Raw genomic sequence first — 230,686 nt, 5'->3', positions numbered from 1 at the left:
TTCGTTACGAAGAATATTGAACAGGCCCATGTTTTTCGATATCAGGTTTAAATAATGATTAAATATGTGAAAAAAACAAATACATAAATGCGCCCGCGGTTAATTATTTTATTCTTTAAAATCTGCATAAAACAAAAAACCGGACATTAATCAATTGACTAATGCCCGGTCCAAATGTTACACAATCAACTAAATTATGGAACTACCTTATCAAGTGCTGGTATGTTGGTTTCGGCACCTGCGTAACCTTTGCTTTGGTTAATATGACCATTTACGTTCAGGTCGATCTCGCTTTGCGGGATAGGCCAAAGCACGTGGTATGGCGAAATGGTGAAGTGGTTACCCGAGTTAGTTACAACGTTAGGGTTTTTATAAAAGTCGTTCTTCTCCATGATCCTGTCGTAGAAGAAGTTGCTTGTTGAAAAATTGGCCACATTGTAAGTTTTGCCATTGTAAGCAGGGATACCGGTTTGCGCAAAGATGAACGCTATACGGGTAAGCTCGGTTTTGCGTGGTTCTTCCCAATACAGTTCTCTTTGACGCTCGTCAAGAATGGTACCGATATTTACACTGCCGGCATCAGTTAACGGTTGAGCGTTTGCACGGGTCCTTACTTTGTTGATATCATCCATAGCAAGGCCTGTTTGTCCTTTCCATACATAAGCTTCGGCACGTAACAGGTAGGTTTCGGCTAAGCGGAAAACGTACCAGTCGGTGTTGGTACCGCGCGGCGGACTCCACCATTTATCAAGCGCGATAGGGCCTGAGCCAATAAACACTTTGTAATGCGGCCAGCCAAACCATGCACGGATGGTATCTTTGGCCCCGTTCAGGAAGCGTTTGCTTACGTTGGCATCGGTATATTGCTCCAGGTGTTTGCCATACCAGGTAGGGTCGGAAGTTTTAAGGGCAGGGCTGTTGAATACAAGATCGGTCATGTTCATCCAGTTGCCGGGAGCATGCCTTAAATCGGTATTATCTGTCCAGATATATTTGGTAGCATATGGCGTACCGCGTAAACGGCCAATACCACGACCATACCATAAGGTAAGCGGGAATTCCTCGGTCACTTTATCCGAGATACCCGGTTTAAGCGCTCCTGGCGTAAGGATGGTGCCGTTATGCCACATCGGCACGCAGTTCCTCATCACCTGCGATCCGTTTGGTGTTGCACCGTCAAGGGTTTCGCGGTCAAGCACTACGTACAAAGCCTCGGCATTGGTTCCCAATGCTTTGTTTTCCGGCCTGTGAAGGTCCCAGATGATGTTTTTCGAGGCATCGCCCGCAACAATACCAAAGCGGCTGGTCATTAAGTGATACGGGCCATTGATAGCTACATTAGCTGCCGCGATAGCGTCATCAAATAAACCAAGCGCAAGGTCAACCTTGGCCAAAAGGTGGGCGGCACCGCCTTTTGAAATATCGCCTTTAGCATTTGCATCCGTAAGGTTAGCTACGGCAAATTCCAGGTCGGTTTTCATTTGTTTTAGGATAACGATACGTTGGGTACTGAAGTAGCCTGTGTTTACGGCAGTTTCTTCTTTAAGCAGCAGAGGCACATCGCCAAACTCATGTACTAAACGATAGTAACGATAAGCGCGGTGAAATAAAGCCGTAGCTTTTACCAGGTTTTTATCGGCATCAGAGGGCCATTTGATATTATCTATTCTTGATAAAATTACGTTACAATCATGGATCCCCTGGTACCATGCGCTCCAATACCGGCCTATTTTGTTATAGTCGTCGCTGTTTAGGTTGGCGGTAGGGGTGATACGGGCGTTCAAATCCTGCGCCGGTGTGGTTTTATCCGTGGTGCCTTCAACCGCTGCATCAGTAAATATTGATTCGGTAAGTAAGGGTGCCGAATCACCGAAATACTCAAACCTAACGCTTACGTTCAGGGTAGCCAAAGCTGCTTTAAATGCGGCAGGTGAGGTATAAGTTACGTCGGGCGTGAATTTTGAAGGCGCCTGCGGATACAGATCAGCCCGCTTGGTACAGCCTCCGGTTATAAATATGGTTGCCGCTGTTAAAGCCGCAGCCATGATGTTTTTGTTTATCTTGTTCATGTATTAAAATCCCTTCTTTAAAAAACTACGTTAAACCCGGCTGATAAATATCTTGGCGTAGGACCGCCGTTTTGCGGATCCCAAAGCGGCCAGCTTGAAAACACAGCAGCATTGCTGGCATTCACGAATAATTTGGCGCTTGAGATACCCAGGCGTTTGATTAGCTGTGGACTGAAAGTATAACCTATAGAGGCCGTTTGCAACCTCACAAATGAAGCTTTGCGCCAAACGTTGATGGTAGTGCCAGATGAACCTGAGTTTAAGCGGGCGTAATCATCAATCTGGTTATCTGGTGTCCAGTAAGGCAACACGTATGAATTCATACGTGCAAAGCCTACGCTGCCCGGATTGTTTAAGGCTTGATTATATTGTTTTAGTGCGCCAATGCTTGATACCAGCAGGAACGATACATCAAAATGTTTGAAGATGTTGAAATCGTTACGTAACGACCAGCTAAAGCTCGGGTTTTGTGAGCCTAAGAATTGTTTGTCATCGTTGGTAAACTTAAAGTCGCCGTTTACATCCTGCAGTTTAAAATCGCCTGGTTTTGCGCCATATTTTGCAGCCTGATCGGCTTCGGTTGTTTTCCAAACGCCCTGGATCTTGTAATCCCAAACGGCGTTGATATCATGACCGATGAACCAGCCGTTACCGATATCATCTTTTTCTACGTTAGTAGTAACGCCGTTGGCATCAGTAACCGGGAATGCGCCATACAGGTGAACAATCTTATTGCGGTTAAGGAAGAAAGTACCGCTGGCATTCCAGTTAAAGTTTTCACTTTTCATGATCTTGCCATCCAATGAAATTTCGAAGCCTTTGTTATTAACCTGGCCGATGTTGGTATACGGGTTTGAGTTGTTAGCACCACCCGGTAAATCACCAGACGAGTTATAACCCTGAACGTCAAGGATACTGCGTTTAACAAGCAGGTCGGTAGTTTTACGGTCGTAAACGTCTATCGAACCGCTAAGCCTGTTGTGCAGTATGGTGAAGTCAAGACCGATGTTTGGTCCTACGGTGCGTTCCCATTTCAGCTGCGCGTTTTGCAGGGTACTTACATAAATACCACTGTTATTGGTAACTGTACCGGAGTTGTTTGCGGTGGGATATTTAATACCGCCTAATACGGCTAATGAGATAGAAGGATCGGCAGTGGTGGTAGATGTACGGTTACCGTTAGCACCATAGCTGAAGCGTAATTTACCATAATCAAGCCATTTAAAGGCATCGCCCTTCATGAAACTTTCATCACTAAATACCCATGCTACTGCTGCTGAGGGGTATACTTCACGTGGGTGTTCTAAACCGAATGCCGAGAAACCGTCACGGCGTACAGTTGCAGTCAGGATATAGCGGCCTAACAGGGTGTAATTGATCCTGCCCATGATAGCGTCGGCGTTATAGATGCGGTCGTCGCTGCTTTCAACAGGTAAGGTCCCTGCACCAATGTTGTGGTAACCCAAAATGTCGGTAGGGGTTAACTGTGTGTTTGAAGCATTGGTATACCAGGTTTGGTATTTTTCTTTGTTAAGCAGGAAGGTTGCATCAAAGCTGTGGATGCCGAACGTTTTATTCCAGCTTAAAATGTTATCGAGGTTGTACCTGTAACGGTTCTCCTGTGTACGGATAGCAGTACCACCCGAAAGCTCATTAGGGTTAGCTACCGGACGGAAGAAGAAGTTCCTGTATGATTCAATAGTTGGTGCATAGTTCACCGTATACTTGATACCAAATGGAAGATCTAAACGGGCAAAAAGTACCGAGAACAGGGTGTTTTGCACAGCCACGTTTTGATTGTAGCGATTGCCCAGGAAAGGGTTACGCTGGTTCAAACCACTGTCATCAGTATCAATACGACGCAAAGAGCCATCAGCATTGTACATATCGCCATAAGGTGATGAGTTGATGATCTGCGTCCAGTCGGCTTCAGTGGCGTCTATGGCTTGTCCGCTAAGTGGCGTGCTGGCTGCGCCTTCATCGCGGCTTGCGAATTGGGCGTTTACACCAAGCGTCAAAAATTTGGCGGCTTTACCTTCCAGGTTTACACGGAAACGGCCATCGGTATACTGTCCGCCCTGTATCAGGTTTTGGTTTTTGGTATAGTTGCCCGATACGTAGTACTTAACTGTTTCTGAACTACCGGAGAAGCTACCGGTATAATCCTGGCGGAAACCATTGCGGAATATCAGTTTTGACCAATCTGTCATTTTACCGGCCTGGTAATTGGCAATTTCATTAGGGAATAAACCTAAACGTTGCAGCCAGATGGTAGTTGGGTCGCCTGTAGCACCGTTAAGGAATTGGGCAAGCGTTACACCATCCGGCAGCTTGTTAGGATTGCTATAATAGTAATAGGGGTTTGAAGTGTTAGAACTGCGGGCCCCATCGGCACGCCAGTTCAGGAAGCCGTCGCCGGTGTAGTATTTTTGATTTTGCAATAGTTGCGCAATACCGAAGTTGGCATTTAAGGTGATTTGCGTGCCGCCTTTTTTACCTTTTTTTGTAGTAATAGCTACAACGCCACCGGCCGATTGCGCACCGTATACGGCAAGCGCGCTTGGGTCGCGGAGTACGTCAACGCGGTCGATATCATTAGGGTTGATATCAGCCAGCTGACCAGGATAAATAACACCATCCAATACGATAACAGGCTGAACGTTGCCCGAAAGGGAAGCTTTACCCCTGATCTGCAGATCGCCTGTACCGCCGCCTTTGGCCGAGGTATTCAGTGCAACCGAAATGCCTGGGATATTGCCCCTGATAATGTCAGTAGCGCTGGCTGGGTGTTCGTTCTCCAGTTTCTCGGCCTTAACACTGCTGATGGCTCCGGTAACGTCTTTAACGGCCCGTGTACCGTAACCTATCACCACAACCTCTTCCAATTGTTTGTTGGCATCGGCCAGTGTTACATCAATTGTTGTGCGGCCTTTAATTTGTTGTTCCTGTGTGGCCGAACCCACGAAGCTAAACACCAGCGTCGCGTTGCTGTTTGCGGTAATTGAATAGCCACCTTTTACATCCGTAACTGTTACGGCACCTGTTGATTTGTTTTTTACAGTGGCGCCAGGTATTGGCAGACCCTGGCTGTCTTTAACAATACCTTTCACGGTAACGTCCTGTGCAAACGTCCGTGTTAGTATTGTAATAAGTAAAACAAAAATTAGCGTAATTTTTTTCTTCATAATTTATTGCTGTTTAGTTGGTTAAGCAGCCATAGCTGCCAGAATGAGCTAAAGGAAAACCTGGTTTACACAATAGCGATGCAGGTAAATGCCGTAGCGCGATCTTTACTTCATATAGGTGATTTGTTGGTTAAGCGTATTACTAATTGGTAATTGGTGGGGTAAATTTAAAGTGGAATAAACCAATAATGCAACAGGGTGAACTTATGTAAGTTATTGATTTTAAGATAATTAAATCAATTTTGATACGTTTTGATAACGAAGAACTCAAACGTTGAAGTGGCGTATTTACAGCGGGTTACACCTGCTTCGGTTTTGTAGCTGATACGCTTTGTGAACAAGAAAAAAAAATGAAAATATTTTAAAAAATGACAAATGAAGGGAGTGGTAGACGGTTGTAATCTGCTTTTTTATGCCGGAAATGGGGTTTTGGTAGGGAAGAGGGTATTGCGATTATCTCGTTTTGGTATCGCGATTCATTGCTTTAGAAAGTAAAAGCGAGAGGTTACTGCTGTCCGTAGACTCTGTCTACGGATGCACTATGACTGTAGTTTGCAACTACAGTCATGAATGCGTGAATTTCTGACAATACCTGATCCTGTAGTCAGAGACTACAGGCATAAAGAGTCCGTAGACAGAGTCTACGGACAGCGAAGAACGCAAGCAACGGTAAACAAATATGTCATTGCGAGGAGGAACGACGAAGCAATCTCGTAGCTCTACAAGGCGAACATGCATTGGCTACGAGATTGCCACGCTGCGCTCGCAATGACATAGTTTTATAAAGCTGCCCATAGATTCTGTGTCGTTGTCCGAAGTAAGACTCTACGGACAGCGAATTTCCACAGATGAAGTACAACCTATTACATCACCAACATCGTCCAACCTTGCTGGTCATTCTTCTTTCGTGATTTTTTCTTTTCCTGTAGTACCTTTTTTATGCGGATGGCGTAAGTCCAGCAGGTACTTTGACGGATATCAAGCTTTTCGGATAGTTGGTGCGATGAGATGGTGCCGTTGGTGCTGTAAATGAGATAGGTAAGATAAAAGGCCTTATTAATAGGGATCCTGCTGTTTTGAAATATGGTATTATGTAAGGCCGATTCTTCATAGCTGCACTTGGTACACCGGCGACTGTGCGGCAGTCTTCCCGCGCAATAGGTAGTGTTTGAGCAACGGGTACAAACAAAACCATCTTTCCATTTTAAAGCAGACAGGAATTTAAAACAGGTTTCCTGATCGGGGTATTTGGCGCTAAATTCTTCATAGTCCAGTTCGGTGGATAAAGCCCGCGATTCGGTAACCTTTTCAATGTTTGTTTTAAGCTGAACGTTGTCCTTTTCAAGCAAAACATTCATGCGCAATATTTCGCCTGCTTGTTTTTCCAGTTGCAGGTTAGCCTCCAGCAATTCCTTGTTCTGGTTTTCGATGATCAGGCTTTGCTGCCTTACCTCGTCTGATTTTGCAACCAGTTCATGTGTGCGGGCCCGTACCTGTCGCTCCAGTTCTTCGTTAATCGAATCCTGTAACTGGCTGTTCAGGTGCATTTGTCTTATGGTTTCTTCATGGGCGGCATCCTTTTCTTTCCGGAGAATACGTACCTGATCGCCAATGGCAAATGACAACAGCACCATCTCAATAATAAAACAGAAACTGAGACTATAATAGCTTATCGGGGCGGGTAAAAAGTAGGCATACCCCAGCGCGCTAAGGGCTTTAACAATAAAGCCTATAAATAATACCAGATAGGCCAGCACAAAAAAGCGAGCCGGCTTGTAACCGTTTTTGTAGATATAAACGCCGGTAGCAAAGGCCAGCGACAACGGGATCACCTCAACAAACTTGTATACAAACAATGATTTGTTGAAAAACAGGCAATACAAAAAGTAAACAGAGCGCAGCAGGATTACATAATTGATGGCCCTATTAAACTGAGGTGCTTTTGCTTTAACTTGTAATAATTCTTTGCTGAATACCAGCGCGCAAATACTGATAAAGTATAGGGAAATACCATTACCATAATGATTTAGGCCCGGTGTTTCGGGCCATAAATATTGGAAGGCAATGCCATCGGCACTCATTTCGTACAGGCCTACACTTAAAATGTAAAATACGTAGTATAGATATTGTCTCTTCTTTACCGCCAGGAACATAAGCAGGTTATGGAAACAGAAAATAAGGATCATCCCATAAAACAGCCCATAGGTTAAATACTCATTAAGCGCGTAATGAATAAAGTAATTGATGGTACGGTAAACTATGATAACATTTACCGCGTTATGCGATTTTACCCTGAAATAATAGGTATGGTAACCGGGCTGCGTATCGCCAATCAAAAACTCGAAGTTTTTATGGTGAAAGAGCCTGCTACTGAAATCAAGGTTTGCCCCGGATTCACTTTTAGTATAGCTGCCTGATTTATCGGGCATGTAAGCGGTTACTTCGTCGGTTGTTTGATCAAACAGCTCAATAATGCTGTTACCGCTTATAGGTTCGGTAAAGTACATACGCACCCGGAACCAGTAGGTTGAATTTTTATGGTGATTGCTGGGATAATAGGAGCTGTTTTCGGTAAAAGATGAGCCCATTTCCTGGATATCCTGGAAGCTTAGCTTTCCTGAGCTATCCTGAAGGTATTTTACCTCGTTAAGGGTAAACTTATGTTGCTGAACATTTTTGTCAATCCTGAGTATGTTTTGCGCATGCAGGTTAAGCGCCCACAGGCACAAATAAAAAACGAATAAATACTTAGTCAACTTTGGTAAACGTTTAATCAAAAGCTTTTAATAAATAGTATGGCGCCGTTAAATACACAGATGTTAAATGTATAATTTAAAGCCTCCGCTGCCTTTTAAGGGCGGGTCATGGTACAATAGATGTTTATTAAGAACCGGTTTATAATATGCCCAAATATAATTATTTGTTAATTATATGTCGTTATTGAATGGGTATTTTCTCCGCACATTTTGATGAGGTGTCGAACCACGATTTTGTTTTTATGCTTTTGTTATATTGTATCCTCTGCAGCGTTCAAACAGGATAAAATTCGCTAATTAAAGCAAGCCGCATTTTGATATCTTTGGAGGTAACCAGTTATTGATTTTGCGGCGAATGTTTCAGCGATTAAAGGCCTTTTTGCTTATTTGTTTTTTATGCTCTTCTTTGGTAGCCTTAGCAAAAGGTCCTGGTTTTCCGGTTAGATATTTAGGTATTGAAGATGGTCTTTCGAATAACGCGGTAACTTGTATAACGCAGGATCAATATGGTTTTATGTGGATGGGCACCTATGATGGCCTTAACCGCTATGATGGCTACTCATTTAAAGTTTTCAGGAATATCTGGGACGATAAAAATTCGCTGGTTAACAATCACATTAAATCCATTAATGCCTGCGGTGCACGAATATACGTGGGCACAGAAAAAGGCCTGATGTATTTTGATTATGCCGATTCGCGCTTTCATCCCATGTATTGTTACAATGAAAAGCATGAACCGGTAAAAATTGGGTTTAACATCAATGAAATAGTAGCAGACAGACAGGGGAATATCTTTGTAACTAATGGTACTTACGGCTTTCTGAAATTTGGGAAAACTGACACCATCGGAAAAGAGATCCTGTACGATGTTAATAAACAGCGGTTTAATACGCTCGCTGCCCGGATGGATAAACAGGGCACCATTTGGGTGCTGGTGAGTGGTGCAGGGCTGGGTAAATATGACGTAGCAACTGAAAGAATAAAAATAGTAGCGCCTGAACTTGCTAACTCGGGTTGCATGACCATTGACGGAAAAGGTAAAGTAATAGCAGGCTGGGGTAATGAGCTGTATATGTTCGATCCTGCAACGCTGAAAACTACCAAACTTGATATAGGACTTAATAAATTAACTAATAACAATATCTTCAGCCTCGCCACAACAAAAAATGGCGATATCTGGGTTACCACAAACGGCGGTGGCATCAAAGTATGGGATCCGGCCAAAAATCAGATCACCTATATTACGGCGGGTGAAACGCCCAATAGCTTGCGCAGCGGTGCTGTAGATGCTGTTTATGAAGATGATGAATCCCGCATCTGGATAGCCACGTTGCGGGGCGGGGTAAACATTATCGACCGCAAACCAACATCATTCCATTTGTTTGCGCATGATGTGTTTAATAAAAACAGCGTCATCAATAACTTCATTTTATCCTTTTGTGAAGATAAACAGCATAATGTATGGGTTGGTACCGATGGTGGTGGCTTAAATTATTGGGATACTAAAACGAACACGTTTACGGCCTACGAGCATCAAAACGGTAGCGGAAGCATCAGCAGTAATTTTGTGGTTAGTATATTAAATGATTATACCAACAAAATATGGGTAGCAACCTTTAACGGTGGTATTGATGCTTTTGATAATGCTACAAAGCGGTTTAAGCATTACAGTTGCTACAACCCAATAGAAAAAAAGGAAGAGCGGAATTTCTGGAAATTGTACCAGGACTCGCAGCACCGTCTCTGGGCAGGCAGTACCTGGGGTGGGGCTTTGTTTTTGTATAACCGGGCTAAAGATCAGTTTGAACTTTTTGATAACAGTTTGGTAAATATTCACGCGCTTTTTGAAGATCATGCCGGTAACTTATGGGCCGGAAATTATACCAGTCTTATTAAAATTGATGTTGAGCATAAAAAGCACCAGGTTTATTTTATAGGTCAGGCTATAAGGGCCATTACCGAAGATACTAAGTATAACTTTTGGGTAGGTACCGAAGGCGGCGGGTTACTTCAGTATGATACTAATGCCCATCAGTATAAACGATACACAGAATCGGCAGGCCTACCGAGCAATACGGTACTGAATATACTGGTAGATAACAGCGGCAACTTATGGTGCAGTACCTACAACGGGCTTTCCAATTTTAATGTCACTACTAAAAAGATCACCAATTACAATGCTTCTGACGGCTTGCAAAGCAACCAGTTCAATTACAATGCGGCCCTTAAATTGTCATCAGGTAAAATGCTTTTTGGCGGTATAAAAGGGTTTAACCTTTTTTCGCCGGATAGCATTGCTCCCTACGCGCACCAGCCGCGCCTGATGCTGTCAGATTTTAAAATAAACAATGTATCCATTGAGCAGGATTGTGCGTACGCACAAAAGCAGCCACTAAATGAGCTTAAAAAAATAACCATCCCCTTTAGTGAGGCTACCTTGAATATCAGCTATACGGCGCTTGAATACTCATTTCCTGATAAAATATCATATGCCTATTACCTGGAAGGCTGGGATCATGGGTGGAACTATGTAGGTAAATTAAAGTCGGCGTATTTTTCACGACTTAATGAAGGTACGTACACCCTCCGGATTAAGGCCACCAATACAGAGGGACGCTGGGCTGCACCACCTATCGCCATAAAAATCATCGTATTACCGCCATGGTACCGTACGTGGTGGGCTTATATCATTTATGGAACCGTCGCGTTTGCTATAGGCTATATTTTTTATAACTACAGGGTAAACCAGGCAAGGCTCAGGTTTAAAGTGAAACTGGCAAACCTGCAGGTTGAAAAGGAAAAAGAGCTTAATGAAAAGAAACTGACCTTCTTCACCAATGTATCGCATGAGTTCCGGACGCCGCTAACGCTCATCATTAACCCGATAAAAGACCTGCTGAATCAAAGTAAAGGCAATACGGAGGAGTTAAGCACTATTTACCGTAACGCACGCCGCCTGCTTGGTTTGGTTGATCATTTATTGCTGTTCAGAAAAACAGAAAGCGAAAATGCATCACTGAAAGTGAGTAAGCTGAATTTTGCGAGCCTTTGCAATGAAGTTTATTCCTGCTTTATTCAACAAGCTAAAATCAAGCATATAAGCTATTGCATTGAAGGAGCCGGGGAAAGTATAGAAGTATACGGCGACCTGGAGAAAATAGAGATAGCCCTGTTTAATCTCATTTCAAACGCTATAAAGTTTACTCCCGACAATGGCGCCATTCGTATCATCATTGAGCAGGATGATAACAAAGTATACTTCAAGATAATTGATAATGGCATAGGTATAAACGCCGAAGTAGGTGACAGGTTATTTGATAAGTTTTATCAGGCCAAGGACAAAAACTACTTCCGGAAAGGGTTTGGTATAGGCTTATACCTGGTTAAGGTTTTTATTGAGAGCCATAAAGGCAATATCAGTTACTCCAATAACCCTGATGGCGGCACTACCTTTGTACTTGAACTGCCAAAAGGTAAAGTTCATTTTACAGACGATATCATTGTGGATGATGTTGTGCCTGATTATACTTACGTAAACGAGCTTATCGACGGAGATAATAAGGAGATTATAGAAGAAGAGGAGGAGCTAAGCGTCTTAGAGCTGTTCAGTTCGGCCAGGCATACGCTTATCGTGATTGACGATAATGACCAGATCCGTGCATACATCAAAAAGATCTTCACGCCGGGGTATAATGTAATTGAAGCTCAAAATGGCAGCATCGGCCTCGAACTGATCAAGAAACACATGCCCGATGTGGTTGTAAGCGATATTGTGATGGATGGCTTGAGCGGCCTTGATCTTTGCCGGATCATAAAGGAGGATCAGGCTATAAGTCATATTCCTGTTATCCTGCTAACCGGCGATACAACGCCCGATATCATGCTGAAAAGCATGGAAGAAGGTGCTATTGACTTTCTGCGTAAGCCTTTTGACAAGGAGTTACTTATCGCAAGGGTAAAAAGCGTATTGCGCAATAAGATTGAACTCCAAAATTATTTCTACAAAGAGGTTACCAAAAAAAGCACCGGCCGTAGCATCTCACAGGAAAACAAGGACTTCCTGAATAACTGTATTTCGGTAATAGAACATTATTTTACCGATGATAAATTTGACGTGTATGTGCTGGCCAAAGAGATAGGCATCAGCTATCCAACCTTATTTAAACGCCTGAAAAGCATCACCGGCCAATCTGTAAATAATTTTGTCCGCTTTGTGCGCCTGCGTAAAGCAGCTGAATTGCTCATCCAAACCAATTGCAACGTTAATGAGGCCGCGTTCCAGGTGGGCTTTAGCGATGTAAAATACTTCCGCGAGCAGTTCTTCAAACAATACGGATCTAACCCTTCCGATTTCATCAAAAAACACCGCGCCAGTTTTCAAATCTCCTACCGGATGAACGAGTTTGAAAAAAGCTCATCTAAATAATCGCTTCTTTATTTAAGCTGTATGCTTATTGCCATCAAAATCACCTGAAATAAAATAAAGGTTATTTTAACACTTATTTTATCGTGTTTTCTACAAATTCTCTCAAAAAAGGGCATTTTTATATATTTTGACCCCGTCAATTTATAGTTTTACCCCTCTCTCGCAATCCCAAATTCCGCTTATTTCGTCTTAACCAACAGGCAATAATCAGCACTGATATTTTATTGCCTGCAAATTATAAACAATAACCAATGCTATGAAAATTTTAAAAACGCACAATGGGATGGCTCCTGCTGTGGTATTAAACCGCCCGGGATAAGTCTGGATTATGATTAAAAAAACACATGATAAATGAACCCAATAAACCAATTAAATTATGAAATATAGATTTACTCTCTTAAACAGTTTTTCCGTATTGCTTGCCATAATAATGCTGATGGGCATTACCCTACCGGCCAATGCGCAAACAAAAATTAATGTAAAAGGCGTTGTAAAAGACGCTACCGGCAACGTACTGCCGGGTGCAACAGTAAACATTCAGGGAACAAGCCAGTCAACCACAACAGATGTTAACGGTGCCTTTAAAATTGAAGTTGCCGAAGGATCTACATTGAAGATCTCTTTTGTGAGCATGGTTGCCAAAACCATCGTAGTTACTAAAAATACCACTTCGCTGAGCATAGTACTTGAAGACAGCAACAAACAACTTAACGAGGTAGTGGTAGTAGGTTACGGTACGCAAAAAAGGTCGGATGTTACCGGATCGGTGGTATCTGTACCTAAAGCCAGGTTATCGCAATTACCGGTAACCAACGTGTTGCAGGCCTTAGAGGGTGCTGTGGCCGGTGTAAATATCACAACTTCGTCGTCTGTGCCAGGCGCTCAGCCTTTAGCAGGGATTAGGGGCCAAAACTCAATTAACGCCGGTACCGGCCCGTATGTGGTTGTTGACGGTATCCCGCTTAGCAAAAGCGGTGGCTCGTTAAATGATATCAACCCTAATGATATCGCTTCAATGGAGGTGCTTAAAGATGCCTCGGCTGTTGCCATTTACGGTACAAACGGCTCAAATGGTGTAATCCTTATCACCACCAAACGAGGTAACACAGGTAAACCGGTTATCCGTTATAATGCTTATGCGGGTGTTGAAAATATAGCGCATATGCTTGAGCCCCGTGACCCTGCATCATATATTCAGAAATATGCTGATTATATGTCACAAACCGGGCAAAAACAAACAAGCCCTGTGCCAAACTATACCGAACTACCAAATTATACCGCAGGTAAAACTATCGACTGGATAAAGCAAGTTACCCAAACAGGTGTTATGCAGGATCATAACCTGAATGTATCTGGTGGTAGCGCTGATACCAAATACTATGTATCCGGCGATTATCTTAAACAAAAAGGCGTACTAAAAGGCTACCAATATAACAGGGTAAGCATCCGTTCAAACCTGGACATTAATGTAACCAACTTTTTAACAGTGGGCATGTCATCTTACTTCGCCAACAATAACTATGACGGAGGCCGTGCTAACCTCTTAAACGCTACCGCGATGAGCCCTTACGGTAATGAATATAATGCCGATGGTACTTATACCATTTATCCAATGGCGCCTGAGCAATTATATGTTAACCCCTTACTGGGCCTAACTACCGATCAGGTAAACCGCAGCGTAAACCTTAACGGAAACGGCTACGCCGAAGTGAAATTTGGTGGTGTTTTAAAAGGTTTAAAATATCGTTTAAATGCAGGCTACACCTACCTGCCAACAAGGGTTGATAGCTACAGCGGCCGTTTGGCCAATACTCCACTGGGTTCGGCCAGTGCTTCAAGCTCTGAAACTAACACTTACACTATTGAAAACCTGTTGTACTACAACCGTGATTTTGGCAAGCACCACTTAGATTTCACCGGCTTGTACAGTGCGCAACGCCGCAGGTATTTTACGTCAACTGCTGCTGCTACAGGTTTTGTTAACGATGAGCTTTCATTCAATAACCTGGGTGCTGGTGCCACACAAACCGCATCGTCATACTCAGACAGGTACGCGTTAAACTCGCAAATGGGCCGTGTTAATTACTCATATGCAGGTAAATACCTTGTTACTGTTACCGCCCGCCGCGACGGTTCATCGGTGTTTGGTGCAAATACCACCAAGTACGGCGTATTCCCTTCGGCTGCATTAGGCTGGAATATCGATCAGGAAAGCTTCCTGAAAAACTCAAGGATCGTTAACAGCTTAAAACTTCGCGGCTCTTACGGTAAAACCGGTAACGAAGCTATCAGCGTTTATCAAACCATTACAACCGACGGAACAGTACGTTCACCATTTAATGGTGTTAGCACCATAGGCGTACAAGCCAGTAACTTAGGTAATGCTAACCTGCATTGGGAAACTACCACCGGCGCCAACGTTGGTGTTGATTTTTCTTTGTTAGGCAGCCGTATCAATGGTTCGGTTGATGCTTATAATACGCGTACGTCGGGCTTGTTGTTAAAAAGGAGCCTCCCGCTTGTAACGGGTTATTCAAACGTTTGGGATAACATTGGTAAAGTAGCCAACAAAGGTTTGGAGATCAACTTGAATACCCGCAATATTGATGGTAAAAACTTCCGCTGGGAATCAAATATCGTTTACGCGCTTAACCGTAATAAAATTGTTAGTCTTTACGGCGATGGCAAGGACGATCTGGGTAACCGCTGGTTCATTGGCAAACCCATCGGCGTAATTTATGATTACAAAATGACCGGTGTTTGGCAAACAGGCGAAGATCCGTCTAAACAAGATCCGGGCGCTAAACCTGGTGATCTTAAATTCGCCGACATTAATGGCGATGGCAAAATTACCGCTGATGGCGACCGTGTGATACAAGGTCAAACTTCACCAAAATGGACAGGTGGTATTACCAATACATTCCATTACAAACAATTTAACCTGAGCGTATTTATACAAACAGCGCAGGGAATGATGCGTAACAATACTGACTTAAACTATGCTGATGAGTCGGGCAGAAGAAATACCCCTGCCGAAATCGGTTACTGGACACCAACTAACAACAATAATTCATTCCAATCATTGGCTTATACCAATACCCGTGGTTACGGATATCCAAGGGATGCAAGCTATACCCGTATCAAAGATGTAACCCTGAGCTATGTAGTAGGGCAAAATATACTTGATAAACTGCATTTGAACGGACTTACATTTTATGTGAGCGGCCGTAACCTGCACACCTTTACCAAATGGATTGGATGGGACCCTGAACAGACTTCTTATACCAGGGGTACCTCAAATTCAGGGTTAAATCAGTCTGCATTTGCATCTGATTGGACTAACAACTATCCAGTAACGCGCACTTTTGTTTTTGGCGCTAATATTTCATTAAAATAAACTGATAAAACATAAACACATGAAAAAGTATTCAATCATATTGGTTTCCATATCAGTGCTTATTACCGCGTTTGCATCCTGCAAAAAGTCATATCTGGACGAAAAGCCATATTCATCATATACTCCGCTAACCCTTAATGATTCGTTGGGTTTTGAGGCTGCGGCCGTAGGTCTTTATAACTATGAAAGCACCATTTTAACATATTCAAGTGCACAGGGCTGGCCAAGTGTTTGGCAGGTAGGTACCGATGTGGCTAACGCTACTGCCAACCAGCAAGGTATTGAAGTGCCTTATTACAACTATGCCCAGCTTACCTCAACAGATGGTGCTGCGTCATACATCTGGGGTAAATATTATTCACTCATCAATAATGCTAACATCATTATTGCTTCTGTTGAAGACCCTTCAAACACCAAGCTTGGTGCCAAGGGCAAAAGTGCTATTGATGCCGAGGCCAAGTTTTTCAGGGCATATGCTTATAACAACCTGGTAACCTTGTTTGGCAAGGTTCCGTTGGTTACAGCACCGCTCACAGCACCAAAAACTAATTTTACACGTGCATCTATTGATGATGTAAATAGCCTGATCGTAAGCGATCTTACCTATGCAAATACCAACCTTTCTGATCTGAACGCGGGAACTTCAAAGTTAAATGCGCAAGGCAAACCAGTTGGGCGTGCCAATAAGTATATGTCTATGCAGCTTTTGGCCGAGGTATACTTACGTATGGGTAAAAATGACCTTGCCGAGCAACAGGCGCAGGCTGTTATTACCAGCGGTAAATTCAGTTTAATCAAAGCTCGCTATGGTGTAAGGGCAGGTGGCACCGGCGACTACTATTCAGATATGTTTGTTTACGGTAATGAGAGACGTGCACAAGGCAACTCCGAAGCCATCTGGGTATTGGAACAGGAAAACCCAAGCTCGGTAGTTGGTGGTAATACCGATAATGCCCAGCAACGCAGGGTGTGGGGTGCTGCTTACTATAACATTGCAGGCATGACAATTTGCGATTCGTTAGGTGGCCGTGGTATTGCCAGGCTTAGGTTAAGCAACTGGGTTTTGTATGGCTTATATCCAAATGGCGATATGCGTAACTCGCAATACAGTATCAAAAGACGTTACTACTATAATGATCCAACAAACGCCAAATATGGCCAAATGGTTCCGTTTACTGGTCCGGACACTTTATATAAGATCTGTCCAAGTACTACTAAATGGGGCGCTTTTGATCCTAACGACACATTTGGCTATGCTATGATCAAGGATTTTATGATGATGCGTTTAGGCGAAACTTACCTGCTGCTTGCCGAAGCGCAGGTTAAACAAGGCAAAACTGCCGACGCCGCTACCTCGATCAATGTATTAAGGACAAGGGCTAATGCACCACAAGTAACTGCAGATCAGATGACGCTTAATTTTGTGTTAGATGAGCGTGCAAGGGAGCTTATCGGTGAGGAAAACCGCCGTCAAACCCTGATGCGTACAGGTACATTGGTTGAGCGCTCATTGCGCCTTAACTCTGGCGATGCACAACATCCTACAACTGGTTTGGCCGATAAAAATATGTTGCTGCCTATTCCGCTATCGGAAATACAGCTAAATAAAGATGCCGTACTGGAGCAAAATCCGGGTTATTAATTAAAACACAAATAAAAAGTAAGGGCAGTAGTTATTGCCCTTACTTTTACTATTTATGAAGCCATACCTTTTTAAATCGCTGCTTTTTATCTGTATCCTGTTTGGAGGTACTGTCATGGTATCTGCTCAAACAGAAAAGGTTACTGCTACTACCATCGGCCCGGCATGGGCAAATAACTCGGTTAATACGGTTGTATTCCGCAAAAACTCGCTTGTTACTTTTAAGGGCGAACAATATGCCGCTTATTATAACAACGACCAGGTATTGGTATTAGTTAAAAGAAAAAGCAGTTCGGCTAACTGGCAAACTGTTACAACGCAATATAAAGCTGATGCTGCCGATGCCCATAAGGATATCAGTATTATGGTAGATGGCGCTGGCTATTTGCATGTGGCCTGGGGGCATCATAATCAGGCTTTGAATTATGCTAAAAGCATTAAGCCCGGCAGCCTTATTTTAACGGCAAAACAAAACATGACAGGCATTGCCGAAAACAAGGTGAGTTATCCCGAGTTTTACCGTTTACCTAATGGCGATCTGTTGTTTGTTTATCGCGATGGCGGTTCGGGGAATGGTAACCTTGTGATGAACAGGTATAACGTAGCATCAAAAAAGTGGGTTAACTTACAGCAAAACCTTATTGACGGCGAAGGTAAACGCAATGCCTACTGGCAAATGTGTATCGATAAAAAAGGAACTATCCATATTTCTTGGGTGTGGCGCGAAACACCGGATGTGGCAAGCAATCATGATATGTCTTACGCCCGTTCAAACGATGGCGGCTTAACCTGGGAGAAATCTACCGGCGAAAAATATACATTGCCAATTAATGCGGCCAATGCAGAATATGCCTGCAGAATACCACAGCACAGCGAGCTCATCAATCAAACATCTATGTTTGCCAATGATCAGGGTAACCCTTTCATTGCTACTTACTGGCGCGATAGCAGTACTGCGATACCTCAGTACCATATGGTTTATAAAACCGGCGATAGCTGGCAATCGGCAAGCCTTGGTTTCAGGAAAACGGCATTCAGTCTTGGCGGTACAGGCACCAAACGGATCCCGATATCGCGCCCGCAAATTATTGCCTGGGATAAAGGAGGGAAGCAATCTGCAGCCATTATCTTCAGGGATACCGAACGTGGCGATAAAGTTTCTGTAGCTGTAAACACCGATTTGCAAAGTGGAAACTGGCAGGTTAGTGATTTGGGTTCTGAATCGGTAGGGGAGTGGGAACCCACTTACGACACCGAACTATGGAAAGATAAGAAAGTGCTGAGTCTGTTTGTGCAAAAGGTGACCCAGGTTGATGGTGAAGGGAAAGCCAGCATACCGCCCGCTAATGTGCAGGTATTGGAATGGAGGCCTTAAAGATTAATTACTAAGCTCAATATTGATAAAACGCAACTGAAAAATAGCCCGGATGAAAAAGCTCATAATTTACTTCTTATTACTAAGCATCCCGTTTTGTGCATCGGCTCAAAGCAATAAAAAAACCTCTCAGATATCTGACAGAAAATTGTGGCTAAGCTACATGGATAAGGTAGCCCGCCCGGTGATCAGCAACCTTGCTGCCGATCAGCTTAAGGAAAAAATGCCTATGCGATTATCCGATAAGATCGACAATAAAGAAAGTCGGGCAAAAGTGGGGTATCTGGAAGCTTTTGGTCGCACATTAAGCGGAATAGCACCCTGGTTACAGTTAGAAGGTGGGGATGCTGCTGAAGTGAAACTTCGTGAACAGTACAGGGAGTGGTCGTTAAAGGCAATCGCGAATGCGGTTAACCCGCAGGCAAAGGATTACCTGGAATGGAAGGGCGGACAGCCATTGGTGGATGCTTCATTTGTAGCTTTTGCATTGGTAAGGAGCCCCTGGTTGTGGGAGCATCTTGATGAAACTACCAAAAAACAGGTGGTTGATGTAATGAAAACTACCCGTGAAACTGTACCGGTTTACTCTAACTGGATCTTGTTTTCGGGGATGATAGAAGCATTTTTTTGTAAGTATGATTTGGGATACGATCCGGTGAGGGTTGAATTTGGCATTCGCGAATTTACCGAGCATTGGTATGTTGGCGATGGCATGTATTCGGATGGGATGAGCTTTCATCTTGATTACTATAACAGCATTGTGATCCATCCAAACCTGAGCACCATACTGGAAGAAGTTAACGCTAAAAAGAAAAATTATACACGTGAATTGCAGCGCGAGTTAGCCGTAGGCCAGCGTTATGCCGAAGTACTCGAGCGCCTTATTAATGCTGATGGCAGTTACCCGGCAATTGGCCGCTCAATTGTTTACCGTGGCGGCGCTTTTCATCACTTAGCCAATATCGCCTACAAAAAACAATTGCCTGAAAATCTGAAACCTGCACAGGTAAGGTGCGCGTTGACAGCCATGATCAAAAAAACATTAGGCGCGCCTCAAACTTTTACTGCCGATGGCTGGCTTAATATGGGTTTATATGGCAAACAGCCCGGTCTGGCCGATTTTTATATCACAACTGGCAGCCTGTATTTCTGCGCTAACGCTTTTGTGCCATTAGGCTTGCCCGAAACCGATCCGTTCTGGGCTGATGCAGATGAACCATGGACAGCCGTGAAAATTTGGAGCGGGCAGGATGCACCTGCCGATCATGCACTTGATATCAGAAAATAACATAAACATCTTTATATGAAATACTATCGCTTTTTATTGCCGGCTTTTTTGCTGCTAAGCATCATCGGCCGCGCACAAACCAAACTGAGCAGTTTTAGTCCAGGAGCTATCTGGCCCGATGATAAAGGGGTGCACATTAACGCGCATGGTGGCGGCATACTGTATAATAATGGGGTTTATTATTGGTTTGGCGAACACAAGATTGCAGGCGACGCCGGCAACCGCGCAATGGTTGGGGTTCATTGCTACTCGTCAAAAGATTTGTACAACTGGAAGGATGAAGGGATTTCCCTGAGTGTTTCACCAGATACCACTAATGATATTGCCAAAGGCTGCATTTTGGAACGGCCTAAAGTTGTTTATAATAAAAAAACTAAGAAGTATGTAATGTGGTTCCACCTGGAGCTGTTAGGTAAGGGCTACAGCGCTGCCCGTGCGGGAGTTGCCATAAGCGATAAGGTGACCGGCCCTTATAAATTCATTAAAAGCTATCGCCCAAATCCTGGGCAGATGCCGTTTTACCCGGCGCTTACTCCTGAAGCCGATAAAGTGAACTGTGTTAATCCGGCTAATAAAAGCGATGGCTTTTTTTGCCGCGATTTGCCGGGCGGCCAAATGGCCAGGGATATGACCGTTTTTGTTGATGATGATGGCAAAGCTTACCATGTGTTCTCGTCCGAAGAAAACTTTACGCTTGACCTTGCCGAGTTAACACCTGATTATACTGGTCACAACGGTAAGTTTATCCGCATATACATTGGTCACCAAACCGAAGCGCCTGCCTTATTTAAGCGCAACGGAATTTATTACATGATTGGTTCTGGTTGTACCGGATGGGCGCCTAATGCTGCCCGCTGGTTCAGTGCTAAATCAATCTGGGGGCCATGGACTTACCACGGAAACCCATGCCAGGGTCCGGATAGTCAAATTACTTATGGTGGTCAAAGCACCCATGTGCTGCCTGTGGCGGGTAAAAAAGATGCTTTCATATTTATAGCCGATAAATGGACACCTAAAGATGCTATTGACGGCCGTTACCTGTGGCTGCCGATCAACTTTAAGGGCAACGATATTGAAATAAACTGGACAGACAACTGGAACCTGGATGTATTTAAGAAATAACATGCGAAATTTCATAAGCTTATGCTGCCTGCTGTTCATTGCCGGTAAGGTAGCCGCACAGGACAGCCTGATCACCAATATTCAAAGTCGTAAATCGCTTGATTTGAATGGTAAGTGGCAATATATTGTTGACCCGTACGAAACGGGGTTTTATGATTACCGTTACAAGGAGCTTAACGAGAAGAACGGCGATGCTTACTGGAATAGCGGCATCCCAGCCAATAAATCCGAGAAAAAGGAGCACGGTTATATTGACAAGTATAGTATTGATGTGCCCGGTGACTGGAACCATCAAAAGCCCGAGTTTACTTATTACGAGGGCACCATCTGGTATAAAAAATCATTTGACTATGCTAAGCCGGCAAATGAATGTAAACAGTACATCTATTTCGGAGCTGTAAATTATCGTGCGGATGTGTACCTGAACGGTAAAAAACTGGGGATGCATAAAGGAGGTTTTACGCCATTTAACTTCGAAGTTCCGGCCGGATTGCTTAAGGACAAGGATAATTTATTGGTGGTTAAGGTTGATAATAAACGCTACGCCGACGAAGTGCCTACCCTTAATACCGATTGGTGGAATTACGGGGGCATTACCCGCGATGTAAAGCTGGTTGAAGTGCCGGCAACTTATATCCGCGATTTTGTGATCCAGCTTAAAAAGCCTGTTAATGGTCAGGCAATTGGTAAACAGCCAGAAGTTAGCGGATGGGTTAAATTAAACGATATCCCGGCATCTGCTCAAAATATCACTGTTCAAATACCCGAGCTTAAGTTTAGTAAACAGTTTGCTGCTACAGGCGCACTTACCCAGTTGAGCTTTAAATTACCCAAGGTTCAGTTATGGTCGCCGGAAACACCTAAGCTGTATAAGGTTATTGTAAGCACCAGTTCCGATAAAACAGAAGATAAGATCGGCTTCCGCACTATTGAGGCTCGTGGGCCGCAGCTGTTGTTAAACGGTAAGCCTGTGTTTTTGCGGGGGATCTGTATCCACGGAGAAATACCGCAGGAAGTAAGGAGAGCTTACAGCCAGCAGGATGCCGAACAACTGCTAAACCAAGCGCATGAACTGGGCTGCAATATGGTTAGGCTGGCACATTATCCGCACGATGAAAAAATAACCCGCCTGGCCGACTCGCTGGGTATTATGGTTTGGTCGGAGATCCCGGTTTACTGGACTATTGACTTTGGCAACGCCCCGGTACTTGAAAAGGCAAAGGCGCAGCTAAATGAAATGATCACCCGCGATCATAACCGCGCCAGTATCATTATCTGGTCGGTAGGGAACGAAACGCCTGTTAGCCCAACGCGCACCAATTTTATGCATAACTTGATTATCAGGGCCAAGCAACTGGATGATACGCGCCTGGTATCGGCAGCGCTTGAAGTAAACTACAGTTCGGGTAAGGATGTGAATGTGGTAGATGATCCGCTGGGTGAGTTTGTTGACCTTGTTGCCTTTAACGAATACCTTGGCTGGTATGGCGGCTCGCCTGATAAATGCCGTACTACCAACTGGAGCACACCGTATAATAAACCGCTGTTTATCAGCGAAACCGGAGCAGAGGCTAAAACCGGTTTTCATGCCGATTCATTGACCCGCTTTAGCGAGGAGTACCAGGAATGGTATTTTAAAGAACAGGTGGCCATGTTTAAACGGATGCCTGCAAATTTTGTAGGCTTATCGCCATGGGTAATGGCCGATTTCCGGTCGCCAAAACGTAATAACCCGCTTTACCAGGAAGGCTGGAACCGTAAAGGGTTATATGATGATAAAGGCAATAAAAAGAAAGCATTTTATATTCTTCAAAACTATTACAAACAAAAAAGCGCGGAAGCGCTGAACCGATAGCCAACCGCGATGAAAAAAACTATTTTATCATTTTTAACACTTTTTTTGAGCCTGGGCATAACCGGTTTTTGCCAGGCACCTAAACATACATTCGCGCTTGGCGATGAGGCTTTTCTGCTGGACGGGAAACCATTCCAGATGATCTCGGGCGAAATGCATTATCCCCGTGTACCACGCGAGGCCTGGCGCGCACGCATGAAAATGGCTAAGGCCATGGGCTTAAATACCATCGGCACTTACGTGTTCTGGAACCTGCACGAGCCGCAAAAAGGGAAGTTTGACTTTACCGGTAATAATGATGTGGCCGAATTTGTGCGCATAGCCCAACAGGAAGGCCTGTGGGTAATACTTCGCCCAAGCCCGTATGTATGTGCAGAGTGGGAGTTTGGGGGATATCCTTACTGGCTGCAAAACGAAAAAGGCCTTGAGGTGCGTAGCAAGGAAGCGCAATATCTTAAGGAGTATCAAAGCTATATTAAAGAGGTTGGCAAGCAATTGGCCCCGCTGCAGATAAATCATGGCGGTAACATTCTGATGGTGCAAATCGAAAATGAGTACGGCTCTTATGGCAGCGATAAGGAATACCTCGCTATCAACCAAAAGTTCTTTAAAGAAGCTGGTTTTGACGGGCTGCTGTACACTTGCGATCCTGCCCCGGATTTGGTAAACGGGCATTTGCCGGGATTACTGCCTGCCGTTAACGGTCTGGACGATCCTGCTAAAGTGAAAAAGATCATTAATGAAAATCATAATGGTAAAGGGCCATATTATATAGCAGAGTGGTATCCGGCCTGGTTTGATTGGTGGGGAACTGCTCATCATACCGTTCCTGCCGAGCGCTATGCGGGCCGGCTTGATTCTGTACTGGCTGCGGGTATCTCCATCAACATGTATATGTTTCACGGAGGCACAACCCGCGCGTTTATGAATGGAGCCAATTTTAAGGATACTTCACCATATGAACCGCAGACAAGCAGTTATGATTATGATGCCCCGTTGGATGAGGCCGGGAACGCCACGCCAAAATTCACGCGGTTTAGGCAGGCAATTCAAAAGCATTTACCTGCTGGCACGCAACTGCCTGAGGTCCCTGCGGCTAAACCGACCATCGTAATACCTGCCTTTAAATTAACGCAATCGGTGAGTTTATTAAATACGTTACCTGTGGCTAAAGAAAATATTAGTCCCCTCACTTTTGAAGATCTGCACCAGGACTACGGTTTTGTGCTGTACCGGACTGTTTTAAACGGAAACAAGAGTGGGCAACTTAAGTTTAAAGAGCTTAGGGACTATGCGGTGATTATGATAAACGGTAAAAATGTAGGTACGCTCGACCGCAGGCTTAACCAGGATAGCCTGTACTTAAAATTACCTGCCGGCAAAGTAACGCTTGATGTTTTGGTAGAAAACCTGGGCCGTATCAATTTTGGCAAGTATCTTTTGCAGAATAAAAAAGGGATCACAGAAAAAGCGCTTTTAAATGGAACCGAATTGCAGCATTGGAAAATGTACTCATTGCCGTTTCATGATCTAAGCGCGGTTAAATTTTCCGCAGCGAAGCAAAATGCGCAATCGCCCGTGATCAGAAAAGGCGGATTTACGCTGGATAAAGTAGGCGATACTTATCTTGATATGAGCAATTGGGGTAAGGGTGTGGTATGGGTAAACGGTCATAATTTGGGCCGGTACTGGGGTATTGGTCCGCAGCAAACCTTATACCTGCCGGTTGAGTGGTTAAAGAAAGGTTATAATAATGTTGAGGTACTTGAGTTGTTAAAACCCGAAGTAAATCAGTTATCAGGATTAGATAAACCGATATTAGATAAATTAAACCCATAATATCATTACCATGGCGAGAGTAGCGTTCAAAATGAAACTTCACGAAGGTAAAGCGGCTGAATACAGGGCCCGGCACGATGCCATCTGGCCCGAGTTAAGCAGCTTGCTTAAGGATGTTGGCATCAGTAACTATTCTATTTTTTTAGATGAGGATACGCACCTGCTTTTTGGGGTGATGGACGTTGAAGATGAGCAAGCCCTTGGCCATTTACCGGATAGTCCGATCATGAAAAAGTGGTGGTTATACATGGCCGATATTATGGATACCAATCCTGACCATTCGCCGGTAAGCACCCCTTTAAAAGAGGTGTTTTTTCTCTTGTAATGTTGCTGCCGGAATAATTATCATTCAAATACTTCAAAAGCAAAAAAGGCGTCATTGCGAGGCACGAAGAAATCCCAAACTATACAGAGTCGCTCTGCAGATCGGGGATTGCTTCGTGCCTCGCAATGACGCTTTTATATTAATGTCGCATCAGAGATTCTCGTAGATGCCTCTGAATATACAGGAAGTAAAAAAGCTTCGTGTCTTTACAGCAATGACGCTTTTATATCTTTTGCCAACCATTTCTGCTGTTTTGCAGCATGTTAACATTATCCTAACATAGCCTCCTTACATTTGAGCCAAAACAACTCTTTGGCATGTATCCTGCACTTACTGATGAAGCGTTGATGGGGCTTTTGCAACAAAGCGATCCTGTTGCCCTTGAAACACTTTTTAATCGTTATTACAAAACCTTATGCCAGCTGTGCACGGTGTATACTAAAGACTATACCATTGCCGAAGAGATCACGGCTAACCTTTTCATCAAACTTTGGGATAACCGCGATACCGCTATCCTTAACGTAAAAAGTTACCTGTTTGTCGCTGCTAAAAACCTTTCTTTAAATCATATCCAAAAAAAGAAAGATCCGGTACATTCCATCGAAGATATTAATCTGCAGGATTATGTATTGAAAGACAGGGATAACCCCTTCAAAATCCTTTCGGGCCGCGAATCGTACAATAAAATTTTAAGCCTTATTGATACCCTGCCAGCCAGTCAGAGGCAGGTGCTGCTCATGAGCCGGATCGATAACCTCGACAAAAACGAAATAGCCAAAGTGCTCGGTATTTCGGTGCGCACGGTTGAAACTACACTTTACCAATCAATAAAAAAACTTCGTCAGCTGTTAAAAGGGCAGCACAATTTCACTTCTGAGGGTTAATGATTTCTTAATGTAAACTTAACTCATTTCGCTACGTATCGGCTACGTAAAATCGGTCTTTAAGTTCGGAGACAGATTTAATGGAAGATAATAGCTATCGCTTAATAGTTGAATATTTTGAAAAGACCATCAGCGATGATGGCTTAACGCAGTTACAGGAGTGGATTGAGGAAAGCCCGGAAAATCTTGCCCAGTTCAGCGAAACCATCCAGATCCTGGAAGCATCTAAAGCATACTTTAAACAGCCCGAACATGCCGAAAGCAGCTGGGCTAAGATCAGTGCGCATATAACCCAAGCTCAGATATCTGCAAAAAAACAAACTCCTAAATTCAACTGGATAGCTTATGCTGCCGCCTGTCTGCTTATTTGTGCTACCGGCTGGCTTGGTTACAGGTATTTTAACCAGTCACCGGCTTTAATTTATGAAGAGATCAGCAATGCCGATGGTAAACATTCTAAAATTATGCTGCCCGATGGTTCGATAGTCTACCTCGGCGGCGGCAGTAAATTTAAATATGCCAAAAACTTCGATGGCGAAAAGCGCGATGTAACGCTTGATGGCGAAGCTTTTTTTGATGTTGTTCATAAAGCCAACCCCTTTGTAGTAAAAAGCGGTGATATCACTACCGTGGTATTGGGCACATCATTTAATGTCAGGGCCTATTTAGCCGAGCATAAGGTAGCAGTAACTGTACAAAGCGGTAAAGTTGGCGTAATGGCCAGCGTACATGGAAAACCTCAACTGGTTAAATACCTCGTGAAGGATGAGGCGATCAGCATCAATACCCAAAATGGCATCTACACTTTTAACAATACCGATGCATCCGCGGTAAGCTCGTGGATCAATAACGAATTTGTTTTTTACAATACAACTTACAGGGAGATAGCTGCGTCGCTTGAGCATCATTATGGTGTTAAGATCAGGTTTACAGAACAGGACCTTGGCAATGTGAGGCTTACGGCAAAATTAAGGGGAATGACATTGTCAGATGCCATGGAAACTTTAAGCGCGCTATCCGGATTAGGCTATACGCAAAAAGGCGATCAGCTATTTATTTCAAACAATAATCAAAAAGGAGGGAGTATAATGAAATAGTATTTACCCGGCTATTGGTAAAAGCCTGGATGTTGCTGGTAACAACCCCAGGCTTCAGAATTTTGACAATTTAAACTCACGGTTAGACAAGTATAAATTAAAGTAAATATATGAAAAAGTTATGGTTATTAACCATGCTGTTCTTTTTACAATTGCTTTTTGGCGGCATAAACGCTGAAGCTCAAACAGTAACAAACAAAAGGATCACCTTTGGTGCCGAGGGCACTATGCTCAGGGATGCCTTTCAGCAAATTGAAAAATTAAGCGATATCTCTATCAGCTACAACAATAGCCTGCTTGATGATAAGCGCAAAGTAAACATAACAAAAGCAGACCGCTCTTTAGGCGAAACTCTTGACCTGCTTTTAAAAGGCACCACCTGCACCTACAGGGCAGCAGGCGAACGTAATATCCTCATCATTGCAAAAACACAGGATAGGGGTAGCATTAAAGGGAAAGTGGTTGATGAAAAAGGGCAGCCACTTCCCGGTGCTACTGTAAAGATACCCGGAGCAGGGGCGACCACGATTAGTGGAATCGACGGTGCATACACATTAAATGTTGTGCCGGGTTCTTATACTGTTGAAGCAAGCTTCATCTCTTACGAAACTAAAAGGATTCAGAATGTAAGTGTTAGCTCAAATGCAAATACTGCTTTAAGCATCACGCTTAACCCGGCCGATAATAAACTTAATGAGGTTGTAGTAACAGCGCTTGGTATAAAAAGAGAAGATAAAAGTTTGGGTTATTCGGCACCGGTTATTAAAGGCGATCAGTTAACCAGCGCCCTTTCGGGTAACTGGACTGATGCTTTATCTGGCAAGGTAGCCGGGTTAAACCTGATCCGTTCAAACAGTGGCCCGGCGGGATCAAACAAAATAATTCTTCGTGGTGAAAGCAACCTTACAGGTGATAACGAAGCCTTGATAGTGGTTGACGGTGTGGTAATTAACCAGGGCAGCGGCAGGCGTACAAGCAATTCCGGCGAATCGGCCTATGGTACCAGCAGCGATAACATGCCGGCAGATTACGGCAGTAACCTGAATGATATCAACCCTGAAGATATTGAAACAGTAACTGTGTTGAAAGGGCCGGGTGCTGCAGCACTTTATGGTCAGCGTGGCGCCAACGGTGCTATTATCATCACCACCAAATCGGGTAAAAAGCATAGTGGTTTAGGTATTACCTTTAACTCAAACGCAAGCCTTGAAAGCGTAAACCGCTGGCCGGACCTTCAGTATGAGTACGGACAAGGCACAGCCGGTTCCCGTTATTACTCTTTCGGTGCAGGTCCTGATGGTGCCAGCACCAGCGCAACAAGCTCTGCTTACGGCCCCAAATTTGATGGTCAGCTTTTTTATCAGCTTGATCCGGTTACCCAAAAGCAAGGCACAACACGTACGCCATGGGTACCATACAAAAATCAGATCCGCGATTTTTTTGATGTAGGGCAAACTTTTACCAACTCGGTAAGCGTTGATGGCGGCAGCGATAAAACAACGGCCCGTTTCTCGGCAACCAACGTTACCAATCACTGGATAACCCCAAATACAGGTTACACCCGTAACAGCATCGCTTTATCGGTTAACTCAAAAATCAATGATAAGTTAACCATCAGCGCAAAAGTAAATTACAATAATAAAAACAGCGATAACTTACCTGGCGCGGGCTATGGTAACCAATCGCTGATGTACTGGTTTATTTTCTGGCAGCCTAATGCCGATTTAAACTGGTTAAAAAACTATTGGAGAAACGGCCAGGAAGGTAAAACCATATTTTATCCTTTCAGCTCGTTCCCTGAAAACCCTTACGCTGTATCGTACGAGTTTATCAACAAATCGAACCGTAACTCGGTTACCGGTAACGTTGAGGCGCTTTACAATGTTACGAAAGAATTTAGTGTACAGGTACGTGCTACTTTAGATATGGGTTATGAGCAGCGTGCACAACAGCGCCCATATGACGCGGGTACCAAATACCCTAAAGGTTCATTCCGCACTCAAAATATTTATTCGGAAGAACAAGGTGCCGATTTCCTGTTGAAATACAACAAGAAAATAACCCATGATGTTAATATAACTGCCACTGCCGGTGGTAGCATGCTGCGCAATAATTATAACCGCGATGAGGTACGTGCCGACTCGCTGGTATATCCTGGTGTATATTCAATGGCTAACAATGCCGGTCCGTTGGTTACGCTGCCATATAAATCAAAATATGCTATCAACAGCTTTTACGGCTTGTTATCTACATCTTTTAAAGATTATTTATATGTGGATTTAACAGCCCGTCAGGACTGGATCAGTACATTGGCTACCGCAAATCGTACCGATCAGGTTGGATTCTTTTATCCATCTGCAAGTATGAGCTTTTTGCCGTCTGAAGCATTTAAGCTGCCTAAATTTATTGATTATGCAAAAGTAAGGGCCTCACTTGCCGGTGTGGGTAGCGGTACAACAAACCCTTATCAAACAACATTTAATTATGTAACTGCAGGTAGCACCTATGCCGGCGGTCTGCAAAATCCACGTACACTGTCAAACCCTGATTTGAAACCACTACGCACAACAACACTTGAGGTTGGTGCCGAAATGAGGATGTTCAGCAATCGCTTAGGTTTTGATATCGCTTTATACACAGGTAATACTAAAAACCAGATCCTGAGCCGTACTGTCGATCAATCGTCGGGTTATAGCCAGGCGGTTATTAACGTGGGTAAGGTAAACAACAAAGGTATCGAGATTTCATTGAATGGAACGCCTATACGCAAAGCCAACGTATTTAGCTGGAATATTACCGCTACATTCAGTGCCAATAAAAACACCATTGAACAGCTTGCCGATAGCGCCGTAGTATTGCGTAACGGCCCTACCGGTGGCGGCCAGATTGTGGCGCGTGTAGGTGGTAGCATGGGCGATATGTATGGTCGCGGTTATTTACGCTCTCCTGATGGGCAAATCGTATATGACGCGGCTACAGGTTTTGCCAAACTATCAGATAACCTGGTTTATTTGGGCAATACCATTCCTAAATGGAAGGCAAGCATGGGGCACGATTTCAGATATAAGCAATTTAACCTGCACCTGTTGTTTGATGCGCAGGTTGGCGGCGTATCATACTCGCTATCAAACTACAAACTGGCCGAGCAGGGTAAAACTACGCTTACCTTACCGGGCCGTTACAACGGCATCATAGGTAAAGGTGTGATCCAAAATCCTGACGGAAGTTACAGGCCAAACGATGTTATAGCCACAGATATTGACGGTTATTACCGCTCGCACTATGGTATCGATAATGCCGAAGGCAATACGTTCTCTACCAACTTCCTGAAATTCCGCGAAGCAAGGTTTGATTATTCACTAAGTCCGCGTTTGGTTAAACGCCTTGGTTTAACGCGCGCTACTGTAGGTGTGTACGGTCGTGACCTGTACATCTGGACTAAGTGGCCAATCTTCGACCCTGAATTTGGTACACTTTCGGGCAGCGACATTGTACAGGGCTTTGAGATTGCCCAGTTCCCCTCAACCCGCACATTTGGTTTTAACATAGTTATTGGCATTTAATAATTAACAATATGAAAAGGAACGGATATATACTTATATCGATGATGATGTTGTTCGTTAGCATAATGTCGTCATGTAAAAAAGATTTTATTGAGCTTAATACCGACCCTAACGGTACGCCTAACGCCCTGCCGCAGCAATTGCTGGCGCCTGCGCTGGTAAATACTTTGGGTACCAATATGCTGCGCGCACGTAATTTTAATAACGAGCTGATGCAGGTTACCGTTGATCCGGGCGATTCGGAAGGTAAGGTATTCAGGTACGATATCAAACGCACCTGGGCCGATGTTACCTGGAACGCCTGGTATACACAGTTAACCAACTTTAAAGATATTTATACCATTGCCAGCAAGGAAGTTACCTATAGCAAAAGCTATATGGGTATTTCGTTGATATGTCAGGCCTGGTTATATTCATTGCTTACGGATACCTATGGCGATGTGCCTTACTTCGATTCGAACAAAGGCAAGGACGGAAACTTTACGCCTAAGTTTGATAAACAAAAGGATATCTACCTGGATATCTTCAAAAACCTGGAAGCGGCAGACACCCTGCTTAACGCATCGGCTAACGTTGTTGCCGGTAGTGATCCTGTGTTTAACGGTAATGCTTTAAAATGGCGCAAGTTTGGTAACTCCCTTTACTTAAGGTTATTGTTAAGGGTATCTGGCAAGGCCGATGTTTCTGCCGATGTGATAGCCAAGATCAAACAAATTGTTGATACCAATCCGGATGCTTACCCTATCATGGGTAGTAACGATGATTCAGCAGTTTTAAGGTGGACGGGCTCAGGCGCGTTAACATCGCCATTTATAGGTGGTGTGCGCGAGCAGGACTGGAGACAACCTGGTGTTTGCGAGTTTTTTGTTAACAACCTGGCCAAATGGGCCGATCCGCGGTTAACAACCAATCGCTGGTCGATATCAAGCTACCAGGGCGGTATCCAGGGTATACCAAGCGGTTATGCTCCGGGTCAAAATATTGGTATCAAATCATACTTCCAGTCAACCACATCAACTACCACATTAATGAATGACCCATTGATGGGTAATATCATGAACTATTCGGAGCTGCAGTTTATTCTTGCGGAAGCCGCCGCTAAGGGATGGATAGCGGGTGACGCTGCTACGTACTATAAAAATGGCATTAAGGCGGGCATCACATTCTGGATCCCGACGGATGCCACATCAATAGATGCTTATTTAGCTGCTGCCGATATAGTTTGGGATAATGCGGGTCCGCTTGATGAGAAAATGGAGATGATCCATGTTCAAAAATATTACTCCATGTTCTATACCGATTTTGAGCAGTGGTTTGAGTATCGCCGTACCGGTCACCCGGTATTGCCAAAAGGTGCCGGTTTAAGGAACAATGGTATTATGCCTGCAAGGCTGCAATACCCGGTTTACGTACAATCAGCAAATCCTGATAGTTACAAAGCCGCAGTAGCCGCGCAAGGCGCCGATGAGATCAGTACACAGGTATGGTGGCAGAAACAATAATGAACCGGTTTTAAACTAAGATATCAATAAAATGAAAAAGATATATTTATTACTGGTGCTGGCAACAGCCGCTGTCAGTATGAATTCATGTAAAAAGAATAACTATGCCGAAGGGACGTTGAGCCCCATCATAGCTGTTGTTGACCTTCGCGGTATTTACAAAGGTTCGGATGTTGTGCTTAACAGCAACAACATGGGCGGTGCTAAGGAAATAGTAGGGGTGGTGATCTCAAACACTGCTGCTGGTAACTGCCCGGCCGGTGTATTGGTGGTACAAAACAATCGTCGTAATGCGATTAGGGGTATCGCTTTGGAAATAGGTAATTCCGCAGCTAATTACGTTCCAGGCGATTCGGTGGTAGTGCAGGTTAATGGCGCTACACTTACCAAAGTGAATGGCAGCATGCGCGTTAAAGGGCTTACTGAGGCGTCGGTAAACAAAGTTGCCGACAACAAGACTATCAAAGTACAGTCGGTACCGTCAGCTACATTGCTTGCTTCGCCCGATGTTTATGAAGAAACACTGGTTACCATAGCCAAGGCGGTAACCGACCCGGAGCCGCAACAGGGAGAAACCTACACAGGTGATAAAACTATTAATGATGGTTTTGGCAAAATTACCATGCACACCGAGGCTAACGCCAGTTTTGCGACAACTGAATTGCCATTTAGCGCTAATTTTAGCGGGATCCCTTTTGCAGTAACAGCAGGTACCGATACCAAAATGCAGCTTTGGCCACGCACTATCGATGATGTGTTTACGCTTGCAGCAACCAAGCCATCGCCAATTGTCATAACCGGTTATCTGACCAACCCTTCGGGCAGCGACGCTGATTATGAATACATCCAGTTCAAGGCCACTAAGGATATCGATTTTTCGGTAACCAACTATGCCGTAGTAACCTGTAATAACGCGGGTACAAACCCTGCGCCGGTAAATGGCTGGGCACAAGGCCTGGCAAAAACCTACAAGTTTAACCTTACATCGGGAACAGTTAAAAAAGGCCAGTTCTTTTATGTTGGCGGTAACAAAAATATCTGGGGCAAAGGCTCAACAGATATCAGCTCATCAAACTGGATTAATAGCACTATGTATGCCGAAGTGCCGGGTGCCGATTTTGGTAACGTAACTACAAACCTGCTGGCCAACAGTGGTAACGTTGCGGGTGTGGCCGTGTTTGCCGGTATAACCGTTAATGCTTCAAGTGTTCCGCTTGATGTGATCATGTATGGCGGTAGCGGTACTGTTTACTCGGCTGGTCCGCCGGAAATTGGTTACCGTATCACCAATACCGATTATTACAGCACCATTAACCCGGTAACACGTACCGAGCAGGGTTTTTATGGTGGCGGCTCAAATACATCAAAGCTACCGTTACCAACAGATGGTTTATTTAGCCAGTTGGGCGGTGTGTACGATGCGCTTACCGGCAGGTGGACAACCGGTAGGACGGTGACCAGCGTTCCGCTGACATTGACATCGCCGATTACTGCTATTGAAACAGCTACAGGTGTAACAACAATTCAAAATTAAACACAATAAAGGGCCAGTGATGAATTTATAGGTATAAAAGCCAGGGAATGTGCGATTCCCTCCCCTGGGAGGGTGTAGGGAGGGGGGCATCCGCAAGATCATTTGATCAGTAAGGCGGATAACCCCTCCCTGCCATCACACGTTTCCGTCGCGCCCCTCCCGAGGGAGGGAATTGAAAGCTTGTGACTACCTGCAATTTATTATCGAGCCTTTTTTTCATCCACATTTACCAAAGCTCAACACCCGTTTGAACTTTGAAAACATAACCCTATGAACAGAAGATCATTTTTACAGGGCGTAGGCCTTATAACCGGTGGCGCATTCATCTCGCTGCGTGCCAACGCGCTTACTCAAATATTAACAGGCGATACGGTAAAAGGCCGGGTTACAGCCGGAAAAAAAGGAATTAAAGGAGTAGTGATATCCGACGGTTTTTCGGTAGTGCTTACCGATGATAAGGGCAATTACGAACTTACACCGAATGAAAAAGCCAAAAGCATTTTCATGAGCACCCCATCGGGTTACGAGTTTAAAACCGATTATAATATTGCCAAACATTACGAAAAAATCGGAACCAGTTCGCATTTTGATTTTAAACTGGAGCCGCTAAAAGTTGATGATAATAATCATCATTTCATCATCTGGGCCGATCCGCAGGTTAAAAATAAAAAGGATGTTAAGCAAATGATGGATACTTCTGTCCCCGATACAATTGCCACCATCAAATCATTAGGTAAAAGCGCGCTGGTGCATGGTATTTGCGTAGGCGATATCGTTTGGGATAACCACGAACTTTTTCCGGACTACAACGAGGCTGTTGCTCAAATGGGAATCCCATTTTTCCAGGCCATTGGCAATCATGATATGGATTACCGCCAGGGCGGCGATGAAACATCGGACGTTACTTTCAAGCAGATCTACGGCCCAACCTATTACTCCTTTAACAGGGGAAAGGCCCATTATGTGGTATTGGATAACGTGCGTTACCTCGGTGTTGAACGGGAGTATGATGGATATATTACCGAAGATCAGTTAAGCTGGCTGGCAAAAGACCTGCAACATGTTAATAAAGACCAATTGCTGATCATCAACCTGCATATCCCGGTTTATAACCAGGTAAAAAACAATCAGGATTTTTATAAGGTGCTTAATGGTTTCAGTAACGTGCACATCATGTCGGGTCATACCCATTACCATGATAATAATATCACCAATGGTGTTTTTGAACACAATCACGGTACAGTATGCGGCGGCTGGTGGGCAGGCCCCATCTGTGTTGATGGTACGCCGCGCGGCTACGGCGTGTACTCTGTTAATGGTATCGAATTGAAATGGTACTATAAATCTACCGGTTTGCCTGCCGAAAACCAGATAAGCGTTTATGCCGAAAAACTAACCGATCAGATGCGCCTTATCGCTAATGTTTGGAACTATGACCCACAATGGAAGGTAGTGTATTATTTAGATGACAAACCGATGGGGGCCTTATCAAAAGAGCAGGGATATGATCCTTTATCGGTAAGTTTGTACAAGGGCGATCAGTTACCGGCAGGTCGTCATTTTGTGGAGCCGCATGAAACCGGGCACCTGTTTGTGGCGCACTTTGATCCCTCGGTTAAAAAGGTTAGGGTAGAGGCTACAGATCGTTTCGGAAATAAATATACAAGCGAATTAGATGCAAAATAAATTAAACATTGTTGCTGGAATAAGCCTTATCTTGTTATCAGGCTTTACGGTTGTTAAAAACATGGAATTTAAAAATGCCGATTATCCTTCGTTCAGTGCCGAAGCACATCGCGGCGGCAGGGGATTGATGCCTGAAAATACCATTCCGGCCATGAAGAACGGCATTGATCTTGGCGTTACCACGCTGGAGATGGATGCCCACATCACAGCCGATGGACAGGTGGTATTATCGCACGATGAATACATCAACCCACTGTTTTCGCTTACGCCTGATGGTAAGGAGATCAGCAACGAGGAAGGGAAAAACCTGATCCTGTATAAAATGAAGTATGAGGACCTAAAGAAATATGATGTCGGTTCTAAATTCTACAGCAAATTTCCCCGCCAGAAAAAGCTCAAAACCTATATGCCGCTATTGTCCGAATTGATCGATTCGGTACAGAACTATATTAAGGTAAATCATAAAAAGCCGGTTTTTTATAACATAGAAACCAAATGCTCACCTGCTGGTGATGGTATTTATAATCCTGGTCCGCAAGAGTTTGTAGATAAGCTGATGGCGGTACTGATCAAAAAGAAGATCCTGCCTTATGTGGTGATCCAGTCGTTTGATAAACGCACACTGCAGATCATCCACAAACAATATCCGGATGTACGCACATCCTATCTTATCGAAAACAAGAAATCGTTTGAAGATAATATGGCCGATCTGGGTTTTACACCTTTCATCCTAAGCCCGGCCTATAAACTGGTTAATGCCGATCTGGTAAAGAAATGCCACGATGCTAAAGTAAAAGTATTGCCATGGACGGTGAACACCAAAGAAGAAATTGAACAGCTTAAAACTTTGGGCGTAGATGGCGTAATTACCGATTACCCGGATTTGTATTAAGGGAAAAAATATGTCATTGCGAGCGCAGCGCGGCAATCGCACGGAAGCATAGCCGCTCTGTACAGTATGCGATTGCCGCGTCGCGCCGATGCTCATACCCGTTTTGCTCCTCGCAATGACATATTTTAATTTTCGCACTTCTTGCGCTTATTGCAAACGAGTGCAAGTTTAAACGCTGCGGCCAGAGGCCGCAAAATAGTTGCCACTCGGCTGGAGCCGAGCGGCGGCTAAAAATGACATATGGGTATCGACGCCAAATAAGCTGAATGTAATGTCAATTTCCGATAATCTAAACATTAAATTTAAGTGTGATATTGCGGTTGTTAAAACGTTTTATCAATTTAACCAACAACCCAATCATGTTTAAATTAAGAGCAATATGCTTTATAGCACTTTGTGCAGTTTCACTCTCACTAAAAGCACAAACACCCCAGCATCCTGTAAAACCGCTTGCCCAGCTTCAGCAGGAATTTGTCGACCTGCGTTTTGGTATGTTCATCCACTTTAACATTCCAACCTATATGGATCAGGACTGGGCAGATCCTGATGCTTTGCCAACCATCTTCAATCCAAAAAAACTGAACTGTGACCAGTGGGCAAAAGCGGCCAAATCTGCAAACATGACTTACGGTTGCATTACCACCAAGCACCACAGCGGTTTTTGTATCTGGGATACCAAAACAACCGATTATAACGTGATGAACAGTCCGCTGAAAAAGGATGTGGTTAAAGAATACACCGACGCGTTCAGGGCTAACGGTCTGAAAGTGTTCCTGTATTATTCTATACTGGATACCCACCACAGGTTAAGGCCAAACATGATCACGCCAAAGCATATTGATATGGTTAAAGCGCAGATCACCGAGCTGATGACCAAGTACGGCGAGATCTCGGCATTGATCATCGACGGCTGGGATGCCCCGTGGTCAAGGATTTCGTATGATGATGTTCCGTTTGAAGAGATCTACACCTTAGTAAAATCCTTGCAGCCTAACTGTTTGGTGATGGATCTAAACGGTGCCAAATACCCGGCCGAGGGCATGTACTATACCGATATCAAAACCTATGAAATGGGTGCAGGTCAGCGCGTATCAACCAAAGATAACCGTATGCCAGCCATTGCCTGTTTGCCGTTGCAGGCCAACTGGTTTTGGGAAACAAGCCACCCTGTAACCCCGGTTAAGGAGCCTGCTAAACTGGTTAATGATATCCTGAAACCATTAAACAATGTTGACTGTAATTTTATTCTGAACGTAGCACCAAACCGCGATGGCCTGTTTGATGATAACGCCCTTACCGCGCTTAAAGAGATTGGTAAGCTTTGGAAAAACGAAGGCCCGGTTGCAAAACTCTCTACATTGGATGCGCCTATCATTTCATCAAACATTGCTAAAAATCAGCCTGCAAGCTCAAGCTGGAGTGATGATTCGGCCATAATGGATTTTGCCAACGATGATGATTTTCATAGTTCATGGGTATCAAACCCAACGGTTAAAAATCCATGGTACGAGATCGACTTTAAGAAAGACCAGGCGCTGAACACCATCGTAATAGCTGAAGAAAAACCTAACATTTCACATTACCGTCTGGAGTATTACCTGAACGGAAGCTGGAAACCGTTGTTTGATGGTGAAAATGCCAGCAAGATCAAGGTACACCGTTTTGACAGGGTATGGGCCGGTAAGGTTCGGATCTCTGTCGATAAGGCCGATCACCAGGTATCGATAGCCGAATTCCAGGTTTATAACGAAAGAAGATAATACACTATAACTGACCTACTACTTACTAATGAAGACCCGCCCGCAAGGCGGGTTTTTCATTTACAATTAACCGTTTTGGATATAAAAATGCCAATAAGCATTATTTTTTATAACCGCCGCATTGTTATACTTGTAAAAACAATTGTATCCTACTTTATGAACCAAGGTCTGATAGCAACACTCCTGTCTGTAGTTTTACCGCTATGTACGCAATTAATTACGCTTAACGCAAACGCGCAAAATAATACGTTATGGTACAAACAACCCGCCAAAACATGGACGGAGGCCTTGCCCATTGGTAACGGTCGTTTAGGGGCGATGATTTTTGGTGGCGTTAATGACGAATTGCTGCAGCTCAATGAAGCTACCTTATGGTCGGGCGGCCCGGTAAAGCAAAATGTAAATCCCGAAGCTTTTCAATACCTGGCACAGGTAAGGGAAGCGCTGTTTAAGGGTGATTACCAAACCGCACGCGACCTTACCAAAAAAATGCAGGGGATATATTCAGAAAGTTTCCTGCCCATGGCAGATCTGCATATCAAACAATCGTATAACGGCGGCAAAGCCGGCAATTATTATCGCGACCTGAATATCGGCAATGCCGTGGCAACAACAAAATACGCGGTTAATGGCGTAAACTATAAACGTGAGATCTTTGCTTCGGCGCCTGATAAGGTGATTGTGATCCGGATCACTGCCGATAAACCCAAACAGATTAACCTCAACATAAATACCAGCAGCCAGCTTCGTTTTCAAAAAGATGTGCTGAATAAAACGGTGTTGGAACTGAGTGGCAAGGCCCCGGCCCATGTGGAGCCAAGCTATGTCGACTCGCAAAATCCGATAGTTTATGTCGATGATGATAAGTGCAGGGGCATGCGCTATGAAGTACTGGCAAAGGCTGTAAGTAATGACGGTAAAATAACTGCCGATACAAGTGGTATCACGGTAAAAGGGGCATCAACAGTAACACTTTATGTCACCGCGGCTACAAGTTTTAAGGCCTACAACCAATGCCCGGATGGCGACGAAAAAGTTGCTGAGAAAAATCTCGACAAAGTCGCTGCTAAGCCTTACGCGCAATTGCTTGCAGCCCACCTTGCCGACTATCATCACTTTTTTAACCGTGTAAACCTTAAACTTAATGATAATAAAGGCAGCCATGCCGAATTGCCTACAGATGAAAGGCTTGCACTTTATAATAAAAATCAGGCTGCCGATCCCGGTATTGAAGCCTTGTATTTTCAGTACGGCCGTTACCTGTTGATAAGCAGTTCAAGAACACCGGCCGTGCCTGCCAATCTTCAAGGCATCTGGAACAAAGAATTACGTGCGCCATGGAGCTCTAATTATACCAGCAACATCAATGTGCAGATGAACTATTGGATGGCCGAGGATTGTAACCTGTCTGAAATGCATCAGCCACTATTTGAGTTGATCAAAGGTTTGTCCGAAACAGGTACAGAAGTAGCTAAGGATTTTTACCATGCCAAAGGTTGGGTAACACATCACAATACCGATATCTGGGCGTTGGCCAATCCGGTGGGCGACCTTGGTCACGGCGACCCGGCATGGGCTAACTGGCCGATGGGCGGCGACTGGCTTACTCGCCACTTATGGGAGCACTATTTATACACCGGCGACAAGGAGTTTCTTAAAAATACCGCATACCCTTTAATGAAAGGCGCTGCCGAATTTACATTTGATTGGCTGGTACCGGACGGTAAAGGGCATTTAGTAACTGCGCCGTCCATGTCGCCCGAAAATGAGTTTATATATGCAGAGGGTAAAAAGTCGGACGTTTCTGTGTCTACCACTATGGATATGGGCATCATCCGCGATTTGTTTGATAACCTGATAGCGGCAACAAAGGTGCTAAATGTTGATGCCGCTTTCCGCGATTCACTTATTGCCAAAAAAGCAAAACTTATTCCGTACCAAATAGGCAGCAAAGGCCAGTTACAGGAATGGTATAAAGACCAGGAATCGCCCGATCCGCATCATCGCCATGTATCGCACCTGTATTCTGTATATCCGGCAAATGAAATTTCAATAGCAACCAATCCTGAATTGGCAGCCGCCGCGAAACGTACGTTAGAATTACGCGGCGATGAAAGCACCGGCTGGAGCCTGGCCTGGAAGGTAAACCTTTGGGCACGCCTGAGGGATGGCAACCACGCCTACAAATTATACCGCGATCTGCTACGCTTAACCGGCGAAAGCGGCTATAACTATAGCGAGGGTGGGGGACTTTATCCAAATATGTTCGACGCACACCCTCCGTTTCAGATTGACGGAAACTTTGGTGGCACTTCTGGCCTGGCCGAAATGCTGCTTCAAAGCCAGGATGGTAACATCCACCTATTACCTGCATTACCCGATGCCTGGGCCAATGGTGAAATCAAAGGCCTTGTAGCAAGAGGCGCGTTTGTAGTAGGTATGAAATGGACAGCGGGAAAGGTCATATCTGCTGATGTGTTTTCAAAAGCAGGAGGTACATGTCGTATCATTTCCAAATCAAAACTTACTGTCAAAGGTTCAAATGCTGCCCCTGTTAAAGTAAAAGAAGGGTATGAGTTGGTTATAAACACCGAAAAAGGTAAATCATACCAATTAGTAAGCGCGTTATGAGCAACAGCAGGAGAAACTTTTTAAAGAGAGCCTCGTTGGCTGGCGCGGCTGTAATGGCTGCACCCGGCATTGCTATAGCATCTGTAAAAGGAAATGATTATCTGCCCGATGATGGCGTAGGAAAAACGTTCCTGTTTCAGGGCGATTCGATAACGGATGGTGGCCGTAGTTTTGATAAGGACTGGAACCATGTGTACGGGCAGGGCTATGCTTACCTGATAACCGCCCGGATCAATTTTGATTACCCCGGCCGGGATTACCAGTTTTTTAACCGGGGAATCAGCGGTAATACTGTCAATGATCTCGCGGCACGCTGGCAAAAGGATACACTTGATATTAAACCCGATGTATTGAGCATATTGATAGGTATTAATGATGTGCATCATGTAATAATGCAGGGCGATAAAGCAACAGCCGATGATTTCGGCACTGCCTATGACCGGTTGTTGACCCAAACAAAAGCCGCGTTACCTGATGTTAAATTGATTTTGCTGGAGCCTTTCATTTTACCGTTAGGCATGGTAAGTAAAAATCCCGATTTATGGGCGTCAGAAGTGCAAAAGCGGCAGGTAATGGTTAAAGCACTTGCATCAAAATTTAACGCCATTTTTGTGCCTTTGCAGGATGTTTTTAACAAAGCCCTGCAAAAAGCCAAAGCCGAACACTGGATCTGGGATGGTGTTCATCCTATGCCAGCCGGCCATGAGCTTATTGCCCGTGAATGGATGAGGGCGGTTAAAAAGCTGTATTGATACTTATTTAGCCCTAAATAAATGCTGTCCGAAGTCTCCTGACTTCGGATATCTATGTCTGTGGTTTGTAACTGTCTGTATCATAGTCTTTTGATTCTTGTGCCTGTAGTTGCAGACTACAGGCATATCGAATTCGAAGTCATAGACTTCGAACAGCCGACAATCTCTTAGCTATACAAATCGGTCATGCACTGGCTACGAGATTGCCACGCTGCGCAATGACATTATTTTTATTACTTAAAAGCGGGAAACTTTACGCATGACTTGCAGCTATCATTTGAATAGCCTCTTCACGGGTTTTGTGTTCAATAGCCATTACAAATTCAACCGGGCCACCGCCTTTGCCGCAGCCAAAGCATTGAAAAATATTTTTTTCGGGGGATACCATGAGTGAGGTGGCCTGGTCTTTATGAAAAGGGCAGCGGCCTTTTAAATTTCTCCGGCTTTCTTCAAGCAGCACATATTTTGAAACAATTCGTACAAGATCGGCCTGTACCGGCGACAGGGAATGAGATGCAGACATGTTGGGTATTAGAATAGTTAATTATCAGGCTGCGAAAATAAATTATTACCGGAACTGAATTAACGTTTGTGGAAAAAAAGGCTTCAGAAACTCTTGTTTGGGGCTTTTTTCCTGACTCTGTAGCATTATATCAGATGCTTTCGTAATTAATTGAAAACCTAAAATTATGAAACAATTACTCGCCTTTATTTTATTGATTGCTGCTGCTGTAAGTTCATGCAAAAAGAATGATAATACGCAAGTGCTAAAATTAAACGGAACTTATGCCGGTACTTTTCAAAGAAAGGTTTCGGGCACAGGTGTTGTATCAAATGTAAGCCTCAGTTTTAATGAAGATGCTTGGAATGGCCAATCAAGTATAGTCAAGTATCCGGCCTTAAATTATGGTTCATTTATTATAAACGGCAACAAGATCAATTTTAAAAATGAATCGGCCTGGACAGCCGAGTTTGACTGGTCGCTGATCCTAAATGGCGATTATGATATTGCAGCATCTGGCAATAAAATAATCATTTCTAAGAGTTACGCCACCGGTATGAGGGATGTGTACACCCTAAGCAAGCAGTAAAATATAACTGAAATATTACAGGGGAGGGGGTAGCGCTATTCACCGGGCGAATCGTTAAATTAGCCTAACCAAAATCTGCTTTTATGAATCAAAGAACAACCTTGTTGCTTGGCTTGTCGCTAATGGCGATAGGCGGGCTTGCCTCGTTCAGGCTTACTAAAAACGATCAGCACCTGCCTGCTAATGCAGGTCTTAAAATTCCTGATGGATTTAGCGCCGCCGTAATAGCCGATAATTTAGGTAGCGCAAGGCACATGGTGGTAACTCCCAACAATGACATTTATGTACATCTGGAGGGTTTGAAAAACGGTAAAGGCATTGTGGTTTTGCATGACAATGGTGATAAGGCGGATGTTAAAACCAGTTTTGGTAATTTCTCAGGTACAGGCATCCGTATCAATAATGGATATTTATATGCTTCGTCGGATAAGGCCGTTTATCGCTTCAAGCTAAATGCCAATCAGGAAGTAGTTGATCCGGAACACCCTGAAATTGTTGTGAGCGGCTTAGTATCTAAACGGGCACATAAACCCAAGGCTATCGCGTTTGATAATGACGGGAACCTGTATGTGAATATCGGTGCGTATTCAAATATTTGTTCGGAATTTGATCCGCAGAAAACAGGTTGCCCTATTCTTGATTCTGCAGGTGGTATCTGGCGTTTTAAAACAGATAAGATCAACCAAAAACAACGTGATGGCGTACGCTTCGCTACAGGCTTGCGTAATGTAGTTGGGCTCGACTGGAACCAGCAGGATAACCAGCTATTTGTAATGCAGCACGGTCGCGACGCTTTGCACGACCTGTTTCCTAAATATTATACCACCCAGCAATCGGCCCTGCTACCGGCCGAATGTATGTATGCTTTGAAAGAGGGTGACAATGCCGGCTGGCCCTATATGTATTATGATGACGTTAAACACAAAAAAATAAAAGGCCCTGAGTATGGTGGCGATGGAGAAATCGAAGCAGACGCCAAGTATGCCGAACCGGTAGCAGCATATCCCGGTCACCTTGCACCCGATGGCTTGTTGTTTTATACCGGCAACCAATTTCCGGAAAAATATAAAAATGGGGCTTTCATCGCTTTCCATGGTTCATGGAATAGAGCACCCGAACCGCAGGCCGGTTACTTTGTGGTTTTCCAGCCATTTAAGGATGGCAAACCCGACGGTAAATGGGAAGTATTTGCCGACGGCTTCGCAGGCACCGCCGAAGAAACATCTCCGGGAAAAGCCGAACACCGTCCATGCGGGCTTGCGCAAGGCCCCGATGGTTCGCTTTATGTAAGCGATGATGTTAAAGGAACTATTTATAAGATCACTTATAAGAAATAACAGGATAAAGCGCTTTCAAAAAAGCCCAACTTGTTTAAAGCAGGTTGGGCTTTTGTATGAGTACTGACTTTTTATAAAACATGTCATTGCGAGCGAAGCGCGGCAATCGCATACTATACAGAGTAACTATGCTTCCGTGCGATTGCTTCGTGCCTCGCAATGACGCGGTGGATATGTCATTTGACCTTCGCAGATCTCTATTTTCTCCCACTCAGGATGACATTACTTCGTACCTGATGCAGAACTCTGAATGGGATCATTTAGCTACATCACTCCCCATATTATCAGAAATATTTACTTTAGTACCCATAAACAAACCCTGCGCACTTGCCATAAATACAAAGGACCATGAACTATACTCAAATTTGCAAAGCCTTCAATGATTTAACAGTTACCGAGCTATACCAGCTGTTGAAACTCCGGAGCGAGATATTTGTGGTTGAGCAAAATTGTGTGTTTTTAGATGCTGATGATAAGGACTACGCCTGCCATCACCTGTTATTATTTGATGATGAGCAGGAATTGGTGGCCTACGCCCGTATTGTTCCGGCGGGTAAATCATATACCGAAGCATCAATAGGGCGTATAGTAAGCAGTAAAAAAGTGCGCGGCACTGGTGTTGGTAAAATACTGACACAGGCGGCTATAGATGCAGCTAAAAACCTTTATGGCGATGTGCCTATCCGGATAGGTGCCCAATACTATGCCGTTAAGTTTTACAAGCAATTAGGCTTCAAAATGGAGGGCGAGATTTATGACGAGGACGGTATCGACCATATAGAAATGCTCCTGACCTGATAGCGGTTTAAACACGATTTGTTTAAATACGGCTTTTAACGATTGTTTTTGCCCGCTCAACGAATTTAGCGCATGTACTAAATGGCCGGCTGCTAATTTTATGTCATACTTTAAAAGCTATGCCATGAAAACATTGCAGTTACCGCCCGATCCAAGAGATCTTGCAAAAAGCAAGAGAAATAAAGTAGATATCGAACTAAAGAAAGCCCCCGTACAGCAGGAGCTAAAGCAGCCGAAACCTGTTCTGGATAATTTTCTGAAGCGATTTTTCCCTGATGATGCTCCGGAAAACCTGAGCACTACGGAGGCGGTGATACGCGGGGCATTAGTGTTTACAATGCCCGCACTGTCAGCAATTGACTGGAATTATCATACTCATGCCATGATTATCATAGCACCGGTAATATTTTACCTTGAGGTAACAGCATTTACCCTATATTGTCCCGTGAAAAGACTGTTTAGTAACTATACTCATCCATCAAAATATGAGTAAGTTATAAAACAGAAAACGTATCAACCCTACAAAACACAATATCATGAAAGCAAACATCGGAATTAACGAAGCAGACCGCCAGGCCGTTTCAGACCAGTTAGCAAAATTATTGGCTGACGAATTTTTATTGTACACCAAAACCCGTAACGCGCATTGGAACATTGAAGGTCCTGATTTTCACTCAATGCACGTGTTTTTTGAACAACAGTACAATGAGCTTGACGAGATCATGGACAGCGTTGCCGAGCGTATCCGTAAAATTGGTCATTATGCACCTGCTACTTTAACCCAGTTATTACAACTTACCCATTTAACCGAAAAGCTTGATCATAAAAACGATAGTCTGGGCTTTTTGAAAGAGCTGCTTGAGGATCATGAAAGCATTATCGAGTTTATCCGCGGTAATATCGATCCCTTTGTTAGCAAGTACAATGACGCCGGCACCAGCGATTTTATTACCGGTTTAATGGAAACGCACGAAGGCATGGCCTGGATGCTAAGGTCGCACTTTAGATAAAATCCCCCCTATTAAATAACCGCTTTTAGCTCAATTGGCTTTCCGGATGCAAACGGAAAGCCATGGGCAAAAAGTAAATTGATTATCTTAGCAATATTATTCAAGCCGCTCATGACCAGTTTAATTGTTGATGATAATCCCATTGCCCGCGCTACATTGAGCCATCTGGCCGGCCAGGTTAATGACCTGGATATTATTTGCGAATATTGTACCGCCATGGAGGCTTATAATCATCTTCAAAACCAAAACGTTGATTTACTTTTCCTGGATATTGAAATGCCCGGAATGGACGGTTTGGAACTTACCCGAAACCTTAAAAACAAGGATATAGTTGTAATTTTTACTACTTCAAAAAAAGAATACGCTGTTGAAGCGTTTGAACTTAACGTAGCCGATTACCTGGTTAAGCCGGTTACTCCCGGTCGGTTTTTACAGGCTGTAAATAAAGCCCGCGAAATATTGGATGGCCGAAAGGAAGAAGTGCAGGTGAAAAACGACGAATTTATTTTCGTACGCGATTCAAATATCACCCGTAAACTTATGCTCGACGATATTTTGTATGCCGAGGCAATGGGCGACTACGTAAAGTTTTATACCCCCAAAAAAGAATACGCCATACACGGCACATTGAAATCGGCCGAAGAAAAGCTGCCATCATCGAGGTTTATCAGGGTGCACCGCTCATACATTATTGCCCTGGATAAAATTGATACCCTGCAGGATGGCGGTTTGGTAATTGCCGGCAAATTTTTGCCCGTAGCCGATGCCTACCGCAAGACATTGAATAGCCGGATGAACGTTTTTTAGCCATCGATAAAGCCGGGCGGTTTAACGACAGTTTTGCCTTGTTGAACGATTTTTGGAATTAAAATAAATTTAACACCTGCATATTTACTTATCACCAATGCGTTCAGCGTCATCAGTAATGGCTAATAAAAAGTTTGCTTACCTTATACTGGCATCATTTGTTGCAGGTACAATTTTGTTGCTGGTTATTCAATATAATTTTTCGCAGAATATGCAGTCGATGCGTAAGGGTAACGAGAGCCTGTTGCGCGAGCTGCATACCAGTAACCACCTGCGTGAAGTTGACCGCGATTTGCTGGGCGTTGAAGCCCGGATTAGGGCTGCCATAGCTACCGATGATATATCGCACCTTGAGGGGGTTGACGCCAAGATCAAAGCGGTTAAAGATTACCTGGACTCGCTTCGTGGAGGAAACCATAATCCTACGGTTAAGCAGTACCTTGATAGGTTGAATATTTTAGCTGATGAAAAAGTCAGGATTAAAAACGACTTGCTGAAACACTACTATAAAACCGGTAATATGAACGATACCAGTTTTATAGCTAATCCGGGCGCACGCCGTATCTCCAATGAAATCACTGAAGTAACGCATAAGATCTACGACAATCGTCAAAAAATGATGGATGAGCTAAGTGTGGACGTTATTGATAACAGTGCCCGGGCCAGGATGTACGGCAATATGCTGATGATATTCATGTTTGTAAGCGGTGGTACCTTATGCTGGTTTATAGTTAACCAGTTCAGGCAGCAAAACAGGCTGATCAACCGGCTTAACGAATCGGAAAAAACCGCGCGGGAGGCATTGCTGATCAAAGAGAACTTTCTGGCCAATATGAGCCACGAGATCCGCACGCCGCTTAATTCTATACTGGGTTTTACCAATCTGCTAAAACGTCGTAAAATTGATCCGGACGCAGGTGAGTTTGTAGGTTCGATCCAAAAGGCTGGTGAGAACCTGCTGGCTATTATTAATGATATTCTCGATCTGTCGAAGATTGAGGCAGGGATGATGCGGATAGTGCAATCGCCATTCAGTGTGCGCGGTTTGATAGACTCTATCGAAACTTTGTTTAACGAACGCATCAGGGAAAAAGGTCTCACTTTTAGCAGCAAAATTGCTTCAGATGTGCCTGATACCCTTGTTGGCGATGCTACACGTTTAACACAAATTCTTGTAAACCTGATTGGTAATGCCCTGAAATTTAGCGAGCATGGTTGTATCAGAGTTGAGGTTTATAGTAAACAAACAGCGGGTAAAACCATAAAGCTGGGTATCCGTGTGGCTGATGATGGCATAGGTATTCATAAGGATAAACTGGCCTCCATATTTGAGCGCTTTAACCAGGCCGAAGATTCAATTACACGCAGTTATGGGGGCACAGGCCTTGGTCTCTCAATTGTTAAAGACCTTGTGGTTTTGCAACTTGGCGAAATAGAAGTTTCAAGTGAGCCCGGAAAAGGCACCGAGTTTAATTTTTATATCCCGTACATTATTGCCGACGACCAGGTTACCGCGCACATTGATGAAGAAGCGTTAGGTTCGGAAGTAAAAGTAAACCACGACTTAAATATTTTGGTGGTTGATGATAATATTATGAACCAAAGTTTGATGAAGCATATGCTTACCCAGTGGGATGCTGCGTTTGATGTGGTATCAAACGGCGAGGAAGCGATTAGCAAACTGCAATCAGAAACTTATAATGTGGTACTCATGGATATCCAGATGCCAAAGATGGATGGTTATACTGCAACTTATCACATTCGCAATGAGCTGAAACTGGATGTACCGATTATTGCGATGACAGCCCACGCTATGGCCGGTGAACGTGAAAAATGCCTGAGCCACGGTATGAACGAATACATTGCCAAGCCTGTAAATGATGATGATCTGTTTAAGCTCATCTTAAAGTTTGTGCCCGGCGCATCGCGGCAGGAGCAGGCTACGGCAATAAATGAATACGATTATCCATTTATTGATCTCAATTATATGAAAGATATCAGTAAAGGGAATATCGACTATGAAAAACTGGTAACGTCGCAATTTATTGAACTTACCTTAGCTGATGTAAGCACGCTCAAAAATATGTTCAGTGCGGAAGATTTTGAAGGTTTGAAAGCCACTGCGCATAATATGAAAACCACGGTAGCCATTATGGGCTTGCTTCCAGCTTTAGAAGCTGATTTAGACGAGCTTGAGCAGGCGACCATAGCTGATACCGAAACTTTAAGGCTCATTAATGATATTACCGCGGTATGCCTTAATGCTATTGATGATGCCAAGCGTTTTTATAGTACGCTGGTTTAAACCCTATTTATTTAATGTAGAGACTTTAATACTGGTCGAAGTTTAGCGATAGCGTAACTTCGTCCTAAAATAGTGGAAGCATCCTGCTTCCGCGTTTAATGATTAGGAGATAAAGGCAAAGCAATTGTATCAAGGCAAGCTGAAAGCTTGCCTTGTTTTGGGACGAAGTTACGCTATCGCTAAACTTCGACCAGTGTAAACCGGGAGACGCATGTAATGCGTCTCTACTTGTTTTAAGACAACCCTTCACCGACAGTTTTTGCCTGTTCAACGAATCCCGAAGCCAAAGCCTTTAAAGTAGCCTTAGTTTTATGATAACAAAAATTGTTACCCTAAGCTCATGGCAACATTAACCGCAACCCCACAACAATTAATTAGTGCTAATCCGCAGATAGCTGCATTTGGTAATCCTGATAATTTTATTGAACCGGTTTTCCCGGGGCAGATATTAAACCAATATGCTTTTTTGGTTGATATATCAGAAAGGGTGCACACCCGCGAAATGGCCATCACCAACGTATTGGCCACCGCCGGAATAGGGATGTGGACTTATGGGATATACAGTAAAAAGTTTCATTTATGCCCGGTTGCAAGTAGCTTTTTAGGCATGAAAGGCAGCAGCACTTTTGGTTTAGGTGTGTTGATGCAAAAACTGGTGCAGTGGAACCAGAAGCATGTTTTAGATACTGCTAAAACAGCCTGCCGCATGCAGCAGGAATTTGAAGCCGAATTGCACATCAACACTGCCAATGGTTGCTACGGCCGTTGGCTCAAAATAACAGGAAAGCTTTATTGTAGTGATGGCCTGGCTATGAAAATGATGGGCACCCTGACGGATATTACCGCTGCCAAGCAGGAGGAACTCCGTAAAAATGATCTGATGGCATTCCTAAACCATGAGCTTCGTACACCGCTAAGTACTATTAAATTATACATTCAAAATACCGCCCGCGTTGCGCGGATGGAAAACAACAAATCGTTGGAAGATAAAATGCTCAAGGCAGATCAGCAAACCGTGAGCATGACCCAACTGATCAATAACTTTTTAACATTGTCGCAGGTGCAGGATGCGAAGCTTAGTTTACAAAAAAGCCATTTTGATTTGAGCGAACTGCTTGAGGATGTAACAACTGATATGATGGTGCTTTATCCCGACCGGAAATTCAAGGTAAAAGAAGCAAAGGAAATTTGGGTTACTGCCGATTATGATAAACTGGTACAGGTGCTCGTAAATTATGCGAACAACGCGGTTAAGTTTTCGCCGGTAAAGAGTGTAATTACCCTGGGCTGTCAAATGGTTAGCGGTGAGGCTATCGTAACCGTACAGGATAAGGGCCGTGGAATAAAAGAAGCCGATCAAAAGTTGCTGTTTTGCCGCTATTCGCGTATTCATCATGAAAAAACTGGCGGTGCAAAAGGGTATGGCTTAGGCTTATACCTCTCGCGTGAGATTGTTGAAAGCCATGGCGGAGCGGTAGGGGTGAACAGTGAATATGGCAAAGGGGCAACATTTTATTTTAAGTTGCCGGTTAAGTAGGACATTTGCTGCGTGGGAGGGGAAGACTTACGAAGTTTCAAAAACTTCGTAAGTCTGAAATTTATTACACTTGCTATTCATCAGTAAGCCGTTTTACAATCCACGGTAAGGTAAGGCCCTGGCCAATCAGGGTAAACAACACTACCACAACCGAGATAAATATAATGGCATTGCGCTCGGGGAATGGACTGCCATCAGCCAGAGTAACCGGCAATCCAATGGCAATAGCCAATGATACAATTCCTCTCATGCCCGACCAGCTAATGATCAAACTGCTTTTAAAATCAAGCAAGGCATCTATGGTTATTTTATGCTTTCCCTTTTTGAAAGCATTTTGCAGATTTACTTTTTGAAGAAAAACACGTACCATTCGTAATATCAGGGCAACAACAGTAATCAGGAAAGAGTAACCCACGTACGGCCATATCTGCGCTTTTGGGATGTTTTTGATCACATAAGGGAATTGCAGGCCAATGAAAATAAAGATCAACCCATTCAGCAAAAAGATGATGATATCCCAGATTGATTTGGACTGCTGTTTCAATTTTTCGGGGAAAACCTTAGCGCTGAAACGGGCAATACTCAGTCCCAAAACCACTACCGCTATAACTCCCGAAACATGGAAGTGCTCGGCCACAAGGTAGGTTACAAATGGCATCAGCAACAAAAAGCTAACTGTCACCATATCATTTTTATGTACCCGTTTAATGATGAATGCCAATATTTTTCCTATGACCAGTCCAGCAACAAAGCCACCGGCCATCAATATAAAAAACTCCAAAGTCGCTTTCCAGAATATAAACGCTGCGCCTGTTACGGCGGCAACTGCAAAGCGGTAAGCTACCAGCGCGGAGGCATCATTCACCAGGCTTTCACCCTCCAAAATGGTGTTGGTATTGTGCGATATTCCGAGCCCTTTGGTGATACTCATGGCAGCAACGGCGTCTGTAGCCGAAAGAATAGCACCCAATACAAAAGCCAGCGGCCAGGTCATACCGGGTATCATGAAGTGCGCTACCACTGCAATGCCGGAAGCCGTGATAAATACCAACGAAATAGCCAGCGTACCTATGGTATTGATATTGGTTTTAAACGTTTGATAGGATATGTTAAAAGCCGCGTCGTACAATAAGGGAGGTAAAAAAATCAGGAAAACAATTTCGGGGTTAAGCTCAATATCCGGGATAGACGGAATAAAGCCCACCGCTATCCCGGCTACAATGAGTAAAATAGGATAGGGCAATTTTATATTATCGGCAATAGCCGATAAGCCGATCATGATAGCGAGGATCAATATAACTATGGTGTAGTTTTCCATAAACAGTTACGCTTTTATTGAATTGTATAACTGAGGTACCATCGCCAAGATAAATGAAAAGTTTGGGAAATTGTTTTTTTCAAAGTACTTCAAAACGCAGCCATAAATTTTGAGTTGATAACATGATATATTTTTAAGGCAAGATAGTACAGGATGCCAAATCATATCTAAAGCTTTAGTATTGTTTAATTATAAACTTAACAGCTTTTCCGGGTACAAACTCAACTATTCTGCTTAACAGTATGGAAGTATAAAGCTTTATAAAACAAAATATCTACCTGATGCAAAATGTCTACAAAAGGGCCATCCTAACATTGCTTGTGGTCAACGCAATTGGTTTTGGTGCCCGATGCTTCGCCCAAGCCAGATCACCTAAAACCGATCCACTTTACAGTGGGTTTAAAACCACGCCCGATTCCGTGCAAACCAGTGTGTACTGGTATTGGATCTCCGGGAATGTATCAAAGGAAGGCGTGGTTAAAGACCTTGAATCGATGAAAAAGGTTGGCATTAACCGGGCTTTTATCGGTAACGTTGGCCTGGATGAAATCCCTTATGGCAAGGTGAAAATGTTTTCGGACGAATGGTGGGACATTATGCATACAGCGCTTAAAACCGCTACTAAACTCAAAATAGATATCGGTATTTTCAATGGTCCGGGTTGGAGCCAGTCTGGTGGGCCATGGGTTAAGCCGGAGCAGTCTATGAGGTATCTGACTTCGTCAAGTATCACAGTTAAGGGGCCTGTGAGCCTCGATAAAAAACTGGATCAACCCCAAAAACAATTTCAGGATGTAAAAGTGATCGCTTTTCCTGCCCCTGTGGGCTACGGCGAGCAGATGGTAAGTTCATTTATCAGTTCCTTACCTGTCGATGCGCACGCTAACAACCTGATGGATGGCAACGAAAATACGGTGTATACTATCCCAAATGATCCGAAGCCTACGGTGACTATTGATGCCACCTCACCTTATACGGCACGCAGTTTTGTTTTTTATCCTTCACACAAGGAACTGAGGTTTGAGGGCGATATCCAGGCCCGCGATGCTTCCGGGAGCTATCAAACCATTAAGCACTTTGTGGTTGACAGGAGCAATACTAATTTAAATGTGGGTTTTAGCCCTTTTTCGCCTGCCACGATATCTATTCCGGCAACAACAAGCCAAAGCTTCAGGATCGTGTTCAGTAACGGCTCGCAGGGCAGCGATATAGCCGAGCTTAAAATTTCGTCATCGCCCAACGTAGAAAATTATGCCGAAAAGACCCTGGCAAAAATGTTCCAGACACCGCTTCCGTACTGGAAAGAATATCAATGGAAACCGCAGCCGGCGGTTGATGATCAGCAATATGTGATCGATCCGCGAAAGGTTATTGATATCTCAAAATATATGCAGGCTGATGGTACCCTGAAGTGGGACGTACCAGCCGACAACTGGATCATCATGCGCACCGGAATGACACCGACGCAGGTTACCAATGCCCCCGCACCGCCCGAAGGTCGCGGGCTCGAGATCGATAAGATGAGCAAAAAGCATATCGCCTCGCATTTTGATGCTTTCCTGGGTCAAATTATAAAGCGTATCCCCGCGGCCGATCGCAAAAGCTTTAAAGTAGCTGTTGAAGATAGCTATGAAACCGGTAGCCAGAACTGGACGGATGATATGCTCAAAAACTTTAAGGTTAAATATGGCTACGATGCTTTGCCTTACCTGCCGGTACTTAACGGCAGTGTAGTAGGCAGCCAGGATCAAAGTGACAGGTTTTTATGGGACCTGCGCCGTTTTGTTGCTGATAGGGTAGCTTATGATTACGTTGGTGGGTTGAGGGATGCCAGTCATAAACACGGGCTTACCACCTGGCTGGAAAATTATGGACATTGGGGATTTCCCGGCGAGTTTTTGCAGTACGGTGGCCAATCGGATGAGATAGGTGGTGAGTTTTGGAGCGAGGGCGATCTGGGTAATATTGAAAACCGGGCGGCTTCATCGTCGGCACATATTTATGGTAAAACCAAGGTTTCTGCCGAATCATTTACCTGTGCAGGAGGCCCGTTTTCGCGTTATCCGGCTATGATGAAACAACGTGGCGACCGCTTTTTTACCGAGGGGATCAATAACACCCTGCTGCATGTGTATGTAACACAGCCTGCCGATAACAGGTTGCCCGGAGCTAATGCCTGGTTTGGTAACGAGTTTAACCGCAACAATACTTGGTTTTACGATATGGATATGTTTACCAGCTATATCAAGCGCTGTAATTATATGCTAAGGCAGGGCAATTATGTGGCCGATGTGGCTTATTTTATAGGTGAAGATGCACCAAAGATGACCGGTGTACGTGATCCGGAATTGCCGCAGGGTTACTCATTCGATTATATTAATGCCGAGGTGTTGAATGGCCGTGCAAAAGTTGTGAACGGCAAACTGGTATTGCCCGGCGGCATGAGTTATAAGCTTTTAGTATTACCTAAACTCTCAACCATGCGACCTGAATTGCTGAAAACTATCACCAAGCTGGTTAACGATGGTTTGGCCGTATTAGGCCCAAAGCCCGAGCGCTCACCAAGTTTGCAAAACTACGGTGCGGCCGATGCTGAGATCAAAAAAATGGCTTCAGCGCTTTGGGGCAATATCGATAGCGTTTCGGTAAAAACACATCAGTATGGTAAGGGGATAGTAATAAACGGTATGGATACACAACAGGCGCTTGATCTGCTTAAAGTTGCTCCTGATTGTAAGTTTAATACCGTTGGTCAGGCTTTATTTATCCATCGTAAACTGAATGATGGTGATGTGTATTTTGTATCCAACCAAACAGGCCAGGATATTGACATCAATGCCGCTTTCCGGGTGCAGGGAAAAGCTCCTGAACTTTGGGATGCTACAACAGGCAACAGCCGTAACCTGCCCGAGTATAAACAGGAGGGAGCTATTACAACCGTTCCCGTAAAATTAGCAGCTTATCAAAGCGCATTTGTAATTTTCAGGAAGCCATCCGCCGCCAATTTATCTAAAGGAGAAAACTTCCCCGATCAACAGGTTTTGGTCGACGTAAATACCCCATGGCAGGTTACCTTTGATCCGAAAAGATGGGGGCCTGCAAACCCTGTTACTTTTGATAAATTAATAGACTGGACATTAAGGCCGGAGGATGATATCAAATACTATTCGGGTCCGGCGGTTTATCATAACACGTTTAATATAGCCCAGATAGAAAAAGGTAAACGCCTGCTGCTTGATCTGGGCCAGGTAAAAGCAATGGCTAAAGTAAAAGTGAACGGCATAGCGGTAGGTGGCGTTTGGACAGCACCTTATCAGCTTGATGTAACCAGGGCACTGAAGCAAGGCAGTAACACCGTAGATATTGAAGTAGTAAACACCTGGGTTAACCGCTTAATTGGTGATAGTAAGCTGCAGCCTAATGAACGTCACACCTGGACAACCGTTAATCCTTACAAGCCCGAAAGCCAGCTTGAAGCTTCGGGGCTGACAGGTCCGGTTACTGTTAGGGCGGTGGTTTATTGATAATGAAATAAGAAAGAAAGGGATGGCATGTGCGATTCCCCTCTTGAGAGGGGTGTAGGGGTGTGTTTCTGCTTTGATAAGTCAGGCGTATTAACACACCCCAGCTACCTCTCTTTGCCATCGCGCCCCCTCTCAAGAGGGGAGTTTTTAAAGCTGTTATAATAATTCCAACATGAAGAAAACCCTATCCATACTCATATTAACCCTTGCCTGTTCAGTCGGTAAAGCCCAGAAACTTCCACCTGTTTTTGACGCTAAGCGATCTGCCGAAGCGCAATCAACTGAAACAGTCAGGAAATATCTCTCGCCGGTCCGTATCCTGTGGAAATCGCAGAACGCAGCTACCAATATCACCAATGCTGAAAAACTGCTGAAGCAAGGTACAGGGCAGGCTGATCTGTCGGGGAACGACCTTTGCATTCTTCAAAGTAATGAAAAGGGGAAACCGGGTTTACTGCTTGATTTTGGCAGGGAACTGCATGGCGGCCTGCAATTGGTGACCGATCAATCCAGGGGAGGAAAGCCGGTAAGGGTACGGATTCGTTTTGGTGAATCGGCAAGCGAGGCTATGTCCAATATCGATACCATAAAAGGCGCTACTAATGATCATGCCATGCGCGATATGGTGGTTTCGCTGCCATGGTTGGGCAAACTGGAAATTGGCAACACCGGGTTCCGTTTTGTACGGATTGATTTGGTTGATGATAACAGCCAGCTGAAATTAAAAGAGGCGAGGGCTATTTTTATTTACAGGGATATTCCTTACCTGGGCTCGTTTAAATGCAGTGATACGTTGCTTAATAAGATCTGGCTTACCGGAGCTTATACCGTGCACCTAAATATGCAGGATTACCTTTGGGATGGCATCAAACGCGACAGGCTGGTTTGGGTAGGGGATATGCATCCCGAGACATCAACTATTGCCGCTGTTTTTGGCGATAATCCCGTTGTTCCTAAAAGTCTTGACCTTGCCCGCGATATTACCCCGCTGCCGGGGTACATGAACGGTATGGTATCTTACTCCATGTGGTGGATCCTGATACAGCGAGATTGGTATATGCACACAGGCAATCTCAAATATCTGCAACAGCAAAAGGCTTACCTGGTTAAGTTACTAAACCAGTATGCTGTGCAGGTTGATGCTAATGGCAGTGAGAAGCTTGATGGCGCGGGTAGATTTTTAGACTGGCCATCCAGTGAAAATAAACCTGCTATTCATGCCGGTTTGCAAGCCATGCTGGTTATGACCCTGAATGCCGGCGCCGAACTTTGCAAAGTTTTGAACGATCCGATCACCGCCAAAAAATGCGAGGCTGCTGTTGCCAAACTTAAAACCAACGTGCCGGATGCAGGAGGTTCAAAGCAAGCCGCCGCTTTATTGGGGCTATCGGGTTTATTGCCTGCTCAAAAAGCCAATGAGATACTTTCGGCTGGCGGGGTACATAATTACTCAACCTTTTTTGGATACTATATGCTGCTGGCCAAAGCCAAAGCAGGCGACTACCAGGGTGGGATTGATGCTATCCGCAATTTCTGGGGACCGATGCTAAACCTCGGCGCTACCACATTTTGGGAAGATTTCAATATCGACTGGCTGCCTAACGCTTCGCGGATTGATGAATTGGTACCCGAGGGGGAAAAAGATATCCATGGCGATTACGGCGCTTATTGTTACAAGGGTTTCAGGCATAGCTTGTCGCATGGCTGGGCATCGGGGCCAACACCATGGTTAACTGAGTACGTACTTGGTGTAAAGGTGGTGGCTCCGGGTTGCAAGGTTATCAAAATTGAGCCTCATTTAGGCGATTTAAACTTTGCCGAAGGTACATATCCAACACCATACGGTGTAGTGAAGATCAGGCACGATAAACAGGCCAACGGGAAGATAGAATCAACCATTAAAGCCCCTGCCGGGGTTAAAGTAATTCAGTAATATTTATTGCTGCGGCTGGCAAAAGCGTAAAGTATTGCCATCCATATCGGTAACATAAAACTCGCGCGTTCCCCAGGTTTGGTCGGTTGGCCCCTGGTGAACGGGTGAGTTTTCTTTTCCTGAAGTATCAAGTCCGCGGGAAACATAAAATTTAAACCTGTTGTCTACATCATCAACCCAAACATTTACCACCGAGCCAAACAGCCGGTCGCTTTCATACACCGTTAGCTGTAGTTCCCCAAATTCATTGATCAGGTCAACAACACCGTCATCGGCTGTTTCCTCAGGATATTTTAGCCTGAAGTTGAGCACATTGGTGTAAAAACCGACAGACTGCTTCAAGTCGCGGCATTTAAAAAGCGGGATCATCTTCATAGTATTAAATTTACGGTTTTTAATGGATAGCACAGTTTAGTAAATGCTTGTGTTTTTATGTGCCCGGTAGTATCTGAGGTGATTAAAAATAAGGCCTTGTTTACACTTTAATCTGCTGTATGTCATACCCGGATCATTAATTACCGGCAACAGTAAAATCGACCAAATTATCAGCCTTTTGTACATTTTTTACTGGCGATTAACTTGCATTTTGTATTGTTAAAGGAGATTAAAGTAGTGAAAATGAGGTTGATTTTAAGTGTGTAATAATTACACTAAGATGAGGCTGTTTTTTAAGAAACTCAGTAAATTTATGTTAGAAAAACAAGGCAAATAAAGCCGGGATATTTTTTTGAAATCAGTCTTTTCCTGCTTCGTCTGTCTGCAAAACGATTATAAATATTAAATATCATGACAAGCGTAACACCCAACGGTGATAAAAAAAAGATAGTAATAGTTGGCGGCGGCTTTGCCGGTCTTAATGTTGCCGAGCAGCTATATAAAAATAAGCACTATGATGTAACCCTGGTTGATAAAAATAACTACAATTATTTTACACCGCTGCTGTACCAGGTAGCAACCAGCTTCCTTGAACCATCAAGTATTAGTTATCCATTTCGTAAATTATTCAGGGATAAAAGGTTAAACTTTAGGATGGCCGCTGTAGTTAAGGTTGATCCGGCAGCGAAGATCCTGTATTTAACCGACGGGGAGCTGTCTTATGATTACCTTGTATTTGCGGCTGGCGCCAGCACCAATTTTTACGGTATCGAAAGCGTTAAGCAGAATGCTATATCACTTAAAGAAATTGACGACGCGTTGTATATGCGTAACAGTCTTATTAAAACGATGGAAAAGGCGGCCATTACTACCGATTCGGTTGAGCGCCAAAAGCTTTTAACCATAGTTGTTGCCGGTGGTGGCCCTACTGGTGTGGAAGTGGCAGGTATGCTGGCCGAAATGAAAAACTATATCCTTAAAAAAGATTATCCTGAATTAACTAATGCCAGGGGGAAAATTTATATAGTTGATGGCGGTCCCTATTTGCTTGCTCCAATGAGTGATAAAACCCATAGCGAAACCCGCCAGGCGCTTATTGATTTGGGTGTTGAAGTTAAGTTGAATGCCCATGTAAGTGATTTTAGCAATGGTGTGGTAACATTTGCCAACGGCGAAACGCTTGAAGCTAAAACCCTGATCTGGGCTGCAGGTATCATTGCCAATACATTTGAAGGTATACCCGCCGCAAGTTTGGGGATTGGCCGCCGGATGATCACCGATGAATACAACCGGGTGAAAGATCTGGAAGATATATATGCTATAGGCGATATAAGTATACAGATGACTGATCCGGTTTATCCTAAAGGTCACCCGCAGCTGGCACAGGTGGCTATACAAATGGGGCGCAATACAGCTAAAAACTTTATAGCCATAGCAAAAGGTAAAAATATAAAGCCATTTAAATATTTTGACAGGGGTGATATGGCCATTGTTGGCCGGCACAATGCCGTTGTTGACCTGTTTAAGCATAAGGTGCACCTGAGCGGTTTTGCCGCTTTGTTTGTATGGTTATTTATTCATTTGATATCATTGGTGAATTATAATAATAAAATTAAAACCTTGTATAATTGGGCTGTGGCGTTTTTAACAAGAGATCAAGCTTTAAGGATGATATTCAGAGGCGGGAAAAACAATACGGATTAATACTTATTAGCTAATTAAATTATGGATAATACTTATTATTAGATATTAAATCCGAATTGCTTATTACATTTGCCCATAAATGGGGCAGTGCCTTATTCAGGTAACTGCCCCATTTTTTATTGAAATTATGTGTCATATAAATGCAGTTTTTGCCCGCTAACTAAAATAGCTTAACTTAAGTTCGCTATTATATACCTGACCTTGCCTTTTTATATACAGATGAAAGTTAATTTTATTAACGGTTTAATTTTACGCTCGGCTGCTTTGTCATACAGGCAAAAGCTTGGGAAAAATAGTTTACTTACTTTATGGAATAACAGACTAATAAAGGAAAGTATTTATATAGCAAGCAAATCGCTTTATAACGAACTTGATATTTTGTTTGCGGGCGAGCAATCCCATGCCAAAGAAGCTCAATTATTATCAAGTTTTTATAAGTACATGGCGCGTATGGCAAACCGGGCCACGCCATTTGGTTTGTTTGCTGGTTGTTCGTCGGTTTATTGGGGCGAAATCAATAAAGTAAAACTTTCGGCAAAATTCAGAAAGTATACTGTACCCGATGCTGTGGTGAGCTTCTCGCTCGCCAAACAAATTGAAAGCGCCAATCAGCTACTGGCGGGTTATAAGCTTAATAATACGCTTTACAAAGTTGGTGGCGATTTACGTTTTATTACTTATCAAATTATTGATGATCAAAGAATTTACCAGGTAAGTGCTCTTGAAAGTAATAACGTGCTTGACGAGATAATTAATGTTGTTGGCGACGGAATATGGAATAAGCAACAATTGCTGGAAAAGTTTCCGGATTTTGAACAGGATGATTTTATAGCCTTTATTGATGACCTTATAGAAGGGCAGTTACTAAAACCTGCATTTGAACCGGCAATAGGTTATGATTTCCCTGTCTTTTTGCAGAAAACGGACGATACCGGGTTAAACAATACCGTTGATGCATTAATAAATCTGATTAGCGAGGTAAATAGTTACCATCCTGATAACCCGAACTGGTTCTCATTTTACACCCTCATTGAACAACTTACCAACCAGATAACCGGGCGGGAGCTCAAAGATCAGATCCATATTACCCGATTTAATGAACTAAACGAGCAGGAACTTGATAAATCACTCCAGTGGAAAATAGGGAAAGGCATTGCCTTATTGAATAACCTGAATCCGCCGGTACCCAATAAAAGGATAGAGCAATTTAAGGCGCGGTTCAGGAAAAGATATGAAGAACAAAGCGTGCCGCTTCTGGAGGCATTTGATACCGATACCGGAATTGAATATGGGCAATGGTATGAACATGAAACCCTTTTTACCGAAGGTTTGTATGCCGGCAGTGAGGGTACTCCTTCGTTGATAGATTATACAGAGATTGATTTTAAAATGCTTGACCTGCTCAATCGTGCCAAAATAGAGAAACAGTATAAGGTTATTATTCCCAATAATTTTGTTAAAGAGCGGAGCACAGATAACCTGCCTTTTTCTATGTGCGCGCTTTTTCAGGTTTTCGATAACGATCTTTTATTTCTTGAAAGGGTTACAGGCCCGGGAGCCCTAAGTATGATAGCGCGGTTTGCCATGGGGGACGCCGAAATACACAAAGCAGGTTTGGATATAGCAACAAAAGAGGCTGATAATAGTCCCGACGCGATGTTTGCCGAAATAATTCACATGCCTGAGGAACGCATCCTGAACGTTATGATGCATCCACAGTTTTGGCCTCATGAACTGGCTTATATTGATGACGCTAAAGGTAAGTCAGTTTTGCGGCTTGATGATATTTATATCAAGCTTGAGCAAAATGTATTTAAACTGTTTTCAAAAAAGCATCAGAAAGAAGTAATCCCAAGGTTAAGTAGTGCTTATAATTATAACCGGTCGCAACATCCTATTTATACCTTTTTGTGCGATATTCAACATCAGCGCGGTAACGGAAGCCTGAGTTTTAACTGGGGGGCGCTCGCAAATGATTATGTGTTTTTCCCTCGGGTTGAAACCGGTTTTGGCCTCATCCTGCACCGGGCTACCTGGAAGTTTACTCCAGCCATTTTAGACGAGCTTTGCAAGGCCGAAAAATTCACAGATAAATTTTGTGATCTGTTTGGTAGCTTCAGCAAAGAATGGCTGATACCCGATAAATTTTATATTGTAAAAGGCGATAACGAATTGCTTATTGATACCGGAAATGAGATAAGTATGCAGGTGCTTGCAAAGGAAATAACAAGGCAAGCCCCGGTTTTGATTTTCTCCGAATGCATTCATCTTGAGCATGAGGCCGTTGTAAAGGATGCGGAAGGAAACCCTTATATGCACCAGTTTGTAGCGCCCTTTCATTTCGACAGGCCATTAACGCCTCTTTATTTTCAGTATGTCGAAAATACGCTGCAGCGAAACTTTTTTCCGGGCAGCGAGTGGCTGTTCATCAAGTTATACCTCAGCAGTAATATTGCCAACGAGGTGTTGTTAAAGCTTGATGAGCTGTTAAATTACTCGGCTGAGATAAAAATAAAACAATGGTTTTTTATCAGGTACCATGATCCTGATAATCACATCCGGGTGAGGGTAAACCTGCTTGATGAAGTTGATTTTCAGGAGGTTTATTTGGCAATACGGGAGGTGCTGTCGCCATTTTTACTGAGCGGCCAGGTTCATGTTGTGCAGCTTGATACTTATGTGCGCGAGCTGGAGCGTTATGGGCAGCAGATAGAACAGGCTGAAGGGCTTTTTTGTATCGAAACTATGTTTTGTTGCAATGTGTTCAGGATGCTTGAAAGTAACCGCTATGATACTGAAGATTGGCTCCTGATTTTTTGGCTCATCAAAGATTATCTTAACCTGATGAGTACAGACCTTGCCGATCAGCTGCAATTTGTTGAGCGACAACAGGCTTACTTTTTTACCGAGTTTGATGACAAAGCTGTTAAAATACAGATTGATCAGTTATACCGGAAATATCATAGTAGTTTAAATAACCTGCTATTGGCGTATGATGACCTGCTTCAGCAAAAAAGAAAACGGGTTGAATTGCTGCTTCAAAAGTATAATATCAACTGGAATGCCAAGTTTTTAAGTAGTATAATCCATATGGCCGTTAATCGTTACTTCAATACGCAACAACGCCTGCATGAATGCATCCTTTACGGGTTGCTTTTAAAATTTCTCAAATCGGAAAAAGCAAGAAAGGGAAAACCGTAATCTATTTAAACATCTTGTTATTGAGCAAAGCAAAAAATCCGTCGCGATAAGTAACCCCTATAGGAACTTTTTCTTTGATTTTATCAAATATTACCATGTTGCCGTCTATCGCTTTGATGCGTTTTAAAGCTATGATATATGATTTATGGGTACGTGCAAAATCTTCCTGCGGCAGACTGTCGGCCAGCGTTTTCATGCTTACCAGCGAAATGTGCCTTTCTGTTTCTGTAAAAACTGAGCAATAGTTTTTAAGTCCCTCTATATAAATTATATCATCAAAGTTTATTCTTACAATTTTACCCCGATCTGTTTTCAGGTAAAACGAATCGGATTTAGGTTGCATGTCAATTACCTGCGAGGGTTTGTTTGCTGCAAGCAATAAAAGTTTATCAAGCGCCTTTTGAGCGGCCTGCAAAAATCTGTCGAAAGCGAAAGGCTTGAGCAGGTAATCAAGTACGTTGTTCTCGAAGCCGGCAAGTGCAAATTCACTAAAGGCTGATGTTATGATAACCTCAGTGTTTTTAGGGAGCATCTTAATCAGGTCGATACCCGAAAGTTCGGGCATATTAATATCAAGAAATATAAGGTCGACTGCCGATTCTTTCAAATACAATAATGCCTCAATTGGATTTGTAAAAGTTTGAGTAAGATTAATGAACGGCACTTTTGATATGAAATCGCTTAAAATATCAATAGCGTAAGGCTCATCCTCAACAATAATACAATTAATTACTTTCATGATATTTTAAAGGCATAATAAGTTTACACTCATAGCTATTATGTGTTTCATTTACCAATAGCTCATATCCATCAGGGCCATACTCATCCGTTAATCTTTCACGGATATAATTCAGCCCTATCCCGTTTGATTGTACTTTATTTACGCTGTTATTGTTTTTGTAATTAAGCGAGTAAAAATGCAGTTTCCCATCTTCAACGGCAATGTTCAAAGCTGCTTCTTTGGTGTTTTGATTAAAAATGCCATGCTTAAACATGTTTTCGATAAGCGTAATTAAAATCAATGAAACTACCCTATACGGTTTTAAAACGTTTTCGATACTGATGTTCATAAAAAAAGCTTTGCTCCGGCTTTCATGAATTTTTATGAAATCTTTAATATAGGCCAGCTCACTTTCAAGACTGCTGTATCCATCCTCATTTTTGGTTAAGGCGTAACGCATGATATTTGACAATGTAATAATTGACTGCCCAACCTCCGGAAGCTTTTTGTAAGTTTCAGCATATAAAAACCCCAGGGTGTTGAATACAAAATGCGGGTTGATCTGTGATTTTATTACATTCAACTCGGCCTGTAGTGCCTGTTTTTCTAATTTTTGCTGTTGCTCAAGCATTTGCACTTTTTCAAGTCTGTGTTGGGCGGCTTCACGCTCTTTTAATATTACTTCTCTCGCAAAGCCATAAGCTGCACCCATTACTGCAAAATAAATTGAACGCATTACAAAAGTCAGAATTCGCGTAGGGGTTCCGTAAACTTTAAGTGAGCTGTGCAGGAAAACGATAAATGAAAATGCCTTTAAGTAAGCCGATATGGTAATGATAACTGCCGAAACAGCAAAGATTACTATTACCAAAAGCAATTTGTTCCCGATTTTCTTTTTAAAGAATTTGTAAAAGCCCCAGATACTATAAAATACGCCGGCGTTAACGGTGAAGGCAACAATAGTGTTAGGAAACTCCACCCCCATGCCGGCGAAGTAAGCGATCACTTCTTCATAAAGCAGATAAATAATCCAAAAAATCAGGTGCTGAAATATTGCCTTTAGGTTTTTCTTATTCACTGTAAAAGTCCTCTTGTTATTTTTTTTCGTCACGCTTAAAAGCGGCTTTGGTCATTCGGAAACGGGCATTGGTACTAATTTTTTTCTCTGTAAATGGCTGTTAACCACATTTATACTATCAAGGTTAAATAATCAACTATCCATAGCCATTTAAAAGTTTAAAATTATGAAAAATCACGACAAAGCCGCTTTACCAAAAATCCAAATTAAACAAGTACAGGTGTTAAACAGGGCTTTTACCGGTAATGCAACAAAATATGGTAACCAGGCAGGGTTTATTATGACGCAAACAACTACTGAAACTGTTACAACTAACACAGTTACTGGTATTATTTAATTGGGCCATCCCACATCGTGGTGCCATTTAAATGAATTGAACTAAACGTTTTTCATCAATTAGGTTATTTAACAATAGCCGGCTGTTATGAAAGCAACAAAATTATCTGAGCTATATAAATTTTCGTCAAGCTTGATGTTAAGGTTTCCTGCTTTTGACAGCAGTGAGGTCTTAACGTCTGCTGATGTCAGAAAATTTGCTAAAGATGAATTGTTTATGCAGGCGCTTTGGCTTACATCCAAAGATCTGTATGAAGCAGTTTTAAATATTGATGATATAAGCGATCAAAAAAAAAGGGAGAAGCTTGAAATAACCATTGCCAAATTTATAAACCGGAGCGCGACAGGCGTCAATCCGTCAGGGTTGTTTGCAGGTTGCGCCGCCGTTAATTGGGGCGAGCGTACCGATTTGCAGCTTGGCGGGGTTTACCAGCATATAAGGCTAAACGTTGCTGCTGCTGTCAATATAACTCATCAGTTTTTAAATGATGAAGTTATAAGATCATTACTGAATTACAGGGTAAATAAAACACTGTATACGCTAAACGGATCTTACAGCAAGATTGACTATCAAACTTTAAACTGTGGTAAATATAAAGCCTCGTCGGTAAAGATATCTGATGACCTTCGGTCGGTTATTGGGTTTTGCGACGGTTTTAGGTCATATGATTCAATAAGGCTATTTATAATGCAGGCACTTGGGAAAACTGAGGAGTCTGCTTTAGTTTTTTTGAACCAGCTGATTGAAAGCCAGGTTTTATGGAGCGAGCTTGAGCCTTGTGTGGAAGGTAAAGAATACCTTGACCAGGCTATTGAAATTTTTACGCGGTTAGAAAAAACAAGCGCGGAAGCGAAAGCTTGTTTATCAACGCTGAATGCGATTAAGGAGGTGCTGCCCGGCACCGATAGTGTAATTAAGAAAAATAATAAGGTAGCTATGATTTTGAAAGATTTGTCAGGGGATACCTCACAGGGAACACTGTTGCAGGTAGATTATTTTAGGCAGGGGGCTTCGGCTACGCTTGATAAAGCTTATGCCGATCAATTGCTTGATGCTATTGATATGCTTAACCGGATTTCACCCCGGAATCAAAGTAAAAATTTAAAGACATTTATAAAGCGCTTTAGTGACCGCTATCATGAGCAGGAGGTGCGACTAACAGATGCGCTCGATCCTGAAAAAGGCATCGGTTATACCGGAAAGCGGTCTGCAGAGTCTTCAGGCCGTACAACCGGTAATAAAGATCCTCAATATACCGATGCTGTGAAATGGCTTATTGGTCAAATTGTTAACAATCCCGGACAAGAAGTTATTCATTTACAAAAATCACAGTTTGAGAATGTTAAAATCGCAGATGATGAATTGCCGCCGAGTTTTTCGGTAATGTTCCGCATTTCGGGGCATGATGAGCCTTTGCTTTATCTTGAACATTGCGGCTGGCCGGCAGGTACTGCCATGCTTGGCCGCCTGGCGGGTGCCGATCGGAATTTTGGACAGATTCTTGAAGAGATTGCCGAAACAGAGGCTCGTATTTATGAGCCGGCGATAGTAGCCGAAATTATACATACACCAGATGACAGTTTGGGAAGCTTTACATCCGCGCCATATCGGAACTCGCCGTTACAAACACAGCTAAGTGCCGGTGATCAGGAGGTTAACTTAACAGATCTATTAATATCTGTTAAAGGGAACAATATTATACTACGCTCTGCTAAATTGGGTAAACGGATTATTCCACGGTTAAATACCGCGTATAATTATGGCATGACATCATTGCCTGTATATCAGTTCCTGGCCGACTTGCAATGCCAGGATTCAAAATATCAGCTTGGTTTTAATCTTGATATATTACCTAAACTTGGGGTAACCAGAACGCCAAGAGTAGTTTATGAGGGCGTAATATTAGCCTTAAAAACATGGTACATGGCCAATGCCGATTTACAACAGTTATCAAAAGATTTAGCTGTTGATTACGATCAGGCCTGGGCAAAGTTTATTAAATACTGGGATTTGCCGGATGCTTTTGTTTTTACAGATACCGACAGTGAATTGGTTGTACACACCGGTAGCCGACTTGAGGTTGCGGCATGGCTTTCATCGTGCAAAAAAAGGAATGAAGTTGTTTTGCGCGAATACATCGGCGAACGCAAAAACATTGTTCTTAAAAAGAAAGACGAAAAGCTTATCGGGAACCAGTTTGTTGCTGTTTTAAAACGCGGCGAAAAAACAACCGGTAAGTATGGAAACATGATGCCATTAAGTACAAACGCGGCAAAAAGGCAGTTTTTCCCGGGCGATGAATGGCTGTACGTAAAACTATATTGCGGGGTTAAAACCGCTGAGCAGGTAATTGGTAACGAATTGATCCAACTAAGCAAAAAACTTTATCACGAAGACTTGATAGATCAGTGGTTTTACGTGCGATATGCCGATCCAGAGCCACATATCCGTTTCAGGGTCCACCTTGCGTCGGTATTTGCGCTAGGTAGGGTGATTCAAAGTGTTAACAGCACTTTTTCGGCCCTGATTAAATCAAAGCAGATCTGGAAGGTTCAGTTTGATACTTATGAGCGCGAATTGGAGCGCTACGGTGAAGCATCGATAGAACTTGTAGAGCAGTTGTTTTTTAATGACAGCCTTGCCGTAGCCAGCCTTATATCAAGGGCCGAAATGACCGAGAACTTTGATGAAGTGCGATGGCTTTGGGGACTTTTATCAATTGACAGGTTATTGGATGACTTTGACTTTCAGCTTTCGCAGAAAACCGAGCTGATGGAATTGCTTGTGGCCTCATCTTACCCCGATGTTAATTATGATAACCTGCTTTCAAAACAGCTTACATTTAAATACAGGCACTACAAAAGCAGGATTGAAGGGCTTTTTGCTGAAGGGGCTATAGTTACAGGTGATGACCTGCTCAGGTACCGGAGTTTAAATAACAAGCCTGTTGCTTTATTACTTAATGAACTCATTTCATCCGGAACTGTGCCTCAGGATTTGAATTTGCTTGTAATCAGCCTTATTCAAATGAATATGAACCGTTTGTTTAAAACAAGGCAGCGTGTTTATGAGCTGGGCGTTTACGATTTTCTGCTGCTTTATTATAAATCGGTACTGCAAAATAAAGAATCAATTTATGAAACCAAATTTGCGGCCGGGGCCGAAAATGATTTCAGAAACTGAAATTGATTACATGACAAGGTAGATCATATCTACAATAAATAAAATAATAGGTTTATTACCCTAACAATACTTTAACCATTCCTACACAAATCACATTAAGCTTTCTGTTAATTCAGGAGGCTTTTTGTTTTTAAGAAACATAGCATTTGTTTCTTAATAAAAGTTTAACAAAGGTTCCGGTATGTCAGGAGCAATATAAATGTATTTTTGAACTTGCTATTGCCTGTGTTTTTAGGGGCAGTATTTATACAATAATGGAAAGAAGATCGGCATTAAAAAATATAGGCGGCCTGCTTTTGGTGCCTTCATTGGCACTTGGCAAAACAACAACATTGGCCAAACCTTCGTTACGGATAGCCCATATTACCGATGTGCACCTGAAAGATAAGTTTGATGCACCCGCGAGGTTTACGAGGTGCCTGCACCATCTGCAACAACAAACACCTAAAGTTGATATGGTATTAAATGGTGGCGATATTGTTTTTGATATGAATAAAGAAAACATCGGCACTATTAACGATCAATGGAAACTGGTGCAAAACATCATGAAAAATGAATGTAGTTTGCCGGTTCATTATTGTTTAGGTAATCATGATATCTGGTGGTATGAGGATGATAAAGGCCAGGCCATCTATGGCAAAAAATATGCTTTAGATAAGCTGCAGCTTGTAAAACCATACTACAGCATGGTTAAAAACGGCTGGAAAATCATTGTGCTTGATAGTGTGCATTTGGATATTGATAATACCTGGTACATAGGCAAACTGGGCGATGAGCAGTTTAACTGGCTTAGCGACGAACTGAAAGCTACCGATGCTAATATGCCGGTGATGGTAATGTCGCACATTCCGATACTTACCGCTTTGCTGATGATTGAAGATGATATTGTAAACAAATGGACTATGCTTGGCGGCGATATGCACACTGATACGGCTAAGATCATTAACCTGTTTTATCAGCACCCTAACGTGAAGTTATGCCTGAGCGGGCACCTGCACATGCGCGATAAAGTGGTTTATAATAATGTTACTTACCTGTGTAACGGCGCTGTTTCCGGTGCCTGGTGGGAGGGTAACCGCCGCGAAACGGCGCCCGGCTATGGTTTGATTGACCTGTATGCCGATGGTACCTTCGATGAAAAATACGTGAATTACTAAAACATAAAAAAGGGGCGGACTAAATTAAATAGCCCGCCCCATAGCATATATATGTTGGTTGTTTAGAGCTGGAGAATACTTTTAAACTTATCGGCATAATCATTAAGCTGGGCCAATAACTGACCACTTAACTCCATTTGGTTGCTGTTATGTGTAATGGCAACCATATTGTTTAGTAACGACATGCTGATCTGCACGTCGCGCGGGCTTAACCGGCCTGTATCCTTTTGCAATTGATGGTAATTATAGTCAAGCTTATCGGTAAGGTACCCGTTAACGCTTTTGATTAGCTTGTTGCCCAGTTTTGCATAGTCAAGCTTGTAGGAAGTGTCGGCCATAGTAATTTTACCTTGTGCAGCCATAAAATTAGGGTTGATATCAGGCATCACTTCTTCATATTTATGCAGCGCGTTAAGTGCAAGATCAGGATGCCCGTCCTTTAACAGCCCTGTCGAAAGATCCGAGAAAGCTGATACCATTTGCGGATAAAACATGGTTGTTGATTGCTGATCAAGGTATTTGGCGGTTTTAAAATTACCGAATTTAAACTTGGTCATCATGTTGCTGTACATCACCAGGCTGTTGGTTTTTGAAAGCTGATCTGCTAATGATGAATCTGTTTTGAATGGCAACAATCGGTACGCAAAACCTTCCTGATATAAATAAGGCTGTAGCCCAACCATGCTTGTCTGCCCGATAGAGGTGGTAAAACAAATTGGTCGTTTCCAGTCGTTATGGGCCAGGATGTCAATCATAGCAAGGTTTTCTTTGGTAATGTAATTAGGAGGAAATTTCCATTTAATGGTATCCGTCAATAACCCTTTTTGCTCAGCCGTGATCACCTTGTTTTTCATTACATCGACTGCATTAACCGCAAGCTTGAAGTTTTTGGTTGGTAAATAGTTTTCGGTAGTGCCGTTGGTATATTCAACCCGGGTGCGTTTATCATCTGAGGTAATAAAATCAAATATATCTTTCACATCAACATACCCCGGTATTTTTGCATCATTATACCTGATTACATCGCGTGTGCCTAACTTGTATTTATCAAAGTTCATGGTGATAGGCAGGGCTTCGGCCTCGTTTATTTTACGCTGCATCTGCCTTACCGACCAATCGGCACTTAACAGGCTCAGGTTTACAATGCGTACGTCGGGGCGAATATTTTCCACTTCCTGATCATACCATAACGAGTAGGTATCATTATCGCCCAGATCAAACAGGATAGCGTTTTTGGGACACGACATTAGGTAGTTGTAAGCCATATCATGAGCTGCCATTTTGGTTGAACGATCGTGGTTTTTCCATTCTTTACTCGCCAATAAAATAGGGCCAACGATGGTGCAAAGTACAAATGCCCCAATCGTTGCGAATCGCGGATTGATCTTTTTAGGTACCAGGTCAATCAACGCGATTAATCCTACGCCAATCCAAATAGCGAAGGCATAAAACGAACCAACGTATGAGTAATCACGTTCGCGCGGTTGTACCGACGGTTGGTTGACATACAACACAATGGCCAGTCCGGTGAAAAAGAATAGTAATGTGATTACCAGTGCATCTTTTCGTCTTTTTTGGAAATGATACAGCATTCCTAATAAACCAACAATTAAAGGCAAAGCATAAAGTGGAGTGTAGGTAACATTGTTCAAAACAAACTTGGGTGTATTGGAAGTGTTATTGAATAAACCCGATGTCCAGTTGCCGCCAATGCCGTTCATATTGGTTTGGCCTTCCATGTCGTCGTCACTGTAGCGGCCAACAAAGTTCCACATAAAATAGCGCCAGTACATCTGGTACATTTGCCAGCTGAACATCCACTTTAAATTATCCGAGAAAGTAGGAGTGGCGTTATCACTCAGTTGCAGCCAGTCGCGGTAAAATTGGGCATCCTGGGTATAGGTGGTATTCTCCTCTGTCGACCACATGCGGGGCAAAATACTGGTATGATCATAAACATAATTAGGTTTGTTATATGCAACCTCGTATTTGTTTTTGCCTTTGCGGTATAGCGGTGTACCATCGGTAACGTCGGTTATCTTGGCATCAAAGTAGGGGCCGCTTAATAAGGGTGTTTCGCCGTATTGCGTACGGTTAAGATATTCAACCATGGTAAATGCATCACTTGGGTGCGAATTATTAAGATTAGTACCTGCCGATGCCCGGATAGGGATATAAACAAATGAGCTGTATCCAAAGTAAATGAATACGATGCAAAGCAGGCCCACATTTAAAAAGTGTTTTTGCTTGCGAATGCTATACCAGATACCGGCTACCAACAATCCTATCAGCAATAAAAAGAAGAATAAAACGCCGCTTCCGAAACCTAAGCCCATAGTGTTCACAAAAAACAGATCGAACCGGGCAGCAAGCGCGATGGTATATCCCCTTATCCCAAACTGCACAAAAGCCAATATCAGGATGCTGATAGCGAATGCGATAAGGCCACTTTTGATATTGATTTTTTTATGCCTGCGAAAGTAGTAAACCATAACCAGGGCCGGTATAGTCAATAAGTTAAGCAGGTGAATGCCTATGGAAAGACCAATGATATAGGCGATGAACACCAGCCACCTGTCGGCTCTTGGCTCATCTGCAACGGCATCCCATTTTAAAATTGCCCAGAATACTACCGCCGTGCATAACGACGACCAGGCGAAAACAATGGTTTCAACCGCCGAAAACCAAAAGGTATCGGTAAAGGCGAATGCAAGGGCACCGGTTAACCCGGCACCCATTATTTGTAAGGTTTGGGTTTTGTTTAGTTGGGAATCTTTTATAGCGAGGAGCTTTTTGGCAAATGCGGTTATACTCCAAAATAAAAACATAATAGTAGCGCCGCTGGCCAATGCCGAACCAAGGTTGGTGAAGTACGCCACTTTAGTTCTATCGCCCATGGATAGCAGGGAAAAAGCTTTGCCTATCATAGCAAAAAGCGGGTATCCGGGTTGGTGCGAAACCTGGAGTTTATAGGCGCAGGAAATAAATTCGCCGCAATCCCAGAAGCTTACAGAGGGCTCTAAAGTAAGGATATAAGTTAGGGATGCAAGGGTAAAACAAAGCCAGCCCAAAAGGTTGTTGATTTTGTTGTAGTTCATGATAAAGTGTAAAAGTTTTTTCAAATAGTTAATACCAAATTAGGGCTTAAGATTGGTAACGTATTGAAATTTAACACTTTTAACAATTATTAACACTTAATGGGCCGAAGTGTTAAATGGTTGTTAAAACAAACTGTTCCCTCAAATAAGCGTTAAGCTTTAATTGTTTTTTATTCGGAAGCTTAGCGTTTGTGTTATGAAGATAGAGAAGTTTTATGACCAGCTTTATATATGGGTGATCCGTTATGCACCCAGTTTTTTGATAGGTTTAGTGGTTTTGTTTATAGGTCTTTGGATGATTAACCTGCTGTTAAAATGGTGGCAGGCGCACATGCAAAAAAAGGAAATAGATCCTACCATAAAGCCGTTTTTGCAAAGCCTTGTAGGGGTTATACTCCGTGTGTTGCTGATACTGGGCGTGGTGCAGATCATGGGAATCCCTATAACGCTGTTTACCGCATTGGTTGGCGCTTTTGGTGTAGCTGCAGGTTTAGCACTTTCTGGTACGCTGCAAAATTTTGCCAGCGGGGTGCTTATCCTGTTGCTCAAGCCTTTTGTTGTAGGCGAAAATATCATAACCCAGGGACTTGAAGGAACGGTTACCGCCATCCAGATCTTTTATACCATTGTGAAAACTTTTGATAACCGGATAGTTATTGTTCCTAACGGCAAATTATCAAACGAGGTGATCATTAACATCAGCAGGGAAGGTACCCGAAGGCTGGATATTGAACTGAAGTTTGCCAATAATATAGATTATAACCAGGTAAAGTCGGTTATTGACTCGGCCATTAATAAATCAGAGAATATATTGGAGTCGCCTAACCGCAGGATTGGCGTTGCCGGATTAGATCCGGATGGTTACCGGGTAGGGGTGAACGTATGGGTGCATGCCCATGGTTTTCAGGATACGAAGCTGGCCGTTCAGGAAAACATTTTGCAGGATATCAAAGCGGCAGGAATAAAGATCCCCGGTCTATAATAAGATAAAACATGGATAATTTAGAAAACGGCATTACGGTAATTGTGGAAACGCCCAAAGGCAGTGGGCACAAGTATGATTACGATACCGCGACAAAGCAGTTTAAACTTAAAAAATTATTACCTGCCGGCATGGTTTTTCCATTTGATTTTGGGTTTATACCCAATACCGTTGGGGGCGATGGCGATCCGCTGGATGTGCTGGTGATATCAGAGATAAGTACTTTTCCAGGTTGTGTGATTGCAGGTTAATAGGGGCTTTTAAGGTAGAGCAAACCAGTCCGGAAGGAAAACGTTACCGTAACGACAGGCTGCTGGCAGTGCCTGTGGTGTCAAAATTTTTTACCGATCTGCATGATGCTGCGCAGTTGCCGCATAGCCTTACCGACCAGATAGAGGCCTTTTTTACCAATTACAATCGCCTTGAGTCAAAAGAATTTAATTTGATGGAACGCCTTGGGGCAGAGGGCGCTATGGAACTCGTGAATAATGCCACTACCGGTTACGAGTAGTTTTAGGGCAAATTTTATAAAACTCAATCGCGATTGGCCTGTAGTATTTATAATAAATATTGTTGAATTTAAATATAGCTACTATGAAAGCTCAACAGGATTTTAAGAATAATGCTAATACACAAGGCAAATCAACTGCCGATCGTGCCTTTACTAACCACAATGATGCGCAAAAACAAAAAGGCATCAGTAACGCGGGCGGGCAACGTTCCGATCAAACATCAAGCAGGGACAGCGCCCATCATCCCGAAAGGAAAAAAGCGTAATATTGTTATTTAATACAAAACGCCTTTGCTTACCAGGCAAAGACGTTTTGTACTGAAAATGAAGTTGAATATAATTAAACAACCATAGCCTTACGGGCTTCTGCCTCTTCCCGGCTCATTTGTTTTATATGCTCGCGGTGTTTCAAGCCCCACTCGCGCATCTCATTTATAACATTGCTCAATGAATTAGCATATTCCGTACGTTCATAAATTACGGTTACCGGAGTAGTATCATAAACTGTTCTCTTAATAAAGCCGTTCAATTCCAGGTCCCTTAGCTCTTTAGAGAGTACCTTGGGTGTGATGTTTTCGAGATCGCGCTGAAGCTCCTTAAACCGTTTAGGACCGGTCATTAAACTTACCAGCATTAGTAATTTCCATTTGCCGTTAACTACGTAAAGTGTATCGCGCACGGCGTTTACCGCGGCGTTGCAGGCCTCTTTATTGTGAATGACTTTTCCGTTGTTCATGCTGCTATCCTCAACGATACCGGTATCCTTTAGGATAGTAGTATCTTTTTGAAAGTAAAGGTAGCTAAGTTTGCGGCAAATAATTAATAAAATGAAAGCAACTAAGATTTTTTACTGGATACTGACCGCAATAGTAGCCTTGATGATGGTATTTTCATCATACGCATACTTAACCAAACCTGAAATGACCACCGCGTTTCATCATTTAGGTTTTCCGGATTATTTCAGGATTGAACTGGCAATAGCCAAACTTATTGGAGCCGTGGTATTATTAGTACCCGTACCGGCAAAGGTGAAAGAGTGGGCCTATGCTGGATTTACTTTTGTATTTGTTTCAGCTTTTATAGCGCACACGGTTTCAGGTGATCCGGTAGCAAACCGTGTTATGCCATTGGTGTTTTTGGTGATTTTGGGAGGGTCGTATTTCCTTTATCGTAAGCAGCGGCAATAGATTGCAAATAATTGAAAACACGTTGTCATTTCGAACCCTTTGAGGGGGAAATAGAGAGGCAAGGGTGAGAAATCTTATACGACATGCGTTATTCGCCCTGCTTGAAACCGCTCGTATAAGATTTCTCCTCACCTCCAACGCATCAGTCCCAGTCGGGTTCGTCGAAATGCCAGAGAGAGATAATACCTACGGTACCAGTAATTTTTCAAATTCCGTACTATCACCTTTAAAAACATTGAAATCCACCACGTGGTTAATGCCATTAACGTGGGCCTTATCTGAGTGCTGCCAAAATTTCCAGTTGGTTTTGTTTGATACAAGCAATTTAGGTTGATAATAATGCGCTATCCAAAGCGTATAACCATCAAAATAACCTTCCAGGTAATCCTGGTAAAACTTAAGGTTAGTGTATATAATAGGCTTGATGCCTGTACGGGTTTCAATGGTTTTGATAAAACTCTCTAATTGTTCCCTCATTTTTTCGGGACTGGTTCGATATAGCCGCTCTATATCAACCACCATAGGGAGGTCGCCTTTTTCGGTTTTTACCGTTTGCAAAAAAAACTTGGCTTGCCATACGCCGCTTTTTTGCGGAAGAAAAAAATGATAAGCGCCGCACATAATACCCGCTTTTGGTGCCTCTCGCCAGTTGCGCTGAAAATATGGGTCGACACTTAACACACCTTCGGTAGCTTTTATAAATGCAAAGCTTACATGTACGTCGCCCTCACGCATGGCTTTTACCTGTTTCCAGTTTATACGGCCCTGGTACGATGATACATCAACGCCATACACCGAGTATCCGTCGGGAATATGAATAGCAAAGTCCTTGTATTTACGGTAATGCGTATCCTCTCCGGCATCCATGATCCACCGCCAGGTGGCGCTGCCGAATTTTAAAATATAGCCGTAATAAAAAGGGGAGAGCAGGATGAGCAGTAAAGCACCGATTGCCACTATCCATGATGTGGAAAAGCCAGACTGTTGTTTTGTTTTGACTACCGGTTTTTTACGGGCAGGCGCTTTCTTTCTTACAGATGTTGTTTTCTTTTCAGGAGCAGGCACGGGGTAAAATTACGAAAAACGAACCGTTGATTGAGATTGATTACCTTGATTACGCTGATTTTTTAACTGGGTGTGGTTGTCAATGCATATTAGTTGCCGATATTTATGTAAGCTGATCGGTTTTCAGCGGAATCAAAAAATCAGCGGTCAGGTTTTACATTCCCTTAACAAATCAATCTCTATATTTGTAAGGTAAACTTACAAGTTTAACTGATTAAATATATGAGCGACGAAAAAGAGATCCAGCTGGCTTCCGAATTGAGGTTTATCATAGGCAGGCTCAGCAAAAAGATCAGGAAGACTTCGGCAACCGCCGAGAAACTTTCCCTGACCGAGCGATCGACCCTGGCCTTGATATTTCAATATGAAGAGATACTGCCTAATGAACTGGCAGCTATGGAAAAGATCACCACACAATCCATGTCGCAGATATTGAGCAACCTGCTTAACCTTGGGCTTGTCAAAAGGCGCATCTCTGAACTGGATAAACGTAAGGTGATCATCTCGCTTTCGGAAGAAGGGATCAGCCTAATTCATAAATCAAGAAGCGAAAAAGACGAGTGGCTTAACCGGGCCCTTGAGGCCACCTGTACTGCCGAAGAGCAGGAGATATTGAAGAAAGCGCTGGCCCCGCTGGCCAAATTGTTGAATTTTGATTGATTGAACCGACAGCAGAATCAGATGAGCAAGATAACTACATTCAACGCTTTTAAAAGCCGCAACTACCGGTTGTATTTCGGCGGGCAATCGGTTTCGTTATTGGGTACCTGGATGCAGAAAACTGCTGTAAGCTGGGTGATCTATTCGCAAACACACTCCAAGTTTATGCTGGGGCTAACCTTGTTCGCCAGCCTTTTTCCATCATTCCTGTTTTCGTTTATCGGGGGCGTAGTATCCGATAGGTACAACCGTTTTAAAGTGCTGTTATTTACGCAGGTAGCCTCAATGGTGCAGGCTGTTCTGCTTACATTGCTGGTGTATTTCGGCTATTATTCGATTTGGGCAATTCTGGCTTTAACCGCTATGTTGGGGCTCATTAACGCGTTTGATGTGCCTGCACGGCAATCGCTGGTTTACGAGATGGTTGATGATAAATCCGATCTGCCTAATGCACTTGCGCTTAATTCATCTATGGTAAACCTGTCGCGCCTGATAGGGCCGGGCATTGCAGGTTTGATCATCGAAAAATTTGGCGATTCGGTTTGTTTCGGGGCTAACGCGGTAAGCTTTATAGCGGTAATTGGCTCGTTGCTGATGATGCGCCTGCCCAAATTTGCTCCCAAGCCACACGGTAAAAATGTACTTGCCGATCTGAAAGATGGTTTCGAATACATCCAAAACACACCCACCATTAAGTTTATGCTGCTGATGCTTGCTACGGTAAGCTTATTCGTGTTGCCTTTTAGTACACTGATCCCGGTTTACGCTAAGGATATTTTTAAAGGCACGGCATCAACCTTTGGGGTGATAGACAGCGTGATAGGGCTCGGCGCTTTTGGCGGCGGGATCTTCCTGGCCTCGTTGAGTGCCGGCACCGATCTGAAAAGGATCCTCGCTATTAATACGCTGATATTTGGAGTAGGGTTGATCGTGTTTTCGCACATGCATAATTACCCGGTAGCATTGTTCTTCGCAGCTTTTATCGGTTTCGGCATGATGTCGCAGGTTACCATTGGCAATACCATTATTCAAACTACCGCCAGTCCTGAAATGCGCGGCAGGGTGATCAGTTACTACGCCATGTCCTTTTTTGGGATGCAGCCGCTTGGCGGTTTACTTATTGGCGCGGTATCGCAAAAAATAGGTGTACCAGATACAGTAATGGCCGAAGGCATGGTGGCACTCCTGTTAGGTATTATACACTTTAGCTTTTTAAGACGGAGCCGGCTGAAAAAGGCAGCCGCAGCGGCTGCTTTGCAGCAGCAACCTACAGAAGTTATTCCTTAAATATTAAACAATCAAATAACTATGATAACTACAATTGATCAAAATGCAGCATTGGTATTGATAGATTTGCAAAAGTACATCGTGCAGTTGCAATGCGCTCATCCGATGGACGGTATCCTTCAAAAATCGGCCCAATTGGTTGAAGCTTTCCGCAAAGCCGGTAAACCTATCGTTATTGTTCACGTTGAACCAATCAGCGGTTCATTTAAAACAAGGCGCGATGCCAAAAGTCCCGCTATGGCCGAACTTCCCGCCGACTGGAATGAAATCGCTCCCGAAATAAAAACTGAGCCAACTGATATTTTCATTATCAAGAAAACATGGGGCGCTTTTTATAATACAGCCCTGCATGAGGAGTTGCAGAAAAGAGGCGTCACCCAGATAGTACTGGCCGGTGTAGCAACAAGCATTGGTGTTGAAGGTACCGCGCGTTCGGCTAATGACTATGCCTACAACATTGCCTTTGCAAGCGATGCCATGACCGATATGTTTGCCGAAGCGCATGACCACAGCTTCAAATATATTTTCCCGAGGATTGGCGAGGTAGGTACTACTGCCGAGATCATTGAGAAATTGGGATAATGCTAATTATAAAGAGTGCCCGTATAGAGTTGCAGATGCCAGACTTACGAAGTTTCAAAAACTTCGTAAGTCTTTTCCGCACGCAGAAGGTATTTATAGCTACCTTCGCGTCATAGTGAAACCGCTAAAAGCGAAAGGTTTGTCAGCTATCGCCTATGAAAAAAATCTCCCCGCTTAAATTCCTGGTAGTTTTAATTCATGTGCAGGGTTTATTAACTTGTTTTACAAACAAGGCCTTCGCACAGGCCGATTCGGCAAAGATCACTGTGAATAGTCCGGCATTTATTCCTCCGGCTGTTCAACGCTGGGACGATCGTGTGATGATCGATCTGCAAAATCATCGCACCCCTGGTCAAACCGGCTTTTTTATGTTCCTCAGCAAAAATGTTTTGTATGGCGATATTGGCATTCCGGCCGGTTTGTTGGTAGGCGGAATTGTAAGTAACAATAAAGAAATGCGACAGAATGCGGGCTATGTAGCCAGCGGCACTGCGGTATCATACGGTTTTATGCTACTGATAAAACATTTGGTAAAACGACCGCGACCATTTATCCAGAATATCAATATTACACCGGTTTACCGGGCAGGCGGTACTTCATTCCCTTCAGGACATACTTCATCAAGTTTTGCCACGGCTACCGCCTTATCGGCTGCTTACCCTAAATGGTACGTGATAGCGCCATCCTTCTTTTGGGCAGGGGCTACCAGCTATTCAAGAATGTACCTCGGCGTTCATTATCCAACAGATGTAGCCGCGGGTTTAACATTGGGTGTGGGTAGCGCGGCGGCAATGTCTTTTTTGAGGAAATAAATTTTATCGTTATTTAATAGCTATCTTTATTTATCAAATCTAAATTTATGATTGCCATTCTTGATTTTTTACTCGGATTGCTGCTCACCGATTGGAAGCGCATACGAAGGCTTAAATGGAATCGGAATAGATAAGCATATGTTATGGCTTTTTTCAGCTATATCTAATAAAACTTCCACTTCAATGTTAATAATAGGAGGGGTTTATTCGGAGCGATTAGGGAAAGAGTAGATTTCTAAACCTTCTTCGCTCCATGTGGAAACTTGAGATAGTTTGTTTTTGTAGACAGATGATTCCGTCTTTAATTCTTGTTGTATAATCACTCCAAGCTCCTTAAGTATTTGTTTAACCAAAATGCTTTTGCCATCAGGAATATCTATTACTAATCTTACCATGATAAATTCAAAGATAGAATGATTGCAGAAAACCGTTATGCGGATGTTATCATCACCGTTGTTACGGGGTTTTGGATCTTCAGCAATCGATGTGCCCTCGGGCTTCGTTAAAGCGTTGCTGGCCCGATCCGAGTGCCCTGTAGTAATAGCTTCTCATAAACCTGGGGTGTTTTTTTATCGTAAAGTTTGATATAGTGCGGTAACAATACCGACCAGAAGCAAAAAAACCTTCAGTCTTTTCGACTAAAGGTTTTTTTGACATTTTCAGATCATATATTACCAGGATACGTTGGCTGTGTAAGTACTTTTACCATCAACATTCCACGGTGGCAATACTTTTGCGTAGTAATTGCCTGTTAAGGTAACCGTTATATTTGGTCGAGATGCTTGAAATGTACATAAAGTATAGTCAAGCTTGGTGATATCTGTTTCTGACAAATTAATGTTTGAACCATTTACGTAACTTAAAGTTCCGTTACCGGTATTGAAAAAAGCAACCTGAAAATTCATGCCGGTTATCTTTTTTTCATAAGTCTCCGAAGAGGTAGGTAACCAGTTCCCAGGTTTGTTGCCACCTAAATATTCTTGTTTTATACGTGTGCGTACATAACATATCGAAGTTTGGCCGGCAGCTTCAACATAATTGAAAATTTCAAATACAAATTTACGTTGGCTGTTAGGATCTCCGTTTCTTAAAAATTGATATTGATAACGTGCATCAGTTCCGCCTCCGGGAAGCGATGTGCTTTCTGTAGAAAGAGAACCAGATTTAACAATAGATGAAGTGCTTATCGGCACAACCCCTGCTTTGAATTTTAACGTTGCAATTGAGGGGTCTTTTTTAATTTTATTTAACAATGCTTCATCATTATTGGGAACCAAATATTTGTAACCATTATTAAAATAAACAATCGTGTCGGCTATCATATACTCGCCTTTATTGTTTAAAATAGCCCCATAGAATGTGGGAAAGTCGAAGCTGTCGTAAATTCGTGATGCTGATGAATCGCTTCTTAATGAGATAAAATTAAAATCACTTTCCCATTTTGTTAAGTAATTCGAGTCTTTATTAATCAATGTGCTTACGGTTTCTTTAAAAGCGTTGCTGTTTTTAAATACCAGCCTGCCGTTTTTACTTGTAACAGGCGCAGCAGAGATTTTATCTTCATCTTGCACATTTTGGTGAATTTCCTTTTTGCAAGAAAAGATTGTTGTAGCGATAGCAATAAGTGCTAAATTAATAAACAGATTTTTTTTCATGATAATTGTTTAGATATGCAACAAATATAACAAAAAAGCATTTATTTAACTGTTAATAAAATAATAATTAATTATTATTTTATTAACTTAAGTTGAGGGTTCATAAAAGGGAATAGCGAGTGAGCAAATAAGGATAACTTTGAGTTACCACACTTAAAGCAAACGATCAACCATACAGCCCGACACAGGTATAACGAATTGATCCGGAATATCCTGAATCTCTCCAGAGGTTTCAGCTGCATATCATCGTCTTTTACTAAGGGTTACTAATGAAACCCTTAAGCGTATTCGCAATATTTTTTTAAAGTGGTGAGAAGATCAATGGCAAGTTCAAGTTCCTAAAAAAATCAATTAGCTGAGATATCCTTTACCGGCAGTACACCAATCTCGTCTTCTTTCTTTAACTCCAGCTTTGGCGAACTTATTGAACCGTTTGGTTATAATAAAGTAAACGATTCGGTCAGGATAGTAGGCATTTGTTGTCAAAACGACTGAAAAACTTATTCTGAAACTTGAGCAGTTATAGATTACTTTTTTCTTTTAACAAACTCAATACCCCAACCTGAACCTGGTCGATAATAGACCAATCAGTAGCTATATAAATATCGGTGGTTTTACGGCTAAGGTCGATGTGATCGATAAGCTCGAAAAAAAGATAGCAAAACTTAACGACTTAGGATGAATCCGAAATTTGCATTTTTTTTCATAAATCCTCAAAAATGCGTGTATGCGCATGAAAAAAGCCCTTAGCTGTATTGCTAAGGGCTTGAGTTATTAGTTTTCCTACAAGGGCTCGAACCTCAATCTTCAGAGCCAGAATCTGACGTGATACCATTACACCATAGGAAAATAACAGAACATATTCACCATCAAAACAGTGGCAGTTTGTACAGTGCAAATATACTAAATATGCAGGCTGCTGTAAACCCCGTTTTGCAAAAAAAGCCGTACCGGGATTAATACGGTACGGCTTTTTTACGGTATGATTATTCGTGGATTAGTCTTCGTTTACGAATGAACGCAGCATCCAGGTATTTTTTTCGTTAAACTGCATGAAACGGTTAATCATATCATTGGTGCCGTCGTCACCAGCTTCTGCGGTGATATTCAGTATTTCACGTTCCATTTTAATTAATGAGGCCAGGTCATCAATAATAGCTTTAACCATCAGGGTATCTTTCAAGCCAATAGTCTGGATCTCTTTGATGATTGATGTTTCGATATAATCTTTAAAGGTGCTGATAGGAGGTTTGCCAAGGCTCAGGATCCTTTCGGCAAGCTCGTCGATGGTGACCAATGCCGCAGTGTACAGTTCTTCAAATTTCAGGTGCAGGGTAAAAAAGCTTGTGCCTTTAACGTTCCAGTGGCAGCCGCGCAGTTTTTGATAATGGATATGATAGTTTGCCAACAGATCGTTCAGGTGGTCAACTACCGGTTTTACTTTAACTTCTTCGAGGCTTATTTCTTTTGCGTCCATAAATAATAGTGATGTTTTTAAGTGTAACATGCCGCTGCCGGCAATGTTTGGCAAAGGTAAACAGTTTTGATTTTAATGAGCATATTTGCAACTTTATGACTTCGCTTTTACCCTTCATCAGCAAAACTTACCAGGCCCCGGTTTGGCGTATGGAAATTGACGAGATCAGCCAAACGCTGTTCCTCGAAATAAGGGACCATGTCAATAAACAGGTTAGTTTTTCGGCCTTGAGCCTGCAACACGGCGGTGTTTATTTTGAAGGTTTTACCACACCCGAACGCTGGCTTACCGGTATTGAGGCCGCTTATGATGGTGTTTTGCTGCTGCATAATTACCAGTCGGCAACAGGGCCGATACATAAGGGTATCACCGCTATTGAAGCTGTATCTGGCAAAGAATTGTGGAGCAATTTTACTTTAGCCTTTGATCATCTGTCGGCCAATGGTCCTGTGGTTTATAACGCCCAGTTACAACCCCGGAAGTTATTGTTAATTGATGTAAAAACGGGGGCTACTTTAAGAGGGTATGAACCGGTTATCGATCAACCTCAGGATAATAAGATCGTGAGCCCCCAACTGTTGCCTGCCGCGGAAGTAAATAATTTATATTTACCGCTTAGCGTACATGCAAATGCGGTTCATTATATCGGCTACAATAGTTTCAGAATTGTATCTTTGCACACGCTTTTGCAGGAGCATCTTGAACAGCACTTGTTTGTATATAACGAGGAGGGTACCCTTTTGTATCATGATTTGTTACACAACGCTATACAAAAAATGCAACCCGAGGCGTTTGTACTACATAATAATCAGCTTATCTATTTAAAAAACAGATCGGGCTTAATAGTGTTGAAATTGTAATTTACTGTATTTATAAATTATCATGAAATTTAAGATTTTATTATTGGTCACTCCTTTACTCACATTCTCCATATCAATTTTTGCTAACCCGCTTGCCGACTCAGTTGGTGTTGAAAACCTTAACGGTAAAAAGGTAATTGTTCATAAGCTCGATCCCAAAGATAACTACTACTCAATAGGCCGCCGTTACAACGTTAGCCCTAAAGCCATTATACAATTTAATAATAATGCACCGCTTAAAATCGGAGGTACAATAAAAGTTCCTACTGAGTTGCCTTTTTCTGGCGAGTCTGCGTCTGCTGCCCAACCCGCAAAACAGGTAGCGACAACTACTCCGCCGCCTGCGCAACAACAGCAAAATAAGCCTGTTACACAAGCTCCGGTTCAGCAAAGCAAACCACAGGTTCAGCAACAGGTAAGTTCACCTGCCCCTGTAGTACAAACTGCAGTAGCCAAAACGCAACAGGCAGTTGCTGATACTGTTAAAAAAGTAAGCATGCTTAATGTACAGCAATACAAAGTATCAGCAGGCGAGACCTTATATTCTATCGCTAAACGTTTTAATACTTCTGTAGATGATATTAAAGCACTTAATAAACTAAGTTCTGATTCTGTAGCCCCCAACCAGGTTATTAACGTGCGCACCGGTTTACCTCCTCAGGAAACTAAAGAACCGGTAATGCAACGCGACTCGACTACTGTTGTAGCGCAACAAGATACCACCGGTGGAGATCACGGCAAAGCCAACCGTTTTGGCCTGTACGAAAAAATTGAGAAAGGTGTAGCCACCTGGATGGACGATGCCGGTTTAGATCCTAAAAAGGAACTGGTACTGCACCGTACAGCGCCAATTGGCACCATCATTAAAATTACAAACCCTATGAACAATCATACCACCTTTGCAAAGGTTGTTGGCCGTTTTACCGATAACGAAACAAACAAAAATGTTTTGATCATCATGACCAAAAACACTGCCGATGCTTTAGGTGCTTTAGACAAACGTTTCCAGGTAAATATCAGCTACGGTAGCCCGAATGAATAAACCTTATATTATTGGAATTGCCGGCGGAAGCGGCTCAGGCAAAACCTTTTTCTTAAAGTGCTTTTTAGAACATTTTACTGCCGACGAGGTGAGCCTCGTATCGCAGGATGATTATTACATTCCGGTAGCACATAACATGACGAAGGAAGAAAACAAAGAGTATAACTTTGATCTTCCTTCAACTATTGATCACGAACATTTTCAGCAGGATATCAGCAAGCTTTTAAATAAGGAAGCTATCCTGAAGCAGGAATATACTTTTAATAACCCCGATGCTATCCCTAAAATGATAGAGATCAAGCCGGCACCTATTTTAATAGTGGAAGGTTTGTTTATTCTACATTTTAAAGATATTGCCGAGTTGCTTGATCTGAAGGTTTTTATCGATGCTGATGAAGATGTAGCGCTGCAGCGTCGTCTTAAACGCGATTTGATAGAGCGTGGCTATTCGCATGATGATGTGATGTACAAATGGATCAATCACGTTGTACCGGCATATAAAGAATACCTGCTGCCTTATAAAGATGAGTGCGATCGTGTGATCACCAACAACACTCACGTTGCAGAGGATATTATGGTGATTACCGAAGAGATCTCGGCCGATTTAAGGAAGAAGCTTTTTTAATGCGGATTATTGCCTAAGATGTTTCTGAGGGCATTGTCATAATCTGTTTTAGTGATAACCCCCGCATCAAATTGGTTTTGCAGGGCTCGAAGTTTAAGCGCGTTTTCGGTTGTATATCCAGGATAGCCTGGTTTATAATGATCCAAAGGCGCTTTTTCTTTTTCAAATGCCCATACAAGTGCCATAATCCAACCGATGATGGTCCAACCCAGAAACAGGTTAAGCAGGAAGATCGATTTAAAGTCGGCCTTTTCGCGGGCTACAATGGCAGGTATAAAATACAGCAGACCGGCTATGGCCATGCCAATCATCCCAACTATTCCAAACATGAAATCCATGTTTTAAAGATAGTGTTTCTCATATTGCAAAACTACTGTCATTTCGAACGAATGGGCAGGGGATTGAGGGCTGTTATGAGGAGAAATCTTATACGCCAGGTGTTTAAACATTGCCTGTTCATTAGCATGACGTATAAGATTTCTCCTCACTGCAATCGCACGAAGGCTCTCCCGCTCGTTCGTTCGAAATGACAATAAGGTTAGTAATTTCGGGCTTATTTAAACCATTATCTCCGGCACATCTCCCTCAACAATAAGTTTCCCGGCTGTAGCCTGTTTAATTTCTTCAACACTTACACCCGGCGCACGTTCTATTAGCCTGAAACCACCTTCTGGTAAAACGTCATATACACCGAGTTCGGTCACTATTTTTTTTACGCAGTGCACACCTGTTAGCGGTAAACTGCATTGGGGCAGGAGCTTTGATTCGCCTGCTTTATTTACCTGTTGCATGGCTACAATGATGTTTTCTGCTGATGCAACCAGATCCATAGCACCACCCATGCCTTTAACCATTTTGCCGGGGATTTTCCAGTTGGCGATATCGCCGTTTTCGGATACTTCCATAGCACCAAGGATGGTGAGGTTTACTTTTTTAGCCCTGATCATCCCAAAACTCATAGCCGAATCAAATATGGCCGAGCCGGGCAGTATGGTGATGGTTTGTTTGCCCGCGTTAATAATGTCCGGGTCTTCTTCGCCGTCAAAAGGAAAGGGCCCCATACCCAGTAAGCCATTCTCTGATTGTAGTACCACATCCATGGTATCAGGTATATAATTGGCCACCAGTGTAGGTATGCCAATGCCGAGGTTAACATAGTAACCGTCTTTTATTTCTTTCGCTATTCGCTTTGCGATGCCTTGTTTATCAAGCATAATCTTCTTTATTAAATCATGTCATTGCGAGGAGGAACGACGAAGCAATCTCGTAGCTATACAGATCGGACATGCATAGGCTACGAGATTGCCACGCTTCGCTCGCAATGACATATTCTTTATTGTTTGTTCCTCACCGTTACATGTTCAATCCGTTTTTCATAGTCCACACCCTGAAAAATTCTATGCACATAAATACCGGGTGTATGGATATGATCAGGGTCAAGTTCGCCGGGTTGTACCAGTTCTTCTACTTCGGCAATGGTTATTTTACCGGCCATGGCCATTACCGGGTTAAAATTGCGGGCGGTAGAACGGTATACCAGGTTACCCATAGTATCGCCCTTCCAGGCTTTTACAATGGCGAAATCGGCATCAAAGGCCATCTCCATTAAATAATCCTTGCCATTAAAATTGCGTACTTCCTTGCCTTCCGCCACTTCGGTTCCTATACCGGCAGGGGTAAATATGGCGGGCATACCATAACCGGCAGCCATACAGCGGGTGGCCAGCGTACCTTGTGGTATCAGGTCAACCTCCAGTTCACCGCTTAACAGCTGGCGTTCAAATTCGGCATTTTCACCTACGTACGATGAGATCATTTTTTTTACCTGGCGTTGTTTCAGCATCAGACCGATACCGAAGTCATCAACCCCGGCATTGTTGGAGATACAGGTGAGTTGTTTAACCCCTTTTTTCACCAGCGCGGCAATACAATTTTCGGGCAACCCGCATAAACCGAAGCCGCCCAGCATGAGGGTCATGCCGTCGGTAATGTCGCGGATAGCCTCGTCGGCACCACTAACTACTTTATTCATATATTATAATTGGTTATCGTAAATGTACTAAATATGCTTTACAGATGGCTGTAAACAGATAACGTAAATAAAGTTTCGTCATTGCGAGGAGGTGCGACGAAGCAATCGCATGCTATACAGGGCGGTCGTGCTTCTGTGCTGTTGCCGCGCTATCGCTCGTAATGACATAAGCAGATTGATTTATAGGTTTAATAAAACAATTAGAAAATTATTTTATTAATAATTAATACATCAAATATCAAAACCTATGGAATTAAGAGATGAAGAGTTGAGCAGCGATGAGCTTAATCGCCCCGAACAGGAAGAGAACAAACCTAACGCATACCGTGTGGAGGATGATCATAACGAGGAAGAAAAAGACCTGAAAAGGAGCTACCTGTTTGGTAGTTCGGAAATGAAAAGCCCGGACGATGAAGGCATGGAGGGTAAAGGTATGGGCGGGCAAAATTTCGGTCAGAACAACATTACCCCGGCAGGAAATGATAAAGACAATCCTTCGCAAATGGCCGGCAACAACAACGAGTACTTTAACCGTACTCAACCTGCCGAAGAACACCCGGAAAACAGCAATTTTAAAGATCCAAACCAGGCGGGCAATGCTAATTACAGCGATGTGATCAGTGCTTCGCAAAACGGCCGGTCAGAAGAGGATACTGGCGAAACTGAAACCGATGATAAAAAGCCCAACCCACAACAGCCATACCAGGAAGGGACTGCCGATGACGACGGGGATAGCGAAAAGAAACAGCAAACAAATATCCCCGGCCCAAATGAAGTGCCCGATCAGCAGAAGGTAGGGGAGTAATAATATCTCTTAATAAATCCATGTCATTGCGAGAAGGAACGACGAAGCAATCGCATGCTATACAGAGCGGTAGTGCTTCCGTGCGATTGCCACGCTTCGCTCGCAATGACATGTTTTATTTCTCTCTACGTTTGTGATTTTAAAAAAGCCTTAATCACCACTTAACCGTCTTCTCCATAAAGGCAATCAAATCATCGGCCATGGCTTGTTGCTCTTTAAGGCTTGGGTGACCTGGTGTGTTTTTGTATGGAATAAAATGGGTATAGATCTGCTTGTCGTTTAAAGCGGCAACGGCCTTTTCAATATAGCCGGGCCAGGGCGATCCCGCTTTGGTTGCATCCATACTGCCTAACGCGCAAATGATCTGCGCTTTGGGATAAGTCTTCCGGATATTTTTTACAAAATCTTTATAAGCTTTTATGATCTGGTCAGGCTCTGGCGCTTTGGTGCCAAAACGCTCTTTAAATTGTGGATTGTTGGGCTGGTTTACAATCCATGAGTCATTCTGAAACAGGTTAATCACCACAACATCAGGTGTATACTTTTTGAAATCCCAGATGCTTGTTGGGTCTGTTGGATCCAGGCGGTTATACATTTCGGGCATGATGAGCGGAAACCAGCTTACCGTGATGCCGATACCACTTTTTGAGGTACAAACATACTGTGCATCAAAGTGACGTGCGGTTAGCGCGGCATAGCTCAGATATCCGTTTTCGTAAGGGGCCGTACCACGGTCTTGCCCGGTAGTGTCCTCATCGGCATACCCACAGGTGATGGAATTACCGAAAAACTCGATCTTACGCTTTTTAGCCTCCGGTGGCGGGAGTGCTGTACCCTCTTTAGCTAAAATAAACTGGTAAAAAAGAGTTTTGCCTTTATCCCATTCGGTACGTTTAAATAATTCGAGGGTGTGTTTGCCGGCCGGCAGATTTTCGGCCAGTGTGTAGGCCTGCTTAGTATTATCAAGGTGGATGGTGTTGATCACTTTATCATCAACAACGATGGTATAATAATTTTCACCACGTTCGTCCTGCATCAGGGCCGACGCGCCGGTTCCGTTGAAATTGATTTTGAGTGATGAACCTGTCCAGTAAAGTTCGGCAGCTTCATCGGTTTGGTTAATGCGCCCGGTATAACGGATGCGTTGATCTTTGCTTTTAAGTATAACGCTTTGAGCGGCGCAGGTATTTATAGTGCCGGTAAAAGCAATGAAAAGTATAAGGAAATATAGTTTGCGCATTTTTAAGTAGGTTTTTGCCCTTTAAAAATAGGAAATTATGCTAAATTAATGCAGCAAAAAATCCCCTCTTGAGAGGGGGCGCGGCGGGAAAGAGGGGTTGCAGGGGTGTGTTTATGCGATTAGTATGTAAACAAAGCGAAACACACCCCTCCGCCCCTCTCAAGAGGGGAATCGCGCATACCCTTGCTTTTATATTCGGTTATCACTCAATCGGCATCCCGAATTGCAGCAGGTAACCGTTGTAGTCAAAAACACCAAACTCGCGCATACCGTAATTAAAATCCTCAATAGGATAGCAAATTACTGCCCTGTCTTTAAGTTCGCTCCATAATAGGTCTACCTTATCGGTACGGATATAAAACGAGCCTGTAAATTTAGGCACAGTGAATGATGCGTTATCAACCGGTAAAGCAAACATGATTTCGATATCATCGCGGCTTACGGTAGCCCATCCCCAATCTTCATCGTATCCGATACAGGTAAAGCCGAGGTTAGTAACATAAAAGTCGACAGTTTCCCGTACCTGCCGGGTGTATAACATAGGGGCAATAGATTTTAAAGACATATATTGAAATAAGTTAAGGTACAAATACTGAAAACGTAATTGTGATTAAAAGCGTCATTGCGAGGAACGAAGCAATCCCCGATAAGCAGAGCCACTCTGTATGGTTTGGGATTGCTTCGTTCCTCGCAATGACGCTTTTTTAGTGGTTTCTTAACCTTACGTTTACTTCAAATATACATAAGTTATTCCATCCCCACCACGGTCTGCGTGTTCATCTTCCATGCGGTCAACCTGCTCGTATTTTTTGAGGTACTGCCTGATCATTTTACGCAAAATGCCATCGCCTTTACCATGAATGATCTTGAGGTTGTTAAAGCCCATCATTAGCGCCCTGTCGAACAGTTTTTCAATGGCATGCAGCGCATCTTCGGTACGCTGGCCACGCACGTCAATCTCCGGACTAAAACTGGCCATATCATTAGTTTGAGCGCTGAAACTCCGCCTGATCTCCTTAGGTACCGATGATTTGGAAACTTTAATCACTCGTTTCTTTTTAGCAACGGTTCGCAAATCGCCAATAGCAATCACCACATTTTCTTTAATGATCTCAATTACCTGCCCTGTAGTTTCCGAATCGGTAAGTTTCACCCAGTCGCCCGGTTTTAATTCCTCATCGGCAGGGGCGGCAGGTTTAGGCATTTCTGCCTTAACGGTGTTCTTTTTAAGTTCAACGTTAAGGTTTTCACGTAGCTGTCTGGTTTTTTCCTTATCGGCATTACTACTCTTAATTTCAGAAATAGTGTTTTCAACCAGCTTGTTGGCGTTCAGGATAATATTCTTGGCCTGGTCCTTGGCTTCTTTAATGAGTGTGCGCTTATTTTCTTCGAGATAGCTTTTCAGTTTCTCGTTTTCGGCAAGCAGCTCATTTACCTTGCGCTGTTGTTTATCCAGTTTTTGTTTAGTTTCAAAAATGGAGCGTTTTTCACGTTCCAGGTCAACCAGTAAGGTATCAACCTTTTTTTGCCCTTCGCTTATTTTGTTTTTGGCGAGGTTAAGCACGTTGGCCGGTAAGCCAATTTTCTGGGCAATTTCAAAGGCGTACGAACTACCGGGTTTACCAATTTCCAATTGATAAAGCGGCCTCATTTCAACGTTGTTGAACAACATTGACGCGTTTTCGATCCCTTCGGTATTGCTGGCAAATATTTTAAGGTTGGAGTAGTGGGTTGTTACCATGCCCTTAACCTTTTTTTGGTTGAGTGCTTCAAGAACGGCCTCAGCAATCGGTCCGCCAAATTGCGGATCCGTACCGGTACCAAACTCATCTATCAGGATCAGGGTTTTGCCGTTGGCCTGCTCCACAAAGTTTTTCATTTTGGAGAGGTGGGCGCTGTAAGTACTCAAATCGCTTTCAATCGACTGGTCATCACCGATATCCACAAAAAGCTGCTTAAATACACCTACAACACTCGCTTCATCGGCAGGGATCAGCAAACCGGCCTGTACCATCATTTGCAGTAAGCCAACGGTTTTCATACAAACAGATTTACCGCCGGCGTTAGGGCCAGATACCACGATGATACGGGTACCTTCGTCTATCTGCATATTGAGCGGAACCACCGTTTTTTTCTCGGCCTTAAAGTTCAGGAACAAAAGCGGGTGGCGGGCATTATATAGTTTTACCCTGGCCTCATTTACAACCTGCGGCATTTCGGCCTCAATATCGATGGCAAACAGGGCTTTGGCGCGTACAAAGTCAAGCTTGGTTAACAAACTATGATAGGAGAGTAGTAAAGGTACGTAAGGCCTTAATTCGTTGGTTAAAGCGGTTAGGATCTTTACAATCTCGCGGCGGCGCTCAAATTCCAGGTCACGGATGCGGTTGTTGAGTACGAATACTTCTTCAGGCTCAATGTAAACAGTTTGGCCCGAAGCTGATTCGTCATGAACAAAGCCTTTCAGCTTACGTTTATTTTCTGCCAGCAGGGGGATCACCAAGCGGCCATCGCGTATAGTTAGTGAACCATCGGCAGCCCAGCCGTTTGATGTAGCATTTTTAAACACCATATCAATCTTTTTGCGGGCTTCCTGCTCGGCTTTGGCAATGCCTGTGGTTATTTCCATCAGCTCGCGCGATGCATTTGGCCTGATCTTGCCTTTCTGGTCAATTACCGCGTCAATCTTCTTAAGGATAGCCTTTTCAATAGGCAGGTGTTCAAAAAGGGCTTCGAGGTTGGGGTAAAGGCCTTCGCGCTCATTAAAGTAAGCTATTACAGCAAATACTGTGGTGAGCGAGGCTTGTACCTGGTAAAATTCTTCCTCGGTTAAAAAAACGCCCTCTATGCGGGCTTTATTGGCAAGGGTTTTTATGTCGAAAAAATGCTGAATGGGCAGGGCCTCATCATTAACCAGGATATTCTTAAACTCATTTGCCTGGCTCAGGAATTTATGTATCTGGTCATAATTGCTCATCACCTGGATCTTGTCAACCATTTGTTGACCCATTTCGCTCAGGCAATGTGCTTTTATCAGTTCTTTTATTTCGGTAAAACCCAGCTTATCTACACTGTTTTGGGGGTAAAGCATCAGGTTATGACTTTAAATTTCTTAACGAATCGGCTATGTGTTTTGCCTTTCTTTTGCGAAGGTCAAGTTTTTTAGCCGGATCGGTTTTGGGTTTAGTTTTTAAATTTTCTAATGAATCGGCTCTGCGGGCTGCCGGGTTTTCATGAGGCACAGGCTTCTTTGCCGAGTCGGTTTTAGTTTTAATATTTAAGTTTTTTAACGAATCGGCCCTGTGAGCGGCTTTGCTTTGTTCAAGCTGCACTTTGTTAAGCGAATCGGTTTTGTTTTTAATTTTGATATCCACCTGGTCATAAATGGCCAGTAGCTTATCGGGCTGCGTGGCGTAATACCGCATGCTTTTGTTAAAATGAGCGGTATCGGTATGCAGGCGCTGAAACATGGCAACGTATTTACCCGCACCGTATTTGTACAAACTATCCGGCACTTGAGTGGCATTGTACAGGGTGCCATCAATAATGTGCATCTCGGTCAAAACTTCGGCCATTGCTGCCGGTTTAAGCACATCGCCGGGAACACTTTTGCCATTGCAGGCACATAAAAAAAGTGCTGCAGAAAAAAACAAGGTTATATATTTATGCATTCAGTAATTTAGCGGCTGATTAATTAAGCAAATTTACGGATAAATGAGCATTGCAGATAACATCAAAAGCTTAAAAAAGGAAACGGAAGCAGATAAGGTAATATTATTGGCGGTATCAAAAACAAAACCGGTAACCGATATACAGGAAGCTTATGATGCCGGTCAGCGGTTGTTTGGCGAAAATTTGGTGCAGGAAATGATTGAAAAATACGATCAGCTTCCCAAAGATATTGAGTGGCATTTAATAGGGCACCTGCAAACTAACAAGGTAAAATATATCGCGCCCTTTGTAAGCATGATCCAATCTGTTGATAGCCTCAAGCTTTTGCAGGAGATCAACAAGCATGCTGAAAAAGCCGGACGGGTGATTGATTGCCTGCTGCAGATTTATATTGCAGACGAAGAAACCAAATACGGACTGGGTTTTGACGAGGCTATTGAACTACTTCGCTCAGAAGAGTATGCTACGCTGAAAAATATCCGGATCCGCGGATTGATGGGCATTGCCACCAATACCGACAACGAAAAACAGATCAAGGAAGAGTATTACGAACTGAATACTTTTTTTGAAGGCATAAAACTGAGCTACTTCCGGAAAGAGGAAAGCTTTGATATCCTGTCGATGGGTATGTCGTCAGATTATAAACTGGCCATTGAGCAGGGGAGCAATATGGTAAGGTTAGGCAGCACCATATTTGGCGGCCGCGTGATCAAGCATTGGAAAAATAATTGATTGAACGTCCGATGTCATTGCGAGCGCAGCGTGGCAATCGCACGGAGGCATGGCCGCTCTGCGTAGTATGTGGTTGCTTTGTCGCTCCTCCTCGCAATGACATGGTTTTTGGGTAACTGCGAAACAATAAAAATGAGCAATACAGAAAATAAAATTGAAAGTCACCCTCTTCAGGGAGCGGGGGAAGTAATCATAAGGGAAGCTATTCAGGCAGATTGTCCGCGTTTGATGGAGCTGGTTCATGAACTGGCCCTGTATGAAAAAGCACCTGAAGAGGTTACGGTTACCTTACAGCACTTTGAAGACGCCGGCTTTGGCCCTAACCCTGTTTGGAAGGCCTTTGTTGCCGAAGTTGATGGCATTGTTGTTGGCTTTGCTGTATACTATGTCCGCTACTCTACCTGGAAAGGTAGTCGCATGTACCTGGAAGACCTGATTGTGACCGAAGATATGCGCGGTAAAAAGATTGGTAAAATGCTTTTCGACAGGTTGATCCAGGAGGCCAAGGAGCGTGGCTTCAGCGGAATGGTTTGGCAGGTGTTGGACTGGAATGAACCAGCCATTAACTTTTACAACAAATACGGCGCGAATATTGAAGCGGGTTGGTTAAATGCGTCTCTTTCAAGAGAGCAGTTATTAAACTACTAAAAACTATACCTATGAAAAATCTGTGCCTGTTGTTTTTTATTGCCCTGGGGCTGTCATCGTGCCAATGGGGAGTACCTAAAAAAACACCGGAAAAACCGGTTGATACACTGCACTATGTTTATAAAGTAATAAAAGCACGGGCTGCAGATTGCGGCACTAAAGCAGATAGCGCCTGCACGGTAGTAAAGGTCAACTACCCGGTTTTTGATAGCGCCAAAGCTTTAAATGATACCATAGTAAACAAACTAACCGTGATGTTTGCGATGGACGGTAAAGCCGATAGCAGCCTGGAACTGATGACCAAAAACTTCCTGAAGTCATACGATGATTTTAAAAAGACAGACCCGCGTACCGGTATGTTTTTTACGCTGGATGATTCTGTTAAAGTTATCCACCAGGATTCGAGTCTCGCTGCACTTCAAGTGAGTGGTTATAGCTATCAGGGCGGCGCGCATGGCGGCTCATTTACCGGATTTATTAACTGGGATACTAAAGCCGGTAAAAACCTGAAACTTGATGATGTTTTTATCAGTGGTTATCATGATAAATTAACAACAGTAGCCGAAAAGATTTTCAGGAAAAATGAAAAACTAAGCGACACCGCATCACTGAAGGATAACTATTTTTTCAAAGATGATAAATTCGCGCTGAATGAAAATTTTTCCATCACGCCTTTTGGTATCAAGTTTTTGTATAACCAGTACGAGATAAAGCCTTATGCGGCCGGTATCACCGAATTATTTATTCCTTATACACAGATCAAATCATTACTACAGCCTAATACGGTTGTAAGTCAATTCATCAAATAAATGCTTGTTTTTAAATTCGGAGGGGCATCGGTTAAGGATGCTGCAGGTGTTATCAACCTTGCTAATGTTGTAAAACAATATACAGACAAACAATTGCTTATCGTGGTATCGGCCATGGGCAAAACTACCAACGCGCTCGAAAAGCTTACCAAGGCTTATATGGATCAGGCCGATGATATGCACGATATCTTTAACGAGATCAAGGAGTATCATTATAACATCCTGGGCGGATTGTTTGAGCCTCGCCACCCGGTATTTGATGAAGTAGCCAATACCTTTGTGGAGATTGACTGGGCTATTGAAGATGAACCTCATGATAGCTACGATTTTGTATATGATCAGATCGTATCTATTGGAGAATTGGTATCAACCCGGATTGTTAACGCTTATTTAAACCAGGCCGGCCTGAAAAGCAAATGGCTTGATGTTCGTGGGTATGTACATACCGATAATACTTACCGTGAGGGCATTGTTGAGTGGGAGAAAACCAAAGCAAGTATCAGCAAGGATCTTCCGGGATTGCTCGAAAAGAGTATCGTTGTAACTCAGGGTTTCCTGGGCGGTACATCTGAAAATTTCACAACCACGCTTGGCCGTGAAGGTTCGGATTATACGGCTTCAATATTTGCCGCCTGTTTGAGCGCCGAATCGGTAACTGCATGGAAAGATGTTCCTGGCATACTGAATGCTGATCCGCGATACTTTACCGATACTGTTAAGTTTGAAGAGTTATCTTATACAGAAGCCATCGAGATGACCTATTACGGGGCAAGTGTTATCCACCCTAAAACCATTAAACCTTTACAGAACGCTAAAATCCCGCTATTGGTAAAGCCATTTACTAATCCTTCGGCATCAGGTACCGTAATTAAAGAAGACGGACATAACCAATTTACCAAGCCGGTAATCATCCTGAAGCAAAACCAGATACTGCTATCGGTATCGGGTAAGGATTATTCATTTATTACCGAAGATCACCTGAGTGACGTGTTTCGCCTGTTTGCACAAAACAACATCAAAGTGAATGTTATGCAGACTTCGGCACTAAGTTTTTCTGTTTGTTTCGACCTGAATGAGGAGCGTTTTGAAAAACTGTTAACAGGCCTTAAACAGGATTTTAAGGTGAAGTACAATAATGGCTTAACACTTATTACTGTACGCCATGATGGTGTAAATGCCATTAAAGAATTAACCGAAGGCAAAACAGTTTTACTGGAGCAGATCAGCAGGAATACGATACAGGTGGTGGTGAGGTAATAAAATGGGCGAGGTAACAATAGAAATAGAAGCTGCAATAGCCGAGTTAAAGCTTGATAAGAGTATTATATCAAAAATTGACCCTCAATATAACAGTCTGCTATATTTTGAGTTACTTGCCTTTTTTGTTAAAGGTAATGATAGGAGATGGTGGTGGGAAGCTTTTAAATCTTCTTTCAGTTTTAAAAGGTTGGATTACCCTCCCAATAGCTTTTCAGAAATTATTCCAGATCTAACCCGAAAGGTATGGCTAATGATTGAAGATGATCAGGAACCATTTTATCCGATTTATGATGTTGATCCTAATTATATATGTAACATTTTAAATGAGTGTTTTGGCTTTGAGTATTATATAATAGACAAAGATTACAAGTGGCTACTTTGTGAAAATCATCATGGTTCACTCATTGGTATTGGAGACCTATTAAAAGAACACAATCTATCATTGATCGTTTAATTGCTAATTAAACACTATTGTTAATAATTTAGACTGATTGGTCTTAGCTATTTCATCCTTCAATGCCCGCCTTTAGCCTCAAAAAAGTATATTTGGGCATGAAGGTAATCAACATCATCAGGGATTCGGCTAATATTGGTATCGGGATTTTATCGGCAGCGTTTGGATTAAAAGGCTTTTTGTTATCAAGCCATTTTATTGACGGCGGTGCTACCGGCGTTTCCATGCTGATATCAGATATTACCTTTTTGCCCATATCTATATTGATCTTTGTTATCAATGTCCCGTTTCTGTGGCTTGGCTACCGGAAGCTCGGTCTTTGGTTTGCTATAAAAAGTACCATAGCTATAGCATTACTTTCCTTATGCCTCGCTGTAGTTAAGTTTCCGGATGTAACCCATGATAAGTTACTTACCGCCGTATTTGGTGGTGTATTTATTGGCATGGGCAGCGGTTTGGCCATGCGCGGGGGAGCAGTCCTTGACGGTACCGAAATAGCCGCGGTACTGGTGAGTAAAAAAACACAGCTACTTAAAGTGAGCGACTTTATCCTGTTGCTTAACGTTTTGATATTTGGAATTGCCGCGTCGGTACTGGGGGTAGAACCTGCCATGTATTCGATATTAACCTACATGGCCGCCGCTAAAATGATTGACTTTTTATTGAATGGTATAGAACAATATTCAGGTATTACCGTGATATCCACTAAGAGTGATGCTATCCGCAGGGCTATCACCGTTACCCTTGGTCGTGGAGTTACCATATACCAGGGCAAAAGCGGTTACGGCAAGGATGGTCATGTTAATGATCCCCGCGATATCGTTTTCACAGTAGCAACTCGTTTGGAGATCCCGTCCCTAAAACAAACTATTCTCCGCATTGATCCCAAAGCGTTCATAGTCCAACAAAGTATTGATGACACTACGGGTGGCTTATTGAAGCGCAAGAAACTTCATTAAGAAGCTTAAAGCCTAAAGCCGAATGCTGAAAGCTTTTTTTCTTTTTTTTTCGCTTTCGGCTTTGAGCTTTATGCTTCAAATTGCTTACAAAACGTTTATCGGGTGTTTGTGCTCATCAATGGCCACAAAGGTGAATGTGCCGGTGATGGCCTTTTCGCGTACGAAGGAATACATTTCTTCAATAAAAATTTCAACCGAAACTTTAAGGCTGGTGTTGCCTATGTGCGATATGTTGCCAACCAGTTCAATAATGGTGCCTGCGGGAATAGGGCGCTTAAAGTCGATCCTGTCTGATGATACTGTAACCATCCTTTTACGGGTAAAGCGGGTGGCTGTGATAAAGGCAACTTCATCCATCATGGCCATCGCCGAACCGCCGAAAAGTGTATCGTAATGATTGGTATCACTTGGAAATACCGTTTTAAATATTCTTGATTCCGCCTCCTTAATTCGTTCTTCGGTTGTCATACTCATAGTATATTAATAAATAAGGCTTTCCTGTGATAAAGGAAAGCCTTTGTATTTTTAGATTGTGTTATAAAGGTATTATCTTAGTTTGCCCCATTTTAAATAAGTGGCCCCCCATGAAAAGCCTGCACCAAATGCAGTCAGGATCACGTTATCGTTCTCTTTGAAATCGGCTTTGTAATCCCACAACGCCAACGGGATGGTAGCGGCTGTAGTGTTACCGTAGCGGTCGATATTGATCTTAACACGGCTTTCCGGTAAACCCAATGCATCGCCTACGGCATGGATAATGCGGTAGTTAGCCTGGTGAGGGATCAGCCAGTTAATATCATCAATGGTGAGGTTGTTGCGTTGCAGGATGGAGGTACAGCTTTCAGTCATACCTTTAATGGCTGCTTTGAAAACCACGCGACCGTCCTGACGGATATAATGTAGTTTGCCATCGATAGTTTCTTCTGAGGCCGGGTTCATTGAACCACCACCAGGAACATATAAGTGTTCGCGTCCGTGGCCGTCAGTTTTAAATACACTGTCGACAACACCGGTATCTTCGGTTGAAGCTTCAAGCAATACAGCTCCCGCGCCATCGCCAAAAAGGATACAGGTATTACGGTCGGCATAGTTAACGATGGCACTGTTTTGATCGGCGCCGATAACTATTACTTTTTTATAGCGGTTGCTTTCAACCAGGCTTGAGCCAAGAGTAAATGCATAAAGGAAACCACTGCAGGCCGCGTTAACATCAGATGCCCAGGCGTTGTTTAATCCGCATTTGTCGCAAACAATACTGGCTGTCGAAATCAGCAGGTAATCAGGGGTAGAAGTAGCTACAATTACGCACTCAATTTCAGAAGGGGCAACTTTGGCATTTTCAAGTAAATTTTTTACTGCAAAGGCCGCCATGTCTGAAGTAGCAAGTGTCCGATCGGCAAGAATCCTTCTTTCCTTAATCCCTGTACGCGAAACTATCCAATCGCTGTTGGTGTCAACCATTTTTTCTAAATCGCTATTAGTTAAAATGTTGTCAGGAACATAGCCGCCTACACCGGTAATAACCGCGCTACTTTTTAATGCCATAAATATTATATATTCTCAAAAAAACATGCAAAGATAGGGAAATTTGGCGGTTTAATGGTGTCATGCAACTGTATGATTATATAATTGCGTTTTCGGACACAGCAATAATTTACCATTTGTCGACACAAAAAGGCTTCTAAACGACACATCCTAAAACCTCAGTAACGTTCCTGTTACTTTTGAATCAACAACTTAGATTAAACTTAAAAGGAGAATATACAATGGAAAGAAAGAACTTTTTAAAAAGCCTGGTAATTGGCGCGCTATCAACCTCGGCATTGGTTGAAGCCTGTAAAAAAGATGCAGATACTGTTACAGGAACTACCACCACCTCGGGGAGTTCATCTTCCGGCAGCAGTTCAGGTTCAACCGATTCTGGTACTTGCAGTGTTGCGCCAACAGAAACTGAGGGCCCATACCCAACACATTCTCCTGCATCATATGTACGAAGCGATATTACCGACGGCCGTACCGGGTACAAGCTTACCGTGAAAATTACAATCAATAACAGCAATAGTAGCTGCGCCGCGCTTCCTTCGGCGCTGGTTGACATTTGGCATTGCGATGCTGAAGGTAATTATTCAGAATACGGCGGCAGCGGTTCGCAATCAACCAATTACACTTCGGTTCACTTTTTACGCGGCAGGCAAACAACCGATTCAAACGGACTGGTAACTTTTACATCAATATTTCCGGGTTGGTATACAGGGAGGGCAACGCATATCCATGTGCATGCGTATAATTCATCGGGTACCTCATTAAAAGTAACGCAGATTGCTTTCCCGGAGGGGACAGGCACGGCGCTGGCAGCAGTTAACGGTTATAGTAAGGGAATGAGCGGTTATACCTATAACGCTACCGATAATGTATTCAGCGATGGCTATTCGCTTGAGCTGGCAACGGTTACGGGTAACACTACCGACGGGTTTGTATTAAGCATTAGCCTGAGCGTGCCAGCCTAAAATTTTCATTTTGTTTTTTGTAAAAGGGCGTCGGTTACTGCCGGCGTCTTGTTTTCATTATTCTTTATTATGCAAAAGCGTGTGATTGTTTTGTGCTACCGTAAAGTGATCGATAACAGGTCGGTTAAACAGTGGGATAAGCTGGTGTTTGACAGCACTTACCTGGAATTTAAAATGCAGGCCCAGAATTTTAGCCAGGGAACAGCTTACACTTCCTATGCCGAGCTGATGAGAAACGTTGCTAATGCCCGGCGTTTAACCGGCATGGTAACACCATCGGCTACGGGTTATATTCAGCAGCTTGGCAGTATTATGCCCGATATTTTAAATAACGTGGGCAGGCGCTTTCTTACATTTAGCAGGTTTCAGTTCGAAATCATCAACTCTGATATTAATGATAAGGATAAACACCAGGTGGCGGTTAACTTTTATTCGGCTCCGTTGATCTGGCATGATACCATTGACAGTTATTTGCTGATCTCTGATCATCTGCCAGAAAATCAACCTTCCGCAGAGGGCGACGCCATATCAACCAATCTTATGCAGTTGCAACCATATGTAAATATCAGTTCATTACAATATCTTGATTAAAATGGAAATGATCTCACCGGGACAAATATATTTAGCCGATCAAAGGGGACTTGCGAAAACTCAGGTTTGGAGGCGTTACAGCAGTTTTAACTATGGTGATTACTTTAATGAGTATCGCAGGCCCTTCGGCAGGCTGGAGGTATGGAACGATGAAATGCTGGCGGGCGGTAAATCAGCTATGGTTACTGTCGAAAGCCCCTGCCGGTTTGTGTTAATACCCGTTACCGGCGAGGTGCTGTTAAAAAAGTCAAATGGCGATATGCGTTTGATTGATGTAGGAGAAGTATTCGTTGGCGGGGCAGTTGGCGGAGAGCGATTTGAGTTAATGAATCTTTATAAAAGCGACTGGATCAATTATATTTATTTGCAATTGAAAGATAATGAGGCTATAAACGCACCCTGCGACGAAGTTTTTAATTTCGAGCTTACCGGTAAACAAAATCAACTGATCAACGTGGTGCCGCATGCCGCAAATCATCCTTTTCGTTTACATATAGGGCAGTTCGGCGGGCGTATGGACGCGCTTTATCGGCTTCAAAGTGATAGTTCGTTATTTTATGCCTTTGTGCTTGCCGGTGCCTTTGAGCTGCAAGGTCGGCTGATGCATGAGCGTGATGGCCTGGCCTTATGGCAACTGGAAGAGGCCGACCTGGAAGCGTTAAGCAATAATGCGGTGGTTGTGATACTGGAAATATTATGGTGATTCTTTTTTCTCGATTTTATAATAAAAGCGTCTCTCAGGATTTCTGAGAGACGCTTTTATTTGGGGGGCTTTCGATTAAATAGCCATCCCGCCCGAAACTTCTATGCGTTGGCCGTTAACCCAACGCGCATCCTCAGTACATAAGAAAGCTACTACACCGCCGATATCTTCAGCAACGCCCGGTCGACCAAGGGCGGTGATGCTGCTCACCATTTTCTGAGTTTCTTCACTGTTACGCAAATGACCGCCGCCAAAATCAGTCATGATGGCGCCAGGGGCAACTACGTTAGCACGGATTCCTCTTCCTCCGAGTTCTTTAGCCAGGTAACGGGTGAAAATTTCTACCGCGCCTTTCATTGAAGCATAGGCAGAAGAACGGGGAACAGATACGCGGGTTAGTCCTGACGATACATTCACGATACCACCGCCATCGGCCATTAACGGGATCAGTTTTTGGGTTAAAAAGTATACGCCTTTAAAGTGTACGTTCAGCAGGTCATCAAAAAACTCCTCGGTAACATCGCTGATAGCGCTGTAGCCGCCCTGCCCCGCATTGTTCACTAAAAAATCAATATGATCGGCCCCGAATTTATCTGTTAATACTTCACGGAGTTTTTCGGTAAAGGCGTCGAAGCTTTTAATTACCCCGGTATTTAGTTGCAATGCCGCTGCCTTTGCTCCGGCTTGCTCAACCAGAGTAACAACTTTTGAAGCTTCTTCGGCATTGGTGTTGTAAGTTATAACAACGTCTATTCCTTTTTCGGCAAGCCTTAAGGCCATGTCCCTGCCTAAGCCGCGGCTACCGCCGGTTACTACCGCTATTTTATTTCTGTTTTCCATTTTGTTTTTTGTTTATGATACAAAAGTAAAACAGACAAGCAGCCAGGTGTTTGAATAAATCAATCCATTATTTGCAAAATTCAAATAATGGTTAAAATGGCGGCAATCAATAATCGTACAATTGCGGCTTAAACCGTTTGGCTAAATAGCCTGTGGCTTTTTCAATAGCTATATCTGCTATAATAACGCCGGTTGTTCCGTAAGCCTGGTAATTCAGAAGAGTACCATCCGGTGCGATAATTGAGCTTGCTGATTCCGGGTAAAGCGAGCCATAATTGGAGCTGGCAAAGTAGATGGTGTTTTCCAAAGCGCGCATCATCATTGCTTTTTCATAATACGGATTGGCCATGCTGCCCCATTCGGTAAGGATTGTACCTTCTGTATTACTACCAGAAAAATGCGGGTGAAAAACAATATGCGCGCCATTACGTGCCGCCCATCTTACCGATTCAGGATAGCGGAAACCTTCATGGCAAATGGTGATACCAAACTTTAACCCATTAATTTCAAAAACGCTTCTTTGAGTTCCCGCAACCCACATAGTATCTTCCGATGGATCTAACTGGTTTTTGGTTTGATAGCCAAGTACTTCGCCGGTGTCCGATATTACGTGCGCAATGTTTAATAACCCGTTTTCGCTGTACCAATCCATCGGCATAATCACTGCTATTTTGTTTTCGGCGGCCACCCGGCATACTTCATTTAATGCCTGCTGCAATATGGCGGGCGATGTTGGCTCTGGTTCGGCAATCATACCCGGGTATCCCGGTATGTATGATTCAGGAAAACAAATTACTTTCGCATCCTGGGCTGCTGCATCTTTGATCAGTTTTTCGGCCTGAGTTAAACCATCATTAATTGATTTGGGAAATGGGGGAGTGGCTATTGCTACTTTCATGAGGTATGAATCTATATGCTAAATTAAAAGTTTGATTTTACCCATCGTAACAATATCCTTTCAAGTGTCAGTTTTTTGTTTTAAAAATCCACCAGCTTGTAATGTTTGCGAAATATCATTGTACATTTGTTAGGGAGATCCTCTCCACGATTCATAAATCATCATTCACACTACTTAACATTTACTACTATGATTGAAACTAAAGCGTATGCCGCGCAAGACGAAAACACGCCGCTTGCCCCCTGGACTTTTGAAAGGCGCGAGGTTGGCCCAAATGATGTGCAGTTTGATATTTTGTACTGCGGCGTTTGCCACTCAGATTTACATCAGATTAAAAACGACTGGTTCCCTGGCATATTCCCAATGGTACCCGGACACGAAATTGTTGGCCGTGTAGTTAAAGTTGGCGAAAATGTAAAAGGCTTTAAAGTTGGCGATCTGGCTGCTACCGGCTGTATGGTTGATTCATGTCGTGTGTGCGAAAACTGCAAACGCGATTTGGAGCAGTATTGCTTAAACGGCAGCTCACAAACCTATAACGGTCTTGAACAGGATCATAAAACACCTACTTACGGTGGTTATTCAAACACCATTGTTGTTAATCAGGATTTTGTACTGCACCTTAAAGAAGGTGTTGATCTGGCAGCAGTTGCTCCATTGTTATGTGCCGGTATTACCACGTACTCACCTTTAAGGCATTGGAAGGTAGGCAAAGGCCATAAACTGGCAGTGCTTGGCTTAGGTGGTTTAGGCCACATGGCGGTTAAATTTGGTGTGGCTTTTGGTGCCGATGTTACCGTATTAAGTACGTCGCCTAAAAAAGAAGAAGACGCTAAGAAATTAGGCGCTCACCATTTTGTGGTTACTACTGATCCTAAACAGGTTGAAGCTGCTAAAAATACATTTGATTTTATTTTGGATACGGTATCGGCCGAGCATGACTTTAACATGTACCTGTCGCTATTACGTACCGACGGCGTTCATATTTGTGTGGGCGTACCTCCTAAACCGGCGCAGATTGCTGCTTTCAGCTTATTGGGCGGCCGTAAAAGCTTAGCAGGTTCGGGCATCGGCGGTATTAAAGAAACCCAGGAGATGCTTGATTTCTGCGCCGAAAACAACATTGTATCCGATATTGAAATGATTGATATCAAAGATATCCACACCGCATATGATCGCATGGAAAAAGGCGATGTGCGTTACAGGTTTGTAATTGATATGGCTACGTTGTAGGCAATGTATTATTGTTAAGAAGAGGGCTGTGCGGGAGCATGGCCTTTTTTGTGCGGGCATATTTGCACCCTTTAAAAGTCGTTTTAGCCCCTTGTGTAATGTATGGCGCCCTTTAAATTTGAGATATAAAATATAAACAATGATATTATGAGAAACTTAGTAGTATTTATGCACATTTCGCTTGATGGTTTTACCGCCCGCGTTGATGGTGCTATGAACTGGATAAAAGTAAGCAATGAAATGTTTGAATATGCCAATGCCCGTACCCAGGCAGCGGATACAGCTTTATATGGCCGTAAAACTTTTGAAATGATGGACGCCTACTGGCCAACCGCCGGCGATAAGTCCAATGCATCAAAGCATGACATTGAACACTCCACCTGGTATAATAAAACGCTTAAGTATGTAGTATCCGAAACTGCTGAGCAACAAAATACAGATAAGATTAAGTTTATTGGTGGCGATATAAAAGCACAAGTTTTGAACCTCAAAAAGCAGGATGGCGGTGAAATTATTATGTTTGGCAGCCCCGGCCTTGCCCGCTTCCTGATGAAAGAAGGCCTGATTGATGAATTTTGGCTGTTTGTTAACCCGATAGTGCTTGGTGCCGGTATCCCGCTGTTTCCCAATACAGAAATAAAGCTCAGGCTGGAAAAAAGCAACGCTTTTCCAGATGGTGTTATAGGGTTGCATTACCTTAAAGAATAAGCACTTTATAAGGTGAATTTTTTGCCATTGTAAAAAATCTTCACTCGCAGGCAACGGCCGCACTAAAATGGTAGTAATCATTATGTACACAAAATATCACTAAATGAAACTACTATCAAAGTTAACAGCAGCGGTCCTTGTAGCGGGAGCCCTGTTTTTCACAAATACGGTAAAAGCGCAAACCACTCCTGCAAACGCTTTCCGTTTAGGTTTAGGAATTGAAACCGGTTTACCCACAGGCGTAGCCAAACTTGGCAGCACCTTTACCTTAGGTGGTACAGCTCGTTTGCAATATGGTATAAGCGATAGCTTTGCCCTTACCTATACTATGGGCGGTTATCACTTCTTCCCTAAGAAAATTCCGGGAACAGATCAGCGTTACGGAAGCTATGGCGAAATCCCTATCAAGTTTGGTGTTAAAGAGTTTTTTGTACCAAGTGTATATGTTGCCGGCGAAGTTGGTATAGCTTACGAAAAACTGGAACACGGCTGGGGCCCGCACAGGCTTGACCTTTCGCCTGGCATAGGCTGGGCTAATAAAAGCTGGGATGTAAGCTTCCGTTATGAAAATTTTTCTGGTGCTAACCAGGATCATTTTGGTATGCTTGGCCTGCGTTTGGCCTACGGATTTGCCTTATAATTTAGCGTTCAATGTAACTATTAACTAACAGACCCTACTCACCCAGGTTATGTTAGGTTGACTGGCCCTCTCCCGGTTTTACCGGGGGAGGGTTTTTTATTTATAAAATGGGAAGTAATTTAATTACCAGCTGAATTTTAAAAGCGCTACTCCCTGCCTGGGTAATGAAACTGTAGCACCGGACAAGCCCGATTTAGCTATCAGGGTAACAGGTTTTCCAAACTTTTGGAGCTGACCTGCTTTTTCAAGTTCTTTAATTTGAGCCGCGGTAGGGTTTTGTGGAGAACCCATCTTTTTCCAGACTTCGTAGGCATTACTATGGTCATCGTCTATCCGGTATTGGGTTAGTTTCACAAAGGTGGGCGGCAGGTGTTCTATCCTGATCTTTACAGTTTTTCCCGCATCTTTCAGGTCATCATCGTGGTAGTTCCATAGCAGTACCGTCATTTCTTTTTTATCAACTGAGGCCAGCGCACCGATATCTGTATTGCGGCCCCTGATGCTTGAATCAGCTACTGTTTTGAGCGTGTACATCTGATCTCCATTTACCTTCAGGCGTTTGCCTTTCATCATGCCCAACATCCTGAAAACGTTAAGTACCGGTTTGTCAACACCATTGGTAGCCAAGTCACGGAAGCCATAAAACCAGGGCTGGTTTTCAAACTCGAACGACCATGATACCGAACCCATAAAGTTTATGCCCAATGAATCGGCCAGTTGATATTCACGTGCTATTGAAGCAGCGGTGTAACTCGAATACATAGTGCCGTTACGGTAAGCGTTTGACGGATTGGTAGCCATACCGCAAGCCGCGCAGCCCTCAGGGTCCGATTCGCCGACCACTATCGGTGTATTTTTAGTTTCAGGATATGAGGCTACTATTTTAAAACCTTCCCTGATATCACGGATCTGCGGCGCCATATTCATACGTACCTTACCATTAACCAGTGTAGGTTGCCCTTTGGCATGAAACGAGATCACATCTATAGGAGAGCCTATTTTACCTGTAGCATAGTTGGTATCGGCGATACAATGTTTAATGAACGCGTTTAAAAACTTCATCCCGCCGGGGCTTGAGCCGCCGGCAACCTCAGGGCCACCAACATGTGTGGTAGGTAAGGCGCGTTTTACGCCATGCGCGGCATAGTCATACAGCTTAAAAAACTCTTGCATGGTACCTTTCCAATAGCCAATATTGGGCTCGTTCCAAACTTCCCAATACCAGCTTTCCACTTCGGCCTGGCCGTAACGCTGTACGCAATGCTTTACCCATTGATAAACAAGCTCCTCCCACTTGTTGTAATCTTTTGGAGGATAAGCCCAACCGGTATAAACATCATCATAATTATCGCCGGGCTTCCAGTAATGGCGATAGGGTTTTGGATGGGTTGATAAAGCCTCGGGCATAAAACCTATCTGGGCATAAGGCTTCATACCCAGTTTAATGTAAGTATCAAAAATACTGTCAACCAAATGCCAATTATAAACCGGGTTGCCGTTGGCGTCTTCGGTATAAGCATTGGTCGATCCCCATTTAAGTGCAGCCGTGCCATCACCACTGGTAAGCAGGTTGTGAACCCGCATACGCACGGGAACAGGGCTCAAAGCCGCCAGTTCGGAAAGCAGTTTCCGGCCATCCTTCATGTAAGTATAGTTGGGCTCATCATGACCAAACCAGGCCCAAAAGGGATACATATCGCCAATTTTATCATTCAGACTAATGGTAATATGTGCTTGTTCCTGGGCAAAAATACGGCTGCAAGTAAGCAACAAAATGCAAAGGATAAATTTGATGATCTTCATTTAGGTGGTTTGGAGGTTTATTGGAGGTGCAATCAAACATAGTGATTTTTATTTATTGTTAAAAGAACAATTAAAAGCAAAATCTATCTGCCTTAAAATCAATTTAAAAGCGATACAACATAATGGATATAATTTACGTTAACAGCGTGTTAATTTATTGTTCACGCGCTTCAGAAATTCTACAGAATTAAATTGTATAATTGTGCTTATCAGCGCTTAATAAGGGGGATTTCTTTGCAAAAGTTCAGGTTTTATTTTATTTCGATGCTATTGGCGGCCTCGTTCTCGCTGCCTGTATATGCCCAGGTTAAAGATACGTTACAAAAAATTGCAGTAAAGAAGGATTCTTTGCAGAAAGACTCTGCCAGGAATATCCTTACTTTGCCCGATACGGTTAAGCACCTGCAAAGTAAATTTCCATCGTACATACCACCCGCGGCTTTTATTACCTACGGTTTATTATCGTTTAAAGTGAAATTTATCCGTAATATCGATTATGATGTGAGGACTGATATGAATAAAGATCATCCGGGCTTTCATACCAAAGTTGATAATTACCTTCAGTACGCGCCAATCATCTCGGTTTACGGGCTGAACGCGGCAGGGATACACGGTAAAAATACATTCATTGATCGTACCATGCTGCTTGTGCTTTCTGAGGCTATATTTGCCGGTACTACTTTTGGTTTAAAACGCGTTACCCATCGTGAGCGTCCCGATGGCTCGGATAAGTTTTCTTTTCCGTCAGGGCATACCGGTAATGCCTTTGTTTCTGCCGAGTTTATGGCCCAGGAGTATGGCGATCGCTCGCCGATATACGGAGGTGTGGGTTATGCCTTCGCTACTACTACTGCGATATTACGTGTATACAACAACAAGCACTGGTTTAGTGATATCGTAGCCGGTGCAGGTTTTGGTATCCTGTCTACAAAAGCAGCGTATTACCTGTACCCACTTATTCGAAATGGTCTGTTCCGTGGAGGTAATGAAAAAGGCAAAAACAATAACTCATTATTGCTGCCAACCTACCAGGATGGAAGGGTAGGTTTAACCTTCGCCAAAAGCTTTTAACGACTGATCTTATATTTATAACGTACAACCACCTTAGTATTAAGGTGGTTGTTTTGTTTTAGGGTGAAATTTTTTATAAAAAAATAACTTAGCTATTGCAACGTACGTTTTTAATACATACCTTTGGTTTATGAGTTTGTTTAAAAAGGATATTACTGCTGATTTAATGCCCACTAAAACCGAAATGGACGTTTTACAGGTGTTATGGCAGTACGGCCCATCTACGGTGAGATTTGTGCATGATAAGCTTAACGAGCAAAAGGAGGCGGTAATTTATACCAGTACCCTAAAGCTGATGCAGGTAATGAAAGAGAAGGGGATGCTTGATCGCGACGAAACCAATATGAAGCACGTTTATAGTGCCGCGGTTGAAGAAAGTAAAGTAAAAGGTAATATGCTTGGCCGCTTTGTTGATTCGATGTACAATGGTTCGCCGAGCGATTTGATGGTAGCCCTGTTGGGCAACGATAAAACATCGGCCGAAGAACTCAAAAAAATAAAAGAGCTGCTCAAAAACATGGATGATAAATAATTAAACCTTACAGATATGTACATGCTCCTTAACACCAACACGATTTCTCATAGCCTGATACAGGCTTTTAGCTGGATGCTGATCCATTCGCTATGGCAAGGTTTAGTGTTGGCTATTATCAGCGCGCTGGTAATGCTCTTTACCAAAAAAGCAAGCGCGGCAGTAAGGTACAACCTGGTACTTGTACAGTTTTTATTATTTATTGGGGCCTGTGTGTTCACTTTTGCGTGGGAGTGGAGCAGGCAGCCACAACAGGGGATGATGCAATTTGGTAATGCTATTGGCAACAGGGCATCGCAATTGTTAAGCCTTAATGCCGATGGGATCAGGGCTTTTGCCAATACCTGTGTTGGGTACTTTACAGCCAATGCGCCTATGGTTGTGCTGTTATGGCTTGTGTTTTTCCTATTCCGCTCGGTACGGATGATGCGTGGGCTCATGTTTATCCAGGTGGCTAAACACAGGCAGGTATCTGAACCTGCTGCTTATTGGAAAAACAGGGTTGAACTGCTTTGCGAAAAGCTGCAGCTAAAGCAGGCGGTTAAACTGCTGGAATCGGGCTATGTAAAAATGCCTATGGTTATTGGTCACCTGAAACCGGTTATCCTGATTCCGGCTGGTTTATTGGCAGGTTTACCGCCCGAGCAGGTTGAAGCTGTGCTATTGCATGAGCTGGCCCACATCCGCAGGCATGATTATATTGTTAATTTTTTGCAGACCATTGCAGAAACGGTATTCTTCTTCAATCCCGGTTTACTGTGGATCTCGGCCCTGCTTCGTGACGAGCGGGAAAACTGCTGTGATGATATCGCTATAGCTCAAACAAAAAACAAACGTGAGTTTGTACAGGCACTTATCAGCTTTAAAGAACATTCATTGTACGGCTCAAATTACGCGGTTGCGTTTCCCGGTAAAAAGAATCAGCTGTTGCAAAGGGTAAGCCGAATCATGAGTAATAAAAATCAAACAGTAACCCCGGCTGATAAAGCATTTTTAATAAGTGGTGTTGTTATCCTTTCAGCAGTAATAGCTACAGCGGCTATCGCGCAGATCAGGAAAATTAATAATCCAGGAAGCGATAAAGCCTATATATACAAGCAGGAGCGGCATATAATACCAACTGCAGGTATACAATCTGTTGCAGCTGTTAGGCCGGTTGATAAACCAAAACATCCAAGGCACAAAAACATTGCTGTAGCTCAAAAGCCTGTTGCTGCAAATGAAAATGTAGTTATGGCTAATGCCGAGCCGAGTTCACCACAGGAGCAGCTTGAAGCTGATGCAAAGGCTGTAAAGCAACAGGCCGAAAAAGATAGCCAGCAAGTTTCGGCAGCTAAAGCCGATTATAACCGCGAGAAGGAGCAGGCTCGCCGTGACGAGGAACATGCCAAAATAGAGCAGGAACAGGCCCTTCGCGATCAGGAGCAGGCTAAGCGGGATCAGGAACAAGCCGCGCGCGATCAGGTGCAGGCTAAACTTGACCAGCAGCAGGCCGAAAGGGATCAGATACAAGCAAAGCGCGATCAGGAACAAGCAAAGCGTGACCAGGCACACGTAATACAACCCATAGCATCAAAACCAGCTAAACCAAAAAACAGCGTAAGCGTAGAGTAAATCAATTAACAACAGAACAGGCTTTTTAATCGCAGGCAGCGCTGCCTGTAGGCGGAGTTTTGCATTTTTAATTCAGGAAAACCAAGATTTTTAACAACCGGCTTTGAGTTGGATGGCATTGTATTGCCTTTTACTAACAAAATTTAATAGGAAATGAAGGAACATTATTTACCGAAAGGCATAGTGATTGCATGCCTGTTGCTCATACTTTTCAACGGGATAACCAGCGTATTACTGGCACAGGATAAGCAAAAGCGCCTGGATAGTTTGTTTACGGCTTTATATGATCAGCACGAGTTTAATGGTAACGTTTTGGTGGCCGAAAAAGGGAAAGTTGTTTACCGGCGTTCGTTTGGCTATGCCGATGTTGCGTCGAAGTTGTTAAATATCGATCAAACTACTTTTAACCTGGCTTCGGTGTCAAAGACGTTTACGGCGGTAGCTATTTTACAGCTTAAGCAAAACGGCAAGCTTAAACTGGATGATCCGTTCATCAAGTATTTTCCCGAGTTCCCCTGGAAGCAGATCACCTTACGGCACCTGTTATCGCATACTTCCGGCTTGCCCGATTATCAGATTTTTGAGAAGCCTTACAGCGAAAACCCGGAAAAGATCTATGCATTAGATGACCTGATCCCAGCGCTGAAAAATGACAGCCGCGGCTTATTATTCAAAACAGGTGAAAGATACAGCTATTCAAATACAGGTTTCGGTTTGCTTGCGCTGTTAGTTGAAAAGCTGAGCGGCATGAAGTTTCAGGACTATTTGGCTAAATATGTTTTTAAGCCTGCCGGGATGGCTCATAGCTACATTGAAACGCCTCTGTTGCCGGTAGCCGACAAGAACCGGGCTCAGCGTTATGAATTTATCAGCTACTCGCCGGGGCAGTTGAAACGCATCGATTCGGTAAAGGGAGATCATATCGAATCGGTAATATTGGGAGCTATACTTGGACCTACAGCGGTTGTGAGCACCACCGGCGATCTGCTAAAGTTTGATGAAGCTTTATACAATGGCAAATTACTGCAACAGAAAGTGCTTGAAGAAGCCTTTGTCCCTACTTTGCTCAATGACGGAAGTAAAGCAAGCGCCGGCTGGGCAAACACGAAATCATATTATGGTCTTGGCTGGGAAATCCTTAAGGATACAACTTATGGCAAAGTGGTATGGCATTCGGGTGGTTCATCGGGTGTGGTTACCGTATTTCTTCGCAATATAACCCGGAAGCAAACTGTGATCCTGCTTGATAATGTAACCCATCGCGGCCTTCATCCCGAAGGACTTAATGCCTTTTATATTTTAAACAACGGGAATGACATCTACCGGGGTAGGCGTTCGCTGGCTAAAGATTATGCAATAACCCTGCACCAGAAAGGTGCCGATGCCGCAACTGTACTTTTCAATGAGGCTAAAACAGATACCGCTCATTATTTCATGGACGAAAGGGAGTTAAACCGGATGGGTTATGACATGATGAACGACGGCTTCCTCGGCCAGGCCTTGGAGGTTTTTAAACTCAATACACTCCTATATCCGGTAAGTTTTAATACTTATGATAGCTATGCTGAGGCGCTTGCCGGTGCGGGTAAAAAAGAAGATGCCATAAAAATGTACCAAAAATCAATTGCGCTTAATCCGCAAAATGAGGGTGGAAAAAAGGCATTGGAAAAACTAAAAGAGAAATAACAGGAATAAACAGATACAAGGCCCATAGCCTTTGCAAAATTTAAATCAACAGCAAAATGAAAATCAATTATTTAAAAAGCAGCCTGATATTGATAGCTGCTTTAGCTTTCACAACAGCGGTAAACGCTCAGCAACCAGCTAAAAGAACTGCTTATGATCCTTATAACAACTATCATAGTGTTGACGGGAAAGGCCATGAGAAAATTCAAACCAACTGGAAAGGTAAAACTTACCAAATGGAACTGGTTAATAATAAGCTAACCGCTTTAGCTGTAGATGGTGAAACTATTCCATCAAGTAAATGGGGTAATTATAGTGCAGCTATAGCGGCTATCCGTGAGCAAATCAGAAAAGACAGGATCCAGGCAAAGAAAGATCAGGCGCAGGCTAAACGCGATCAGGAACAAGCCGGTCGTGATCAGCAGCAGGCGAAACGCGACCAGGAGCAGGCCGAACGTGATCAGCGACAGGCAAAAGTTGAACAGGAAGAAGCCGCGCGCGACCAGGAGCAAGCAAAACGCGATCAGGAGCAGGCATCTAAAGATCAGGTCCAGGCCAAACGTGACCAGGAGCAGGCTTCCCGTGATCAGGAACAAGCCAGCCGTGACCAGGTGCAAGCTAAACGAGATCAGGAACAGGCCCACCTGGATCAAATTCAGGCCAAAAAAGACCAGGAGCGTGCCGCCGAAGATCAGCGGATGTTAAAACAGATGATCGGCGATATGGTGGCGGATCATATTCTCCCTAACGAAGATGCCCTGCACGAGCTTTCATTTAACGGGGAAGAGATGATCGTTAACGGAGTGAAACAGCCTGAGAGTGTATTTAAGAAATACAGCGCAAAATATCCACGTTTTGCCAAAGGAAATACAACCTACGAAAACGGTAAAAGGCAGTTTAATGGGTTACATATTCACAGGAATTAAGTGATACAAATTGGTGTAGCTAAAAACAACATTTAAGGCGTCATTGCGAGGTACGAAGCAATCCCAAACTATACAGGGCGGACTTGCTTGTCGGGGATTGCTTCGTACCTCAATGACGCTTTCATATATGTCGTTGCGTGTAAAGTGTAGATATGAACTGAGTAGTTACTTCTTCAAACTCCTCGCTCTCAACTTACTCAAAAACTCTGGCGAAATACCCAGGTATGAGGCTATATAATGCTGTGGCACCCTTTGCGGAATATTGGGATAACGGTTAATAAACTCCAGGTATTTTTCCATAGCGGTGGTGGATATGGTTTTAAATAATCGTTTTTGAACCACCGTTAAATGCCTTTGCAGCATGAGCCTGAACATGCGTTCCAGTTTGGGTACTTCCGTTAGCAGGCGCTCTTTTGAATCGCGGGTGAGGAGGAGGAGGTCACAATCTTCCAGCGTTTCAATGTTCATGTGGGCCGGGCTTTGATCCTGAAAACTTGCCAGGTCACTTACCCACCAGTCCTCAACGGCAAATTGCAGGGTAACTTCGGCTCCATTTTCATCTATAACATATTCGCGGATACAGCCTTTGTTTACGTATGCTTCAAAATTGCAGATGTCGCCGGCCTGGAGCAAGCGGGTCTTTTTAGGCACTTTTTTGTATTCCAATATTTCATTAAACAACGCTGTTTCTTCAGTGGTTAAATTAACCGATCGGGCCGCGTAATTATTGATATTTTGAAACATGGCTCAAATATAAGTCGGCCTGTGGGCATCCTTCCAAATATTAGCCGGTAAATAATTTCATTTCTTGTCCCAGTTCAATGGATTTTTGTGATAGATAGGCCAATTTTGGCGTTCATTAATCAAACAAAATATGACCTATCTACCCAATGCAAATCGCTACCAGGATATGGAATACCGCCGTTGCGGTAACAGTGGTTTAAAACTGCCTGCGGTATCGCTTGGCTTATGGCACAACTTCGGCGGTATCGACAGCCTGGAAAATGCCCGTAATATTTTACGCCTGGCCTTTGACAAAGGTATTACCCATTTTGATCTTGCTAATAACTACGGTCCGCCTGCCGGCTCAGCCGAGGAGACCTTTGGTCACATTTTTAAAGATGATTTCAAAAGTTATCGCGATGAACTTATCATCTCAAGTAAAGCAGGCTGGGGGATGTGGCCCGGCCCTTATGGCGACTGGGGTTCAAAAAAATACCTGGTAGCCAGTCTTGATCAAAGTTTGAAACGTATGGGCCTGGATTATGTAGATATTTTCTACCATCACCGTCCGGATCCCGAAACCCCAATCGAAGAAACTATGGGCGCGCTGGATCTGATTGTTCGCCAGGGTAAAGCCTTATATGTTGGTATCTCAAGCTACAGCGCTTCCGAAACAGAAAAAGCGGTAGCCGTGCTAAAAGAACTTGGCACGCCATGCTTGATCCATCAGCCTAAATACTCGATGTTCGACAGGTGGGTTGAAGGCGGACTGCTTGACGTACTGGAAGATAAAGGCGTTGGTTGTATCCCATTCTCGCCGCTGGCGCAGGGTTTGTTGACCAATAAATACCTGAAAGGTATTCCTGAAGGTTCAAGAGCAGCGGCTCATCGCGGTAACGGTGCTATCGATGAAGACGCGATAACTGAGCAAAATATCGCGAAAGCAGCAAAACTGAATGAGATAGCCTTGCAACGTGGCCAAAACCTGGCACAAATGGCGTTGTCATGGATCTTGAAAGACAAGCGTATTACATCGGTATTAATTGGCGCAAGTAAGCCCGAACAGGTGACGGATTCTATCGGTTGTTTGGCAAATACATCGTTTAGTGATGAGGAATTAAAGCAGATTAACCATATCCTGGCGTAAAAATCAACCAACCAATCAACCTAAATTATGAGAATTGAATTTTATACCCGCCCCTTAGGTATGGCACTTTTGCTGCTATCGGCAAACCTGGCCAATGCCCAAAAGGCTCCATTTTCTGTAGATGGTAAAATGGCAAAGGTTTACGTAACCGCCAAAAACACCGATAAAAAGATGACGGAAAGCGGTACACTTCAGTTTGAAGCTTACCCGCAGCCATTGGAAAACGAGATCACCATTTTTGTCGATCCTGCTCAAACCTATCAAACCATGCTGGGCATTGGAGGGGCGCTTACCGATGCTTCGGCCGAGGTATTTTACAAAATGCCGAAGGATAAGCAGCAGGAAGTGCTAACTGATTATTATGATAAAGACAAAGGGATTGCCTATACGCTTGGCCGCACCAACATCCAAAGCTGTGATTTTTCGAGTGATACTTATGCTTACGTAAAAGAGGGTGATGCCGCGCTTAAAACTTTTGATATCAGCCACGATATGAAATATCGTGTGCCTTTTATTAAAGAGGTGCTGGCTGCGGCCGGAGGAAAGCTTACCTTGTTCGCTTCACCGTGGAGCCCACCCGCCTGGATGAAAACCAATAACGATGCTTTGCATGGCGGTAAGCTGAAAGCCGAATACAACCAAAGCTGGGCCAATTTATACGGTAAGTTCATCAATGCCTACGAAAAACAGGGCATCCCTATCTGGGGTATCACTGTACAAAATGAAGAGATGGCGGTGCAGACCTGGGAATCATGCGTATTTACAGCCGAAGAAGAGCGCGACTTTATCAAGAACTTTTTAGGCCCGGCTATGAAAAAGGCCGGTTATGCAGATCAGAAGCTGCTGATCTGGGATCATAACCGCGACCTGATGTACCAGCGCGTAAGCACGGTACTGGAAGATCCGGAAGCTGCAAAATACGTGTGGGGCGTTGCCTATCACTGGTATGAAGATATTGCGGCGAAAGGGGCAGGTATGAACTTTGAAAACGAGCGTATGGTTGCCCAAACTTTTCCTGATAAGCCATTAATGCTTACCGAAGGCTGTGCGGCAGATTTTAATCCCGAAAAATATACCGACTGGAGTTTCGGCGAGAAATATGGTGCATCCATGATTAACGATTTTAACATCGGTACCGTAGCCTGGACAGACTGGAACGTGCTGCTTGATGAAAAAGGAGGCCCCAACCACGTAGGCAATTTCTGCATGGCGCCTATTCACTACGATACCAAAAATGATAAACTGATCTATACCAATGCATACTATTATTTAGGTCAGTTCTCCAAATTTATCCATCCGGGTGCAAAACGTGTAGCCAGTTCATCAAGCCGCAACAATCTGCTTACTACGGCTTACGTAAATACCGATGGTAAACTGGCCGTTGTGGTCATGAACAAAACCGATGCTGATATTGATTATCGCCTTTGGATTAAAGGCAAAGCTGCTAAAACCAAAAGCCTTGCGCATTCAATTGCCACTGTGGTGATTGAATAAACATTTTAATAAATTATAAAAAGCACCAGTGCCTGTAGTTTAAGGCCTGGTGTTTTTTTATGTACTGTACTGTACTTCATTTTATAGTTAGTCGTGCTGGTTTCAATCTGGTATGGAAAACTTTCTTCAGAATTTACCCTCGATTTAATTTCGGAATAGCACGAGGTTTTACAAATCCAAAAAGGGAATTTGGGCTGTCTTATTATTGTATAAGTGACAATTAAAATAGATATCTTAAGATAAGATTAGGTTGTTTTGTTTGCGTAGAAGATGATTGTGGTGTATTGCATGTTTAAAATTCAGTAAAACAATTTAGCATAGAGTTCTTGTTTGCTGTTGAAAAATATTTTAATTGTTTTTTGAACAATTAAAATAAAATATTATACCTTAGATTTTAATTGGAGCGATAGTCTCGCCTTAATTAATACCAATTATTGATTTGAACCAAACAGAAGCCTGCTTAGGTTTTTGATTAAAGTAATTACAACCGATAAAGGAATGTTGGATACCGAGATTAAGTACTTACTTAATGATATTGCTTTAAACAGCAGCAGGGCTTCCTTTAAAAGGCTGTATTTGCTTTATTATGGTAAACTGTTTAATCTGGCAAAATCGTTGGTAAAGCAGGATGAATTGGCCGAAGAGATCACCAACGATGTTTTCATGAACCTTTGGGCGCGTCGGGCTTCTCTTCCCGAGATCAATAATTTTACTTATTACTGCTACACCTCGGTTAAAAACAAATCGCTTACCAGTCTTGCAAAAAATCAGCTCAAAAGCGTAAACATTGATGATGTGAATGTGGATGTTGCTGACTCAAGTGCTACCGGCGAGGATAAACTGGTTTGTGAAGATCTTACAAAACTCATCAATACTACTTTAAGCAAACTGTCCGATCAATGCCGCCTGGTTTTTAAGCTGATAAAAGAGGATGGTTTAAAATATCGTGAAGTAGCCGACTTGCTTGATATCTCCATAAAAACTGTTGAATACCACATGGGTAACGCGTTGAAAAACCTTGCCCAAGGCCTTAAGGAAGTTCAAAAATCAACTCCTGCTGCCGCCTCCGAAAAAATTTCAAAAAATATTTAATGTCCCACTGGGGTATCCCGATTATTTACAGTCTTTATATATAGAACCGTAAATAATGATCAACAACATCTGGATACTTATTGGCAAAAAGTTAAATGGTGAAGCTTCGCCCGAAGAGTTACTTGAACTTGAGCAACTGTTGCAGCAACAGGGGGCGGCCGATTTGTACGCTGTAGGTGAGTTGGAGGAGATCTGGAAAAACGATCAGCAAACTACCGACGACGAGAAACTGCTGGACAAATGGGATGCTTTTGAAGCTGAGCTTGATGCCATCGAAGAAAAGGAAGCTCAAGAGGCTGCTGAAGTTATCGCCATTCAAAAAAAAGCCAGGATCATTAAACTGGGATCGTTACTGGCAGCTGCATGTTTAATGCTGGGCGTTTTTTGGTTTACCCATAAAGAAACTATTGTGCCGGGGAAGTCAAACGAAATAACTGCTCCAAAAAACGGTATTAGTAAAATTCAGTTGCCCGATGGCAGTCGCGTTTGGCTTAATATGGGCAGTAAGCTTACTTACAATAACGATTTTGGTACCGATCAAAGAAGAGTAAGCCTTGTTGGCGAGGCTTTTTTTGACGTAGTTAAAGATGCACAACGTCCATTTATAGTAACCACGCCAACCATCAGCGTTAGGGTGTTGGGTACCAAATTTAATGTGCGTTCGTATGATCATGATAAAACATCTGAGGCGGCGCTGGTCCGTGGTAAAATTGAACTTACCGTTTTAAAAAATCCCGAAAAAAAGATCATACTTAATCCTTCGGAAAAACTTACGATAATCAATAACCAGGAGCCGCTGGCTAAAAGTAATATCCCTACAGGTAGCATAGCCGAAGAAACTCCGCTTATAGCTCTTAGCCGTATTCACCAGGCTAAAAAAGATACTCTGCCCTCCGAAGCTTTATGGCTTGAAAATAAACTGGCCTTTGATGCCGAGGATTTTGAGAGCATAGCCCAGAAAATGGAGCGGCGCTATAATGTGAATATTGTTTTTGAAAATGAGGAGGTGAAAAAGCTGCGTTTTACCGGCAAGTTTGAAAAAGAATCGATTAACAAAGCCTTATTAAGCCTGCAAAAAACTGCGGCCTTCCGTTATAAAACAGACGCTAACCAAATTGTAATCTATTAATCATTAAAACTTTATGAGATAAGCCTATGCATAGAAAAGTATAAAACTTCAGACCATAAAAAATGGGAAGATGTTCCCGCATCCCCCCATTATAATGTGGTACAACTTAACTACCAGTCCTTCTATAAACCAAATAGTTAAATAACCTTAATGCTAAATTATGAAAAAAAATGCACACCGCATTAACCAAGTGCGGCTGAACCAATTTTTGAAAGTACTTCTTATGTTTAAATTTATCTGTATCCTGGTACTCGTCTCCTCGTTGCAGGCGTTTTCAAAAGGATATGGTCAGACCCGCATCAATGTTAATTTCCAAAACGTATCGCTGAAAAAAGCGCTAAAGGAAATTGAGAAAAAGTCTGACTATCGCTTTTTGTATAACGACGATATGTTGTTGAAAAACGACATGCCCGCCAGTTTAAATACAAAAGATGCATCACTTGAAGAGGTGATGAAAATTGTACTTGGCAATACCAACCTGAATTATACGCTGAGTGATAATAACCTGGTTATACTTACCGAAAAGGGTAAAGCGATGGCTCCCGGAAGTATTAATGGTAAAGTAACCGACGATGCCGGATTGCCAATGCCCGGCGTTACCGTAAAAGTAAAAGGAACAAACGTGAGCGCCCAAACCGATTTGCAGGGACGCTACAGCATAAACATACCTGATGCCAATACAGATGGTGTGATTCTCGTATTCTCTTTTATTGGTTACGCTTCGCAGGAAGTACCGGTAAGTGGAAACTCGCTCATTAATGTACAGTTGAAAGCGGCATCCAACTCACTAAACGAAGTAATTGTGGTTGGTTACGGTACGCAGAAGAAAGAAAACCTTACCGGCTCTGTTGCAGTAGTCAACATGAAAGACGCCGGAAAAAGGGTAACACCTGATGTTGCCAGGGCTTTACAAGGTTAGGTAGCTGGTGTACAGGTAAATGGTTCTGGTGTACCGGGCGAGGGTGTTTCTATCCGTATCCGTGGCGTAAGCTCACTCATCAATAACAACCCGCTTTATATTATTGACGGTGTGCCAACTATGGAACCGTTTGATTTCCCGACAACTGATATTGAAAGCTTACAGGTAATTAAAGACGCGTCTGCCGGTGCTATCTATGGTTTCCGTGGTGCTAATGGTGTGGTGATAATCACTACTAAAAAAGGCAAAAACGGCGCTATGAAGATCAACTATAACGGTTATGTTGGTTATCAGAAAAATCCTAAAACGTTATCTGTTACGGATAGGGTAGGTTATCAGCAGATAGCAAATGCCGCCGAAACCAATGCAGGTTTATCTCTGGCCCCGGGTAACGATCCATCTTCAAGCAAATTTATCAGCAATGTAAATACCGACTGGCAAAAGTCGGCCTTTAAAACCGGGTATACTCAAAGCCATGATTTGGGCTTATCGGGCGGTAACGAAAATATGAGCTATAATGTTGCTTTCGATTATTTTAACCAAACCGGTACTACAGTATCCGGCCCATCATATACCCGTTACAACCTGAGTGGTAACATCCAGGGTAAAAAAGGTATCGTATCCTTTGGTACCAAGTTTGCCTATACCGAAGGTGATTACAATAACCTGGCCTACCCGCACCTGCACGGTACCGGCAACCAGATAGTCGATTTGGTTACTGCTATTCCAACCATGCCTATTTATGATCCTAACCGCGTGGGTGGTTACGGCGGTGTTGATCAAAACACGCAAAGGGCTATCTCACTTAATATCATCGGTGTAAATAACCTGTTGAACAGCACAGGGCAGCGTAACCGCATGCTGGCATCGGCTTGGATGGAGATTGAGTTTATCAAGAACCTGAAATATCGTTTAAACGCGAGCTACGATCGTAACGATTTCAAGAATACTTATTTCGATCCAATCTATGATCTCGGCTGGTTCTACCCAAATACTACTGCTTATTACAGCGATGCACGCGGCAATTATTACACGGCGCTTATAGAAAATACGTTGAGCTACAAGTTTGATATCAACAAACACCACGTAGAGTTATTAGCAGGTACGGCTTATCAAAAAGATAAAAATGATAACCTTACAGGTATCGCTTATAATCTGCCTCAGCCGTATCTGTTTTCATTTGATAACGTAAGCAATACAACCGATAAAACCGTATTTGGCAACAGTAACGAGCGTAAGTTTTACTCGCCGATATTTGGCCGTGTAAACTATAACTATGATGATCGTTACCTGCTTACAGCAAACTATCGTCGTGACGGTACATCGCAATTACCCGAATATAACCGCTTTGGTAATTTTGCAGGTGTATCCGCAGGTTGGAATATCAATAAAGAAAAATTCCTTCATTTGCCCGAAACCATCAGCCAGTTAAAACTGAAGGCCGGTTACGGTACATTGGGTAACGTAAATGCCCTTGCGTTTTATCCATATCAGGCAGTAGTAAATGCTAATGCCAGCTATGTATTTGGCAATACCCTGGCTTCGGGTGCAACCCAAACCCAGGTATTTGATCAAACCAACAAGTGGGAACAGAAACGCACAACCAACGTTGGTATCGACCTGAGCTTGTTTCATGATCAGCTGAGCTTTTCATCAGAATATTATGTGAACAAGATCAAGGGGATCCTTTTATCAGTACCTATTCCAATTTCGGTAGGTGCCATCAATACGCCGCTGGTTAATGCTGCATCGTTTACCAACAAGGGTATCGAGTTTACAGTAACTTACCGCAGCAGGGATACGGGACCATTTAACTACACCATCAGCGCAAATGCTTCAACCGTTAAAAATAAGGTAACATCGTTAGGAAATGGCGGTAACCCAATTTATGGTGCTTATAGCAAAACTGCCGTAGGTGGCGAGGTTGGTGAACTGTACGCTTTTAAAACCGAAGGCATTTTTAAAGATGCTGCCGATGTAGCAGCCCATGCTACCCAAACAGGCGCTGCCCCCGGTGATGTTAAATTTGTAGACACCAATAAAGACGGTATAATCAATGATGCCGACCGTGTTTACTTAGGCTCGGCTATTCCTAAATTGTATTATGGTTTTAACTTCAGCGCTAATTATAAAAATTTCGATGCCTCGGTATTTATACAAGGTAACTATGGTAGTAAAATAGCCAACGGTGTATACCAGTCGTTAATGACCGGCCAGTATACCAATGCCAGCACCGATGAGCTCAACTATTGGACACCTACTAATACCAACACCAATGTTCCGCGCCCAATAATCGGCGATCCTAATGCCAATAACCGCAATTCCGACAGGTTTATCCAGAGTGGCTCATATGCACGTCTGCAAACTGCGCAATTGGGTTATACATTGCCGGCAAGCTTGCTGAACCGCACGCACGTGATCAGGAGCTTTAGGGTGTACCTGTCAGGTCAAAACCTTTACACTATAACCAAGTACAAAGGCTTCGACCCGGATTTTATTAACGATGGCACCATTAACCGCGGTTTTGATTACGGCTCGTTCCCTAACCCGCGCACTTTACTGGTAGGCTTACAATTAGGATTATAAAAACTGATTAACGATTTAACATTATTTATAATGAAAACGATATATACAAAGGCAGTATTTACGCTATTGTTGGTGGCTGCATTTGCCATGGGATGTAAAAAGAGCGATCTGACTACGGTAAACCCCAACGCGCAAACAACCCAAACTTTCTGGCAAAATTCCAGCGATGCGGTGAAAGGTATAAACGCCGTATATGGCAGCTTGATTATTGATGGTTCATACATGCGTTTTTCGCCCATAGTGGAAAATACAAGGGGTGATGACGCTACCAGCTATAGCCCCTGGGATCAGATCTACAACATGGGCAAATTCAATATGCAAAGCACCGGTGATGGTGTGTTATTCTCATGGACAGCTTATTACCAGGGCATTCTTCGTGCTAACGAAGTGCTGAAATATGTGCCTGCCATCAACATGGATGCTGAGTTAAAAAAACGCGTGTTAGGTCAGGCGTATTTTCTTCGCGGATTGTATTATTTCCACCTGGCCGATTTTTATAAAAACGTACCAATGCCATTAGTTCCAGCTGCTTCAAGTACCGATTATTTCCAGAAACAACAGCCACAGGATGTAGTTTGGGCGCAGGTGATCAGCGATTTTAAATCGGCCGAAAGCATGCTGCCAACAACCTATAACGGCTTATCGCCCGATGGCCAGGTTGGCCGTGCTACAAAAGGTGCGGCAGCGGCTTATCTGGGTAAAACCTACCTATTTACCAAAAAATATGCTGAGGCCGCGGCCGAGTTTAAATCGGTTATTGATATGGGGCTTTACAGCCTGGTGCCTAACTATTACGATAACTTTTTTGCAAACAACGAGAACAACGCCGAATCGATTTTCGAGGTGCAGTTTTCAAGAGATGCCGGAGGTACAGATCTGGGCTGGGGCGGTGATCCGTCGTCAGGTTGGGGACGTACATCTGCCCGTGCCATCACCTTCGGAGCTGCAAGTTTTGGTTTTACCGACGTGCAGCCAACCCCAGTGTTGTATAACGAGTATCTGCAGGAAAAAACTACCACTGGTGCAGTTGACCCGCGTTTGGATGTAACCATGTATTACAACAAGCCCGGCGAAAAATTATACAATCAGGATTTTGCGACCCGTTACGCAGGCAGTTCGTCATTAAATGCCCTGTTTTGTCATAAATATGAAAATGGCGACAGCGGTCAGGCCGATGAGTATGACTGGAGATCGGGTATTAATGAAAGACTGATGCGTTATGCAGATGTGCTGCTGATGTATGCAGAGTGTTTGAACGAATTAGGTACCACAAACGATGCTTATCAATACATTCAAATGGTGCGTAACCGTGTTGGTTTGCCTAATCTGGCTACCGTTAAGCCGGGCATGAGCCAGGCCGAAATGCGCGAACAGATAGGTCATGAGCGTTTCCTGGAGTTTTCGCTGGAAGGCCATAGGTTTGATGATATCCGCCGCTGGGGCTGGTTGCAGGATGCCACCAAACTGGCCTGGTTAAAAGCCAGGGATCCGGAATTTAATACTTATACTCCGGGTAAAGAGTATTTGCCGATACCGCTTACAGAGGTGCAAACTAACGTGGGTTTGGTGCAGAATACTGGGTATTAATAAAGACAGCGGCGGGGGCGCTTTAAGTTCCCCTCTTGAGAGGGGGCGCGTAGGAATGAGCGAAAGCAGGGGTGTGTTATAAGAGCGATGCTTGAAGCAGAAACACACCCCTACACCCCTCTCAAGAGGGGAATCGCACAATCCCGCGCTTTTCGCGAAGGTTAATATATAAACAAATAAAAAATTCTCTTCTGTAGGAGGAGATATAGAGACGGCTTATGAAAGCGAAAAATCTATACTTAATAGCAACGCTGGCAACAGTAATATTTTCCTGCTCAAAAAAGGAAACACCAACGCCAACACCCACTAAAACGGATACCACAACTACACCGGTAACAAGCAGTTTTGATATCAACAGCATTAGCGATACTTATGCTGATATCTCAGCTTTTACCTATTATCCTAAATGGACGGTGTACAATGTGCATGACCCTTCCATTAAAAAGTTTGGCGATTATTATTATTGTTATAGTACGGACGTAGCTTTTGGTACCGATGTAAGATCAGGGCTGCAAATTCGCCGGTCAAAAGATTTGGTGCAGTGGGAATATGTAGGCTGGGTATTTTCATCGTTACCGGCGCAGGGTTCTGCTTATATAACCGGCAAGGGTGGTACACCTTATAACGCGCTATGGGCACCTTATGTGATGAAGGTGGGATCGGAGTACAGGTTGTATTACTCGCTTTCATCGGCGGTGGCGCGTTTAAGTGTTATTGGTATGGCAACGGCATCAGCTCCTGACGGACCTTGGACTGAGAAGGGTATCGTAGTAACATCTGCCAATGATGCCAGTATCCAAACCAATGCTATCGATCCAACGGTGATTGTTACAACCAGCGGCGAGCAGTATATGTACTACGGCTCGGCCTGGGATGGCATTTATATCCTGAAACTTGACCCTTCAACAGGTCTTGCAGTTTCGCCGGGTGATAAGGGTAAACGCATTGCCAACCGGGGCTTTACCGGCGGTAAATACAATGGCAATATTGAAGGTGCCGAGGTGATCTACAACCCTGATCTGAAAAAGTATTTCCTGTTTATCAGTTATGATTGGCTGCAAACTAAGTATAACGTCAGGGTAGGACGGGCTGATAGTCCGACCGGGCCATTTTACGATTATAACGGCCACGACGTTAATACCGACGAAGATCATGGTCCGATGATTTTGGCACCATACCAGTTCACCAATCAAAGCGGATGGCAGGGTACAGGGCATTGCGCGGTATTTGATAATGGCAGCGGACAATATTTTATGGCACACCAGGGCAGGCCGGGTATCAACTCTTACTTCATGGACCTGCATGTTCGTAAAATATCATGGACACCGGATGGCTGGCCAATAGTATCGCCGGAGCGATATGCCAATGTAGCCCAAACTGTTATAGCAGCTACCGATGTAGCCGGAACCTATGAAAAAATAACGCTGAATTATCATGTTGTTCCGGGATACGGTACCGAGCAAACCAATCCGGATTTCCAGGTTTCAACAACCTTTAAGCTGGATGCCGCGGGCACAATTGATGGTAACGCTGCCGATAAATGGACATTTACAAGCCCATGGCTTGAACTTAAATACAGCAGCGGCGACACCTACAAACTTAAAGTTGAGCGTGAGCGCGACTGGGAAAATAAAATAACATCAACCCTGATATTTACCGGGTTAGACAATCATGGCACTGCCATTTGGGGAAAGAGAAAACAATAGGTTTGTTTTATATAGGTTGGTAGCCCTTCGGTTTAATTACCGGGGGGCTTTTTTCTTGGATGATAATTTTCTACCTGTGTTTTTAATCAGGAGATGTTGTTTTATGTGCTTAAATTGAAAATATTTTCCACAATTGATTGTTTTTCTGTTACTTATTCGTATCTTGAAATTACCAAATTAACCTGAGTACTTATGAAAAGTGTAAAGCATATCCTGGCTCGCAAGGGGAGCAATGTTACTGCCGTACCCGCCGAAACTACTGTATTTAATGTGTTGAAATTGATGGCTGATAAAAATATCGGTTCGGTAGTGGTAACTGAAAATGGCAAATATGTGGGCCTGATGACCGAGAGGGACTATTCCCGTAAAATTATCCTGATGGGCAAACACTCCGACGAAACCACAGCCGGCGAAATCATAAGTACCAATTTCCCAAGAATCACTCCCGAATCATCTGTTGATGAATGTATGCTGATCATGAGCGAAAATAACATCAGGTACTTACCGGTGTTTGATGTAGCCGATAATTTGTGTGGTATTGTTTCTATGAGCGATGTGGTATATGAAACCATTCATTCACAAAGGGAAACCATTGAGCAATTGCACAGCTATATTCAATCAACGTAAACTATTTTACCAGGCCTCGTTAAACTTCACCCAATAAATATCATCCCAGCCGTTACCGGGACTGTTGAGCAGCGCTTGTAATTGTCGGTAGGTTTTAGCTTGGCCATTATTTAGCTGATTGTTAACGCGGTTGCTGGTGAAGATCAGGTGTTTTTTGTCGGCACTTATAAATGGGCAATAATCAAGCGCTGTGCTGTTGATAGGGGCAGGCAAATGTTTAGCAGGAAGCCAATTACCTGATTTATCTTTATGGCTGATGTAAAGATCACCATGCCCCAGGTCATCGGCCCGGCCATAGCAGCTAAATATGATAAACTGTTCGTCCGGGTCAATAAAGGCGTTGAACTCATCGTATTTGGTATTCACATCTTCGGGCAGGCTTTCGGGTTTGGTGTAGCCTGTTGCTGTTGGCTTGCAAATTACAATGTCCTCGCTGCCCTTGCCATAATCAGCTTCTACCGTGAAATACAGGTTTCCATTTTTAGCCACGCTTGGGTAGTATTCGCTTTTAGCGGAATTTACTTGCGGACCGAGATTTTCCGGTTGGCTCCAATCCCCGCTTTTACCGCGTTTAACCCGCCAAATGTCAAAGTCTTTTTTTGCTACAGAATCATTCTCATTCAGAGGCCTGTCTGATGAGAAATAAATGGTTTGCCCATCCGGTGAAAAGCTTGCCTCCAAATCACGGTAACGGCCGGAGAACGGCGCGACTTCGGGCTTACCCCATTTGCCGTTTTTCTTTTGGATATGTAAAATAGTACTCGTGATAAAACGGGGTTGTTGCAGGGTGAAAAATATCTCATCCCCTTTTGATGAGATGGTGAAATCGCGGTTACTCAGTCCATCGGTAAGGATTCCTTGAGCAAACAGACGTGGCGTATCGGCCGGAAGAGTTGCATCGGGATAGCTTAGCTGTGCAAATCCACTACAGGCAATCAGCATAAAAATACAAAGCGAAATTAACTTGCGATATAGCATGATTATCAAATTTATACGGTAAAAATTATACGATTATCCCCCCAACAGGGGGATATTGGGCTTTGCTGAATTAAAATACGGTTTATTAATTATGTTTGTCCACCCAATCCGTTTTTATGAAGGTTTTTATTGTAGCTGTTGGTGCATTTGTGCTATCGGTATTCCCGGTCAAAAAACAACAAACATTTGATGACTTTAGCAAAGATTTTGTAGCGGGCTACAATAGTTTGCATCTGCCACAATTGGAATTGAGTTACGTAAGTGGTTTAGAGCATATCGGTACCGCCGCTGATGTTCAAAAGCAATTAGATTTTTTTACAAAAGTCAAGACCGGTCTGTCGGCTTTTAAGGCAGATCAATTAAATGAATCGGAAAAGGTAGATTATCAGCTGATCAGTTATGAAACCGGTCTTAATCTGGAACGCATTACCCTTGAACAGGATTGGTTGAAAAACAAGCCGGCGGCTGTTCCAACCAACGGTATTATCAATATCCCTAACGGCAAAGCCTGGTATGCTTACCTGCTTAAACGTTGGACAAGCGCCAATGCTACTCCCGATGAAATTTACCAGTTTGGGTTAACCGAAGTTAGCCGCGTTCAAAAACATATCGAGACTATCCGGCTGCAAACCGGTTTAAGCGAAGATGATTTTTATAAACACCTCAACGATCCATCCTTTTTTATCAGCGATCCGAAAGTAGTACAGCAATCGTTTGAAAAAACTAAAACGATCATCTATGCCAACCTGCCGAAGCTGTTTAATAACACCAGTATCGCTCCGCTAAAAATTGAAAAGGGCGAAAGCCGGCAATTAGCTCAAACGCCTGGCTACTACGATAGCAATGTATTTTACTATAACCTTTTTGACAAGCCTTACAATAAACGCCAGATCGACTGGCTTTTTATCCATGAGGGTGTTCCCGGACATCATTATCAAGCCAGTACCGAGGCACAAACCAAAACATCGGCCGTGCAGCAGCTGTTTTATTACATGGGTTTTGCCGAAGGCTGGGGCGCTTATACCGAAGAATTGGGCAAGCAATTAGGCGTATATAAAACGCCTTATGATGAGTTGGGCAAATGGGAGTGGGACATTGTGCGTTCGGTTAGGGTCCCGCTTGATGTAGCCCTGAATTATTACGGCTGGACAGACGAGCAGGCTTTAGCTTTCTGGAAAAAGAACATCCGCGGACAGGATGATATAGCCATGCGCGAAATTGCCCGGATCCGTCGTTGGCCGGCACAGGTTGTTACCTATAAATACGGCGCATTGCAAATACTGCACTGGAAACAGGAGTTACAGCAAAAGCAAGGCACCAAATTTAATATCCGCGATTTCCATTCACGCGTGCTTGACCATGGTTCGCTGCCACTGTTTATGGTGAAGGAAAACGTGTTTAAAAAAGGTTAAATCTTTTCCTTAGGCAAATCGCTCCGTTTAAAAAAGCACCAGAGGTGCTAAAGGTTTGTAGCAGATTAGATTATAACAGATTTTAGCGTGCCAGAGGTACGCAACTTCTGCGCTTTCTCGATAGCAGCCTAAAATCCTTTATTCAACAGCTCCTGGTAACAATCAATATACTGGCCAACGTGAATCCCATCAACCAGGGCGTGATTTACATGGATGGATACCGGCATTGTGCGTTTGCCATGATGTTCGGTCATTTTACCGAAGGAAATTTTAGGGCAGCTATCCACAAAGGCAAACATGCGCGCATGCGATAGGGATGTAAAATTAATCCACGGCAGCGAAGAATAACGGATCACGTTATTTAAAGCTTTGCGCTCAAGTAGGTTATTGCTTTGCACCCGCTCAATTTCTGTGTTGGCCTCGCGGGTAAAATCTTCAAATAATGGGTGAAACGACCATTCGCCAAAACCAAATGTGCCATTAGCTCTCGGAACGGTTGAACTGGCATCAATCCGGTCATAAATAAAAACTTCGTCGTTTTCCATGCGGTATTTGAACGGCTCAATAACTTGTGAGGCGGCTAACGACTGATACATGGTATAAAGGAAAAACGAGATCCCGTTGTCCTTAACAAACTTATAGGCGGCGGTTACGTCAATGTCCACATTCACGCCGTAATAGGGTTCCTCAAACTGTTTAAAAAAGTTGTAATGCTCTTTTCTGATCCAGTTTTCAATATCTACTTGTTGTTTCATAACTATTGCTGCTGCAATATTAAGGATATTAATAGTATTAAGTCGTAAGTTCGAAGTACTAAGTCTTAAGCCGGAAATTTGCTTTTTGACTTAAGACTTATGACTACCGACTGTTTTTTAACTTAACTTCGGGAAATACTAATCTGCCTGGAAATGTCATCTGCAATAAATAATAATCAAAATCAAAAAGCTGAAGTTTTTAAAGCGCTGCATGAACGCGATGGTTTGTTCATTATCCCTAACCCATGGGATGCCGGCTCGACCAAAATTTTAACAGGGTTGGGCTTTGAGGCTTTTACCACAACAAGCGCCGGCTTGGCTTACACGCTTGGCCGTCCGGATGGGCATGCTATGATCAGTCGCGAGGAAACCCTTGATAATGCCTTGTCTATTATCAATGCCACGCACCTGCCTGTGGCTGCCGATCTGGAGAATGGTTTTGGCGATACTCCCGAAATCTGTGCCGAAACAATTTTAGCAGCAGCCGGCGTTGGATTGGTTGGCGGTTCGATAGAGGATGCCACGGGTGATGACCAAAATCCCATTTATAATTTTGAGCTTTCTGTTACCCGCGTCAAGGCTGCTGTTGAAGCCGCGCGAAGCCTGCCTTTTCACTTTACATTAACCGCCAGAGCAGAAAACATGATCCACGGAAAAATTGATCTGCAGGACACTATCAAACGTCTTGTTGCTTATGCCGATGCCGGAGCTGATGTGCTATTTGCGCCGGGACTTAAAACAAGAGAACAAATAAGTGAAGTGGTAAAAGCTGTTGCACCTAAGCCTGTAAATATTGTACTTGGTGCTGCCGGGTTCGATATCAGTTTTAATGAACTTGCCGATCTGGGCGTAAAAAGGGTAAGTCTTGGTTCTGCATTGGCAAGGGCTGCTTTGGGCGCATTTCAGCGGGCTGCTATTGAATTAAGCAATGGAGGCTATAGTTTTGTGAATGATGCAGTACCTTATTTGGAATTAAATAAAATTTTTGGAAAATAATTCCATCTCTTTTCTCGCCTAAATCAGGTAGGTTTTTGAACTGTTTTAACTTTTGGTCATGCCATAACCCGGTAATTTTCAGCGTTTAAAACCTGTTAGTATTGATTTGCCAAAATACCATTTGGTATATTGTTATATCTTTGCGCCGATTTTAATAAAACCATCATGTTAAACAGAGTAGTTATAACAGGTCTGGGCGCTTTAACACCGCTTGGAAATAATGTAAAAACTTATTGGCAAAACTTAGTTGCCGGTAAAAGCGGCGCGGCAACCATCACCCGTTTTGATGCATCATTGTTTCGTACGCAATTTGCCTGCGAACTGAAAGATTTCAATATCACAGATCATCTGGATAAAGCCGAATTAAAACGTACCGATACCTTTACCCAATATGCCCTTGTAGCAGCAGATGAAGCTATCAAAGATTCGGGATTTGAGTTGAGTAAAATGGATCCGTTTGATATTGGTATTATCTGGGGTAGCGGACAAGGCGGTATGGAAACTTTTGAAGAGCAGGTGACCGAATACGCCAGGGGAAACGGACAACCAAGGTTTAGCCCGTTCTTTGTGCCTAAATTTATTTCCAATATGGCTTCGGGCATGATCTCTATCCGTAATGGTTTTATGGGGATCAATTACACAACCGTTTCGGCCTGTGCAACGTCTAACACCGCTATTATGGACGCCTTTAACTATATCCGTTTAGGTAAGGCTAAAATCATAGTTACAGGTGGTTCAGAAGCGCCTATTACACCAGCTTCTATCGGCGGTTTTAGTTCTATGAAAGCGATGTCTGCGCGCAATGATGACCCTCAACATGCTTCAAGGCCATTTGATATCGATCGTGATGGTTTTGTTATGGGCGAAGGTGCCGGTGCTTTAGTACTGGAAGACTATGACCACGCGGTTGCCCGCGGCGCACATATTTATGCCGAAGTAACCGGAGCATCCATGACAGCTGATGCTTATCACATGACAGCTACCCATCCTGAAGGACTTGGTGCCGCCCGTGCTATGCAGCAGGCACTAACCGAATCGGGTTTAAGCATCGAAGATGTTGACTACCTGAACATGCATGCTACCTCAACCCCGGTAGGCGATCTTTCGGAGATCAATGCTTTACTGGCAGTTAGCAAAAATAAAGAGATAAAAACCATCATAGGATCAACCAAATCAATGACCGGTCACCTGCTTGGTGCTGCCGGTGCTATTGAGGCTATCGCTGCTATTAAATCGATAGAAAATCAGGTGATCCCTCCAACTATCAATACCACAACTTTAGACCCGGCTATTCCTGATACTTTGAAATTTGTATTGAAGGATGCCATGGACCACAAAGTAAAAGTAGCTATGAGCAACACTTTTGGCTTTGGTGGCCATAATGGGATAGTGGTGTTTAAGGCGATATAACAATATTCTTTTTTGTCATCCTGAACGTAGTGAAGGATCTTCTTCATCTTACAACCACTATTACAGATCGGAGAAGATGTTTCACTGCGTTCAACATGACAAACCTAAGAAGCAGGTTATAGCTACTCTACAGCCTTAACTGCTTTCTTATTCCTCCCCGCTACAACCAATCCCGCAATTACTAAAAGCGTACCGGAAATGGTGAACACGGTTATGGTTTCATTGAAGAAAATGTAACCAAGCGCATAGCCAAAAACAGGGGCAAGGTATAGCCATGCCGCGGCTTTAACGGTATCTATCTTTACCAGGTAAAGCCATAACTGATTGGCTATGAACGAGAGCACGATGACCATCCAGGCCATAGACAACAGGAGGTTCGTGTCTAAATGATGAATGTGATAGTCTTTAAACAGGAAGGCAAAAGGCAATAACATGATGCCGCCGGTAAATACCTGCCAAACGTTAAAAACAATATTAGTCAGCGTTCGCTTTATCGACGAAAAATAAATACTGCTGCAGGCGTAGGATACCATATAGATAATGAGTAATACTAAGCCTAAGGGTTTGATATGGCCTTTGGGTAACTCAGAAGCGGCGGAAAGTATCAACCCACTAAATGCCACCAGCATCCCAATAATCTCAAAGCGGCTAAGCTTACGGCCTAAAAACCACGACGAGAACAGCGCCATGAGCAAGGGAGCCACAGCTAAAAACAGCGTGCTCATGCCTGCCGACGCATACTTTTGTGCCGCGAAAAAAGAACCCAGTGTAAACGTGGTATTTAAAAGCCCGTAAATAATAATGGGCTTCCACTCGCTGCCACGAGGCCAAAAGCGGTGCTTGCTATGTAATAAAAAATAAGGGCCAAATATTAAACCTGTACTAATAAACCTGACACTGGCCAAAATCAAAGCATCGGCCGAACGAATGCCGAACTTGGCTGCTATTGCACCGGTAGACCAAAGCGCGGTGAACACCACACCGGCTAATATTTTTTTATACATACGGCGGCAAATGTAATTAAGCAAAATCTTTTTTGACAAGCTTAATTTACCTTAATCTGTTCCCGCCAATGAGTTAAGAATGCAGCGTTATGGCAGCAGTTTCCAGGTTTTAAGTTCGCCTTTTATTGTCACCATAATTTTGTTGGTTACCATGCGGTTCAAAATCACTTTGGCACCTATCCATAGTAAGCTTTTGGTAAGCCAGCCCAGGTCTGCCACATTAAGCATAATGGTTTGGATACGGTCTTTCATACCGCCGCTAAACCTATCAATATCCTGTTCCTTAATAGTAGGCCAGTTGTTGCCCGAGCTGAATTTAATATCAGGGAATTTGATTTCCTCTTCAAACACGGGGATGATCTGGTAGCTATCGTTTTGGGTTGATTTAAATTTGGCTTTATCCGCGTTGGCGTAGCCATCAACAAAAATAGAGTTGGTAGTTAGTGCTTTGGTGGGCACGGTAAAGTAATCACGTAAAAAGATCTTGCAGTTATGACGGCCTAAAAAGAAGTCATGAACCCTGAATTCTTTATTTAAAAAACCGCTAAAGCCGCTCAGCGCACCACAGGCAATGGCTTGCTCGCCGGTAAGATCAGTTGATTTACCATCCGGTGTATCTACCCTGCGCGATGGGGTGATCAGGTACTGGCCGGCACAATCCGAGTCCATGGCATCTTTAATATTAACAGCCTTTGATCGCATTTGCGATAACATGGAAGATAGCGTTAAGCCTACGATATTTGATATAGCCCTTGATTGCGAAATTGGTGTTGGCGCCTGAGTAGGGAAGGGCTCTATCATCAGCACGGTTGAAACAAACTTATTATAGTTATTATAATCAACATCGGGCTGACCGGTAAGATCATCCAATACACTCCGCACTTTGTCAAATGGTTCGTTGTTGATCATGCCGCCGTCAACATTCAGGGTTTGATAGCCACCAGCTGCTACAGGACTATTAACCAGGTAATTGCTTAGCCATGGGTTATTGTTAACATATTGCGCATCCCGTTTTACTATTCTTGATTGTAAGCCAACGGGAAAAGCGCCTGTAGCCATAGCTGCATCGGCGGCTATATCAGTGTTTACTTTATTCTTCAGGTCCAAAGGCATCCAACCATCATTATGTCCTGTTATAGCGTTCTCTGTAAGTTGAAAACACGCGTAATCATTATGGATGCGCATGTTGTACTTAGTAGGCTGCGGCGATGACGAATTGAACGGGACATTATAAGCATAGCCCTGCAGGTTGGTAAGTGTAGTGAAGATCTTTAAACCTGGTTTAATATAAGCAGGGGTAGGCTGCCACTGTTTGGGATCAGCAGAAACTACGCGGGTAGCAACATCGTTAATAAAATCAGAATTAAGGGCGGATATTACGCCTGAGTTTTTAATATCAGATGTATCCAGCATTTTCGAAAACATATCTGCCTGAACAAGATCAACCCACGAGTGATAGAGTTTATTCTCAGGATGTTCGGCAAGGATATCTCCTGAAGGTTTATCGATATGGGTTATCGGGTTATTAAGCGAGGATGCTGCCATGATACTGGTCATGCCCCCGGCAGATGCGCCGCCCATTACAGGGATCTGCACCCTGTGTGATGGAACGCCGGGTTGGCCGCGACGTTTGTCCCATTCGGTTAATGCCTGGAGCAGGTAATCAATAACGCCTGCGGTATAGGCCCCCGCAGAAACCGCGCCGGCCATACAAAGTCCTACATAAAATACTTGCTGATCTGAAGTTTTTTCTGCTGCCATGAGATAGATTTTAGGTTGGGTGGTGAAATTTAGAAAAAGGATATTGTAAAGAAATGCGTAAAAATACGTGAGTTAATAGCGGGTTTTACCCAATCACATCGCTTTATCGGCTTTTTGCGGTTTTGGGTGCTCCCTGGGTTTAAGTTCCTGATCAATAATATTTTGCTCGAAATTTTTTTCATCTTTCCGGTCGGTTTTTACAATCCATATCATCAGTGCTATTAACAGGGTTATTACAATCCCTACTATAAAATAATTGATCTGCATGTTTATATATTTGGTTAACTAAATTTATACGAGCTGTATTAACTGGCGATTAAATTTTAGTGTGAAATAAAACATGCAAAGCCTGTAGTTTTTGTGTATAAGAACCCCTTATAAAAGTAATACACCATGCAAACCCATGTAGCCGCCGTAACGCTTGCTGTTAAAGATCTTGATGCGATAAAGGAATTTTATATCGAAAAATTCGGGTGGCAAATTATTGCCGAAAATGAAAAGATTGTAATGCTAAAGCTTGATAATTTAGTACTCACCCTGTGCGATGAGCCGCTTTTTAAGGAATACACAAATATACATAATAATAACAGGAGTAAGGCTGTCTACTTTACCATAAACCTCGCTTCAAAAGCTAATGTTGATGAACAGATAGCGAAATTAAGAGGGGTCGGCGTACAAATATTAAAGCAGCCATCCGAAACATTTTGGGGCGGATACGCAGGCTTTGTTGCCGATCCTGAAGGAAATTGCTGGGAAATTTGTTTTAATCCTTACGCCGGAAACTGAAAAGTAAAGCAAGTTTCTTCCGGGGTTGATGTTACAGCTATTGTGCCTCCGTGGGCTTTGGCTATCTCCGATGAAATATACAAACCAAGCCCTAAACCCTGCTGACCTTGTTTAACTTCACCACGCGAAAATGGTTGAAATAACCGCTCCATTGCCGCAAAAGGAATCTGATCGCCGGGGTTAGTTACTGAAAGTATAAATTTATTATCGATTTTACCTGCTGCCACCTTTACCGGTGCATCTTTTTGCCCATGTGTAAGCGCGTTTGATAACAGGTTAGAGAATAATTGTGCCACCCTTGTTCCATCGCAAAATACGGTTTCGGTAATATTAAAGTCGGTAATGATCTCCCGTTCAGGAGCAGCGAGAAGAAGTTCAGAAATTATGTGTCTAAGCGTTTTTTCAAGGTGTTCGTTAGGGCTTAATGCTAACGTAATGCCATCTCCAAGCCGGCCACGGGCAAAATCGAGCAGGTTGTCAATGAGGCCTTTCATTCGCAAGGACGAATCCTGAAGGATTGTAGCAAGGCGTTTAAGCCTGTCATCAAGCGGCATTCGCATCATTAGCTGACCAACGTTTGATACAGCGGTAACGGGATTGCGCAGATCATGCCCCAAAATGGCGATAAACTGTTCCCGAAGTTCAGCTGTTTTGCGTTCTTCTAAAAGTTTTTCTTCGGTAAGAGCTAACTTTTCAGTTGCTTGTAAATGAAACGAAATAAGATCGGCATAAAGCTTGAACATATTGGTCACCTCCGGAGTATCGAGCCTTGCCGGGTTAGGGTCGATAGCGCAAAGGGTACCGAAAAAAGTACCATCCTTACGGATGATAGGCATAGAAATATAACTTTGAAAGCCATACATCAAAGGGGTGTGGTGCGCGCGGAAGCGCTCGTCCTTCTCAACATGGTCAATGATAACGGCTTCCTGCGTTTGCCTTATTTCATGACAAATGGTAGTTTCTAATGTTAATTCCCCACCAGGAACCAGCCCAAACTGGATGTTATCAAGCACCGCGCAAGCTATCCATTTTTTTTCGGTAACACGTGCTACGGCAGCAAAACCCATTCCTGTAGTACGGCAAATAACCTCCAGTATTGAATTGATTACCGGAATCTGGTTTATGGCTTCCAGATCAGCCTGGAGATTAGGATCTAAATTGCCTGTCATTTTAAAGGATCAAATAGGGGATTGTGTTTAAAAATACGAATATTACAAACACCAAAAGTATGCATTTGTTGGAATAAGAATAATTTAACTGTCTTGGTTAAAATATTGTTCTTTAGTTAAATAAAAGCGGGCTTTATAACTGCACGTGAATATGATCATCATGCCTTACTGCACGGCAGCCATGAAACCGGATCTTTGGTGTGGTGATCTTCAACCGTGTTTTTAAATGAGGCTCAATAAATATTTTATTAATAGCATTTTGCGCCGCAAATAAATTTACGAGATCTTTTGTTCTTACACTATCAAACGTAAAATTGACTTTATTACCCTGGGGGACTATTTGGGTCAGAAAACTATATTGCCAATACCCTTTTATCAGGCAAGTCTGAGTTGTATTAATTTCTCCTGTACGCGGCTTCTCGCTAATTCCGTAACCAATTGGAGAGGGCGCTTTATCGGTTCTCAATCCAGTTTTGTTATCAATATAAAAAAATGCAAGATCCAGTTTTTTGCCATCATTATGGCTCAGATGGGGCATAAGAGGAAATCCGTTAATAAACGGAAAACTTGCATCAAGATAATTTAAGGTACTACCTGGATACCTTTTGTTTATTTCGGAAGCCACGGTATATGTGGCTTGCTTAAGTTGAGGGCGAACATAATTACGGTTAAACAAGCAGGTTAGCTGGTTTAACGGCCGTAAATGATTTGTTTCCGCTATTGGAAGAGGTACCCTGCCCCACAAGCGGGCAAGTGGCGGCACAACCACAAAAGTTGAAAAGCAATAAAGAAAGACGAATATTGCAAATATTGTAAGTTGGCGGTAGTACTTATTTTTTATTGTTTTATTGACCCATTTGTGAAAGCTAATTGAAATAATATAAACCAGTCCACCAATTTGTGTTAAAACGGTAAGCAGGCAAAACAACAGGACAATAAGTATGGGTTTTACTAATTTCAATTGATTTTTAAATTCAATTTCAATTCAGTGGTATTGTAAACCAAAAGGTGCTGCCCTTACCAATTTCGCTTTCAACACCCATTTGACCGCCATGCCGGTCAATAATTTCAGCACTGATGTATAGGCCAAGCCCGAGGCCGGAGTATTGGATGCCTGAAGTATCAACCCTGTAGTAACGTTCAAATAAATGCGGGATCTTTTCTGCCGGGATGCCTTTACCAAAATCCTGTACCGATATTTTAACCATATCATCCTGCTTGCTTATGTTTATGATTATGCGGTTACTTTCAGGCGCGTACTTAACGGCGTTGTTTACAAAGTTAACAACAACCTGATCAATACGTTGCCTGTCGGCATATAGCTCAAGCTCGGTGTCACCCGTAAGCTCCAGTTCATGCGTGCCGGCAAGTCTTACATGATCGCAACATTCGCTAATCATCTGAGATGCTAAAAAGTTGGTTTTGTACAACGTAAGCTGTCCTGCCGTTATTTTTGAAACATTAAGCAAGCTGTCAACCAGTTGTTGCATTTTATTGAGACTGCTGTTGCCGCGGTTAATAAACTGAGGAATTTTATCAGATGAGGGATCAACCTTTATCAGCCTGTCCAGCAATTGCATTGATGCCTTAATGGATGTCATGGGTGTTTTAAGTTCATGACTGGCTACACTAATAAAATCGTCTTTTTGTTGTTGCAGGTGTTTAAACTCAGTGATGTCAAGAAGGGTTCCTAATATCCTGAGAGGCTTGTTTATAGAGCCGTAATAAACTTTACCCTGCGCCCTGATCCAGTGGGTTGAACCATCCGGCCAGATGATCCTTGCCTCATAAAAAAGTTTGCCGCTAACAAGCGCCGCTTTATGAGCATTATCCCGAAGCTCGATATCATCGGGGTGTAGCGCCTTAACAAATAAATCATGAGGAACGTTGCGCTCAAATCCGAAGATCTTATTAAATTTTTCGGATGTTAGCAATTCGTCGGTTATCAGGTCAAGATCAAATGTGCCTATTTCAGCTGCTTCTACAGCCAACCTGGCCCGTTCTTCTGCCTCCTCAATTTTGCGTCGGGCAAGAAACTTTTCGGTTACATCAATAGCTATGACCATAATTGCGCTGATCTCGCCGTCAAAACCTCTAATGGGTTCATAAACAAAATCAACAAATACCATTTCGGGGATGCCATTGCGCACCAGTAACAGTTTATGCTCCTTTGCGGTAATTGGCTGACCAGTTTCAATAACGTTGTCCATTACTGGCGCATACAAATCCGCTGCCTCGGGTATGGCATCCCAGATACCGCGGTTTTCCATTTCTATGCGTTTACGCCCAACAAGCTCAAGGTATGAATCATTAACCATCTCAATTACCAGGTTGTCGCTATTAATAATACAGATACCTATCGGGGCCTGTTTTACCATGTTGTAGAGGGTCTGTCTGCTCTCTTCCATGGCCTGGCGGGCATGCTCAATTTCGGTAACATCGGTCGAGAAACAAATAACACCCACAATTTTATCGCGCGAGTTACGTACCGCCTGAAATGTAAATTTAAAATAGTTGACTTGCCGTTTGCCGTTAATTATAAATTCGGCAGGTTCATTGTTGCCATAGTAGGTTTCGCCGGTCTTGTAAACTTCGCTGATCAAGGTACTAAACGGCTGACCTTTAAGATCAGGAAGGGCCTCGTCAAACGGTTTTCCAATTACTGATTTGTCCTTGCCCCATGCCTTCAGCGTGGCATCGTTAGCTATGGCTATGAGCTTATCCTCGCCCATACACATATACACCGGAAAAGGTGAGGCTTCAACAATACTTCGGAAAAAATTTTCAGTAGGTTCCAAGTTGCAGTGGTAGTTTTAGTCGGTAAACGATGCTCTCAAAAATAAAAATATTTTCGTACAGATTTAAATATCTATGCTATGTTCCGGCTTAGTTTATTGATAATTAAAAGAATTATCAGAAGCGGTTTTGAAACATGGACTTGTTCTTCAGAAATATGCGAAAAACGGCTTTGATAGGCGAAAAACACCGGTTTTAAGCTTCGCCCGCTATGAGCTGAAGAGGGCGCGTGGCTTAGGTGTTATAGGCATATTTTTTTGATTAAAGCCTGCCCACATTTGATCAAAAAAATATCACAAATGAAAAATAAGTTCTTATTGGCATGTATAGTAAGTTTATTATCCGCCAGCATCAGTTACGGCCGTCCGGCCACCGAAACAGGATACACCAGTGTGATCCGCGATTTCATCGATAGCCACATGACAACCAACTTCAAAAAGTTAAAATCAATAATGAGCGATAATTCCGTATTAAAAATACCCCGTGGCGAAAAAGTACTTATACAAGAAAAAGATGATCTGGTAAGTATGATGAAAAAAGACGCTGGCACGCAGCAAAACTGCCAGTCGAACTATGAGGTGCTTGCCAAAAGCGATGCCATGGTAATTGCCAGGGTTGATTTTAACTACGAAAATTGCTCACAACATGATTATCTCATCATCGAAAAAAATGAAAAGCAGGATTGGAAAATTACCCAGGTTTGCAAAATGTTTGAAGACATCAAAACACCTTTATCTAACGACAACTCAGTAGTAGCAAAAAACTAAATTTTACTTCCACAGCCAACAATAATTAATCACCCTATTGGGGTGATTTTTTTTATTTTAATTAGCTTTATTTTAACTTTTTAATTGTACCCCCATACAGGTAATTTAAATTACGTTTTTAATTGAAAAAGCTATTCCGTTTCCCCTTTTTTCTGCTTTTGTGTTCCCTGGTATGTATGGTGATGTTTACGGGCCGGGCCTACGCACAGAAATACATTTTTGCGCATTATGATATTGAGGATGGCTTAATCCAGTCGCAGATCAACAAAATGTCGATGGATATCGACCACCGCCTGTGGATTGGTACTTTTGGCGGGGCCTGCCGCTTTGATGGTAAGGATTTTACCGCCTATACCCGTTTAACAGGCCTGCCGGATAACTATGTTGCAACGGTTTTTTCTGATAAGGGAGGCTGTACCTGGTTTGGTACAATGAACGGGCTTGCAAGGCTTTATAAAGGAAAAATTATCCGTTACAAACCCGATATAGCACTAAAACGCTATTTCGTTGGGAATATAACCCAGGATGGCGAAGGTACCATCTGGGTTACATGCGCAGGTACGCTGTTCAGGGTTAAAAATGATAAGATGCAGCACGTGGCTATTAACAACGATGCCGAACTTTTCATTACCAGCTTAGCCGTTAACAATGCGGGTGTTTTATATGCCGCTGTTTACAAAAAAGGTATTTATCGCCTTAATGGGCAAAAATGGGAGCATGTAATTGATGTTCCTGCGGTTTATGACGAACAAGTTATTAAAAGGATATTTTTTGACCGTTTTGACAAAAGCAAAATTTACCTTTTAACGCGGACAGGTCTGCTATGCGCCAGGGATGGTGTGGCTAAACCGCTGGATATAAAAAACGTCACCGAAAAAATCAAGGGGCAGCTTTTATGTATTGAACAGGATGCCGATGCCAACATCTGGCTGGGTACTGATAACGGCGCTTACTGTATCATGGATGGTGATGTGATCCATTACAACTCATCAAACGGCCTTACAGATAACTCAGTTCCTGATATTTATTTTGATGCCGATAAAAACCTGTGGCTGGGTAGTCTGGGCAATGGCCTTTACCGTTGCGAAGGCGACCGGTACACCATTTTTGACCGTACACAAGGTATTCCCGAATCAAAAATTGTTATGACGGTAACCCAGGACTGGAACAAAAATGTTTTAATGGGTATTGACGGAGCCGGTATTTTGCGGTATGATGGAAAAAAGCTGAGCGAAGTATCCGTGCCTGGTGGTTCGCCATATTTAAAAGGCGTGCAGAGTTTGTATACGGATAAAACCGGTACCGTTTGGATTGGCACCGGGGCAACAGGTTTGTGGCAATATGATAAAAGCGGTTTTAAGCAGGTAAAAAACAGCTCGGGTTTTGCCTATAACTTTATTACTGCTGATGAAAGTGGCACACTATGGCTTGCAACTTCTATGGGCTGTTTCTATTATCAAAACGGTGAAATGAAGCAACTGGAGGGAATTCCGTCATATTCGGCTTCTATGCTTGGCCTTGGGGGCGATTCTGTTTTGATAGGTACCCAAAATGGCGTTATGCTTGCCGTTAATAAAAAGATAGTTCCCGGCTTTAAACTTAAATCGTTTCCCAATACGGCAGTTTATAGTATGATCCGGTATCGCGATCTGTTGTTGGTAGGTACAGATGACAGCGGTCTGTATACCTGGGATATGACGACCGGAGCCGTTAACATTTACAACGTTGGCGACGGACTAAAAGCCAATAGTATTTACAGTTTGGCAGCCGACGAACGTGGCAGGCTCTGGATGGGAACCGGACGTGGAATTAACCGCATGCAATACGACCCCGAGAAGAAAACTTTTTGGGTAATTGATAACATAGGCTCGAAAGAGCCCGTGGTTGAGGCTAATCAAAACGCCATTATGCACCGTGGGCATGAAATTTGGATAAGCACAACCAAAGCGGTTATGGTGTATAATACCATGACTAAAATGGTACCATCGCCGCCGCCGCATGTGTTTATCAAATCGGTACAGCTTATGAAGGAGGATGGCGAAAAACGTTCCTCAATTGATCTGGATGACTGGGCCGAACTTCAGCATAACCAAAATCACTTATCGATATCGTTTCTTGGCGTATACCTCAAAAATCCCGACGCGGTATCTTACCAATATAAACTGGTTGGGCTGGATAGCGCTTTCAGCTCGCCAATGCGTAATAATGTGGTTAATTACCCGTCGCTGCCACCGGGGAAATATACTTTTAGAGTAAAGGCAATAAGTCCGGACGGACAGGTTTCGCCCAAGATGGCCAGTTTCAGTTTTGTGATCATTCCTCCGTTTTATCAAACATTTTACTTCAGGTTGCTGGCTATTGTACTGTTGGTGCTGCTCGGTTTCGGGGTGCAAAATTTGGTACATCAGCGTAAAATAAAACGCGAAAAGGCAATTGAGGCAATGAAGCGGGAAGAGAAGCTCAAAATCCGCCAGCAAACGGCCGAAGATTTTCATGACGATTTGGGTAACAAATTGACCCGTATCACCGTCTTATCAGAGATACTGAATGCCAAGATTGATAAAGGGCAGGCAGATCAGCGTGGAATTGTTGATCAGATCAAACAGAACGCGGCATCACTATACAACGGTACCAAGGATATCCTGTGGGCGCTTGACCCTAAAAGCGATAATCTTTACGAAACTCTCAACCATATCCGCGAGATAGGGATAGAGGTTTTTCATGATGTACCTGTTGATTTTGAATTTGCCGCTGTTGATGAGGATATCCAGCTGATAAAATTGCCCATGGAGTATAGCCGTAACATCACTATGATATTTAAGGAGCTGTTAAATAATATCCTTAAACATGCGGATGCCGGGCTTGTGACTTTTGAGCTTGATCAGAGCGATAAAAACGCGATAGCACTGCGTGTTACCGATGATGGTAAAGGCTTTGACAGCGGTGCGGCCCATCGCGGTAGGGGGATTAATAATATTAATGCCCGTGCAAAACGGATTAACGCGTCGCTGCTCATTAATTCGGAAGCGGGGAAGGGCACATCAGTAACATTAAAGTTTAGTAAAAACCAGTTAAATAATTAGGCATGGCGCGTAACATTAAGGTAAGTATAATTGAGGATGATGAAACACTGCGCGATGGTTATGCCTTTTTAATTGGTGCTACCGAAGGTTATGATGTGATTAGTACCTATTGCTCGTATGATGAGGCATCAAAAAAAATTGCGACTGATAAGCCGGATGTAATATTGCTGGATATAGAACTTCCAGGCGTTAACGGCATAGATGCTATCCCCAAATTAAAAAAACTGCTGCCCAATTGCTATATCCTGATCCTTACGGTTTATGAATCAGAAAAGCAGATCTTTAATGCGCTGGCTGCAGGTGCTTCCGGCTATCTTACTAAAAATACGCCATCGGCCAAAATCATCGAATCGATAAAGGAGGTGCGGGAGGGCGGTGGCCCCATGAGTATCAATATCGCGCGATTGGTGATCCGCTCGTTCCAGAAAAACCAGGAATCGCCATTGTCTAAACGTGAAACTCAAATTCTGGAACTGATAGGAGAGGGCAAAAGTCGCGGCCAGATTGCCAATGAACTATTCATCGACCTTGAAACCGTTCGTAGCCACATCAAAAACATCTACCTCAAGCTGGATGTAAACTCCCGTGCAGACGCCATTAAACTGGCAAGGCAGAATAAATTGATATAGTTATGCTTGAGTAGAGCTTGCCTTGCTGACGTTATAATCAATGCGTTGGCTCGTGCGATTCCCTCCCTTGGGAGGGTGTAGGGAGGGGTTTCATTGACAAGGTTATTCGTCTAAATCTTGCATAAACCCCTCCCTGCAACTACGCATCCCACCGCACCCCTCCCGAGGGAGGGAATTGAGAATTTTCCTAATTACTTCTACCGTAGGGCTAATAATCCCGTTCAACTAAGTAAAACTACGGATAATAAAATCTGAGTATTTATACTCTTTAAACCGGGGCATGTTTCGTTGCAAATTTGTATTGTCAGTTCGGAACTACCGGTTTAAGCAGCTTAACTTTCAGGACAGACAGGAAAACTCAGACATCCTTCAAAAGCCGAGAAAACCTAAAAAAATACACTATCATGTCAACATTTATCCCAGGCGGCAGCTATGCCAAAACCTCAAAAAACATCAAAAGCACTTTGTTTTGCCAATCAAGAAAAAGAAACCAATCTACCATCCCTGCCGAGTTAGATTTGACCGCGCTTTCACAAGCTAACGTTGAAAACTTAGATGGTTATTTGGTAAACCAACCAGGTAGCGCATCAGCAAGCGGTTATGTACCAGGCGGCAGCTATACCATTACTTCAACCGGCGAAGTGGTGATCTTATCGGCACTATGCCAAAAAAGAGACCAAAGCTGGCAATATTCTACTTTAGACATCACTCATTTATCAACAGGTAAAACCCTGTCAAATATTGATGGTGTTTTAACAGTAGACTAAAACCTGCTCCACAAATATTCGCTGTCGCTGACCGCGAATGTATAATGCCTGTAGTTAAATGCTATAGGCATTATCTTTTTTGCTCAAAGTGATATGTTTTTTGCTGTTCGACGTAAGAGACTTCAGACAGTGTGGCGTCCGTGGGGACACGGATGCGGGGGTGAGCCCACTATCTTATTCCCCGATCCGTGTCCTCACGGATCGCTTTAAGGCCAATACTCCAAATTCCACTAATTCATAAATCCCCCAAATAGGGGGATACTATCCCCCTGCCGGTAAAGTACCTTTGATATGTTAAGTAGTTTTAACTGACCGGCTACTGTAAACCCGCTTCAAAAAATCATCTTGTATGCTGCCCCTTGGCCAACAGGTTGATTTCCATTATTAAATCTGGTTTCTGTTAAAACTACTGTAAATGAAATTGAAATATATACCTGTGTACACAGCCGATTTTGAGGAACAAATAAACTTTTATACTCAAAAATTAGGTTTCAGAATAACAGGTACAATGACATTTTACGAGGGAAGAGAGAGCACGGTGATCCGATCGGATAAATTAAATGTGGCGTTGCTTGTAACTAATAACGATAGCAACAGTGATAAGAGTAACATCATCATTAACACAGCCGACTGTTTAAACGATTATCACGCGCTACGCACGGCAGGAGTGTTTTTCTGCAAATCGCCAGCTTATTTGCCGGCAGGTTTGGCAGCCGAGTTTTTAGATCCGGCGGGCAACAAGTTTATGTTACTGGAAGAAAGAAATTATAACGAACAATAAAATCATATCACAATGGACTATTCAAAAGTATTACGCAACAACAATAAGATTGTAAGCCGCACCGGCGGTCAGAGACAGGGGCCGCAGTATACTTCAGATTTAAGCCTTCGCTTTGTTTTAAGCGGTAGTGAACGTTATGATATTGGCCGCAGGCATTTATCCATATACCCCGATTCATTTTTGATCCTGAACAGGGGCACTCAATATTCAACCGATACCGATCTGGATCAGCAGGTACAATCCTTCGCCATCAATTTTGATCAGCAGTTTTTGCAGGATTTTAAAGATTGCTGGACTTTTGATCATGACAGCTTATTAGATAAAGGCAACGGAAACGGAAAAGCACAACCCGAGTTTAATGAAACTATTTACCCATTTGCCGGTGACATTAAATACAATGTGTTCCACCTGAAACAACACCTTGACGATGGCATGCAGGATGAAATGCTGATTAACGAATACCTGCACCATACGCTCATCAACTATTTTCATATTTATAATGATGAGATCTGCAAAAAAGCCGAAAAGCTTGATTTCTTAAACCAGGGCACCAGGGTGGAGATCCTGCGCCGCCTTAACCTGGCCAAAGAATTCTTGTACAGCAATTATAATCAGAATATTAGCCTTGAGGATTTGGCCGAACATGCCTGCCTTTCGGTTAACCATTTGCTGCGCACATTTAAGCAGGCATTTGGCTTAACACCTCATCAGTTTTTAATACAGCTGCGTTTAAAACGGTCATTAATGCTACTGAAGGATACGCGTTATCCTGTAAATGAGGTAGTTGGTATGGTAGGTTTTGAATGCCCAAGTTCGTTTATCAGGTTGTTTCGTACGCATTATAAGATTACGCCTTTAAAGTACAGACAATCAGCATAATAAGAGTTTTCTTTTAGTGTTAAGATGGTGCTTTTCACACATGTAGCCCGCCTTTAACACCCTATGTTTGTAGTACCAGATAGTTTTTTGTTAAGGATATTTGGTCAGTTAATAGTTAATGAAAAAGTCAGTAACGCGAGGTCACTGACTTTTTGCTTTTTAGGGGCCTAATATCTCTCTATTTCGTCATTGCGAGGCACGAAGCAATCCCAAACTATACAGGGCGGACCTGCAAATTGGGGATTGCTTCGTGCCTCGCAATGACGTGTCTTTGAGGCTTATCCTTGTTAGTAAAATATGCGAAAATCAACATTTGCTAATTGGCTGTAACGTTTGCCAAAAAACTTCGTCTTTTAAGTTAAAACCTACTACTATGAAATTTTTTACGATACTGGCCGTTACCGGCGGATTGTTTTTTTCTTCGCTTCAGGTAGAAAAAAGCAACCTGGCAAGCATAAAACACAGTAAAAACAAGTGCTGTATGAATGCTAAAAAATCAAAATGCCCGCTTGCATGCAAACGGACAAAATCGGTTAAACTAAACGGTTAAAAACGATACAGGGTTTCATCCCCTCAAAAGGCGTCCGGCGATTTAAGGGGAATCTTTTGCCGGCGCCTTTGCAGCGTTTATTTGCTCAAATCAAATTTAATTAGTTCGGCATCGCCCGCTTTTACTAAAACGCCCTTCACGTCACTTATACTAACACTTTGTAACAATGCTTTGCCATTTTTTGCCTTATCGGCTTCGAGACCTATCCTCTTCGCATCGATAGTATAAGTTTTATCTGCATCGCCATAATTAAACAAGGCCAGGTAAAAGCTGTTGCCAATTTTTAGTGCAAACTGCTCGGTAGTTCCGGTTTCTGTATTACCCTCAACCGGTCTGAAAGCTTTTCCGTTTTGCACCACCTTTAAAATTTCGGGGTTTTGGTACATGGCTTTTGCCCTGTCCGACCATTGACCGTGGGCAGAGAAATCATCGCCGGTTATAAATGTACCGGTAACCACCGCCGAGAGCATCCTTGCCCGGTTAGCACCCTCGCTTTCGGTTGAAAGCACCACGTGGTCGGCATCAACATAGTTATACAGGTAGGTTTGCCACCAGCCGTAATTTACGCTGTTGAGCGTATAGCGGGTGTCTTTTATGGTTTTAAAGGCATCGCATGCAATGCGCCGCATGTGCGCGTAACGACCAGTTGCAAGGCTGGGGGAGATGGCTGCGTAAACCAGCATCTGGTTGCCCAATTGATCGATTAAGTGTTCCATGCCTTTTTTATAAGCCTGCATGCCAGTAGTAATTTTCGGATCATAAAAATGAGTTGACTCCGCAGCGCCGTGTCCCAGAAAATCTATCTTGATCATTTTAAAACCACAGGCTTTTAACTTGCCAATTACATAATCAATATGCTGCAAAGTGCCGGGATGGGTTGGGTCTGTAGCACGGGCACCGTCAATATCGTGATAGCCATCGCCAACTTTTGTCCACGTTTCGCCATACGTATAGTTGCTGCCTAAAACTTTACGGTTGGGGCCGCCTTGCCATCCCCAATCGGTAAATGGGGCCCAATATACGCCGGGCTGCAAGCCTTTTGATTTACAGTAGTCAGCAAAAGATTTCAGCTTGCTGAAATCACCTTCCCAACCACCGCTGATCATGTTATCCCAAAACGAATCGAGATCGATAAACGCGGTATTACCGTTGCGGAAAGCCGGAATGCTGTCGGCAAAAAAGTTGGCTACTTTAATAGCTTTGTCGTAATTCAGCTTTTCCTGCATAACGCCCCAACTGTTCCAGCCAACAGGAGTAGGCTTGGTCCAGTTAAAAATGTAAGGGGGCTCGGCAACGCGGTTGGCTTTACCAAACTCTTCCATACCGTTGCGCCAGTCGGTAAACCAGCCTACAAATACTTTAGGCGATTTAACCCTATTGCCACTGATAAAGCCATGGGCTATTTTATCGCGGTTTACAGCTTCTTCAGTATAACCGCCCCATACTTCAAACGTATTAGCGCTGTCTTTTTTGGCGATGGTGCGCACACCTGTTTTCCAGGTTTCGTGCTCAACCGATCCAAATACCAAACCTTTGCGGCTGTTGTTGTCAAAAACAGTACCTACCTCGGCACTGGTATTGCTAACCGGGGCTTTAAATGCTTTTGAATTATAGCTGATGAAGGTATCGTTATCAAATGGTACAAATAACGAACGGGTATCACCTATAATTGCCGCCATATTACCGGCAATTGGCTCCATATAATTTGTTTTAAGGTTTTTACCTTCAACATAAAGCTCAACAAAAAAGTAACCTTTGTGCGATGGGTAGGTATAAAACACCTGCAACATGTTTGGTAAATTATTGCCGGTTAAGGTAAAAGTATGTTTAAGGCCTTTACCAAAGCCGTCTGCTACCTGTGCCTGGCTATAAACAATTTGTTTATAATCTTTTGAGGTAAAGAATTTGCCATCGATGCCGGCTTTACTATAACAATTGCTAAGTATAGCCTTGCCATTTTCGGTGACAGAAAAAGTGCCCGACTTTTGATTGTAACGGACAGTGCCTGCAGGACTGTAAGAAAAGGAAATATCGCCCTGCTGAGTTGGCTGAGCCTTAATGATTTTGGTTGATGCTGAAACAATTGCCGGCTGCCAAACGCAAAGCAAGCCGGACAACTGTACAGCTATCATTAACCAATTAGAAATTTTTCGCATGAATTTAGGTTATTAAATGTCTAAGATACATTTTATTTGTTAAGCACAAAATTGTATCTAAATATTAACGTATTCTTTACAAAATGCGGTCTTTATGACCTGGAGTTTGCTATAACTAAGGCACCCTGAAAAAGGATGCCTTAGTTGCTGGTAAGATGCTATTACGCCTTAACAGCCATAACGTTTTTGATTTGTCCGTTAACTTTCACCTTAACCATACGTGGGGTAGGCGAGGTTACTTTATAACCGGTAATCTTTCCATCCTTCCATTTCATATCAACGGTGAAATTACCGCGGGCTTTAAGACCTTTTACTTCACCATAAGCTTTCCATGCATCAGGGATAGAAGGTACTAAGTCGATAAAGCCTGCATGGCTCTGGATCAACATTTCGGCAATACCGGCCGTAGCACCAAAGTTACCGTCAATCTGAAATGGAGGGCCTGCCGATAACAGGTTAGGATACACGCCACCACCTGCACCGTAGTTAATGTCGGTTTTGATGGTTGGTTTCATTAACTCTTTAAACAGTTTGTAGGTACGGTTGCCGTCATGCAGACGTGCCCACCACAATATTTTGTAAGCGATAGACCAGCTTGGCCCGTCATCGCCCCTTACCTCTAAAGTTTTTCTGGCAGCTTCGGCAAGGGCAGGGGTAGCCTCCGGCGTAATTTGTGATGCCGGGAACAAGCCGTACAGGTGCGATACGTGGCGGTGTTGCGGCTCGGTCTCTTTGTAATCTTCCATCCATTCCTGGATGCGGCCATCTTTAGCTATCACACCCGGAGGAGGCAGTTTTTTTACTTTAGCGGCCAGTGTTTTGCTAAAGGCTTCGTCGGTGCCCAGCACTTTGCTTGCAGTTATTACGTTGTTGAACAACTGGCGGATGATCTGGTTATCGATAGTTGGACCTACGCAAATGCTGGCGTGCGTACCATCTGGTAAATAAAAGCTGTTTTCGGGCGATGATGAAGGCGAGGTAACCAACCAGCCGGTTTTGGCATCGCTGATGAGCATGCTGTTGTAAAACTGTGCCGCGCCTTTTAATATCGGGTAAATTTGTTTCAGGTAGTTTTTATCACCGGTGAAATCATAATGCTGCCAAAGGTTATCGCAAAGCCAGCCCGAGCCAACTTTACAAACACCCCAGGAGGCGCTTTCGCCCGGCTCGGTAAAGCCCCATGGATTAGTGATTACGTGGGCTACCCAACCATCGGCATTGTAGTAAGCTTTTGCTGTTTTTTCGCCATGGGGCACCATGCCTTTAACCAAATCGGCAAGGGGCAGGTTTAATTCCGACAGGTTGGAAACCTCAACCGGCCATTGGTTCATTTCAATGTTGATATCCAGGTGGTAATCGCCGTTCCATGGCGTATGAACTTCATTTGCCCATAAGCCCTGCAAGTTTGGCGGAAGCAATCCAACACGGGTGCTGCAGATGCTCAGGTAGCGGCCAAACTGGTAAAATAAAACCGGCAGACCTTTATCCGCATCAGGATTATTGCGGAAAGCGATAAGCCTTTGATCTGTTGTTAATTTCTCGGCCTCTGATGTACCAAGATCAATCTTTACCCGGTTGAATAATTTTTGGAAATTGGCGATATGCTGCTGTTTCTCCAGCGCATAAGGTTTTTTCATAGCCGCCTTCAGTGCGCCATCCATTTTGGTGAGATACTGGGGATTTTTGAAATCGGTACCTGCAGATACATAAATGATCACCTCTGTAGCATCCTTAATAACCAGCGCAGTTGGGGTTGTACTTAACAAACCGCCGGTTAGTTGCGCTTTAACCCTGGCTTTATAAGCCACGCCTTTGCCGTCGGTGCCGTTATCCAGCTGACCGGTAAGATGAAGCTCATTACCCTCTGTACTGGTAACACCGCGCTCCGGACGGCTGATATTGATGCTCAGGTTAAGCATTCCCGGTTTATCGGCGCTAAGCTTAATTACATCAACATCGTCATTAAAGCTGGTAAAATACTCACGTTTGTAGGTTACGCCATTTACCTGGTAAGTGGTTTTGGCAAGGGCGTTGTTTAAGGAAAGCTCACGTTCGTAGTTTTCATATTTTACATCTTTTTCGTCAACGCCTTTGTATTGGTAGCTAAGGTTAAGGTCGCCAAGCATCTGGAAACAGCCAAATGGCACGCCTCCCGATCCTTTACCTGTACACACAAATGATTTATCGATAATAGCCTGAGCTTCCACATTTTTACCGGCTGCAAGCAAGCTCCTGATCTCGGGCAATTTTTTATAAGCTTCATAATTATTGGCATCCTGTGATGATCCAGACCACATGGTAATATCATTTAATACTACCTTTTCGTTGCCGATGCCGCCATCGGGCATCATGCCTAAACGACCGTTGCCGAGCGCAACCGTCTCTTCCCAACGTTGGGCAGGCTGTTTGTACCAAAGTTTTAATTGTTTTGTTTGTGCGTGAGTAAACGTTGTAATACCTGTTATCATTACAGTTATTAGCAGGGGCGTTCTTTTTAGCATGCTTTATGTTAATTAGGTTTTCTGTTTTTAAGTTTATTTACCCGCGGTAATAACGGGGATTTCTTCGGCATTCTTGTTAAGCTCCAATACAATTACATTGCTGCTGGCATCGGGCAAGGTTTGCGGCAAATCAATAATATAACCTGCTGCATTTGGTTTATAAGTTACTTTGCTTCCTCCCAGTACATAGGCATTGGTTATGCTAACGCCTGGTAAATTCGGCAGTACAATTTTATCATCTTTTTTCTGAAATATGTGTAAATAGATCTTGTTTCCCTTGCGTGTAACAGCATAGTTATCATTCGGGGCGAAGGGGCCGCCTTTGGTGCCGTAAATGCTTTCGCCATATTTTTTAAGCCATGCACCCATTTGCTGCAGGGTTTCAACCTGCCGGGCCTCAATACGTCCATCAGGCATAGGGCCAACATTAAACAGTAGGTTGCCATTGCCGGCAGCTGTTTTTACCAGTGTTTGGATACATTCCTGCACGGTTTTCATCTTATCGTTAGGTTTCCAGGCCCATTGCTGGCAAATGGTGATGCAGCTTTCCCAGGGCTCGTTCATATTCAATTGTCCGATGCGCTGTTCTGGCGTAAGATAATCACCTACTGATTGGTCATTCAGTTTTTCGCTTTCTTTGCCTAAGCGATTGTTCACGATAACGTTTGGATCAACACTTTTTATATAGGCGTAAATCTCCTGGCCATCGGCATTGGTCCATGGTTTTTCCCAGTAACCATCAAACCAAAGCAGGTATGGGTGGTATTTGGTGATGAGTTCTTTCAGCTCATTCTTCATTTGCGTTTTAAAGGCTACCATATCTCCTTTAACGTTCTTTGTGGAATCGTAAGGGTTGTGGATAGGATAGTTTGGGTCGTGCCAGTCGAGCACGGTGTGATAGATGCAGAAAAGTATACCCTGCTTTTTGCAGGCTGCGGCCAGTTCGGCCACCATGTCGCGTTTATAAGGTGTTTTACTGATGTTATAATCGGTAAAGGCAGATGGCCATAAAGCGAAGCCATCATGATGTTTGGCTGTAATTACCAGGTATTTCATACCCGCGTCTTTAGCTGTTTTTACAATGGCATCGGCATTAAATAAAACCGGATTAAACTCCTTGTACAGGTTATCGTAATCATCCTGGGCTACTTCCTTGTTACGGCTCCAGCCAATTTCGGTGCCGCGTAAGGTTACCGGCCCAAAGTGCACAAACATGCCAAAGCGTTTGGTCATGAAATCATCCAAAACCTCTTTCGGGGTTTTTACAGGAGTGCTTTGCTGGCCAAAGACCACTTTGATTATTGAAAACAGGTAAAGGAGTATAATTGCCGGTTTTTTCATTGATGAATTTTTATTAATGCATTAATTGTGGTCAGTCGTCTTTGATTTTTTATAAATATGACCAAGCCGCGCGAGGCGGCCCGGTCATAGGGGTATTATTATAGTAATGCGTTATTCCAGAAGGTAAGCTCACTCATATTGGTGTAATTACCTTCGTTGTTTGAGTTGTGTTTAATCCTAATACGGATATAGCGTACTGCCGGCGGATTTGGATCGAAGTTTACTTTTAACGGTGCGCTGCCATCGTCGGTCCGTTTGATCTCTTTAAGCAGTTTCCAGCCTTTGGAGATTGCCTCGGCAGTCCAGCCAGCATCATTTGCCTTTAGGTTAGTAGTAGCGTTAGTTAAATCGGCTATGCCCCATACCTCAAAATCATCAGGGTTGTGGCAGCAGTTACGACCGGTTTCTTCAATAGCTACCAGGCCTCTGTATAGTGCGCCCATATCAAAAGTGATAACCACCGGAAGCGGTCCGTTGCCATCGCTATGGAAGATGTTAGGGAAACCCTGAGGACCTGTACTGCCGTCCCAAAGCCTATCTATGTCGGTATCACCTTCATAAGGCTTAGCGTCATTAGGCAGATATACTTTTTTGAAAAGCTTTTTATCGCAAATGGCAACAGAATTAATGGTTGGGAAATCCTCATAATTGGCTACATAAAATGTGTCAAGCGCATTCACAGCAGGTTTAAAGGCCGATAAGAACTGGATCTTTGTATCCGCCTTATAGTCTGCCAGGGTAACCGACATGCTATCGGCGCTAAGTTTTCCAAAGCTTTCCTTACCTGCTTTATTGGTGTATTTTATGTTTGTGAACACATTATGGGTACTGGTATCAACTTTCAGGAAATTAAGTGTAAGCTTTCCATCGGCACTGATACCGTATGGATTGGTAACATCATAACCCCTGTTTGATAAGCCCGACTGATAGATAGGCCCGTAAACCCTCACATTGTTGATATCAAGCGGAATAGAACGGTTGCCTTTGGCATCATACGAGAAAACGGTGAACGAATAAATGTATTCGTTAAGGTTTGGTATAACAACCGTTAAACTATCGGATGGATTATGATTAGTAGAATTGTAAATGATGGAATCGGCCTTATTGTTCCAGTATATCACGTAACGGGTTATGCTGGGATCGGAGCTTGGGTTCCAGGTAAGGGCGGCACGTAAATTTCCGGGGCGGGAGTGGGCATTGGCCACTGTGCCAGGGTACTTAACTTCATGCCCGTTTAAGTACGATTCAAACTGTGTGTCTTGCTTGCTGCAACCATACAACAGGTATCCAAGCAAACAGAAAGCAGCTATTCTGACAATATTTTTCATGTTCGTTTAATCTAAATGAGTTAATACCTATTGTGGGTTACCATAAATTGAAAGCTCCATCATGTGGGCAAAGTCACCGTTTGACCATGTATCATGTACCATGAAGCGGAAGTATTTAATAGGTGTTGAACCCGGAGGAATATTAAAGTTAACCCCGGCCGCAACAAAGGCAGCATCGGCCGCATTAGTAAAACCTGGTGTAAGTCCCGATGGCGGGTTTGGATAATGATAATTGCCGATATTAACCCAGTCGCCAACTACGGTTCCAACAGGCGCATAATCAGGCAGCCTTACATCCTGCGGAGCATTTACGTTTGATCCCCAGATGCTGAAATCTTTAGGGTTACCGTGTGCGTAGGCATATTGATCGGGTCTTTCCCATAAAACAAAACGGCTTAACTGTGCTGATACGCCAAGGCTGAAAGTAACCTGCATTGGGGCAGGCGCTCCCGGAGCGGTATGCCAGCCATTTGAGTACCCGTCTGTTTTGTTATCCCATAAATATGGAACTTCCCAGCCGTAAGCAGTAGGGCTGTCAGTAGGGGTTTTATATACCGAAAACTTGCTCTTATCCAGTAGCGTTTCAAATATAGGGGTGATATTTACAACGGTAGTATCAGATATATTGCCAAATTTATCGGTAACATATACTCCGAATTGTTGCGGTACTGCCGCATACCCTCTTATGGAATAGTTGATAGTATCAACCTTGGTATAATGCTGGTCTACAACCTCCAATGCCTGTGTTGACTTATCAAAAGCCAATAAAATAACACCGATATCTTTTTGATCAGGGTTCATCGCTTTGATGTTTACACCGCCAAAATCAGACGTGATAGTTAATGTTGGTTTTATCAGTTTGTAAAAAGGTGTATCTGGGTGCACCTTCACAACCAACGGATCAGATTTAACATTCGCCCTGCTCACCGAATAAAGTGTTACCTCATACTCCTGACTTTTGGCAAAACCGTCAACAGTAACTGTATCTGAGTAGTAGCTTGATTTGGTTTGACGTGTAGTTTTATCATTGATGCGGTACTCGGCCTGCACGTATAGCAGGTTATCTGAGTTTGGCAGATCGTAGGTGATATAAGCACCGCCGTTAAAGTTTTTAACTTTTACGTTGGTAACCACGGCAGGCTTGGTCATATCGGTCGAAACCTCTTTAACATACCCATCGTTCTTTTTGCATGAATTTAAGCACGCTATAAACAACGCCGCTGCAAGCACCAGCGCTGTTACCGAATAATTTTTAATGCGTTTCATAATTCTTATTTATGTTGAATTAATTCATTTTTAAATGGATGGGACGCCTACCAGTAGGTGGTTTGTACCAGGTTATTATTAACGATCAGGTCGTTGTCCTTAACCGGCCAGAAATAATTTTTTAGCCCAAAAACAGGTGTTAACACTGTATGCGGCCTGTAATAGTTGCCAGCCTCTGACTCATATATATTCCAGCCTTGCAGTGGTGTGCTCAACACATTTTGAATTTCTTTCCAGCGGCGAAGGTCCCATCCGCTTTGTGCCTCAAAACAAAGCTCGATGCGGCGCTCACGGTGTATGATATCGCGCAAACCTTCTTTAGTTGTTGGTTTAGCCGGATTTTTTGAATAGGTTGACCATGATTCCAAAACACCTTTTAATCCCGCTCTTGCCCTTACTTTATCAATGTAATTGTATACATCGCTGGTTGGGCCATTGGCCTCGTTCAGGGTTTCGGCATATAAAAGATATAAGCCGGCAAGCCTCATCAGTGGTAAATGATATTCTATCGGCTGAAAGCCATCGTCATAAACTGAAAGATAATTAGCCAGTTTCTTAGGCCAGTAACCGGTAATATTAAGTGTATTCAGGTCTTTAGGGCCGGCTAATGAACCGGAACCACGGGCTTCAACATGATAAGCCTGATCCTGGTTATAAATACCATTACCATACCAGATGCTGCCATCAAAAGCAATATTGGCATAAAAACGCGTTTCGCGGCCGTAGTGCTCGTTAATAGTAGTATAGCCTTGAGCAATATAATATTTGTCGGCATCTCCTGCTGTTTTAAGCGCGAAACGGTCGGCGTAATCATAATTCTTATCCTCAGTTAGCGGTACACCGTTAGTGGTATAAAAAAGTTCCTGTGTTGAAATAGGAACAGCAAATGTTGACGGGTTTGAGAAGATATTAACCGCCGATTTTGGCGTTAACCTTGGTGTAGCGTAGCCCTGGCATGGGAACGTTGGGTTTAATGCCCAGATTAACTCTGGGTTTACATCCCATTTTTCGGTAACCGCGTTTTGAATGGTCAGTTCATTACGTAGCTGGTCTGACAGGGAACCTACTGTTGGAGGCGATACAAAGGTGTATAATTTAAGGCCGTTAGCTTCGCAGGCATCAATAGCCGCTTTACAGGCATCAGCCGCGCGTTTCCATTTCTGCGGATCGACAGTGCTTGAAAACAGCGCCTGTCCATCTTTATTTTTCATGCTGGCATAATCAGGGTTACCGTTAAATAAGGGGCTGGCCTGTGTTGCCAACATTTCAGCTTTAATTGATAAAGCGGTTAACTGCGTAATACGACCAAGTTCTTTTGCCTGGTTGGTGATAACCGGAGGCAGATCTGGAATGGCTTCATCCAGCAATTGTACGCAGTAATTAAATACCGAATCAACAGGCGAACGTTTTACCCTCACTTCCTCGGTACTTGCAGTAATGTCGATGTTGGTTTTTACCAATGGTACAGGGCCATATAAGCGGCACAGGTAATAATGATAATATGCTTTAAGGAATTTTACCTCGGCTATCCATCTTGCTTTCTCTGATGGTGAAAGGTCGACAGGTTTATCGATATTCTCAAGCATGATGTTACATCTGCGAATTGAACGGAACAATGCCTGCCCGCCATTTTCACCATCCCACCAGTTTACACCGGGGCTTGCGCTATTTTGCGTACCGCGGATAAGGTTGAAACCATTTTCATTAAGCGGATGGTTGGTGAGGTTGTTGGGATAAATAATTTCTGATGATGTGGTGAAACCTATGTTTGAAGTAGGATCATAAAACTGCTGTAACGTTGCATAGCAGGTAAATAGGCAGTTTTCGGCCTCGTTACGGTTCCTAAAAGCGTATTCAAGTGTGCCGGTATTATCTGGTGTTACATCAAGGTATTTTTTACATGATGCGCCCGAAACCAGGAACCCTACCAGTAATAAAAGTTTATAATATTGTTTCATAATACTAAGTATTGATCAGTAAAAAATTACAGGTTAACGTTTAAGCCTAAGTTGAATACCTTTTGTATAGGGTAGGCAAAGCCATTGCCACCAAGCTCAGGGTCCCAAAGTTTAAATGCGCTCCAGGTATACAGGTTTAAGCCGTTAAAGTAAATGCGGCATTTGCTTACGTTTAAGCGCTTTAAAATTGATGGCGGCAGCGAGTAGCCTATTTCAACAGATTTAAGCCTCAGAAAACTACCGTCACGCATCCACCAGGTACTGTTTTGGCGGTTGTTTTCAATTTGGTTGCCGGTTACGCCTAACCGCGGATAGGTAGCGTATAAATCCTGGTTTTCTTCACTCCAATGACTGTCGGCAAATGCTTTGATCAGCTGTGTATTACCATAGATATATGGGTCGGGGCTTTGAATGAAGGGACTGGTACGGTTAGGATCGATAAAGAAGGATACACGAGCCTGGCCTTGGAAAAAGCAGGAAATATCAAAGTTTTTGATGCCTGCAGATAAACCGTAACCATATACAATTTCCGGAACGGTTGGATAGCCGATAAAGGTTTGGTCGGCGCCGTCAATTTTACCGTCTCCGTTTAAGTCGCGGTATTTGATATCGCCACCGCCCGGAGGGATACCATTGGTCGAAAAGATTTGTGAAGGAGAGTTCCTTGCTTCGTTATCATCAACAAACAAACGTTCGGCAATATAGCCGTACTGCCTGCCTATTTCCTGACCATTGTGGTAGCGGTAGGCTTCTTTGTACTGAGGTTCTTCATAATTACCATATTTGCTGCTTGCTAAGGTAAAGTTGCCCCGACCTTGCAACCATACATTGTTGTTTATAGTAGCCTTATAATCCATCTGCAGGTCGATACCTTTGGTATTGGCTGTGCCTATATTAGCGGTAACGTTGGGGTTGCCATACTGGTCAAGTGCTTCAAGTCCCAGTGTTGTAGGGAGCGAGCTACGTGTTTGCAGAATGTTATAACGGTGATATTTATAAACCTCGGCTACTACATTCAGATTTTTAAACAGGGTGAACTCAAGACCAAGGTTTAGCTGGCGCGAGGTTTCCCAGGTTACATTTGGGTTTTCGTAATTGTTGATGTAAACACCATTGCGCGTATATCCATTGTAAGTACCAAACGAAGCCGGGTTTCCGCCGTTAAGGTTAACATCCGAAAGGAAGAAGAAACGCTGCGAGCCAATTGCGTCATTACCTACTAAACCATAGCTGGCCCGTAACTTCATACGAGTGACAACATCATAAAGCCCTTGACCCCAGAATTTTTCGTCAGATACAATCCACGAACCGCCTATGGTAGGGAAGAAACCATACCTGTGATTGGCCGAAAAACGTTCGGTACCGTTATAGCCAAAGTTAAACTCCAGGAAATAGCGGCTTTTAAATGAATAAGTAGCGCGGCCTGCAAGGGTTAAGTTGCGGTAAGGCAACGAATACTGTAAAGTAGGGTAGTTTAATACAGGGTCTTTTGCTGCTGAATATACCGTTTGTTGGCGTGTGCCGATCAATGACGCGCTCACATTATTATCCCCAAATGCGTGGTTGTAATCTAAAACACCCTGGAAATAGATATAGGTGTTCAGGTTATCTGTACTTGGGTCGCGGTAGTAACTTAAATATTCGGTAGCGACATTGTTGCCGGTTGGCTGTGGGTTAAGCCATGTTAAAGTATACTGATTGGTGGCTTTATCATAAGTATTCACGTTGTAGTAAAATGGCGAATAACCCATTTGCGACTGAAAATATGAATATCTGTTGGTATGAAATAAGCCGTGGAAGTTAAGCCCGCTGGTTATAAAATCCAATTTTTGATTTAGCTCTAACTGGGCAGATAGCCTTGATTCAGAATAGTTTTTATGGCCGCGCAATAACGCTGCGTAAGGGTTATTGTAGGCGATAGCATTTGATGCCGAGCCCGCGTTTGCCGGTGCCGCGTTACCAAACAAAATGTGTTTAACATTGCGGTTGGCCGAATCGGCAGGGAAATAAGCAGGGAATAATACCGGGCTGGTATGTACGGCAACGTTATAAAGGTCGGTCGAAAACGAAGCGTCGGCAGTCAGAGGGCCGTTATACTCATTGAACGAGCCGGCAAGCCTTACAATAAGCTCGGTAGTTTTGCTTAAATTGATGTTAACGTTTGAGCGTAACTGGTAATTTTCAAACTTAACGTTGTTGTTGTTATTGTTGGCAATATCTTGCCTCAGGATACCATGATCAACGTTATATGATCCTGATACGTAGTAACGGGCAACGTCACCGCCACCGCTTACGCTCATATCTGCACGTTGGGTAGCTGTACGCTTTTTGAAAAGCATATCCAGCCAGTCAACAGCCGGATAAACGTATTTATTGCTGCCTGGAGCATTGCTCAGCGTAGCCTCTGTGTTTAATATTTTATTTTGAGAGAAGGGGAGAGGGCTTAACGGATCGCGGGTTATGGTGGCTTCGTTAAAAAGCTTCATGTAAGTGATAGGATCGGCAAGCTGCAGGGTTTTGGCCGATTGTGAAATGGAGTTTTCCACGCGTACGTTAATCTTAGCCTTACCAATTTTACCTTCTTTGGTACTTACTAAAATTACACCGTTGGCACCGCGGGCACCGTAAAGCGCGGTGGCACTGGCGTCTTTTAATATCGAAAAGCTGGCAATATCATCAACCTGCAAGCGGGCAAGGTCAGATGTAGAAAGCTCAACGTTGTCGATCAAAATGAGCGGGTCTTTTTTATAGCCGAAAGTGGTTACACCACGAATAAAAAAGCTGGAATTATCCTGCCCCGGCTGGCCGCTTGGCTGAAACGCGATGATACCCGCCACCTGACCTGCAAGCGCGTTGGTTAAGTTACTGGCGGGGATTTTCAGGTCGGCAGGTTTAACGGTAGTTACAGAACCTACTACAGCTTCCTTACGTTCTTTTTTACCGTAGGCCAGTACCACAACTTCTTCAAGGCCTCGTTTTGATTCTTTAAGTACAATGTTTACCACCAGCTTACTGGCCGAAACAGTGAAAAATTGATCGACAAAAGTTACGTACGATACTTTAAGGATGGTACCGGGTTCTGCATCAATCACAAACTTACCGTTTATATCGGTAGTGGTACCCAGGTTTTTACGGTTGGTAGCTATGATGTTGGCACCGGCAATTGTTGCCCCCAGGGTATCTGTTACACGGCCTGTAATGGTTACCTTGGTTGTTTGCGCATGTGTAAATTGTGCCGAGCCAATAAAGCTCAGCAGTAATAATACAAAGCAATAAAAACCCGGTGCAGGTTTGTACGAGCGCTTAAGCTCCCGCCGGGCTTTGATACATTGGTAAAATTGTTTCATAAAATTGGTTTGATAATGGTTTTTTGTTTTTTGAGTTTGGTTTTTGGGTGTGTCGGTTTTAATGCATTTAAATGCGGAGTTGGTAAAAGGTTTTTCCTTTAAAAACTGGTTTAATCATGTTGTTTATTGAGAGTTAAAATATGTTAAGTTGACAATTAAAATTTTTTAGCCGTGTTTAAGCTTGCTGCTGCTTTTTTGAAAAAATCAATTGGTTAAAAAATAAACTACCTGGCACGCGTTTCCTTTACTGTTTGCATTCTTATCGGTGTCAATTTTTAAATTGAGCGTATGTGAACCTTTTTTAAGATCGGTACTGAAGGTTACATACCATGGCAGGTAGATCCATGAGCTGAATTGTGTGTACAGATCCATTTTCTTTTTGGGGCCGCCATCAATACTATAGCTTATAATACCCGCGTCCGGGCCAGATACTATGGCCATACCAATAGCGGTGCCTGTAAATGGCAATGTTAATGATGAGCCCGATTTTGTTGCGATAAGCATTGGCTTATGTACAAAACCTTCGCGGGTTGCCAGGTTGTTATCAGGTGCCCAATCAGGGTTAATAGCCCACCCGTTCAAGTTTTTAGCGTTCTGGATGTTGTAATACCTGCCGTTATTTAAATTGAGGTTATTAAGTGGTTTTGGTAGTGCCGATAATTTTGATGCCTTGTTTTGTTGATCATCAAAACATGCGTTAAGTAAACTTTTTATCGAAGCAAAATAAAGCTCCTGCCCATAAATGGCTGGGTGCAGGTCTTTAAAATCATATTGCCATGAAAACTCATGTTTGTTAAGCTTGTCGGTAACTTCTTTAGCCAAATTGATAGACGGCAAGCCGTAATGTCCAGCTACCAGTTCATGATTTTTAATTTGCAGTGGTGTTTTGCCATTGTTGTAATCCCTGATCTTATCCGGATCAACAAACGACATCACGACGATATCCATCAATGGGTTAGTCTTTTTTGCATGCCTTACAATGCCCTCCAAAGCGCGTACTTCGGTCAGGCTATCCAGGCCGTTTACGTTGTCGTTAACGGCTGCTTCAACAAACATTAAATCCACTTTGCCCGAATCAAGCACGTCCCTTTGCAAGCGGAAAGCATGAGGCACACTTCCTAAAGATGGGATGCCGGCTTGTATAAAGTGAAAATTAGTTGATGGAAAGCGCTCGGTAAGGTAACGACTGATCTTTTCGCGCCAGCCCGGGTTGTAGGTGATGGATCCGCCTAAAAACGCTACCGTAGCTTTTTGGCCTGCGTTAAATACATTAAGACTATTGGTTAAACCGTTACGGGTTGTAAAGTAATCGACATAGGGTAATGCCTTTTTTACCGGGTAGTTGTAACCTATGATCAGATCTGCCCATTGTTCCGGGTGTTCAATAGGGAAGTGGTGCCCGTTTAATTCCTGCGGACCGGCAGTTACAGGATATACCATCATCGGGCCGCCTAAGGCCGTATAACGTTGAGCAAGGATATTGGTATTATCGGCATTGGGTACAACCTGGTCGTTTATACCGATAATGTGCATTACAGGAACTTTGAAAGCGGCAAGCCCGTCAAGGTTATCAATAGGATTGTCTTTATAATCAAGTGCCTGTTGCTCTGTAAAGTGATATACCTGCTGCAGTTGCTTCCACAAACCGGCATCTCCGGGAGCACTTAGTTTACCACCCGGCCAGCTTTTAATGTTGCAAACAGGTGCTTCGTTATAAATGCAACTAATTTTATCTGGGTTGCGTTTGGCCCAGCCGTATACGTATAAACCTCCGCGGCTTACGCCTTCAAGGGCAACTTTTGTGGCAAATGATTGTTTGGTGGTTAAATATTTATAGAAAGCATCCCATACCTGTAATGCATAGGGGCTACCATATTGATCGTCAACGTTTACAAAAGCTACGCGAAAGCCTTTGGTTAGCAGGATGCTGTCAATATCGGTATGCCAATCCGGAAACGAGGCCCGCCATATCCAAGGGTTACCTTCAAGCGGTTTTTTAGGGTTTACAAAATAGGCTTTATGAGTACCAATAATGATATTTACCCGCTCAAACCCCTTCCAGCTATCATTGGCTGTATGTTGAATGGTATATACGGCTGGGGCATTGCCCGCACCGCCATTTTCATGGTTTTGTGCTGAGGCAATACCGGCCGTGAACCCCAATAATAGCGTAATTAGTAAAGTTTTAATCATTCAGTATTGGTTATAGCAATCCCACTTCAAAAACTTCGTCCTTTTTTTGAGGATTGCTGTTTTCGATTAAAAAGTATTTGTAAAAACCTTAGTAGCTGGCGTTTATAATTAAGATAAAAGTATGAAGGGCATTAACAATAAATTGCACTTAAATTGATTTGTTTCGATACTATTTTGACATTGCTTTTCCTGTTTTTGGTAAAAAATGCCTTGCTGAAACAATTTAGTTGTATTAAGTGTATTTTTCACAACAAAATAGTGTCGAAAAAACTAAAAGTTGCGCAAAATTGTACTGATTGTTTTATTAATGGCCGATAATCATGCCGGAGAAAACTTACGAAGCCTTTAAAACTTCGTAAGTTTGGTAGATGGAAGCCTAATGACCTATTACGGTCAATAGCGGTTCTTCGGGTTCGTCCGAATAAGTTTTGTTTTTCACCACATAGCCTTTAAGGCCGTAGTACAGTACATATACATAGCAAACAAGTGGTACTATAAATGCCATCCTGATGCCCGAATGATCAGATATTAAGCCCATTATTGGTGGGATAATAGCTCCGCCAACAACGCCCATAATGAGTAAGGATGAAGCAACTTTGGTATAGTCGCCAATGCTTTTGATGCTCAGAGTAAAAATGATCGGGTACATTACCGAAGTGAACAGCCCAACTACGGATAATGAAATTATGGATACATAGCCACTTGTAAGTACCGATATCAATATCAGCATAAACGCGCCGATACTACATAGCGTAAGCACTTTATTAGGCTTAACCTGCTTAAGCAAAAATGCCCCCAGTAACCGTCCGGCCAATACCAGCGCCATATAAAGCGTAATAAATAAGGCCGCTTTTTGCTCGGTAATGCCTGCAATATTTAATGATTTTGTGTACCGGATAATGAAACTTACCACACCAACTTCGGCACCCAGGTACGCGAAAACGGCGAGCACCCCCAATATAGTATGCCTGAATTTAAATACTCCAGAGAGTTTTTGCCTGCTGTTACCTTCATGAATTACCGGTAACTTTAAAAAGTAAAGTACCACGCATAGGGCGATAAATAATGCCGCCAATGTTAAATAAGGTGGAATCACCAGGTGTGCTTCGCTGTTTAAAAACGACCTAAGCTGCTCGGGGTTAAAGGATTGGATCAGGCTTGCCGGGATATCTTTTTCATGCAGCAAAAATCTGGAACCAATGAAAGGCCCTATAGTGGCCCCCATTGAGCCAACTGCAGCGGCCAGGCTTAACCGGCTTGACGCGTGGTCCGGATCACCAAGTTTTGAGATATAGGGTGTGGCAGTAACTTCCAATATGGCAAAGCCTGATGCCATGGTAAATAATGCCAGCAGGAATACCGGGTAAAACCTGGTGGTAGCAGCCGGATAAAATATAGCGGCACCGATAGCTGCCAGAATAAGCCCGGTAAGCATCCCTGCCCTGTAACCCGTTTTTTCGATGAAGCGCCCTGCAGGTAAAGCCATCAGAAAATAAGCCCCAAAAAATGCGGATTGGATCAGCGACGATTGCAGATCAGTTAACTGGCATGCCCTCTTCAGATGCGGGATCAGCACATCGTTAATGTTGCGGCTAAGGTTCCAGAAAAACATCAGGCTCATTACTATCAGCAGCGGGGCCAAATATTTGGATGTATTACCGTTGGTTTTGTTCATTATTATCTTGTTTTATCGTCTGTACCCTAATTCGGCCCCACCGCTTACCGGCATAATGCAGCCGGTTACAAATCGTGCCGCGTCCGACAGCAGGAAAACTGCCGCGTCGGCAACTACATCTCCCTCTGGGCAGTAGCCTAAGGCGTGTATGTCATTCAGATATTTCTCTATCGATCCGGGATCCGGCTGTTCGGCAGCCCATTGCTTAAGCAATGGTGTCCACACCCCAGCCGGCGAAACCGCGTTTACCCGGATGCCATATTGCGCATAGTCAAGCGCCATAGATTTGGTAAGCGCGTTGATGCCCCCTTTGGTTGCGGTATAAGCAGCATGCAGACTTTGCCCGATATCGCCGGCCATACTACTGGTATTCAGGATACAGCCTTTTGATGCTTTAAGCATGTTGATGCCATATTTGGTTGTCCAGAACAGGCTTTTAAGGTTAATATTCATCAAGGCATCCCATTCATCTTCTTCTGTTTCGTCAACAGGTTTTGATGGATGAGCTATAGCCGCATTGTTGTGAATGGCATCGAGCTTGCCATAATGCTTATTAATAGTTTCAAAAGCAGCTTTTACGTCGGCGCTGTTTGATACATCTCCCGCAATGCCTTCATGTTTGCCGTCAAAACGGTCAAGCGTTTTATAAAGGGCCCGCTCATTAACATCCATTATAAAAACGGTTGCCCCCTCACGGATATAAGCTTCGGCACAAGCCAAACCAATGCCTGATGCACCTCCGGTAATAAATATTACTTTGTTTAATAACTGGTTCATTTTTGGTTTTTAGCTGGTTACAAGGTCGCTGCTGTTGCCTGCTTCGGCAGGTACAGCGTAATAGCCTCCGCTAATATTGGCCGGATTTTTAAAGTATTTGGCCAAATGCGGTATGTGTTCCAAAAATAAGTTTTCGTGCCCAATAGCAACATGGTTAAACAATACTAAATGCTGATGGATCTGCCCCATATCGCCCACATGAGGCACTACCGGTACGTTGAACTTTTTTGCCAGCAGGCTGATCGTTAAAAATTCGGACACACCACCAACGCGCACACAATCAACCTGGCAAAAATCCATAGCGCCTGCCTCTAAAAAGTTTTTGAAGATGATCTTGTTAGGGATATGCTCACCTGCGGCAATTTTAAGCGGCGCAATTTCTTTAGCCAATGTTTGATGGGCCAGTACGTCATCTGGGTGGGTAGGCTCTTCAATCCAGTAAGGATTGATAGTACTTAACTCTTTACAGATGGAGATGGCCTGCGGCAGGTTCCACTTTTGATTGGCATCAAGCATGATAGTAGTTCTATCGCCTGCTTCGGCCCGAACCAGCTTTGCCCTGCGGATATCGCGCAACGGGTCGTTTGAGCCTACTTTTAATTTCATTGCCGTAAACCCGCGGTCGATGGCGCGCGCCACATTTTCCTTAATTTTTTCATCTGAGTAGTTAAACCAACCTACCGATGTATCATAGGCTTTATAACCTGTTTGCAAAACTCTGTTGCGTAGCGTACGGCCGGTAAGATTGTTCCTTAAAATGTTTTCTGCTTCTTCAATGGTTAATACATCTTCCAGGTAATTAAGGTCGAGTGTGGCTACCAGTTCTTTCGGGCTCAGATCAAGCAGGAGTTTCCAAAGCGGTACCTGCCGGCTTTTAGCCCAAAGGTCGAAACATGCGTTTACTATAGCGGCCAGCGCCAGTTGCATAACGCCTTTGTGTGGCCCCAGCCAACGGTAAGTGGGCGAGTCAAGTATCGAGCGGTAAACCGAACCGAAATCGGACATCAGTTCCTCAATTTCGCGGCCCTGCAATGTTTCGGAAAGGTATTGTATGGCTTTGCATACCAGGTCGTTGCCGGCGCCAAGGGTAAAGGCCAGGCCAATTCCTTTTACGCTGCTATCGGTATGCAGTTCGCAAATGGCGTAAGCATACTGGGTTGAATCGTTTACAGCATCAGATCCGGCGCCATTGCCTAAATTAAAACGCTTGTCGGTAACTTCAATTTTAGTAATGTACATGTAAGTAAATATATTTTGCAAATAAATTCAGACTGTTCTCCATAGAAAAGCCCTCGATAAAATCTTGTTTCCTGTGTTTATAAATCGGTTTATTATACCTTGTTGGATAAGGTATGATGTTGTAAAATTAGTGCGGTTTGATTTTTTACTTTCACTTTAATTGGCAACTTTCGATAGTATTTTTGCTTATATTTAGCTTTTGTGATCTGATCTTGTTAAAATGAAACCAATTTTAGCCGTATTGTCTGACGGGGTACAGTCAGAAGACCTTTTTGTTGCCAAGGAAGTCAGGCTTCCTTTTTTCTCCAATGAGTTTCATTTTCATGAGGAATGCCAGCTGGTCCATATTGTAAAAAGTTCGGGCAAAAGGATAATCGGCGACCTTGTTGATTATTTTGAAAGCGGTGAGCTTATTTTCCTGGGGTCAAACATCCCACACGTTTGGCACAACACACAGGAGCAAACTAACGGAGACGAACCGGAGCCTTATGCGCATTCACTATCTATCTATTTTAATCCATCGAAGTTATTGCTGCACCTTTCGGCTTTTGGAAATGTGCGCAAAATCGAGTCGTTTTTGAACAAGGCACAAAGAGGGGTGGAGTTGAAAGGCAGAAGCCGGGATATGGTAGTAAAATTAATGTACCAGATTTTGCAGCAGGAGGGGCTGCAAAAAATCATCACCCTGCTCGACATCCTGAATATCATGAGTTCATCAGATACCGAATATGATCTGCTGGCCAGTATCAACTATATCAACTACTATCAGTACAATGATAGCAAACGTATGGATCAGGTGTTTAAGTACATCTTTGACAATTTCAGGGAAGATATCTCACTAAACACAATAGCCGATGTGGCTAACATGAACACCTTTGCGTTTTGCCGGTTTTTTAAGGCCCGCACGCAAAAGTCATTTACTCAGTTTGTAAATGAAACAAGAATAGGCTATGCCTGTAAATTGCTGGGCCATAAAGAAACCAGTATTACAGATATAGCCTATGAATGCGGTTTTAACAACGTATCAAACTTTAACCGCTTTTTTAAGGTGATTAAAAAAGTAAGCCCTCGCGAATACCGGAACCAAATTTTGTCTTAGTTCCTGTTTAGGCTAAAGTTTTGCAATCTGTTTGTTGTACTATTTGCGGGTGTCGTTTCGGCCCATTTTATTTCATCATTCATGAAATGTTCGGTACGGCAGCCGTTGTTGCGGATACTTTTAATGAAATCGAAATACAGATCATTAAAAACGTATACGTTTTCTTTCAATACAGCATAGTTAGTAAGTATAAAACCAAGCGTGTTTACCTTAACTATGATCTGTTTCGAGTCATCGCATAATTTAATGAGGTTTTTAATATTGTTAACAACTGCAAGCTGGTTACTTACCGGGAGGGTGAGTTTTATTTTTAAGCCCTCGTAAAGCACTTTCATAAAAGTAGTGAAACCGCCATCCTGTTCATTGTAAGTGATGCTTATCTCATTAAAAACGGCTTTGGCTTTATCTTCATAACCCGACGCCAGGTATGACTCGGCCATAACGGTTTTTAAAATGAAAGCATATCCTGTAGAATAGCCTCGGTATACCTTATTTAAACCGTTAATAAATTTGGCTGCTTTGTTGTGTTTTTGACAGATGGTTGATGTGTATAAGGCCAACAAATAAACTACTTCTGTAAATCCTTTTGAAACACCGGTGTTTTGAACCGGATTGAAATAGAACCTGGTGATTTCGGTAAGCGACTCCTTTTTTATGATGCCATACTTGAGGTAAAACAAAATAGTTTCAATGCAGTTTACCGGGTTGATAGGCAAGTTTTGAAGCGCTTTTAAATTGTATTGCTTTAAATCATTAAAGTGTTTTTCGATTTTTGTTAAATCAAGCTGCATGATGGCAATGGCAGCAAGGCAGGTTTTTATTAAAATTTGTTGCTGGTTTGATAAGCGGAATTGTAAAAATGTTTCCAGCACTTCCTCATAACCAATATCGATAAATTCAAGGCTGATAAAGTAGTTAAAGAACTCCTCGCTGCAAACCTGTCTAAACAAATCTTCCATTCGCTCGGTCATTTTTGTGTTTACATGCTGAATTTTGAGTAATTCACCAATAAACCTGATGATCTCCGATTTTTCTTTTGGCAACAACTGTACACTTAGTAAAGCTTTAAGCTCGAACCTGTAGTCTTTATGAACTGCATTATAAATAAACCATTTTATGATAGGCAGTTTTTTATCCCTGCCGAATACCAGGTCGGTTAGGTTTACCAGGTTATCATCAAATACATAGTTATTGTTGTACATCAGTATCATAGCCAACGCATACTCCAGGGTAGTATCGTCAATCATTTTAACTACGAAGTTGAGCTTGTTTTCGCGCGAGAGGTTAAGTTCCTCAATGATCCCTGCGCTAAGCATCTCCTGGTATGCCGATCCATATTTTTTGATCAGCTCAAAAATCCTGATCTTACTAACTTCGTATACCCGGTTATCGGTATCCATTTGATTAATGATGCCGGTAATCAACAATACCTTTTCAATGGCATAATGACCTTTGTAAACATTATGATAGTAGTTTGCGGCTACAAGGTTGTAATAAGTAAGGTCATTAAAGTGGCTTAAGCTGAAATTATCGCTGTATCGCTGGTAATAGTACTGGAAGTATAAAGGATGACTTAGTTTATCAATAATAGGTAAAGTTATATCATGGGCAATATTAGGGTTTATATTATCGCAAAGTTTTTTGATTTGTTCGGTAGTAAACAGCGGCACATTAAGTTTTTGACTACTATCCATCATAAAACCGGTAAACCACAGATCAGGTTGGCCTATTATATCTTCCCTGAAGTTACTCCAGGTTGACGAACGCATGGTTAGTATCACCTTAAACCAGGGGTATTTGTGGTACATGGCTATAATATCGGCCAGTTGCTTAAATACGGTTTCGAATGTGTTATTCTTGAAATAAAACTCATCGAAACCATCTATAATTAAAATAAAGCGCCCGCTGAAATCTTCAGCCATTTCTGCAAGGCCGTCAAGGTCTTCATCTGGCGACAGGCCAATAAGCCCCATCAGCCAATGGTTAAGATGGATGTTTTGGAGCGATGAATTGAGCGTGTTACCGTTAAAAAACAGTATCAGGTCTTTTTCATCTTTTTGTGTGTTGGCTTTTATCAAATCTTTTACCCAATGGCATAGTCCAATTGTTTTGCCATAGCCTGCCGGAGCTGTAAACACAGTGGCTGTATAAGGCTGCTGCATAAATATGGACAATTGTTCATTAATAAAATTCCGGGGAATGGTATACTGAAAAGGTATACCCGAATGATTGATCTGAGTTTGCAGCGTGAAATTGGTGATCCTGTCTGCTTTGGCCGTTATCTTCCCAGGTTTATATACATGGCTTTCTTTTTTAACAACTGTCTTTTGCTTGCTTTGGCAAAATGCATCCCAACCTGTATAACCGCAAAACTCAGCCAGCGCGTTCATGGTGAATAATGATGGGGTAAACTTGCTGTAGGCAAATCCAAAAATACGTTTGAGCGTAGTCTCACTAATGCTTTTCTGGGTTTTGCCAAACAGCATTAATGATAAGGCCTTGCAATCGGCAGGGGTAATGTAGGCCATACCCGCTTTCTCCGTTAGTTCTTTTTTTAACAGATCAAAATGATAAGTCGAAAATAGATGCATAGGTAAAGGTTTTAGAGTGAATATATTAACTATATACGTCAGTCAGTCGAACAAATTAGCGCAAACAGTATCAGCAAGTAATCTTGAAAACTTATTTAAAATATTGTAAAAGGTTCAAGCAATTCCCTGGGGTAACGGGATATTGTTAATACATGGCTAAACAAATATTTTCACATATTTTGTTTAATCAATAATACGTATGTTAATTGAAAATGGATTTATATTTTATTAAAAATGATATTCCGTTAGGTTGTATTTGCTGAATGAATAAAATGAACGGAAAATGAATGCAGAAAACAGAATGAACAGACCTGCATGAATACTGAATGATATGACCAGAATGGTTTTTAATGAATGAAAAGCCTTTTTCGTATTGCATAGGTGTGATTTAGCTTTACGGAGTTCATTTCAAACATCTATGCCTTATGAGAAACCTCGCCTTTAACAAGAACGCTTTTTGGGTGTTATTTATTTTATTGGCATTGTTTAATATTAAATATGCGAAAGCACAACGGACATATGCCACATCCGAGCAACATGGTGCAACAGGCGTTGCCTGCGTAAACTGCACCGTGCTAAATGCAGCCAATGCGGCAGATGGGAATGTTCAAACATTTTCATCAATAAATGTTGTTGTTGGTGTAGCTGCACAAACCTACCAGGAATTAATATTTCAAAGCGCCAAACCATCCGGTACTCCTGTCACTGTTAAATTGGGTTCGGGCGATAAATTGCTGACGCTTACCGCACTTGGAGGCGTTTCTTTACAGGCCTATAATGGAAATACAGCCATTGGTACCCCGGTAGCAGTGGCTACGTTGCTTACAGCACTAAGTAATAACAACCAGGTTGAGGTTAGTATAACCCCAGCCCAGGCTTATGATCGTATCAGGGTAACTGTTAACGGAGGCCTTGCCGGTGTTTTGGCAAGTACTTATTTATATGATGCCTTTACTACAGGTACAGGCGCCGGTATTTGCAGCGCTGCAGTTGACGAATTACATGGTATATCATCAGGCTTATTGGGTTTGGGAGTTGATGTGGGCGGTGTAGCAAATCCCCAAAATGCTATCGACGGTAATCTTAATACTGCATCTACCTTAAATGCGGGCGTAGGTTTGCTTGGGGCATATGCCCAGCAAACTATCATATATGGAAGCCCATCGGTAATTGGTGATTCGGTACGAATGACCTTGTCAATCCCTCAATCGTTAATAGATGTGGGGCTGCTTTCGAACATTTCGGTAGCAACTTATCTGGGTAATACTTATAATAATGATCAAACAGCAATAAACGCATCGCTTTTAAACCTGCGATTGCTCGATTTGACTAACAACAGGCGGAAGGTTACCATAACCTTTGCGCCTGCTAATGTTTTTGACCGGGTACAGCTTACCCTTGGGGGCGTAGCCAACGTATTATCAACGCTTGACCTTTACGAAGCTGTTAGACTGATACCAAGACCCGTTACAAAAATTAATAATACGCTGGGCGTAACCGCCCAGATCAACTCGGGCTCAACCGCTACGCTTACTGCAAATGCTGTTGCCAACACTACTTTTCACTGGTATACCCAGGCAACAGGCGGATCGGCGGTTGCAACAGGCCCAAGTTATACTACTCCAACGCTAACAGCGTCTACCGATTATTATGTATCGGCTTCGCGTACAGGTTGTACCGATGAATCAGAACGGACAAAAATTTCACTTACTGTAGGATCTACAACACCTACACCTCCGGTTAATCCGTCGGGAGTGCGTACTTATGCCAATACGCAGGTACCAGGGGCGGGCGGTTTATTATGCCTTGGTTGTACGGTAACTAATCCGGGTAACGCAGCTGATGGCAACCTGCAAACTTATTCTACCTTAAATGTAACCGTAGGTGTTGCTGCTCAAACTTATCAAACGCTTACATTTCCCGGTGGTACCAAACCAGCCGGAACACCGGTCTCCGTTAAATTAGGTACCGGGGATAATTTACTTAGCCTTACAGCTCTTGGAGGGGTAACTTTACAGGCTTATAATGGTAATACACCTGTAGGCTCACCTGTTTCGGCGGCAACACTGGTATCGGTGTTGAGCAATAACAACCAGGTTGAATTGAGCTTTGCACCTACTCAAGCTTATGATGGTATCAGGGTTACGTTAAACGGCGGACTTGTTGGCGCACTAAGCAGCTTGTATTTATATGAAGGGTTTGTGACCACAGCGGGGCCCGCTGTATGTAATACCGCCATAGATGAATTACATGGCATATCTTCAGCACTACTGAATTTAGGTCTTAATGTAGGCGGAGTTGTGAATCCGCAAAATGCTATCGATGGAAACCTGAATACCGCATCTACTTTAAATGCGGGTGTAGGCCTGTTAGGAGCTTATGCACAGCAAACCGTAATATTTTCAAACCCATCAGTAGTTGGCGACTCGGTAAGGTTAACCCTTTCGGTGCCTGAGGCTTTGCTGCAGGTAGGTTTACTGGCAGGTTCATCAGTAAACACTTTCTATGGTAATACAGATAATAATGATCAAACCTTTTTAAGTTCCTCATTATTACAGGTTCGTTTACTCGATCTTACCAATAACAGGCGCAAAGTGGTGATCACTTTTGTGCCAGGCAAAGTTTTTGATAGGGTTCAGTTAAGATTAGGCGGCGTTGCTAACGTTTTGTCAACCCTTGATTTATATGAGATACAACGAATAATTGCCAAACCGGTAATTAAAATCAATAATGTAGCATCAAACGATGCCCAGATCTGTACAGGTACCACAGCCACATTTACTGCTACGGCTGTACCGAATACCGTGTTTCACTGGTATACACAAGCAACAGGCGGATCGCCGGTATTTACCGGGGCTGCCTTTACAACACCTGTTTTAACAGCTTCGGCAACCTATTACGTTGCCGCCATGCGGAGTGGATGCACCGACGAGTCGGACCGAACTAAAGTAACTGTTACTGTAAATGCTGTACCGGCTTCACCGGTGATAGCCAACAATACTGTTAGCGTTTGTTCAGGGCAAACCGCTACGTTTACCGCCACAAGTGTAGCCGGCGTTACCATAAACTGGTATAGCGCCGCTACCGGCGGTACTTTATTGCACACCGGTGATAGTTTTACTACACCGGCCTTAACTGCAGCTACAAGCTATTATGCAGAAGCAGTAGTTGCCGGCGGAAGCTGCGCAAGCGCTGCCCGCACCAAGGTGACCGCTAATATTACGCCGCCGCCGGTTGCGCCAACACTTACTGCTGCTAATGTTACTATTTGTAGCGGAGGTGTAGCTACCTTATCCGTAAGCGGAGCTCTGGCAGGTACTACTTATAACTGGTACACAGCCGCAACCGGAGGTACTCCCGTATTTACCGGAGCTACTTACACCACAGCAGCCTTAACAGCCAATGCAACTTATTATGTTGAGGCTGTAAATGCCGGTGGTTGCAGCAGTGCCGCACGTACCCAGGCAACAGTTACTGTTACACCACTGCCGGGTGATCCGACTGTGGTTGCCGCAAATAGTTCAATAGCAGCCGGGCAGAAAACAAGTATCAGTGTTACCAGTCCGCAGGCAGGTATTACCTATAACTGGTATACATCAGCTAATGCTGGTGCGCCTGTATTTACCGGTACTACCTTCCAGACGCCACTATTATATAATAACACAACTTACTATGTAAGTGCTGTAAACGCAACAGGTTGTGCGTCGGCAAATCGTACGGCTGTTACTATTACCGTAACTATCAATACCAATGCGCCTTGTACTTTTGCTAATCAGCAAACAATGACTGTAAATGGCCTTTGTTTAGGTTGTACAGTTACAAACCCTGCTCTGGCTACCGATGCCGATACTACTACAGCATCAACAATCAATGTGTTAGCAGGTTTAATAGGTGGAAATGTTCAGCAGGAGCTACGCTTCCAACAGGCCGGTTTCGCGGGCGATACCATTAAACTGGTATTGCAAAACCCTAATGGCCTGTTAGGTGCTGCCGTTTTAGGCAATATCGGCGTAACACTTGCCAATGGTACCACCACAACGGCAAGTTACCAGCTTAATAACGCGTTGATAAAAGTGTTCCTGCTTGCAGGTAGCTCAAACAAATACGCGGTTTATATCCCGGCTACCGGCGCTTATGACAGAATTACCGTAAGTATCAACTCTGGCCTTGCAAGTGTTTTAACACCGCTTAATATTTACTATGCTTCGCAGCAATTCCCGAAACCGGTATTTAACCCAACTGCTCCTGAAATTTGTAAAGGCAGCAGCGCGGTTGTAAATATTACTTCGCCGGCCAACGGAACATTTACATGGTACAACGCGCCAACAGGCGGAACCGTTGTACATACAGGTACATCGTTTACAACTCCGGCTTTAAATGCCAATACAACTTATTATATAGAATACACCCGTGGTACATGTACCGGTACTGTAAGGTTCCCGGTTACTATTTTGGTTGATGATGTACCAGCAGCACCAACTGTTACCGCGCAAAACGTTACTATAACCAGCGGACAAACAGCTACTTTAAATGCAACTGCCAGCAATGGCGCAACCATACAGTGGTATGATGCTGCAACAGGAGGTAACCTGGTTCACACTGGTAATCCGTTTGTAACTCCTGTACTTACTGCTAACAAGATCTATTATGCAGGTACTGCCTTAGGCAGCTGCGTATCAGCAACCCGTACACCGGTTAACATTACCGTACAGCCGATAGTGATACCAACCATATCGGTAACGCCGCCAACAGTTGCACTCAATGCAGGACAAACAACTTCGTTTACTGCTTCATCAACTACTCCGGGCGTAACCTTTAACTGGTTTACTACGCCTACCGGCGGAACAAGTATTTTTACAGGTGCTACCTATACTACTCCACCTCAATTTGCTAACACCACTTATTATGCCGAAGCTACTGTAACTGCTACCGGCGTAAAATCAGCTACAAGAGCACCAGGCGCGGTAACTATCAATCAACAAGCATCAAGTCCTGTTCCTTGCGACGCGGCTATCGACCAAACCAATACTACCAGCGGTTTATTATGCGTTGGATGCGCCGTGCTAAACCCTGCAGGTGCTGTTGATGCAGATCGCAATACTTTCTCGCAATTAAATGTACCTATAGGTTTGGTTAACTCTTACGCAAGCCAAGCTTTAAGGTTTACCAATACCGGCCTTGCCGGCGATAGTGTTGTTGTAGAGTTAGGTGTTCCGGGAACGCTGGCCAGTGTAGGCGTACTTTCACAGATCCAGATTGGTACCTATAATGGTGCAACTTTCAATAACGATTACTTTAGCGTAAACGGATCGCTTATCAATATTCAATTGTTAAGTGGTACCAGCCGCTTCAGGGTAGCCTTTAAAGCAACTCACAATTTTGATAGGGTAGAGGTTAAGCTCAACGCCGCTTTGGCAGGCGTATTCAGCGCGCTTAATGTTTATGATGCTTCGCAATCTGTAGCGGCTCCGGTTATCGCTGTTTCGCCAGTAACAACTTGCTCAGGCGCGCCAGTAGTACTTTCAGCTACAGTTCCTGCAAACGTAACTGTAAAATGGTACACCTCGGCAACCGGAGGTACCGCTGTTGGCACTGGTGCTAACTTCACAACCCCGGCCCTAAGCGCATCTACAACTTATTATGCAGAAGCAAGTCGTACAGCTGATGGTTGTACCCAGGCCGTACGTACCCCGGTTAATATTAATGTTGTAACAATACCGGCAGCGCCTGTTGTGGCTGCGGCAAATGTAACCGTGTGTACCGGCCAAACTGCAACGTTTAATGTAACTCCGGTTAACGGGGTAACTTACAACTGGTACTCGGCAGCGACTGGCGGTACCCTAATACATACAGGTAACAGCTTTTCAACTGCTGCTACCAATGCAACCACAAGTTATTTTGTTGAAGCAGTTTCAGGTACGAGCTGTATCAGCACTACCCGTACCCAGGTTACAGCAACTTTGGCCCCACCGCCAACAGCGCCGACACTTAATGCAACCAGCGTAAGCATTTGCGATGGCAGCGTTGCGACTTTAGCAGTAACCAGCCCGGCAGCCGGAAATACCTATAACTGGTATACCACAGCAACCGGAGGCACACCTGTATTCACCGGATCGACTTACACCACAGCAGCTTTACACAATAATACAAGCTATTATGTAGAGGCTGTAAACGCAGGCGGTTGTACCAGCGCCCAACGTACGCAGGCCGATGTCACCGTAGTTCCGCTTCCTGCCAATCCAACATTATCAGCAAATAATACTTCAATAGCTGCCGGACAACAAACAACCATTGGCGTTACCAATACACAAACCGGTGTTACCTATAACTGGTATACATCAGCCAATGCAGCTTCGCCGGTATTTACGGGCACAACTTTCCAGACACCATTATTATACAGCAATACTACTTATTACGTAAGCGCTGTTAATAGTACAGGCTGTACATCAGCAAATCGCACAGCGATAACTATCAATGTAACAATTAATACAAACGCGCCGTGTACATTTGCCAACCAGGAAACTGTTACTGTAAACGGGATATGCATTGGTTGCGGCGTAACTAATGAATTACTCGCGACCGATGCCGATACCACAACTGCATCAACCGTTAATGTATTAGCCGGTTTACTGGGTGGATATGCTCAGCAGGAGCTACGTTTCCAACAGCCTGGCTTCGCTGGCGATACCATTAAACTGGTATTGCAAAATCCTAATGGCTTGTTAAGTGCCGCCGTTCTGGGTAATATCCAGGTGACGCTGGCTAACGGAGCTACTCCAACTTCAACGCTTGCGCTTAACAGTGCCTTGATAAAAGTATACCTGCTTGCAGGTAGCTCAAACAAATACGCGGTTTATATTCCGGCAACGGGAGCATATGATCGCATCACCGTGAAAATAAATTCGGGAGTCGCAAGCCTGCTTACCCCGCTAAATATCTATTATGCTGCTCAGCAATTCCCTCAACCGGTATTTAACCCAACTGCTCCTGAAATTTGCAAAGGCAGCAGCGCGGTTATTAATATTACATCACCAGCCAACGGAACATTTACCTGGTACAACGCGCCGGTAGGTGGAACGGTGGTACATACAGGTGTATCGTACACAACTCCGGCTCTAAATACCAATACCACTTATTATGTAGAATACAGCCGTGGCTCATGCGCATCAACCGTAAGGTTCCCGGTAAATGTTATTGTTGATGATGCTCCGCCTGCACCAACAGTTACCGCTCAAAATGTAACTATCACCGCCGGACAGACAGCTACTTTAAATGCAACTGCCAGCAATGGCGCCACCATACAATGGTTTGACGCGCCAACAGGAGGCAACCTGGTATTCACCGGTAATCCTTATGTTACCCCGGTTCTAACTGCTACCAAAACCTATTATGCTGGCACAGCACTGGGTAATTGCGTGTCCGCTACCCGTACACCAGTAATCATCAATGTACAGCCAGTAGTGATACCTGATGTAAGTGTAAACCCTCCAACTACAACTGTTAGTCCGGGGCAGACTACTGCATTCACCGCGTCATCAACCACGCCTGGCGCTGTATTTAACTGGTTTACTACACCAACAGGTGGTACAAGTATCTTTACAGGCGCTACCTATACAACGCCGCCAGAGTTTGCCAATACTATTTATTATGCTGAAGCATCAATTCCTGCAACCGGTGTTAAATCGGCTACCAGGGCAACCGGTATAGTTACTGTAAATCAACAGGGTTCAAATCCTGTACCTTGCGATGCTGCCATCGACCAAACCAATACCACCAGTGGTTTGCTGTGTGTTGGTTGCGGTGTACTGAACGCTGCCGGATCTGTTGACGCGGATCGTAATACCTTCTCGCAATTATTGGTTCCTGTTGGATTGGTTAACGCTTATGCCAGCCAAACCCTGCGCTTTGCCAATACAGGCATTGCAGGCGACAGCGTAATAGTGGAATTAGGAGTTCCGGGAACGCTGGCCAGTGTTAGCGTCCTGTCTCAAATTCAAATAGGTACTTACAACGGCGCGACATTTAATAATGATTACTTCAGTGTAAATGGTTCACTGATCAATATTCAATTATTAAGTGGTACCAGCCGTTTCAGGATTGCCTTTAAAGCTGCCCATACATTTGACAGGGTAGAAGTGAGGTTGAATGCAGCCCTTGCAGGTGTGTTCAGCAGCCTGAATATTTACGATGCTTCACAATCGGTTCCGGCTCCTGTTATTGCCGCGTCGCCGGTTACTGCTTGTTCAGGCACACAGGCTACACTTACAGCTACTGCTCCGGCAAACGTAACCGTAAGATGGTATACTTCGGCTACTGGTGGTTCACCGGTATTCACAGGTGCTACCTTTACCACTCCGGCCTTAACCGCGTCAACAACATACTATGCCGAAGCCAGCCGTACTGCCGATGGTTGTTCGCAGGCTGTTCGTACGCCGGTACAGGTAAATGTTACCGCGCCACCTGCTGCTCCGGTTGTGGCAGTTCCTAATACAACGGTTTGTGCCGGTCAGCCTGCTGCTTTTGCCGTAACTCCGGTTAACGGTGTTACCTATACCTGGTATGCTTCGGCTACAGGCGGTACACCTATAACTACAGGTAACAGCTTTACTACTCCGGCTTTAACTGCTACCACGTCATATTATGTTGAGGCAGCAAACGCGGGCCAGTGCAGCAGCAGTGCCCGCACCAAAGTAACGGCTAATGTGACTGCAACGCCTGTTGATCCGACAGTGTCACAAGCCAGTACACAAGCCTGCTCTGGTTCAACAGTTACTTTAACAGCTTCGTCAACGCAGCCTGGTGTTACCTTCAACTGGTATACCACAGCAACAGGCGGTACGCCAGTACATACAGGTGCCCAATATGTTACTCCGGCCTTAACAGCTAATACATCATATTATGTTGAAGCTGCTACCGGCACTTGTACAAGCGCCAATCGCGCCAAGGCCGATGTTATTGTTAACCCAACCCCGGTTGCTCCGACTATTACCGTAGTGCCGGTTGGCGGGCAGATCACTTCTGGTCAAACAGCCCAGCTATCAGCTACTTCGACTACAGCTAATGTTACCTTTAACTGGTACAGCACGGCTAATGGCGGTACTCCGGTTCATTCAGGAGCAACGTTTACAACTCCGGCCTTAACCACCAACACCACTTATTATGTTGAGGCGGTATCAAATGCTACAGGTTGTATCAGCACAACGCGTACACCTGTTACTGTAATTGTTAACCCGGTATTCTCAACCTCGTGCGATTTTGCATCGACCCAAACCAACAGTACCAGTGGCGTTGCCTGCTTATTGTGCGGTGTTACAGGTGCCGATAACTCGGTAGATACGGATACTACCAACTTTAGTCAGCTTACCCTTGGTGTTGGCGCGGTAGGCTACGTAGGCCAGAAATTGATTTTTGGCGATGCAGGCCTTGCCGGCGATACTGTAACCGTGAAAATAAAAGTACCGGTTAACCTGGCATCGGTTGGTGTATTAGGTCAGCTACAGATAGGTTCCTTCAACGGCAATACCGATAATAACGACAGGATTGCGTTGAGCAGCACGCTCATCAAGGTAACCATACTTGCTGGCGGTCAAACAGCATTGGTGAAATTTGTGCCGAAAGCTGCTTACAATGCGGTGGAAGTTAGATTAACCACAACGGTATCGCTATTTAACTCGCTAAATATTTACTACGCAACCAAGCAGGTTCCGATACCTCAGCTTAATGCTAAAACGGACAATATATGCGCAGGCGGCACTGCTACATTTACCGTAGCTAATCCTGTTGCAGGTGTTACTTATAAATGGTATTCAGCCGCGGTTGGCGGAACCTTACTGCACTCCGGCAATAATTATACAACTGCTGCCCTGAATGCAACAACTACTTTCTACGTAGAAAGCAGCCGGACATCAAACAGCTGTCCTAACCCTAACAGGGTAGCGGCTACTGCAAACGTAACACCGGCGCCAGTAAATCCAATACTCGCACAAAACGCGGTATCTGTTTGCTCTGGCGATGCGGTTACACTATCGGTAACCAATGCTGCAGGTGCAACGGTGAACTGGTATGATGCGCCGACAGGTGGAACCCTGGTATTCACTGGTGCTAACTACCAGGCAACACCAATTGCTACAGTTAGTTATTATGCCGAGATTACTAACGGCAGCTGCGTAAGCCCATCGCGTACAAAAGCTACAATTACGGTAAATCCTCGTCCGGCTGCTCCTGGTGTACAAGCAAGTACCGTGCAGGTTTGCCCGGGCAGTACCGCTACTTTAGCCGTACTTAACCCTGTTGCAGGTGTTAACTACCAGTGGTTTGCAAGTGCTACCGGCGGCACAGTATTGTTTACCGGTAATACTTATACTACAATAGCTCTTACGCAGGACGCAACTTATTATGTACAGGCAACCAATGCTACCACAAGCTGTTCAAGTAACGGTGCACGTACATCGGTTGATGTAACGGTTACCAATACGCTTACCGTACCGGTACTAAGCGCGGCTACTACTAATGTATGCAGCGGTGGCAGCGCAACGCTAAGCGTTAACAACCCTGTTAACGGCTTAACCTACAAATGGTACACAGCTGCAACAGGCGGTTCGCCGGTATTTACTGGTCCGACATTTACTATTAATAATTTAACTGCCGACGCATCTTACTTTGTAGAATCATCAAACAGTTCGGGATGTACAAGCCCAAGCCGCGCTCGTGCGGATATTACGGTGCAGCCGATACCTACTGCTCCGGTTGTGCAGGCCAATGCTGGCGGTCTAAACGTATGTGAGGGCGAATCAACAAGCCTGAGCATTGCTAATCCTGTAACAGGTGTGGTTTACCGCTGGTACACCGCCGCAACTGGTGGTACACTGTTATACACAGGTACACAGTTTAATACACCGGTATTAACGGCTAATACAACATATTATGTAGAAGCGGCTCAGGCCGGTAACTGTAATGCTTCAGCCCGTACACAGGTAAATGTTACTGTTAACCCGCTGCCGGCAGATCCGGCACTCGCCAGCAACAATGTACAGATTTGTTCAGGTTCGCCGGCTACGTTGAAGATCCAGTCGCCGGTGGCCGGTATCACTTATCAGTGGTTCAGCACGGCGTCTCAAACTACAAAACTGTTTGAAGGCGCAACCTATGTAACTGGTCCGCTTACCGCTAACGCGACTTATTACGTTGCCGCGGTAAATGCTTCGGGTTGCCAAAGCGCTAACTTAACTATCGCCCAGGTAAGCATCCAGGCAGCACCGTCTGCTCCGGTGATTGCCAATGGCAGCACGGTACAAACCTGTATCAACAGCATTGTAACACTCAATATCTCAAATCCACAAGCAGGCTTTACCTACAACTGGTACAGCGCAGCCACAGGAGGAGCACCATTATTTACAGGTACCAGCTTCAATACACCGGCACTGGCAGGTAATGTAACTTACTATGCCGAGGCGGTGAACAGCACCGGTTGTACATCAACAGGTCGTACATCGGTAAGTATCAACGTTAATCAAATACCAACCGCGCCAACCGTAACCGCGCAGGGTGGTGGGAATACCAGCGTATGTTCGGGTGGTACCATAGCGCTTACAGCCACCAGCACAACAGCTAACGTAAGCTTTAACTGGTATACGGCTGCAACCGGCGGCGCGCCAATATTTACCGGTGCAACTTACACAACGCCACCGCTTACCGCCACTACAACCTATTACGTTGAAGCCGTAAGTAATGGCAGCTGTACGTCAACAACACGTACCGCGGTGCAGGTAACCATTGGCAATACTACGGCTCCAACACCGCAGGTAGTAGCGGCAGATCTGTCGGTATGTCAAAACAGCGCGGCTATAATCCATATCAGCAATCCTGACGCGGGCACCACCTACAACTGGTATAACGTAGCAACTGGCGGTAGCTCGCTTTATACCGGTACAGCGTTTACAACACCAGTGTTATCGGCTAATACAACCTATTATGTACAGGCATCAAACAGTCAAAACTGTAATGCTTCTGCAAGGCTGGCGGTAAATGTGGTTATTGTGCCTCAGCCAAATGCACCGATACCGGCACTGTCCAACGTGCCTGTGTGCGCCGGCAGTACAGCTACTTTATCGGTACAATCGCCGCAGGCCAATATTATTTACAAATGGTACAGTAACGCGGCACGTACTAACCTGCTGTTTACCGGTTCAACCTATACAACTGATCCGATCCAGGCAAATACAACCTTCTATGTTGATGCCAGCAACGGATTATGTGCAAGTTCTTCGGCAGCAACTGTTCAGGTGACTATTTCTGCACCGCCATCAACACCGCTGCTGGTTAACAGCACGCCGACTGCTTGCGGTGGTTCCCAGGTGCTGTTAAGTATCTCAAACCCACAACAGGGCTTTAGCTACAACTGGTACACAGCGGCTACTGGCGGTACACCGGTTTACACTGGAATAAACTTTACTACGCCTTTGTTAACGACAAGTACAACTTATTATGCAGAAGCGGTGAACGGTACAGGCTGTAGTTCAACGTCAAGAGCATCGGCAACGGTAACCATACTCGGTGCTCCAACTGCGCCTACGGTGAACGGGCCAAACGCGGGCATTTGCCCTGGTAGCACAGCCACGCTTACTGTTAACAGTACTGCTAACGTTACCATCAAGTGGTACGCTAATGCAACCGGCGGCACAGCACTGGCTACCGGGGATAGCTACACTACACCGGCGCTTAATCAAACTACCACTTATTATGCCGAGGCATCAAACAGCGGTGGTTGTAACTCCGGTACACGTACATCGGTAACCGTACAGGTATTGCAAAAGCTTGCAACACCGGTAGTTAACGTTACAGAAACCACTGCAGTAAGCATAACCTTTGGTTGGGCGGCAGTAACAGGTGCTACCGGATATGAAATAAGCCTGAACAATGGCTCAACTTTTAGCAGCGTAGGTACAGCGCTTACCTTCAAGGTTGATAACCTTCAGCCGTTGCAAAGTGCCACCATTGTGGTAAGGGCTTTGGGCGCATCGGGTTGCGAGCTGAGTGATAATTCGGCAGCGGTAACGGGTACAACAACCAATCCGCTTGGTAACAGCATATTTATCCCTAACGCCTTCAGCCCTAACGGCGATGGCAATAACGATACGTTCCTGGTATTTGGCACCGTGATAAAAGGCATGAATATGTCAATCTATGATCAGTGGGGTGGATTGCTCTTTAAATCTACCAATCAGTCGGCCGGATGGGATGGAACCTATAAGGGTAAGGCACAACCAGTGGGTGTATATGTATACTACGTTGAGGCCACACTTAACGACGGACAAGTGATCAAAAGAAAAGGAACTATCAATCTACTACGATGAGAAATAAAATCACAATTGTAACCCTGCTGCTTCTTATTGTGGTAGCAGGGCGGTTATCAGCTCAGGTTGATCCGCATTTTTCACAGTACTACGCTTACCCGTTATGGCTCAACCCTGCATTAACCGGAGTTATCAACGGCGATTCGCGTGTGAATGCAAACTTTAAAAGCCAGTGGGCAACAATCAATAACGCTTATCAAACTGCTGCTATCTCTGCCGATATGCGGACAACCGATAAGCTGAGCCTCGGTGTCAATATCCTCGACCAGTCATCGGGCGGGCATAGTTTCAATTACCTGAGTGCTTATGGGGCTTTGGGGTACGCTATCTCCATTTCGGCCGATGGTAACCAGCGTTTAAGTTTTGGTGTACAGGCCGGTATCATCAACCGTAGTTTTGATATGAATAAGCTACAGTTTGGCAGTCAGTACAGCCCCATAGGCGGTTTTGATCCCAACATGCCAAGCTTTGAAAACTTCAATACCACTAACAGTACCGTATTTGACGCCAACGCAGGGATCTTTTACTATGATGGTGACCCGTTTAAAGATGTTAACGCTTTCGGCGGTGTAAGTGTTGGTCACTTATCAAGACCTAAAGATGCCTTTTCGGCAACTTCTGGCGGAAAAATCCCGATCAGGTACACCGTGCATGGTGGTTTAAAGATCAAAGCTTCTGATTTCTTCGACCTGACACCAAACGCGGTCTATATCAAACAGCAATATGCTGACATAAAAGGACTGGGTGCCTACTCCGAATTTAAATTTCAGAACGATAACGGGCTCATTTTAGGCTTTCTTTACCGCTTTAAAGACGCTGCCGTTGCCGATGTAGGTTACCACGTAAAGAGCCTCATTATAGGCGCCAGTTATGATGTAAACACATCGTCCTTAAACCGTGCCACAGGTGGTAATGGAGGCTTTGAACTATCGCTGAGCTATATATTCCGCAAACGTATACAGGAGCCAGAACCTGTTTGCCCAAGGCTTTAATCGCTTAACTATGAGAGCTATAATTATAACTATTTTCTTATCGGCCATTACTTTAACCTGCTTTGGCCAGTACGGTAAGGATTTTCGTAACCTGGGCGATAGGGCATTTGCGGATAAGGATTATTACGAAGCCGCCTTTTATTACCGTAAGGTTGCCGAAGGTATGCACCTGTTGCAAAACAAAGAGGTGCCGTTTCAAACCATGAATAAGGCACCCAAAAAAGATAAACCATCTGATGCTACTTACGTGAGCTATCGCCTTGCAGAGTCGTATCGTTTGTATGAAAACTATATTGAGGCCGAAGGCTGGTACAAAAAGACAGTTGATGCCCCCGATGCGGCCACATATCCCTTAGCCAGGCTTTGGCATGGCGTATGCCTCCGCGCCACTCAGCGTTTTGATGACGCAATTACAGAATTGCAGCAATTTAATGCCGGGTATGATAAAACCGACGAATACAAGGCTATAGCCAACAAGGAGATAGCTAACTGCACCTTCGCTAAGGAGCAATACAAGTATCCGCAGCTACTGGAAGTTGTAAAACTAAAAGGCGACTGGAACTCTGATGGATCGGATTATGCACTGCTGCAAACCGGTGATAATTTCATGTTTACCTCGTCGCGCTTTGCCAAGGATGATAAAAAGCATATCAACCGTATTTATACGGCCAATGCCGCGAGCCAATTTAAACCGCAGGTAATTACCTTAAAGGATAATGATGCCAAGAAGGAAACAGAATACGGTACACCTTCATTAACGCCGGATGGCAAGCGCATGTACCTTACCCGCTGGTACAAGGAAGGTACCAAAGTTTATCATAGCATTTATTTTACCCAAAAGCAGGATAGCAGCTGGTCGCCATTGCATAAGCTGGGCAGTAATGTTAATGCCGATGGCTACAACGCCATACAACCATTTATTACAGCTGATGGCAGACGGATGTTCTTCGTTTCAAATAAGCCCGGAGGTTTTGGCGGCGATGATATCTGGGTAAGCGATCTGGGCGATGATGGAGAAGCTACAAACGCGGTAAACCTGGGCAGTACCATCAATACAGATCGTGATGAGCAGGCTCCATATTATAATGCTGAGGAAAAAAGATTGATATACAGTTCGAAAGGTTTTACCGGTTTGGGCGGCTTTGATTTTTTTGAAAGCAAAGGTGATGCAGGCAGTTGGACTACCCCGGTAAACATGGGCTATCCCATGAACTCGGCCAAGGACGACCTGTATTTTATGCCCGATACCAAAGATGCCAGCAAATGGTATATCAGCTCGGACAGAGAGTCGGATTGCTGTTTGAACCTGTTTGAAGTGCATAACAAGAGTTTTATTTTGGCCGGTATAGTTACCGATTGCGAAACCCGCAAGCCATTGGCAGGTGTTAAAGTGAGCTTTATAGACTCGCTGGCAAAGCAAACGCTAAAAGAATTAACCACTGGCACCGATGCCAGGTATGCGTTTAAGGTAACATCAAAAAGACCATATAATTTAAAGCTCGAAAAAACAGGCTACTTCACTAAAATATTGCCTATCCCGGCAAGCGGGCAAATGAGCAACGATACACTTTATAACGCCGAGATCTGCCTGCAGGCCTTTGAAAAGGATAAGCCTATTGTGATCAATAATATTTTATACGATTTCAACAAGGCAACGCTAAGGCCCGAATCTAAAACGGTACTCAATGGCCTGGTTACCATCATGAAGGATAATCCTAAAATAATTGTGAGGCTTGGCGCGCATACCGACTCGATAGGTAGCGTTAAATACAACCTTAAACTATCGCAGGCCAGGGCGCAATCATGCGTGGATTACATTATAAGTCAGGGAATAACCAGCGAACGCATTTATGCAAAAGGATATGGAAAGAGTATGCCTGTTGCGCCAAACTCATTACCTAATGGCAAGGATAATCCTACCGGAAGGCAACTTAACCGACGCACAGAATTTACAGTTGTAAAAACAGAGTAATCATGGATTTATTAACCTAAGCTATTTTTTATGAAAGAATCAGCAACATTTCACCGCCCGTTTTTAAGAACAAAAGGATTTTCAACCTTTCACATTCAAATTTTTGAGCTGATACTGCTTGGCAAAGCCAACAGGGAGATCAACAGGCTTATGGGATATACGCCCAAGTCGCACATGGTGGTCGATCACTCGCGACAGGTTATGAATAAATTGCTTTCATATGAAGGCCTTTGTAAACGTGATTATAAGGATAGGGTGGTGTACCCCCGTAAATACCAGTTCTGGTGGAAAAAACTACTCGAAAAACACAGGGACACCCTGATCCAGAAAGCCATAATACCTGAGTACTACGATGATGTAGCACCAGGCATTTAAAGATAAAGGGCATATGTTAGGTTAATGTGCCCTGGGTTGTAATGGTTAGTACGAGCCCCGCGGATAAATGTCTGTGGGGTTCGTTGTTTTTGTCAGCTTTTATCGGAATTTTATTCATTGCCGTTGACTTTAGTCAACGGTAAAAAAGAAACGAATGATCGGGCTTCAGCCCAATCTCCCGGTGTTTTGGCTAAAGCCACTTATATTGTCGACCAATCCGTTGACTAAAGTCAACGGCAATGATTTAAATTGGTGTACAATTGCATTTGTGTATTCGCTTTGTCCACAGCCGTAACAATTCAATTACAAACCTATCCCCGGTAAAATAAAAGTGTAATTAATACACACTGAATGTTTTAAATAGTTATTATTGTGTAAGCCAATTATTTGAACAGCCCTTTTAGCACCAAGCATTTTATATTTTTTTGCCTTGTACGTAAATCCTTTTAGCAGGGCGAGGGGATCATGCTGCTTTTATGACCGTTCATAAAACGTAAACCAATAATAACCTCAAACATGTCATTAAAAACAAAACTCACCTACGTTTTTTTGACAGGATTAACTTTCCTGCTTTATTCGTTTAAAAAGCCGTTTGATAAGCCACGTGTGCTGGTATTTTCAAAAACTTTGGGCTGGCATCACTCATGTATCCCGTTTGGGATAGCGGCCATTCAAAAATTAGGCAATGAGAATGGTTTTGATGTAGATACCACTACCAATTCGGCTAATTTTACCGACGATAACCTTAAAAAATACCAGACTGTAATTTTTAACTGTACCACAGGCAACATACTTAACGCTGTTGAACAGGCCGCTTTTGAACGTTACATACAGGCAGGAGGTGGCTTTATGGGCGTACACTCCGCTGCCGATACCGAGTACGACTGGCCCTGGTACGGCAAACTGGTTGGCGCTTATTTTTCAAGCCATCCTAACAATTCCAATATCCGTAAGGCTACCATCGACGTAACGGATAAAAGCCAGCCGGCTACAGCCAATTTGCCCACACGTTGGGAGCGTACCGACGAATGGTATAATTACAAATCTATTTACAGTGGTATCCACGTACTGGCAAGCCTTGACGAAAACACGTACGACGGAGGTACAAACGGTGCCAATCACCCTATAACCTGGTATCATGAATTTGATGGCGGTAGGGCGTTTTATACCGGTTGCGGTCATACCGATGAAAGTTACAGCGATCCGCTGTTTTTAGGGCAATTACTTGGGGGTATTAAATATGCCATGGGTAACGGCAAGCCGCTTGATTATAGCAAATCGTACGCTAAAGTGGCGCCTGATCAAACCCGCTTTGTGAAAACTGTTTTGGTGAGCAACATCGCTTCGCCTATGGAACTGGCAGCTGCCAAAGACGGCCGCGTGTTTTTTACCCAGTTGATGGGAAACTTCTCGGTTTACAATACCAAAACCAACAAGTTTAAGGTGATCCATAAATTCCCAATTACTTATGAGGGTGGTACAGGCGTTATCGGCCTTACGCTCGACCCGGATTTTGAAAAGAACCAGTTTGTTTATATCTATTATATGCCCGCCGGACAAACCATTGAGCCGCTTAATTTTCAGCTATCCAGATTTAAGCTTAGCCAGGCGGACGTGCTCGACCTGAAATCGGAAAAGATCCTGTTTAAAGTGCCTGTACAAAAAGTAAGTGGCGCACACCACGGTGGCTCACTGGCCTGGGATAAAAATAAAAACCTGTATCTGTCTACAGGTGATAGCTCAAGCCCGTTCCCATCAGATGGATATGCGCCGTTGGATGAACGCCCGGGAACGGAGCATTACAGCCTTGACGCGCAACGAAGCGCCGGTAATACCAATGATTTTAAAGGCAAGATCCTGCGCATCCACCCGGAAGCTGACGGTACGTATACTATTCCTGAAGGAAACCTTTTTCCCAAGGGTACAGCTAAAACCAAGCCCGAAATTTATGTAATGGGATGCCGTAACCCTTACCGTATAGCGGTGAACCCTAAAACATCGGTTTTGTATTGGGGAGAGATTGGTCCGGATGCAGGTAATGATTCACCACGTGGCCCGCGTGGTTATGACGAGTTTAATCAGGCAAGAAAAGCGGGCAACTTTGGCTGGCCTTATTTTGTGGGCAATAACTTTGCGTACTCGCACTGGGATTTTGTAAATGCTAAACCCGGGCCAAATTTTGATCCTAAAGCACCCGTAAATAATTCGCCCAATAATACCGGTTTGAATTTGCTGCCGCCTGCTATGCCAGCCATGATCTGGTATCCCTATGCGGCTTCAGATGAATTCCCTGAATTAGGTATGGGCGGTCGCTGTGCTATAGGCGGCGATTTTTATGAGTTTGATAAGGGCGTCAAAAACCCTAATAAATTCCCCGAGTATTATGACGGTACCTTGTTTGTGGCCGACTGGATGCGTAACTGGGTGATTGATCTCCGTTTTGACCAAAACGAGAACTACCTGCGTAACGAAGCATTTATGCCTGCCAACGGTGATTTCCGCCGCCCGATTGATATGCAGTTTGGCCCCGATGGTGCTTTATATATGCTTGAATATGGCTCAGTTTATGGTGCCCAGAATGAGGACGCCCGTTTGGTTAAGATCGAGTACAATACGGGCAACCGTGAACCGATTGCTAAAGCCAGTATTTCGGATACCGCTGCTTTCAATAAATTCAACAGGATGAAATTCCTGACATCCGAAGTAAAAGACTTTCCGGCTAAAAAAGAAATAGCAGGGCAGGCCCCGCTTAAAGTAAGTTTCAGCAGTCAAAACAGTAAGGATATGGATGACGATGATAAGATCACTTATCAGTGGCTGTTTGATGGTAAAACGGTTGGGGCATCTACACCTTCGGCCAGCTATACATTTACAAAGCCCGGCGTTTATAAAACTATTCTAAAAGTGACGGACAAGGGCGGCTTAACCGGTCGCGATACCGTGATTGTAAGAGTTGGTAATACCAAACCTGAAGTAACCATAGCCAGTAACGATAATAAATCATTTATATGGAAGGGTAAGCCGTTCCGCTATCATGTTGTGGTTACTGATAAGGAGGATGGCAAAATCGACCCTAAAAAGGTAAAGCTATTTTACATTTATAATCCCCAACCTTCAGCCAATAGTACTACTCAGAATTTAACAGCATTATCCACTACCGAGGTTAGTTATCCAGGTAAGGGGCTGATTGCTAACAGTGATTGTAAATCGTGCCATACCATTAATAAAACCGCGGTAGGGCCAAGCTTTTTAGCAATTGCCAATCGGTACAAAGCGCAGAAGGGAGCTATCGATCAGCTATCTAAAAAGATAATAGCGGGTGGTGCAGGCAGTTGGGGTACCGAACACGTGATGAGCGCACATCCGCAGTTATCAAACTCCGATACAAGGGAAATTGTGAAGTACATTTTTTCGCTTACCGATAAAAAGAATCCTGTGTTGCCGCTACCTTTAACCGGCACGCTCAACTTAAAATTCAATGCTGCTGAGCCGCGTGGCGAGTATACGCTACTGGCATCCTATACGGATAAAGGCGGTAAAGTTGTTGGTCCGCTGAAAGCTACTGATATGGTCGTTTTACGTAATTCGGCGATTAAGGCTGTTTATGCTGATGAATTGAAAGGCTTTAATAGGTTTAAAGACGATCTGTCGGCAGGTAATCATAAATCTTTTGTACTGTTCAGAAATATCGACCTGACCAATATCAGCAAGTTTGCCTACAAGTATGCGTCAAAAGATTATGACGGCGAAATTGAAGTAAGAATAGATTCGCAGGCCGGTCCGGTGATCAGTTCCGTAGCTTATCAAACCACAGGTGCATGGGATAAAACCGGCGAAGTTACCGGAGAGTTAAGCAAGCCGGTGAGTGGAAAGCATGATGTATATTTCTTCGCCATAAAACATTCTAAACCGAGTGATGGTATTTTAAATCTGAAGGATATTCAATTTGTTGAGTAATAAAGCCCTTTTTAATCCCTGTTTGATATGAAAAAAAAAATCTTATTTATTGCTCTTTCAGCCGCTATGGCCTTGGGGCAAAACAAAGCGTCGGCACAAAGCAAGCCACTGTTTACCGATGCCATAGGTGTACAGGCCTACACATTTCGCAGCAGTATGCCTAAGGCAACGGCTGCAGTATTGGATACAATAAAATCATTAGGCATTACCGAAATTGAAGGTGAAGGCCCCAAAGGCATGCCGCCTGAGGAATTCAGGAAGATGTGCGATGATCGTGGAATTAGTATCCCATCTACAGGGGCAGGATACGATGCTATAGTAAATGATCCGGGCAGTGTAATTAAGCTGGCAAAAATATTGGGCGCTAAATACGTAATGGTTGCCTGGATTCCGCATGGTAAGGAGTTTACTTTAGATGACGCCAAAAAAGCTGTTACAGATTTTAACCGCGTGGGCAAGATTTTGAGTGAAGCCGGTTTAACCTTCTGCTACCATAATCATGGTTATGAGTTTGGCCCATACAATGACGGCACGCTGTTCGATTATATAGCCCAAAACACCAATCCGAAATATGTTTCGTTTGAGATAGATATCTTGTGGTCATTCCATGGCGGGCAGGATCCGGCCGCGCTTATCAATAAATACCCTTCGCGTATGAAACTGATGCACCTGAAAGATATACGCAAGGGAGTAGCTAATGATTTAACAGGGGGCACCGACACTAAAAATGATGTAGCCTTAGGTACCGGTCAGATTGATATTCCTGAAGTGTTGAAAGCCGCTAAAAAGGCTGGTATTAAACATTATTTTATTGAGGATGAAAGTCCGTCATATAGTGAGCAGTTGCCGGTTACCATTGCCTATCTGAAAGGTTTGAAGGATTAATATATGTATATGAGCAATTTAAACCGCAGGCAAGTGTTAAAAGCAATAGGGTTAACGGCCGGTGCCGCTGTTTTAAGCGAAGCCGGTGCAACAGCGGCTCCTATTGCGCCAAAAACGGGTAATGGCTTTGTTTACTCGTTAAACATGAGCACCATTCGCGGGCATAACCTTGGTTTTGTTAAGGAACTTGAAGTAGCTGCCAAAGCGGGCTTTACTTCTGTTGAAATCTGGATAGATACGCTGCAGACCTATCTGCAGGGTGGTGGTTCACTAACTGAAGCCAAAAAGATCATAGACGGGCTTGGGCTTAAAATTGAAGACGCGATAGGTTTTGCCCCCTGGCTGGTTGACGACGAGGCAACCCGGAAAAAGGGTTTGGAACAATTGCAGCAGGAAATGGAAATATTGGCTAAAATAGGCTGCCATCGCATAGCAGCTCCACCCGCAGGCATGACCAAAGGCCCGGTACTTGATCTGGATGTGATAACCGAACGTTATTTTACCATCCTGAAAATGGGCGAACAAACCGGCGTTATGCCGCAGTTGGAGATGTGGGGAGGTTCGCAAAATCTCAAGCATATAAGCCAGGTTCTTTATGTGGCTGTGCAGTGCGGAAATCCCAATGCCCGTATTTTGCTTGATGTGTTCCATGTTTTTAAGGGCCAATCGGCAGTGGAGAGCCTGAACTATGTTGGGCATCATGCGTTGGATATTTTTCATGTAAACGATTATCCCGCAGGGATCAGTCCGGAGCAGATCTCGGAACCGGACAGGATCTATTGCGGTGATGGTATCGCGCCACTTAAGCAGATCCTGCAAATAGTTAAAAACCACGAACGGCCACTGGTGATCTCGTTCGAGGTTTTCAATAAAAATTATTATGCTCAGGATGCTTTAACGGTGGCTAAAACCGCATTGGCGAAAATGAAGGCGGCGGCTTCTTAAATAGTAAAGCATGATAAAATAAAATGGGGGATTGAGCGATTCCCCTCTTGAGAGGGGCGGAGGGGTGTGTTATTCTACGTGAGGCTCATCGTTTGTATAACACACCCCTGCTATCGCGCTTTCCCGTCGCGCCCCCTCTCAAGAGGGGATTTTAAAAACTCACTATCGATGCGCACAATAGTTGCTAAATATCAAATGTTTCTGTTTTATTTCCCCCCATAAACAAATTCTACACTATCTCTCACTGTAAGGCCGCTCATATTTTGCCCTACGTAAATTACAGTGTATTTTGATGGTTTGCTAATATCATAGGCCTTTAACAGGTCAACAATTACTGACAGGCTATCCTTTGGATTTATTTTAATATAGCTGCTGGCAGGTGGCGGCATTATTCTTTTTGCCATTGCGCCTTTGTATAACATTTCCTGGCCGCTTGCATCTTTCACATCAAGGTATTTGCTCATAAGCGGCTCAAATGGTGTATGCCATTTGCAAAACTGACGGGCAGTATCGGCATCGTTATAAACCGTGAATTTAAGTTCAACAGCCTCTCCGGCTTTAATTGTGGGTTTTATTTGCATTTTGGCAAACAGGCCTGGGCTTACGGCGAGACTTTGATTTTTAGCAGAATCGGAACTGGTAGAAGTGTTTTTTACATGGTTAACGCTGCATGCCGATAAGGTAAACAACGCTGCAGATAAGATTATTTTGTAGTTTTTCATGCCGCAAATTTAAGCCTTCAACAGCATAAGGTTGGATTGCTAAATCAAACTCCTAACACCTTTCTGCTATTCTCGCAATATCTATCCCAACTTAACCCTGCCTTAATATACCTTGCTTATTTTTGCAGGTATTATGGAGCAAATGGCTTTAATTTCTTCATTAAAACATACCAGCCCGGTTATCAAAAAAGATCAGCCGGATGATAGCTATAAATTTCAACCCCTGCCAGAGCCATCAGGCTCTTATCCATATCATTTATCGGTACAAGATGTCATATCGGATATCGCCGGTAATAAAATGGTTTTTCATATGGTGGGGGATACCGGTAGCATTCGCAATCCCGGTTCGCAAAGGCGGATAGCAGGCTTAATGGCTGCACAGTATGAAACGCTTTCGGGTAAGGATCAGCCTAAGTTTTTATACCATTTGGGCGATGTTGTTTACAACTATGGCGAAGCTCAAAACTATTATGATCAGTTTTTTGAACCTTATAGCCTGTACCCCGCACCTATATTCGCCATTGCCGGCAATCATGATAGCGATGTAAATCCGGCTGCCGCCATGCCATATCAAAGTCTGGATGCATTTACCACCGTGTTTTGTGATACTGTTTCGCGTCCGGTAATGCTGAGCCGCAAGATAGACCGCAAAAGCATGCCTCAGCCCAATATTTATTGGACAATGGATACCCCGCTGGCAACCATCATCGGTTTACATACCAATGTACCTAAATACGGCATTGTTACCCGCGAACAGCGCGACTGGTTTATGGATGAGCTAAGAGCTGCCGATATGCAACGGCCGGATAAAGCCGTTATCCTCTGCATGCACCATGCTCCTTATTCGGCAGATATTAATCATGGTGCCAGTTTGCCAATGATCGATTTCCTGGAAGGTGTTTTTGAGGAGACCGGCATCCGCCCTGATATTGTTTTTAGCGGACACGTACATAACTACCAGCGTTTCAGTAAGCAATATGCCGATTTAACGGTAATGCCCTATATTGTTGCCGGTACAGGAGGCTTTGATGAGTTACATCCTATTGCCCTGACAGATAATGAGGGTTTTACAGCAGATGATACGCGATTTGATGGTGTAAGTCTTGAAAGTAACTGCGATACCCGACATGGCTTTTTAAAGATTGCTATTGAGCGCGATAACAGGGGATTAATTTTAAACGGGGAGTATTATACCGTAGCGGATGAAGATGAACATACTGCTGTTTTGACGGACAACTTTACAGTCAGGATCTGAATAGCATAAATAACAAAAACGGGAGGCTAAACCTCCCGTTTTTGTTTACTATTAAAGTTCAATAGCCTGTATGGCTTTATCTAAAGCCGTTTCCTGTAAGCCCGGCATTTTTACGCCTTCAACCCTGAAGGTTTTGATGTCGGTCATACCCATAAAGCCTAAAACCGCCCTTAAATAAGGCTCGGTAAAGTCATATGCTTTCATAAAACCTTCTGAGTATATACCGCCAGATGAAATGGCCAGGTACACTTTCTTGTTTTTAACCAGGCCTTCAGGTCCTTTCTCGCCATAGCTGAAAGTTTTACCTGCGCGGGCTATATGGTCTATCCATGTTTTTAAAGTAGATGGAATGCCAAAGTTGTACATCGGTGTATCGATAACTATAGCATCGGCGTTCATGATTTCGGCAATCGCCTCGTCCGAGTGCTTAACGGCTTCAACAAGTTCCGGTGTCCTTTTTTCTTCGGGGGTATAAAAAGAAGTAAGGTGCGCTTCTTCCAGGTGAGGAAATGGCGTAGCGGTTAAATCATGGGTGGTTAAAGTATTATCCGGATGGGCCGATTGTATTTCGTTAACAATGGCATTGCCCAATTTTACGCTGAATGATGCTTCGCCCTGAGGGCTGCTGATGAGATGTAATATTTTCATTGCTCTGAATTTTGTGAAAGCAAAATTATTTTACTTTACTATCAAAAAGATACTACTATCCTAAAAGATACCGGTATCCTTTAGGATAGTAGTATCTTAAATTGAATTTATTTGTTTGAACATCAATTAGATAGGTTTGGTGTTGTTTGATAACGGCCCTGAATTGATCAAACAGCGCCGATTATATGGCACGATCTTTTTTACTCCCCGCCGCCCGGCGGTAAAAGTTCGTTTCTATTGAAATTTAAAGCTTTTGTGTTGTTTTAACCTGTTCATTACCACGTAATTATACGCTGGGCGATTACGTAGAAATACGTGGCAATTACCGTGCGTACACTTGCACGTTACTTAACAGAGATGCCCAACTTTGGTATAACATCAGCAGCCAAACTGCAGCCAACCTATAAACATCTATTTATCATGATTTACCAAACGTTAAGTTTTTTAACTGAGCAGTTGAACAACTACCTCAAAACAACCGATGGAAACAGCGGGCTCAGTTCAACTTTTACCCAGCTTAAAAATGTGGCCCATCTGAGCGATGATGAGATCAAGGGGCTGGAAAATATCCTGGTAACACTGGTAAATCTTTCTGAAGAGTTTACCATGAAAAACATGCCCAATTACGTACGTAATGGCGATGACATCAACTACCGCAACGCGCCTATGTACCTTAACTTATATGTTTTGTTCTCGGCTTGTTTATACTCTTCCTACGAAAAATCCCTGATCTTCCTGTCGCACATCGTTGAGTTTTTTCAGGGGAAGAACACTTTTACCCAGCAAAACAGCCCGACTACAAAAGTTGGCCTCGGCGATTTTCGCCTCATACTTGACATTTACTCGCCCACATTTGAGCAAGCCAACTACCTGTGGAGCACGCTGGGCGGTAAACAATTTCCCTATGTATTATACCGTGTACGGCTGGTTGAAATACTGCGCGATAATGTAACCGAATCACGTGGTATCATTAAAAAGATAGAACTAAGCGATAAACTGAGTTGAAGATTAGTGCGGGTGATTAACCAATAAATTATAACCCGATGGTACTGGACCTGAACTACGAAACACTGTTTGAGATTGCCATCAGTCATCATTATCACCTTGATGACGGTGCCACGCTCTTTGACACACTTATTGCCGATGCGCGCCTGGCTATGCTGGAGCGTTACGACATAGGCAGTTTCATGAGTGTAACGCCTACCAAAGCTACCCGGGCAAAGTTTGCCGGTTTGCACGTGGTTTACAAGCAAACAGAAACTGGTATCATCACCGGTATCCCATATACCTTAAACGGAACTAAGGAGCAACCGCAGATAGTTCCGGCAGATAATATGGTATTTAGCTTCAGTGTAGCCATAAACGACGGATTGTTTGCTAATTACAGTTCGCTGCCTTTAAAAGCGCCAGATGGCATGGTGTACTTTTTTACCAATGATCCGTCATTGTCGCCACGTGTGTCGCCTTTTTTAACCGCTACTCCTAATGTATATAAAGCGGCTACAGATTATTACCCGGGGGATATGCTGGTTGATAACCAGGCTACACCTACTAAGTTATTCATCGCCCAGCAAAAAAATAACCTCGACCCAACTGCCGGAGCTACCCCTGCCGGTAACTGGATCACCGATACGCTGGTGGGTGGTAAACCTTTGAGCTATGCAAGCGGTGCCGACCTGATCCGCCAGTGCGGAAGGGTATTTATCTACCAGGTAACGGTAGCCGGCAAAACCCCGGCGCTTACTATAAAAGACAGGCAGGGGAACGTGATAAATGTAACTACCAGTTTAGAAACCGGTGAACTGAATATTGTTAAAGCTGATATGGGCAGCCTGCCTGAGGGTTTGTATACTGCTCATCTGGCTGATACCGGTTATACCGACGATTTCCCGTTTTATTATAGTACGGATGCATCCGCCTGGGCTTTTATTGATATCTGTGTAAAAACAAGCAACGCGGTTTATAACCTTTTACAGGCAGATACCACGCTGAAGGCGCCGGTATTTAGCCTTCGGTTCAAAAACCGGTCGACCTATTGGCGGTACATCGGCGCTATGTTTGGCGCGGCTTCCATAAGTGCTAATGCACTGCCGCTTACCAGGCAAGGCTTTATATCGGTAAAAGTGAACGACAAAAACAACAAACCTATTACCGATGACTTGCCCAATGCTACGGCATCGCTCATAAAACCAGAAACCAACCAGATTTTTTCAGACATATTTTTTTAGGAAGTAAAAAACAGTAACATGGCAACAACATACAAAACTCCGGGTGTTTATGTGGAAGAAATTCCGCTCCTACCTCCATCGGTAGCCGAGGTTGAAACGGCTATCCCGGCCTTTATAGGCTACACACAAAACATTAGCTATAACGGGGCGTCGCTGCAGTACAACCCTGTCAGGATCAAATCGCTTAAGGAATATGAGCAGATCTTTGGTTTTGCCGAAAATACCTTGTTCACCACAACCGGTACAGCAACAGGTATCAAAATCAAGAAAGCGGCGGGTGTGTTTTCATTTGATGCCGCGGTTGATGATCCCTATGCAGCACTGAAATTCAGGATGTACTATTGCCTGCAGCTTTATTTTGCCAATGGTGGTGGCCCATGCTATATCGTATCGGCAGGGCAAACAGGCGCGGCCGTTGCAGTTGACAAAACCTTACTTACAAACGCGCTTGCCGCTGTTCAGAAAGAAGATGAGCCAACCATCCTGCTATTTACCGATGCTGCAACCCTTACCGCCCCGGCAGATTATTACGGTTTGTTTACCGCTGCACTGGCCCAGGCTGCATTTTTACAGGATAGGGTTGTGCTTATTGATCCGTACGTAGCTGTTGCCGATAAAGGTAAAAAAGCTTTCGGTGATATCGCTACCGCTTTCCGTACAGCTATAGGGGTTAATAACCTTAGTTATGGCGCGGCATATTACCCATGGCTGCAAACCAGTATCAATTATTTCAGCGATGAAAGCAAGCAGCTGATTGTTACAGGCACAGGCGTTACCGCTACAGATTTTCCCGCTACGGCAGTGCTGCGTGATGACAATAATACAGCCAATTCCATTTATCATATAAACAGCGATCTGTATAACTATATCAAACAGCAAACCGGCCTGTTCTCGGTTATTTTGCCTCCGGCGTCAGCAATAGCAGGTGTATATGCCTCTGTTGATAATACCCGTGGTGTTTGGAAAGCCCCGGCAAATGTAAGTCTGAATATGGTTGTGGCCCCAATGGTGAAAATTGATGACTCCGACCAGGAAGATATGAACGTTACCAGTACCGGTAAATCGGTAAATGCTATCAGGGCGTTTTCTGGTAAAGGTGTATTGGTTTGGGGAGCACGTACGCTGGCCGGTAATGATAATGAATGGCGCTACATATCGGTGAGGCGTTTCTTTAACATGGTTGAAGAATCGGTTAAAAACTCAACTCAGCCCTTTGTATTTGAGCCCAATGATGGCAACACCTGGGCGAAGGTACGTGGCATGATAGCCAACTTTTTAATACTGCAATGGCGCGCGGGTGCCTTACAGGGCGCTAAACCCGAAGATGCATTCTTTGTACACGTTGGCCTTGGCGAAACCATGACCTCGCTTGATATATTGGAGGGCAGGCTCATTGTTGAAGTGGGCATGGCTGTGGTTCGTCCGGCAGAGTTCATTATTCTTCGCTTCAGTCATAAAATGGTTCAATCTTAAATCAATTAGTCATGGCTTATAAAACACCCGGAGTTTACGTGCAGGAAATTGCACTGTTTCCGCCATCAGTTGCCCAGGTTGAAACCGCTATACCAGCCTTTATCGGCTTTACGGCCTTTGCATTAACGCCCGAAGGAAAATCCTTGGTGAACGTACCAACCCGAATAAAATCATTGCTGGAGTTTGAAAGCTTATTTGGTGGGGCCTATGTACCGGCAACTATAAAAGTTACTGTTAACCCGGCTAACAACCAGATCCTGGGCGTAGCATCCGACAAACGGTTTCACCTGTATGTATCGCTACGGCAGTATTTTGATAATGGTGGAGGTCCATGTTACATCGTTTCCGTTGGCGATTTTTCCTCTGCGGTAACAGCGCCGCCGATATCAGGGGGTATTGATACCCTTACTGCGGAAGATGAGCCAACACTCATCCTGTTTCCCGACGCGGTTGAACTGCTAAGTGCCGGCAATCCGGATTTAGTTGCGTTCAGCAATTTGCAAACAAAAGCTTTGGGACTTTGCGCTACTATGCAGGACCGGTTTTCGATACTTGACGTGCTGCAGGGCGATAAACGCCAGGATGTTACCAATAAGCCAATAGATAATTTCCGCAGCTCAATAGGCATCAATAACCTTAACTATGGCGCGGCTTATTATCCATGGATTATCACAAGTTACGATGTTAATGTAGATTTCAGGCAACTGGAGTTCTGGAATAATGCTTCACCATCAGTAAAGATCACCAACTACGATAGCTTTTCAAAAAGTCCTGCTGAGAAGGCCTTGGTAACTAACCTTCAAAATGCCGGTAAAGATACCGATAAGGTAATAAGCTTTGTTTTTAGCGCTGCCGCAGATGCAACCGCGCTGAGGGTAAATGGTATCGATGCTGTAAAGGCTAAGTTAACTGCGCTGGCCAATAACATTGCTCAAAATGTAACTCCGGATGTGCAATTAGCTGCCTACCTTGATTTATTAGCGGCAATAGTAACAGCCGGTAAAAAGGCTAAGGATGCACCGGTTGGCGCATTATATGGCAACGATATTGACGCGTTAAGCAAAGATGCTAAACTTGAAGCAGCCATTACCAACCTCATTGCCTACGAAAAAAACGCGAAGGTAGCTGCTAACACAACTGCCGGCCGTAACCCAACACCTGTTTATTCGGTATTGGATAATACGCCCTGGGTTGCCAACTCAAATTATGCTGCAATAGCTGCCAACGCCGATAATTTTACCAAAGATGCTGCCGGAGCGCTTTCAATTGTACAGGCGCTGAGTGATACCGTTGCTACCATTTTAACAGGTTTTGGCGGTTTACTTAACGGTGCTCTGTTTTACGAAAATCTTGCCGAGCAGGCGCTGTTTTCAGGAAACGTATTTTTTGGTGCGGCCAACTCGGCAGTAACACTTAAGATGAGCACCATTCCTCCGTCAGGAGCAATCGCCGGGGTTTATGCTAACGTTGACGGCACACGCGGTGTTTGGAAAGCACCTGCCAACGTGAGCCTGAACAATGTGATTGGCCCCGCTGTAAAAATTGACAACAGCGACCAGGACGATATGAACGTTACGGCTACCGGTAAGTCAATCAACGCTATCAGGGCATTTGCTGGCCGGGGTACATTGGTTTGGGGCGCGCGTACCTTAACAGGTAATGATAACGAATGGCGCTACATCCCGGTTAGACGATTCTTCATCATGGTTGAAGAATCGGTTAAAAAAGCGACTTATCCTTTCGTTTTCGAAAATAACGACGCCAACACCTGGACTAAGGTTAGGGTAATGATCCAGAACTTTTTAACGCTGCAATGGCGTGCCGGTGCCTTACAAGGCGCTAAGCCGGAAGACGCGTTTTTTGTTCACGTTGGCCTTAACGAAACCATGACCGCGCTTGACATTCTGGAAGGGCGTATGATAGTTGAAATAGGTATGGCTGTAGTAAGGCCTGCCGAGTTCATCATTCTTCGCTTTTCGCACAAAATGCAGGAGAGTTAATTAAATCAAATCAATTGAATTTCTTTTAAAACAAATAAAATGGCAAATTATCCTCTACCCAAATTCCATTTCCAGGTTGACTGGGGTGGCACACGCATCGGTTTTACCGAAGTAACCGGATTACAAATAGAAACCGAAGTGATTGAATACCGCGAAGGCAGCAGCAAGGAGTACAATAAAGTAAAGATGCCTGGCATGCGCAAATTCGGTAACATCACTTTAAAACGTGGCACATTTGCTAACGACAACGAGTTTTATGATTGGATGAACACCGTAAAACTAAACCAGATAGACCGCCGCGACCTTACCATTAACCTGCTTAATGAAGAGCATCAGCCGGTAGTTACCTGGTCGGTTAAAAACGCTTTCCCGGTTAAGATCCAGTCTGCCGATTTAAAGGCCGATGCCAACGAAGCCGCAATTGAAACGCTTGAGGTAGCACACGAAGGTTTAACCATTAAAAACGGCTAATCATGGCCTTCGACGCTAAATCGGGGTATCCGCCTTTAGGCTTTCACTTTAAGGTGGTGTTTACGGGCATTGGCGATGAAGATATCGACAGCCGCTTTCAGAACGTATCGGGCCTATCTATGGAGATGGAAACAGAATCCAAAAAGGAGGGTGGCGAAAACCGTTTTGAACACGCGCTGCCGGTGCGGGCCAAGTTTCCGGCACTGGTGCTGAAACGGGGGCTTATCATCGAATCGAAACTGCTGATGGATTGGTGTAATAACGTGTTCAATAATTTTATTATCGAACCTAAAGACCTTACCGTAAGCCTGCTTAATGAAGAGCATGACCCGCTTTTAACGTGGAATGTAGTACAGGCCTGGCCCAAAAAGTGGAGTCTGAGCGATCTGAACGCCGAGCAGAACAGTATCGCGATTGAAAGTTTTGAGTTGCAATACCAGTATTACACCCTTCAAACCTGATGTTATGCCAATTGAGATCAGAGAATTGAATATCCGCGTGAGCGTAAACCAAAGTCCTGCCGAACAGGATTCAGGTGCAGGTGGTGGCGCAGGTGGGGCAAAAGGCGGAGGAGGCGGTGATAAAGACGAGATCATTGCCGAATGCGTAGAGCAGATATTGGAGATTTTGAAAAATAAAAACGAACGCTGATGCCTGATAATGTAACCAAAATGAAGATCGTGGCCTGGTCCGATCCGCAGAGCAAGAACGAAGAAGGCTCCATGACGGTACAGGTTAACCCCGAAAGCTACAGTCAGAAGATCGAGATTAAATACTCTGATAAGCAGGCGCAGGGAACATCGGGCAAGTTGCCCAAGTTTTCCAAGATCGAGCCGCAGAAGATGGATTTCGAGCTGATGTTTGACCGTACCGGGGTTATAAACGGTGCTACAGCCGGGGATTTGGGGGTTGACGAAGATATCGATAACCTGCAAAAACTAATCATCGAGTACCAGGGCGATAAGCACCGGCCAAGGTTTGTGAGCATTTACTGGGGTACGCTTCAGTTTGATGGCGCTTTGGAAACCATGGACATCAGCTATAAATTGTTTGATAGCCAGGGTCGCCCGCTGAGGGCCATTGTAAAAGCTACATTCATTGGCTCGGTTGAGGATAAAAAGCGGGTAGCGAAGGAGAACGCCCAATCGCCCGATTTAACCAAAGTACGGGTAGTAAATGAAGGGGATACCCTGCCGCTGCTCTGCTACCAGATCTATGGCGATTCAAAGTATTACATAGAAGTAGCCCAGGCAAACAGCCTCAACGATTTCAGATACCTTACAACAGGTACCAAGATCAAGTTTCCACCATTAAATCAATAACAAGCCATGGCAGATAGCCGCACCATAGAAACCACCCGGCCCGCTACCGTTGTTACCCACATTGTAAAAATTGAGGGTACCGAGATACCGCGCACCTTGCAGGTGGAGGCTATTGTGATTGATAAAGGCATAAACCGTATTGCCGCTGCCAAACTGGTAATCATTGATGGCGATACCTCGGCACAAAAGTTTGATGCCAGCAACGGCGACTTATTTATACCTGGGAAAAACATTGAGATACTATGTGGTTATGAATCAGATAACTATACACTGTTTAAAGGTGTAGTTATTAAACACAGCATCAAGCTCCGTAACAGCGGCTCGCAGCTGGTTATTGAATGCCGCGACAAAGCTATAGCCATGACCCTGGCCCGCCACAGCAAATATTTTGGCGAAAACGTGAAGGATAGCGATGCTATAAACACAGTTGCCAGTACTTACAGTGGTGTAACCGCCGATGTAGCCGATATGAACATTACCAGCAGCGACTTGGTACAATATGAAGCTACCGATTGGGATTTTATAACCGGCCGGGCCGAAATAAACGGTATGCTGGTTTATACCGATGATAATGCCTTATCCATTAAAAAACCCGAAATAAGCGGCAGCGCGGTTATAGAATTATCATTTGGGGCCACCATGCTGGAGTTGGATGCCGAAATTGATTCGCGCATTCAGTTCCCTTCCATAACCGGTCGTACCTGGAACCCCGCATCGCAGGAAATTGAGAAGGTTGATGCCAACCCGCCATCTGGTGAGTTGAATGGTAACCTGTCAAGCGATGACCTGGCCGGGGTGTTCAGTGAAAGTAATTATCACCTGAACCACGGCGGCAAGCTTTCGCAGCCTGAGCTGCAGGCCTGGGCAACAGCACTCAAACAAAAACAGGTACTTTCAAAAGTGCGGGGCAGGGTAAAGTTTAAAGGTATTCATACGGTTAAACCGGGCATGATCATTAAGCTGAGCAACCTGAGCGATAGGTTTAATGGCAACGCCTTTGTGAGCCACATTCAGCATCATGTATCTGCCGGCGACTGGCAGCTTGAAGTGCAGTTTGGTTTGGATCCGCAATGGTTTACCGAAAAATTTGAAACCAGCATTAAACCGGCTTCGGCTTTAATTCAGGCGGTTCCGGGTTTGCAAATAGGGGTGGTGACACAATTAGAAAGCGACCCTGATGGCGAGTGCCGCATCCTGGTGCGTATGCCGGTGATCAGTCCGGATGATCAGGGGATCTGGGCCCGCGTAGCTACATTGGATGCCGGAAAAGATCGTGGGAGTTTCTTTTTACCAGAAGTGGGCGACGAAGTGGTAGTTGGTTTTCTGAACAGCGATCCACGTAAACCGGTAGTGCTTGGTATGCTTAACAGCAGCAGTAAAAACGCTCCTTTAACCGCCGCCGACGCCAACAACCAAAAGGGATTTGTAACCCGCAGTAAAATGAAACTTGTTTTTGATGACGATAAAAAGTCGGTAACCATTGAAACGCCTGCCGGGAAAAAAATCACGATGGATGAGGACGCCGGAGCGATAGAGTTAAAGGACGAGAACAATAATTCGATAAAAATGAACAGCGATGGCATAACCATCGAAACCCAGGGGAAACTGGTACTTAAAGCCCAGCAGGATTTTAATGCCGAGGGAATGAATTTAGGCCTTAAAGCCAACACCGCGCTATCGGCCGAGGGATCGGCCAGTGTTGAGGTAAAATCAAGTGGTACGGCGGCGCTTAAAGGTTCAATTGTACAAATAAACTAACAATAAAAATGGGAGCAGCAGCACGGATAGGCGATATGCACGTATGCCCGATGGTTACAGGCATTGTACCTCATGTAGGCGGGCCGGTAATAGGGCCGGGGGTACCAACAGTACTCATTGGCGGTATGCCTGCCGTATGCGTAGGCGATATGTGCACTTGCGTGGGCCCGCCCGATTCTATAATCATGGGCTCGGCAACGGTGCTGATAGGAGGGAAACCTGCTGCCCGTATGGGCGACAGCACGGCCCACGGCGGATCGATAGTGTTAGGCTGCCCAACAGTAATAATCGGAGGCTGAGCAATGGAACCAAAAATACCTTTTATAGGCAGGGGATGGAGTTTCCCGCCAAGCTTTGACAAGGCTGCCGGCAAAGTTGAAATGCTTACCGATGAAGCCGATATTGAAAGCAGTCTTGGCATACTGTTCACCACTCGTTTAGGCGAGCGCATTATGCAGCCAACCTTCGGGTGCGATTTACAGAAAGTGGTTTTTGAGGCGGTTAACCTAACGCTAAAAACCTATATCAAAGATTTGATTGAAACAGCCGTATTGTACTTTGAACCAAGGATAACGCTTAACAGCACCGAGGTTGACAGCAGTATGGATAACGAAGGGATCTTGCTTATTAAGCTCAATTACACGGTACGTACCACCAATTCAAGGTACAACTACGTGTTCCCTTACTATAAAAATGACATTACCAGCATAACTACCAACCCATAACCAAAACCATGGCCTGTAACGATAAAAATCCGCTTCAACGTGATGGCTCAAGCCAGTCACAGCGCTTTCTGAAAGCGCTTGACCCAGCCAGCGCCCCAATTGAAGAATTGGGCATGGAAGACTGGCTAACGTTTGCGGCTGCTTATGCCGAAAAGATAAACTACTATACCCTTAAAGACAGCAACTATCCGCAGGGCGACTGGAAGCCATTTTTTATTCAGGATAAAAAAGCGCTGCAGGATTTTTTAAAACAGGTTGAGGTTAAAATGCAAAATGCCGGCCTGGGTTTCCCCGATTCAAGTATTAAAAGCGATGTTGAGCCACACCTGGCGCTGTTTATGTGCTTCATTATGCTGTTGCAGCACTCGGAAGATGCGCTGAACCAGTTTACCGGTCGCCATCTTGACTTTTACTTTAAACGGGTATTACAGTTGCGTAACCGCCCCGAAGTTCCGGATAAGGTGCATGTGATATTTGAACTGGCCCGTAACCTTACAGGTTATCTTTTGCCGCAGGATACAGCGCTTGACGCGGGAAAAGACAAGAATCAAAAACCTAAGCCAATAGTTTTTAAAACCAATGCCGAACTGGCCGTAAACAGCGCCACCATAGCCGCTATGAAAAGCTGGTACCAATCACCGGCGGATAATAAAGTGGCTTATGCTGATGTTACCTTTTCTGCGGATGGTTTGGGCACTCCTTTTAAGGATGATGTACCTAAATGGAACCCTTTTGGCAGCCAAAGCTGGCCAACCGCCTCAATGGGTTTTGCTTTCGCCTCAAAAGTACTGCTGCTGAGCGAGGGAGATCGTACCATCACACTAACACTTAACTTTACAGGGCTTGATTCTTTCGACCCGGCGTTAATAGCACAGCTGTTTAAAGTTTTCCTAACCTCTGAAAAGGACTGGCTTCAAGCCGATTTTTCTTTAAAGGTACCTACAATGCTTAGTCAGCAAAAATTGGTTATTACCTTAAATGTACCGCCAAAGGCCAAGGCTATAGTGCCTTATGATCAAACCATTCATAAAGAAAATTACAAAACAGATTTTCCTGTAATCCGTCTGTTAATGAGCGTTCAGGATAAGGCTTATCCGGTTTATCAGGCCTTAAGTAAAGCCAGGCTTAACGACGTGAAAATAGAGGTGGAAGTAACAGGCATGAAAAACCTGGCTGTTGAAAATGACAATGGTAAGGTAGATCCGTCAAAGCCGTTTCTCGCTTTTGGTGCTGTACCTAAGATCCATTCAAACCTATATATTGGTAATACCGAGATATTTCAGAAACAATGGACAGAAATTACACCTCAAATTAATTGGAAAGGTGTTCCTGATCCGATAGAAACCTATTATAATGCTTACCGTGCCGATTTTGTAAGTCCCTCTTTTACACCGAGCGCTTATACCATTGTCGCCAACTCGGCTGCAAGTGATTTTGGAGGCAGGGTAATAACCGGTAAAGACAGTTTTACGGCTAAGGTTTCATACATAAAAGATGGCGATTGGTTTCCTACCGGAGGTGGCAGTACAATCGACGTACTCGATCCTTCGTTTACTTTAAAGCCGGATGGTGTACCCCAGCCCGCAAATCAAGCTCCGCATTTTGTTAACCAATATCTTTACTTTAACGTGTCCGGGGCGTTTAACTATGGGGGTGGTGCACAGGCCGAAAAAGCGCTTGTACAACAATATGTGCAACCGATGCAGTTCTTTTTCCCTACGCTGGGTTTTATAGGCTTTCAGCAAACTGCCACGCAGGTGCAAACGCAAACCGAAAACTTTTCGGCCGGAGTTAAGGACAATTATATCCGCATTAATTTAGACCGCGACTTTTTACATGGCGAATACCCTAAGCTATTTGCGGCGGCCATGATCAAAAAAGATGGTACATCAATTATACCGTCGGTACCTTATACACCCGAAATAGGATCGCTTACTATAGACTATAAAGCATTTGCTTCAAATGATATTGACAATCTTACCGGCAGTAATAATAATGCAACGCTGTTAGCCGACTATGTAAACCATAACGTACAGTTTTTTCACGAAACCCCGTTTGGCCAGGCCGAGCAGCATGCTTTTCTGAAGAAACAATTTCATGGTCTTATTGACGGTAATATTACAGCAATACCGCAGGCTCCTGATCTTGCAGCTTTTTACCTGGGTATTGCAGGCATTGCAACCGGTTCGGTAGCCAGTATTCTTTTCCAGGTGGCCGAGGGAAGTGAAGACGCGCTTGCCCCATCATTTACAGATACCATTCAGCCTAAATGGTATTACTTGTCAGGCAATGAATGGCTTGCTTTAGATAAAAATAATATCATCAGCGATGATACCAATGATTTTTTACGCTCCGGGATCATCAAATTCTTAATCCCCGACGGGGCTACAACCAATAATACCTTCTTAAACCAAAGCCTTACCTGGCTTGGGGTTGAGCTGCCAACCGCGGTTACAATTGATTCGGTCTGCAAGTTCATTAATGTACATATCCAGGCTGCCAAAGCTCAGTTTGCCGATAACGATAATGAACTTTCGCACCTTGAAGCGGGGTTGCCAGCAGCCACTATCAGTAAACTGGTTGACAGGCTGCCGCAGATCAAATCGGTTACGCAGCCTTATGCTTCCTTTGGCGGCCTGCTTCCGGAAAATGATGATGCTTTCCGGTTGAGGGTAAGCGAACGTTTGAGGCACAAACATCGTGCAATTACCATCTGGGATTATGAGCACCTGGTAATGGCGCAGTTTCCGCAGGTATTTAGGGTTAAATGCCTTAACCATACCAATGATGATATAGAAGTAGCCCCGGGCAGCGTGAGGGTAGTAGCCATTCCCGATATCCGCAACCAGATCAGTTTTGACCCATTTAAGCCACGTGTAAGCAAAAATACACTGAGCGAGATCACTAAATACTTATCGGGCTTAAACTCCATGCATGTTGATTTGTTGGCTATCAATCCCGATTATGAAGAAGTAGTTCTTGATTTCAAAGTGAAGTTTTATTTCGGGCTGGATGAAAATCTGTATGCCGCAAAACTGAATACCGATCTGATCAATTACCTGTCGCCCTGGGCTTATAACCGCAATGCGGATATTGATTTTGGCGGCACCTTATACAAAAGCGTTGTAATCCGCTTTATTGAAGAGTTGACCTATGTTGATTATATAACCGATTTTAAGATGTACTTCACAGCATCGGGGCCCGCAAACCCCGATGTTTTGGAGGCAGGCAATTCAAAAGCCATTCTTGTATCGGCCAAGCAACATCTAATTGATACCAAAACCATACCTACATGCCCATGATTGATCAGTTAACCATACCGAAACAAATTGATACCAGCCTTGGGCCCGAGTATAATACTTTGCGCACCGAGGGCATGCAGCATATCCGCGACCTGGCCAGTGCCATCTGGACAGATTATAACGTGCATGATCCCGGCATTACAACACTCGAAATGCTTTGTTATGCGCTTACCGATCTTAACTATCGTATTACCCTGCCGGTCGAAAATATTTTAGCGGTTGATCATGACAACACCACCAGTATGCATGAGCAGTTTTTATCTGCCATAAAAATACTGCCCGGTTACCCGGTTACACCCGATGATTACCGCCAGCTGTTTGTACGGATAGATGGCGTGCGGAATGCGTGGATTAAAAAATCGCCCCATAGCATAATAGCTAATTATAAACAGCCAGATGGCAAACCTCTGCTTCGTTACGCAAAGCCCGGCGAAGACGCCCTGACCGGCAAAGAGGTTAAGTTTGATTTAAAGGGCATAAACGATATCCTGATAGATTTTGAAGATTTTCCTGAACTTAATGGTGATGACGCAAAAATCAAAGCCAAACAAGATGATATCATCAAACAAATAAAATCGGTATACCATTATTTCCGTGAGTTGTGTGAAGACCTTGACCAGGTAAAAGCGGTTGAAAACCAGGAAATAGTTATCTGCGCCGAAATTGAACTACAACCCCAGGCCGATCCTGAAATGATCTGGGCTACGATCATGTTCAATATTGAGCAATACCTTACACCCGATATTACATTTTATCTGCTTCAGGAACTGCTTGATAAAGGCATGCAGCCCGACGAGATATTTGAAGGCCCGGTGCTTGATTTTGAAAATCTGCAGGGCATTGATACCAAATTTGCCAAACAAGGTTTCATCATTCCTTCCGAGCTTGCAGCTTCACAGCTGCGGACGGAGGTGCGCCTGTCTGATCTGTACCGTATTATCATGGAGATTGACGGCGTACGGCTGGTAAAACGCATTTCCTTTGGCTTTTGCGGTTGTACAGCGCCGCAAAGCGAAGTTGCCGATAAGATCTATAAATCAAACGAATGGCTGCTTTGCATACAGGATGGTCATAAACCCGTTTTGTGCGAAACCAATTCGTCGTTTACTTTTTATAAAGACGTAGTGCCTATCGAGCTTAAAAAGGCTGAAGCTCAAACTGATCTTAACCAGTTACGTAAAGACTGGCAGGACAGCGTTGAAGCTAAAAAGATAGTTGATTTGCCGGTACCCGAGGGTGATTATCGCGACATAGCTCATTACGAAACCCTGCAAAACCAGTTTCCCGAAAATTATGGCATTTCGCCGCTGGGCCTACCCGATACCGCCACAACCGAACAGCGTTCGCTTGCTTTGCAGCTCAAAGGATATTTGCTGTTTTATGATCAGGTGCTGGCCAATTACTTCGCCCAGCTTTCTAACGCCAGGATCTTGCTTACTGCTGATGATAGTATCCGCAAAACCTATTTCAGTAATACGGTAAACGGTATCAGGGATGTAGAAAAACTTGTAGATGGCTATGCTCAATGGGAACAAACAGTTGATGACGTAATTAAGGAAACCGGGCAGGACAATTATCCCGAAAGAAAAAACAAATTTTTAGATCATTTGCTGGCCCGTTTTGCCGAGCAGTTTAATGAGTATGTGTTTTTAATGTACCGTATTTACGGCGAGGACTACCAGCGCAATATCATCAGGCATAAGGTTAACTTTTTAAAAGATTATGACCAGATGAGCATTTGCCGGGGCAGTGGGATGGACCTGTACAATGCCAAAACTCCCGATCAGCAATTGGTGAATGTATCGGGCATGGAAAAACGCATCTCCATGTTACTGGGTTTCTCCAATTATAAAATGCAGCAACTTAGTGTTGAAGATTACCTTTTGTTTAAAGCCGACGCCCTGCATTACAACTGGACAATATCACAGCTTGGCGTGGTGAAATTTAAGGGTAATGCGAATTATCTTAAAGAGATTGATGCTTATGAAGATCTGGGCCTGGTATCTGTACTGGCGTGTGACAGGGAAAACTACCGTTTGAGTCCGGGGCCGACTGCAGGTAAATATGTGTATAACATAGCAAACTCCGCAGGTACGCTGCTTACGCTTAATGATATGGAGTTTAGCGCCGCCTCTATCGAAACAGAGATCGCGTTTATCATCAAATTTATGCAAAACGATTTCAAGATGGAGGGTATGTACGTGATTGAAAATATACTGCTGCGCCCGCCATTTGATTATACCGGCGATGATAGTACCCATCACCAGTTTATGCCGGTTTGTCTTGATCCTAACGGTGTATACTGCGAACCGCTTGACCCTTACTCTTTCCGCATTTGCGTGATACTACCGGGATACAGTGTCAGGTTGCGCAACACCGCTTTCCGCACATATGCCGAGCGCCTTATCCGTACAGAAACACCTGCTCACATCTTACCACGTATCTGCTTCATAGGCCACGATCAGATGGTTGGCTTTGAAGCCGTTTATAAAGATTGGCTTGCAGCCAAACACATAGCCGTAAGTACCGATACACCAATTGACCCGGTATTGAACAGCAAATTCATAGATGTGCTTGAAAAACTGTACACCGTTTACCAACAGGGCCAGCTAAGTGATTGCGATGATGATACCCAGGAAACCAACCCGATTATATTGAACAAAAGCAGCCTTGGCACCTTGCAGGGCGGTACAAAAAATAACAGTTAAAACCTAAATGACAAAGCCATGCCACCAGTAACCAACATAAAGCTCACCGATATAACTTTAGAGTATAACTCCTTTGTTGATAGCCAGGTGCTTACAGCCAAGCAACTGAACGATATTGTAGAGTTTTTTGAAGATCAGCAGCGCCTTACCCGTACCTGTTTAATTGGTGTTGGTTTGGTGTGCGGCCTTAGCTTTAAAGGCGATGCCAATGGCATAACGATAGGTAAAGGCTGCGGCGTAACTACCGACGGCGACTTGCTTTATATGCCCGAAACAACATACAAAAATTTCAGGGCGTATGATAATTCGCTCATCAAGTATCCGCCCTTTTATCCTTTAGGTACTGATGCCGCACAGATGGCTTTATGGGAGCTGGTTACTCCCGATGATAAAGGTGCTTTCCCGGTTGATAGCTTTGCTTTAACTGATTTTAAATCTAAGGCGACAAAAGATCTTACTGAAATGTACGGTCTGCTTTACCTCGAATATTATTCTAAAGATCCCGACGCCTGTACAGCAATTGATTGCGATAACCAGGGTCGTAAACAGGTGGCTAAACCCAAGGTATTACTGGTATCTCAGGCCGATATGAACCAGATTATTGAGCAAACTGGTTCGGAGGTTATTTATGATGATATCTACAAAAAATACTTTAACGCTTACAACGCGTATTTTGATGCTCCGGTACTGGCTGCAAAAAGGGTGTTCTTTAATACTCAAACAACAGCTTCGTCATCGGCACTTACAGCGGCTTTCTCAAAAATTGCCAATGACGGCGCGGTCGGTTTATCTGGCGCCGTTCAAACGCTTTACAATATTTTCAAATTCGCGCTCGATCCGCAATCTGTTTACCCCATAACCAGCATTGTTGCCAATATCAATACCACGCTAAGTAAAGCTACTGCCCCAATGCAGGCGCAATACCTGTACGATTTTTATAAAGATCTGCTAACCGGGTATAACGAATTGCGTGCCCTGCTGTCGGATATCATTTATCAGTGTTGCCCTAATATTTACGCCTTTCCAAAACATATTATGTTGGGCGCACTCAATACCACGCCGACGGCTAAGCCTACACCGTATCGTCATAAATTTTATGCTTCGCCGGCAGTCAGTGCCAATAAAGATAAGCTGAACCTTGCCCTTAACCTGCTGGACAGGTTGAATACTATGAGCAGTGGATTTTCGCTACCTGCAAGCCCGGTGGTGAAAATAACACCATCTATAGATAACAGCAAACCATTAGAGGCACGGGCTATTCCTTTTTATTATGGTAATCCGGTTGATCTGGCCCAAAAATGGAGCTATAACCGTTGGCTGCAGGGGACAGATAAACTAATCCTGGGTTATAATGCTTCGGCCTATTCTCCGGCCAATGACATGGTAGTAAATCCCTTAAGTTACGGCATCGACTCCAATAATTTTTTCAGAATAGAAGGACATATCGGCAAAAAATATACTGAAGCACTTGCCGCGGTAGATAAGATCAGGCAGGATTCAAACTTACCGTTTGACGCGGTTGCGATCAGGCTTGGCGATGTGACGCTTAGCGATATCAATATAGATGATTACGCCTGCCAGTTTAATGATCTGGAGGCCACATTGCGGGCATTCCAAGCCGAGCAAAACTGCCTTTACAGCGATGTTAGCAAGTTTTTCTCCAGCTTTGATACCAAAACCGGTTATGTACTCGCAGACGAAATTAAGGCCCAGGCAGCTCAACAGACATTGTCATTAGCAGACGACGTTAAGACAACCGATACAACGGCTGCAACAACTACCGGCGCTACCAAAGTGCGGATGGCAGCAGCATCCAAATTAGTTGAAACGGCAGCTGCAGTGCCAAGCGCCCGGATGCAGGTAACCAATGAGCTTGCAATTAATAAAAGTATAAGCAATATCCTGATTAATGGCGGCATTAATGCGGTTGATAATAACATCAACGTAGCGAAGGATAGTGTTGGTTCATATCTGGATCAGATCCGCCGTCAGGGTGGTGCTGTAAGTATTTCTGATTATGCGGATGCTGCAGGCAAAACTATTGATACCTCGGCAACAGGTTCGTATGAGCAGGCTATTGCTGTTGATATTCCGGTACGTGTAATTGCCGGTACCCGTAATATAAGTCAATGGCTGCCCGACAGACTGGTTGATATCGATGATGATACTATAGATAACTTTTCTGCAAAGATAGATGACCTCTGTAATGAGGTGAAAACCGCGACTCAACGAAGCCGCTTGATTTTTGCCAAAGCCGATTATGTGCGTAAAGGATATGAAGATGATTACGAATTGCAATTATGGCGCTTATCTGAAAATTGCTGCGCAGGCCAGGCACTTGCAGTTATTTTAAAAGAAATACAAGACCGTAAAGCCAAACTTCTGGCCCAGCTAACCTTTTCGGCTTATGCTGCAAACCATACCGGGTTAGAGCACCTGGCCGGTGTACCTGCCGGGGGAACCTTTGTAATGGTTTATGCTACTACCATGACCAAGCCTAATCCAACTCCTGTCACAACAATTCCGATTGATGACAGGTTGAAAGTGCTTCAGGCCAACCCGCAGTTTGTGAAAGGCTTTGCCAGCGATAATGACGCGATGACCTTCATTGCCCAAAATACCAATTTTGAGGATATTGCTGCAGCCGTAAAATATTACCAGGTACAATCACCCCGTAAATTTACGCCTACCATTGAGGCTGATGTTATCAGCAAAACCCAGGCCTTAGCTGTTGACCTGGGCAAATTGAGGGCAGCGGTCGCCAACCCGGATGTGCCTGAGGATATTGTGTTTGCCGATTTTTGTCTGCCGTACATGTGTTGTTCTGATTGTCCGCCGGTGGCATTTATTATGCCTAAACCACAGGTAGGGCTCAGTTTGCCCAAAGCTGTAGCTTGCTCTGATGAAGGCCTGCTGCAATTTAAAGTAAGTCCGGCTGATGGGGTTATAAAAGCTGCAGCCGGTTTTGAAGCTACCGTTGTAACTAAAGATGCTGTAAACTATTTTGATACAACCAAGGTTAAAGATGGCACATTTGGACAGCAGATCAAATTCACTGTAAATGATCAGCCTACAGATTGCACTATTACCGTGTTTAAACACCCTGCTGTAACCCCGGCAGCCCAGGCAGGTGGTACAGATGCAGCTTCTGTAGGGGTTACTATTAAACTATCTGCGAAAACAAACCAGGCAACAGGAGATACGTTTGCTTACACCTGGACAATGCCTGACGGCCAGGTGCATGCTAACCTCACCACCCCGGATGATAGCGTTACATACCTGTATGCCGATCTTCGCCAGAAATTCCCTGATGGTAAACTTACCTTCACGCTATCAGCAAATAACCACGACTGTACCGATGTAGAACCGGTAACAATTACCGTACAGATTCCTGAAGAACCTGTAAACCTGACATTAGCTGCCAGCGAAGTTTGCTCTGACGGAGGCAATATCAACTTTACAACCGTACAGCCTGCAAATGGAGTTGTTACATCAAAAATTGCCGGAGCTGCTGTAAAATTATTGGGTAGCCAATGGGTTGTTGATCCTTCAAGCGGTCCTTATGATGTTACTATCAATGACTTTATGGTAAATGGCAAGCCGGTTCCGGGTTGCACGTTGACGATTCACGAACATCCGCAGGCTTCGTTTGGCTATAAAGTGACTATGGACAATGAAAAAGCTGCCGCTACTGTTACTTTAACCAATAATACGCCTAACCCGGGTAGCTTTAAATTTACCTGGACATTTGACGATGGCACCACCAGCAATGATGTAAATACTGTAAAAGTGTTTGATATGCGCCAGTTCCCTCGTGGTCGTAGTACGATTATTACGCTTATGGCTGTAAATGGTAAGTTTGAAAAATGCCGCGCTGTGTTTACACCAACTCCGCCGGTTGCTTTACCTCCTATATCCTCTACACCTATATTAACCAATTTACCGCCGATAATTGTTAATCCGCCAGTAGTTACTACTGTTCCGCCTGTGCTTACCTCGCCAACAACAGCGACAGTGCCTCCGGTAACTACCACTGTGCCTCCTGTAGTTGTTAAAGAAACACCTTCAGTAACGCCATCGGTAACGCCGACACCAACTGTAACGCCGAAAACGGATACAACCACGGTTAAAACAACCCCGGCTGTAACGCCTGCAGCGACACCGGCGCCAGCTGTAACACCGAAAGTAGACACAGCTACAACTACAGTTAAAACGAGCCCTGTAGTAACTCCGGCTGCCACACCTAAGGTTGAACCGGTAACACCAGCGCCAACAACTGTAACGCCGAAAGTGGATACATCTACGATTAAAGCTAACCCGACAGTAACGCCGGCCGCAACGCCTGCACCGACAGTGACGCCTAAAATAGACCCGAAGATAATCATCAAAAAAGAACCGGGAACTGATCCGGGTACTGTTAAATAGATTGAGCTATGGGAAGGAGCACGCATATTATCCATAAGCTGATACTTGATATTGAAGTACCGCACCGTAATGCCGCCCAAAAGGCGCAGGACGAAGCCGTGCGGTACTTTGAACAGGTATTACTTAAAAAGCTGGAGCAGTTATTGGATGGTATGGATGTTTCTGCCCATGTTCTGATTGATAGGCTTGATATTGATTTGGGAAAAGGTAAGCTGGAAGAAGTTTTTGAGCAACTGCAACAAAGTTTATCAAAGGCGCTTGAGCCAGCTTTAAACCCCAACATGATCCCTGATGGAGATGAGCCCGATGAGGCGATCAGTTATTCGTCGCTAACCGACGAACAGCAGGTTTTTAATGTGCTTGTTTATTTCCTTAATACAGGCAGGCTCCCATGGTACATTGTAGCCACAACCGAATGGTTGCAGCAGGAAGATGTTTGGTTAAGTAAACTGTCCGGCCTTTTAATAAGTGACGCGACTTACAGGTTAAAACTTATCAATCTTTTTAAAGTTACTCAAACCGCAATAAGCAGGCTGTTCAGTCAGTTTGGTATGGTATTTATTAAACAGCTGGTGGCAGTTTTGCTTAAGGTTGATGTGCGTATATATCAAACAGGTATTGATTCGCTTATCAATGATATTAAAGATTCCATAAGCCGCCAATCTCCTAACGATAATGATCGGCTGCTATCAGAGCCGAGTAGCGAATACAGTGCTGTCATAGAAAAGCTTTTGCACATGCTTCACCTGCGCACAGGGTATGATGTATTACCCGATGGGATCCTGAAAAAGCTAATCGATTTAATAACAGGCGAGTTAAAGATTTTTTCTTCGACCTCTGCAACCAGTCTTGTTCAAATTGCAGATAAGGCAATTCAAACAGCAGAAAGTAAACCTGCTTTACAAATAACTAAACCAACAGCGACACCCGATAATTCAGAAACGAACCTGACAAAAGAAGAGGAAACTGAAGGGGCTTATGTAAATCAGGCTGGTTTGGTAATACTCCATCCGTTCCTGGAGTATTTTTTCAAAGATTTTGGCTTACTGCATGATAACGATTTTGTTGACCTGCCCGCAAGGCAACTGGCTGTTCACCTGCTGCATTATTTGGGCACAGGTAATACAGGCGCTTTTGAATATGACCTGTATTTTGAAAAGTTTTTATGCCGGTGGCCTCTTAGCGAAATATTAGCGCGTGAAGTTGAAATTCCGCAGCGCATGCTTGAAGAAGGAGATAATATGCTTGGTACGGTAATCAAATACTGGAAAGCATTAAAAAATACATCGCCTGGTGGTTTGCGCGATGCGTTCCTGACTCGTAACGGTAAGCTTATTGAAGCCGAAAAACCTGCCCGCCTTATTGTGGAGCGCAAAGATCTGGATATCCTGCTTTCGTCGCTGCCCTGGGGTATAGGTGTAATTAAACTGCCCTGGATGGATGAACCTTTTTATGTGGAATGGCAATGAAAACACAGCAAAAGGCAGCACCTGCAAACTCCAAACAAAACCAGCCCGCTAACCGGCAGGCCGCAGGGAAAGATACTTTTTTCTCGGCCGCTCATGACACTGTACAGGAATCTCCTTTTTTTGAAGGTAACAAGGTTCAGCGCAAGATGACAGTGAATGAACCTGGTGATCATTTTGAAAGGCAGGCCGACCAGGTAGCAGATAAAGTTGTTCAACATATTAATCAGCCTAAAACCGTAGCTAACGTTGCGCCCGCTACTGCAACTGCTGCTGCCACTACTTCCGCTGTACAAAAGAAAGAAGATAAAAAAGAGGATAAACAGGAAAAAGAACAAAATGGGGCAGATAAAGAATTACAGCGCCGACCCATTTTTGAAAGCGACGGTGACCCTAACGAAGGAAATACGCTGAAACGTAGCAGCCAATCACCGGTGCCTGATGTATCTCCGCAAACCCAGCAAAAGATTGAAAGCAGTAAAGGCGGCGGCGAACCGTTGCCTGCCAATACCCGCGAAGAAATGGAAGGAGCGACGGGAGCAGACCTGAGTAGGGTACGCATTCATAATAACAGCGAAGCGGCCGGATTAAGTAACGATTTACAGGCGCAGGCTTTTACCCATGGTAACGATATTTATTTCGGTGCCGGTAAGTATGATCCGCAAAGTCAATCCGGACAGCATTTATTGGCGCATGAGGTAACGCATACGGTACAACAGGGTGGAAATGGGGTTAAAAAGAAGATACAGCGCCAAGCAACCAAAGGCGATATTTCAGGTAATATTGGTCAGGTTGCGACTGCTGAAAATCCAATTGATACTACGGCATCAAAAGAATCACTTTTTGTGCCGCAAATAAAAATACCAACTTTGAAACTTGGCCTTATGCCAGGATCAACTACCAACTATTCATTTAAAAAAACAGAAAGGTCAGGAAAACACATTGCCGACTGGAACGACGCTGCTACTAAGGGAGCCGGTTTTGATAATATTTTTAACGCTAAGAAAGCTGCTGAGATTCCCGGAGAAGTAAACGAACCAACTTTTTTTATGACGCTTGAGTCTGAAAAAAAACTAACCAATCTTAAGCATTTATTCACCGGTCCGGTCACTCAACTTAAAGCTTCTTTTGCGCGCCCATTTTGGGATGAGAACGGACAGGATATAAATAACGGCTATGATGTTGACCATAAGGTGGAGTTGCAATTAGGCGGCAAAGATGGTATTTCAAATCTTTGGATGCTTGAGGCAGGATCAAACAGATCATCGGGTTCAAATATTCATAGCGAAATAACAACAAGGGTTGACGCTGCATTAAACGCTATAACTACCATGCCGGATGGGCAAATTAAGCCAAGCGCCACCGAAATTATTGATAAATACACCATTACGGTGGGCAAACTGGACGGTGGCTTGAGTATGAGTGGCGATGGAAAAAAATGGGAGCTAAGTCAGATTGAAGCCGGTGACCATCTTAAAAAGCTTGCATTTCTTTCGAAGAACGATAAAGCGAGAAAAAAACTTGTTGATAATACTAACCTTTCACTGATAACAAGCGAACGCTATGGCGTAACAAAATATATTAAATGGGCACCTGACGCGGGTAAAACAACTGAGAAAGATGTTAACGTACAGGTTGGGCAAATTAAACGAAACGGTGCTAACCTGAAAATACAGAAAATATCCTACGAAGATAAAGACGATAATACAATCAATAGTGCGGGTTCAAAAGGATCGGCAACTATTGAGGTTTTCATGAACAATGCGTTTGTTTCCGGGATATCAACAACACAACCTATTGAACCTGTGCCTGGTATATACGGTGGTAGATTAAACGGAGTTGCGGTTAAACAGGCGTTAAGTGCTGATTTAAAGGCTAAAGGGTTAAGCCCTATAGCGATAACAGAACTGGATATCGGTGAGAACGGCTTGATAGGGTTCGGTAAGATTAATACCGACGTCCCTTTTATAGGCGGCTCGGCAATTGATATTATTTTTAATGAAGACGGCATTAAAATAAGTAAGGTATTTAATTCAGGCGAGATCAAAGTTCCGCCGCCTTTTAAAATTACCAATACGTCGCTCGAAGTTTATGCTGCCACGTCAGGCATCGGCGTAAAGGGCGAAGCTAATTTTGAAATAAAGAAACTTGGTAAAGGTAAGGTTGGTGCTATGGCCAATACTTCAGGTGAATTCGCGCTTGAAGGCTCGTTTGATTTTGACTCGAAAACCTTTAATCCCGCACAAATAAAGGCTGCATACCGTAATGGCGAATTTAGCGCATCGGGAGATATAGGCATTCCTGCAGGCAAAATAAAAGGCCTTAAATCGGCACATATAAAAATTGATTACGCAAAAGGCATATTTAACGCCTCTGGTACCGCCGAGCCGGATATTAAGGGTGTAAAAAGCGCCGAAATTCACGTTACCTACGGTAACGAAACCTTAGTTATAGGAGGCAGCTTTGTACTCGACGAAAATATGCCGGGTATTCAGAGTGGTAGTGGTAATGTTGAAGTTACCCGCGGCCCTGATGAAATTTACCATGTAAAAGCCAACGGTAAAGCTATTCCCAAAATACCGAAGATCAATACCGAACTGTCGATATCTTATGACGATGGGGCGCTGACCATCGAGGGTAAGGCATCATACGCAGCTGATAGAGTATCGGGCGAGGTTACTGTTGGTGCAACCAATCGTGCTATCGCAGCAGATGGCACGCCATCGGGCCCGGCAGGTGATAAGTTTACCGCCTATGGCTCGGGTAAATTAACACTTAAAGTTACCGACTGGCTGCAGGCTTCGGCAAGCGTAAGGGTAACCCCGGCCGGCGAAATTGAAGTTGTTGGCCGCTTAGACCTGCCTTCGGCAGTTGATGTGTTCCCTAAAAAGAGTATCAACAAGGAGCTGTTCAAGGTTCCAACTATCCAGATCCCAATTTTCGCCATCCCGCTTGGGCCTAAGAGCATAGGTATCGTGGCCACTATTGATGGCGGACTTGATTTTGACGCGGCTGTTGGCCCCGGCCAGTTGAAGGATGTTTTCGGGCAGATAGAATTTAATCCTTCGCACCCCGAAAATACCCGGATCAGCGGTGGGGCAAAATTTGTGATCCCGGCACATGCAGGCCTTAAACTAAAAGCCGCGCTTGGTATTGGTTTGAGTATCGGTCCGGCCAGTGTTACCGGTGGTATCCAGATAGTTGGTGGTTTGGGATTGGAGGGAGAGGCAAGTGCCGCGGCAGACCTGGCATGGTCGCCGACAACAGGTTTTGAGTTTAATGCTCTTGGCGAGATCGAGGTGCACCCTAAGTTTACGTTTGATGTAAATGCCTTCATTAAAGCCGAGCTTGATCTGTGGGTTACCGACATCTCCAAAGAGTGGACTAAAAACCTGGCATCATTTAGCTACGGCCCGGATTTGCAGGTGAAAGTCTCGCTGCCAATCCACTATAAAGACGGCGAACCATTTGATGTGAAAACTGATGATATTAAAGTTACCTATCCTGAAATCAGCATTTCTGATATAGCAGGTGGTATAGCAGATAAAGTTAAAGAAGAAATGTTATGAGCAACCAAAGTCAACTAACCGAATTGATAAATCTTGGTGCTATGCAGCAATTAAGCGGCAATTTTGAAGCTGCCGAGGCTTATTATGCAAAAGCTGCAGATTTAAACGAGCCAAACGTTACCCTGCTCAATAACCGCGGGATGTTGTTTTATCAGCAAAATAAATTCTCAGAAGCGCGGCCTCTTTTTGAGCGTGCCCTGGAGATTGATAATCAAAATACTTCGGCATGGCTAAACCTGGCCAATACCGAGGTTTTGCTGGGCCAGTATGATAAGGCTTTACAAGCTTTCAGGCAAACCATCAGCCTTAAAGCCGACCAGTTTGAGGCCTGGGAAGGGCTGGCTAAACTATATATGTTATCGGCAGATATGGAAAGTGCTGAAACCTGCTGGCTGAAAGCGGTTGAGCTTAACCCTACAAGTTTAAGCTTACTGATGGGGCTTGCACAGGTTTATTTATCAACCGGTAGGTATGATGAAGCTTTTGAAATGGCCGATTATGTTTTGTCGGAAAATCCGCAAAATAGCCGGGCATTGCAAACCGCGGGTTTGGCCCAGCTCATGCTCAAAAACTATTCGATGGCCACGGGTTACCTCATCAGGTATTTAATGCTGTTCCCTACAGATATAGCTGTACGCAATCACCTGGCTGTTGCTTACCTGCAAAGTGGCCAGTTAAGTGAAGGTGCTGCCGAGTACGGGCGCATTTTGGAATATCATCCCGAACATGAGGAGATCAGGTTGAATTTAGGGGTGCTTTGTCTGGGACTTAACCGTTTTGACGAGGCATTGGCACATTTAAACCTCTTGCTTGAACAATATCCGGAAAATAAGAAAGGGAAGCTATACCTGGGTATAGCATTGGCCAATTTAAATGAAAGGGACAAGGCGAAACAGGTTTTTGAAGATTTGCTGAATGATCCCGGCGAATGGGCTGCCCATGCCAAAAAGCAACTGGATCTGTTAATGAATTTAAACTAAACCACCTATGAAATACATCCAAAATACACGCCAGCCGCTTAGTCAGAAACAGGCGGATAAAGCCGAAAAGCCTTTCTTTAATGGCAGCCGCGAAAAAAGCAAACAGGATAGTGATGCTTTTTTTCAGGCAAGAAAGATTGATGGAAACCAGGACTCGGCCCTTGAGCAGGAAGCCGACGCGTTAGCGCACAAGGTAACCATGGCACAGCAGGCAACCGCTAATTCATCACAACGGATGGGGCAAATGAGCGTTCAGAAAAAAGGCGCTGATGAGGAAAAGGATGCTAAGGCTGGCCAAAAGAAAGAAAAAAAGGATGAGAAGGAGGAAGGCAAGCCACAGAAGAAAGACGAGAAAAAAGAAGAAGAAAAACCGACGCAAAAGAAAGAGGAGGAGAAAAAAGATAAAGAGCCTCAGAAAAAAGAAGAGGATAAGAAGGATAAGGAAGGGGTTCAGAAAAAAGAAGAAGAAAAGAAGGACGAGAAGCCGCAAAAAAAAGGTGAAGAAGATAAAAAAGACGAAGGTAAGCCGCAGAAAAAGGAAAAAGGTGAAGAGAAGGATGATAAGGCTGCGGCGCAAAAGAAAGAGGAAAAAGGGGGTGGCGTAGAAAAAACAGAAGGTAAACCCGAAAGCAACGAGGCCAAATTTGACAGGTTGCTGGATGCAAGCAAAGGTGGTGGCAGTCCCCTGCCGGCAAAGGTACGTACACAGTTAGAGCACCAGATGAATGCCAATTTTGAGCAGGTAAAGATCCACACCGGCCAGCAGGCTGTTGAACTTTGTAACCTCTCAAAAGCACAGGCATTTACCCATGGCAACGATGTTTACTTTAACGCAGGCAAGTTTGATCCTGAAAGTACCGCGGGGATGAACTTGCTGGCGCACGAATTAACTCATGTTATTCAGCAAAACGGTCCGCGTAAATAAATCATGAATACTAATACTACACAATTAAAAGCGCTGATGCTGTACACGGCCGGGTGTATTGAAGCCCGGTTGCAAACTGTATTTGGGAATGATACAACCTATTTACCACCGCTGCTTCCCCAGCTTGAGCGTAACGGTAGTGTGCTTGAAAAATTGATTGATGATCATGACCTGAACAGCGATGAGGTTATTATACTGATGATGGCCTTAGCTCCGCATGTGCAGGTTGAGTTTTTTGATGAGATCATCCAACCTTATATACGCGAATCAGGTGATTTTCAGCAGATAGGGGGAGTCAGGAGCCGAAACGGGCGTAGCTTTTTACCAACCGGTCAAACGGCAGTTTTTGTTTTGTCAGGCAATGATGTAGACAAGCGTTTGGAAGTCGCCCAACTGTTTCATCATCAGGGTAAACTTAGCAAACATCATATTTTGCATTTGGAAGATGTACCGGATGGTGAGCCTGCTTTATCGGGCCGGTTGATATTACAGCCCGAATATATCGAACTTTTGATCAGCGGTACCGAATCTATTCCGAAACTGAGCATGAATTTTCCGGCTCAGCATTTGGAAACTACTTACAATTGGGATGATCTGGTACTGAACGATACCACCCGTAAACAAATTGCCGAACTGGAAAACTGGGTGAACTATCAGCAGGTATTAATGACCGACTGGGGGATGGAGCGGAAACTAAAGCCTGGTTATCGCGCTTTGTTCCATGGCCCGCCGGGAACAGGAAAAACGCTTACAGCTTCGTTGCTTGGTAAATACACCGGTAAACCGGTCTTCCGGATTGACCTGTCCATGATCGTATCTAAGTTTATAGGTGAAACCGAGAAAAATCTCTCCAAATTATTTGAGAAGGCGGATAACAAAAACTGGATCCTGTTTTTTGATGAAGCCGATGCTCTTTTTGGTAAGCGTACCAATGTTAAAGATGCTCACGATAAATACGCCAATCAGGAAGCATCTTACCTGCTGCAACGTGTAGAGCAACATAACGGCCTGGTAATATTGGCAACCAATTTTAAAAATAACATTGATGAGGCCTTTATGCGCAGGTTTCAATCAGTTATTAATTTCCCATTGCCTAATGCCGATGAACGGTTCGTTATCTGGCAAAAATCATTCCCGCCAAAAGCAAACCTTAACGGGCATATCAACCTTGAACAAATCTCCCGTAAGTATGAGCTCAGTGGCTCGGGTATTTTAAATGTGGTACAATTTGCCTGTTTGCAAATGCTGGCCCGAAAGGAAAGTCGCATTTCATCAGAGCTGATACTGGAAGGCATAGAGCGCGAGTACACCAAGGAGAACCGGGTTTGGTAAAATCCGGTTCGGCACAAAAGACACCATTATAATCCATAGTCTGTACAACCGAATCCATAAAATGTACATTGATGGTATTGGATACATTTGTGATTTTTATCATTGCTTGGGTACCATTGATATTCCTGTATTAACGAAAATTTAGCTTTCAACTTAATGGTGCGGTTTGCATTATATTGAATAAATTAGCAAATCATCGCCTATTGTAATTCCGTGGCTTTCACAGGAGGTGATTTTGTTATGGTATAACTTTTAATTGTCTATAGTACAATAAAATACGTGGTGTATGTTTAAATATGTAGCAATATGTTTTATTGTCATGTTTTTTGGCTCAACAGCTTTGGGACAAAAAAAGATGGACATTGCTACCATTAAGCTAAACCTCGATAATCAAAAAAATAAATCCGACACCAATACCATTAAGCTGCAAATACAATTGGGCAGCTATTATCTCAATAAAATTGGCGAGCACAAAGAAGTATTGGATAGCGGGATCACTGCTTTTAATAAAGCCATACAAATGAGTGTTGCCATTCATTCGGCAAAGTGGCTTAATGAAGCCATGATGCTTAAAGGGGCGGCATATTTAAAGCAAGGTGACCTGAAACAAGGCAAATCCATTTTTATGGAGGTTGTTAACTATTATCGTAAAGTGGACGATAAATATAATGAGGGCAAAACCTGGGCCCGTTTAGGTGATGACCTGTCTATAGATAATGCGCTTGCCGTCCCGGATAAAATTAACAGTTATGAACAGGCACGGACTTTATTTCAGGAAACCGGCCACAAACAGGATGAGGCCGATATGAGCAAAAACATAGCGGATATTCATCTTAATCAGAAAAAGCTTGATCTGGCCGAAACGGAATTGCTTAAAGTATTGGCCCAATACAAAGCGATAGGATACAAGAAGCTTCATTATACCTATCACTCCCTTGCCGAGTTAAGCAAGCAAAAGGTTGATTTGCACAACGAACTGTTGTACCGGCATGAGGTAATAAAAAGCATGAATGCCACAGCCGACACTGCCTTGGCCGATTTTTATTATGCCAAGCTTGCGCTGGTATACGCCGATCTTAACAAGTATGATCAAAGCCTTATTTACATTATTAAATCGGCCGACATCCTAAAGAAAAGAAAGCAGTACGAGGATTTTTACGGCTATCTGAGTCTGATTAGATACGACTTTATTACGGCTAACAGGCCTAAGGAAGCCTTGGCGTATTTAAAACAGGCTGTAATTGATGTGCCGCCAAAAATACTGGCACAAAAGGTAGATATGTACGAGGCATTTGGCAATATCTATGTTGCCCTGAAGGATTACCCCAAGGCAGAACTGTATTATCTGAAAATGATGGAGGTATATAAGATCACTAATTTTAGTAAAGACTTTTATACCACCAACGAGCAAATGGTGACCGATTTTGTTCATTATAACGAAACCATGGCCGGCTTTTACCTGCTTACCCAACAGTTTAAAAAAGCGGGTGTCTATACCAAGCAGATTCTCTCATTGCCGTCAAATAAAATAAGGCCCATCACCCTTACCAAGATCCATCGTATGCAGTTCCGGGTAGATTCGGCTTCTGGTAATTATGTATCAGCCATAAAGCATTTCGAGATCCACAAACGCCTTGACGACTCGCTGTTTAATGCCATTAAAAATAAACAGATAGAAGAGCTTGAGATCACCAATAAAACCAAGGAGAACAAGCAATCAATTAAATACCTCGAAATTAAGAACAAGAGCCAGCGCGATGAACTTCAAAAGGTAAACACGCAGCGTAACATTACCTTCGGTGGTGTGGCCATGCTTATTATTATTGCCGGCCTGGCATTTAGCGGATACAGGCATAAACAGAGGAGCAACCTGCAACTACAATTAAAGCAAACCGAGATCAACAATCAGAACTTATCGCTGCAAAAGCTGCTCGGTGAAAAAGATAACCTGTTAGATGAAAAAGACTGGCTGCTGAAGGAAGTGCATCACCGGGTAAAAAACAACCTGCAAATTGTAATGAGCCTGCTGAACACCCAATCGGCATTTTTAAAAAATAACGCTGCGCTTGCTGCTATTCGCGAAAGCCAGAACCGGGTGCAGGCCATAGCGCTGATCCATCAAAAGCTTTACAGCAACTCGGATGTGTCATACATCGATATGTCGGTTTATATTAATGAGTTGATCAGCTACCTGGCCGACTGTTATAACCCGGGCGATAAAGGAATTCGTTTTGATCAAATGGTTCAACCTGTAAAACTTGATGTGGCGCAGGCGGTACCTGTGGGCCTGATACTAAATGAAGCCATAACAAACGCTATCAAATACGCCTTCCCTTCACAGCGTGGTGAAATCAGGATTGCCTTACAGCTTGCAGAAGAGACCATTGTACTCACCATAGCTGATAACGGAATAGGCTTGCCGGCTGATTTTGATATACAGAAAGCCAGCTCGTTGGGGATGGAAATGATGAAGGCGTTAAGTAAGCAGTTGGGCGGTTATTTTAAGATGGAAAATTGTGATGGCGCCCTGATTACCGTTGAGTTTAGGGCAGAGAAGCAGTTGAGCAATATTGAACGAAAAACTTTTGTAGCTAATTAATAATATGAATAAGAAAATATTAATAGTCGAGGACGAATCGCTTGTAGCATACGACCTGAAATTAATATTAACCCGCGCCGGTTATAAAGTTTGTGGCATTGCCGATTCTGTACCTGAAGCACTGGAGATCATTGAAGAGCAAAAGCCCGAAATGGTATTGCTTGATATATTTTTAAAGGGCAACCTAAATGGTATTGACCTGGCCAAAATCCTAACATCAAAAAATATCGCTTTTGTATACCTGTCGGCCAATTTTCAGGAGAGTATTTTGGAGCGGGCAAAGGCAACACAGCCTTACGGCTTTTTGGTAAAACCGTTTCGCGAAAAAGAATTACTGATAACCCTTGATGTTGCTTTTTACAGGCATCAAAACAGCATTGAATCAAAATTACGCCAGGAACAGGCATTAGAGCAGGTATTCAAAAACATTGTTGCCGAAACAATAAACTGGAAGCAAAAGCTGCTAAAAATAGCCATGAGCATTCAGCCGCATATGCCCTTTGACTATTTAACCATTACCATGAAAAACGGTAGCGGTTTTCCTGATAATGCGCTCTCATTTTTACGCACTGGCTTTGATGAGTACCAGGTAATTGGCACAGACGAGTTCTTAAACATCACAAAAATTAACAGGGCACAACTGCAGCAAATGCAGGGCGATAGTCCGCTGATCACCAAGGCCGACTTTTACAATGCCGCTAATTTTGTTAAGATCTGGCCGCAGTTCCCTTTAAAAAAAGTTATTGCCCAGGTTTTTAATATGCAATCGTTTTTAGGGTTGCCTTTACTTACTTCAAGCGGTAATGTGATTCATTTTTCGTTTTACAGCCGCAAAACAGATTGTTATAATAATGACCATTTGATTTTGCTGGATCGCCTGCACCGGTCGTTGTTAATGGCGATAGAAGAGATCATTCCGTTTGATGCACTTGAGCCATCAATAAACAAGGTTGATAAGCCGGCCGATAATAGCTTAAGCGAAAAAAATAAAGCAGTCGGCTTTAAGGATATTATAGGTAAAAGCCACCAGATGCTTACCGTGCTTGACCATATTGCCATAGTTGCCCCGCTTGATACATCGGTATTGGTTTTGGGCGAAAGCGGCACTGGTAAAGAACGGATTGCAAAAAGTATCCATTATCTGTCTCCCCGTAAAAACAAGCCTTTGGTAGTGGTAAATTGTGCCTCTATGCCGGCTACATTGATTGAATCGGAATTGTTTGGGCATGAAAAGGGGGCTTTTACAGGAGCAGTTGAAAAGCGTACCGGCAAGTTTGAACTGGCCGATGGCGGAACCATTTTCCTGGATGAAATAGGTGAAATGCCGGCCGAACTGCAGGTTAAGCTACTGCGTGTTTTGCAGGAACAAGAGATTGAACGCATCGGTGGTAAAGGCCCTGTTAAGATTAACGTGCGTATAGTGGCTGCTACTAACCGTAACCTGGAAAAGGAGGTTGAGGAAGGTCGTTTCCGGCTCGATTTGTATTATAGGTTGTTTGTATTCCCGATCATAATTCCTCCATTAAGAGAACGCAAAGATGATATTCCTGTATTGGCCAGTCATTTTTTGGAGCGATATGCGCAAAAAAGCGGTAAGGCAATAACAGGCATATCTCCTAATGTGATGAACCAGTTGCTTGACTACCATTGGCCGGGGAATGTGCGGGAGCTTGAACATTTTATTGAGCGCAGCATATTGCTGACTGATGGTCCGCTGATAAAAGATGCCTACCTGCCCAAACTTCAGGGGAAAAAGGAAAGCCCTGCCTACGCCGAAGTAGCAACCGACAGGCTGAAAACGATAGACGAACATGCCCGCGACCATATTTTAGATGTATTGAGGCGCTGCAATGGTAAAATAAGTGGTAAGGATGGGGCTGCGGCTAAATTAGGTTTGCCGCCATCAACACTGCATTCAAAAATGCAAAAGCTGGGTATTAAGAAATGGGAGTAGATGTCGATCAATAAAAGTGTATTCATTTTCAGTGCTTTATCATTTTGATAATTTATATCTCCCAAAATGATAGGATAGTAGTTGCGGGGATACGCGTTTTTAATATGCTGAGCGCATTTTGAGCACTTTTATAGCCCTTTGGCATAGGTTTGGTTTATTGCCGGTTTTTATCATTAAGCTAAAAGCTATGGCAACGTTTTATATCATACTTAAAATAACCGCTTTATTAGCAGTTATCATTGTTTCAATCTCCGGCCCGAAAAAGAAAAAAGTATCTCCAAAAACTGAAATGAGCGGGTTTGCTGTTAATCCCAACGGTTACCTGGAGCATTTTAAAAAGAGCCCGGAATACCCTCAGCCGGTTGAATAAACGGTAAATTAACTTGTTTTGAAAATAGAAGCCTTTCATTTTGATAGGCTTTTTTTATGCGCTCACTTCTTTCCCGAAACTAAAATCTTCATTTACACAGCCTAAACCTATAAATGGCATGCCTGTGCCACAACGGGCATTCTTTTGGCATTGGGGTATGTACAGTTATTCAACAAATCCGTGCTGATAACTGAAATAAACATATAAAATGGAAGATGAACGAATTATTGTGAGGCCTGCTATCCCGGCCGACGTAGTGTTCGCCGATCAGATCATCAAAGAAATGGAAAGCTCGGCTATAGCAAGAGGCTCGGGTATTTCTAAAAGATCGGCTGCCTCAGTAATAGAAAAGATCGACACGGGTAAGGCCATAGTCGCTGTAACCGAAAATGGCGAATGGGTAGGTTTCTCCTATATTGAAACCTGGGATGATGGGCGATTTGTATCAAACAGCGGTCTGATTGTTTCGCCGCAGCACCGTAACCAGGGTGTAGCCTCAGAAATTAAGAACAGGATTTTTAACCTTTCGCGCGATAAATATCCAACGGCAAAAATATTCAGTATTACCTCCGGGCTGGCTATCATGAAAATGAATACCCGTCTTGGCTTTGAGCCGGTAACCTACAGTGAAGTGGCTCAGGAACCCCGTTTTTGGGATGCCTGCAAAAGCTGTGTTAATTACGATGTACTGCAAAGTAAAAACCGTTGCAATTGCTTGTGTACCGCCATGTTATTCGATCCTCAACTAAACTAATCTCCTATGATAAAAACATTGAATGAGCAGCCTGTCACCTCCTTGGTAGGGCATACGCTGCCTTTGAATCCGCATTTCTTCAGCGAATCTGTTGTGTTGTTGCAGCATATGATCAAAGCCTCATCGTTCAGCGGGAACGAGGATGCGGTTGCGGATATTATATATCAGCATTTGCTGGGTTATTCGGTAAAGGTAAAACGGCAGGGAAACAATATCTGGTGCTTTAATAAATACTACGATGAAACTAAACCGACAATATTGCTTAACTCTCATATGGATACGGTTGTGCCAAACGAGGGGTACACAAAAGATCCGTTTTGCCCGGAAATAAGTGAAGGGAAGCTTTATGGCCTCGGAAGCAATGATGCGGGAGGCTGCGTGGTATCGCTCATTGCTGCTTTCCTGCATTTTTATAGCTACCATGGCCTTGGCTTTAACTTGTGCCTCGCTATTACGGCGGAAGAAGAAAACTCTGGCGAAAACGGCATCAAATCAATACTGCCGTTATTGGGCGGTTGCGAACTGGCCATAGTTGGTGAGCCAACCCTGTTGCAAATGGCCATTGCTGAAAAAGGAAATCTGGTTATTGACTGTATCAGTAAGGGTCGCCCCGGTCATGCGGCGCGCGAGGAAGGTGATAATGCCATACATAAATGTTTAAGAGATCTGGAATGGTTTAGCCTGTACCAGTTTCCGCAGCAGTTGAAAGGAGTTGCGCCGGTAAAAATGACGGTTACCACCATCAAAGCCGGTTCACAGCATAATATTGTGCCCGGCAGGTGCGAGTTTACAGTAGATATCAGGCATGATGATACTTTTTCGCAAAACGAGATAGTTGATATCATCAGGCGTAATGTATCATGCCAGGTGAACCCTCGCCCTGGTTCGCTGGGGGCATCGTCGGTATCTCCCGAACATCCTATTGTTAAAACCGGGATTGCGGTTGGCTGCAAAACCTATATTTCACCTACCACATCTGACCAGGCCTGGCTATCTATCCCTTCGGTAATGATCGG

General features: G+C 43.7%; 166 protein-coding genes and 3 pseudogenes (2 of these 169 running past the window's edge). 119 read left to right on the top strand and 50 right to left on the bottom strand.

Annotated features, from left to right (window positions below; all coding sequences use genetic code 11):
* From DEO27_RS15385 to DEO27_RS15370, 4 genes are all read right to left on the bottom strand, one after another.
* Positions 1-30, bottom strand: the beginning of a protein-coding gene (locus DEO27_RS15385; RefSeq protein ID WP_112573888.1) for an SPFH domain-containing protein. The gene continues 1,086 nt to the left of window position 1, outside the view; the window shows 30 of its 1,116 coding nt (coding positions 1-30); the start codon lies at positions 28-30; the stop codon falls past the left edge of the window.
* Between the two features lie 164 nt (positions 31-194).
* A complete protein-coding gene (locus DEO27_RS15380) occupies positions 195-2,069 on the bottom strand; it encodes a RagB/SusD family nutrient uptake outer membrane protein (protein WP_112573887.1) in 1,875 nt (624 codons plus the stop codon).
* A gap of 17 nt (positions 2,070-2,086) precedes the next feature.
* Positions 2,087-5,254: a SusC/RagA family TonB-linked outer membrane protein gene (locus tag DEO27_RS15375; protein WP_112573886.1), complete on the bottom strand. Its 3,168-nt coding sequence runs from the start codon at positions 5,252-5,254 to the stop codon at positions 2,087-2,089.
* 863 nt (positions 5,255-6,117) lie between these two features.
* Positions 6,118-8,010, bottom strand: coding sequence for a 7TM diverse intracellular signaling domain-containing protein (locus DEO27_RS15370; RefSeq protein ID WP_223817954.1), 1,893 nt, complete (start codon positions 8,008-8,010; stop codon positions 6,118-6,120).
* 406 nt (positions 8,011-8,416) lie between these two features.
* Between DEO27_RS15370 and DEO27_RS15365 the strand changes: the two genes are divergently transcribed.
* From DEO27_RS15365 to DEO27_RS15275, 19 genes are all read left to right on the top strand, one after another.
* Complete coding sequence (locus DEO27_RS15365) at positions 8,417-12,436, top strand: hybrid sensor histidine kinase/response regulator transcription factor (protein WP_190295102.1); 4,020 nt, start codon at positions 8,417-8,419, stop codon at positions 12,434-12,436.
* 376 nt (positions 12,437-12,812) lie between these two features.
* The gene (locus DEO27_RS15360; protein WP_112573884.1) at positions 12,813-15,833 is read left to right on the top strand and encodes a SusC/RagA family TonB-linked outer membrane protein; all 3,021 of its coding nucleotides are present in this window, start codon (positions 12,813-12,815) and stop codon (positions 15,831-15,833) included.
* Between the two features lie 19 nt (positions 15,834-15,852).
* Positions 15,853-17,475, top strand: a complete 1,623-nt coding sequence (locus DEO27_RS15355) for a RagB/SusD family nutrient uptake outer membrane protein (RefSeq protein WP_112573883.1) — start codon at positions 15,853-15,855, stop codon at positions 17,473-17,475.
* Between the two features lie 55 nt (positions 17,476-17,530).
* Positions 17,531-18,850 (top strand): BNR repeat-containing protein, encoded by a 1,320-nt coding sequence (locus DEO27_RS15350; protein WP_112573882.1) that lies wholly within the window; start codon positions 17,531-17,533, stop codon positions 18,848-18,850.
* Positions 18,851-18,902: 52 nt separating this feature from the next.
* On the top strand, positions 18,903-20,138 hold the full coding sequence (locus DEO27_RS15345) for a DUF2264 domain-containing protein (protein ID WP_112573881.1): 1,236 nt from the start codon (positions 18,903-18,905) through the stop codon (positions 20,136-20,138).
* A gap of 15 nt (positions 20,139-20,153) precedes the next feature.
* Complete coding sequence (locus tag DEO27_RS15340; RefSeq protein WP_112573880.1) at positions 20,154-21,260, top strand: glycoside hydrolase family 43 protein; 1,107 nt, start codon at positions 20,154-20,156, stop codon at positions 21,258-21,260.
* Between the two features lies 1 nt (position 21,261).
* A complete protein-coding gene (locus tag DEO27_RS15335; RefSeq protein WP_223817953.1) occupies positions 21,262-23,115 on the top strand; it encodes a glycoside hydrolase family 2 protein in 1,854 nt (617 codons plus the stop codon).
* A 9-nt stretch (positions 23,116-23,124) separates the two neighbouring features.
* Entirely contained in the window at positions 23,125-24,954 is a 1,830-nt protein-coding gene (locus DEO27_RS15330) for a glycoside hydrolase family 35 protein (protein ID WP_112573878.1), read from the top strand.
* Between the two features lie 10 nt (positions 24,955-24,964).
* Entirely contained in the window at positions 24,965-25,279 is a 315-nt protein-coding gene (rhaM, locus tag DEO27_RS15325) for an L-rhamnose mutarotase (RefSeq protein WP_112573877.1), read from the top strand.
* A gap of 317 nt (positions 25,280-25,596) precedes the next feature.
* A complete protein-coding gene (locus tag DEO27_RS15320) occupies positions 25,597-26,163 on the top strand; it encodes an RNA polymerase sigma factor (RefSeq protein ID WP_112573876.1) in 567 nt (188 codons plus the stop codon).
* Between the two features lie 80 nt (positions 26,164-26,243).
* Positions 26,244-27,260: a FecR family protein gene (locus DEO27_RS15315; RefSeq protein ID WP_112573875.1), complete on the top strand. Its 1,017-nt coding sequence runs from the start codon at positions 26,244-26,246 to the stop codon at positions 27,258-27,260.
* Positions 27,261-27,370: 110 nt separating this feature from the next.
* Positions 27,371-30,823 carry a SusC/RagA family TonB-linked outer membrane protein gene (locus DEO27_RS15310; RefSeq protein ID WP_112573874.1) on the top strand — a complete coding sequence of 1,151 codons (3,453 nt, stop codon included), beginning with the start codon at positions 27,371-27,373 and terminating at the stop codon, positions 30,821-30,823.
* A gap of 11 nt (positions 30,824-30,834) precedes the next feature.
* Positions 30,835-32,325 (top strand): SusD/RagB family nutrient-binding outer membrane lipoprotein, encoded by a 1,491-nt coding sequence (locus DEO27_RS15305; RefSeq protein WP_112573873.1) that lies wholly within the window; start codon positions 30,835-30,837, stop codon positions 32,323-32,325.
* 31 nt (positions 32,326-32,356) lie between these two features.
* Positions 32,357-33,859 carry a DUF5689 domain-containing protein gene (locus tag DEO27_RS15300; RefSeq protein ID WP_112573872.1) on the top strand — a complete coding sequence of 501 codons (1,503 nt, stop codon included), beginning with the start codon at positions 32,357-32,359 and terminating at the stop codon, positions 33,857-33,859.
* 270 nt (positions 33,860-34,129) lie between these two features.
* Positions 34,130-35,545, top strand: coding sequence for a calcineurin-like phosphoesterase C-terminal domain-containing protein (locus DEO27_RS15295; protein ID WP_112573871.1), 1,416 nt, complete (start codon positions 34,130-34,132; stop codon positions 35,543-35,545).
* Positions 35,546-35,606: 61 nt separating this feature from the next.
* Positions 35,607-36,437: a glycerophosphodiester phosphodiesterase gene (locus DEO27_RS15290; RefSeq protein WP_223817952.1), complete on the top strand. Its 831-nt coding sequence runs from the start codon at positions 35,607-35,609 to the stop codon at positions 36,435-36,437.
* Between the two features lie 359 nt (positions 36,438-36,796).
* Complete coding sequence (locus DEO27_RS15285; RefSeq protein ID WP_112574007.1) at positions 36,797-38,197, top strand: alpha-L-fucosidase; 1,401 nt, start codon at positions 36,797-36,799, stop codon at positions 38,195-38,197.
* Positions 38,198-38,353: 156 nt separating this feature from the next.
* On the top strand, positions 38,354-40,828 hold the full coding sequence (locus DEO27_RS15280) for a glycosyl hydrolase family 95 catalytic domain-containing protein (protein ID WP_112574006.1): 2,475 nt from the start codon (positions 38,354-38,356) through the stop codon (positions 40,826-40,828).
* Positions 40,825-41,580 carry a GDSL-type esterase/lipase family protein gene (locus DEO27_RS15275; protein ID WP_223817951.1) on the top strand — a complete coding sequence of 252 codons (756 nt, stop codon included), beginning with the start codon at positions 40,825-40,827 and terminating at the stop codon, positions 41,578-41,580. Before DEO27_RS15280 ends, DEO27_RS15275 begins: the two co-directional genes overlap by 4 nt.
* Before the next feature lie 253 nt (positions 41,581-41,833).
* Here the strand turns inward: DEO27_RS15275 and DEO27_RS15270 are convergent, their stop codons facing one another.
* Positions 41,834-42,103 (bottom strand): CHC2 zinc finger domain-containing protein, encoded by a 270-nt coding sequence (locus tag DEO27_RS15270; protein WP_112573868.1) that lies wholly within the window; start codon positions 42,101-42,103, stop codon positions 41,834-41,836.
* A gap of 166 nt (positions 42,104-42,269) precedes the next feature.
* Between DEO27_RS15270 and DEO27_RS15265 the strand changes: the two genes are divergently transcribed.
* The 8 genes from DEO27_RS15265 (at position 42,270) to DEO27_RS15230 (ending at position 50,465) form a co-directional block, all read left to right on the top strand.
* Positions 42,270-42,671, top strand: a complete 402-nt coding sequence (locus tag DEO27_RS15265; protein ID WP_112573867.1) for a hypothetical protein — start codon at positions 42,270-42,272, stop codon at positions 42,669-42,671.
* A gap of 83 nt (positions 42,672-42,754) precedes the next feature.
* Positions 42,755-44,008: a PQQ-dependent sugar dehydrogenase gene (locus DEO27_RS15260; protein WP_112573866.1), complete on the top strand. Its 1,254-nt coding sequence runs from the start codon at positions 42,755-42,757 to the stop codon at positions 44,006-44,008.
* Between the two features lie 348 nt (positions 44,009-44,356).
* Positions 44,357-44,806: a GNAT family N-acetyltransferase gene (locus DEO27_RS15255; RefSeq protein ID WP_112573865.1), complete on the top strand. Its 450-nt coding sequence runs from the start codon at positions 44,357-44,359 to the stop codon at positions 44,804-44,806.
* 124 nt (positions 44,807-44,930) lie between these two features.
* Positions 44,931-45,299 (top strand): DUF2892 domain-containing protein, encoded by a 369-nt coding sequence (locus DEO27_RS15250; RefSeq protein ID WP_146750076.1) that lies wholly within the window; start codon positions 44,931-44,933, stop codon positions 45,297-45,299.
* A gap of 43 nt (positions 45,300-45,342) precedes the next feature.
* Positions 45,343-45,816, top strand: coding sequence for a Dps family protein (locus tag DEO27_RS15245; RefSeq protein ID WP_112573863.1), 474 nt, complete (start codon positions 45,343-45,345; stop codon positions 45,814-45,816).
* Positions 45,817-45,927: 111 nt separating this feature from the next.
* Positions 45,928-46,623, top strand: coding sequence for a LytR/AlgR family response regulator transcription factor (locus DEO27_RS15240; protein WP_112573862.1), 696 nt, complete (start codon positions 45,928-45,930; stop codon positions 46,621-46,623).
* Positions 46,624-46,720: 97 nt separating this feature from the next.
* Positions 46,721-48,928 (top strand): response regulator, encoded by a 2,208-nt coding sequence (locus tag DEO27_RS15235; RefSeq protein ID WP_223817950.1) that lies wholly within the window; start codon positions 46,721-46,723, stop codon positions 48,926-48,928.
* A gap of 340 nt (positions 48,929-49,268) precedes the next feature.
* Positions 49,269-50,465 carry a sensor histidine kinase gene (locus DEO27_RS15230; RefSeq protein WP_112573860.1) on the top strand — a complete coding sequence of 399 codons (1,197 nt, stop codon included), beginning with the start codon at positions 49,269-49,271 and terminating at the stop codon, positions 50,463-50,465.
* A gap of 73 nt (positions 50,466-50,538) precedes the next feature.
* Here DEO27_RS15230 and DEO27_RS15225 read toward each other — a convergent pair whose 3' ends face one another.
* A complete protein-coding gene (locus DEO27_RS15225) occupies positions 50,539-51,783 on the bottom strand; it encodes a Na+/H+ antiporter (protein ID WP_112573859.1) in 1,245 nt (414 codons plus the stop codon).
* A 281-nt stretch (positions 51,784-52,064) separates the two neighbouring features.
* Here DEO27_RS15225 and DEO27_RS15220 point away from each other — a divergent pair, with 281 nt between their 5' ends.
* Together DEO27_RS15220 and DEO27_RS15215 are read left to right on the top strand one after the other, a co-directional pair.
* Complete coding sequence (locus tag DEO27_RS15220) at positions 52,065-55,307, top strand: glycosyl hydrolase (RefSeq protein WP_112573858.1); 3,243 nt, start codon at positions 52,065-52,067, stop codon at positions 55,305-55,307.
* Between the two features lie 172 nt (positions 55,308-55,479).
* Positions 55,480-57,240 (top strand): alpha-L-rhamnosidase C-terminal domain-containing protein, encoded by a 1,761-nt coding sequence (locus DEO27_RS15215; RefSeq protein ID WP_112573857.1) that lies wholly within the window; start codon positions 55,480-55,482, stop codon positions 57,238-57,240.
* A gap of 3 nt (positions 57,241-57,243) precedes the next feature.
* Here DEO27_RS15215 and DEO27_RS15210 read toward each other — a convergent pair whose 3' ends face one another.
* Positions 57,244-57,615, bottom strand: coding sequence for a VOC family protein (locus DEO27_RS15210; RefSeq protein ID WP_112573856.1), 372 nt, complete (start codon positions 57,613-57,615; stop codon positions 57,244-57,246).
* A 411-nt stretch (positions 57,616-58,026) separates the two neighbouring features.
* Between DEO27_RS15210 and DEO27_RS15205 the strand changes: the two genes are divergently transcribed.
* Both DEO27_RS15205 and DEO27_RS15200 read left to right on the top strand, forming a co-directional pair.
* Entirely contained in the window at positions 58,027-59,319 is a 1,293-nt protein-coding gene (locus tag DEO27_RS15205; RefSeq protein ID WP_112573855.1) for an NAD(P)/FAD-dependent oxidoreductase, read from the top strand.
* 219 nt (positions 59,320-59,538) lie between these two features.
* Complete coding sequence (locus DEO27_RS15200) at positions 59,539-62,520, top strand: lantibiotic dehydratase (protein ID WP_112573854.1); 2,982 nt, start codon at positions 59,539-59,541, stop codon at positions 62,518-62,520.
* Position 62,521: 1 nt separating this feature from the next.
* On the opposite strand, the gene DEO27_RS15195 is transcribed toward DEO27_RS15200, so the two are convergent.
* Positions 62,522-63,259 (bottom strand): LytR/AlgR family response regulator transcription factor, encoded by a 738-nt coding sequence (locus tag DEO27_RS15195; RefSeq protein WP_112573853.1) that lies wholly within the window; start codon positions 63,257-63,259, stop codon positions 62,522-62,524.
* On the bottom strand, positions 63,246-64,319 hold the full coding sequence (locus DEO27_RS15190; protein WP_112573852.1) for a sensor histidine kinase: 1,074 nt from the start codon (positions 64,317-64,319) through the stop codon (positions 63,246-63,248). The genes DEO27_RS15195 and DEO27_RS15190 overlap by 14 nt, the downstream gene beginning before the upstream one ends.
* A 166-nt stretch (positions 64,320-64,485) precedes the next feature.
* On the opposite strand from DEO27_RS15190, the gene DEO27_RS31470 reads away from it, so the two are divergent.
* From DEO27_RS31470 to DEO27_RS15180, 3 genes are all read left to right on the top strand, one after another.
* Complete coding sequence (locus DEO27_RS31470; protein WP_190295101.1) at positions 64,486-64,656, top strand: hypothetical protein; 171 nt, start codon at positions 64,486-64,488, stop codon at positions 64,654-64,656.
* Positions 64,657-64,743: 87 nt separating this feature from the next.
* Complete coding sequence (locus tag DEO27_RS15185; RefSeq protein ID WP_112573851.1) at positions 64,744-67,839, top strand: lantibiotic dehydratase; 3,096 nt, start codon at positions 64,744-64,746, stop codon at positions 67,837-67,839.
* Between the two features lie 254 nt (positions 67,840-68,093).
* Positions 68,094-68,996 carry a metallophosphoesterase family protein gene (locus tag DEO27_RS15180; RefSeq protein ID WP_112574005.1) on the top strand — a complete coding sequence of 301 codons (903 nt, stop codon included), beginning with the start codon at positions 68,094-68,096 and terminating at the stop codon, positions 68,994-68,996.
* Between the two features lie 62 nt (positions 68,997-69,058).
* Here DEO27_RS15180 and DEO27_RS15175 read toward each other — a convergent pair whose 3' ends face one another.
* Positions 69,059-72,094, bottom strand: coding sequence for a DUF2723 domain-containing protein (locus tag DEO27_RS15175; RefSeq protein WP_112573850.1), 3,036 nt, complete (start codon positions 72,092-72,094; stop codon positions 69,059-69,061).
* 196 nt (positions 72,095-72,290) lie between these two features.
* Here DEO27_RS15175 and DEO27_RS15170 point away from each other — a divergent pair, with 196 nt between their 5' ends.
* The 3 genes and pseudogenes from DEO27_RS15170 to DEO27_RS15155 all read left to right on the top strand — a co-directional run bounded on the left by DEO27_RS15170 (position 72,291) and on the right by DEO27_RS15155 (position 73,853).
* Positions 72,291-73,076: a mechanosensitive ion channel family protein gene (locus tag DEO27_RS15170; RefSeq protein ID WP_112573849.1), complete on the top strand. Its 786-nt coding sequence runs from the start codon at positions 72,291-72,293 to the stop codon at positions 73,074-73,076.
* An 11-nt stretch (positions 73,077-73,087) separates the two neighbouring features.
* Positions 73,088-73,587: pseudogene (locus DEO27_RS31995) on the top strand (inorganic diphosphatase).
* An 83-nt stretch (positions 73,588-73,670) separates the two neighbouring features.
* Entirely contained in the window at positions 73,671-73,853 is a 183-nt protein-coding gene (locus DEO27_RS15155) for a hypothetical protein (protein ID WP_112573846.1), read from the top strand.
* 74 nt (positions 73,854-73,927) lie between these two features.
* Here the strand turns inward: DEO27_RS15155 and DEO27_RS15150 are convergent, their stop codons facing one another.
* Positions 73,928-74,323 carry a winged helix-turn-helix transcriptional regulator gene (locus DEO27_RS15150; protein ID WP_112573845.1) on the bottom strand — a complete coding sequence of 132 codons (396 nt, stop codon included), beginning with the start codon at positions 74,321-74,323 and terminating at the stop codon, positions 73,928-73,930.
* Between the two features lie 91 nt (positions 74,324-74,414).
* Between DEO27_RS15150 and DEO27_RS15145 the strand changes: the two genes are divergently transcribed.
* Entirely contained in the window at positions 74,415-74,774 is a 360-nt protein-coding gene (locus tag DEO27_RS15145) for a DoxX family protein (protein ID WP_112573844.1), read from the top strand.
* 186 nt (positions 74,775-74,960) lie between these two features.
* Here the strand turns inward: DEO27_RS15145 and DEO27_RS15140 are convergent, their stop codons facing one another.
* Complete coding sequence (locus DEO27_RS15140) at positions 74,961-75,839, bottom strand: glycoside hydrolase family 25 protein (RefSeq protein WP_112573843.1); 879 nt, start codon at positions 75,837-75,839, stop codon at positions 74,961-74,963.
* A 222-nt stretch (positions 75,840-76,061) separates the two neighbouring features.
* Here DEO27_RS15140 and DEO27_RS15135 point away from each other — a divergent pair, with 222 nt between their 5' ends.
* From DEO27_RS15135 to DEO27_RS15120, 4 genes are all read left to right on the top strand, one after another.
* Positions 76,062-76,499 (top strand): MarR family winged helix-turn-helix transcriptional regulator, encoded by a 438-nt coding sequence (locus tag DEO27_RS15135; protein ID WP_112573842.1) that lies wholly within the window; start codon positions 76,062-76,064, stop codon positions 76,497-76,499.
* Between the two features lie 21 nt (positions 76,500-76,520).
* Entirely contained in the window at positions 76,521-77,786 is a 1,266-nt protein-coding gene (locus DEO27_RS15130) for an MFS transporter (protein ID WP_112573841.1), read from the top strand.
* Positions 77,787-77,807: 21 nt separating this feature from the next.
* Positions 77,808-78,368 (top strand): isochorismatase family protein, encoded by a 561-nt coding sequence (locus DEO27_RS15125; protein WP_112573840.1) that lies wholly within the window; start codon positions 77,808-77,810, stop codon positions 78,366-78,368.
* 155 nt (positions 78,369-78,523) lie between these two features.
* A complete protein-coding gene (locus tag DEO27_RS15120; protein WP_223817949.1) occupies positions 78,524-79,180 on the top strand; it encodes a phosphatase PAP2 family protein in 657 nt (218 codons plus the stop codon).
* A gap of 203 nt (positions 79,181-79,383) precedes the next feature.
* Here DEO27_RS15120 and DEO27_RS15115 read toward each other — a convergent pair whose 3' ends face one another.
* The gene (locus tag DEO27_RS15115) at positions 79,384-79,575 is read right to left on the bottom strand and encodes a hypothetical protein (protein ID WP_112573839.1); all 192 of its coding nucleotides are present in this window, start codon (positions 79,573-79,575) and stop codon (positions 79,384-79,386) included.
* 276 nt (positions 79,576-79,851) lie between these two features.
* Complete coding sequence (locus DEO27_RS15110; RefSeq protein WP_112573838.1) at positions 79,852-80,835, bottom strand: hypothetical protein; 984 nt, start codon at positions 80,833-80,835, stop codon at positions 79,852-79,854.
* A 360-nt stretch (positions 80,836-81,195) separates the two neighbouring features.
* Between DEO27_RS15110 and DEO27_RS31990 the strand changes: the two genes are divergently transcribed.
* Complete coding sequence (locus DEO27_RS31990) at positions 81,196-81,330, top strand: STAS-like domain-containing protein (protein WP_190295434.1); 135 nt, start codon at positions 81,196-81,198, stop codon at positions 81,328-81,330.
* A 502-nt stretch (positions 81,331-81,832) separates the two neighbouring features.
* Here the strand turns inward: DEO27_RS31990 and DEO27_RS15105 are convergent.
* Complete coding sequence (locus DEO27_RS15105) at positions 81,833-82,312, bottom strand: Dps family protein (RefSeq protein ID WP_112573837.1); 480 nt, start codon at positions 82,310-82,312, stop codon at positions 81,833-81,835.
* Between the two features lie 95 nt (positions 82,313-82,407).
* On the opposite strand from DEO27_RS15105, the gene DEO27_RS15100 reads away from it, so the two are divergent.
* Genes DEO27_RS15100 through DEO27_RS15090 form a run of 3 tightly spaced genes read left to right on the top strand, consistent with a single transcriptional unit; the run spans position 82,408 to position 84,839 of the window.
* Positions 82,408-83,172: a DUF4905 domain-containing protein gene (locus DEO27_RS15100; RefSeq protein ID WP_190295099.1), complete on the top strand. Its 765-nt coding sequence runs from the start codon at positions 82,408-82,410 to the stop codon at positions 83,170-83,172.
* Positions 83,173-83,194: 22 nt separating this feature from the next.
* Complete coding sequence (locus DEO27_RS15095) at positions 83,195-84,214, top strand: LysM peptidoglycan-binding domain-containing protein (RefSeq protein WP_112573835.1); 1,020 nt, start codon at positions 83,195-83,197, stop codon at positions 84,212-84,214.
* A complete protein-coding gene (locus DEO27_RS15090; protein ID WP_112573834.1) occupies positions 84,207-84,839 on the top strand; it encodes a uridine kinase in 633 nt (210 codons plus the stop codon). The genes DEO27_RS15095 and DEO27_RS15090 overlap by 8 nt, the downstream gene beginning before the upstream one ends.
* On the opposite strand, the gene DEO27_RS15085 is transcribed toward DEO27_RS15090, so the two are convergent.
* The 3 genes from DEO27_RS15085 to DEO27_RS15075 all read right to left on the bottom strand — a co-directional run bounded on the left by DEO27_RS15085 (position 84,836) and on the right by DEO27_RS15075 (position 86,871).
* Positions 84,836-85,177, bottom strand: a complete 342-nt coding sequence (locus tag DEO27_RS15085) for a superinfection immunity protein (protein ID WP_112573833.1) — start codon at positions 85,175-85,177, stop codon at positions 84,836-84,838. The genes DEO27_RS15090 and DEO27_RS15085 overlap by 4 nt on opposite strands.
* A gap of 219 nt (positions 85,178-85,396) precedes the next feature.
* A complete protein-coding gene (locus tag DEO27_RS15080) occupies positions 85,397-86,053 on the bottom strand; it encodes a 3-oxoacid CoA-transferase subunit B (RefSeq protein WP_112573832.1) in 657 nt (218 codons plus the stop codon).
* 119 nt (positions 86,054-86,172) lie between these two features.
* Positions 86,173-86,871, bottom strand: a complete 699-nt coding sequence (locus DEO27_RS15075) for a CoA transferase subunit A (protein WP_112573831.1) — start codon at positions 86,869-86,871, stop codon at positions 86,173-86,175.
* A 247-nt stretch (positions 86,872-87,118) separates the two neighbouring features.
* Between DEO27_RS15075 and DEO27_RS15070 the strand changes: the two genes are divergently transcribed.
* On the top strand, positions 87,119-87,676 hold the full coding sequence (locus DEO27_RS15070; protein WP_112573830.1) for a hypothetical protein: 558 nt from the start codon (positions 87,119-87,121) through the stop codon (positions 87,674-87,676).
* Positions 87,677-87,830: 154 nt separating this feature from the next.
* Here DEO27_RS15070 and DEO27_RS15065 read toward each other — a convergent pair whose 3' ends face one another.
* The 4 genes from DEO27_RS15065 to DEO27_RS15050 all read right to left on the bottom strand — a co-directional run bounded on the left by DEO27_RS15065 (position 87,831) and on the right by DEO27_RS15050 (position 92,587).
* Positions 87,831-88,916 carry an SGNH/GDSL hydrolase family protein gene (locus DEO27_RS15065; RefSeq protein ID WP_112573829.1) on the bottom strand — a complete coding sequence of 362 codons (1,086 nt, stop codon included), beginning with the start codon at positions 88,914-88,916 and terminating at the stop codon, positions 87,831-87,833.
* Positions 88,917-89,118: 202 nt separating this feature from the next.
* The gene (locus DEO27_RS15060; RefSeq protein WP_208645480.1) at positions 89,119-89,481 is read right to left on the bottom strand and encodes a VOC family protein; all 363 of its coding nucleotides are present in this window, start codon (positions 89,479-89,481) and stop codon (positions 89,119-89,121) included.
* A 162-nt stretch (positions 89,482-89,643) separates the two neighbouring features.
* Positions 89,644-92,007, bottom strand: coding sequence for an endonuclease MutS2 (locus DEO27_RS15055; protein ID WP_112573828.1), 2,364 nt, complete (start codon positions 92,005-92,007; stop codon positions 89,644-89,646).
* Positions 92,008-92,011: 4 nt separating this feature from the next.
* A complete protein-coding gene (locus DEO27_RS15050; RefSeq protein ID WP_112573827.1) occupies positions 92,012-92,587 on the bottom strand; it encodes a DUF4296 domain-containing protein in 576 nt (191 codons plus the stop codon).
* A gap of 43 nt (positions 92,588-92,630) precedes the next feature.
* On the opposite strand from DEO27_RS15050, the gene DEO27_RS15045 reads away from it, so the two are divergent.
* From DEO27_RS15045 to DEO27_RS15020, 6 genes are all read left to right on the top strand, one after another.
* Positions 92,631-93,320 carry a YggS family pyridoxal phosphate-dependent enzyme gene (locus DEO27_RS15045; RefSeq protein WP_112573826.1) on the top strand — a complete coding sequence of 230 codons (690 nt, stop codon included), beginning with the start codon at positions 92,631-92,633 and terminating at the stop codon, positions 93,318-93,320.
* 132 nt (positions 93,321-93,452) lie between these two features.
* Positions 93,453-93,968: a GNAT family N-acetyltransferase gene (locus DEO27_RS15040; protein ID WP_112574002.1), complete on the top strand. Its 516-nt coding sequence runs from the start codon at positions 93,453-93,455 to the stop codon at positions 93,966-93,968.
* Positions 93,969-93,979: 11 nt separating this feature from the next.
* A complete protein-coding gene (locus DEO27_RS15035) occupies positions 93,980-94,777 on the top strand; it encodes a DUF3298 and DUF4163 domain-containing protein (RefSeq protein ID WP_112573825.1) in 798 nt (265 codons plus the stop codon).
* The gene (locus DEO27_RS15030; protein WP_112573824.1) at positions 94,778-96,034 is read left to right on the top strand and encodes an aspartate kinase; all 1,257 of its coding nucleotides are present in this window, start codon (positions 94,778-94,780) and stop codon (positions 96,032-96,034) included.
* A gap of 4 nt (positions 96,035-96,038) precedes the next feature.
* A complete protein-coding gene (locus DEO27_RS15025) occupies positions 96,039-96,491 on the top strand; it encodes a DUF6756 family protein (protein WP_112573823.1) in 453 nt (150 codons plus the stop codon).
* Positions 96,492-96,589: 98 nt separating this feature from the next.
* The gene (locus DEO27_RS15020; RefSeq protein ID WP_112574001.1) at positions 96,590-97,450 is read left to right on the top strand and encodes a YitT family protein; all 861 of its coding nucleotides are present in this window, start codon (positions 96,590-96,592) and stop codon (positions 97,448-97,450) included.
* An 84-nt stretch (positions 97,451-97,534) separates the two neighbouring features.
* Here the strand turns inward: DEO27_RS15020 and DEO27_RS15015 are convergent, their stop codons facing one another.
* Together DEO27_RS15015 and DEO27_RS15010 are read right to left on the bottom strand one after the other, a co-directional pair.
* Positions 97,535-97,918: an acyl-CoA thioesterase gene (locus tag DEO27_RS15015; protein ID WP_112573822.1), complete on the bottom strand. Its 384-nt coding sequence runs from the start codon at positions 97,916-97,918 to the stop codon at positions 97,535-97,537.
* A 78-nt stretch (positions 97,919-97,996) separates the two neighbouring features.
* On the bottom strand, positions 97,997-98,995 hold the full coding sequence (locus DEO27_RS15010; RefSeq protein ID WP_112573821.1) for a beta-ketoacyl-ACP synthase III: 999 nt from the start codon (positions 98,993-98,995) through the stop codon (positions 97,997-97,999).
* A 221-nt stretch (positions 98,996-99,216) separates the two neighbouring features.
* On the opposite strand from DEO27_RS15010, the gene DEO27_RS15005 reads away from it, so the two are divergent.
* The 3 genes from DEO27_RS15005 (at position 99,217) to DEO27_RS14995 (ending at position 101,251) form a co-directional block, all read left to right on the top strand.
* Complete coding sequence (locus DEO27_RS15005; RefSeq protein WP_112573820.1) at positions 99,217-99,957, top strand: intradiol ring-cleavage dioxygenase; 741 nt, start codon at positions 99,217-99,219, stop codon at positions 99,955-99,957.
* A gap of 69 nt (positions 99,958-100,026) precedes the next feature.
* A complete protein-coding gene (locus DEO27_RS15000; RefSeq protein ID WP_112573819.1) occupies positions 100,027-100,548 on the top strand; it encodes a hypothetical protein in 522 nt (173 codons plus the stop codon).
* A gap of 1 nt (position 100,549) precedes the next feature.
* Positions 100,550-101,251, top strand: coding sequence for a hypothetical protein (locus DEO27_RS14995; RefSeq protein ID WP_112573818.1), 702 nt, complete (start codon positions 100,550-100,552; stop codon positions 101,249-101,251).
* A gap of 75 nt (positions 101,252-101,326) precedes the next feature.
* On the opposite strand, the gene DEO27_RS14990 is transcribed toward DEO27_RS14995, so the two are convergent.
* Both DEO27_RS14990 and DEO27_RS14985 read right to left on the bottom strand, forming a co-directional pair.
* Positions 101,327-102,091 carry an SDR family NAD(P)-dependent oxidoreductase gene (locus DEO27_RS14990; protein WP_112573817.1) on the bottom strand — a complete coding sequence of 255 codons (765 nt, stop codon included), beginning with the start codon at positions 102,089-102,091 and terminating at the stop codon, positions 101,327-101,329.
* Between the two features lie 106 nt (positions 102,092-102,197).
* Positions 102,198-102,989, bottom strand: a complete 792-nt coding sequence (locus DEO27_RS14985) for a carbon-nitrogen hydrolase family protein (protein ID WP_112573816.1) — start codon at positions 102,987-102,989, stop codon at positions 102,198-102,200.
* A 189-nt stretch (positions 102,990-103,178) separates the two neighbouring features.
* On the opposite strand from DEO27_RS14985, the gene DEO27_RS14980 reads away from it, so the two are divergent.
* From DEO27_RS14980 to DEO27_RS14970, 3 genes are all read left to right on the top strand, one after another.
* Complete coding sequence (locus DEO27_RS14980) at positions 103,179-104,222, top strand: NAD(P)-dependent alcohol dehydrogenase (RefSeq protein ID WP_112573815.1); 1,044 nt, start codon at positions 103,179-103,181, stop codon at positions 104,220-104,222.
* A 147-nt stretch (positions 104,223-104,369) separates the two neighbouring features.
* Entirely contained in the window at positions 104,370-104,930 is a 561-nt protein-coding gene (locus tag DEO27_RS14975) for a dihydrofolate reductase family protein (RefSeq protein ID WP_112573814.1), read from the top strand.
* A 103-nt stretch (positions 104,931-105,033) separates the two neighbouring features.
* Complete coding sequence (locus tag DEO27_RS14970) at positions 105,034-105,570, top strand: hypothetical protein (protein WP_112573813.1); 537 nt, start codon at positions 105,034-105,036, stop codon at positions 105,568-105,570.
* 123 nt (positions 105,571-105,693) lie between these two features.
* Here DEO27_RS14970 and DEO27_RS14965 read toward each other — a convergent pair whose 3' ends face one another.
* Positions 105,694-107,373: a GH39 family glycosyl hydrolase gene (locus DEO27_RS14965; protein ID WP_112573812.1), complete on the bottom strand. Its 1,680-nt coding sequence runs from the start codon at positions 107,371-107,373 to the stop codon at positions 105,694-105,696.
* A gap of 234 nt (positions 107,374-107,607) precedes the next feature.
* On the opposite strand from DEO27_RS14965, the gene DEO27_RS14960 reads away from it, so the two are divergent.
* The 5 genes from DEO27_RS14960 to DEO27_RS14940 all read left to right on the top strand — a co-directional run bounded on the left by DEO27_RS14960 (position 107,608) and on the right by DEO27_RS14940 (position 113,202).
* Positions 107,608-108,444, top strand: coding sequence for a phosphatase PAP2 family protein (locus tag DEO27_RS14960; protein ID WP_146750075.1), 837 nt, complete (start codon positions 107,608-107,610; stop codon positions 108,442-108,444).
* 130 nt (positions 108,445-108,574) lie between these two features.
* Positions 108,575-108,976: a BlaI/MecI/CopY family transcriptional regulator gene (locus tag DEO27_RS14955; protein ID WP_112573810.1), complete on the top strand. Its 402-nt coding sequence runs from the start codon at positions 108,575-108,577 to the stop codon at positions 108,974-108,976.
* Positions 108,977-108,991: 15 nt separating this feature from the next.
* Positions 108,992-110,590, top strand: a complete 1,599-nt coding sequence (locus DEO27_RS14950; protein WP_112573809.1) for a M56 family metallopeptidase — start codon at positions 108,992-108,994, stop codon at positions 110,588-110,590.
* A 153-nt stretch (positions 110,591-110,743) separates the two neighbouring features.
* A complete protein-coding gene (locus tag DEO27_RS14945) occupies positions 110,744-112,276 on the top strand; it encodes a serine hydrolase domain-containing protein (RefSeq protein ID WP_112573808.1) in 1,533 nt (510 codons plus the stop codon).
* 56 nt (positions 112,277-112,332) lie between these two features.
* A complete protein-coding gene (locus DEO27_RS14940) occupies positions 112,333-113,202 on the top strand; it encodes a hypothetical protein (RefSeq protein WP_112573807.1) in 870 nt (289 codons plus the stop codon).
* A gap of 165 nt (positions 113,203-113,367) precedes the next feature.
* On the opposite strand, the gene DEO27_RS14935 is transcribed toward DEO27_RS14940, so the two are convergent.
* Positions 113,368-113,946 carry a Crp/Fnr family transcriptional regulator gene (locus DEO27_RS14935; protein WP_112573806.1) on the bottom strand — a complete coding sequence of 193 codons (579 nt, stop codon included), beginning with the start codon at positions 113,944-113,946 and terminating at the stop codon, positions 113,368-113,370.
* A gap of 130 nt (positions 113,947-114,076) precedes the next feature.
* On the opposite strand from DEO27_RS14935, the gene mgrA reads away from it, so the two are divergent.
* The 9 genes from mgrA (at position 114,077) to DEO27_RS14890 (ending at position 126,212) form a co-directional block, all read left to right on the top strand.
* The gene (mgrA, locus tag DEO27_RS14930; RefSeq protein WP_112573805.1) at positions 114,077-115,072 is read left to right on the top strand and encodes an L-glyceraldehyde 3-phosphate reductase; all 996 of its coding nucleotides are present in this window, start codon (positions 114,077-114,079) and stop codon (positions 115,070-115,072) included.
* A gap of 27 nt (positions 115,073-115,099) precedes the next feature.
* Positions 115,100-116,566 (top strand): glycoside hydrolase family 30 protein, encoded by a 1,467-nt coding sequence (locus DEO27_RS14925; RefSeq protein ID WP_112573804.1) that lies wholly within the window; start codon positions 115,100-115,102, stop codon positions 116,564-116,566.
* 468 nt (positions 116,567-117,034) lie between these two features.
* Entirely contained in the window at positions 117,035-117,658 is a 624-nt protein-coding gene (locus DEO27_RS14920; protein WP_112573803.1) for an RNA polymerase sigma-70 factor, read from the top strand.
* 55 nt (positions 117,659-117,713) lie between these two features.
* Positions 117,714-118,787, top strand: coding sequence for a FecR family protein (locus DEO27_RS14915; protein ID WP_112573802.1), 1,074 nt, complete (start codon positions 117,714-117,716; stop codon positions 118,785-118,787).
* A 160-nt stretch (positions 118,788-118,947) separates the two neighbouring features.
* Complete coding sequence (locus tag DEO27_RS14910) at positions 118,948-119,706, top strand: DUF4974 domain-containing protein (RefSeq protein ID WP_112573801.1); 759 nt, start codon at positions 118,948-118,950, stop codon at positions 119,704-119,706.
* A 51-nt stretch (positions 119,707-119,757) separates the two neighbouring features.
* Positions 119,758-122,292, top strand: coding sequence for a SusC/RagA family TonB-linked outer membrane protein (locus DEO27_RS14905; RefSeq protein WP_223818260.1), 2,535 nt, complete (start codon positions 119,758-119,760; stop codon positions 122,290-122,292).
* Between the two features lie 30 nt (positions 122,293-122,322).
* Positions 122,323-123,879 carry a RagB/SusD family nutrient uptake outer membrane protein gene (locus DEO27_RS14900; protein ID WP_112573799.1) on the top strand — a complete coding sequence of 519 codons (1,557 nt, stop codon included), beginning with the start codon at positions 122,323-122,325 and terminating at the stop codon, positions 123,877-123,879.
* Between the two features lie 218 nt (positions 123,880-124,097).
* Complete coding sequence (locus DEO27_RS14895) at positions 124,098-125,585, top strand: arabinan endo-1,5-alpha-L-arabinosidase (protein ID WP_112573798.1); 1,488 nt, start codon at positions 124,098-124,100, stop codon at positions 125,583-125,585.
* Between the two features lie 192 nt (positions 125,586-125,777).
* Positions 125,778-126,212 carry a CBS domain-containing protein gene (locus DEO27_RS14890; protein WP_112573797.1) on the top strand — a complete coding sequence of 145 codons (435 nt, stop codon included), beginning with the start codon at positions 125,778-125,780 and terminating at the stop codon, positions 126,210-126,212.
* Positions 126,213-126,218: 6 nt separating this feature from the next.
* On the opposite strand, the gene DEO27_RS14885 is transcribed toward DEO27_RS14890, so the two are convergent.
* Complete coding sequence (locus tag DEO27_RS14885) at positions 126,219-127,190, bottom strand: PD40 domain-containing protein (protein ID WP_112573796.1); 972 nt, start codon at positions 127,188-127,190, stop codon at positions 126,219-126,221.
* A gap of 116 nt (positions 127,191-127,306) precedes the next feature.
* Here DEO27_RS14885 and DEO27_RS14880 point away from each other — a divergent pair, with 116 nt between their 5' ends.
* The gene (locus tag DEO27_RS14880) at positions 127,307-128,602 is read left to right on the top strand and encodes a DUF885 domain-containing protein (protein WP_112573795.1); all 1,296 of its coding nucleotides are present in this window, start codon (positions 127,307-127,309) and stop codon (positions 128,600-128,602) included.
* A gap of 128 nt (positions 128,603-128,730) precedes the next feature.
* Here DEO27_RS14880 and DEO27_RS14875 read toward each other — a convergent pair whose 3' ends face one another.
* Positions 128,731-129,357, bottom strand: a complete 627-nt coding sequence (locus DEO27_RS14875; RefSeq protein WP_112573794.1) for a chloramphenicol acetyltransferase — start codon at positions 129,355-129,357, stop codon at positions 128,731-128,733.
* Positions 129,358-129,510: 153 nt separating this feature from the next.
* Between DEO27_RS14875 and DEO27_RS14870 the strand changes: the two genes are divergently transcribed.
* Together DEO27_RS14870 and fabF are read left to right on the top strand one after the other, a co-directional pair.
* Complete coding sequence (locus DEO27_RS14870; protein ID WP_112573793.1) at positions 129,511-130,353, top strand: oxaloacetate decarboxylase; 843 nt, start codon at positions 129,511-129,513, stop codon at positions 130,351-130,353.
* A 165-nt stretch (positions 130,354-130,518) separates the two neighbouring features.
* Complete coding sequence (gene fabF / locus DEO27_RS14865) at positions 130,519-131,763, top strand: beta-ketoacyl-ACP synthase II (protein WP_112574000.1); 1,245 nt, start codon at positions 130,519-130,521, stop codon at positions 131,761-131,763.
* Positions 131,764-131,885: 122 nt separating this feature from the next.
* On the opposite strand, the gene DEO27_RS14860 is transcribed toward fabF, so the two are convergent.
* The 3 genes from DEO27_RS14860 to DEO27_RS31460 form a co-directional block, all read right to left on the bottom strand.
* Entirely contained in the window at positions 131,886-132,767 is an 882-nt protein-coding gene (locus DEO27_RS14860; RefSeq protein ID WP_112573792.1) for a DMT family transporter, read from the bottom strand.
* Positions 132,768-132,854: 87 nt separating this feature from the next.
* On the bottom strand, positions 132,855-134,528 hold the full coding sequence (locus DEO27_RS14855) for a patatin-like phospholipase family protein (RefSeq protein WP_112573791.1): 1,674 nt from the start codon (positions 134,526-134,528) through the stop codon (positions 132,855-132,857).
* Between the two features lie 93 nt (positions 134,529-134,621).
* The gene (locus DEO27_RS31460) at positions 134,622-134,795 is read right to left on the bottom strand and encodes a hypothetical protein (RefSeq protein ID WP_162996827.1); all 174 of its coding nucleotides are present in this window, start codon (positions 134,793-134,795) and stop codon (positions 134,622-134,624) included.
* Between the two features lie 126 nt (positions 134,796-134,921).
* Here DEO27_RS31460 and DEO27_RS14850 point away from each other — a divergent pair, with 126 nt between their 5' ends.
* Positions 134,922-135,314: a VOC family protein gene (locus DEO27_RS14850; RefSeq protein ID WP_112573790.1), complete on the top strand. Its 393-nt coding sequence runs from the start codon at positions 134,922-134,924 to the stop codon at positions 135,312-135,314.
* Here the strand turns inward: DEO27_RS14850 and DEO27_RS14845 are convergent.
* From DEO27_RS14845 to DEO27_RS14835, 3 genes are all read right to left on the bottom strand, one after another.
* Complete coding sequence (locus DEO27_RS14845; RefSeq protein ID WP_112573789.1) at positions 135,299-136,483, bottom strand: GAF domain-containing sensor histidine kinase; 1,185 nt, start codon at positions 136,481-136,483, stop codon at positions 135,299-135,301. The genes DEO27_RS14850 and DEO27_RS14845 overlap by 16 nt on opposite strands.
* A 133-nt stretch (positions 136,484-136,616) precedes the next feature.
* Positions 136,617-137,444, bottom strand: coding sequence for a hypothetical protein (locus DEO27_RS14840; protein ID WP_112573788.1), 828 nt, complete (start codon positions 137,442-137,444; stop codon positions 136,617-136,619).
* Positions 137,445-137,463: 19 nt separating this feature from the next.
* Positions 137,464-139,281, bottom strand: coding sequence for an ATP-binding protein (locus DEO27_RS14835; protein ID WP_112573787.1), 1,818 nt, complete (start codon positions 139,279-139,281; stop codon positions 137,464-137,466).
* A 297-nt stretch (positions 139,282-139,578) separates the two neighbouring features.
* Here DEO27_RS14835 and DEO27_RS14830 point away from each other — a divergent pair, with 297 nt between their 5' ends.
* The 7 genes from DEO27_RS14830 (at position 139,579) to DEO27_RS31455 (ending at position 146,735) form a co-directional block, all read left to right on the top strand.
* Positions 139,579-140,046 carry a nuclear transport factor 2 family protein gene (locus DEO27_RS14830; protein ID WP_112573786.1) on the top strand — a complete coding sequence of 156 codons (468 nt, stop codon included), beginning with the start codon at positions 139,579-139,581 and terminating at the stop codon, positions 140,044-140,046.
* Positions 140,047-140,168: 122 nt separating this feature from the next.
* Positions 140,169-143,129: a two-component regulator propeller domain-containing protein gene (locus DEO27_RS14825; RefSeq protein ID WP_146750073.1), complete on the top strand. Its 2,961-nt coding sequence runs from the start codon at positions 140,169-140,171 to the stop codon at positions 143,127-143,129.
* A gap of 2 nt (positions 143,130-143,131) precedes the next feature.
* Complete coding sequence (locus tag DEO27_RS14820; RefSeq protein ID WP_112573784.1) at positions 143,132-143,758, top strand: response regulator transcription factor; 627 nt, start codon at positions 143,132-143,134, stop codon at positions 143,756-143,758.
* A 404-nt stretch (positions 143,759-144,162) separates the two neighbouring features.
* Positions 144,163-144,525: a cyanovirin gene (locus DEO27_RS14815; RefSeq protein WP_114937065.1), complete on the top strand. Its 363-nt coding sequence runs from the start codon at positions 144,163-144,165 to the stop codon at positions 144,523-144,525.
* Positions 144,526-144,940: 415 nt separating this feature from the next.
* Positions 144,941-145,306 (top strand): VOC family protein, encoded by a 366-nt coding sequence (locus DEO27_RS14810; protein WP_112573782.1) that lies wholly within the window; start codon positions 144,941-144,943, stop codon positions 145,304-145,306.
* Positions 145,307-145,318: 12 nt separating this feature from the next.
* On the top strand, positions 145,319-146,185 hold the full coding sequence (locus tag DEO27_RS14805; RefSeq protein ID WP_112573781.1) for a helix-turn-helix transcriptional regulator: 867 nt from the start codon (positions 145,319-145,321) through the stop codon (positions 146,183-146,185).
* Between the two features lie 373 nt (positions 146,186-146,558).
* The gene (locus DEO27_RS31455; RefSeq protein ID WP_190295421.1) at positions 146,559-146,735 is read left to right on the top strand and encodes a hypothetical protein; all 177 of its coding nucleotides are present in this window, start codon (positions 146,559-146,561) and stop codon (positions 146,733-146,735) included.
* 77 nt (positions 146,736-146,812) lie between these two features.
* Here the strand turns inward: DEO27_RS31455 and DEO27_RS14800 are convergent, their stop codons facing one another.
* The 11 genes from DEO27_RS14800 to DEO27_RS14750 all read right to left on the bottom strand — a co-directional run bounded on the left by DEO27_RS14800 (position 146,813) and on the right by DEO27_RS14750 (position 166,516).
* Positions 146,813-148,891, bottom strand: coding sequence for an alpha-galactosidase (locus DEO27_RS14800; RefSeq protein ID WP_112573780.1), 2,079 nt, complete (start codon positions 148,889-148,891; stop codon positions 146,813-146,815).
* A 161-nt stretch (positions 148,892-149,052) separates the two neighbouring features.
* On the bottom strand, positions 149,053-151,392 hold the full coding sequence (locus DEO27_RS14795; protein ID WP_112573779.1) for a glycosyl hydrolase family 95 catalytic domain-containing protein: 2,340 nt from the start codon (positions 151,390-151,392) through the stop codon (positions 149,053-149,055).
* Positions 151,393-151,425: 33 nt separating this feature from the next.
* Complete coding sequence (locus DEO27_RS14790; RefSeq protein WP_112573778.1) at positions 151,426-152,733, bottom strand: alpha-L-fucosidase; 1,308 nt, start codon at positions 152,731-152,733, stop codon at positions 151,426-151,428.
* Positions 152,734-152,831: 98 nt separating this feature from the next.
* On the bottom strand, positions 152,832-154,061 hold the full coding sequence (locus DEO27_RS14785; RefSeq protein ID WP_112573777.1) for a DUF4998 domain-containing protein: 1,230 nt from the start codon (positions 154,059-154,061) through the stop codon (positions 152,832-152,834).
* 27 nt (positions 154,062-154,088) lie between these two features.
* Entirely contained in the window at positions 154,089-155,327 is a 1,239-nt protein-coding gene (locus tag DEO27_RS14780; RefSeq protein ID WP_112573776.1) for a DUF5000 domain-containing lipoprotein, read from the bottom strand.
* Between the two features lie 47 nt (positions 155,328-155,374).
* A complete protein-coding gene (locus DEO27_RS14775; protein WP_112573775.1) occupies positions 155,375-157,285 on the bottom strand; it encodes a RagB/SusD family nutrient uptake outer membrane protein in 1,911 nt (636 codons plus the stop codon).
* Between the two features lie 26 nt (positions 157,286-157,311).
* The gene (locus tag DEO27_RS14770) at positions 157,312-160,632 is read right to left on the bottom strand and encodes a SusC/RagA family TonB-linked outer membrane protein (RefSeq protein ID WP_112573774.1); all 3,321 of its coding nucleotides are present in this window, start codon (positions 160,630-160,632) and stop codon (positions 157,312-157,314) included.
* Between the two features lie 204 nt (positions 160,633-160,836).
* The gene (locus DEO27_RS14765; protein WP_112573773.1) at positions 160,837-162,825 is read right to left on the bottom strand and encodes an SGNH/GDSL hydrolase family protein; all 1,989 of its coding nucleotides are present in this window, start codon (positions 162,823-162,825) and stop codon (positions 160,837-160,839) included.
* 376 nt (positions 162,826-163,201) lie between these two features.
* Entirely contained in the window at positions 163,202-164,500 is a 1,299-nt protein-coding gene (fucP, locus tag DEO27_RS14760) for an L-fucose:H+ symporter permease (RefSeq protein ID WP_112573772.1), read from the bottom strand.
* A 12-nt stretch (positions 164,501-164,512) separates the two neighbouring features.
* Positions 164,513-165,277 carry an SDR family NAD(P)-dependent oxidoreductase gene (locus DEO27_RS14755; RefSeq protein WP_112573771.1) on the bottom strand — a complete coding sequence of 255 codons (765 nt, stop codon included), beginning with the start codon at positions 165,275-165,277 and terminating at the stop codon, positions 164,513-164,515.
* 9 nt (positions 165,278-165,286) lie between these two features.
* Positions 165,287-166,516 (bottom strand): enolase C-terminal domain-like protein, encoded by a 1,230-nt coding sequence (locus DEO27_RS14750; protein ID WP_112573770.1) that lies wholly within the window; start codon positions 166,514-166,516, stop codon positions 165,287-165,289.
* A 220-nt stretch (positions 166,517-166,736) separates the two neighbouring features.
* Between DEO27_RS14750 and DEO27_RS14745 the strand changes: the two genes are divergently transcribed.
* Entirely contained in the window at positions 166,737-167,615 is an 879-nt protein-coding gene (locus DEO27_RS14745) for an AraC family transcriptional regulator (RefSeq protein ID WP_112573769.1), read from the top strand.
* Here the strand turns inward: DEO27_RS14745 and DEO27_RS14740 are convergent.
* On the bottom strand, positions 167,612-170,206 hold the full coding sequence (locus tag DEO27_RS14740; protein ID WP_112573768.1) for an NACHT domain-containing protein: 2,595 nt from the start codon (positions 170,204-170,206) through the stop codon (positions 167,612-167,614). The genes DEO27_RS14745 and DEO27_RS14740 overlap by 4 nt on opposite strands.
* 425 nt (positions 170,207-170,631) lie before the next feature.
* Here DEO27_RS14740 and DEO27_RS31985 point away from each other — a divergent pair.
* From DEO27_RS31985 to DEO27_RS14705, 9 genes and pseudogenes are all read left to right on the top strand, one after another.
* Positions 170,632-177,345: pseudogene (locus DEO27_RS31985) on the top strand (hypothetical protein); the annotation flags it as partial.
* Positions 177,291-177,407 (top strand): annotated as a pseudogene (locus DEO27_RS31980) (hypothetical protein); the annotation flags it as partial. The pseudogenes DEO27_RS31985 and DEO27_RS31980, both read left to right, overlap by 55 nt.
* The gene (locus DEO27_RS31975; protein ID WP_410505400.1) at positions 177,400-183,558 is read left to right on the top strand and encodes a gliding motility-associated C-terminal domain-containing protein; all 6,159 of its coding nucleotides are present in this window, start codon (positions 177,400-177,402) and stop codon (positions 183,556-183,558) included. The pseudogene DEO27_RS31980 and the gene DEO27_RS31975, both read left to right, overlap by 8 nt.
* Complete coding sequence (locus tag DEO27_RS14730; protein WP_112573766.1) at positions 183,555-184,550, top strand: PorP/SprF family type IX secretion system membrane protein; 996 nt, start codon at positions 183,555-183,557, stop codon at positions 184,548-184,550. The genes DEO27_RS31975 and DEO27_RS14730 overlap by 4 nt, the downstream gene beginning before the upstream one ends.
* Before the next feature lie 10 nt (positions 184,551-184,560).
* Complete coding sequence (locus tag DEO27_RS14725; protein ID WP_112573765.1) at positions 184,561-186,522, top strand: OmpA family protein; 1,962 nt, start codon at positions 184,561-184,563, stop codon at positions 186,520-186,522.
* Between the two features lie 30 nt (positions 186,523-186,552).
* On the top strand, positions 186,553-186,897 hold the full coding sequence (locus DEO27_RS14720) for a hypothetical protein (RefSeq protein ID WP_112573764.1): 345 nt from the start codon (positions 186,553-186,555) through the stop codon (positions 186,895-186,897).
* A 516-nt stretch (positions 186,898-187,413) separates the two neighbouring features.
* Entirely contained in the window at positions 187,414-190,854 is a 3,441-nt protein-coding gene (locus DEO27_RS14715; RefSeq protein ID WP_112573763.1) for a ThuA domain-containing protein, read from the top strand.
* A 27-nt stretch (positions 190,855-190,881) separates the two neighbouring features.
* Positions 190,882-191,739: a sugar phosphate isomerase/epimerase family protein gene (locus tag DEO27_RS14710; RefSeq protein ID WP_112573762.1), complete on the top strand. Its 858-nt coding sequence runs from the start codon at positions 190,882-190,884 to the stop codon at positions 191,737-191,739.
* 9 nt (positions 191,740-191,748) lie between these two features.
* Positions 191,749-192,684, top strand: coding sequence for a sugar phosphate isomerase/epimerase family protein (locus tag DEO27_RS14705; protein ID WP_112573999.1), 936 nt, complete (start codon positions 191,749-191,751; stop codon positions 192,682-192,684).
* A gap of 206 nt (positions 192,685-192,890) precedes the next feature.
* Here DEO27_RS14705 and DEO27_RS14700 read toward each other — a convergent pair whose 3' ends face one another.
* On the bottom strand, positions 192,891-193,406 hold the full coding sequence (locus DEO27_RS14700; RefSeq protein WP_112573761.1) for a protease: 516 nt from the start codon (positions 193,404-193,406) through the stop codon (positions 192,891-192,893).
* A gap of 112 nt (positions 193,407-193,518) precedes the next feature.
* On the opposite strand from DEO27_RS14700, the gene DEO27_RS14695 reads away from it, so the two are divergent.
* On the top strand, positions 193,519-194,661 hold the full coding sequence (locus DEO27_RS14695) for a metallophosphoesterase family protein (RefSeq protein ID WP_223818254.1): 1,143 nt from the start codon (positions 193,519-193,521) through the stop codon (positions 194,659-194,661).
* Positions 194,662-194,712: 51 nt separating this feature from the next.
* Here DEO27_RS14695 and DEO27_RS14690 read toward each other — a convergent pair whose 3' ends face one another.
* Entirely contained in the window at positions 194,713-195,309 is a 597-nt protein-coding gene (locus DEO27_RS14690; RefSeq protein WP_112573760.1) for an FMN-dependent NADH-azoreductase, read from the bottom strand.
* Positions 195,310-195,624: 315 nt separating this feature from the next.
* On the opposite strand from DEO27_RS14690, the gene DEO27_RS14685 reads away from it, so the two are divergent.
* From DEO27_RS14685 to DEO27_RS14570, 24 genes are all read left to right on the top strand, one after another.
* A complete protein-coding gene (locus tag DEO27_RS14685; protein WP_149301876.1) occupies positions 195,625-196,314 on the top strand; it encodes a DUF4255 domain-containing protein in 690 nt (229 codons plus the stop codon).
* 38 nt (positions 196,315-196,352) lie between these two features.
* Complete coding sequence (locus DEO27_RS14680; protein ID WP_112573758.1) at positions 196,353-197,537, top strand: hypothetical protein; 1,185 nt, start codon at positions 196,353-196,355, stop codon at positions 197,535-197,537.
* A gap of 18 nt (positions 197,538-197,555) precedes the next feature.
* On the top strand, positions 197,556-199,010 hold the full coding sequence (locus tag DEO27_RS14675; protein ID WP_112573757.1) for a phage tail sheath family protein: 1,455 nt from the start codon (positions 197,556-197,558) through the stop codon (positions 199,008-199,010).
* Positions 199,011-199,021: 11 nt separating this feature from the next.
* The gene (locus tag DEO27_RS14670; RefSeq protein WP_112573756.1) at positions 199,022-201,010 is read left to right on the top strand and encodes a phage tail sheath C-terminal domain-containing protein; all 1,989 of its coding nucleotides are present in this window, start codon (positions 199,022-199,024) and stop codon (positions 201,008-201,010) included.
* A gap of 39 nt (positions 201,011-201,049) precedes the next feature.
* Positions 201,050-201,481, top strand: coding sequence for a phage tail protein (locus DEO27_RS14665; protein ID WP_112573755.1), 432 nt, complete (start codon positions 201,050-201,052; stop codon positions 201,479-201,481).
* A gap of 2 nt (positions 201,482-201,483) precedes the next feature.
* Positions 201,484-201,942, top strand: coding sequence for a phage tail protein (locus DEO27_RS14660; RefSeq protein WP_112573754.1), 459 nt, complete (start codon positions 201,484-201,486; stop codon positions 201,940-201,942).
* Positions 201,943-201,946: 4 nt separating this feature from the next.
* The gene (locus tag DEO27_RS14655; protein ID WP_112573753.1) at positions 201,947-202,132 is read left to right on the top strand and encodes a DUF5908 family protein; all 186 of its coding nucleotides are present in this window, start codon (positions 201,947-201,949) and stop codon (positions 202,130-202,132) included.
* Positions 202,132-202,803 (top strand): CIS tube protein, encoded by a 672-nt coding sequence (locus tag DEO27_RS14650; protein ID WP_112573752.1) that lies wholly within the window; start codon positions 202,132-202,134, stop codon positions 202,801-202,803. Before DEO27_RS14655 ends, DEO27_RS14650 begins: the two co-directional genes overlap by 1 nt.
* A gap of 6 nt (positions 202,804-202,809) precedes the next feature.
* On the top strand, positions 202,810-204,561 hold the full coding sequence (vgrG, locus tag DEO27_RS14645; protein WP_112573751.1) for a type VI secretion system tip protein VgrG: 1,752 nt from the start codon (positions 202,810-202,812) through the stop codon (positions 204,559-204,561).
* An 8-nt stretch (positions 204,562-204,569) separates the two neighbouring features.
* Complete coding sequence (locus tag DEO27_RS14640; RefSeq protein ID WP_112573750.1) at positions 204,570-204,860, top strand: PAAR domain-containing protein; 291 nt, start codon at positions 204,570-204,572, stop codon at positions 204,858-204,860.
* 3 nt (positions 204,861-204,863) lie between these two features.
* Entirely contained in the window at positions 204,864-205,286 is a 423-nt protein-coding gene (locus DEO27_RS14635; protein ID WP_112573749.1) for a GPW/gp25 family protein, read from the top strand.
* A gap of 8 nt (positions 205,287-205,294) precedes the next feature.
* Complete coding sequence (locus DEO27_RS14630; RefSeq protein ID WP_112573748.1) at positions 205,295-208,588, top strand: baseplate J/gp47 family protein; 3,294 nt, start codon at positions 205,295-205,297, stop codon at positions 208,586-208,588.
* Complete coding sequence (locus DEO27_RS14625; protein ID WP_112573747.1) at positions 208,585-211,296, top strand: hypothetical protein; 2,712 nt, start codon at positions 208,585-208,587, stop codon at positions 211,294-211,296. The genes DEO27_RS14630 and DEO27_RS14625 overlap by 4 nt, the downstream gene beginning before the upstream one ends.
* A gap of 18 nt (positions 211,297-211,314) precedes the next feature.
* Entirely contained in the window at positions 211,315-215,721 is a 4,407-nt protein-coding gene (locus DEO27_RS14620; RefSeq protein WP_112573746.1) for a hypothetical protein, read from the top strand.
* 8 nt (positions 215,722-215,729) lie between these two features.
* Positions 215,730-217,190 carry a contractile injection system tape measure protein gene (locus tag DEO27_RS14615; RefSeq protein WP_112573745.1) on the top strand — a complete coding sequence of 487 codons (1,461 nt, stop codon included), beginning with the start codon at positions 215,730-215,732 and terminating at the stop codon, positions 217,188-217,190.
* Positions 217,187-220,756, top strand: coding sequence for a DUF4157 domain-containing protein (locus DEO27_RS14610; protein WP_190295420.1), 3,570 nt, complete (start codon positions 217,187-217,189; stop codon positions 220,754-220,756). Before DEO27_RS14615 ends, DEO27_RS14610 begins: the two co-directional genes overlap by 4 nt.
* On the top strand, positions 220,753-221,736 hold the full coding sequence (locus DEO27_RS14605; RefSeq protein ID WP_112573743.1) for a tetratricopeptide repeat protein: 984 nt from the start codon (positions 220,753-220,755) through the stop codon (positions 221,734-221,736). The genes DEO27_RS14610 and DEO27_RS14605 overlap by 4 nt, the downstream gene beginning before the upstream one ends.
* 7 nt (positions 221,737-221,743) lie before the next feature.
* Positions 221,744-222,661 (top strand): DUF4157 domain-containing protein, encoded by a 918-nt coding sequence (locus tag DEO27_RS14600; RefSeq protein ID WP_112573742.1) that lies wholly within the window; start codon positions 221,744-221,746, stop codon positions 222,659-222,661.
* Between the two features lie 3 nt (positions 222,662-222,664).
* The gene (locus tag DEO27_RS14595; protein WP_112573741.1) at positions 222,665-223,993 is read left to right on the top strand and encodes an ATP-binding protein; all 1,329 of its coding nucleotides are present in this window, start codon (positions 222,665-222,667) and stop codon (positions 223,991-223,993) included.
* 286 nt (positions 223,994-224,279) lie between these two features.
* Positions 224,280-226,592, top strand: a complete 2,313-nt coding sequence (locus DEO27_RS14590; RefSeq protein WP_112573740.1) for a sensor histidine kinase — start codon at positions 224,280-224,282, stop codon at positions 226,590-226,592.
* 4 nt (positions 226,593-226,596) lie between these two features.
* Positions 226,597-228,546 (top strand): sigma 54-interacting transcriptional regulator, encoded by a 1,950-nt coding sequence (locus DEO27_RS14585; RefSeq protein WP_112573739.1) that lies wholly within the window; start codon positions 226,597-226,599, stop codon positions 228,544-228,546.
* Positions 228,547-228,733: 187 nt separating this feature from the next.
* Positions 228,734-228,916, top strand: coding sequence for a hypothetical protein (locus DEO27_RS14580; RefSeq protein ID WP_146750071.1), 183 nt, complete (start codon positions 228,734-228,736; stop codon positions 228,914-228,916).
* 208 nt (positions 228,917-229,124) lie between these two features.
* Complete coding sequence (locus DEO27_RS14575) at positions 229,125-229,670, top strand: GNAT family N-acetyltransferase (protein WP_112573737.1); 546 nt, start codon at positions 229,125-229,127, stop codon at positions 229,668-229,670.
* A gap of 6 nt (positions 229,671-229,676) precedes the next feature.
* On the top strand, positions 229,677-230,686 hold the 5' portion of the coding sequence (locus tag DEO27_RS14570) for a M20/M25/M40 family metallo-hydrolase (RefSeq protein ID WP_112573736.1). It continues 163 nt past the right edge of the window; 1,010 of the gene's 1,173 nt are visible here — the first part of the coding sequence; the start codon lies at positions 229,677-229,679; its stop codon lies off the right edge, out of view.

Source organism: Mucilaginibacter rubeus (genome assembly GCF_003286415.2).
GTDB classification, from domain to species: Bacteria; Bacteroidota; Bacteroidia; order Sphingobacteriales; family Sphingobacteriaceae; genus Mucilaginibacter; species Mucilaginibacter rubeus_A.
This window is presented reverse-complemented; position numbering and strand designations above follow the sequence as displayed.

What these genes read in the sequence shown, in the direction of transcription:
- DEO27_RS14720 (WP_112573764.1), top strand. Translation starts at nt 186,553, where the DNA reads ATGAAAGAATCAGCAACATTTCACCGCCCGTTTTTAAGAACAAAAGGA.
- DEO27_RS14755 (WP_112573771.1), bottom strand. Translation starts at nt 165,277, where the DNA reads ATGAACCAGTTATTAAACAAAGTAATATTTATTACCGGAGGTGCATCA.
- DEO27_RS14890 (WP_112573797.1), top strand. Translation starts at nt 125,778, where the DNA reads ATGAAAAGTGTAAAGCATATCCTGGCTCGCAAGGGGAGCAATGTTACT.
- DEO27_RS15135 (WP_112573842.1), top strand. Translation starts at nt 76,062, where the DNA reads ATGAGCGACGAAAAAGAGATCCAGCTGGCTTCCGAATTGAGGTTTATC.
- DEO27_RS15170 (WP_112573849.1), top strand. Translation starts at nt 72,291, where the DNA reads ATGAAGATAGAGAAGTTTTATGACCAGCTTTATATATGGGTGATCCGT.
- DEO27_RS14700 (WP_112573761.1), bottom strand. Translation starts at nt 193,406, where the DNA reads ATGAAAAACTACAAAATAATCTTATCTGCAGCGTTGTTTACCTTATCG.
- DEO27_RS15215 (WP_112573857.1), top strand. Translation starts at nt 55,480, where the DNA reads ATGAAGAAAACCCTATCCATACTCATATTAACCCTTGCCTGTTCAGTC.
- DEO27_RS14580 (WP_146750071.1), top strand. Translation starts at nt 228,734, where the DNA reads ATGGCAACGTTTTATATCATACTTAAAATAACCGCTTTATTAGCAGTT.
- DEO27_RS14650 (WP_112573752.1), top strand. Translation starts at nt 202,132, where the DNA reads ATGCCTGATAATGTAACCAAAATGAAGATCGTGGCCTGGTCCGATCCG.
- mgrA (WP_112573805.1), top strand. Translation starts at nt 114,077, where the DNA reads ATGACCTATCTACCCAATGCAAATCGCTACCAGGATATGGAATACCGC.
- DEO27_RS14610 (WP_190295420.1), top strand. Translation starts at nt 217,187, where the DNA reads ATGAAAACACAGCAAAAGGCAGCACCTGCAAACTCCAAACAAAACCAG.
- DEO27_RS15270 (WP_112573868.1), bottom strand. Translation starts at nt 42,103, where the DNA reads ATGTCTGCATCTCATTCCCTGTCGCCGGTACAGGCCGATCTTGTACGA.
- DEO27_RS15250 (WP_146750076.1), top strand. Translation starts at nt 44,931, where the DNA reads ATGAAAACATTGCAGTTACCGCCCGATCCAAGAGATCTTGCAAAAAGC.
- DEO27_RS15090 (WP_112573834.1), top strand. Translation starts at nt 84,207, where the DNA reads ATGAATAAACCTTATATTATTGGAATTGCCGGCGGAAGCGGCTCAGGC.
- DEO27_RS15340 (WP_112573880.1), top strand. Translation starts at nt 20,154, where the DNA reads ATGAAATACTATCGCTTTTTATTGCCGGCTTTTTTGCTGCTAAGCATC.
- DEO27_RS14935 (WP_112573806.1), bottom strand. Translation starts at nt 113,946, where the DNA reads ATGTTTCAAAATATCAATAATTACGCGGCCCGATCGGTTAATTTAACC.
- DEO27_RS14605 (WP_112573743.1), top strand. Translation starts at nt 220,753, where the DNA reads ATGAGCAACCAAAGTCAACTAACCGAATTGATAAATCTTGGTGCTATG.
- DEO27_RS15330 (WP_112573878.1), top strand. Translation starts at nt 23,125, where the DNA reads ATGAAAAAAACTATTTTATCATTTTTAACACTTTTTTTGAGCCTGGGC.
- DEO27_RS14970 (WP_112573813.1), top strand. Translation starts at nt 105,034, where the DNA reads ATGAAACTACTATCAAAGTTAACAGCAGCGGTCCTTGTAGCGGGAGCC.
- DEO27_RS14635 (WP_112573749.1), top strand. Translation starts at nt 204,864, where the DNA reads ATGGAACCAAAAATACCTTTTATAGGCAGGGGATGGAGTTTCCCGCCA.
- DEO27_RS14810 (WP_112573782.1), top strand. Translation starts at nt 144,941, where the DNA reads ATGAAATTGAAATATATACCTGTGTACACAGCCGATTTTGAGGAACAA.
- DEO27_RS14800 (WP_112573780.1), bottom strand. Translation starts at nt 148,891, where the DNA reads ATGCGAAAAATTTCTAATTGGTTAATGATAGCTGTACAGTTGTCCGGC.
- DEO27_RS15075 (WP_112573831.1), bottom strand. Translation starts at nt 86,871, where the DNA reads ATGAATAAAGTAGTTAGTGGTGCCGACGAGGCTATCCGCGACATTACC.
- DEO27_RS15210 (WP_112573856.1), bottom strand. Translation starts at nt 57,615, where the DNA reads ATGAAGATGATCCCGCTTTTTAAATGCCGCGACTTGAAGCAGTCTGTC.
- DEO27_RS14640 (WP_112573750.1), top strand. Translation starts at nt 204,570, where the DNA reads ATGGGAGCAGCAGCACGGATAGGCGATATGCACGTATGCCCGATGGTT.
- DEO27_RS14955 (WP_112573810.1), top strand. Translation starts at nt 108,575, where the DNA reads ATGAGTTTGTTTAAAAAGGATATTACTGCTGATTTAATGCCCACTAAA.
- DEO27_RS15005 (WP_112573820.1), top strand. Translation starts at nt 99,217, where the DNA reads ATGGAAAGAAAGAACTTTTTAAAAAGCCTGGTAATTGGCGCGCTATCA.
- DEO27_RS14940 (WP_112573807.1), top strand. Translation starts at nt 112,333, where the DNA reads ATGAAAATCAATTATTTAAAAAGCAGCCTGATATTGATAGCTGCTTTA.
- DEO27_RS15280 (WP_112574006.1), top strand. Translation starts at nt 38,354, where the DNA reads ATGAACCAAGGTCTGATAGCAACACTCCTGTCTGTAGTTTTACCGCTA.
- DEO27_RS15345 (WP_112573881.1), top strand. Translation starts at nt 18,903, where the DNA reads ATGAAAAAGCTCATAATTTACTTCTTATTACTAAGCATCCCGTTTTGT.
- DEO27_RS14995 (WP_112573818.1), top strand. Translation starts at nt 100,550, where the DNA reads ATGGAAATGATCTCACCGGGACAAATATATTTAGCCGATCAAAGGGGA.
- DEO27_RS15195 (WP_112573853.1), bottom strand. Translation starts at nt 63,259, where the DNA reads ATGAAAGTAATTAATTGTATTATTGTTGAGGATGAGCCTTACGCTATT.
- DEO27_RS15320 (WP_112573876.1), top strand. Translation starts at nt 25,597, where the DNA reads ATGTATCCTGCACTTACTGATGAAGCGTTGATGGGGCTTTTGCAACAA.
- DEO27_RS15230 (WP_112573860.1), top strand. Translation starts at nt 49,269, where the DNA reads ATGGCAACATTAACCGCAACCCCACAACAATTAATTAGTGCTAATCCG.
- DEO27_RS15220 (WP_112573858.1), top strand. Translation starts at nt 52,065, where the DNA reads ATGCAAAATGTCTACAAAAGGGCCATCCTAACATTGCTTGTGGTCAAC.
- DEO27_RS14740 (WP_112573768.1), bottom strand. Translation starts at nt 170,206, where the DNA reads ATGCATCTATTTTCGACTTATCATTTTGATCTGTTAAAAAAAGAACTA.
- DEO27_RS15080 (WP_112573832.1), bottom strand. Translation starts at nt 86,053, where the DNA reads ATGCTTGATAAACAAGGCATCGCAAAGCGAATAGCGAAAGAAATAAAA.
- DEO27_RS15315 (WP_112573875.1), top strand. Translation starts at nt 26,244, where the DNA reads ATGGAAGATAATAGCTATCGCTTAATAGTTGAATATTTTGAAAAGACC.
- DEO27_RS31460 (WP_162996827.1), bottom strand. Translation starts at nt 134,795, where the DNA reads ATGCAGATCAATTATTTTATAGTAGGGATTGTAATAACCCTGTTAATA.
- rhaM (WP_112573877.1), top strand. Translation starts at nt 24,965, where the DNA reads ATGGCGAGAGTAGCGTTCAAAATGAAACTTCACGAAGGTAAAGCGGCT.
- DEO27_RS14945 (WP_112573808.1), top strand. Translation starts at nt 110,744, where the DNA reads ATGAAGGAACATTATTTACCGAAAGGCATAGTGATTGCATGCCTGTTG.
- DEO27_RS15065 (WP_112573829.1), bottom strand. Translation starts at nt 88,916, where the DNA reads ATGCGCAAACTATATTTCCTTATACTTTTCATTGCTTTTACCGGCACT.
- DEO27_RS15035 (WP_112573825.1), top strand. Translation starts at nt 93,980, where the DNA reads ATGAAAAATCTGTGCCTGTTGTTTTTTATTGCCCTGGGGCTGTCATCG.
- DEO27_RS14990 (WP_112573817.1), bottom strand. Translation starts at nt 102,091, where the DNA reads ATGGAAAACAGAAATAAAATAGCGGTAGTAACCGGCGGTAGCCGCGGC.
- DEO27_RS15265 (WP_112573867.1), top strand. Translation starts at nt 42,270, where the DNA reads ATGAAACAATTACTCGCCTTTATTTTATTGATTGCTGCTGCTGTAAGT.
- DEO27_RS14655 (WP_112573753.1), top strand. Translation starts at nt 201,947, where the DNA reads ATGCCAATTGAGATCAGAGAATTGAATATCCGCGTGAGCGTAAACCAA.
- DEO27_RS14715 (WP_112573763.1), top strand. Translation starts at nt 187,414, where the DNA reads ATGTCATTAAAAACAAAACTCACCTACGTTTTTTTGACAGGATTAACT.
- DEO27_RS15185 (WP_112573851.1), top strand. Translation starts at nt 64,744, where the DNA reads ATGAAAGCAACAAAATTATCTGAGCTATATAAATTTTCGTCAAGCTTG.
- DEO27_RS15300 (WP_112573872.1), top strand. Translation starts at nt 32,357, where the DNA reads ATGAAAAAGATATATTTATTACTGGTGCTGGCAACAGCCGCTGTCAGT.
- DEO27_RS14775 (WP_112573775.1), bottom strand. Translation starts at nt 157,285, where the DNA reads ATGAAACAATATTATAAACTTTTATTACTGGTAGGGTTCCTGGTTTCG.
- fabF (WP_112574000.1), top strand. Translation starts at nt 130,519, where the DNA reads ATGTTAAACAGAGTAGTTATAACAGGTCTGGGCGCTTTAACACCGCTT.
- DEO27_RS15380 (WP_112573887.1), bottom strand. Translation starts at nt 2,069, where the DNA reads ATGAACAAGATAAACAAAAACATCATGGCTGCGGCTTTAACAGCGGCA.
- DEO27_RS15130 (WP_112573841.1), top strand. Translation starts at nt 76,521, where the DNA reads ATGAGCAAGATAACTACATTCAACGCTTTTAAAAGCCGCAACTACCGG.
- DEO27_RS14975 (WP_112573814.1), top strand. Translation starts at nt 104,370, where the DNA reads ATGAGAAACTTAGTAGTATTTATGCACATTTCGCTTGATGGTTTTACC.
- DEO27_RS14850 (WP_112573790.1), top strand. Translation starts at nt 134,922, where the DNA reads ATGCAAACCCATGTAGCCGCCGTAACGCTTGCTGTTAAAGATCTTGAT.
- DEO27_RS15045 (WP_112573826.1), top strand. Translation starts at nt 92,631, where the DNA reads ATGAGCATTGCAGATAACATCAAAAGCTTAAAAAAGGAAACGGAAGCA.
- DEO27_RS14915 (WP_112573802.1), top strand. Translation starts at nt 117,714, where the DNA reads ATGATCAACAACATCTGGATACTTATTGGCAAAAAGTTAAATGGTGAA.
- DEO27_RS15290 (WP_223817952.1), top strand. Translation starts at nt 35,607, where the DNA reads ATGGAATTTAAAAATGCCGATTATCCTTCGTTCAGTGCCGAAGCACAT.
- DEO27_RS15095 (WP_112573835.1), top strand. Translation starts at nt 83,195, where the DNA reads ATGAAATTTAAGATTTTATTATTGGTCACTCCTTTACTCACATTCTCC.
- DEO27_RS15240 (WP_112573862.1), top strand. Translation starts at nt 45,928, where the DNA reads ATGACCAGTTTAATTGTTGATGATAATCCCATTGCCCGCGCTACATTG.
- DEO27_RS14675 (WP_112573757.1), top strand. Translation starts at nt 197,556, where the DNA reads ATGGCAACAACATACAAAACTCCGGGTGTTTATGTGGAAGAAATTCCG.
- DEO27_RS14620 (WP_112573746.1), top strand. Translation starts at nt 211,315, where the DNA reads ATGCCACCAGTAACCAACATAAAGCTCACCGATATAACTTTAGAGTAT.
- DEO27_RS15205 (WP_112573855.1), top strand. Translation starts at nt 58,027, where the DNA reads ATGACAAGCGTAACACCCAACGGTGATAAAAAAAAGATAGTAATAGTT.
- DEO27_RS14900 (WP_112573799.1), top strand. Translation starts at nt 122,323, where the DNA reads ATGAAAACGATATATACAAAGGCAGTATTTACGCTATTGTTGGTGGCT.
- DEO27_RS14615 (WP_112573745.1), top strand. Translation starts at nt 215,730, where the DNA reads ATGGGAAGGAGCACGCATATTATCCATAAGCTGATACTTGATATTGAA.
- DEO27_RS15225 (WP_112573859.1), bottom strand. Translation starts at nt 51,783, where the DNA reads ATGGAAAACTACACCATAGTTATATTGATCCTCGCTATCATGATCGGC.
- DEO27_RS15255 (WP_112573865.1), top strand. Translation starts at nt 44,357, where the DNA reads ATGAACTATACTCAAATTTGCAAAGCCTTCAATGATTTAACAGTTACC.
- DEO27_RS15275 (WP_223817951.1), top strand. Translation starts at nt 40,825, where the DNA reads ATGAGCAACAGCAGGAGAAACTTTTTAAAGAGAGCCTCGTTGGCTGGC.
- DEO27_RS15085 (WP_112573833.1), bottom strand. Translation starts at nt 85,177, where the DNA reads ATGGATTTCATGTTTGGAATAGTTGGGATGATTGGCATGGCCATAGCC.
- DEO27_RS14780 (WP_112573776.1), bottom strand. Translation starts at nt 155,327, where the DNA reads ATGAAACGCATTAAAAATTATTCGGTAACAGCGCTGGTGCTTGCAGCG.
- DEO27_RS15305 (WP_112573873.1), top strand. Translation starts at nt 30,835, where the DNA reads ATGAAAAGGAACGGATATATACTTATATCGATGATGATGTTGTTCGTT.
- DEO27_RS14730 (WP_112573766.1), top strand. Translation starts at nt 183,555, where the DNA reads ATGAGAAATAAAATCACAATTGTAACCCTGCTGCTTCTTATTGTGGTA.
- DEO27_RS14980 (WP_112573815.1), top strand. Translation starts at nt 103,179, where the DNA reads ATGATTGAAACTAAAGCGTATGCCGCGCAAGACGAAAACACGCCGCTT.
- DEO27_RS15105 (WP_112573837.1), bottom strand. Translation starts at nt 82,312, where the DNA reads ATGGACGCAAAAGAAATAAGCCTCGAAGAAGTTAAAGTAAAACCGGTA.
- DEO27_RS15375 (WP_112573886.1), bottom strand. Translation starts at nt 5,254, where the DNA reads ATGAAGAAAAAAATTACGCTAATTTTTGTTTTACTTATTACAATACTA.
- fucP (WP_112573772.1), bottom strand. Translation starts at nt 164,500, where the DNA reads ATGAACAAAACCAACGGTAATACATCCAAATATTTGGCCCCGCTGCTG.
- DEO27_RS15000 (WP_112573819.1), top strand. Translation starts at nt 100,027, where the DNA reads ATGCAAAAGCGTGTGATTGTTTTGTGCTACCGTAAAGTGATCGATAAC.
- DEO27_RS15040 (WP_112574002.1), top strand. Translation starts at nt 93,453, where the DNA reads ATGAGCAATACAGAAAATAAAATTGAAAGTCACCCTCTTCAGGGAGCG.
- DEO27_RS14830 (WP_112573786.1), top strand. Translation starts at nt 139,579, where the DNA reads ATGAAAAATAAGTTCTTATTGGCATGTATAGTAAGTTTATTATCCGCC.
- DEO27_RS15180 (WP_112574005.1), top strand. Translation starts at nt 68,094, where the DNA reads ATGGAAAGAAGATCGGCATTAAAAAATATAGGCGGCCTGCTTTTGGTG.
- DEO27_RS15260 (WP_112573866.1), top strand. Translation starts at nt 42,755, where the DNA reads ATGAATCAAAGAACAACCTTGTTGCTTGGCTTGTCGCTAATGGCGATA.
- DEO27_RS14660 (WP_112573754.1), top strand. Translation starts at nt 201,484, where the DNA reads ATGGCCTTCGACGCTAAATCGGGGTATCCGCCTTTAGGCTTTCACTTT.
- DEO27_RS15110 (WP_112573838.1), bottom strand. Translation starts at nt 80,835, where the DNA reads ATGAAAAAAAATCTGTTTATTAATTTAGCACTTATTGCTATCGCTACA.
- DEO27_RS15285 (WP_112574007.1), top strand. Translation starts at nt 36,797, where the DNA reads ATGTTTAAATTAAGAGCAATATGCTTTATAGCACTTTGTGCAGTTTCA.
- DEO27_RS15235 (WP_223817950.1), top strand. Translation starts at nt 46,721, where the DNA reads ATGCGTTCAGCGTCATCAGTAATGGCTAATAAAAAGTTTGCTTACCTT.
- DEO27_RS14770 (WP_112573774.1), bottom strand. Translation starts at nt 160,632, where the DNA reads ATGAAACAATTTTACCAATGTATCAAAGCCCGGCGGGAGCTTAAGCGC.
- DEO27_RS15015 (WP_112573822.1), bottom strand. Translation starts at nt 97,918, where the DNA reads ATGACAACCGAAGAACGAATTAAGGAGGCGGAATCAAGAATATTTAAA.
- DEO27_RS15120 (WP_223817949.1), top strand. Translation starts at nt 78,524, where the DNA reads ATGAAAAAAATCTCCCCGCTTAAATTCCTGGTAGTTTTAATTCATGTG.
- DEO27_RS14600 (WP_112573742.1), top strand. Translation starts at nt 221,744, where the DNA reads ATGAAATACATCCAAAATACACGCCAGCCGCTTAGTCAGAAACAGGCG.
- DEO27_RS14625 (WP_112573747.1), top strand. Translation starts at nt 208,585, where the DNA reads ATGATTGATCAGTTAACCATACCGAAACAAATTGATACCAGCCTTGGG.
- DEO27_RS14790 (WP_112573778.1), bottom strand. Translation starts at nt 152,733, where the DNA reads ATGAAAAAACCGGCAATTATACTCCTTTACCTGTTTTCAATAATCAAA.
- DEO27_RS15335 (WP_223817953.1), top strand. Translation starts at nt 21,262, where the DNA reads ATGCGAAATTTCATAAGCTTATGCTGCCTGCTGTTCATTGCCGGTAAG.
- DEO27_RS15175 (WP_112573850.1), bottom strand. Translation starts at nt 72,094, where the DNA reads ATGAACTACAACAAAATCAACAACCTTTTGGGCTGGCTTTGTTTTACC.
- DEO27_RS14815 (WP_114937065.1), top strand. Translation starts at nt 144,163, where the DNA reads ATGTCAACATTTATCCCAGGCGGCAGCTATGCCAAAACCTCAAAAAAC.
- DEO27_RS15245 (WP_112573863.1), top strand. Translation starts at nt 45,343, where the DNA reads ATGAAAGCAAACATCGGAATTAACGAAGCAGACCGCCAGGCCGTTTCA.
- DEO27_RS15115 (WP_112573839.1), bottom strand. Translation starts at nt 79,575, where the DNA reads ATGGTAAGATTAGTAATAGATATTCCTGATGGCAAAAGCATTTTGGTT.
- DEO27_RS14965 (WP_112573812.1), bottom strand. Translation starts at nt 107,373, where the DNA reads ATGAAGATCATCAAATTTATCCTTTGCATTTTGTTGCTTACTTGCAGC.
- DEO27_RS15070 (WP_112573830.1), top strand. Translation starts at nt 87,119, where the DNA reads ATGGAATTAAGAGATGAAGAGTTGAGCAGCGATGAGCTTAATCGCCCC.
- DEO27_RS15025 (WP_112573823.1), top strand. Translation starts at nt 96,039, where the DNA reads ATGGGCGAGGTAACAATAGAAATAGAAGCTGCAATAGCCGAGTTAAAG.
- DEO27_RS14805 (WP_112573781.1), top strand. Translation starts at nt 145,319, where the DNA reads ATGGACTATTCAAAAGTATTACGCAACAACAATAAGATTGTAAGCCGC.
- DEO27_RS14870 (WP_112573793.1), top strand. Translation starts at nt 129,511, where the DNA reads ATGTCATCTGCAATAAATAATAATCAAAATCAAAAAGCTGAAGTTTTT.
- DEO27_RS15155 (WP_112573846.1), top strand. Translation starts at nt 73,671, where the DNA reads ATGAAAGCTCAACAGGATTTTAAGAATAATGCTAATACACAAGGCAAA.
- DEO27_RS14765 (WP_112573773.1), bottom strand. Translation starts at nt 162,825, where the DNA reads ATGATTAAAACTTTACTAATTACGCTATTATTGGGGTTCACGGCCGGT.
- DEO27_RS14575 (WP_112573737.1), top strand. Translation starts at nt 229,125, where the DNA reads ATGGAAGATGAACGAATTATTGTGAGGCCTGCTATCCCGGCCGACGTA.
- DEO27_RS14845 (WP_112573789.1), bottom strand. Translation starts at nt 136,483, where the DNA reads ATGACAGGCAATTTAGATCCTAATCTCCAGGCTGATCTGGAAGCCATA.
- DEO27_RS14950 (WP_112573809.1), top strand. Translation starts at nt 108,992, where the DNA reads ATGTACATGCTCCTTAACACCAACACGATTTCTCATAGCCTGATACAG.
- DEO27_RS14855 (WP_112573791.1), bottom strand. Translation starts at nt 134,528, where the DNA reads ATGGCAGCAGAAAAAACTTCAGATCAGCAAGTATTTTATGTAGGACTT.
- DEO27_RS14750 (WP_112573770.1), bottom strand. Translation starts at nt 166,516, where the DNA reads ATGTACATTACTAAAATTGAAGTTACCGACAAGCGTTTTAATTTAGGC.
- DEO27_RS15010 (WP_112573821.1), bottom strand. Translation starts at nt 98,995, where the DNA reads ATGGCATTAAAAAGTAGCGCGGTTATTACCGGTGTAGGCGGCTATGTT.
- DEO27_RS31470 (WP_190295101.1), top strand. Translation starts at nt 64,486, where the DNA reads ATGAAAAATCACGACAAAGCCGCTTTACCAAAAATCCAAATTAAACAA.
- DEO27_RS14630 (WP_112573748.1), top strand. Translation starts at nt 205,295, where the DNA reads ATGGCCTGTAACGATAAAAATCCGCTTCAACGTGATGGCTCAAGCCAG.
- DEO27_RS14670 (WP_112573756.1), top strand. Translation starts at nt 199,022, where the DNA reads ATGGCTTATAAAACACCCGGAGTTTACGTGCAGGAAATTGCACTGTTT.
- DEO27_RS15200 (WP_112573854.1), top strand. Translation starts at nt 59,539, where the DNA reads ATGAAAGTTAATTTTATTAACGGTTTAATTTTACGCTCGGCTGCTTTG.
- DEO27_RS14680 (WP_112573758.1), top strand. Translation starts at nt 196,353, where the DNA reads ATGGTACTGGACCTGAACTACGAAACACTGTTTGAGATTGCCATCAGT.
- DEO27_RS14925 (WP_112573804.1), top strand. Translation starts at nt 115,100, where the DNA reads ATGAGAATTGAATTTTATACCCGCCCCTTAGGTATGGCACTTTTGCTG.
- DEO27_RS14885 (WP_112573796.1), bottom strand. Translation starts at nt 127,190, where the DNA reads ATGCTATATCGCAAGTTAATTTCGCTTTGTATTTTTATGCTGATTGCC.
- DEO27_RS14910 (WP_112573801.1), top strand. Translation starts at nt 118,948, where the DNA reads ATGAAAAAAAATGCACACCGCATTAACCAAGTGCGGCTGAACCAATTT.
- DEO27_RS14860 (WP_112573792.1), bottom strand. Translation starts at nt 132,767, where the DNA reads ATGTATAAAAAAATATTAGCCGGTGTGGTGTTCACCGCGCTTTGGTCT.
- DEO27_RS15055 (WP_112573828.1), bottom strand. Translation starts at nt 92,007, where the DNA reads ATGCTTTACCCCCAAAACAGTGTAGATAAGCTGGGTTTTACCGAAATA.
- DEO27_RS14595 (WP_112573741.1), top strand. Translation starts at nt 222,665, where the DNA reads ATGAATACTAATACTACACAATTAAAAGCGCTGATGCTGTACACGGCC.
- DEO27_RS15150 (WP_112573845.1), bottom strand. Translation starts at nt 74,323, where the DNA reads ATGAACAACGGAAAAGTCATTCACAATAAAGAGGCCTGCAACGCCGCG.
- DEO27_RS14875 (WP_112573794.1), bottom strand. Translation starts at nt 129,357, where the DNA reads ATGAAACAACAAGTAGATATTGAAAACTGGATCAGAAAAGAGCATTAC.
- DEO27_RS15030 (WP_112573824.1), top strand. Translation starts at nt 94,778, where the DNA reads ATGCTTGTTTTTAAATTCGGAGGGGCATCGGTTAAGGATGCTGCAGGT.
- DEO27_RS15050 (WP_112573827.1), bottom strand. Translation starts at nt 92,587, where the DNA reads ATGCATAAATATATAACCTTGTTTTTTTCTGCAGCACTTTTTTTATGT.
- DEO27_RS14690 (WP_112573760.1), bottom strand. Translation starts at nt 195,309, where the DNA reads ATGAAAATATTACATCTCATCAGCAGCCCTCAGGGCGAAGCATCATTC.
- DEO27_RS14895 (WP_112573798.1), top strand. Translation starts at nt 124,098, where the DNA reads ATGAAAGCGAAAAATCTATACTTAATAGCAACGCTGGCAACAGTAATA.
- DEO27_RS14880 (WP_112573795.1), top strand. Translation starts at nt 127,307, where the DNA reads ATGAAGGTTTTTATTGTAGCTGTTGGTGCATTTGTGCTATCGGTATTC.
- DEO27_RS15100 (WP_190295099.1), top strand. Translation starts at nt 82,408, where the DNA reads ATGACTTCGCTTTTACCCTTCATCAGCAAAACTTACCAGGCCCCGGTT.
- DEO27_RS14725 (WP_112573765.1), top strand. Translation starts at nt 184,561, where the DNA reads ATGAGAGCTATAATTATAACTATTTTCTTATCGGCCATTACTTTAACC.
- DEO27_RS14785 (WP_112573777.1), bottom strand. Translation starts at nt 154,061, where the DNA reads ATGAAAAATATTGTCAGAATAGCTGCTTTCTGTTTGCTTGGATACCTG.
- DEO27_RS14985 (WP_112573816.1), bottom strand. Translation starts at nt 102,989, where the DNA reads ATGAAAGTAGCAATAGCCACTCCCCCATTTCCCAAATCAATTAATGAT.
- DEO27_RS14820 (WP_112573784.1), top strand. Translation starts at nt 143,132, where the DNA reads ATGGCGCGTAACATTAAGGTAAGTATAATTGAGGATGATGAAACACTG.
- DEO27_RS14585 (WP_112573739.1), top strand. Translation starts at nt 226,597, where the DNA reads ATGAATAAGAAAATATTAATAGTCGAGGACGAATCGCTTGTAGCATAC.
- DEO27_RS31455 (WP_190295421.1), top strand. Translation starts at nt 146,559, where the DNA reads ATGAAATTTTTTACGATACTGGCCGTTACCGGCGGATTGTTTTTTTCT.
- DEO27_RS15350 (WP_112573882.1), top strand. Translation starts at nt 17,531, where the DNA reads ATGAAGCCATACCTTTTTAAATCGCTGCTTTTTATCTGTATCCTGTTT.
- DEO27_RS15145 (WP_112573844.1), top strand. Translation starts at nt 74,415, where the DNA reads ATGAAAGCAACTAAGATTTTTTACTGGATACTGACCGCAATAGTAGCC.
- DEO27_RS15295 (WP_112573871.1), top strand. Translation starts at nt 34,130, where the DNA reads ATGAACAGAAGATCATTTTTACAGGGCGTAGGCCTTATAACCGGTGGC.
- DEO27_RS14710 (WP_112573762.1), top strand. Translation starts at nt 190,882, where the DNA reads ATGAAAAAAAAAATCTTATTTATTGCTCTTTCAGCCGCTATGGCCTTG.
- DEO27_RS14795 (WP_112573779.1), bottom strand. Translation starts at nt 151,392, where the DNA reads ATGCTAAAAAGAACGCCCCTGCTAATAACTGTAATGATAACAGGTATT.
- DEO27_RS15355 (WP_112573883.1), top strand. Translation starts at nt 15,853, where the DNA reads ATGAAAAAGTATTCAATCATATTGGTTTCCATATCAGTGCTTATTACC.
- DEO27_RS14665 (WP_112573755.1), top strand. Translation starts at nt 201,050, where the DNA reads ATGGCAAATTATCCTCTACCCAAATTCCATTTCCAGGTTGACTGGGGT.
- DEO27_RS15360 (WP_112573884.1), top strand. Translation starts at nt 12,813, where the DNA reads ATGAAATATAGATTTACTCTCTTAAACAGTTTTTCCGTATTGCTTGCC.
- DEO27_RS15310 (WP_112573874.1), top strand. Translation starts at nt 27,371, where the DNA reads ATGAAAAAGTTATGGTTATTAACCATGCTGTTCTTTTTACAATTGCTT.
- DEO27_RS15060 (WP_208645480.1), bottom strand. Translation starts at nt 89,481, where the DNA reads ATGTCTTTAAAATCTATTGCCCCTATGTTATACACCCGGCAGGTACGG.
- DEO27_RS15020 (WP_112574001.1), top strand. Translation starts at nt 96,590, where the DNA reads ATGAAGGTAATCAACATCATCAGGGATTCGGCTAATATTGGTATCGGG.
- DEO27_RS14705 (WP_112573999.1), top strand. Translation starts at nt 191,749, where the DNA reads ATGAGCAATTTAAACCGCAGGCAAGTGTTAAAAGCAATAGGGTTAACG.
- vgrG (WP_112573751.1), top strand. Translation starts at nt 202,810, where the DNA reads ATGGCAGATAGCCGCACCATAGAAACCACCCGGCCCGCTACCGTTGTT.
- DEO27_RS14590 (WP_112573740.1), top strand. Translation starts at nt 224,280, where the DNA reads ATGTTTAAATATGTAGCAATATGTTTTATTGTCATGTTTTTTGGCTCA.
- DEO27_RS15125 (WP_112573840.1), top strand. Translation starts at nt 77,808, where the DNA reads ATGATAACTACAATTGATCAAAATGCAGCATTGGTATTGATAGATTTG.
- DEO27_RS14745 (WP_112573769.1), top strand. Translation starts at nt 166,737, where the DNA reads ATGAAACCAATTTTAGCCGTATTGTCTGACGGGGTACAGTCAGAAGAC.